This is a genomic window from Pseudomonas fragi (assembly GCF_025426255.1).
GTDB lineage: Bacteria > Pseudomonadota > Gammaproteobacteria > Pseudomonadales > Pseudomonadaceae > Aquipseudomonas > Aquipseudomonas kulmbachensis.
Genome location: NZ_CP104861.1, coordinates 4,807,085 through 5,037,770, shown reverse-complemented (window position 1 = coordinate 5,037,770; position 230,686 = coordinate 4,807,085). Strand labels below are relative to the sequence as shown.

The window sequence follows — 230,686 nt, the reverse complement described above, 5'->3', positions numbered from 1 at the left end:
AACTTAAAGATGGGCAGCATTCTACGCCTGAAGAAGACCCGCGACCGAAACTATGGCCGCGGGTTTTAGGTTCTTTGGCGATAGTCGGTGTGATGGTCGGGATGATGATCGGTCGTTTGACCGCGCCAACGCCGGTTGAACTGCAACAGGTGGACGTGCTCGCGGGTGGCCTGGTGGTGTGGTTCAGCGACGAGCCCAAGTGGCATGGTGAGCTGGTCGACGGCACGCTGGGGTTGTTGTTTGATGCCAAGGGCAAGCTTCAGAACGGCCAGTTGATGCTTAACGGCAAGAATGTGAATTGGCGGCTGCGGCGTACTGATGGGGGGTTGTTGCTGACTCTGGTGGCGGCCCGCCCCTTGCGGGGTGACTGGGCCGGTGCGCCGCAGGATGGGCGCTGGCGATTGCAGGTGAACCTGCGCGAGTAATAAAAGAGGGAATTCCAGCCTGCCTGTACCGGGTTCCCCAAAAGCGGTGTGCGCGTTGATGCAAAAGGCATCAAGGCTGCGGGTGTAAAAGTGGGGAGTCTTGACCTGCCTGTATCAAGGTCCCCTAAAGCGTTGTTGCTTGTTATAGGTATTGCAGGGGGCGTGCCAGGTTTTGATTTTTTGTAAAAATTGCCTGATGCATACGTAAAAGCCCCGGAATCCGGGGCTTTTGCGTTTGGTGTGACTGGTTTCTCGGTTGGTGTGGCTGTAACCATTGATTTAGAGCGGTGCGCGTTAATAGTGCGGGTTGCTTTAGGGTGGTGCGGTCAGGCTTTTGTGGGAGCGGGCTTGCTCGCGATGGCATCACTGCGGTTTTACAGGAAAACCGCGTCACTCCTATCGCGAGCAAGCCCGCTCCCACAGGGAAGGTGTGTGGCAGGTACTTAAGCTTCGTCGCTGTCATCCTCGTCGCCATCGATCTTCATGCCCAGTTCCTTGATTTTGCGAGTCAGGGTGTTGCGGCCCCAGCCCAGCAGCACGGCGGCATCGCGGCGTCGGCCTGCGGTGTGCTTGAGCGCGGTCTCGATCATGATGCGCTCAAAGGTAGGCACTGCACTGTCGAGCAAATTGGACTGGCCACGGCCCAGCGCCTGGTCGGCCCACTGGCGCAGCGCTTGCTCCCAGTTGGTCACTGGAGAAGTGTCCTGCTGCAGGTTCAGCAGTTCGGGCGGCAAGTCGCTGATATGCACTTCGCGGCCCGAAGCCATTACCGTGATCCAGCGGCAGGTGTTTTCAAGCTGGCGCACGTTGCCTGGCCACGGCAGGTTTTTCAGGTATTGCTCGGTTTCGGCCTTCAGCAGCTTGGGCTCCACGGACAGCTCTTGCGCGGCGCTGCTGAGAAAGTGCCGGGCCAGGGTCGGAATGTCTTCGCGACGGTCCGACAGGCGCGGGATATGGATGCGGATCACGTTCAGACGGTGGAACAAGTCTTCGCGAAACTTGCCAGCCTGTACCAGGGTTTCGAGGTTCTGGTGGGTAGCAGCGATGATCCGTACGTCGACCTTGACCGGCGTGTGGCCGCCAACCCGGTAGAACTCGCCATCGGCCAGAACCCGCAGCAGACGGGTTTGGGTGTCGGCAGGCATGTCGCCGATTTCATCCAGGAACAGCGTACCGCCATCGGCTTGCTCAAAACGGCCCCTGCGCAGGTTCGCGGCTCCGGTGAAGGCACCTTTTTCGTGGCCGAACAGTTCGGACTCCATCAGGTCCTTGGGGATCGCTGCCATGTTCAACGCAATAAACGGCGACGCGGCCCGTGGGCTGTGGCGGTGCAGGGCGTGGGCCACCAACTCCTTGCCCGTGCCCGACTCGCCGTTGATCAGAACCGTGATGTTGGAATGGCTAAGGCGGCCAATGGCGCGGAACACCTCCTGCATCGCCGGCGCTTCGCCGATGATTTCCGGGGTTCTGGCCAGTGCTGGAACCACTGTCAGGCCTTGTTGTTCCTGAGCGTGCTGGTTGGCACGTTTGACCAGTGATACGGCTTCATCGACATCAAATGGCTTGGGCAGGTATTCAAACGCACCACCTTGATAGGAGGCCACGGCGCTGTCCAGGTCGGAATGAGCGGTCATGATGATCACGGGCAGACGGGGGTGCTGTTCGCGAATCTTGGCCAGCAAGTCCAGGCCGCTGGAGCCAGGCATACGGATGTCGGAAATAATGACATCGGGCTGCTGGCGAGCCAGGCGACTCATCACGCCATCGGCGCTGTCGAAGCTTTGTGTGGTCATGCCTTCCTGTTGCAAGGCTTTTTCCAGGACCCAGCGGATAGAACGGTCGTCGTCGACGATCCACACGGTTTCACTTCGGCTCATGTCGATGCGGCTCCTTGTTCCAGTGGTAGAAAGATCGAGAAGAGTGTGTGGCCGGGGTGGCTTTCACACTCGATCAACCCCTGGTGCTGACTGATGATGTTCTGCGTGATGGCTAGGCCCAGCCCGGTGCCATCAGGGCGGCCGCTGACCATCGGGAAGAACAGGGTGTCTTGCAACTCGGCCGGGATGCCCGGCCCGTTGTCGATAATTTCGATTTTGGTGACCAGTCGGTGGCGCACATGACCAATGGTGAACTGGCGCATGGCGCGGGTACGCAGGCTGATGCGGCCCAGACGCAGCTCGTTCTGGCTGCCTATGGCCTGCATCGCGTTGCGCACGATATTGAGTACTGCCTGGATCATTTGTTCACGGTCGATCAGCAGGTCGGGCAGGCTCGGATCATAGTCACGCACCAAAGTGATGCTGCCCTGTGTCTCGGCCTCAACCAGATTGCATACGCGCTCCAGCACTTCATGAACATTGGTCATGGCCAGCGAAGGCAGTTTGTTGGAGCCCAGCATGCGGTCGACCAGATTACGCAGGCGGTCGGCCTCTTCGATGATCACGTTGGTGTAGTCGCGAAGGCTTTCGTCGGGCAACTGGCGCGCCAGCAACTGCGCTGCACCGCGAATGCCACCCAGCGGGTTCTTGATTTCATGGGCCAGCCCGCGCACCAGCATCTTGCTGGTTTCCTGTTTGGACAACTGGGCTTCTTCTTTGGTGATGCGCAGCAGCCGGTCGCGTGGGTGGACTTCGAGCAGCAGCATGGTGTCGCCATTGCTCAAGATTGGCGTTACGGCGTAATCCACCGTCAGGTTCTGGCCCGTTAACGAGGTCAACATGGCTTCGCGCTTGGTGAACGGGTGGGCCTGTTCAACCGCTTGGCGCAAGGAATGCAGAGCTTCGGTGGACTCGGTGAACAGCTCGCTGATGAATTGCCCGTGACTGCGTTGTCCGCTGATCGCCAGCAGCATTTCCGCCGCCGGGTTCATGTACTCAAGGCGTAAATCGGCATTGAGTAAAAGCGTGGCAGTGGTCAGGTTATCGAGTAACAGTCGGTGCAGGGCGTCACTGATGGTCATGGGCCGGTCCCGGATTGCGTGCGCGGGTGAGGCGCTGGTGCAAGGAAAATGCAAAAAACAAACCAAGGCTCTGAAAAGAAGCGCGAATCGCCTGAAATAGGGGCTTTGAGCCCGGTTAGGTAGCGCTCTTGATCAGGTTGCGAGCGGTTTTGAACCAAATTGGGCTGGCAAGTGAACATTCTGAACAGTCATTGCACCAATATAGTGCATTGAGGCTGAATAGATTCAGTCCCTTCAAAATACCAGCTGTACGGCAATATTGTTCAGTCACTCTGTGGGAGCGATCTTGCTCGCGAAGGTCGTGAACAATACCGCGCGCTTGCTGGATAACCGTGGCTCTTGGGACCTTCGCGAGCAGGCTCGCTCCCACAGTTGGGCTGATCAAGTGGGGCAGCTCCAGGGAAGAGCTACCCGCGAGGTGCTTACCGGGACAGGGGCATGCCGCTGCCACCGGCATAAAATACGATCAGCTCAACGGGCTTGTTACCGCTGGTTCCGCGGTGGGAGGTCTGCACGACTTCGGGCAGGGCTTCACCTGGGCGTACGGTGATTTTTTGTTGGCTGTCCCTGGTTTCAACCTGCAGCTCGCCTGACAGCACATAGGCCACATTAGGCATGGGATGCTCGTGCCAATTGAGTGTGGTGTTGGCGGGAATGGTGATTTTGACAACGGTAATTTCAGGCTGGCCGGCGGGGTACGGGGCGTAAGCAGTGCCATCCCAGGCTTCGCCGGTCTTGAGCAGCTGCTCAACCTGTACACCGGATGGTTTGTTGCTGCACCCGAGCAACGCGAGGCAGGCGAGGCAGGCGAGGGGCAGGAACAAGGCTTTGAGGGTGTGTGCAGGTGTCATGGCAGCGTCCGTTTGAGAAGTCGGCTCAAACTACAGATCGCGCTTTGGGGTGGCTGTCAGGTGTGAGTGAGAAGTTGACCGGGTATTGCTGAGGCTGGTGTAAGACGTTGCGCATAAAAAAAGCCTCCCGTAGGAGGCTTTTTTCAGGTCACGCCGCTTGCGCGAGCGTTACTGGATCAGCAGCTGTAGTACAGCTCGTATTCCAGTGGGTGTACGAAGGTACGGACCTGGATTTCTTCTTCGCTTTTCAGGGCGATGTAAGCGTCGATGAAATCGTCGCTGAAAACGCCGCCTTTGGTCAGGAACGCACGACCTTTGTCCAGCTCTTCCAGGGCTTCTTTCAGGCTGCCGCAAACTTGTGGGATCTCTTTCGCCTCTTCAGGCGGCAGGTCGTACAGGTTTTTGTCAGCTGCATCGCCAGGGTGGATCTTGTTCTGGATGCCGTCCAGGCCAGCCATCATCAGTGCGGCGAAGCACAGGTACGGGTTAGCGGCTGGATCCGGGAAACGTGCTTCGATACGGCGAGCCTTAGGGCTGGACACGTAAGGAATACGGATCGACGCGGAACGGTTGCGAGCCGAGTAGGCCAGCATTACCGGAGCTTCGAAACCTGGTACCAGACGCTTGTAGGAGTTGGTAGCCGGGTTAGTGAAGCCGTTCAGGGCCTTACCGTGCTTGATGATGCCGCCGATGAAGTACAGGGCGGTGTCGGACAGGCCGGCATAGCCTTCGCCAGCGAAGGTGTTCTTGCCATCTTTGGAGATGGACATGTGTACGTGCATACCCGAGCCGTTGTCGCCGTACAGAGGCTTAGGCATGAAAGTAGCGGTACGGCCGTAGGCGTCTGCCACGTTGTGTACGCAGTACTTCAGGGTCTGAACTTCGTCAGCCTTTTTCACCAGGGTGTTGAACTGCACGCCGATTTCGTTCTGGCCGGCAGTTGCCACTTCGTGGTGGTGAACTTCGATGACCAGGCCCATTTCTTCCATGGCGTTGCACATGGAGGTACGGATTTCGTGGTCATGGTCGAACGGCGGAACAGGGAAATAGCCGCCTTTAACGCCTGGACGGTGGCCTTTGTTGCCGCCTTCCACGTCCTGGTCGGACATCCACGAACCTTGTTCGGAGTAGATCTTGAACATGGAGCCGGAAATATCGGACTTGAACTTGACCTGGTCGAAGATGAAGAACTCTGGCTCCGGACCGACGAAAACGGTGTCGCCGATACCGGTGGACTTCAGGTATTCCTCGGCACGGGTAGCGATGGCGCGTGGGTCGCGGTCATAGCCTTGCATGGTCGAAGGTTCGATGATGTCGCACACCAGAATCAGCGTTGGCTGTTCGGTGAACGGATCCAGAACGGCAGTGCTGTCGTCTGGCAGCAGGATCATGTCGGACGCTTCGATGCCTTTCCAGCCAGCAATGGAGGAGCCGTCGAACATTTTGCCATCGATGAAGAAGTTTTCATCGAGCGCATCACGGGCCGGCATGGTCACGTGGTGCTGAGTGCCTTTGGTGTCAGTGAAGCGCAGATCAATCCACTTGACGTCATGATCTTTGATGAGTTGAACCGACTTCGACATAGTGTCCTCCGGGGTGGCTTAGGGCTTGGTAGTGGAGAGCCCTTGATAAGTGGTTGATGCCGGCGCGAATACTCTGCCAAGGCAACCTGCCTCACAAGGGAGCAAATTGCATGCCAGTGCCCCGACTTGGGTTTTATGCCCCAATCTCAAGCAGGTTAGCGTCGCAGACTACCGATTAGCGGCGTTTATCGCACTCAAATGAAGCGAAATCCGGGGTTTATGTTCCATTTTGGTGCGTTGAAAACCGTTTGTACGATAACTGGTTAAACCTTGAGCAATTTCCGCTATAATCCGCGCCCCCCTTTTTTGGCAGGCTGCTCGCGCGCTGTTTTCATGAAACTAATCGTTAAAGTCTTCCCCGAAATCACTATCAAGAGCCGTCCGGTTCGGATGCGTTTCGTCCGTCAATTGGCTAAAAACATCCGTACTGTGCTCCGCGATCTGGACCCGGCTGTGGTGGTGACGGGCGTGTGGGACAACATCGAGCTGCAAACGCGCGTAAGTGACCCTAAAGCCTTGAAAGACATGACCGAGCGCCTGAGCTGCATGCCGGGCATCGCGCATTTCCTGCAAGTCGATGAGTACCCTTTGGGCGACTTCGATGACGTCGTTGAAAAGTGCAAAATGCACTTCGGCGATGCGCTGGCAGGCAAGATCTTTTCCGTACGTTGCAAACGCGGTGGCAAGCACCCATTTACCTCGATGGAAATCGAGAAATACGTCGGCAGCAAGCTGCGTCGTGAGTGTGGGGCGGCTGGAATTGATCTGAAAAAGCCGGAAATTGAAGTCCGCTTCGAAATTCGCGACCAACGGTTGTTTGTGATTCACAGCCAGCACGACAGCATTGGCGGCTTCCCGCTGGGCTCTCTGGAACAGACCCTGGTGTTGATGTCCGGTGGCTTCGACTCCACAGTTGCGGCCTACCAGATCATGCGTCGCGGCCTGATGAGCCACTTTTGCTTCTTCAACCTCGGCGGGCGTGCCCACGAACTGGGCGTGATGGAAGTCGCGCACTATATATGGAAGAAGTACGGCAGCTCGCAGCGCGTGCTGTTTGTCAGCGTTCCGTTCGAAGAGGTTTTGGGCGAAATTCTCGGCAAAGTCGATAACAGTCATATGGGTGTCATTTTGAAGCGTATGATGTTGCGCGCAGCGACCCGTATCGCTGAGCGGCTCGACATCGAAGTACTGGTGACCGGTGAAGCGATTTCCCAGGTTTCCAGTCAGACGCTGCCCAACTTGTCGCTGATTGACTCGGCTACTGACAAATTGGTGCTGCGCCCGCTGATTGCGAGCCACAAGCAGGACATCATTGATCAGGCGGTTGAAATCGGTACGGCCGATTTTGCCAAGCACATGCCTGAATATTGCGGGGTTATTTCGGTTAACCCCAAGACCCACGCCAAACGCAACCGCGTGGAGTACGAAGAACAACAGTTCGATATGGCCGTGCTTGAGCGAGCGCTTGAGCAGGCCAAACTGGTGCCGATTGATCGGGTAATCGATGAATTGGGCCAGGACTTGCAAGTCGAAGAAGTCAGCGAAGTGCTGGCGGGCCAGATCGTGATCGACATCCGTCACCCGGATGCTCAGGAAGATCAACCGCTGGAACTGGCTGGCATCGAAGTACAAGCGTTGCCGTTCTATGCACTGAACAGCCGCTTCAAGGAACTGGATGACACCCGTCAGTACCTGTTGTATTGCGACAAAGGCGTGATGAGTCGCCTGCATGCTCACCATTTGCTCAGTGAGGGACATGCCAATGTGCGCGTTTATCGACCGAGCTAAGAGCCCGGGGCTGTATGCCTGTGGCCTGCGTCACCGGCCCCCCGACGCCACCGTCAAGCTGTAACGGCTTGCACGGACTCTACTGTTAATCGCTGCCTGGACTCAGTCAGCACACCGAATCCTCTGATCGAGATACACAAGTGATCGAAAATCTACGTAACATCGCCATCATTGCTCACGTTGACCACGGTAAAACTACTCTGGTAGACAAACTCTTGCGTCAATCCGGCACTCTGGAGCGCAACGAGCTCAACGACGAGCGCGTGATGGACTCCAACGACCAGGAAAAAGAGCGCGGCATTACCATTCTTGCCAAGAACACCGCTATCAACTGGAACGGCTACCACATCAACATCGTGGATACCCCGGGCCACGCCGACTTCGGCGGCGAAGTTGAACGCGTAATGTCGATGGTTGACTCCGTTCTGCTGCTGGTTGACGCTCAAGACGGCCCTATGCCGCAAACCCGTTTTGTGACCAAGAAGGCTTTCGAAGCCGGCCTGCGTCCAATCGTGGTAATCAACAAGGTTGACCGTCCAGGCGCGCGTCCGGACTGGGTTCTGGATCAGATCTTCGACCTGTTCGACAACCTGGGTGCTACCGAAGAACAGCTGGACTTCAAAGTGGTTTACGCCTCGGCCCTGAACGGCATTGCCGGTCTGGAACACACCGACATGGCTGAAGACATGACCCCGCTGTACCAGGCCATTGTTGACCACGTACCAGCACCACAAGTTGACCGTGACGGTCCGTTCCAGATGCAAATCTCGGCACTGGACTACAACAGCTTCCTGGGCATTATCGGTGTTGGCCGTATCGCTCGTGGTCGCGTCAAGCCTAACACCCAGGTTGTGGCTATCGATGCTGACGGCAAGCGCCGTAACGGTCGTATCCTGAAGCTGATGGGTCACCACGGTCTGCACCGTATCGACGTTGAAGAAGCTTCGGCAGGCGACATCGTCTGCATCAGCGGCTTCGACCAGCTGTTCATCTCCGACACTCTGTGCGACCCACTGAATGTTGAAGCGATGAAGCCGCTGACCGTTGACGAACCAACCGTTTCGATGACCTTCCAGGTTAACGACTCGCCGTTCTGCGGCCGTGAAGGCAAGTTCGTAACCAGCCGTAACATCAAAGAGCGTCTGGACAAAGAACTGCTGTACAACGTTGCTCTGCGCGTTGAAGAAGGCGACACCGCTGACAAGTTCAAAGTGTCTGGCCGTGGTGAGCTGCACTTGTCGGTACTGATCGAAACCATGCGTCGCGAAGGCTTCGAAATGGGTGTTGGTCGTCCGGAAGTAATCATCCGCATGGTTGACGGCGTTAAGCACGAACCGTACGAAAACGTAACCATCGACCTGCCAGAAGAATCGCAGGGCGCAATCATGGAACAGATCGGTATCCGTAAAGGCGATCTGACCAACATGGTTCCGGATGGCAAGGGCCGTGTTCGTCTTGAATACAACATCCCTGCACGTGGCCTGATCGGTTTCCGTAACGAGTTCCTGACTCTGACTTCGGGCGCTGGCATCCTGACCTCGATCTTCGACCGTTACGACGTGATGAAGTCGGGCGACATGTCCGGCCGTCAGAACGGCGTTCTGGTTTCGGTTGCTACCGGTAAGGCTCTGACTTACTCGCTGGAAACCCTGCAAGCTCGCGGCAAACTGTTCCTGGGTCACGGTGAAGACGTGTACGAAGGTCAAATCGTCGGCATCAACAGCCGCGACAACGACCTGGGCGTTAACCCAACCAAAGGCAAGAAGCTCGACAACATGCGTGCTTCGGGTAAAGACGAAACCATCGCTTTGGTTCCGCCTATCCGCTTCACTCTGGAGCAAGCTCTGGAATTCGTACAAGAAGATGAACTGTGCGAAGTAACGCCTAAGTCCATCCGTCTTCGTAAGAAGATCCTGGGCGAAAGCGAGCGTACCCGCGCTGCGAAAAAATCCGGTAACAACTAAGTTATTTAGTTAGCCGTAAAAAAACGCCCCCGACCTTGCGGTCGGGGGCGTTTTTTTGTGCCTGTGTTTCTTGATATCTGAACTCTGTAGCCGCTGCCGAAGGACCTTGGCTTTTCATCAAAACAGCAGGGCCGCTTCGCAGCCTGCGGCAGCGGCTACACGATCTGTTTTAAAACACCATCAACTTTTCGCTGCTGTTCTTGCGCTCGACAGCTTTGGGCACGTAGGCGCAATACCCTGGACGCGGGCCCACTCTAGGGTGGTTACGGCAGGTGTCCGGGCGGATTTCGTAGATGGTGCACATGCGCGACTTGCGATCCAGGTACAGGCAGTCGTTATTGCTCATGCGCTGCAGGGTGAAAATCCCGGACTTCTGATTGAAGCGCTCCACGATCCCTTCTTTTTGCAGGCGCTTGGCGATGTTCTTCGGCGGATCGCCCATCTCGAACTCGTCAACGATGCCGATGCGGATCAGGTCTTTGATCTTGACCTCGACCGGCAACGTGCAGCAGCTGGAAATGCAGGAGCCGCACATGGGCGCGGAGTATTTGGCCCAGGTATCGAGACGGTCGATTTCCGCGGCGGCGATCAGGTTGGACTTCATCAGGCTTGTATTCCAGCGTGCATCAGGGCGCGCGATCATACCGGGGTTGGCGAATGAGTGAACAACCATTTGCCGGTTTTTCGATCAGGGCCATGTTTTAAAGCGTTCAACTGCGTTTGCGCCTCGTTTTGGGGCATCGCTCACTTCGTCAGTTTTTTTAAATAAACTGTTCAAAAAAGCCCGAAACAAAGCATTTTGTTTGTGTTGAAGCGTCTAGGCTGACACCACTCGTTCTTCAAATCGTCCCATCTCGATTGAGGTTGTATCGATGCCCCAGGAACCGCTTGTTCGTGACGCACAGGTGGCGGCTTTCCGTGCCGCTGTAGTAGCCAAGCTGACTTACGCGGTGGGTAAGGACCCGGAACACGCGTTTGACCATGACTGGTTTGAAGCTATTGCTCTGGCCGCCCGCGACCATATGGTCGAGCACTGGATGGACCACACGCGACAGATTTATCGCAAGGATCAGAAGCGGGTGTACTACCTGTCGCTGGAATTCCTCATCGGTCGCTTGTTGTACGACAGCCTGAGCAATCTGGGGCTGCTGGAGGTGGCCCGCGAGGCTCTCACCGAGCTGGGGGTTGATCTGGAGCGCATCCGCCTGCTGGAGCCGGATGCGGCGCTCGGTAACGGCGGCCTGGGTCGATTGGCGGCCTGCTTTATGGAAAGCATGTCGACCCTGGGCATTGCCGCCCACGGCTATGGCATTCGCTATGAGCACGGGTTGTTTCGCCAGAGCATCGTCGACGGCTGGCAGCAGGAACAAACCGAAAACTGGCTCGACTTCGGCAACCCTTGGGAGTTCGAGCGCGCCGAAGTGCTGTATTCGGTCGGCTTTGGCGGCTCGGTTGAAACCAAACAGGATGATCAGGGCCAGTTACGGCAAATCTGGTGGCCAGGCGAGACGGTGCGCGCCATTGCCTATGACACGCCCGTCGTGGGTTGGCGCGGGGCCAGTGTCAACACGTTGCGCCTGTGGCGGGCGAGGGCGCTGCACGACTTGAACCTTGGGCGCTTCAACGCGGGTGACCATTTGGGTGCGGTGGCCGAAGTGGTGCGTGCTGAAAGTATCTCGCGTGTTCTGTACCCGGCTGATGGCAACGAAGCGGGGCAAGAGCTGCGCCTGCGCCAGGAGTACTTCTTTGTTTCGGCCTCGTTGCAAGACTTGCTGCGCCGCCACCTGCACGTCCATGAAACGCTGCTGAACCTGGCCGAGCACGTGTCGATCCAGCTCAATGACACCCACCCATCGATTGCGGTGGCGGAGTTGATGCGCATTCTGGTCGACGAACACGGCATCGAGTGGCATGCGGCGTGGCAAGTGACCGTCGATACCTTGTCGTACACCAACCACACACTGCTGCCCGAAGCGCTCGAAACCTGGCCCGTTGGCTTGATGGAGCGCCTGTTGCCGCGTCACATGCAGATCATTTACCTGATTAATGCGCACCATATCGATGCGCTACGGGCCAAGGGCATTCATGATTTTGACGTGCTGCGCTCGGTATCGCTGATTGAAGAGGATCACGGCCGCCGGGTGCGCATGGGTAACCTGGCATTTTTGGGGTCTCACAGCGTCAACGGGGTCTCCGGGTTGCACACGCAGTTGATGCGCAGCACCGTGTTTGCCGAGCTGCACAAACTCTACCCGAACCGGATCAACAACAAGACCAACGGCGTTACCTTCCGCCGCTGGCTGTTCCAGGCCAACCCGCCGTTGACCGCGATGCTGGTGGATGCGCTGGGGGTCGATGTGCTCGATGAGACCGAGCACAAACTGATCAAACTGGAGCCTTTCGCCGAGCGCGCCGATTTTCGCAAGCGCTTCGCCGAACAGCGCCTGCAAAGCAAATGCACCCTGGCGGCGCTGATTTATGAGCGTCTGGGCATCGTGGTCAATCCTGAAGCGATGTTCGATGTGCAGGTCAAACGGATTCACGAGTACAAGCGCCAATTGCTCAACTTGATGCACACCGTGGCGCTGTATCAGGCGATTCGGGCGGAGCCAGGCAATCAATGGGTGCCGCGGGTGAAGATTTTTGCCGGCAAGGCGGCGGCCAGCTACGAGCAGGCCAAACTCATCATCAAGCTGGCCAATGACATCGCCCGTACCGTGAATAACGACCCCACGGTGCGCGGTCTGCTCAAGGTGGTGTTTATCCCCAACTACAACGTCAGCCTGGCCGAGAGCATCATTCCGGCGGCGGATTTGTCCGAGCAGATATCCACCGCAGGCTACGAAGCGTCCGGCACCAGCAACATGAAGTTTGGCCTTAACGGTGCGCTGACCATCGGTACGATGGACGGAGCCAATGTCGAGATGTGCGAGCGGGTCGGCGAGGACAACATGTTCATCTTCGGCCTCAGTTCGCAGCAGGTTGAAGCGCGCAAGCGCAATGGCGAGTTCCATGCGGCCCCGGATGTGGCTGCTTCGCATCGACTCAATGATGTGCTGCAGGCTATTCGTAGTGGGGTGTTTTCCCACGATGACCCGGCGCGTTACACCGGGCTGGTGGATTCTTTGATTGATTACGACCGCTTCCTGGTCTGCGCCGATTTTGATGCTTACTGGGATGCGCAGATGCGCGTGGAGCATCTGTGGCAGGACAAGGATCAGTGGTGGCGTAAAGCCGTGTTGAACACGGCGCGCATGGGCTGGTTCTCATCGGACCGGACCATTCGTGAGTACGCGACTGATATCTGGAAAGCGTTGTAGGTTGCGCGGCCTTTGTAGCCGCTGCCGCAGGCTGCGATCGAGACCGCAGGGCCCGTGTTTTCAAGAGCGAAGCCCCTGCGGGACTTATCGCAGCCCGCGGCAGCGGATACAGGTTTTACGGTTGATTTAAGGTTTCAGCAGAACTCGCTCTGTCGGTTCTGAGTCTGATTAGAAGATTTGCACCGCAACTCGCGTTAAACTGCGCGGGTTTTTCGCCCCCTCCCCATTGTTCGGAGCCTTACATGTCCCGCGTTACCCTGAGTCGCTATTTGATTGAGCAGACCCGCAGCAACAACACGCCTGCTGATTTGCGTTTCCTCATCGAAGTGGTGGCGCGTGCTTGCAAAGAGATCAGCCACGCCGTGTCCAAAGGCGCCTTGGGTGGTGTTCTGGGCAGCATGGGCACCGAAAACGTACAAGGTGAAGTGCAGAAGAAGCTCGATGTAATTTCCAACGAGATCCTGCTCGAAGCCAACGAATGGGGCGGTCACCTGGCCGGTATGGCGTCCGAAGAAATGGACAACGCCTACCAGATCCCGGGCAAATACCCGAAAGGTGCCTACCTGCTGGTATTCGACCCGCTGGACGGCTCGTCGAACATCGACATCAACGCGCCGGTGGGTACGATCTTTTCGGTACTGCGTTGCCCGAACGAATACCTGACTCAGAACGAGCCTTTGAATGAAAAGGCCTTCCTGCAGCCAGGCACCCAGCAGGTAGCTGCCGGTTATGCCATCTACGGTCCTCAGACCATGCTGGTACTGACCCTGGGCGACGGCGTTAAGGGCTTCACCCTGGACCGTGAAATGGGCAGCTTCGTACTGACCCACGAAGACATCACCATTCCTGAAACCACCCAGGAATTTGCAATCAACATGTCCAACCAGCGTCACTGGGAAGCTCCGGTACAGCGCTACGTTGGCGAATTGCTGGCTGGCGAAGATGGCCCGCTGGAAAAGAACTTCAACATGCGCTGGGTTGCGGCCATGGTTGCAGACGTACACCGCATCCTGACCCGCGGTGGCCTGTTCATGTACCCGCGCGACAGCCGCGAGCCGTCCAAGCCGGGCAAGCTGCGCCTGATGTACGAAGCCAACCCGATGTCGTTCCTCGTGGAACAGGCGGGCGGCGCGTCCACGGACGGTCATCAGCGTATTCTCGACATCCAGCCTGAAGGCCTGCACCAGCGCGTAGCGGTGTACCTGGGCTCGAAAGAAGAAGTGTCGCGCATTACCGCTTACCACAAAGAGTAAAACGCATAACACTGTAGCCGCTGCCGCAGCCTGCGATGGGCTGCGCAGCAACGCTTGTGCTTGAAGGGCCTGCGGCCCTTATCGCATCCTTCGCCAGCGGCTACAGAATCCTCGTCCGACCCCGCCAAACAAATCCTTTCTCCCTTCGGGAACCCGCTCGCGCTTTTCTCTTCTAAGCTTGCATCAGGCAGCCATGCCGCCCTTCCCATGCAGGAGCTTTTCATGAAATTGCGTACTTTGGCGTTGTTGTCGTTCTGTGTATTGCTGGCCGCTTGCAGCAAGGTCAATCAGCAAAATTACTCGAAACTGTCGACCGGCATGCCCAAGGCCGAGGTTGAAAAACTGCTGGGCAGCCCAACCGATTGCTCGGGCGCACTGGGGATGTCGAGCTGTACCTGGGGCGATAAAAACAGTTTTATCAGCGTGCAATATGCCGGTGACAAAGTGTTGATGTTCTCGGGGCAGGGCTTGAAGTAAGGCAGGTCAGGAGCGTTTGCAATGAAACGTCTTTTAATCAGTCTTGGGGCCGCCGTGTTGCTGGCCGGGTGCGCCGGGTCCAGCAGCGATTCTCTGGCACCGAAAACGGTCGAAAATGTCGACCTCAAGCGATATCAGGGAACCTGGTACGAACAGGCACGCTTGCCGATGTTCTTCCAGCGTAACTGCGCGCAGTCCGAGGCCCACTACAGCTTGAAACCTGACGGCGACGTGGCGGTACTGAACCGCTGCCTGACCGCGCAAGGCAAGTGGGAGCAGGCCAATGGCACAGCAACCCCGCAGGTGGAGGGCAAAACCGACAAACTGTGGGTCGAGTTCGACAACTGGGTTTCGACCTTGCTGCCGGGTGTGACCAAGGGTGACTATTGGGTGTTGTACGTGGGCGACGACTACAGCACGGCGCTGGTGGGCAATCCCGACCGACGCTATTTGTGGCTGTTGTCGCGCAAGCCGCAGGTTGATCAGCAAACCCGTGATGAGCTGCTCAGCAAGGCTCAGCAACAGGGCTACGACACCACACGTTTGATTTGGCGAACGCCGGATGCAGACATGCCCAAAGGCACGGAATAAGCGAAGGCACCCCCCGGCAAGCGCCAGGGGGTGTTGGCTGGGCGCTTAGGCGCGCAGCAGGGTCTTCCACGCGCGGTTCTGGTACACGGCGATGGCTTGCTGCTTGCGAGCGTTGAGCAATTCGTCGTTGTGCTCCGCGTCGTCAGTGATTGGCAAGTTGGCCAATTCCTGCAGCTTGTTCATCTCGCCGTACAAACGGTCCAGTTCCGGAATTTCCAGCACGTTACGCGCCAGACGCAGCCATGCCTGAATGCGCTCGATGCGCGGCAGTTGCTCGGCCAGGTCTTCAGGTTGCTGCTGGTAGCGATTCAGGCGCAAGGCAATTGCCTCATCCGACAGCAAGCGCGGCAACCAGCTGTGCAGCTGTGCAGCGCCCTGGCGGTTGCCACGGGTGGTGCCGCGATCGACAGTCCAGCTGCGGTCCATCAACCAGCGCGAGGTGCTCAGCGAGAACTGGCCCCAGCGCGGGTCTTCCAGCTCTTCCAGGAACTGCTCGGGTGCGGCTTTACGCACGTCTTCGTCGTCCTGACCGATCTGTACCAGCGGGCGCCAGTCTTCCAGCAGGGCGTCCAGCGCAGCGCGCAGGGTGCTGGTGGATTGGCGTGGAGCGGCTTGACCGAGGCTGCTGACCAGCGCGCGCAGATCAATCAACTGCTGAACCCAGTCTTGCAGCAAGCGCCAGTGGCCATTGAAACGATACTGCTCGGCCAGACGCTGGCTGTTGCCCAGCAAGTGCCAGGCCAGTGCGGCGAAGGCATCGTCCAGCGGCGTTTCGGGTGTCAGCTCGGGAGCTGGCAGGTTAACGGCGTAGCTGTTGGCGTCGAACAGGCGATAGCCGCGCTCGGCCTTGCTGATGTCACATGGCATCAGGGCCAGCTTCTCGGCCAGCTCTGCGGCCAGCTCCAACAGGGCAGACGGCTCGCCTTCGCGCAGTTCGAGTTCCAGTTCGCAGATTTCTTCTTTCTGCTTGCCAGCAATCACATGGCCCAGGTCCAGAGCGGCTTCAATTACCACTTTGGCCTTGCCGCGACCCCAGGAGATTTCAGCGCGTTCGCGTACGAAATCAGTGGTGAAGATAGGCTTGAGGGTTTTCTTGTCCAGCTCGGCCAACTCTTCAGGCCAGCATTCGCCGTCGAGTTTTTTGACGTCGAGCTTGGCTTTAGGCAGGTTCCAGTCGTATTCGTTGCGCTCAGACAGGCCAGCGATGCTTTGGCCGCGGGTCTTGAGGGTCTGGATCACTTCTTCGCCATCGCGGCGCAGGCGCAGGGCAACCTTGGCCTTGGCCAGGTCGCGCTCAGGCGTGTCGAAGTACTGGTTCAACAACTCACGGCTTTCCCAGCCACTTTTGTTGCGCTTTTTCAGCAAAGGGTGCTCGCGCAAGGCGGCGAGGGTTTCGCGGCTGACGCGCAGTTTGATTTCGGTTTCTTTTTGCATGGCCGGAAAATCCAGGAACGGTTGCGCAGCCGGGAAAAAGTGTGGCTGCCAAGGCCGTGCAGTGTACAGGACTCGCCGCCCTGACGCCGCGCATGGGTTTATTCTGCGGCGCAGATGGCTCTATGATGGGCCTCGCCCCGCCAACAGGAAGTCAGCGCATGCCTTTACCTTCCATGAAAGAGCAGTTCGCGGCTTTGATCGGCATGCCGTCGGTCAGTTGCACCCAGCCCCACTTGGATCAATCCAATCGTGGCGTGATCGATTTGCTGGCGACCTGGCTCGCCGAGCTGGGCTTCAACTGCGATATCCAACAGGTCAGCCCAGGCAAATTCAACCTGCTCGCAACCTTTGGCAGCGGCCCCGGCGGGCTGGTGCTGGCAGGGCACAGCGACACCGTGCCCTACGATGAAGCACTGTGGCAGACCGATCCGCTCAAACTGACCGAAGTCGATAACCGCTGGGTGGGCTTGGGCAGCTGCGACATGAAGGGTTTTTTCGCGCTGGTGATCGAAGCCGTACGCCCATTGCTCGATCAGCCCTTCAAGCAGCCACTGCTGATTCTGGCAACGTGCGACGAAGAAACCTCGATGGCCGGGGCCAGAGCTTTGGTCGAAGCCGGTCGCCCGCTAGGCCGCGCCGCAGTGATTGGTGAGCCGACAGGGCTCAAGCCGATCCGCATGCACAAAGGCGTGATGATGGAACGCATCGAGATTCTTGGGCAAAGCGGCCACTCATCCGACCCAAGCCTTGGCCACAGCGCGCTGGAGGCCATGCACGACGCGATCAGCGAACTTAAGGGGCTGCGCCAGCAGTGGCTCAACGAATACCGTAATCCGCAGTTCAGCGTGCCTCAGCCGACCCTGAACTTTGGCTGCATTCATGGTGGCGACAACCCGAACCGGATTTGCGGCCAGTGCTCACTGGAGTTCGACCTGCGGCCACTGCCGGGCATGGACCCCAACGCGCTGCGGGCCATTATTCGCAGCAAGCTGCAGCCCTTGGCTGAACGCCATCAAGTGAAGATCGATTTCGCGCCCATTGCTGCCGGCGTGCCGCCGTTCGAACAGGACGCGGATGCCGAGTTGGTGCGGGTTGCCGAGCGACTCACCGGGCATCGTGCGCAAGCAGTAGCGTTTGGCACCGAAGCGCCTTATCTTCAGCAACTTGGCTGCGAAACCATCGTGCTGGGCCCGGGTGATATCACTTGCGCGCATCAACCGGGTGAACACCTGGAAATGTCACGTTTGCAGCCGACAGTGCGTCTACTGACTCAACTGATCGAACACTATTGCCTGAAATAGCGAAAATACCCTTTGCCCTGCACACAAGGAGAGCGCGCGTGTTGCCAACAATGTTTCGACGATAACCACCAGCCCGCTGTGCGTTTGCTGTTTTTGCCCTCTTTAGGCGACTTAATTTTTACAGGCTCTGGTTATGCACGATTACGTTAACTGGCTTCGTCACGCATCTCCCTACATCAATGCCCACCGCGACTGCACCTTTGTCGTCATGCTCCCCGGCGACGGCGTGGCGCACCCCAACTTTGGCAATATCGTCCACGACCTGGTGCTGTTGCACAGCCTGGGCGTGCGTTTGGTGCTGGTTCACGGTTCGCGCCCGCAAATCGATGGCCGCCTTGAAGCCCGTGGCTTGGTGCCCAATTACCACAACGGCATGCGCGTCACCGACGCGACAACCCTGGAGTGCGTAATCGACGCCGTGGGCCAGTTGCGCATTGCGATTGAAGCGCGCTTGTCGATGGACATGGCCTCCTCGCCGATGCAGGGCTCGCGCCTGCGGGTGGCGAGCGGCAATCTGGTTACTGCGCGGCCGATTGGCGTGCTTGATGGCGTCGACTTTCACCACACCGGCGAAGTGCGCCGGGTCGACCGCAAGGGTATCAACCGCCTGCTCGATGAGCGCTCGATTGTGCTGCTGTCGCCCTTGGGTTACTCGCCGACCGGCGAGATTTTCAACTTGGCCTGCGAAGACGTCGCCACCCGCGCCGCCATTGATCTGGCGGCTGACAAACTGCTGCTGTTCGGCGCCGAATCGGGCTTGCTCGACGCAGAGGGACGGTTGGTGCGCGAGTTGCGCCCACAGCAAGTGCCAGCGCACATGAAGCGTCTGGGCAGCGACTACCAGGCCGAACTGCTGGAAGCTGCCGCTGAGGCTTGCAGCGGCGGTGTAGCCCGCAGCCATATCGTCAGCTATGCCGAAGATGGCGCGTTGCTCACAGAGCTGTTCACCCGTAACGGTGGCGGTACGCTGGTGGCGCAAGAGCAATTTGAAGTTACGCGGGAGGCGGCGATTGAAGACGTTGGTGGCTTGCTTGAGCTGATCAGCCCGCTGGAAGAACAGGGCATTTTGGTACGTCGCTCGCGTGAAGTACTGGAGCGCGAGATCGAACAGTTCAGCGTGGTTGAACGTGAAGGCATGATCATCGCCTGTGCGGCGCTGTATCAGATTGCCGAGTCGGATGCGGGGGAGCTGGCGTGCCTAGCGGTGAACCCGGAGTACCGTCATGGTCGCCGTGGCGATGAGCTGCTCGAACGCATCGAAAACCGTGCGCGGGCTCAGGGCTTGAAAACCCTGTTTGTATTAACCACACGCACTGCCCACTGGTTCCGTGAGCGCGGGTTTGTGCCGAGCGGTGTAGAGCGTCTGCCGGCGGCGCGAGCGTCGCTGTACAACTACCAGCGTAACTCGAAAATCTTTGAAAAAACGCTGTAACCGCTGACGAGGAACAATTCAACTGTGGGAGCGAGCCTGCTCGCGATGACTTTCGCGAGCAGGCTCGCTCCCACAGGGCTCAGCAAACCCCGTCAGAATTCCCGCAAACACACATCATCAAGCACCGCCTTGCCCATGTCGCACAAGTAATGCGAAGCCCAGGCATGGGGCTGGCAGTCTTTATCCAGCGCGGCATCCAGTGCCAGCTTTTTTGCGCAATAGAGCAACGCCGACACCTGCTCCAGCGCTTGGCGCAGCGGTATATCGGAGTTGACGCGAAACAGTTCGTGGTTGTCCTGGCCGCAAGGGCCGAAGGTGACGGTGCCGAGGGTTTTGATTGGGGTGTGATCAGCCATTTAGTGCGCTCCTATAGTAATTAAGAGCTGTCACTTTCGTTTCCAGGCGAAGGTGGCAGCTGTACGCAGGCTGGAAACCGGGACAATAGGAACCCGGCAAGTCCGAGGACCTCCCGCGCACAGCCGCCATAACATATAAAAACGCCAACAATCACAGGGATTGATGGCATTAAGGCGATTATTGTTACCCGGGTTTCCAGGCCCGGCCACTGTTTTTTTCAGTGGCAACGCACAGTACGCCTCCCTTCAAAACGCGGAAGCCGTCCATTGCCTCAGTGGGCGTAGGAACTGACTGCGCTCGCTCGCACGAACACCACTGATCAGTCCCCTCTCCCTTCGGGAGAGGGCTAGGGTGAGGGGTTTTTTAGTTACTGATCGCCAAAATGCTCGCCTGATACGACGCTACAAACAGGTCAAAGTCGCCTTCTTCCGTTTGTTCGGTCTCGGCTTGTTCGAGCAGTGACTTGCGTGCTTTCTCTTCGAACGCGGCCTGATCTTCAGCACTCAGTGGCTCGCTGCGGAAGTACTCGGCATGGGCCAGGCTCTGGCGCATCGAGAATTGGGCGAAGCTTTCCTTGTGCTCGGCCATGCTGGCCAGTACGCGGGCAGACGGCGTCAGTGACACGTCCTGGATCTTGGCCAACTGTTCGTCGAGCGCTTTGCTGTGGGTGTCGCCACCGTGGCTCTGATCGAGCAGGGCAGCCAGCGGAGCGATTTTTTCCAGCAGCTCTGCCGCCCACTCCTTCATGTCGATTGCTGCACCGTCACGCTGCAATTGCAGGCCCGGACGGCGACCTTCCTTGACTACGCTGAGGAAGTTCGAAGAACAATTGCCACAGGCCGTGCTGTCGAACTGCGGGCTGTCTTGCAGCGCGCAATACAGCAGGAAGGCGTCCAGAAAACGCGCTTCAGGCAGGTCGATGCCCACCGGCAGGAACGGGTTGATATCGAGCAAGCGCACTTCTACGTACTGCACGCCACGCGCCACGAGGGCCTGAATCGGCCGTTCGCCGGTGTAGGTCACGCGCTTGGGGCGGATGTTGGAGTAGTACTCGTTTTCGATTTGCAGGATGTTGGTGTTCAGCTGTACCCATTCGCCATCCTTGTGCGTGCCGATTTCAACATAGGGCGCGTAAGGCGTGGCCACTGCTTTACGCAGGCTGTCGGTGTAGCTGTCGAGGTTGTTGTAGCACGGCGTCAGGCCGGCCTGGGCGTTGCTCTGGTAACCCAGGTCGCTCATGCGCAGGCTGGTGGCGTACGGCAGGTAGAGGGTGTCGGCGTCCAGCTGTTCAAGCTGGTGCGAACGGCCGCGCAAGAAACCGGCATCCAGTGCAGGCGAGGCGCCGAACAGGTACATCAGCAGCCAGCTGTAACGACGGAAGTTACGGATCAGGGCGATGTAGGCGTTCGATTGGTAATCGCGCTCGGTGCCGACAAAGCCTTCAGCCTGCATCAGTACAGGCCACAGGGCCTCGGGCAGGGAGAAGTTGTAGTGAATGCCGGCGATGCATTGCATGGTCTTGCCGTAACGCAGAGCCAGGCCCTTGCGGTACACGTACTTGAGCTGTCCGATATTGGACGTGCCGTAGTAGGCAATCGGGATGTCTTCTTCGGCCGGTAACGGACACGGCATCGAAGGGCTCCACAGGTACTCGTTGCCGAGCTTGCTGTAGGCAAAACGGTGAATCTTGTCGAGGCTGGCCAGGGTGTCTGCCGGGTCGGGCAGGGCTGGGGTGATGAACTCCAGCAGCGACTCGGAATAGTCAGTGGTGATCTGATCGTTGGTCAGGGCCGAGCCCAGTTCTTCTGGGTGCGGGGTCTGCGCCAGGCGTGCATCGGCTGTGACGCGCAAGCATTCGCGCTCGATGCCGTGCAGGCATTGCTCAAGCAGAGTGAGGTTAGCGCGCTCGCTGAGCAGAGCCAGGCGGCGGTTGAGAAGTTGGCTCAAGTTGGATTCCTTCACGCGTCAGTCGCCCCAATATGGGGGTGGTCAGGACGGTCTACAAGGGTGAAGTTGAAACCGGCGTGGTCGCCTGGCTTTTGTTGATAGTGCTTTGGTCCCGTCCCTGTTTCGGCCCCTGAGCGCTCCAAGCGCATTTCGGCACCGCGTTAGCAATGCCGAAATTAACTCAAATGACCCAGCGGCGGCTACAGGACAGCGAACGTGCCTTGTGCTTTTGCGACCAGTTTGTCGCCCTGCAACACCTCTGCTTCGACGACCAGAGTACGTCGCCCTGGGTGAATGACCTTGGCGATGCATAGCACATCGCCTTCAGACACCGCGCGGATGTAGTTGATTTTGCACTCGATGGTCACGCTCTGCTGATCAAAACCATGGGCGCTGGAGCACGCCAGCCCCATGCTGATATCCACCAGGCTGAACAACACGCCACCGTGCAGCTTGCCGCCCCGGTTGCGCAGTTGCGGCTCCAGGCTCAGCGCCACATGCGCCACGCCGTCTTCCAACGACTGCACGCGGCAACCGATCAACTCGCTGAAAGCGCTTTGGGTCAGGCCGTCCGGGAGCGCCATTAGCGTTTCTTCAGCTGTTTGGCGTTGGCAAACAGCGAGGCCATCGCATTATTGCTCGGCGCTGCGGCAACCGTTTCCTTGCGTGGTGCTGTGTTTTGCTGGCGCGGGGCGGAACCCGGGCGTGCACCGCGAGCACCGTCGATTTTTTCGCCGGGGGTGTCGCTCATGCGCATCGACAGGCCTACGCGTTTGCGCGGGATGTCGATTTCCATGACCTTGACCTTGACCACGTCACCGGCTTTCACGGCTTCACGCGGGTCCTTGATGAACTTCTCGGACAAGGCCGAGATGTGCACCAGACCGTCCTGATGCACGCCGATATCGACGAAAGCACCAAAGTTGGTCACGTTGGTCACCACACCTTCCAGAATCATCCCCAGTTGCAGGTCCTTGAGGTCTTCGACGCCTTCCTGGAACTCGGCGGTCTTGAACTCAGGACGCGGGTCGCGGCCTGGTTTTTCCAGCTCTTGCAGAATGTCGGTGACCGTCGGCAGGCCGAAGGTTTCGTCGGTGAACTTCTTCGGATCAAGGCGCTTGAGGAAGCTGGCGTCGCCGATCAGCGAGCGAATGTCACGCTCGGTATCCGAAGCAATGCGCTTGACCAGCGGGTAGGCCTCGGGGTGAACCGCCGAGCTGTCCAATGGGTTGTCGCCATTCATGACGCGCAAGAAACCTGCCGCTTGCTCGAAGGTTTTTTCGCCCAGGCGGCTGACTTTTTTCAACGCCGCACGGGTTTTGAACGCGCCGTTTTCGTCGCGATGGCTAACGATATTTTGTGCCAGCGTGGCATTAAGGCCCGAAATACGTGCCAGCAGCGCCACGGAGGCGGTGTTCACATCCACGCCCACGGCGTTTACACAGTCTTCAACCACAGCGTCCAGGCCGCGAGCCAGCTTGAGCTGGGACACGTCATGCTGGTACTGGCCGACACCGATGGACTTTGGATCGATTTTCACCAGTTCTGCCAGTGGATCTTGCAGGCGGCGGGCAATCGACACTGCGCCACGGATCGAAACGTCCAGATCCGGGAATTCCTTGGCCGCCAGTTCCGAGGCCGAGTACACCGAAGCGCCAGCTTCAGAGACCATCACCTTGGTGACTTTCAAGGCCGGGTATTTCTTCATCAGATCGATGACCAGCTTGTCGCTTTCGCGGCTGGCAGTACCGTTGCCGATGGCAATCAGCTCCACCGAGTGCTTGGCGCACAGGGCGGCCATGACCGAGATGGTCTGGTCCCATTTGTTGTGCGGCACGTGGGGGTACACGGTGGCGTATTCCAGCAGCTTGCCGGTGGCATCGACCACGGCAATTTTGCAGCCGGTACGCAGGCCCGGGTCCAGACCCAGGGTGGCGCGCGGGCCAGCAGGTGCAGCCAGCAGCAGGTCGTGCAGGTTGTGGGCGAATACGTTGATCGCTTCGGTTTCGGCACCGTCGCGCAGCTCACCCAGCAAGTCGGTTTCGAGGTGGGTATAGAGCTTGACCTTCCAGGTCCAGCGCACCACTTCGCCCAACCATTTGTCCGCCGGGCGATTTTGATTTTCCAGGCCGAAGCGCTGGGCAATCATCATCTCGCCGGGGTGCAGTGTGCCGGGCAATTCTTCACCGACTTTGAGCGACGAGCTGAGGATACCTTCGTTGCGGCCCCGGAAAATCGCCAGAGCACGGTGCGACGGCATGCTTTTGAGCGGCTCGTCGTGTTCGAAGTAGTCGCGGAACTTGGCGCCTTCCTCTTCTTTGCCAGCAATCACGCGGGCGCTGAGGATGGCTTCGTGCTTGAGGAAGCTGCGCAGTTTATCCAACAAGCTGGCGTCTTCTGCGAAGCGCTCCATGAGGATGTACTTGGCGCCATCGAGGGCTGCCTTGACGTCTGCCACACCTTTTTCAGTGTCGACAAAACGGGCCGCTTCGGTTTCGGGATTGAGTGTCGGGTCGTTGAACAGGCCATCTGCCAGTTCGCCCAGGCCTGCTTCCAGGGCGATCTGGCCCTTGGTGCGGCGCTTTTGCTTGTACGGCAGGTACAAGTCTTCGAGGCGGGTTTTGGTCTCGGCGAGTTTGATGTCGCGGGCCAGTTCCGGGGTCAGCTTGCCTTGTTCTTCGATGCTGGCGAGGATGCTCAGACGCCGTTCGTCGAGTTCGCGCAGATAGCGCAGGCGTTCTTCCAGATGACGTAATTGGGTGTCATCCAGGCTGCCGGTCACTTCCTTGCGGTAGCGAGAGATGAAGGGCACGGTGGAGCCTTCATCCAGAAGAGCGACGGCCGCTTCGACCTGCTGCGGGCGCACGCCAAGTTCTTCGGCGATGCGGCTGTTGATGCTGTCCATAAAACCACCTGACAAATTGTGATGCAGGCTCGCAGGCCCGGGCTTGAAGGCTTGCGAGGCTGGTTGAGCGGCCCGGAGGGCGCCGCTACCTGGGCCAAAAGGGCAGCCTGTTGACCCGTGAAATCAGCAAATTACGGCAGGCGCTGAAAAAATAAATCCTGCCACAACCTTTGAAAATTCGTGGTTGCCTGACACAAAAGGCGGCGCATTATAACCAGCGTTCCCGGATTCAGGGCACTGCGCGCTACGGCCTCATTGACGGGTCTGCTGTTTATGCAGGAAAAATCTGCTAACAATGCACACCATGCGTATCACAGCGGCTAAGCCATAATGCGCGCCGAGATCACAGGAGCATCTAATGAGCAGCATTGCACAAACGGCTGAAGGCGAAAAAATTCTCATCGTTGATGACGATCCTGGGCTGAGCAGCCTGCTGGAACGTTTCTTCGTCAGCAAGGGCTATCGCGCCCGTGCTGTGCCGAACGTCGAGCAAATGGATCGTTTGCTGGCTCGTGAGGTATTTAACCTGGTGGTATTGGATTTGATGCTGCCTGGCGAAGACGGCTTGTCAGCCTGCCGCCGTCTGCGTGCAGCAGGCAATCGGGTGCCAATCATCATGCTGACCGCCAAGGGCGACGAGCTGAGCCGTATCAAGGGCCTGGAACTGGGCGCCGATGATTACCTGGCCAAACCGTTCAACCCCGATGAGCTGATGGCGCGGGTGCGTGCCGTGCTGCGCCGCCAAGCGGCTCCGGTGCCGGGTGCGCCGGGCAGCGAAGACGAAAGCGTGACGTTCGGTGATTACGAGCTGTCCCTGGCGACTCGCGAGCTTAAGCGTGGCGATGAAGTTCACATGCTCACCACGGGTGAGTTTGCAGTGCTTAAAGCCCTGGTCATGCATGCTCGTGAACCATTGACCCGCGACAAGCTGATGAACCTGGCCCGTGGTCGTGAGTGGGATGCGCTGGAGCGTTCAATCGACGTCCAGATTTCCCGTTTGCGTCGCATGATCGAGCCGGACCCGTCCAAACCGCGTTATATCCAGACCGTCTGGGGCGTAGGTTATGTGTTCGTGCCCGATGGTAACGCGACCAAGTAATCGCTCATTTGTAGGAGCGAGCCATGCAGGTGCCCTTCGGGGACCTGATCGGCTCGCGATACTTTTTTTGCGGGTCTCAGGGCTCGTTCCTGCAAAGTGTAAAAGCGGCTGTCTATGAAAACCCCTCTCTGGTTTCCCCAAAGTTTTTTCTCGCGCACTCTCTGGCTCGTCCTGATTGTCGTTCTGTTTTCCAAGGCCCTGACGCTGGTTTATCTGCTCATGAACGAGGACGTATTGGTCGATCGCCAATACAGCCACGGTGTGGCACTGACCCTGCGCGCCTATTGGGCCGCTGATGAAGAAAACCGTAACAAGATTATCGATGCCGTCGATCTGGTGCGTGTCGTGGGCGGCGGTGTGCCCGAGGGTGAGCAACACTGGCCCTACAGTGAAATCTACCAACGTCAGATGCAGGCTGAGCTTGGGCCTGATACCGAAGTTCGCTTGCGGATGCACACGTCTCCTGCGCTGTGGGTGCGTGCCCCGAGCCTGGGTGAAGGCTGGCTGAAAGTGCCGTTATACCCGCACCCGCTTCGCGGGCAGAAAATCTGGAATGTGCTGGGTTGGTTCCTGGCGATTGGCTTGCTATCCACTGCATCGGCCTGGATTTTCGTCAGCCAGCTCAATCAGCCGCTCAAGCGTCTGGTGTATGCGGCACGTCAGCTGGGGCAGGGGCGCAGTGTGCGCTTGCCCATTAGTGACACGCCCAGCGAAATGACCGAGGTCTATAGTGCCTTCAATCAAATGGCTGAAGACGTCGAGCAGGCAGGCCGTGAGCGTGAGCTGATGCTTGCGGGCGTGTCCCATGACCTGCGGACCCCGCTGACCCGTTTGCGTCTGTCTCTGGAGCTGATGGGCAACCACAGCGATCTTTCGGACGATATGGTGCGTGACATCGAAGACATGGATGCGATCCTCGATCAGTTCCTGGCCTTCATCCGTGATGGACGTGATGAGCCGGTCGAAGAAGTTGACCTGTGTGAATTGATCCGTGAAGTCGTGGCGCCCTACAACCAGAACGGTGAGCAGGTTCGCTTGCGTTTGCAGCCGATCCAGCCGTTTGCGTTGCGCCGGGTATCGATGAAACGCCTGCTCAACAACCTGATCGGCAATGCTCTGCACCATGCGGGCGAAGACGTTGAGGTTGCGGCTTATGTGTCCGGAGACGTCAGCGCGCCGTACGTGGTACTGAGCGTGATGGACAGGGGAGCGGGGATTGACCCTTCGGAGCTTGAAGATATCTTCAATCCGTTTATTCGCGGCGACCGTGCCCGTGGCGGCAAAGGTACGGGCCTGGGCCTGGCTATCGTCAAGCGGATTGCCTCCATGCATGGCGGCAATGTCGAATTGCGCAACCGCAGCGGCGGCGGGCTGGAAGCTCGTGTACGCCTGCCGCTGGGGCTGATGTTGCCAAGAGGGGCGGTTTAGGCCCTGTAGCCGCTGCCGAAGGCTGCGATAAGGGCCGCAGGACCTTCGCTTTTGACATGAAAAGCGGGGTCGCTAGCCGCTGCCGCTGCCCATCGCAGCCTGCGGCAGCGGCTACAAAGGTACTTAACCCTTGCCCTTGGTCCGCGTCATATGCGGGCTGCTGTTTTTCTCCAGATGCTGAATGATGATCCCGGCCACATCCTTGCCTGTGGTGGTTTCAATGCCTTCCAGCCCAGGTGAAGAGTTGACCTCCAGCACCAACGGGCCGTGGTTGGAGCGCAAGATATCGACCCCTGCCACGCTCAGTCCCATGACCTTGGCCGCACGAATGGCGGTCATGCGCTCTTCCGGTGTAATTTTGATCAGGCTGGCGCTGCCGCCACGGTGCAGGTTGGAACGGAACTCGCCCGGTTTGGCCTGACGTTTCATGGCCGCGATCACCTTGTCCCCGACCACGAAACAACGAATATCGGCACCGCCGGCTTCCTTGATGTATTCCTGCACCATGATGTTTTGCTTGAGCCCCATAAAGGCCTCAATCACCGACTCTGCAGCGGTGGCGGTTTCACACAGCACCACGCCAATACCCTGGGTGCCTTCCAGCACTTTGATCACCAGCGGCGCGCCGTTGACCATTTCGATCAGGTCGGGAATATCATCCGGAGAGTGGGCAAAGCCGGTCACCGGCAAACCCAGGCCACGCCGCGACAGCAGTTGCAGCGAGCGCAGTTTGTCCCGCGAACGGGCAATCGCCACCGATTCGTTGAGCGGGAAAACCCCCATCATTTCAAACTGGCGCAGTACCGCGCAGCCGTAGAATGTAACCGACGCACCAATGCGCGGAATCACCGCATCGAAGCCTTCCAGCGGCTTGCCGCGATAGTGAATCTGCGGCTTATGACTGGCAATGTTCATATAGGCGCGCAGGGTATCGATCACTACCATTTCATGGCCTCGTTCGGTACCGGCTTCAACCAGACGACGAGTGGAATACAGACGCGGGTTACGCGACAGCACAGCGATCTTCATGCAACACCTGTGGCAGAGGTAGTAGTGACCGGGAACACCGGCTTGTCTTGAACATATTTATGTTCAGGATTGACGACCAGTTGGCCGTCAATCAGGGCTTTTGAGCCCAGCAATAAGCGGTAACGCATCGATTTGCGGCAGGCGAGGGTGAATTCGACCTGCCAGACCCGGTCACCCAGCGCCAGGCCAGTGCGGATCACATAGCGAACCTGGGTGTGGCCGTTGGAGCTTTTGATGGTTTTAATGGCCACCAAGGGAGCTTCACAGCGGCGGTGACGCAGTTGTACCAGTGTGCCCAAATGGGCATTGAAACGTACCCACTCGACACCGTCGCGCACAAATGGCTCGATTTCGGAGGCGTGCAAGCTGGAGGTACTGGCACCGGTGTCGATTTTCGCCCGCAGGCCCGCGACTCCCAAATCGGGAAGCGCCACCCACTCGCGCAGACCGACAACGGTCAAGTGATCAAAAGTCTTCAATATAAGTAACCAGCGATTAACGTATTCAGGCCGCAGGAGGAACCCTGCAGGTAAAACAATCGGCGATGCCGATTTGGCAGTCTACAAACGGTATTCACGCAGAATATCCGGCAAATGGCGACAGTTATCTGCGTGTACGCTGTTCAGCAGGCAGGCATTCTATCGGGCCGATTGCTTCAGTTGTTCATCGCAAGTAGTAGTACAGTTCTGACTATTTCAGTGAAGAGGAATTCCAGTGGCACAAAAGCAGGAAGAGGACGACAAGGTTCGCCTGGACAAGTGGCTCTGGGCAGCGCGTTTTTACAAAACCCGTGCGTTGGCCAAAGCGGCCATTGAAAGCGGCAAGGTGCATTGCCGTGGTGAGCGCTGCAAACCGAGCAAAGAGCCCCGCTTGGGCGATGAACTGCAAATACGTATAGGCCTTGAAGAACGCACTGTGGAAGTCAAAGCGCTGTCAGTCGTGCGCCGTGGCGCGCCGGAAGCTCAATTACTCTACGCCGAAACCGAACAAAGCATCGCCAAGCGCGAGAAAGCAGCTGCCATGCGCAAATCCGGGGCCATGGGCATCAGTACTGATGGCAAGCCGACCAAGAAACAAAGGCGCCAACTGCACCAGTTTCATGATGCCAGTGGTGCCGAGTGAGCTGATCAATACTCACAAACCGTACGTCGAGTCCGCGAGTGCATAACTTGTAATAGTCCATGCATGGCGCCATATAGGGTCATCAGACCTGCACGACATTGAAAGACTCGTACACATTTTGTCACCAATTCAGAACTCTATTCTTATGTCCGACTTACTCAAAACCGATTCCACACAACGTTTTATGTTCGACACCAGCGATGCTCGCGGCGAACTGGCCTCGCTGGAGCACAGCTACGCTGATGTGTTGGCCAAGCACGCCTATCCGCAGCCGGTCCAGCAGTTGTTGGGCGAGTTGATGGCTGCCGCTGCGTTGCTGGTAGGCAACCAGAAAATCGATGGTTTGCTGAGCCTGCAGGCACGTTCCGAAGGCCCGGTGCCCCTGTTGATGATCGAATGCACCAGCGACCGTGAAATACGCGGCCTGGCTCGTTTTGACGCTGACAGCATTGCCCCGGACGCCACTCTGGCTGACCTGCTGCCTAACGGCGTACTGGCCATTACCATTGATCCTACAGTTGGCAAACGCTATCAGGGCATTGTGGATCTGAACGGCGAAACGCTGGCTGACTGCTTCACCAACTACTTCGTGATGTCTGAGCAAGTGCCGACCCGCTTTTGGCTTGTCGCCGATGGCAAGCGTGCGCGTGGCATGTTCTTGCAGCAGTTGCCTGCTGACGTGGTCAAGGATGAAGAAGAACGTGTCGACAGCTGGGACAAGTTGCTGATGCTGGGCGATACGCTCAAGGCTGAAGAGTTGCTGGGGTTGGACAACGAAACCATCCTGCATCGCCTGTATCACGAAGAAACAGTGCGCTTGTTTGATAACCAGGTCATTGAATTCAAGTGCAGCTGTTCGCGTGAGCGTTCAGGTAATGCATTGACCAGTCTGGGGCATGAAGATGCGCTGGCTTTGGTTACCGAACATGGCGGCCATATCGAAATTGACTGTCAATTTTGTAACGAGCGCTACCTGTTTGATGCCGCTGATGTCGATCAATTGTTCGCTGGCGCGGGTGTTAAATCACCTTCAGGCACTCAGCACTAAAACGATTCAGCTTAGGTAAAACGCCTGTCAAAACCCGTTCTTGCGCGGTTCTGACAGGTGGGCCCTACTCTTTTTGGGGTTTTCTGGCATAATCCGGCCCACTTTTTTCGCGGTAGTAGTGCAAACTTTTCTACTACAAAACGTTTGGCGCAATCGGCCAATGGCCGACGGGGAACCTCATGACGCAAGCTAATAACGCCGTGTACACCGATCTGAGCATCGACGATCTGGTCAAAGAAGCCCTGAGCCGTGGTGAGGGCGAGCTTGCCGACAATGGCGCACTGGTTGTCAAAACCGGCCATCGTACCGGCCGTTCACCAGCTGACCGCTTCATTGTTGAAGAGCCGACCACTCAGGACGCAATCGCCTGGGGCCCGATCAACCGCAAGTTCCCGGCCGACAAGTTCGATGCACTGTGGGACCGCGTTGCGGCTTATCTGGGTGAGCGTGAGCGTTTTGTTTCTCACGTGCATGTAGGTTCAGATCCGGCGCACTACCTGCCCGTCAAAATGACCACCGAAACTGCTTGGCACAACCTGTTTGGCCGTTGCCTGTTCATCAACCCTGAACAGTACAACCCAGCGGGCAAAGACGAGTGGCAAGTGATCAACGCACCGAACTTCGTGTGCGAGCCAGAGCGTGATGGCACCAACTCCGACGGTTGCGTGATCATCAACTTTGCAGCCAAAAAAGTACTGATCGCGGGCATGCGTTATGCCGGCGAGATGAAAAAAGCCCTGTTCTCGGTTCAGAACTTCCTGCTGCCAGCAGTCGACGTTCTGCCGATGCACTGCGCTGCCAACATGGGCGAAGAGGGCGACGTTACCCTGTTCTTCGGCCTGTCCGGCACGGGTAAAACCACTCTGTCGGCTGACGAAAGCCGTTACCTGATCGGTGACGACGAACACGGCTGGGGCGTAGGCGTTGTGTTCAACATCGAAGGCGGTTGCTATGCCAAGTGCATCGACCTGTCCGAGAAGAACGAGCCGGTTATCTGGAAAGCCATCCAGCACGGCGCCGTGTTGGAGAACGTTGTTCTCGACGAGAACAAAAAACCAGACTACGCAGACGACAGCCTGACTCAGAACAGCCGCGCCGCTTACCCGCGTGAACTGATCGAAAAACGCGCTCCGCTGAACCTCGGTGGTGAGCCTAACGCTGTGATCTTCCTGACTTGCGACCTGACTGGCGTGTTGCCACCTGTTTCGATCCTCAGCGAAGAACAAGCGGCCTACCACTTCCTGTCTGGCTACACCGCGCTGGTGGGTTCGACTGAAATGGGTTCGGGCAGCGGCATCAAGTCGACTTTCTCCACCTGCTTCGGCGCACCGTTCTTCCCGCGCCCAGCTGGCGAATACGCAGAGCTGCTGATCAAGCGCATCCGCGGCTTCGGCTCCAAGGTGTACCTGGTTAACACCGGCTGGACCGGCGGTGGCTACGGCGTTGGCAAGCGTTTCAACATCCCGACTACGCGTGGCGTGATTGCAGCGATCCAGAGCGGTGCTCTGATCGGCGCAGCAACCGAGCACCTGGACACCATCAACCTCGACGTACCATTGACCGTACCGGGTGTTGACACAGTACTGCTCAACCCACGTAACACTTGGGAAGACAAAGCTGCCTACGACGAAGCTGCCAAGGCATTGGCTGGCCTGTTCGTTGAGAACTTCAAGAAGTTCGACGTCAGCGACGCGATCAAGGCTGCTGGCCCGAAGGCGTAAGCATTCGGTCAGTGTGTTGATCCACGAAAAAGCCGCCTGAAAAGGCGGCTTTTTTGTGCCTGGAATTTAGCCTTCCAGAGCTTGGGTATCCCACTGTCGGGCTTGGATAGCCTCATACAGCATGCCAATGGTCAGCGGCACTTTGCCCTCGCGGCCCTTGGCCTTGCGCTTGAGGTGCGGGTCATTACCGGCTGGCTGGAAGTAACGGTAGGCGTCGTAATCGGTCAGCTCAAGACCGAAGTGCTCCTCCAGGGTTTCCATCAGATGCTGGGCATCGCTGCCGTTGCAGCCCAGGTCGAGGTTGATCGAGGTCTTCAGGCTGACGGCCTTGTGTTCCGGCAGGCCGATTTCTTCATGCAGCACCTGCATCAGCTCGCGTAGGGCAGGGGTGTCCGGGAGGTCAGAGGCGAGTTTCATGGTCAAAAGTCCGAAAAGAATTTCAAGGTATCTCTCCTGGCGAGTGAGTCTTCAACCAGTCAGCCAATGCTGCGTTCATTCGTGTTTGCCAGCCGGGTCCGGACGCTTTGAATTGCTCCACGACTTCGGGCGCAAGTCGGATGGTGATGCGTGTGAGCACTTTTTCAGCCTTGGGCCTGCCGCGTTTGATCAACTGCGGACCTTTGAACTCGTCGGCAGCTTCAAAAAAGGCCTCTGTCAACTCCGGCGCGTCATTCGGGTCAGCCCAATCGATGGGCATAGAGTACTTGTTCGCGCTCATTGGCTTTCCTCATTGATATAATACGGCGGTCCTCGCCGCGCGGTGTCCAGACCAAAACAACCATGCGTTCCTGTATCAGGCCGATGCTGATTAGTCGGACTTCGCCGTAATCCTGACGTAAGTCTTCAGCTGTGAAGTGATGACCTGCAAATACGGCTTTTGCGTCAGCGAAATCAAGGCCTCGCTCGATTAGCGTCTTGTTGCGCTTGGTGATGTCGTAGGTTATTTGCATCAATATATCGTATGTACAATAAATACTACTGGCAAAATCCAGTTGTTGCCAAACTTTGCGTTTTCTCCTGACAAAGGGTTGTTCAAGGCATTCTGGCCCGGCCCTGTATCATCCCCTCTCAATTTGCCCCCGACCTTTTCTCGATCAGCTGCAACCCCCGCGTTAGAGTTTTGCGCTTTGCAGTGGTCAATGGAGTGACAGTGATGCACAACACCCTGGAACAGGTTTTCGGTTACCCACAGTTTCGTGCCGGGCAAGAAGCGGCGATCAGTGCTGTTCTGGCTGGGCGTTCGGCGGCGGCGATTTTTCCGACGGGTTCGGGCAAGTCGTTGTGTTACCAACTGCCGGCCCTGTTATTGCCGCACCTGACACTGGTGGTCTCGCCCCTGTTAGCCCTGATGCAAGATCAGTTGGCGTTTTTGCAACGCCACGGGATTGCGGCGGCCAGCATTGATTCGGCGCAAAGCCGTGATGACGCAAGTGCAGTCATGGCTCGGGCGAAAACGGGTGAGTTGAAGATTTTGATGATCTCGGTTGAGCGCCTCAAGAACGAACGTTTTCGTAACTTCTTGCAGCAGGTGCCGGTTTCGTTGCTGGTGGTGGATGAAGCGCACTGTATTTCCGAGTGGGGGCACAATTTTCGCCCGGACTACCTGAAGCTCCCGGACTACCAGCGTCAGTTCAATATCCCGCAGGCCTTGCTGCTTACGGCTACAGCTACGCCCAATGTAATCGCGGATATGCAGGCCAAATTCGCGATTGCCGAGGCGGATGTCATTACCACCGGTTTCTATCGCGCCAACCTCAACTTATGGGTTGAGCCGGTCAGCGGCGCGACCAAGCGCGAGCGCCTGGTGCAGTGGATGGGCCAGCGCATTGGCCAGCCCAGCATCGTGTACGTCACGCTGCAAAGGACCGCTGAGCAGATCGCTCAGCACCTCAACCAGCACGGGATCAGTGCCAACGCCTATCACGCCGGTTTGCCCCACGATCAACGTGAGGGCATTCAGCGCCAGTTTATGAGCGGGCAGTTGAATTGCATCGTCGCCACCATTGCCTTTGGGATGGGCATTGATAAAAGCGACATCCGCAACGTGGTGCATTTTGACTTGCCCAAGTCGATTGAAAACTACAGCCAGGAAATCGGCCGCGCCGGGCGTGATGGTCAGCCGTCCGAATGTCTGGTGCTGGCCAACCGCGACAGCCTCAACGTGCTGGAAAACTTTGTGTACGGCGATACGCCCGAGCTGCAAGGCATTCGCTGCGTGCTTGATGAACTGCGTGGGGCGATACCTGAAGGGCAGTGGGAGTTCATGCTTCTGCCGTTGTCTGATCAGAGCAATATTCGTCAGTTACCGCTCAAAACCTTGTTGGTGCAACTGGAACTGCGTGGTCTGATTGCTCCGCGCTATGCCTATTTTGCGGAGTATCGCTTCAAGTTTTTGATCGAGCCCGAAGTACTGCTGGCCAGGTTCGAGGGCGAGCGCCAGCAGTTCGTCTCGGCCATCATCCAGACTTCCAGCCGTGCGAGAACCTGGGCCACGGTGAATTTCGACGCGTTGTACAGCCACCATCAGGCCGACCGCAATCGGGTGGTCAAAGCGCTGGATTACTTTCAGGAGAAGGGCTGGATCGAGCTTGAAAGCAAGCAGATGACTGAGGTCTACAGCCTGTTGGTGAGCGATTTTGATGCCCAGGCGCTGAGCCAGGAGTTGCATGCTTACTTCACTGCCCACGAGCGTGGCGAGATTGTGCGTATTCACGCGATGCTGGCGTTGTTCGCCAGTGAAACTTGCCTGAGCTATCGGCTGGCGCAGTACTTTGGCGACGAACAGGCACCGCAGCATTGCGGGCATTGTTCGGTGTGCGCAGGGCAGGTAGCTCACTTGCCGGAGCCGCCTGCACTGTCGCCGCTTGTGGATAAGAACTTCGAAGCGTTATGTGGCGCTTTTATCCACAGGCATCAGGAGTACACGGGAAGTTATCCCCCGGCAGAACGCCTGACCCGTTTTTTATGCGGGATCAGTGTGCCGATGTTCACCAAGATGAAAGCGCGCGCCATTGCGGGGTTTGCGGCATTGGAAAACTACCCCTATGCCCAGGTGCGGGAATGGGCCGCGAAGGAAATGCTTTCCTTGTAGATACGCTGTTGCCGGCCAAGGTATCCCCAGTGGGAACGAGCCTGCTCGCGAACGGGCTTCGCGAGCAGGCTCGTTCCCACGGTTAGTTTCTTTGTAACCGTTGTCGCAGGGGTTAACCCAACAGCTCGCGCAGCACCCGGGTGAAGTCGCGGCAACTGGCTTCTTCATCGGCGTGATGACCATCACGCACCACCCACTGGCCATTGACCAGCACGTCGCGCACCTGACGATCGCCGCCCGCAAACAACCAGCGGTTAAGAATCGCGTCGTCCTTGGCGGTGGCCAGGTACGGGTCGTTACCGTCAAGCACCAGCCAGTCGGCGCGCTGGCCCACGGCCAATCCGGCAACCGCCTGCCCCATCGCTTGGGCACCACCCACCAGCGCCGCGTCGTACAGCGTGCGCCCGACCATCGGTTGGTCGCTGCGATACATCCGGTTACGGCGTTGATCACGCAAGCGCTGGCCGTATTCCAGCCAGCGAAGTTCTTCAACCACACTCAGCGACACATGGCTGTCCGAGCCGATACCCATGCGCCCGCCTTGAGCAAGGAAGTCCACCGCCGGGAAAATACCGTCACCCAGGTTGGCTTCTGTGGTCAGGCAGAGCCCGGCTACGGCCTGGCTTTGCGCCATAAGCTGAACTTCAGCGGCGTTGGCGTGGGTCGCATGCACCAAGCACCAGCGCTGATCGACCTCGACATTGTCGTATAGCCACTGGATCGGCCGCTTGCCGCTCCAGCTCAGGCAGTCGTCGACTTCCTTTTGTTGCTCGGCGATATGGATATGAACCGGGCAAGTCGTGTCGCTGGCGCGCAAGACTTCGTGGATTTGCTCGGGGGTAACGGCGCGCAGCGAGTGAAAACACAGGCCCAAGGCTTGCGCAGGTTGTTGCGCCAGCAGCGGCTGCAACTGCTGCTGCAATTTCAGATATTGCTCGGTGCTGTTGATAAAGCGCCGCTGGCCGTCATTGGGTGCTTGGCCGCCAAAGCCCGAGTGGCTGTAAAGCACCGGCAACAGGGTCAGGCCAATGCCGGTCGAGCGCGCCGCTTCGCTGATGCGCAACGCCAGTTCTGCCGGATTGGCATAAGGCTGGCCCGACAGATCGTGGTGTACATAATGGAATTCGGCGACCGAGGTGTAACCTGCCTTGAGCATTTCAATGTACAACTGACGGGCAATAACACCGAGCTGCTCGGGGCTTATTTTTCCGACGAGCCGATACATCAAATCGCGCCAGGTCCAGAAACTGTCATTGGGGTTGCCCGCCACTTCGGCCAAACCGGCCATGGCCCGTTGGAATGCGTGGGAGTGCAGATTCGGCATGCCCGGCAGCAGTGGCCCGCTCAGGCGTTCGGCGCCGTGCGCGTCGGCATTGGCTTGAACCCGGGTCAGGTGGCCATCGGCACCGACCTCGATTCGGACATTGGCAGCCCAGCCTGTGGGTAGCAGCGCACGCTCGGCAAAGAAGACGGACATCGGTTCGGTACCCCATTGCTTGTAATTTGTATATACATATACAGACGTTTGCCTGCTCGGTAAACTCCGGCAAGCTACGCCACTTAACTCATGAACAAGGATTGCCTGTGTCGACTCCGCCTGTCGTGTCCCCGCTGGCCGCCCACATGGGCGATAGCCCGGCCCCGCTTTACGCCCGCGTAAAGCAAATGATCACTGCGCAAATCCAGAGTGGGAACTGGCCGCCGCATTACCGTGTGCCTTCTGAAAGCGAGCTGGTGACCCAATTGGGCTTCAGTCGCATGACCATTAACCGTGCGCTGCGTGAAATGACCGCCGACGGTTTACTGGTGCGCATGCAGGGCGTCGGTACTTTTGTGGCCGAGCCCAAGACTCAGTCCGCGCTGTTTGAAGTCAACAACATTGCCGATGAGATCGCTGCTCGTGGGCATAAACACACCTGCAAGGTGATCAGTCTGGGCGAAGAGATGGCCGGTTCCGAACGCGCCGCCGTGCTCGACATGCGTGAAGGGCAGAAAGTCTTTCATTCGCTGATCGTGCACTACGAGAACGGGATTGCCGTGCAAATTGAAGACCGTTTCGTCAATGCGCTGGTGGCACCGGACTACCTTAAGCAGGATTTCACCCTGCAAACGCCTTACGCCTATCTGTCTCAGGTTGCACCACTGACCGAAGGCGAGCACGTGGTTGAAGCGATTCTGGCTGACCCTAAAGAATGCAAATTACTGCAAATCGAGCCCGGTGAGCCGTGCCTGCTGATTCGCCGCCGCACCTGGTCGGGTCGTCAGCCTGTTACCGCCGCCCGCTTGATCCACCCGGGTTCCCGTCACCGCCTCGAAGGACGTTTCAATAAATGAGCCAGACCGTTGTTTTACGCGCCGCCGATTACCCGCGCATGCCGTGGAAAAACGGCGGCGGCAGCACCGAAGAGATCACCCGTGACGCGGGCGAGGGTCTTGAAGGTTTTGGCTGGCGCCTGTCGATTGCCGATATTGGCGAGTCTGGCGGTTTTTCGCGTTTCGACGGTTATCAGCGGGTTATCAGCGTGCTGCAAGGCGCGGGGATGAACCTGAAAGTCGACGGCGTAAGCACCCGAGGATTGTTACCGTTCGATGCGTTTGCGTTCCGGGGTGAAAGCGCCGTCACCTGCACCCTGATTGATGGGCCAATCCGCGACTTCAATCTGATCTACGCCCCCCATCGCTATGCGGCACGCCTGCAATGGCTGCACGCGACAACCCCGCAGCGCCTGTTCAGCTCGGCGCATACGCTGTTGGTGTTTGGTGCGGGTGAACAAACGCATGTGAGCCTGGGTAACACCAGCCACGAACATCTGGGCCGTTACGACTGCCTGCAATTGAGCGGCAATCGCCAGTTGCTGGAAATCACTGTGACCGGGTTGTGCTGTGTGATCGAGTTAACGCCGGTCTAGCGTGTAGCCGCTGCCGCAGGCTGCGATAAGGACCGAAGGGCCTTTGCCTTCAATAGTCAGGGCAGGGGCCGCTTCGCGCCCAATCGCAGCCTGCGGCAGCGGCTACATAAAGCAGTGATGTTTCCGTTCTCTGTTACCTAACGCCCCAATTCAGCGCACAATTCTGCTTTCGTAACACCTCCTACAAATTTTTCCCTCCCCCCCATAGAACTTCTCTCGCATCTGCGCGCCTTTATTTACGGGGCTTGCAGATTTTTCATGGCGAAAATTTGCAGATTGGCCGCTAACTTGCATATGCTTGTATGTACAAGTACATAAGTGTGCGTCGATCCTCTTCTCACACCCGACGCATCTGCCCAACGCTGAGGAGTTACCCGTGACTTCAACTACCCCAAAATCGCCTGCTTCGTTCACCCGTCACCGTGATGGTGAGATCCGCGCCGCCCGTGGTACACAGCTCACAGCCAAAAGCTGGATGACTGAAGCTCCACTGCGGATGCTGATGAACAACCTCGATCCGCAAGTGGCCGAGAACCCGACCGAACTGGTGGTGTATGGCGGTATTGGCCGGGCAGCGCGGAACTGGGAGTGCTACGACAAAATCGTCGAAAGCCTGACCAACCTCAACGATGACGAAACCCTGCTGGTGCAATCGGGCAAGCCGGTCGGCGTGTTCAAAACCCACAGCAACGCGCCACGGGTTCTGATCGCCAACTCCAACCTGGTGCCGCACTGGGCCACGTGGGAGCACTTCAACGAACTCGACGCCAAAGGCTTGGCCATGTACGGCCAGATGACTGCGGGCAGCTGGATCTACATCGGCAGCCAGGGCATCGTGCAGGGCACTTACGAAACCTTCGTCGAAGCCGGTCGCCAGCACTACAACGGCAGCCTGGTCGGTAAATGGGTACTGACCGCCGGTCTGGGTGGCATGGGCGGCGCGCAGCCGTTGGCTGCAACTCTGGCTGGTGCTTGCTCGCTGAACATCGAATGCCAGCAAAGCCGCATCGATTTCCGTCTGGCCACTCGTTATGTCGACGAACAAGCCGCGGATCTGGATGACGCGCTGGCCCGTATCGCTAAATACACCGCTGAAGGCAAGGCGATTTCCATCGCTCTGTGCGGCAACGCTGCAGAGCTGTTGCCAGAAATGGTCCGCCGTGGCGTACGCCCGGACATGGTCACCGACCAGACCAGCGCCCACGACCCGCTGAACGGCTACCTGCCTAAAGGCTGGACCTGGGAGCAGTACCGCGACCGCGCTGTGACTGATCCGGCCGCCGTGGTCAAAGCCGCCAAAGCCTCGATGGGCGAACACGTAGAAGCCATGCTGGCGTTCCAGAAGGCGGGTGTTCCAACCTTCGACTACGGCAACAACATCCGTCAGATGGCCAAGGAAGTTGGCGTCGAAAACGCTTTCGACTTCCCGGGCTTTGTACCCGCGTATATCCGCCCACTGTTCTGCCGTGGTGTAGGTCCATTCCGTTGGGTCGCGCTGTCGGGTGATCCGGAAGATATCTACAAAACCGACGCCAAGGTTAAAGAGCTGATCGCCGACGACGCCCACCTGCACAACTGGCTGGACATGGCCCGCGAGCGCATCAGCTTCCAGGGCTTGCCGGCACGTATCTGCTGGGTTGGCCTGGGCCAGCGCGCCAAGCTGGGCCTGGCGTTCAACGAAATGGTGCGCAGCGGCGAGCTGAAAGCGCCGATCGTGATCGGTCGTGACCACCTGGACTCCGGCTCGGTCTCCAGCCCGAACCGCGAAACCGAATCGATGAAAGACGGCTCGGACGCCGTGTCCGACTGGCCACTGCTCAACGCTTTGCTGAACACCGCGAGCGGCGCGACCTGGGTCTCCTTGCACCACGGCGGCGGCGTTGGCATGGGCTTCTCGCAGCATTCGGGGATGGTAATCGTATGTGACGGCACCGACGAAGCGGCTGAGCGCATCGCTCGTGTTCTGCACAACGACCCGGCGACTGGTGTGATGCGTCACGCCGATGCGGGCTACGACATTGCCATCGATTGCGCCAACGAGCAGGGCTTGAACCTGCCGATGATCAACGGCTGACACTGGTCTTCTGTGGGAGCGAGCCTGCTCGCGAACGACCTTCGCGAGCAGGCTCGCTCCCACAAGGTTGCTAAAGATTTCTATAATTTCGGTTACACGCGTGAAGGAGTATTAACGTGCTTGAGTTAAACCTGATCCCCGGCCAACTGAGCCTTGCCCAACTGCGTGACATTTATCAGCAGCCGGTTACCCTCAGCCTGGACGAGAGTGCTTCGGCGCAGATCGATGCCAGTGTGGCGTGCGTTGAGCAGATCCTTGCCGAAAACCGCACCACCTACGGCATCAACACAGGTTTCGGTCTGCTGGCTTCGACAAAAATTGCCAGCGAAGACCTGGAAAACCTCCAGCGTTCTCTGGTGCTGTCCCACGCAGCCGGTATCGGCGAGCCGATCAGCGATGATCTGGTGCGCCTGATCATGGTGCTCAAGGTCAACAGCCTGAGCCGTGGTTTCTCCGGGATTCGCCGCGTAGTGATCGACGCCTTGATCACGCTGATCAATGCCGAGGTTTACCCGCACATCCCGCTTAAAGGTTCAGTGGGCGCGTCGGGCGACCTGGCGCCGTTGGCGCATATGTCACTGGTGCTGTTGGGCGAAGGCAAGGCACGTTACAAAGGCGAGTGGCTCGATGCAGTCACTGCCTTGAAGCAAGCCGGTCTTGAACCGCTGACTCTGGCTGCCAAAGAAGGTCTGGCGCTGCTCAACGGTACTCAAGTATCGACAGCCTACGCCCTGCGCGGTCTGTTTGAAGGCGAAGACCTGTTTGCTGCCGCTATGGCGTGCGGCGGCCTGACGGTTGAAGCGGTGCTGGGTTCGCGTTCGCCGTTCGATCCACGTATTCATGCTGCTCGCGGTCAACGCGGTCAAATCGACGCTGCTGCGATTTATCGCGACCTGCTGGGTACCAGCAGCGAAGTGTCCGAGTCGCACAAGAACTGCGACAAGGTACAAGACCCGTACTCCCTGCGCTGCCAGCCACAAGTGATGGGTGCCTGCCTGACCCAGTTCCGTCAGGCGGCTGAAGTGCTGGGCGTTGAAGCCAACGCGGTGTCGGATAACCCGCTGGTATTTGCCGAGCAGGGCGACGTGATCTCCGGCGGTAACTTCCACGCCGAACCGGTAGCGATGGCTGCAGACAACATGGCGTTGGCGATTGCCGAAATCGGCTCGCTGAGCGAGCGCCGCATCTCGTTGATGATGGACAAGCACATGTCGCAATTGCCGCCGTTCCTGGTGGCCAATGGCGGCGTCAACTCCGGTTTCATGATCGCTCAGGTAACGGCTGCGGCCTTGGCCAGCGAGAACAAGGCGTTGTCCCACCCACATAGCGTTGACAGCATTCCTACCTCGGCCAACCAGGAAGACCACGTTTCGATGGCTCCTTCTGCTGGCAAGCGTCTGTGGGAAATGGCTGAAAACGTACGCGGTGTACTGGCAATCGAGTGGCTGGCTGCGTGCCAGGGTCTGGACCTGCGTGATGGCCTGAAAACCTCGGCCAAGCTTGAAGTCGCTCGCACCACCCTGCGCAGCAAGGTCGCTCACTATGAGAAAGACCGCTTCTTCGCTCCGGATATCGAAATTGCCATGCAATTGCTGGCGACTCGTTGCCTGAACGATCTGCTGCCTGCTCACGTTCTGCCAAGCCTGTAATCCAAAAAAACGCAGAGGGCCTACGGGCTCTCTGCGTCTCTGTTTTCGCCGACAAAAATAATCAAGGACGCGAAATGCAAACGCAAACTCAAGGTTTGAAACGCGGGCTATCCGCTCGCCACATCCGTTTTATGGCGCTGGGTTCAGCGATCGGAACGGGTCTTTTTTATGGTTCAGCCGCTGCCATTCAAATGGCTGGACCTGCTGTACTGCTGGCCTACCTGATTGGTGGCGCCGCGGTGTTTATGGTGATGCGTGCACTGGGCGAAATGGCCGTGCACAACCCGGTGTCGGGCTCCTTTGGCCATTACGCCAGCACCTACCTGGGCCCTATGTCGGGCTTTATTCTGGGTTGGACCTACGCCTTCGAGATGATCATCGTGTGTCTGGCCGATGTCACGGCCTTCGGCATTTACATGGGTTTCTGGTTTCCTGAGGTGGCGCGCTGGATCTGGGTTTTGGGCATTGTGCTGCTGATTGGCGGGTTGAACCTGTGCAGCGTCAAAGTCTTCGGCGAAATGGAATTCTGGCTGTCGCTGCTTAAAGTTGCCGCCATCGTGGCGATGATTCTGGCCGGTTTCGGCATCATGCTGTTTGGCATCGGCACTTCCGGCAGCTCTGACGCTGTCGCCACCGGCGTCAGCAACCTGTGGTCGTTCGGTGGCTTTATGCCTAATGGCGTGGGCGGCTTGATCGCCTCGTTTGCCGTGGTGATGTTTGCCTTCGGCGGCATTGAAATCATCGGCATCACTGCCGGTGAAGCCAAAGACCCGCAACGCGTGATTCCTAAAGCGATCAACGCGGTGCCGCTGCGTATTCTGTTGTTCTATGTGCTGACGCTGTTTGTGTTGATGGCTATTTACCCGTGGAACCAGATTGGCAGCCAGGGCAGCCCGTTCGTGCAGATTTTTGACAGCCTGGGCATCAGTTCTGCAGCCACCATTCTGAATATCGTGGTGATCTCGGCGGCAGTGTCGGCCATCAACAGCGATATCTTCGGCGCTGGCCGCATGATGTACGGTCTGGCACAGCAAGGGCAGGCACCTAAAGGCTTTGCCAAAATCTCCCGCCATGGCGTGCCGTGGATGACCGTACTGGTGATGGGCGCTACGTTGTTGGGCGGTGTAGTGCTCAACTACTTGATCCCGGAAAACATCTTCCTGGTCATCGCCTCGATTGCCACCTTCGCCACGGTGTGGGTGTGGTTGATGATTTTGGTGACTCAGGTGGCCATGCGCCGTTCCATGACCCGAGAGCAAGTGGCCGAACTCAAGTTCCCCGTGCCGTTCTGGCCGTATGCGCCAATGGCTGCTATCGCATTTATGGTGTTTATCTTCGGCGTACTGGGTTACTTCCCTGAGACCCAGGCGGCACTGATGGTAGGCGCGGTCTGGATTGTATTCCTGGTTGTGGCTTATCTATTGTGGGTAAAGCCGGCTGCGGGTCGTGCGATTGAAGTGGCTCCCGAGCTTTCCTGAGTTTTTGATCATTGACGGAGTGACGCAATGAAAACCCTTTGGCAACACTGCAATGTCGCAACCATGGCTAATGGCATGTACTCGATCATCGAGGACGCCGCCATCGTTACCCGTGACGGCTACATTGAGTGGATTGGTTCGCGTCAGCAGTTGCCGACGGGCGAGTATGGTCAAACCCATGGCCTGGAAGGGGCGTGGGTGACGCCGGGGCTGATCGATTGCCATACCCACACGGTGTTTGGCGGTAATCGCAGTGGCGAATTCGAGCAACGCTTGCAGGGTGTGAGCTATGCAGAAATTGCCGCTGCCGGTGGCGGTATCGCCAGCACCGTGCGTGCGACCCGTGCTGCCAGCGAAGAGGAATTGTTCGCCAGCGCCCGTCAGCGTTTGTTGTGCTTGCTGCGTGATGGCGTCACCAGTGTCGAGATCAAGTCCGGTTACGGCCTGAGCCTTGAGAGCGAACGCAAAATTCTGCGGGTGATCCGCCGTCTAGGGGCCGAGTTGCCGGTCACGGTGCGCAGCACCTGCCTGGCGGCCCATGCTTTGCCGCCGGAGTACAAGGACCGCGCCGACGACTATATCGAGCATATCTGCAACGAAATGCTGCCAGCGCTGGCAGCTGAAGGGCTGGTGGATGCAGTGGATGCGTTCTGCGAGTACCTGGCGTTTTCTCCGGCTCAGGTTGAACGGGTATTCAAAGTGGCGCAGCAACTGGGCCTGCCGGTCAAATTGCACGCCGAGCAGTTGTCCTCGTTGCATGGCTCCAGCCTGGCGGCGCGTTATCAGGCGTTGTCTGCGGATCATCTGGAGTTCATGACTGAAGAAGATGCGATTGCCATGGCCGAATCCGGAACCGTGGCTGTGCTGCTGCCCGGTGCGTTTTACTTTTTGCGTGAAACCCAGCTGCCGCCGATGGAGGCCCTGCGCAAGCACGGGGTGAAAATCGCCATCGCCAGCGACCTCAATCCGGGCACGTCGCCGGGGTTGTCGTTGCGCCTGATGCTGAACATGGCCTGCACCCTGTTCCGCATGACCCCCGAAGAAGCCCTGGCCGGTGTCACTCAGCATGCGGCTACGGCGTTGGGCATGGGCGAGACCCACGGCTCGCTGGAGCCCGGCAAGGTGGCCGACTTTGTGGCCTGGAACATTGATCGTCCCGCAGACCTGGCCTACTGGCTGGGCGGTGATCTGGATAAACGCGTCGTGCGCAACGGCGTTGATGTAGCGCTTTAGGAGAAAAGCTTGTGGATAAGGTACTGACATTTAAACAAGGCCGCGTGCCATTGCTGATCAGCATGCCCCACGCTGGCTTGAAACTGACACCTGCGGTGAAGGCCGGGCTGATCCCCGAAGCGCAAAGCCTGCCGGACACCGACTGGCATATCCCGCAGCTTTATGATTTTGCCAACGAGATGGGCGCCAGCACCCTGGCGGCTGAATATTCGCGTTTTGTGATTGACCTTAATCGCCCCGAAGACGATGCGCCGATGTATGTGGGTGCAACCACAGGGCTGTTTCCGGCCACGCTGTTTGATGGCGTGCCACTGTTTCGCGAAGGGCAGGTGCCTACGGCACAAGAGCGCGCCACCTACCTGGAGCAGATCTGGAAACCCTACCACCAGACCCTGCAACAGGAACTCAAACGGCTCAAGGACGAATTTGGCTATGCGCTGCTGTTTGATGCGCACTCCATTCGCTCTTGCGTGCCGCACCTGTTTGACGGGCGTTTGCCGGACTTCAATCTGGGCACCTTCAATGGCGCCAGCTGCGACCCGTTACTGGCCCGCGATCTGGAAGCGATCTGTGCCGAGCATCCGACCTATAGCCATGTGTTGAACGGGCGCTTCAAGGGGGGTCATATCACCCGCCATTACGGCAGCCCGGCCGACAACATCCACGCCGTGCAGCTGGAACTGGCGCAGTGCACCTATATGGAAGAGTTCGAGCCGTTCAACTACCGCGAAGACCTGGCCGCACCAACCCAAGTGGTGCTCAAGCAATTACTGGCGCGGATTATCGAGTGGGGGCAGCAGCGTTATTCCAGGGGTTGATTTTGATTTTGTGGGAGCGGGCTTGCTCGCGATGCGGACTACTCGGTCTTACGGTTAGACCGCATCGATGCAATCGCGAGCAAGCCCGCTCCCACAGGATTTATGCAGTTGCCAGATATTCAACCACAGCCTTTTTAAGGACATGCTCCTTGCACCCATTCGGGTTTATGATGCCAGACGGCAACATTTTTCAGCCCCTCTCTCGGAGTGCGTAATGCAGACCTTGTTCCCGCAGATCAAACCCTACGCCCGGCATGAGCTGGCGGTTGATGGGCCGCATGTGCTTTACGTTGACGAGAGCGGTTCGCCGGATGGCTTGCCTGTGGTTTTTGTCCACGGCGGGCCAGGTTCGGGCTGCGATGCCAACAGTCGCTGCTATTTTGATCCGGGCCTGTACCGCATCATTACGTTTGATCAGCGCGGTTGCGGGCGTTCGACGCCGCATGCCAGCCTGGACAGCAACACCACGTGGGATCTGGTCGCCGACATGGAACGGATTCGTCTGTACCTAGGTGTCGACAAGTGGGTGTTGTTTGGTGGTTCCTGGGGCTCGACCCTGTCACTGGCGTACGCGCAAAGCCACCCGGACCGGGTACATGGACTGATTCTGCGTGGGATCTTTCTGGCACGTCCTCAAGAAATCGAGTGGTTCTATCAGGCAGGTGCCAGCCGGATTTTCCCGGATTACTGGCAGGAATACATAGCACCTATCCCGCAGGAAGAGCGTCACGATCTGATGAGCGCTTTTCACAAGCGCCTGACAGGCAATGACCAGATCGCCCAGATGCATGCGGCCAAGGCCTGGTCGACCTGGGAAGGACGTGCTGCAACCCTGCGGCCCAACCCGCAAGTGGTCGAACGTTTTTGCGACCCGCATCGGGCCTTGTCCATTGCCCGTATCGAATGCCACTACTTCATGAACAACGCGTTCCTGGAACCCAATCAGTTGCTGCGTGACATGTACAAGATTGCCCACCTGCCAGCGGTGATCGTGCATGGCCGCTACGACATGATTTGCCCGCTGGATAACGCCTGGGAGCTGCATCAGGCTTGGCCTGGCAGCGAGCTGCAAATCATCCGCGAGGCCGGGCATGTGGCCTCTGAACCCGGTATTACCGATGCCTTGGTGCGCGCCACCGAGCAAATGGCCCGCAGCCTGCTCAACTTGCAGCCCGACGAAGCATGAAGGGCCTGTTGCAGCGTGTCAGGGGCGCGCGGGTAGAGGTAGCAGGGGAGATTGTCGGTTCAATCGACCAGGGCTTGCTGGTGCTGGTCGCCGTCGAACCTGGTGATACCGAAGCGAGCGCGGCCAAGTTGCTGCACAAGCTGCTCAACTACCGGGTGTTCAGCGATGCCGAAGGCAAAATGAACCTGTCACTGGCTGATATTGGCGGCGGTTTGCTGCTGGTTTCGCAATTTACCCTGGCCGCCGATACCAAAAGTGGCCTGCGCCCCAGCTTCTCCACAGCAGCGCCTCCAGCATTGGCCGAGGCACTGTTCAATCACCTGCTGATTGAGGCAAAACGCCTTCACCCGATCGTCGGCTCAGGGCGTTTTGGGGCTGATATGCAGGTGCATTTGGTCAATGATGGCCCTGTGACATTCCTGTTACATATTTAAAACACTGAAAATCCGTGTTTTCGTCCGAAAACAGGGGGTTTTAGCGATAAATACTTGCTGACAGTAGATGCGTTGTCACGCGGGCTACTAGATAATCCCGCGCTACACAGAGACTAATCCGACACGATGGGGGAATTAAAACCTCTACCAATTGTCGGAACAGTGCTCGCCAACCTGGCATTTAGATCGCTGGCCGTTGGTTTCATCATCTGTTTTCGGCGAGGTTTGCTCGTGATTGTTAGTCCATTAAATGCACCAAAAATGTCTGCCAAGCGGTTTCGCAACGCACTGGTGACGGGCTCTGCGCTCTTTTGCTTGTTCGGTGCGGGTCAACTGTGGGCATTCAGTCTGGATGACGTGGCGGCTGAGGCTAAAACCCTCGCCGAGCAGAAGTACCAAGCGCCGCGCAGCAATTTGCCAAATGAATTCCGCGACATGAAGTTCGCGGATTATCAGAAGATTCAGTTCAAGCGTGAAAAGGCTGAGTGGGCGGGCGATAAAACCCCGTTCAAATTGTCCTTTTATCACCAAGGCATGCATTTCGACACGCCGGTGAAAATCAATGAAGTGACCGCCACCAAGGTTGAAGAGATCAAGTACGACTCCAGTCGTTTCGATTTCGGCGACGTCAAGTTCGACCCTAAAGCGACCGAAAACCTCGGTTGGGCCGGTTTCCGCGTGCTGTATCCAATCAACAAGGCGGATAAGCAGGACGAAATCATGACCATGCTGGGCGCGAGTTACTTCCGCGTTGTGGGCAAGGGCCAGATCTATGGCCTGTCTGCCCGTGGTATGGCGATCGACACTGCATTGCCGTCGGGCGAAGAGTTTCCGCGCTTCACCGAGTTCTGGATCGAAAAGCCCAAGCCTAATGACAAGCACTTGGTGATCTTCGCCTTGCTGGATTCGCCACGGGCTACCGGTGCTTACCGCTTTACCCTGCGCCCGGGCGTGGACACGGTAGTGGATGTCAAAGCGCAAATGTTCCTGCGCGACAAGGTTGGCAAGCTGGGCATTGCTCCGCTGACCAGCATGTACCTGTTCGGCGCTAACCAACCGTCCAAAGTCCTCAACTACCGTCGCGAGCTGCACGATTCGTCGGGCCTGGCCATTCATGCTGGCAACGGCGAGTGGATCTGGCGTCCGCTGAACAACCCGAAACACTTGTCGGTTAGCAACTTCTCGGTTGAAAACCCGCGTGGCTTCGGCTTGCTGCAACGTGGCCGCGACTTCAGCCACTATGAAGACCTTGACGACAACTACGACAAGCGCCCAAGCGCCTGGATCGAACCGCAGGGTGATTGGGGCAAAGGCTCGGTTGACCTGGTAGAAATTCCTACCGCTGACGAAACCAACGACAACATCGTTGCGTTTTGGAGCCCGGCCACTCTGCCAGAGCCACTCAAGCCATTTGATTTCGCCTACCGCCTGCACTGGACCATGGACGAAGCGGCCCTGCACCCGACTGACAGCGCCTGGGTCAAACAGACCCTGCGTTCGACCGGTGACGTCAAGCAATCGAACCTGATCCGCCAGCCTGACGGCAGCGTCGCCTACCTGGTCGACTTCGAAGGCCCGTCGCTCAAGGCCTTACCTGAAGATGCCGCTGTGCGCAGCCAGGTCAGTGTCGGGGACAATGCCGAGCTGGTTGAAAACAGCGTGCGTTACAACCCTGAAACCAAGGGCTGGCGCTTGACCCTGCGGATGAAAATCAAGGATCCGAGCAAGTCCACGGAAATGCGAGCTTCGCTGGTTCAGGATGTTGAGCATGCACCGGCGGCCAAACCGGCAGCGCCTTTGACCAAAGCTGAAAAAGCTGCGGCCAAGGCACAAGAGAAGAAAGAACACGCAGCCAAGGACGCCAAGGCTCCTGCGGCTGACGCAACCCCAGCCACTCCAGAACCGGTGAAGACTGAAAAAGTGTTGACCGAGACCTGGAGCTACCAGTTGCCCGCCGATGAGTAATGCTCACCCCCAACCGGCCTCGCTCAGCGAGTACCTGGCGCATTTGCCTCTGAGCGATGAGCAGCGCGCCGAACTGGCGAGCTGCACCTCGTTCGACGAGTTGCATGCACGCTTGTCGGCGCAGACCGATGTTGATGCCAGCGAGGCCGCACAGGCCTCGGTTGGCACGCGTCTGAACCTGACTTCGGCGACTGAACTTGAGGACGCAGAAATGCTCGCCCTCGATGCCAGTGGCCGGGTGATGCTCAAGGCCACGCCACCGATCCGTCGCACCAAAGTGGTGCCCGAGCCGTGGCGTACCAACATTCTGGTTCGTGGCTGGCGGCGTCTGACCGGGCGCAGCAATCCGCCTGCGCCGAAAATCGACGAGCGCGTCTTGCCCAAGGCCCGCTGGCGTACGGTGGGTTCGATCCGCCGTTACATCCTGCTGGTTTTGATGCTTGGCCAAACCATCGTCGCTGGCTGGTACATGAAAGGCATCATGCCGTACCAGGGCTGGGCGTTTGTTGACCTTGAAGAAGTGCTGCATCAACCGCTGATGCAGACAGCGCAGCAAGTGCTGCCGTATGCACTGCAAACCAGCATCCTGATCCTGTTCGGGATTTTGTTCTGCTGGGTATCGGCAGGTTTCTGGACCGCCTTGATGGGCTTTCTGGAACTGTTGACCGGGCACGACAAGTACCGTATTTCCGGCAAAAGCGCCGGTAATGAGCCAATCCCTGAGCAGGCACGTACTGCGCTGGTAATGCCGATCTGTAACGAAGACGTCACCCGTGTATTTGCGGGCTTGCGGGCGACCTACGAATCGGTAGCGGCTACGGGTGATCTGGATCGCTTCGACTTCTTTATCCTCAGCGACAGTAACGACCCTGATATTTGTGTCGCCGAGCAACAGGCCTGGCTGGATGTGTGCCGCGAAACAGAAGGCTTCGGGCGGATTTTCTATCGTCGTCGCCGTCGTCGTGTGAAGCGCAAGAGCGGCAACCTCGACGACTTCTGCCGTCGCTGGGGCGGCGATTACAAGTACATGGTGGTACTCGACGCCGACAGCGTGATGAGCGGCGAATGCCTGACCAGCCTGGTGCGCTTGATGGAAGCCACGCCAGACGCCGGTATCATCCAGACCGCGCCACGTGCGTCGGGCATGGACACTCTGTATGCGCGCATGCAGCAGTTCGCCACCCGTGTGTACGGGCCGCTGTTTACAGCCGGTCTGCACTTCTGGCAGTTGGGCGAATCCCACTACTGGGGCCACAACGCCATCATCCGCATGAAACCGTTTATCGAGCACTGCGCCCTGGCGCCGTTGCCGGGCAAAGGGGCATTTGCGGGCGCGATCCTGTCTCACGACTTCGTTGAAGCCGCGTTGATGCGCCGTGCCGGTTGGGGCGTGTGGATTGCCTACGATCTGCCGGGCAGCTACGAAGAATTGCCGCCTAACCTGCTGGACGAACTCAAGCGTGACCGTCGTTGGTGCCACGGTAACCTGATGAACTTCCGCCTGTTTCTGGTCAAGGGCATGCACCCGGTACACCGTGCGGTGTTCCTCACGGGCGTGATGTCGTACCTGTCAGCACCGCTGTGGTTCTTCTTCCTGCTGCTGTCGACGGCCTTGCTGGCGGTCAACACGCTGATGGAACCGCAGTACTTCATGGAACCGCGCCAGCTGTACCCGCTGTGGCCTCAATGGCACCCGGACAAGGCTGTGGCGTTGTTCTCGACCACGATCGTGCTGTTGTTCCTGCCTAAACTGCTGAGCATCATTCTGATCTGGGCCAAGGGCGCAAAAGAGTTCGGTGGCAAGTTCAAGGTCACACTGTCGATGTTGCTGGAGATGCTGTTCTCCATGCTGCTGGCGCCGGTGCGCATGATCTTTCACACCCGCTTCGTACTGGCTGCGTTCCTGGGCTGGGCTGCGACCTGGAACTCGCCACAGCGTGACGACGACTCCACGCCGTGGAGTGAAGCTGTGCGCCGTCATGGCCCGCAAACCCTGCTGGGTGCGGCCTGGGCTGCGTTGGTGCTGTGGTTGAACCCGAGCTTCCTGTGGTGGCTGGTGCCGATTGTCGGTTCACTGATGCTGTCGATCCCGGTTTCGGTGATCTCCAGCCGGGTCAAGCTGGGCCTCAAGACTCGCGACGAAAGCCTGTTCCTGATTCCCGAGGAATACGCACCGCCGCGCGAATTGTCGGCCACCGCCGAATACACCCACGAGAACCGCTACCATGCACTGCATGACGGTTTTGTGCGGGCCGTGGTTGATCCGCAACAGAACGCGTTGGCCTGTGCGTTGGCGACGTCGCGTCACCGTGAAGCCGAGCCGATTGAATGGCTGCGCACCGAACGTGTGCGTCACGCGCTGAAAGTCGGTCCTCAGGGCGTCACCAACAACGAGCGTATGGCATTGCTGAGCGACCCTGTTGCCCTGGCGCGCTTGCACGCTCTGGTGTGGAACGAGGGTCATGAAGACTGGTTGAACGCCTGGCGTGAGTCGGTTGCTGCCGACCCGCATGCCCCGTTGTTGCCATTGCAGCCTTCAGCCTGATCTAAAAGAAACCCCACTTCGGTGGGGTTTCTGCTTTATAGCCGCTGCCGAAGGCTGCGATGGGCTGCGAAGCGGCCCCAGGATGCGGACCTTATCGCAGCCTTCGGCAGCGGCTACAGGGTCTGCTTCTTTTCTCTCGCAAAACTCGTGTCACAACCCTTCTGTGAGTTAGCATCCGTTTCCGAATGGGTGAGTGCCCGGCTGTATTGGCTTTTTGAATCGAGCCCGCCGTTGGCCAACACCTTAATTGAGTAGGTTGAGGGGAGTTGATGATGAAGAAGTTTCTATCGAAACTGCTGGTCGGCGTCACTGCGGTACTGGCGATCAGCGCAGCCCATGCGGGCGCAATTGATGACGCGGTCAAGCGCGGCACCTTGAAGGTGGGCATGGACCCAACCTACATGCCATTTGAAATGACCAACAAGCGCGGCCAGATCATTGGCTTCGAAGTTGACCTGCTCAAAGCCATGGCCAAGTCCATGGGCGTCAAGCTGGAGCTGGTTTCCACTGGCTATGACGGCATCATCCCGGCCCTGATGACCAACAAGTTCGACATGATCGGCAGCGGCATGACCCTGACCCAGGAACGCAACCTGCGCCTGAACTTCAGCGAACCCTTCATCGTTGTGGGCCAAACCCTGCTCATCCGCAAAGAGCTGGAAGACAAGATCAAGTCCTACAAAGACCTCAACGACCCACAATACCGCCTGACCTCGAAAATCGGCACCACGGGTGAAATGATCGCCCGCAAACTGATGTCCAAAGCCCAGTACCACGGCTATGACAACGAGCCAGAAGGTGTGCTGGACGTGGTAAACGGCAAGGCTGATGCCTTTGTTTACGATGCGCCGTACAACGTTGTTGCAGTAAACAAGTTCGGTAACGGCAAACTGGTGTTCCTCGACCAGCCGTTCACCTACGAGCCTTTGGCCTTTGGTCTGAAGAAAGGCGACTACGACAGCATCAACTTCATCAATAACTTCCTGCACCAGATCCACGAAGACGGCACCTACGATCGCATCCATGACAAGTGGTTCAAAGACACCGCTTGGCTCAAAGACATGGAATAAGCGCGATTCCTGTAGCCGCTGCCGTAGGCTGCGATAAGGACCGAAGGGCCTTCAGATTCTGGGGTTGCCTGCAGCCCATCGCAGCCTTCGGCAGCGGCTACACACGCTGTCTGCGCTGCTCTCTACGGAAATATCAAAGTGATCAAACAAAAAAAAGTCCAGTGGCCCTGGCACGTATTGACCGTGCTGGTGCTCATCGGTCTGGCGGGTGCGCTGTATTACGCCACCTCGCTGATGTCTTACGAATGGCGCTGGAACCGCGTCCCGCAGTACTTCGCCTATCAAGCCGAAGAAGCCCAGCGGGCGACTGAAGCCTCGACCGTGATTGAGTTGGTGCGCAAAGGCGATACTGCCGAAGTCGTACTGCGTGGCGAAGATGGCAAAGAGCAACGCGTGACTGTCGCCGACAACAGCCTGCAGTTGGCTGAAGGCGATGATGTTGCTGAAGGCGATGTGATTGGTGTTAACCGCCATTGGGCCGCCGGGCCGCTGCTCTGGGGCTTGTGGACCACGGTTTGGCTGTCGTTGGTGTCAGGCGTACTGGGTTTGATCATCGGGCTGGCCACGGGCCTGTGCCGACTGTCGAATAACCCGACCCTGCGCGATCTCTCGACCCTGTACGTCGAACTGGTGCGCGGCACGCCGCTGCTGGTACAGATTTTCATCTTCTACTTCTTCATCGGCACTGTACTCAACCTGTCCCGCGAATTTGCCGGTATTGCCGCGCTGTCGTTGTTCACCGGTGCGTACGTGGCTGAAATCATTCGTTCGGGTGTGCAGTCCATCGCTCGCGGGCAAAACGAAGCGGCTCGCTCGCTGGGCCTAAACAGCAGCCAGTCGATGCGCCATGTGGTGCTGCCGCAAGCGTTCAAGCGTGTACTGCCGCCGTTGGCCGGGCAATTTATCAGCCTGGTCAAGGACACCTCGCTGGTGTCGGTGATTGCGATTACCGAGTTGCTCAAGAGCGGCCGTGAAGTCATCACCACCTCGTTTTCGCCGTTCGAGATACTGTTCTGCGTAGCGGGCCTGTACCTGTTGATCAACCTGCCGCTGTCGCATTTCGCCAGCCGGCTTGAGCGGAGGCTCGCGCAAAGTGATTGAAGTTCGCGAACTGGTAAAAGTCTTCGACACCCGCGGGCATATTGTTCGCGCCGTGGACAACGTCAGCACCACTGTCGCCCAGGGCGAAGTACTGGTGGTGATCGGCCCCTCGGGCTCTGGCAAGTCGACCTTTCTGCGCTGCCTTAACGGCTTGGAAGATTTCGACTCAGGTTCGGTCAGCATCGACGGCCTGGATCTGGCCAACCCCAAAACCGATGTGAACGCCTATCGGCGTGAAGTCGGCATGGTGTTTCAGCATTTCAACCTGTTCCCGCACATGACCGTACTGGAAAATCTGTGCCTGGCGCAGAAGGTGGTACGCAAGCGTGGCAAGGCCGAGCGCGAAGCCAAGGCCCGGGCGTTGCTGGAGAAGGTCGGTATCGGGCAGAAGGCCAACGAGTACCCGTCGCGCCTCTCGGGCGGTCAGCAACAGCGCGTGGCGATTGCCCGTGCGCTGGCGATGGAGCCCAAGGTGATGCTGTTTGACGAGCCCACTTCGGCGCTGGACCCGGAAATGGTCGGCGAAGTCCTGGACGTGATGAAGACCCTGGCCCGCGAAGGCATGACCATGGTCTGCGTGACCCACGAAATGGGCTTTGCCCGCGAAGTGGCGAACCGCGTGCTGTTCTTCGACCACGGCAAACTGCTGGAAGACTCCGCCCCGGAAGACTTCTTCAACTCGCCTAAAGACCTGCGTGCCCAGGCGTTTTTGCGCCAGGTGCTTTGACGGCAGCTACAAGCAGAAGCAGAAGCAGATCTGCTTCTGCTCTGAACTTGCCACTTGCAGCTGCTGTTAAACCTTAAACCGCCCCACCAACGTCTGCAAATGTGTACCCAGGCGCGCCAGCTCAACGCTGGAGGCCGCCGTTTCTTCACTGGCGGCGGCGGTTTGCTCTGAGACATCTCGCACATTCAACACGCTGCGGTTGATCTCTTCTGCCACCGCGCTCTGCTGTTCGGCAGCCGCTGCAATCTGTTGGTTCATGCCCTGAATGGTCGACACTGTACGGGTGATGTTGCCCAGTGACTCGCCTGCGCGGCGGGTCAGTTCAACGCTGTTGTCCGTCAGGGCGCGACTGTTGTCCATACTGCTGGACACCTGCTGAGTGCCGCTTTGCAGGCCGGCAATCAGCTCTTCGATCTCTTCCGTGGATTTTTGCGTGCGCTGCGCCAGGCTGCGTACTTCGTCGGCCACCACCGCAAACCCGCGACCGGCTTCTCCAGCCCGTGCAGCTTCGATGGCAGCGTTCAGCGCCAGCAGGTTGGTTTGCTGGGCAACGGACTTGATCACGTCGAGCACGCTGCCAATTTTGTCGCTTTCACGCTTGAGATGGCCCATGGCATCGGTGGAATGGCCGACCTCAATCGCCAGCTTCTCGATCTGGGCGATGGCCTGCGCAACCACGCTGTCGCCTTCGCGGGCCTGCTGGTCGGCAGCAATTGCAGCTTCAGAGGCTTCTTCGGCGTTGCGCGCCACTTCCTGTACGGTCGCCGCCATTTCATGCATGGCGGTGGCGACCTGATCTGTCTCGACTTTCTGACTGTTGACCCCGGCACTGGTCTGCTCGGTGACCGCCGAGAGTTCTTCGGCGGCGCTGGCGATTTGCGTCACGCCGTCACTGATTCCGCCAATCAACTCGCGCAGGCCTGCGGTCATCCGTTGTATGGCTTGCTGTAGCTGCCCCAGTTCGTCGCGACGGTCGGTTTGATGGTCGTGGGTCAGGTCGCCTGCCGCGATTCGCTCAACGGTTTTCAGCGTGCGTTGCAGCGGGATAACGATCTGGCGAGTAATGGCCCAGGCCGCAATGATGCCCAGTACCAGTGCCAGCAACGTACAGCCGATCAGCAGGGTGGTGGCCTGCCGGCTGTCAGCGTCGCGCTTGGCTGTTTGCAGAGCCGAGAGTTTTTGGCTCTGCTCGATCAGGACAGTGCCCTGGCGGTGCATGCGCTCAATGGCTTGTTCACTGGCTTGAGTGCCTTGAATCAGGTCGGCGAAGGCGCGTTTGTACTCGGCCACGGCGTTGAGTTGCTGTTCGACCAGTGTCAGCTCGTCGGGAGCTACCAGCTGTTTGCGTGCTCGCTCCAGGCCGTTGTCCAGTTCGCTCAGTTGGTGAGTGACTTCGGCTAGGGTGTTTTCGCCGGGTTGGCGTTCATATTCAAGGCGGGCAATACGCAGGTCTTTGGTCAGGCCGATGATTTTCGAAATATTGGCCAGCTTGTCACCCTGGTCGATGACGGACACCAGACCATTCCAGCCCGTTGCGGTGATCAGCAAGGTCAGCATCAGCACCAGCCCGAAGCCCAGACTGAGTTTACGATTGACGCTTATATTGCCGAGCCGTTGGGCCAGCCGATGGAACATGGTGATACTCCTTTATTGACCGAGTTACGTAACGGTCTTCATGGGTTATCAGGGCATCGGCGCGCAGGGGGATAACTGAAGTGCGCAGGTTGAATGTGTGACGAACGTCAAGAACCTGTAGCCGCTGGCGCAGGCTGCGATGGGCGCGCGGAGCGACCCTGATTTTCAGGCGAGAAGCGAAGGTCCTGCGGACCTTATCGCAGCCTGCGCCAGCGGCTACAGGTTTGGGGAGGTCAGAACAATCGGGCGAGAAGGGCGGTGACGGCGGTTTCGACCCGCAGGATGCGCGCGCCCAGTTGCACCGGCTGCAAGCCTGACTTGGCCAGCAAATCGATTTCGTAAGGGATCCAGCCACCTTCCGGGCCGATGGCCAGTGTGACCGCTTCGTCCAGCCCGCGCGGGCAGGCCGGGTAATCGCCCGGATGACCGACCAGGCCCAGGGTGCCTTCGACCAGCGCAGGCAGGCGGTCTTCGACAAACGGCTTGAAGCGTTTTTCGATGACGATCTCAGGCAGTACGCTGTCGCGTGATTGCTCCAGGCCCAGAATCAATTGTTCACGAATGGCTTCGGGTTCCAGAAACGGGGTCTGCCAGAAGCTTTTCTCTACCCGGTAACTGTTGACCAGAATGACCTTCGGCACGCCCATCGAGGCCACGGTTTGTAGCACGCGGCGCAGCATTTTTGGGCGCGGCAAGGCCAGCAACAGGGTCAGTGGCAGTTTGGCCGGTGGCGGCTGGTCCAGGCTGTGGATAACCAGCTCGGCTTCTTGTGCTTCAAGGCGCACCAGCTCGGCGCTGCCCATCAACCCGCCAATCCGACCGACGCGCAGGCTGTCGCCGACGACGGCACGGTGAACTTCCTGCATGTGAGTCAGGCGCCGATCGCGCAGGATCACGCGGTCGGCGGCAATGAAATCAGCCTCTTCGAGGAGCAGCAGGTTCACGCTTGTGGCGCTGGCGGTTGGGCGTCGTTGTCAGCCGATTGTTCGTCCGGGTGTTCGCCGCGTTTGTTCTTGCTGACCAAACTGCCAAAAATAATGCCGATTTCAAACAGCATCCACATCGGGATGGCGAGCAAGGTTTGCGAGAAGATGTCGGGCGGAGTCAGGATCATGCCGACTACGAAGCAGCCGATGATCACGTACGGGCGAATCTTGCGCAGGTATTTGACGTCGACGATGCCAATCCAGACGAGCAATACCACGGCCACCGGGATTTCAAAGGCCACGCCAAAGGCAAAAAACAGGGTCATGACGAAATCAAGGTAGCTGCTGATATCGGTCATCATTGCGACGCCTTCCGGGGTAGCAGCGGCGAAGAACTTGAACACCAGCGGGAACACCAGGAAGTAGGCGAAGGCCATGCCTGCGTAAAACAGGAAGATGCTGGAGACCAGCAGCGGCACGGCTATGCGCTTCTCGTGCTTGTACAGACCAGGAGCGATAAACCCCCAGATCTGGTGCAGGATTACCGGAATTGCAATAAACAGCGAGACCATCATGGTCAGCTTGAGGGGCGTGAGGAACGGCGAGGCCACGTCGGTGGCGATCATCGTCGCGCCTACCGGCAGGTATTCACGCAACGGCGTGGAGACCAGGGTGTAGATTTGCTGGGTAAAGGCGAACAACCCGGCAAAGATGATGAAAATCGCCGCGATGCAGCGCAACAGGCGGGTGCGCAGCTCGGTGAGATGCGAAACCAGCGGCATTGGCTGGTCGTGATCAGGCTTATCGCTCATGCGCTTAAGGGGCTCGCGGTGGCAGGGTAGGGTCGTGTGGCGCTGCCGGTTGAGGCGCAGGGTCTTTGCTCAGGCTAACGGGGGCAGTGTTCGCAGGCTCGACAGGCGCAACTGTTGGCTCGGTCGGGGTCAGCGGCTTCACGGCGTCCTGCAGAGGGGCCAGGATCTTCTTGGCTTCCTCTTCCATCGACAGGATATGTTCGTTGTGCAGCTGCCGACGTATTTCGTCGGCGCCGATTTCACGTTCAACTTCCTGTTTGATCGCATTGAAACTGCGTTTCAAGCGCCCGATCCACAGGCCCGCCGTGCGCGCAGCACCTGGCAGTCGCTCGGGGCCGAGCACCAGCAGGGCCACAAGGCCAACGAGCAGCAGTTCACTGAAGCTGATACCGAACATTAGTTTTGGCTCACACGTCTTTGCGGGTCGGCTCTTCGACTTTTTGTGCCTGCACGTCAATGGTGTGCGGCTCGTTCAGGGTCGAAGTGGTGTGTGGTTGTGGTGCAGCAGTTGGCTGCGCAGGCGGAACCACGGGCTCGGCAGGTTTTTCGTCGTCGTTCATGGCCTTGCGAAAGCCTTTGATCGATTCGCCGACATCGGTGCCCAGATTTTTCAGTTTTTTGGTGCCGAAGACCAGGACTACGACTACCAGAATGACGATCCAGTGTTTCCAGTCAAAAATGCCCATGATGTGTTCCTTAGCAAAAGTGATTTAGGCGGACGGCCGGGAGGCTTTTTCCACGTGGCCGGAGGTGCCGATACGCCGCTCCAGTTCATCCAGTACTGCCTGAGGATGCTGCCCCAACTGGGCCAGCATGATCATGCTATGGAACCATAGATCGGCTGTTTCGTAGATAACATCGCTGCAATCACCGCTGATGGCGGCGTCTTTGGCGGCGATGATGGTTTCGATCGACTCTTCGCCGACTTTTTCCAGAATCTTGTTCAGGCCCTTGTGGTACAGGCTGGCGACATAGGAGCTGTCGGGAGTTGCGCCTTTGCGTGCTTCGAGCACTTGGGCTACGCGGCTCAAGGTGTCAGTCATGGGAGTGCCCTGCGTGGTAAATGGCGTGCGGATCTTTGAGCACCGGGTCGACGGTTTTCCACTCAGCGTTTTCGTACACGCGGTAGAAGCAGCTCTGGCGACCGGTATGGCAGGCGATATCACCGATTTGTTCGACCATCAGGATGATCACATCGGCATCGCAGTCCAGGCGCATTTCATGCAGCTTTTGCACGTGGCCGGACTCTTCGCCCTTGCGCCACAGCTTGCCACGGGAACGTGACCAGTAAATGGCACGGTTCTCGGCGGCAGTCAGGCTCAATGCCTCGCGGTTCATCCAGGCCATCATCAGCACGCGCCCGGTCTTGTGGTCCTGGGCAATCGCCGGCACCAGGCCGTCGTTGTCCCATTTGATCTCGTCCAGCCAGTCTTTCATGTTCGACTCCGACAACCTGCCTCAACCCTGTGGCTGAGGCCTGGTGAATTCACAGTTTGCCAGCCTCTTCCGGAGCTGGCTATCGGCGCACGATCAGATACAAGCCTACGGCCAGCATGATTCCTGCTGGCCAGTAGCCCGCAGTGTGCAGGGGGCCGAGGCTGGCCAGCAAGGCCCCTGCGGCCAGATGCCCGGCACCGATCAGGCGCAGGAACCAGCCATCACGGGATTCGCGCACGATCAATTGTTTGTTACTGGCATGGGGTTGCGACATGCGTTCGAGCAAGTCGCGAGTCATGCCGGCCAAATGCGGGATCTGCTCGACCTGGCTGTGCAGGTTGCGCAGCAGGGTTTTAGGGCTCACGCGCTCACGCATCCAGCGCTCGAGGAACGGCTGGGCGGTGTTCCACAGATCGAGGTCGGGGTACAGCTGGCGCCCCAGGCCTTCGATATTGAGCAGGGTTTTTTGCAGCAACACCAACTGCGGCTGGACTTCCATATTGAAGCGTCGAGCCGTCTGGAACAGGCGCATCAGCACCTGGCCAAAGGAAATTTCCTTGAGTGGTTTCTCGAAAATTGGTTCGCACACGGTACGGATAGCGGCTTCAAACTCGTTGAGTTTGGTATGCGCTGGCACCCAGCCTGAATCAATGTGCAACTGCGCCACACGGCGGTAGTCACGCTTGAAAAAAGCAAACAGGTTGCGTGCCAGGTAGTCCTGATCCTCGGGGGTCAGGCTGCCGACGATGCCGCAGTCGATGGCGATATATTGCGGAGCCCACGGATTGACGGTGCTGACAAAGATGTTGCCGGGGTGCATGTCGGCGTGAAAGAAGCTGTCGCGGAACACTTGGGTGAAGAAAATCTCCACGCCGCGCTCGGCCAGCATCTTCATGTCCGTGCGCTGATCCGCAAGGGCCTCCAGGTCGGTGACCTGAATCCCGTAGATGCGTTCCATCACCAGCACTTTGGGGCGGCACCAGTCCCAGTAGATCTGCGGCACGTACATCAGCGGCGAGCCTTCGAAGTTGCGCTTGAGCTGGCTCGCATTGGCCGCCTCGCGCAACAGGTCGAGTTCGTCGTAAATGGTTTTTTCGTAGTCTGTGACTACGTCCACCGGGTGCAGCAGGCGGGCGTCAGCGCTCAGGCGCTCGGCGGTACGGGCCAGAATAAACAGCCAGGCCAGGTCAGAACCGATGATCGGCTTGAGCCCGGGGCGCACAACCTTGACCACTACTTCTTCGCCGGTCTTGAGCTTGGCCGAGTGAACCTGAGCCACCGACGCTGAGGCCAGCGGTTCGATGTCGAAACGGCTGAACACTTCGCTGATTTTGGCACCGAGCTGCTCTTCGATCAGCTTGACCGCCACTTGCGGGTCGAACGGCGGTACTCGGTCTTGCAGCAGCATCAGCTCATCGGCGATGTCGGCGGGCAGCAGGTCGCGGCGAGTTGAAAGGATCTGGCCGAACTTGATAAAAATCGGCCCCAGATCCTGCAACGCCAGACGCAGGGCCGCGCCGCGGCTCAGCTCCAGTTTCTTACGCGGGAACCAGCGCCACGGCAGTGCGTAGCGCAGGGACAGCATCCACCAGGGCAAAGGCAGGGCGAACAGCAGGTCATCCAGTCGGTAGCGAATGACGACGCGCTGGATACGAAACAAACGGCGTATGGCAAGCAGCTTCATGCGTTATCGCTGGAATTGAGGGATCGGGAAAGGCGCTCAAAGCGCGCCTCAAGGCGATCCAGGTCGAGTTTGAGTTGGTCGAGTTCGTCAAAGCGCGCTTGCGCTTCGTGTTCGCCGACCAAGGTGCGGGCTTCTTCGCTCAGGTATTCGGCCAGATTTTGATTGAGGCTGGCGAATCCTTGCTGATACCAGTTGGCGCGGCTGCGCAGGTGACCACCGATCAATGCCGTGGCCACTGGCCCGATCCAGTTCGAGAGTTCGTACTCCCAATCCAGTTCCAGGTCTTGCAGCACCGCTGCCAGCTCCATCAGCACCGCGCTGTCGCCTTCAAGCTCGACTTCAGGGCTGTGCAACACGGCGCTTTTGTCCTTGCTCAAGGCCAGACGCAGCAGGCTGGTGGCGGGTGCACGCAAGGTGCAGTCAGGTTCGGCCGCCCATTGGCTGGCCAGCAGCAGGCCTTCATCGCTGGGCAAAATAAACAGGCGCAGCGAGGGGCTCGCGCATTCGACGGCAATCAACTTGCCGGTCAAGGGACGCAAGCGCGCCAGAGCCGTGCTGTCCAGCCGCAAAACGCGGTTGATGCCGTTTTCGACGCTGGCGAGAAGGCCGCGCAGCAACATCAGGGCTTGATGCCGCGGTGTAGAGCGACGATGCCCGAAGTCATGTTGTGATAGGTCACGCGGTCAAAACCGGCCTCGACCATCATCGACTTCAGTGTCTCTTGGTCAGGGTGCATGCGGATCGATTCGGCCAGGTAGCGATAGCTCTCCGGGTCGTTGAGGATCAGCTTGCCCACCAGTGGCATAAAGGCGAACGAATAAGTGTCGTAGACCTTGGACATCAGTGCGTTGGTCGGCTTGGAGAACTCCAGCACCAACAGACGGCCACCCGGCTTGAGCACGCGCAGCATGGAGCGCAGGGCGTCTTCCTTGTGGGTCACGTTGCGCAGACCGAAGGCGATGGTCACGCAATCGAAATGGTTGTCCGGGAACGGCAGCTTTTCAGCGTCGGCCTGAACGAACTCGATATTGCCGGCCACGCCCTTGTCCAGCAGGCGGTCACGACCGACCTTGAGCATCGAGGCGTTGATGTCGGCCAGCACCACTTGGCCGGTCGGGCCAACCAGATGGGAAAACTTGCGGGCCAGGTCACCAGTGCCGCCAGCGATGTCCAGCACCTTGTTGCCAGGGCGTACGCCAGACAGCTCGATAGTGAAACGCTTCCACAGACGGTGCATACCGCCCGACAGAACGTCGTTCATCAGGTCATATTTGCCGGCTACAGAGTGGAAAACCTCGGCGACTTTCTCGGCCTTTTGGCTTTCCGGTACGTTTTTGAAGCCGAAGTGAGTGGTGGGTTCGGCATCGCTGCCTTTGCGCTGATCAGTCATATCGCTGTCACCAAAAGAGAATGCTGGCCATTCTAATCCCGGTGGCCGGCTTTGTCTTGGCGAGGGTGAATGTATAGTGGCGGCTTTATTTATCAGGAGCGACGCCATGGCGCGTATCAGCGTTGAACGTACCCATAACCTTGGCCTTGAGGCCGCACGTGAAAAAGCTCAGCCATTGGTCGAGAAGCTGGCCAGCCAGTACGGCCTGACCCCTACCTGGGCTGGCGACACCGTGAAATTGAAGCGCTCGGGCGTAAACGGCACCCTGGAAATCGGCGAGAAAACCGTCAAGGTCGATGTGGAACTGGGAATGTTGATGTCCGCGATGAGCGGCATGATCCAGTCGGAAATCGAACGGTCGCTGGACAAAGCACTGTCGTGACCTTCTTGCGGCTCGTGCAGCAGGCTAATTCGCTATGAGCCGCCTTGATACAAGGCGGTTTAGCGTCTAAACCTGATGCAGGTGAGCACGTTGTTCATCTTGATGATTCGACGCCCTTGCTCACTGGCGTCGCAACTGAACATTGAGGGAAACACGATGGCTGCTAAAAAGTCGACGACCAAAGAAAGCAACTCATGGGTAGGCAAGGTTGAAGAGTACTCACGCAAAATCTGGCTGGCAGGTTTGGGTGTGTATTCCAAGATTGATACGGACGGCAGCAAGCTGTTCGACACCCTGGTCAAAGATGGCGAAAAAGCCGAAAAGCTGGCCAAGGACGCGGGCCACAAAGTGGCTGAGGGTGTTAAGGCGTCGACCTCATCCGCGCGTTCTCGGGTTGAAGACGTAAAGGATTTGGCATTGGGCAAGTGGAGCGAGTTCGAAGAAGCTTTCGATAAGCGTCTCACCAGCGCCATTTCACGCTTGGGTGTCCCCAGCCGTGAAGAAGTCAAAGCGTTACACGCCCAAGTGGACGTATTGACCAAGCATATTGAAAAACTGACTGCGGCCGCTGCAAAAGTCACTGCGACCAAACCACCTGTAGTGAGCAAGCCTGCAGCGGTCAAGGTTGCGGCAAAACCTGCAGCAGCCAAGCCAGCAGCCAAGCCAGCTGCGAAACCAGCGGCCAAGGCTGTAGCTGCGAAGCCTGCGGCAAAACCTGCAGCCAAGCCAGTAGCAGCCAAAAAGCCCGCAGCTCCGAAAAAGCCTGCAGCACCTAAAAAACCGGCCGTAGCCAAGGCCCCTGTAGTAACTGCGCCACCGGCGTCGGTGACGACAACGTCATGACTGCTTTGTGAGCAAGCCCGGCTCCCACGGAGAGCATCTGTGGGAGCCCGACTGCGTTACAACATCAGTTTGACGACCGACACCGAAGGGTCGCGCGACTTACCGGCCTTTTTCAGCTCGGCCAGATAGTCAGCCCATAATTCTTCTTGGCGCACGCCAAGCTGGTGGAGGTATTCCCAAGTAAACAGGCCGCTGTCGTGACCGTCATCGAAGGTCAGTTTTAGCGCGTACTGGCCTGCGGGCTCTACCTTGCTCAAGCCGACATTGATTTTGCCGAATTGCAGGATCGGATTGCCGTGACCCTGGACTTCTGCGGAGGGGGAATGCACGCGCAAAAACTCGGCAGGCAGCTCGTATTGCTCGCCGGACGGGTATTTGAGAGTGAGGGTTTTCGAGGCTTTGTGCAGGTTGATGGCGCTGGGGATCATGGTCGTAACCTTTGGTCATCGCACAAACAGTGTAGCCGCTGCCACAGGCTGCAATCACCAACGTAGTTGGCGCAAGATCCGGAGATCGTTGAAGGCCTTCGCCTTATCGCAGCCTGCGGCAGCGGCCACAGGTGTTCGGTTTACAAGATGTAGCGCGAGAGGTCTTCGTTCTCGGCCAGTTCGCCCAGGTGGCTGTTCACGTATTCGGCGTCGATACGAATCGGCTCTTCATTCTGCGTGCTGGCAATATCACCGGCACTGAAAGATACCTCTTCAAGCAAACGCTCAAGCAGCGTGTGCAGGCGGCGAGCACCGATGTTCTCGGTTTTTTCGTTCACTTGCCAGGCGATTTCAGCCAGACGCTTGATGCCTTCGGGCAGGAACTCGATGTTCAGGCCTTCGGTTTTCAGCAGCTCGCGGTATTGCTCGGTCAACGAAGCGTGTGGCTCGCTGAGGATGCGCTCGAAGTCGCCAGGGGTCAGGGCCTTGAGCTCGACACGAATTGGCAGGCGGCCTTGCAGCTCAGGCACCAGATCGCTTGGTTTGCTCAGGTGGAACGCACCGGAGGCAATAAACAGGATGTGGTCGGTCTTGACCATGCCCAGCTTGGTATTGACCGTGCAACCCTCGATCAGCGGCAGCAGGTCGCGCTGTACACCTTCGCGGGACACATCGGCGCCGCCGACATTGCCGCGTTTGGCAACCTTGTCGATTTCGTCGATAAACACGATGCCGTGCTGCTCGACCGCTTCCAGGGCCTTGGCCTTGAGCTCTTCGTCATTGACCAGGCGACCGGCTTCTTCGTCACGCACCATTTTCAGTGCTTCTTTGACTTTCAGTTTGCGGCTCTTGCGCTTGCCTTTGCCCATGTTGGCAAACAGGCTTTGCAGCTGGTTGGTCATTTCTTCCATGCCTGGCGGCGCGGAGATATCGACGCCAACAGCATCGGCGACTTCGATTTCAATTTCCTTGTCATCCAGCTGGCCTTCACGCAGGCGCTTGCGGAACAGCTGGCGCGTGTTGGAATCCTGCGGGGTGGCGGCTTCTTCGCCGAACGTGCGGGCAGGTGGCAGCAGGGCGTCGAGGATACGCTCTTCAGCGGCGTCTTCAGCGCGGTGGCGAACTTTTACGATTTCCTGCTCGCGCAGCAGCTTGATCGCAGCGTCAGCCAGATCACGAATGATCGACTCGACGTCACGGCCTACGTAGCCGACTTCGGTGAACTTGGTCGCTTCAACCTTGATGAACGGCGCGTTAGCCAGCTTGGCCAGGCGACGGGCGATTTCGGTTTTACCGACACCGGTTGGGCCGATCATCAGAATGTTTTTTGGCGTCACTTCAACGCGCAGTTCTTCGGGCAGTTGCATCCGGCGCCAGCGGTTACGCAGCGCGATGGCGACGGCGCGCTTGGCGTCGTCCTGGCCGATGATGTGGCGATTGAGCTCGTGGACAATTTCGCGGGGAGTCATGGACATGATAATTGGCGTTCCTCTAGCTGAAGTAAGGTTCACAAACGGGCTGGCGGGCCAGCCTGGCAGGCGTCTTACTCAGCGAGGTCCTGCTCCTCAATAGTGATGTTGTGGTTGGTGAATACGCAAATGTCGCCAGCGATACCGAGTGCGGTTTCGGCGATTTCGCGGGCCGATAGGTCGGTTTTCATCAGCAGGGCGCGAGCCGCTGCCTGGGCGAATGCACCGCCCGAACCCATGGCGATCAAGCCGTCTTCTGGCTCAACCACGTCACCGTTACCGGTGATGATCAGGGAGGCGTCTTTGTTGGCAACGGCCAACATGGCTTCCAGGCGGCTCAGCGAGCGGTCGGTACGCCATTCTTTGGCCAACTCGACAGCGGCGCGAACCAGATGGCCTTGATGCTTTTCAAGCTGGCCTTCAAAACGTTCGAACAGGGTAAATGCATCAGCGGTTGCACCGGCGAAACCGGCGATAACCTGGCCGTGATAGAGGCGGCGGACTTTTTTCGCGTTGCCTTTCATCACGGTATTGCCAAGAGAAACCTGGCCGTCGCCAGCCATAACGACTTTGCCGTGGCGGCGTACTGAAACGATGGTGGTCAAGGGAGAGTCTCCACGCAGCGGGGCGAAAATGCCTGATGGAAATACATATGGGGGTTGTAGCGGATTTTTCAACAGCGGGAAGGGAATGGGGATGAACGGGGAGGAGGGATCTGGTGGGGGTGTTGTGGGAGCGAGCCTGCTCGCGACGCGGTTTTCCTGTTGAATCGCGGTGATGTCATCGCGAGCAAGCTCGCTCCCACAGAGGCTGTATTGCCTCGTGGGAGCGGCTGCTATCAGCGCCGCTGTTGCAACAACAAGTTATTGAACCCGCCGCCCGCCAATTGCTTTTGGGCCACAGTCAGTTGGTCGCGGTTGCTGAACGGCCCGACGAGAACCCGGTACCAGGTTTCGTCTTTTACCGTACCGGCTTCAACCGTAGCGGTCTGGCCCAGCAGGATGATCTGTGCCCGCACTTTTTCAGCATCGGCCTGTTTGCGGAACGAGCCCGCTTGCAGGAAGAACCTGGTCACCGGTGCCGCTTTGACGACCGGAGGTGCAGGTGGAGGGGTGAGGCCGTTCAACGCAGCCTGAGCACGTACCGTGTCGATTTTGGCAGCTTCAGCCGGAGTGACCGGTGCCAGCGGCGCGGTTTGCGGCGTTGGCAGGGTCTTCTCGGGCACGGCTTCTGGCGGCACGATCACTTCAGACTCGGGCAGCAGGGTATAGAAGTCGTACTTGGGCTTGACCGGTTGGGTTGGGCTCGGCGCTGTTTTGTTGGCTTCAGCCGCTTTCGTGGCTTTGAGCTGCTCTTGCTTGACCCGTTTGACGTCGTCGCCCTGGCCAGGCTCGAGCTTCATCAGAAACACGATAAATGCGCCCACGGTCAGGCCGATGGCCATCCATAGCCAGCCCGGAATCGGTTTTTTAGCCGGTGCCTGATAGCGACTGGCGCCGCGCTTGGGTGCAGGTTTTTTCTTCGCGGCCAACTTACATGCGCTCCAGAGTTTCCAGACCCAGCAGTTCCAGGCCTTGCTTGAGAGTACGGCCAGCCAAGGCGGCCAGACGCAAGCGGCTTTGCTTTTGCGCTTCGTCTTCTGCACTCAGGATCGGGCAGTTCTCGTAAAAGCTGGAGAACAGACCGGCCACTTCGTACAGATAGGTGCAGAGGGCGTGCGGTGTGCCTTTTTCAGCCACGTTGTTCAGCACTTCACCGAACTGCGCCAGTTTTGCTGCCAGCTCTTGCTCTTGCGGTGCTTCAAGCATGATCTGCCCTTGCACCTCTTCAAAGCCCTTGCCCAGCTTGCGGAACACGCCCGCGACGCGGGTGTAGGCATACAGCAGGTAAGGTGCGGTATTGCCTTCAAAGTTCAACATCAGGTCGAAGTTGAAGCTGTAGTCGCTGGTGCGGTGCTTGGACAGGTCGGCGTATTTCACCGCGCCAATCCCGACAACTTTGGCAATGGCGCGCAACTCTTCTTCTGCCAACTCCGGGTTTTTCTCTTTCACCAGGGTGTAGGCGCGTTCTTTGGCTTCGTTGAGCAGGTCGATCAGTTTGACCGTACCGCCATCACGGGTCTTGAATGGACGGCCATCGGCGCCGTTCATGGTGCCGAAGCCCATGTGTTCCATTTCCATCGGATGGGTGACGAAGCCAGCCTTGCGGGCCACTGCAAACACTTGCTGGAAGTGCAGAGCCTGACGTTGATCGACGAAGTACAAGGCGCGATCAGCTTTCAATACACCACTGCGATAGCGGATAGCCGCGAGGTCGGTGGTGGCATACAGATAGCCACCGTCAGCTTTAACGATGATGACCGGCAGCGGCTCGCCTTCGGCGTTCTTGAACTCGTCAAGGAACACGCACTGGGCGCCGTTGCTCTCGACCAGCATGCCTTTGGCCTTGAGGTCGTTGACTACGTTGATCAGGTCGTCGTTGTAGGCGCTTTCGCCCATCACGTCGGCCATGGTCAGTTTGACGTTCAACTGCTCGTAAATTTTCTGGCAGTGCGACAGCGAGATGTCCTTGAATTTGGTCCATAGCGCCAGGCAGTCAGGGTCGCCAGCTTGCAGCTTGACCACCAGACTACGGGCGCGATCGGCGAATTCCGGCGACTCGTCAAAGCGTTTTTTGGCTGCGCGGTAGAAGTTCTCGAGGTCAGACAGCTCGTCGCTGGTGATCGGGTTTTCTTCCAGGTAGGCCATCAGCATGCCGAACTGGGTGCCCCAGTCGCCCACGTGGTTCTGACGAATCACCTCATCGCCGAGAAATTCCAGTACCCGGGCTACGCCGTCGCCAATGATGGTGGAGCGCAAGTGGCCCACGTGCATCTCTTTGGCCAGGTTGGGTGCCGACATGTCGACCACGGTACGCATGGCCGGGGCCGCTTTGCGCACGCCGATTTTCGGGTCGGCCAGTGCTGCGTCCAGGCGCGAGGCCAGGGCCTGGGTGTTCTGGAAGAAGTTCAGGAAGCCGGGACCTGCGATCTCGGTCTTGCTGATTTGCTCATCGGCCGGCAGGGCGGCGATGATCTTTTCAGCCAGATCGCGGGGCTTCATGCCTGCAGGCTTGGCCAGCATCATGGCGATGTTGCTGGCGAAGTCACCGTGGGTTTTGTCACGGGCGTTTTCCACCTGAATCGCTGGCGTCAGGCCTTCAGGCAACACACCTTCTGTGACGAGTTGAGCTAGGGCTTGTTGAATCAGCTGGCGAATGGTGTCTTTCATGGTCTTCTCTTTCGACCGCAAGCGCGGTAGCGCTTCAGTGCGCAGGTGGAAAAACTGGGCATTATCCGTTGCCGGGCGGGCCTTGCCAACCTTAGCAGGCAGGTTATGGATATGTGGTGTACGGTTATTTCCTAATATTCTCCAAATCTGTGGGAGCGGGCTTGCTCGCGATAGCATCATCGCGGTCTTCCAGAGACAGTGCGTCGTCTGCATCGCGAGCAAGCCCGCTCCCACAGGGGATATTTGGTGCCTTAATAAAGGTCTACCGGGTCAACGTCCAGCGACCAACGTACCTGGCGACCGCTGGGCATTTGCTCAAGGGCTAGCAGCCATTGGCTGAGCAAACGATGTAGCGGCGCGCGGGCGCTGGCTTGCAGCAATAACTGCGCGCGATAGCGTCCGGCGCGGCGCTCCATCGGTGCGGGCACCGGGCCGAGCAGTTCGATGCCACCCAGGTTCAATTCGCCCAGCAGGCGTTCAGCCTCGCTGCAGGCTTCGTCCAGGAAACCTTCCGCTTGCCCGGGTTTATGGGCTTCGGCACGCAATAGCGCCAAATGCGCGAAAGGCGGCAGCCCAGCGGCCCGGCGCTCGCTCAAGGCCTGTTCGGCAAAGGCGAAGTAACCCTGTTCAGTCAGTTGGATCAGCAGCGGATGGTCGGCCAGATGGGTCTGGATAATCACCTTGCCCGGCTCTTCAGCGCGACCGGCACGGCCTGCGACCTGAACGATCAACTGGGCCATGCGCTCGCTGGCGCGGAAGTCGCCGGAGAACAAGCCGCCATCGGCATCCAGAATCGATACCAGCGTCACCCGGGGGAAGTGATGGCCTTTGGCAAGCATTTGCGTACCGATCAGAATGCACGGCTGACCCTTTTGGATCGTGGCAAACAGCTGGTTCATCGCGTCTTTGCGCGAAGTACTGTCGCGATCGACCCGCAGTACCGGGTAGTCGGGGAACAAAATCCCTAGCCGCTCTTCGGCGCGCTCAGTTCCTGCGCCCACTGGCCGCAAATCAACTTTGCCACATTGCGGGCAGTTGCGAGGCACGCGCTCGACGTAGCCGCAGTGATGGCAGCGCAGCTCGCCGGAGCGCTGATGGACGGTCATGCGCGCATCGCAACGCTGGCACTCCGACATCCAGCCGCAGTCATGGCACAGTAAAGTGGGCGCAAAGCCGCGACGGTTCAGAAACACCAAAACTTGTTGGCCCGCTGCGAGGGTCTGGCCGATGGCTTGTTGCATTGGCCCCGAAATCCCGCTGTCCAACGGACGGCTTTTTACATCCAACCGCAGGAAGCGTGGTTGTTTGGCCCCACCTGCGCGTTCATTCAAGCGCAGTAGGCCGTAGCGGCCGGTGTAGGCGTTGTGCAGGCTTTCGAGAGATGGAGTGGCAGATCCCAGGACTATAGGGATGTTCTCCTGACGGGCGCGAACCAGAGCGAGGTCGCGGGCGTGGTAGCGCAAACCTTCCTGCTGTTTATAAGAACCGTCGTGTTCTTCATCGATGATGATCAGCCCCGGGTTTTTCATCGGGGTGAACAGTGCCGAGCGGGTGCCAATAATAATGTCGGCTTCGCCGTCCCGTGCGGCCAGCCAGCTTTCGAGACGCTCGCGGTCGTTAACCGCTGAATGCACCAGCGCTATGCGCGCATTGAAACGCTGTTCGAAGCGGGCCAGGGTTTGCGGGCCCAGGTTGATTTCAGGGATCAACACCAGTGCCTGCTTGCCCGCCTGCAGGGTTTCGCGGATCAGTTGCAAATACACTTCGGTCTTGCCGCTGCCGGTCACTCCGGCCAGCAAGAAAGCATGGAAGTGGTCAAAACCTGCGCGAATCGCCTCGTAGGCGGCACGTTGTTCGTTGTTAAGCGGCAACTCGGGCTGGGCCAGCCAGTGCTCATGGCGCTCGCTCGGCGCGTGGCGGCGGATTTCCACCGTCACCAGTTCCTTGGCCAACAGCAGGTCGAGGCTGTCCTTGCTCAGCATCAACTTGCTTAGCAGTTGGTGCGCCACGCCGTGGGGGTGCTGGGCGAGGGTGGCCAGCGCTTCACGCTGGCGCGGTGCGTGGGCGATGCGCGGGTCGTCGAGCCTGGCGCCGGGGGCGATCTGCCAGAACCGTTCCTGGCGCGTCTCGGCCAGTTCGCCCTGACGCAGCAGCACCGGCAGTGCCCAGCTCAGGGTGTCGCCCAGGCTGTGTTGGTAGTACTGCGAGGTCCACAGGCACAGCTTGAAGAGCGAGGGCGGTAGGGGGGGCGTGGTGTCGAGCAGCGCGATCGCAGGCTTAAGCTTGTCGGCCGGGACCTCGCTGTGATCGACCACTTCGACCAGAATGCCGATCATCTCGCGTCGTCCGAACGGCACCCGCAAGCGCATGCCAGGCTGTAATTGACTGCGCAGCACGCCAGCAGGCGCCCGGTAATCAAACAGGCGGCGCAAAGGGGAAGGCAGGGCAAGGCGCAAAATGGCGTCGGGCACGCGGGGCTCTCAAGTGATGAACGGCAAAGATGGCCCGGAGCCTAGCAGACAACGCGTCCCGGGACTTAAAGGCAGGTCAATGAATAATGAAAGAAATAGGGTGGAGCATGCTTGGCCGCTTGCGTCAATGCAAAGGTCTGGTATTATCGGCGCCCTAATTTTACGTGCGGTATTCAACAATGGTGTTGAGTGGCGGCACGCTAGCCCGAGGAATACCCCATGAAAGCCGATATCCATCCAGCGTACGAAACAATCCTGGTAACTTGCAGCTGCGGCAACAAGTTCGAAACTCGTTCGAACCTGTGCAAGCCACTGGGCACCGACGTATGCAACGAGTGCCACCCGTTCTACACCGGTAAGCAGAAGACTCTGGACATTGGCGGTCGTGTTGATCGCTTCAAGACTCGTTTTGGTGCTTTCGGCGCTAAAGCAGCAGCTCCAGCAGCAGAAGCAGAAAAAGCAGCCGAGTAAGGCTGATGACATTGGGCAGCCTTTTTGGTCTGGCCAGGTTATTGAAAAAGGCGTCCCTCGCGGGCGCCTTTTTTATACCTGCGATTTGGCTTTCTGGGGCACTCGCCGCGCCGCTTTGCCCTGCTCCGGAGGCGCTGACCTATGCTTCGGTGGCGCATGTGTCCGATGGTGACACGCTGCGCCTCGAAGATGGACGCAGTGTGCGCATGATCGGTCTCAACGCGCCGGAGACGGGCAAGAAGGGCCAGTCTGCCGAGCCCTTCGCGGAGGCTGCGCGCAAGCGCCTGCAGACGCTGGTGGCGCAGAGTAATGGCCGTGTCGGGCTGCTCGCGGGCAAGCAGGCTCAGGATCGCTATGGCCGCACCCTGGCCCATGTGTTTGGTGCCGATGGCAGCAACCTTGAAGCCCAATTGCTCGCAGATGGGCTGGGGTACCAAGTGGCGATAGCACCGAATGTCGCATTGCTCGATTGTCAGCAAGCGGCGGAGCGCAGTGCCCGGGCGGCTGGCCTGGGGCTCTGGCGCCAATCGCCAGTGCTTGCAGCGCAACAAATCAGCCGTTCCGGCTTTGCCCTGGTGGGCGGTACGGTCAGTAAGGTGCAGCGCAATCGCGGCGGGCTTTGGATCGATCTGCAGGGTGGTTTGGTATTGCGCATTGCACCCAATCAACTGGCCAATTTCGATCAAAAATCCCTCGCCGGTCTGCAAGGCGCGCAAGTTGAGGCCAGAGGCTGGGTGCTGGACCGCTCGCGGCGCGGAGGGCTAAAGGCTGGGCAGGCGCGCTGGATGTTGCCTTTGACTCATCCGGGAATGTTAAAAGTCGCTGCGCATTAAAAATTGTAGACAATTTTAATCGCATATTGTGAACACTCTAGCCCTTATGGGGCGCGGCTCTTGGCCCAAAGTCGTAAGGCAAAGCCCTTGACACTGCTGACTGGTCAGTCTTGTCGGGACTTTGCGACACGCGTATGCTCGGCGATTCGTCTGTCCAACAGCAAAAAAGCGGAATGCCCACATGTCTGATTTGAAAACCGCCGCTCTCGAATACCATGCCCAGCCCCGTCCAGGGAAACTGAGTGTCGAGCTCACCAAACCTACCGCTACAGCCCGCGATCTAGCGCTGGCTTACAGCCCGGGTGTAGCCGAACCAGTACGCGAAATCGCCCGCGACCCTGAACTTGCCTACAAATACACTGGCAAAGGCAACCTGGTAGCCGTGATTTCCGATGGCACCGCTATTCTGGGCTTGGGTAACCTCGGCCCATTGGCCTCCAAGCCTGTTATGGAAGGCAAAGGCGTGTTGTTCAAGCGCTTTGCCGGTATCGATGTATTCGATATCGAAGTTGACTCCGAGAGCCCACAGGCTTTCATCGACACCGTAAAACGCATTTCTATTACCTTCGGCGGCATCAACCTCGAAGACATCAAGGCACCTGAGTGCTTTGAGATCGAACGTGCTCTGATCGAGCAGTGCGATATCCCTGTATTCCACGATGACCAGCACGGCACCGCTATCGTGACCGCGGCTGGCATGATCAACGCCCTGGAAATCGCTGGTAAAACCCTGGCTGACGCCAAGATCGTTTGCCTGGGCGCCGGTGCTGCAGCCATCTCCTGCATGAAATTGCTGGTGAGCATGGGCGCAACCATCGAAAACATTTACATGGTTGACCGTACCGGCGTGATCCACTCTGGCCGTGACGACCTGAACCAGTACAAGGCGGTATTCGCCCACGCAACCGAGAAGCGCACCCTGGCTGACGCCATGGACGGCGCGGACGTGTTTGTTGGTCTGTCGGGTCCTAACCTGCTGAGCGCTGAAAACCTGCTGCGTATGGCGCCTAACCCGATCGTGTTCGCGTGCTCGAACCCTGATCCGGAAATCTCCCCGGAACTGGCTCACGCTACCCGTAACGACGTGATCATGGCCACTGGCCGTTCGGACTACCCGAACCAGGTCAACAACGTACTGGGCTTCCCGTTCATCTTCCGTGGTGCTCTGGACGTTCGCGCCAAGCGCATCAACGAAGAAATGAAAATCGCAGCGGCCAACGCACTGCGTGAACTGGCCAAACTGCCAGTGCCACAAGAAGTGTGTGATGCCTACGGCGGTATCAAGCTGGAATTCGGTCGTGAGTACATCATCCCGAAACCAATGGACGCCCGTTTGATCACCCTGATCTCCGATGCCGTGGCCAAAGCCGCTATCGAGACAGGTGTAGCAACTCTGCCGTACCCGAAAAACTACCCGCTGAAAAGCGTGGATGACGTCTTCAACGGTTAATTCCGTATAGCGTCAAAACAAAGCCCTGGCACTGAAAAGTGCCGGGGCTTTTTAGTTTTCGGTGGGATGAGGTCTAAAAATTAATACACATATTCAGAAGAATCTCAGACACATTTAGGAATTGTCTTACATCCATTCCTACAGCTAGCGGTTAGTTTTATCCCCTTGTCTGGGGAGGCTTTGTCCTGAAGTGTGCCCTCAGTGCCTACAGGAATCACCGATGCTCACACCCTCTCGCCAGAAGCATATAGGTCGTACCAGTTTTCAATTGGTTGACGAACAGGGAACAGGCGAGCCGTATGCCGGGTTGGCCTACGACCTTGTAGACGGTGAAGGAGGCACGCACAGCGGTCATCTGGATGCCGTTGGCCGCGGTGAGGTTGGCAACCTGATCGGCCCCGTTGGCGTCATGTTCAGGCAATTACATGACGGTAGCCGTGCGGTCTATGCGCGATTACTGGATCGCCCGCACTACCCGCTCAAAATCACCGAGCTTCAGGTCAGGGCCGAGCACACTCGATACCTCAACAAAGGGGGTGTTCGCACGCAGGACAAGCCGGTGTGCATTGATACCGAAACTGATTTCTATCAGGTTGAAGTACGGGATTTGGTCGAGCATGTGTCGCACTTGCCGCCAGCGCTCGATTGCCCTTTTGCGCCGCCGCCAAGCCCACTTGGCGTGTGTCTGGCCAGCGGTCGTCATACGTTGTTGCAAGTCCGCCCCTTACGAGCTTTGCGCCCGCTGCTGTCAACCGACTCACAGTATTGCGCGCTTAATCTCTACCAGTTGGCGTTGCTGGCTACCTTGAGCGATTGCCCCTTTGGTGGCGCCCAAGGCAGGCCGCGTGTGACAACTGCGGATGCGCAACTGAGTATGGGGGATTGGCCGGTCAGCCCAGGGCAAGCCAAGTCCTACTACCCGCTTTATGAAGACGTGGCGTATTCCAGTCGCTTGGAAATCGTGCCGTTTGATCCAGCGTTGTATCCGGCCAATGACCCGCTATCAACAGCAGCACAGGAGACCCCGGCCTCTATTCATTTCAGCGGTGAGATTCGTTTTGGGACAAAAGGCACCGAGATGCAAATCTTTGTGACCCACAACGAGGAAGTCATATTGATTGCCGTTCGTGGCATCTGCCCCTGGTCCGAGTTCTCGGGGGGTGCGGATGCACTTCAAGTGCCCTTTGCAGAGGGGGAGGGCAAGGTGCATAGCGGGTTTTACGACGCTGCCAGGCAGGCTTATGACTTTGCTGGCGCTTACCTGGACAAATTCTACGCCGGGCAAAAAGTCCTGGTTTGTGGTCATAGCCAGGGTGGGGCCGTTGGCTTGCTTCTTTCACAAATGCTGCGTCTGCGCCGGGATTGCGATGTACTGCTCTATACCTATGGTGCGCCTCGTGCAGCGGACGCGACTTTTGTCAGCGCGGCGCATGGTCTGGTGCACCAGCGCATGGTTAACCACAACGACCCGATTCCCAGTGTTCCGGGGAGCTGGATGAACAACCGGTTGACGGCGTACTGCGCCGTCACGATGTTCACCTTTACCCATGTGCCCGCAGGGTTTGGGGTGTTTGTGGCGGGTTTGAGTCATTTGTTCGGCGAGCCGTACCAGCATCACGGCACCTTGCGCCACTTTATGCCGGTGGAGTTCGGTCATGGGCAGGTCTCGCACCTCATCTGGGGGCCTCTCAGTGAAACCATCACCCAGCAGGCATTAAGCCATGCGGTGTTCGAGCAAAAAGCTGCTGTGCCGGAACCGGACGGGCTTCTTGGGCAGTTGGTCGACGTAGGTCAGCAGTTTATGGTCGACAGTTATATTCCCAGTTGCTGGGCAGTGCTGCGACGAAGCCAGCAAGCGCTCACGTTCCGGCGTTCGCTGGTAACAGAGCGGGAGGTGTTATTCGTTGATCAGGCGCTTGAGCACATCGCGCAACAATTGCGCACTCGCTATCGCGAACAGATGACGTGCACGGGCTGCAGTTTTGAAGAGCAGGTGCGAGTAATGAACTTGCTGATGCGGGAGATGAGTAGCGTCGACAAGACCCGAAAGCAGTTATACAAGCTGAGGTTTACGGTGCCCAGCCTGGCAGATGTGTATGGCCGGTTTGCGCTGCAGCCTGAGGTCTTGGCTGAAAGCCTGATGCGCTGGGAGGCCCACAGCGAAAGCACCCGAATGGATCAACTGGCGATGGCGCCGGTTGATGAGTTGCTCGAAGACAGCCTGCCCATGGAATATATGCTCGCTTTGGAAGCAAGCTGCCAGTTGCACTGCAACTGACAGCTTGTCGGACTCTTGGTTAGAAGAGGTCGATAGGTGCGCCATCATCGGCCGGCAGCGGGCTACCCGGCGCTACGCTGTTGCCCAGCTCGCTGTTGGTCGGTGGCGTGTCTTCGCTCTTGAACAACTCGAAGTAGGCGCCAGGCGTGCCGGGTGAAGCAATACGGCCGCTGGTAGGGTCGATCCGCAGGCTGAGGATGCCTTCGGGCTCGGCCTGGGTGTGAGCAGGTTTGCCTTTGAGCGCACCGCCCATGTAGGTCATCCAGATCGGCAGGGCCACAGTGCCGCCGTACTCGCGACGACCCAGGCTTTCGGGTTGGTCGAAGCCGGTCCAAACGGTGGTCACGTAATCGGCGTTGTAGCCGGAGAACCACGCATCCTTGGATTCGTTGGTAGTACCGGTTTTACCTGCCAGGTCGGTGCGGCCCAGCGCCAGAGCGCGACGGCCGGTACCGAGCTTGATTACGTCCTGCAGCATGCTGGTGAGAATGTAGGTGGTGCGACCGTCGACAATGCGCTCGGCTACCGCTTGTGTCTCTACGGTAGGCAGGCCGGGTGCAGCGTTGATGGTGTCGATGGTCAGCGCTGCAGCTTCTGGTGGCACGTCTTTGCTGGCGCCTTTAGGCACGCTTGGCGGGTTGGCCACGAACAGCGTGTCGCCGTTGCGGCTTTCGATCTTGTCGATCAAGTACGGCGTGATTTTGTACCCGCCGTTGGCGAACGTGCTCCAGCCGGTGGCAATCTCCATCGGGGTCAAGGTTGCAGTACCCAGGGCCAGCGACAGATTGCGTGGCAGGTCCTGCTTGTTGAAACCGAACTTGCTGATGTAGTCGATGGTGCGATCGACGCCCAGGCTTTGCAGCAAGCGGATAGAGACCAGGTTACGTGACTTGTACAGCGCTTCACGTACACGGATCGGGCCGAGGAAGGTGTTGGTGTCGTTCTTCGGGCGCCAGACCTTGTCCAGATACTCGTCGACAAACACGATCGGCGCATCGTTGACCAGGGTGGCGGCGGTGTAGCCGTTGTCCAGGGCGGCGCTATAAATGAACGGTTTGAAGCTTGAGCCGGGCTGGCGTTTGGCCTGCATCGCACGGTTGTAGTTGCTCTGCTCGAACGCGAAACCTCCGACCAGCGAGCGAATGGCGCCGTTGTCCGGGTCAAGCGATACCAGTGCGCCTTGTACCGTGGGCACTTGGCTGAACTTGTAGCTGCCATCGGTTTGCGGTTGTACGCGAATCAGGTCGCCGACTTGCACGACATCCGAAGGCTGTTTGGGCATTGGGCCCATGCTGTTGGTATTGAGGAACTTGCGCGCCCATTTCATGGTGTTCCACGAAACGTGGGCTTCGCCGGAGCGCGTCAGTACCTGCAGGCCGTCCTTGTCGACCTGGGTCACGATTGCCGGTTCCAGGCCGCTGATAGGCCGTTGCTTGGTCAGTTCGTGAGTCCATACAGCCAGGGTCTTGCCGGTAAAGCGCGACTCCGGGCCACGGTAGCCGTGGCGCTGGTCGTAGGCAATCAGGCCTTCATGAACAGCAGTGTTGGCCAGCTCCTGGAGGTTGCTTGGCACTGTGGTGGTGACGCGGAAACCTTCGGTATAAGCCTCGCTGCCGTAGCGTCCGACCATCTCGGCGCGGGCCATTTCAGCGATGTAAGGAGCGCTGACTTCGGGGGTTGGCACGTGGTAGCTGGCGTCGACAGGCTCTGCGATGGCGGCTTCGTAGCTGGCCTGGTCAATCTTGCCCAGCTTATACATGCGGCCCAGGATCCAGTCGCGACGTTCTTTGCTGCGCACCGGGTTGGCCAGCGGGTTAAAGCGCGAAGGGGCCTTGGGCAGACCGGCAATCATTGCCATCTGCGCCAGGCTGATGTCGCGGATCGACTTGCCGTAGTAAACCTGTGCCGCGGACTCGATACCGTAAGCGCGGTTGCCCAGGTAAATCTTGTTCACATACAACTCAAGGATTTCGTCCTTGGTCAGCTCACGTTCGATTTCCAGGGCCAGCAGGATTTCGTTGGTTTTGCGTGAAAAGCTCCGCTCGCTGGAGAGGAAATAGTTCTTCGCCACCTGCATGGTGATGGTGCTACCGCCTGATTGTATGTGTCCGCTTTTTACCAACTGGGTAGCGGCACGCATCAGGCTACTGGGATCGACCCCGTAATGATTGGCGAAGTTGTCATCTTCCGCGGAGAGCAGGGCATTGATGAAATTGGGCGGAATGTCGGCGAATTTGATCGGTGAGCGGCGCATTTCGCCAAACTCCGCGATCAATTTTCCGTCGCTGGTATAGACCCGCAAAGGAATCTGCAACTGGATGCTTCTCAACGACTCTACGGACGGCAAGCCAGGACTAAGATAGAGAAACGCGCCGCTCAACACGAGCAACAGCCCGCAGAATATGGCAACGAAAGACCACCCGAAAAACTTCAGCAGACGAATCAAGGCTTTTGGATTTCCAGATTAAGAAATGGGTTTGCACGTCAGGGTAGTGCGCAGTTGCGCCGGGTCGACGATACGGAAAAAAACGCCCGGCATTATAAGCATTTTTCGCTCATGAACGTCATGAGCCGCATGTCAGAACAGGTTTTGAACGGATCTCATTTTTTACCCTCCGTAAGTTACGGATTGCATTAGGGAAAACAAAAGTGCCCGGATTATTTCCTCAAGTACGCCATCGGTACGTAGGTATCGATATCAGCCCGCAAGCGATCAAGGTCGTCGAACTGAGCCGTTCGCAGGGTGCGTTCAAGCTGCAAGCCTATGCCATTGAACCGCTGCCAGCCGGGCTTGCGGATGATCAGACCGGCGCTGAGCCGAAAAGTGTCGTGCAAGTGCTGCTCAAGGCGCTGGCAGAAGCTGCAGTGGTGGCGCGTGATGCGGCAGTGGCGATCCCCGACGGGCGGCTCATCTGTAAAACCCTTGAGGTAGAGGCGGGCTTGAGCGAAGTCGAACTTGAACTGCATGTACGTCTTGAGGCTGAGCAATACGTGCCTTATGCCCTTGAAGACGTGGCGCTGGATTTCGAGGTTCAAGGCAATTCATCGAGTCATCCCGCACGGGTTAACGTGCACATGGTGGCGTGCCGTCAGGAGGCACTTGAGTGGTATCGGTCGGTCTTGAGTGATGTTGGATTGAACCTGCGAGTGGTTGCTGTCCAATCCCATGCCCTGGCTCGCGGTGTGGACGCCATGGTCTCTGGGCTGGCATTGCAGGGGGCGGTGGCGGTGGTCGACTGTGCGACCCACACAACTCAGCTGAGCATTGTGCAACAGGGCGAGGTGATCTACTCCCGCGAGCTGCTTTTTGGGCATGCCACTGCCGGGGTGCAAGCATTCCAAAGCACGCTCGTTCAACACCTGGAGCGCGGGCTTGAGCTGTTTGTCGAATCCGGTATTAAAGGGGTGGTCAGCATGATTGTGCTGGCTGGCGAGGCAGTATCGAATCCGGGGACAACTCAGTGGGTCGAGGATCGGCTTGGCGTGCCGACACGCACCGCCAATCCCTTTTTGGCCATGAGCCTTAACCCCGCGCTCGCACCTGAAACCTTGCTTTGTCATGCCCCGGTGCTGTTGACTGCCTGCGGTCTGGCCTTGAGAGGGTTTGATTGATGGCAAAAATCAATTTGCTGCCCTGGCGCGCGTTGTTGCGTGAAAGGCGGCGCAAGCGGTTTTTGATGGTGTTGGCGGTCTTGTCGGTGGTGGCAGTGGCCGGAGTGTTTGCGGCTGACCATTTTATCGACGGTCTGGTAGAGCAGCAGTTGGAGCGCAATGACCTGATCCGCAGCGCCACGTTTCAGCTGGACGGTCGTGCGGAGCAAATCGACCAGTTGAAGGTGCGACGCGAGCAGTTGCTTGAGCGCATGCAAACAATCGGGATGCTGCAGAGCAGTCGCTCGAGCAGCGGGATCATTTTGGAGCAGCTAGCACGCAGTTTGCCGGATGGCGTGTATTTCACCGACGTGAAAATGACAGAGGGCAACATTGTGATCACTGGGGTTGCCCAGTCCAACAACCTGGTCGCGCAACTGATGCGAAATCTGGATGCTTCGCATTGGCTGGAAACCCCTGAACTGATCGACGTCAAGGCAGGTCCTGCTCACGATGGGGAGCATGTGCGGCAGTTTCAGTTGACGGTGCGTGAAGCGCGGCATACGCCTGCTGGCGGCCAGCTGTGAACGCTGCTGACTGGCTGATGAACTTGCGCAGTATCGATCTGCGGGAGCTGGATTTTGCAAGCGTGGGGGCGTGGTCCTCACGCCGCAAAACTGCTGTGGCGCTGATGTGGTTGAGCCTGTTGCTGGTGCTGGGCTACCTCCTGTTCCTGCTGTCGTCGACTACCCGACTGCAACAGCAGGCTGAGGCTCAAGTCGCACTCAAAACTGCGTTTGAATCCAGGGTTGCACAGGTTGCGAACCTGGATGCCTATGTAATTCAACTGCACGATCTGGAAGCTGCTTTTAGCGCAATGCTGAAACAATTGCCTGCTCAGGCTCAGGTGCCCGGTTTGCTTGATCAGGTTTCGCAACTGGGCAAGGCAAATGGTCTGGTCATTGAACGTATCCAGTGGCTGCCCGAAGTACTCCAGCCGTTTTATGCCGAGTTGCCGCTACAGATGACCCTCGCTGGTGGCTATCACGAGTTGGGGCTCTTCGTCAGTGCCATGGCGAGCTTGCCGCGCATTGTCACCCTGCATGACTTCGCGCTTGCGCCGCTCAATGGTACTGGGGACGGCCAACTGCGTATGACACTGCTGGCCAGGACCTATCGCACCCACGATCAAGGACTGATCCCATGAGTGTTTGCGTTCGACTATTGGGCATCGGATTGCTGGCCGGGTTAGCCGGGTGTGATGGCGTACAGGATACGGTCGAACTCAAGAGGTATTTGCAGGCCGCGCAGGCGCTTCCGGGCAGCACCATAGTTCCTGTTCCCGGTGTCAAAGCTCCGCAGGTGTTTACGTACGAGGCGATGGCACTGCGTAACCCTTTTCAGGCTGCGCCTGGGGGTGGCGCTGGCAGTTGGCAGGTAAGCCTTGCCGGAGATGAGCTTGACGTTGGCCGGGCCAGGCAATTTCTGGAGGGTTTCGACCTTGAGCAATTCGAGATGGTCGGGACGCTGTCCAATGATCTGCAGGCTAACGCTCTGCTGCGGGCCAATGGCGTCATTCACCGGTTGAAAGTAGGCGATTATCTGGGCCGAAACAACGGTCAGATTGCCTCGATTGAAGCGACTTTCGTTGAAGTGTTTGAAGTGATTTCTGATGGTCAGGGCGGTTGGCTGGAAAGATCCCTGACTATCCCTTTGAAGCTGCAGTCTTAACGGATTAAACACCATGAAAAGGATTTTACCGGTCTGCGTACTGGCGCTATGGAGTGCGCTGAATTCGCAGTCAACACTGGCGCTGGTACAGGCTGCCCCCTCCTCAGTCGCCACGAACCCGCCGTATGTGGGCGAGAAAATGTCCCTGAACTTTCAGAATGTGGAAGTACGCACAGTGCTTCAGCTACTGGCAGATTTTACCGGGTTTAACCTGGTGGTCAGCGACGCCGTGCAAGGCAGCATTACGCTCAACTTGCAGGATGTACCGTGGGATCAGGCGCTGGATCTGGTACTTGAAAGCAAGGATTTGGGTAAACGCCTTGAGGGCAATGTGTTGCGCATAGCGCCTGCTGAGCACCTCGCGGCCCGCGCGCAGCATGACTTTGCGCCTTTGCGTCGAGAGCTGGTGCAGGTCAATTACGCCAAGGCGGTAGATCTCGTCAGGTTGTTCCAGTCGGTGACCGCCACTCAGCCCGGTATCAACGGGCAGGGCACGATCACGGTGGATGAGCGCACCAATAACATCATTGCCTTTGAGTCGGGCGAGCGGCTGGATGAGTTACGGCGCATCGTGGCCCAACTGGATGTGCCAGTACGTCAGGTGATGATCGAGGCCAGGATTGTTGAGGCGGGCGTGGACTTCGAGAAAAGCCTGGGAGTGAGTTGGGGCGGGACCTTGCGTAGAGGCGGTAACTGGAATGCTGGCGGCATTACCCGGTCTGCTGCGTCAGGGGGGGCGCTTGACAACATGAGTGCGCCCTTTGTGGATCTGGGGGTTTCGGGCAATACATCGGGGTTGGGCATTGCCTTTATCACCAACAACGTACTGTTGGACCTGGAGCTGACGGCTATGGAAAAAACCGGCAATGGCGAAATCATCTCTCAGCCCAAAGTGGTTACTTCAGACAAAGAGACCGCCAAAATCCTTAAAGGCACCGAAATCCCCTATCAGGAGACCAGCGCAAGCGGGGCCACCTCGGTGTCGTTCAAGGAAGCGTCGCTGTCGCTGGAGGTGACGCCGCAAATCACCCCGGACAATAGCGTCATCATGGATGTCATCGTGACCAAGGATGAGCCCGATTACATGAACAGGATCCAGGATGTGCCACCAATCAAGAAGAACGAAGTCAGGGCCAAGGTGCTGGTCAAGGACGGTGAAACCATCGTGATTGGGGGAGTGTTCTCAAATACTCAAAGCAAAGTAATAGATAAAGTGCCATTTTTAGGCGATCTGCCGTATGTTGGCCAACTTTTCCGTAAAGACGTTGTCCTGGAAAAAAAATCCGAACTGCTGGTGTTCCTGACTCCGCGTATCATGAACAACCAGGCGATTGCTGTGAGTCATTGATTCTGTGCGAAATTTGATTCTTGTTGGGCCAATGGGGGCTGGAAAAAGCACCATCGGACGTTTGCTGGCCAAAGAGCTGCACCTGCCGTTCAAAGATTCCGATAAGGAAATTGAAGTGCGCACGGGTGCCAATATCCCGTGGATCTTCGATAAAGAAGGTGAACCGGGCTTCCGCGATCGTGAAACAGCCATGATCGTCGAGCTATGCCATGAAAATGGCATTGTGCTGGCGACCGGTGGTGGCGCGGTGATGCGTCCGCAAAACCGTCAGGCTCTCCGCAATGGCGGGCGCGTGGTGTACTTGCATGCCTCTATCGAACAGCAGGTTGCTCGTACCTCGCGGGACCGCAACCGGCCTCTGTTGCGCAACGCCAACCCGGAAAAAATCCTGCGTGATCTGTTGGCCCTGCGTGATCCGCTTTATCGAGAAATCGCCGATCTGGTGGTCGAAACCGATGAGCGGCCGCCGCGCATGGTGGTTCTGGATATTCTCGAGCGTCTGGCGCAGCTTTCCCCCCGGTAGCCGCTGCCGAGGGACGAGGCTGCGACTACCAGGTACTGCGCAGGCCATTAAAGTGCGATACGAAATGCGCTATTCTCGGCGCCGGGCATGCATTTTACGGTATGCCATCACTTGATAATTGCGAAGCAGGCCGCCAGCGTCCTGCTTCAACGCGGGGATTCATGCAGACAGTGAAGGTTGATCTAGGCGAGCGTAGCTACCCGATTCATATTGGCGAAGGTTTGTTGGATCAGCCGCAGTTGCTGGCCCCGCATATCGCCGGTCGCCAAGTGGCGATTGTGACCAACTCAACGGTCGCGCCACTCTATCTTGAGCGTCTGACTCGCAGCCTCGCGCAGTTCTCGGTCGTGCCGATTATCTTGCCTGATGGCGAATCGTTCAAAAATTGGGAAACCCTGCAGCTGATTTTCGATGGCCTGCTCACGGCGCGCCACGATCGACGCACCACCGTGATTGCACTGGGCGGCGGCGTGGTGGGTGACATGGCCGGTTTTGCCGCAGCCTGTTATCAGCGTGGTGTTGATTTCATCCAAGTGCCGACTACCTTGCTGTCCCAGGTCGATTCGTCGGTGGGCGGTAAAACCGGGATCAACCACCCGCTGGGTAAAAACATGATCGGTGCTTTCTATCAGCCCAACCTGGTGCTGATAGATACCCAGACCCTCAACACCCTCCCGGCCCGCGAACTGTCTGCGGGGCTGGCCGAAGTTATCAAGTACGGCCTGATTTGCGATGAGCCGTTCCTGACCTGGCTTGAAGACAACATGGACGCGCTGCGTGCGCTGGATCAGGTCGCCCTGACTGCCGCCATTCAACGCTCGTGCGCGGCCAAGGCTGAAGTGGTCGGCGCCGATGAGCGCGAGACGGGCGTGCGTGCCACCCTCAACCTCGGCCATACCTTTGGCCATGCCATCGAAACTCATATGGGTTACGGCGTATGGCTGCATGGCGAAGCCGTGGCAGCCGGCACCGTGATGGCGCTGGAAATGTCCGCCCGTTTGGGCTGGATCAGCGATGCAGAGCGTGATCGCGGAATTAGGATCTTTCAGCGTGCCGGCTTGCCTGTAGTGCCGCCCACCGAAATGACGCCAGCCGACTTCATGCAACACATGGCAGTTGATAAAAAAGTGATCGACGGTCGTATTCGGCTGGTGCTGTTGCGCCACATGGGCGAAGCCACAGTGACTGACGATTATCCACAAGAGGTTCTACAAGCCACGCTGGGTGCGGATTACCGCGCGCTGGCTCAGCTTAAAGGTTAATAAGATCCTGATGACTAGTTTGCATGCCGACGAGGCGTTCCTCGGTCACTTCCAGCTCAACCACGACCCCTTTGCACCACGGGTTCCGGGTTTCAAATTTTTCCCTGCCCAGCGCAAGCCGGTGCTTGGGCAATTGCACCACCTTGCCCGCTACAGCCAGTTGCTTTTAGTCGTTGCCGGCCCTGAAGGCAGCGGTAAGACTTTGCTGCGTCAGGCGTTGGTGGCAAGTACCAACAAGCAGTCGGTACAGAGCGTTGTGGTCTCGGCGCGAGGGGCTGGCAATGCTGCCGGTATCTTGCAGCAGGTGGCACAAACGCTGAATGTTGCGCGACCCGATGTGGGTTCCATTCTGGCGCAAGTGGTGCAATTGGCGCTGACCGGGCAAGAAGTCTACTTGCTGGTCGATGACGCCGAGCAGTTGGACGAGTCCGCGCTGCAAGCATTGTTGGCGCTGGCTGCGGGTGCGCCTGAAGGCCGTCCGCATGTGTTCCTGTTCGGTGAGCCGTCAATGATTGCCGGGCTTGAGGAACTGAGCGCTGATGAAGAGCGCTTCCATGTAATCGATTTGCAGCCCTATACCCTCGATGAAACCCGCGAGTATCTGGCTCAGCGTCTCGAAGGTGCCGGGGCTGGAATCGAACTCTTTAGCGCTCAGCAGATCTCAGATATACACGAGAGCTCCGAAGGCTGGCCTGGCACTATCAACCAGGTTGCCCGCGATGCGATGATCGAAGCCATGATTGCCAGCCGCTCAGCGGTCAAGCGTCCAAGTATGGGGTTCAAAATGCCGAAGAAACACGTATTGGCCATTGGTGCAGTAGTGGTAGTGGCCGTAGCTGCTGCCTTTTTGATTCCGGGTCGCAGCAAGGCGCCTACCGCGCCAGGTGCTGAACAAACACAATTGGGGCAAGCCTCGCCGAATAGCGGTGGCAAGCCGTCGGTTGATTTCGCAGGCTCTTCCCAGCCGATGCCATTGCCGCTGGTTGGGCAATCGCAGCCGGTCATGCGCGGCCCGCTGGCAGAAGCAGCCGGTGGGATCGCGGAAGGCGACGATGGCGGTGTGCCTGCGGTCGACGGCGGCGTTGCTTCGCCACCTACCGTGACCACCACTGCGCCACCGGTTGGCGTGCCATCGGGCCCTGCGCCTGTGGCAGCACCGCGTCCAACCCCAGCACCCACCGTTGCTGTGGCCAAGCCTGCTCCGGTCGCCAAACCTGCCCCAGCCCCGGCCGCCAAGCCTGTGGTCAAGCCTGTCGAGAAGCCGGTCACCCTGGCCAAGGCCGCACCGGGCGGCAGCTGGTACTCCAGCCAGCCTGCCAACAACTATGTGGTGCAGATCGTAGGCACCAGCTCTGAAGCGTCTGCGCAAAATGTCGCTAAAGAACTGGGCGGTGAAGCTCGCTACTTCAAGAAATCCTTGAATGGCAAGCCGCTGTACGTTGTCACCTACGGCAACTTCCCAAGCCATGCCGCAGCAACTGCGGCAATCAAGAACTTGCCAGCGAAGACACAGGCTGGTAAACCTTGGCCTCGCACTGTCGCCAGCGTTCAACAAGAACTGGCTGCAGCTCGCTGATGATCCGGCGACCTTACCCAGGTCGCCTTTCCAGCACTCCAACATTCCTGCTAGAGCATGCGGCTTTTGAGCCGTGTGCCTTGTGGTGTCTGCGCCGCGCGACGGTCAACATCAAAAAATGTTTTGACTAGCACGGCTAATCGCTTTAAACATTCACAAACGCGACATTAAATTTCATTTAATCGGCGCTAAATTTGTGAGCCTTTATGGCGGTGTGTAGAATGACCACCCTTTTGCCCCTGCCAAGCTGGCGTACGTTCAGCGTGGGGAGCAAGTGGTTGAATTAAAAGAAATTTGCCCCTTTTTGGGGCAGCCTGGTGAGAAAGTGTCTATGAAAGCAGGTCTGTACCACCCCGATGAATTCAAGGATAACTGTGGTTTCGGCCTGATTGCCCATATGCAGGGCGAACCTAGTCATACCCTCCTGCAAACCGCCATTGAAGCCCTGACCTGCATGACCCACCGCGGTGGGATCAACGCAGACGGCAAGACCGGTGACGGTTGTGGCCTGCTGATTCAAAAGCCTGATGTGTTCTTGCGCGCAACCGCCAAGGAACAGTTCGGCGCAGATTTGCCCAAGCAATACGCGGTCGGCATGGTGTTTTTCAACCAGGACCCGATCAAGGCCGAAGCGGCCCGCACTAACATGAACAGCGAAATCCTGGCGGCTGGCCTGCAATTGGTGGGCTGGCGCAAGGTGCCAATCGATACCAGCGTTCTGGGCCGTCTGGCACTGGAGCGTTTGCCGCAGATCGAGCAAGTGTTTATCGCAGGCGATGGCCTGAGCGATCAGGACATGGCGATCAAACTGTTCAGCGCCCGCCGCCGTTCTTCGGTGAGCAACGCGGCTGACACCGATCACTACATCTGCAGCTTTTCCCACAAGACCATCATTTATAAAGGCCTGATGATGCCGGCGGATCTCACCGCCTTCTATCCGGACCTGAGCGATGAGCGCCTGCAAACCGCAATCTGCGTGTTCCACCAGCGCTTCTCCACCAACACCCTGCCGAAGTGGCCGCTGGCTCAGCCATTCCGCTTTCTCGCCCACAACGGCGAGATCAACACCATCACCGGCAACCGCAACTGGGCCCAGGCCCGTCGCACCAAGTTTGCCAACGACCTGATCGGCGACCTCGACGAGCTCGGGCCGCTGGTTAACCGTGTGGGTTCCGACTCCTCCAGCATGGACAACATGCTGGAGCTGATGGTCACCGGCGGTATCGACCTGTTCCGTGGCGTGCGCATGCTGATTCCACCTGCGTGGCAGAACGTTGAAACCATGGACCCCGATCTGCGGGCGTTCTATGAGTACAACTCCATGCACATGGAGCCGTGGGACGGCCCGGCTGGCGTAGTAATGACCGACGGTCGTTACGCGGTCTGCCTGCTCGACCGTAACGGCTTGCGCCCGGCGCGTTGGGTGACGACCACCAACGGCTACATCACCATCGCTTCGGAAATCGGCGTATGGGACTACAAGCCTGAAGACGTGATCGCCAAAGGCCGTGTCGGCCCTGGCCAGATCCTCGCCGTGGACACCGAAACCGGTCAGGTACTGGACACCGACTCCATCGACAACCGCTTGAAGTCGCGCCACCCGTACAAACAGTGGCTGCGCAAGAATGCCCTGCGCATCCAGGCCACCATCGACGACCATGACCACGGTTCGGCGTTTTACGACGTTGATCAGCTCAAGCAATACATGAAGATGTATCAGGTCACGTTCGAAGAGCGCGACCAGGTGCTGCGCCCGTTGGGCGAGCAAGGTTACGAAGCCGTAGGCTCGATGGGTGACGACACGCCAATGGCCGTGCTGTCCCAGCGCGTACGTACGCCATATGACTACTTCCGCCAGCAGTTCGCGCAGGTGACCAACCCGCCGATCGACCCGCTGCGTGAAGCCATCGTCATGTCGCTGGAGATCTGCCTCGGTGCCGAGCGCAACATCTTCCAGGAATCGCCGGAGCACGCCTCCCGTGTGATTCTCAGTTCGCCAGTGATCTCGCCTGCCAAGTGGCGCTCGCTGATGAACCTCGATCTGCCGGGTTTTGAGCGTCAGATCATCGACCTCAACTACGACGAAAGCGTCGGCCTTGAAGCGGCCGTGCGTAATATCGCCGATCAGGCCGAAGAGGCTGCACGCGCTGGCCGTACCCAGATCGTGCTGAGCGACCGTCATATCGCGCCGGGCAAGCTGCCGGTTCACGCCTCGCTGGCTGTGGGCGCTGTGCATCACCGTCTGACCGAGAAAGGCCTGCGTTGCGACAGCAACATCCTGGTCGAAACCGCGACCGCCCGTGACCCGCATCACTTTGCGGTGCTGATCGGTTTCGGTGCCTCGGCGGTGTACCCGTTCCTGGCCTACGAAGTGCTGGGCGACCTGATCCGTACCGGTGAAGTGCTGGGCGACCTCTATGAGGTGTTCAAGAACTACCGCAAAGGCATCACCAAAGGCCTGCTCAAGATCCTGTCGAAGATGGGCATCTCGACCATTGCCTCGTACCGCGGTGCGCAGCTGTTCGAAGCCATCGGCCTGTCCGAAGAAATTTGCGACCTGAGCTTCCGTGGCGTGCCAAGCCGCATCAAGGGTGCCCGTTTCGTTGACCTTGAAGCCGAGCAAAAACTACTGGCGGCCGAAGCCTGGAGCGCGCGCAAGCCGATCCAGCAAGGCGGCCTGCTCAAGTATGTGCACGGTGGCGAATACCACGCCTACAACCCGGACGTGGTAGCTACCCTGCAAGCCGCTGTGCAGCAGGGCGACTACAGCAAGTTCAAGGAATACACCGCTCTGGTCGACAAGCGCCCGGTGTCGATGATCCGCGACCTGTTCAAGGTCAAGACCCTCGATACGCCGCTGTCCATCGACGACATCGAACCGCTGGACTCGATCCTCAAGCGTTTCGACTCGGCTGGTATCTCGTTGGGCGCACTGTCGCCAGAAGCCCACGAAGCCCTGGCCGAAGCCATGAACCGTTTGGGCGCACGCTCCAACTCCGGTGAAGGCGGCGAAGACCCTGCGCGTTACGGCACCATCAAAAGCTCGAAAATCAAGCAAGTGGCCACTGGCCGTTTCGGTGTAACCCCGGAATACCTGGTCAACGCCGAAGTGCTGCAAATCAAGGTGGCCCAAGGCGCCAAGCCGGGCGAGGGCGGGCAACTGCCAGGCGGCAAGGTCAACGGTCTGATCGCCAAGCTGCGTTATGCCGTACCCGGCGTGACCCTGATTTCGCCACCGCCGCACCACGACATCTATTCCATCGAAGACTTGTCGCAGCTGATCTTTGACCTCAAACAGGTCAATCCGAAAGCGCTGGTATCGGTGAAGCTGGTAGCTGAAGCGGGCGTAGGCACCATCGCTGCTGGCGTGGCCAAGGCCTATGCCGACCTGATCACCATCTCCGGCTATGACGGCGGCACTGGCGCATCGCCATTGACCTCCATCAAGTACGCGGGCGCACCGTGGGAGCTGGGCCTGGCTGAAACCCACCAGACCCTGCGCGGCAACGACCTGCGCGGCAAAGTGCGGGTACAGACCGACGGCGGCCTGAAAACCGGCCTCGACGTGATCAAGGCGGCGATCCTGGGTGCTGAAAGCTTCGGTTTCGGGACTGCACCGATGATTGCGCTGGGTTGCAAATATCTGCGTATTTGCCACCTCAATAACTGCGCTACCGGCGTTGCGACCCAGAACGAATCGCTGCGTAAAAACCACTACATCGGCACCGTCGACATGGTGGTCAACTTCTTCACCTACGTGGCCGAAGAAACTCGTGAATGGCTGGCCAAGCTGGGCGTGCGCACTCTCGAAGAGCTGATCGGGCGTACCGACCTGCTGGAAATTCTGCAGGGCGAAACCGCCAAACAGCACAACCTGGACCTGACGCCCCTGCTGGGCAGCGACCATATCCCGGCCGACAAGCCACAGTTCTGCCAAGTAGAGCGCAACCCGCCATTCGACAAAGGCCTGCTGGCCGAGAAGATGGTCGAGCTGGCGACTTCAGCCATCAACGACATGAGCGGTGCCGAGTTCTCGCTCGATATCTGCAACTGCGACCGTTCGATCGGTGCCCGTATCTCGGGTGAAATCGCCCGTGCCCACGGCAACCAGGGCATGGCCAAAGCACCGATCACATTCCACTTCAAAGGCACTGCAGGTCAGAGCTTTGGTGTGTGGAACGCCGGTGGTTTGAACATGTACCTGCAAGGCGATGCCAACGACTACGTAGGCAAAGGCATGACTGGTGGCAAGCTGGTGATAGTGCCGCCAACAGGCAGCATTTACAAAACCCAGGACAGCGCGATTGTCGGCAACACCTGCCTGTACGGAGCAACCGGCGGCAAATTGTTTGCGGCTGGTACGGCGGGTGAGCGTTTCGCGGTGCGTAACTCCGGTGCTCACACCGTGGTTGAAGGCACAGGCGATCACTGCTGCGAATACATGACAGGCGGTTTCGTCTGCGTATTGGGCAAAACCGGTTACAACTTCGGCTCGGGCATGACCGGCGGTTTCGCCTACGTGCTGGATCAGGACAACACTTTCGTCGACAAGGTTAACCACGAACTGGTGGAAATCCAGCGGATCAGTGGCGAAGCGATGGAGGCCTACCGTAATCACCTGCAACACGTGCTGGACGAATACGTTGAGGAAACCAACAGCGAGTGGGGTCGCAACCTCTCGGAAAACCTCGATGACTACCTGCGTCGGTTCTGGATGGTCAAGCCTAAGGCTGCCAGCTTGAAATCGTTGCTTTCCAGCATCCGTGCCAACCCGCAGTGATATGCGCCTGAAAAGTTTGATGAGGTTTTAACCATGGCTGAACGTCTGAGTAACGACTTCCAGTTCATCGATGTCGGGCGCAAAGATCCGAAGAAGAAACTGTTACGTCAACGCAAAAAAGAGTTCGTGGAAATTTACGAACCCTTCAAACCCCAGCAGTCTGCCGATCAGGCTCACCGCTGCCTGGGTTGCGGCAACCCGTACTGTGAATGGAAATGCCCTGTGCATAACTTCATTCCCAACTGGCTCAAGCTGGTGGCCGAGGGCAATATCCTCGCTGCCGCTGAGCTGTCGCACCAGACCAACACCCTTCCCGAAGTGTGTGGCCGGGTGTGCCCGCAAGACCGCTTGTGCGAGGGTGCTTGCACCCTGAACGACGGTTTTGGCGCAGTGACCATCGGCTCGGTCGAGAAATACATCACCGATACCGCGTTCGCTATGGGCTGGCGCCCGGACATGTCCAAGGTGGTGCCGACCGGCAAACGTGTAGCGATCATCGGCGCGGGCCCTGCGGGCCTGGGCTGTGCCGACGTGCTGGTACGTGGCGGCGTGACCCCGGTGGTCTTCGACAAGAACCCGGAAATCGGCGGCCTGCTGACCTTCGGCATCCCGGAGTTCAAGCTGGAAAAAACCGTACTCAGCCACCGTCGCGAAGTGTTCACCGGCATGGGTATCGAGTTCCGTCTCAATACCGAAATCGGCAAGGACATCAGCATGGAACAGCTGCTGGCCGAATACGACGCGGTCTTTATGGGCATGGGCACCTACACCTACATGAAAGGTGGTTTTGCCGGTGAAGACCTGCCGGGCGTGCACGATGCGCTGGATTTCCTGATCGCCAACGTCAACCGCAATCTGGGCTTTGAAAAGTCGCCGGAAGATTTCGTCGACATGAAAGGCAAAAAAATTGTGGTGCTCGGTGGTGGCGACACGGCCATGGACTGCAACCGCACTTCGATTCGCCAGGGCGCCAAATCGGTGACCTGTGCCTACCGTCGTGACGAAGCCAACATGCCGGGCTCGCGTAAAGAGGTGAAAAATGCCAAGGAAGAGGGCGTTAAATTCCTCTACAACCGTCAGCCGATCGCCATTGTTGGTGAAGGCAAGGTTGAAGGCGTGAAGGTTGTCGAGACCCGTCTCGGCGAACCGGATGCCCGTGGCCGTCGCAGCCCGGAGCCGATTCCGGGTTCCGAAGAGATCATCGCGGCAGACGCCGTGATCATCGCGTTTGGCTTTCGTCCGAGCCCGGCGTCATGGTTCGACCAGTTCGAGATCCAGACCGACAGCCAGGGCCGCGTGATTGCGCCCGAGCAGTCGCAGTTCAAGCACCAGACCAGCCACCCGAAGATTTTTGCCGGTGGTGACATGGTGCGCGGATCTGACCTGGTGGTAACCGCGATCTTCGAAGGCCGTACTGCGGCTGAAGGGATCATGGATTACCTGGGCGTCTAGCCCAATCCCCCTGTGGGAGCGGGCTTGCCCGCGATGGGATCAACTCGGTCTGCTGATCAATCGAGTTATCTGTATCGCGAGCAAGCCCGCTCCCACAGTTGTTTCACGGTGTTGCCAAATACGGCGTTACACCGCGACAAATCGCCCCGATAGATAAAAGGCACGGCACTTGCCGTGCCTTTTGCGTCCGTCTCTGAGAAAATGCCCCCACTTTTTTCACGGATGCTGACATGACTGTTCTCAAGAATGACCGTTTCCTTCGCGCTTTGCTCAAGCAACCCGTAGACGTAACGCCTGTCTGGATGATGCGTCAGGCCGGTCGCTACCTGCCGGAGTACCGTGCCAGCCGCGCCAAGGCCGGCGATTTCATGAGCCTGTGCAAGAACGCCGAATTCGCCTGTGAAGTCACCATGCAGCCTCTGGACCGCTTCCCGCAGCTGGATGCGGCCATCCTGTTCTCCGATATCCTGACCATCCCCGATGCCATGGGCCAAGGCCTGTACTTCGAAACTGGTGAAGGTCCACGCTTCAAAAAAGTCGTCAGTACCTTGGCCGACATCGAAGCGCTGCCGATTCCTGATCCACAAAAAGACCTTGGCTACGTGATGAACGCAGTCAGCACCATCCGCAAGGAACTCAATGGTCGCGTGCCGCTGATCGGCTTCTCCGGCAGCCCGTGGACTTTGGCCACCTACATGGTCGAAGGCGGCTCGTCCAAGGACTTCCGCAAAACCAAGGCCATGCTCTACGACACTCCGCAAGCCATGCACTTGCTGCTCGACAAGCTGGCGCAGTCGGTGACCTCGTACCTCAACGGCCAGATCCTGGCCGGTGCGCAAGCGGTACAAATTTTCGATACCTGGGGCGGTAATCTGTCGTCGGCGGCCTATCAGGAATTCTCCCTGGCCTATATGCGCAAAATCGTCAGCGGCCTGATCCGCGAGCACGAAGGTCGCAAAGTGCCGGTCATTCTGTTCACCAAAAACGGCGGCCTGTGGCTTGAAAGCATTGCCGACGTTGGCGCTGACGCGTTGGGCCTGGACTGGACCTGCGACCTGGGCGAAGCCCGCAAGCGTGTGGGCAGCAAGGTTGCGCTGCAAGGCAACATGGACCCGACCGTGCTCTACGCCAACCCGGAAGCGATCCGCACCGAGGTCAAGCGCATCCTGGCCAGCTACGGCAACGGTTCGGGCCATGTGTTCAACCTGGGTCACGGCATCACCCCGGAAGTGAAGCCTGAACATGCTGGCGCCTTTATCAGCGCCGTGCATGAATTTTCGGGGCAATATCACCAGTAATCTGGCGGTATAAAAAAAGCCCGGTTCTCATTCACGAGAACCGGGCTTTTTTGTGGGCGATCAGGCGTTTTTGCTATTGCCTGGCAACACGGGCAATTTGGCCAGGTGTAGCGCCACCAGCAGCGCAACCACCAGCAAACCGCCGATAAACAGGCCGATACCGTTCCAGCCCGCAAGGTGCCAAAACACGCCGCCCAAGGTCCCGGCCACACTCGATCCGGCGTAATAACTGAACAGGTACAACGACGAGGCCTGCCCCTTGGCCTTGGTCGCGCGGCGGCCAATCCAGCTACTGGCCACCGAGTGCGCGCCGAAGAAGCCGAAGGTGAACAGCAGCATGCCGATCACCACGAAGGCGATGGGTTCGAGCATGGTCAGTGCGATCCCTGCCAGCATCAGCACAATCACTGCCCACAGCACTTTGCGTCGTCCCAGTCGGTCGGCCAGCGCGCCAATCTGCGCCGAGCTGTAAATACCCGACAGATAGACAATCGACAGCAAGCCGACCACGGCCTGATTCATGTTGTATGGATCGGCCAGCAGGCGATAACCGATGTAGTTGAACAGCGTCACAAAGCTGCCCATCAGCAAGAACGCTTCCAGAAACAGCCACGGCAAACCGGCATCGCGAAAGTGCATGGTGAAACCGTCCAGCAGGCTGCGCGGGTTCATGGCCCGTGGGCGGAAGTTGCGCGATTCGGGCAGGATTTTCACAAACACCATAGCTGCGACCAGCGCCAGAGCGCCGATCACCAACATCGCCGTGTGCCAACTCACAAAGTCGATCAACACACCGCTGATCAAGCGTCCGCTCATCCCGCCAATCGCGTTACCGCCGATGTACAAACCCATCGCCAGGCCGATGTGTTGCGGGTGAATCTCCTCACTCAAGTAAGTCATCGCCACTGCCGCCAGGCCGCTGAGCGACAAGCCCACTAGCGCCCGTGTAATCAGCACCCCTTCCCAGGTCGGCATCATCGCGCTGAGCAAGGTAAACGCAGCAGCGGAAAACAGCGCAAACACCATCACTGGCTTGCGCCCGAAGGCATCGGAAATCGGCCCGGTAATCAGTAAGCCAATAGCCAACATCGCCGTGGCCACCGACAGAATAAGACTGCTTTGCGCCGCGTTGATTCCGTATTCATGGGACAGCACCGGCATCATGGGTTGCACGCAATACAGCAGCGCAAAGGTCGCAAAGCCGCCCGAGAACAGTGCCAGCACCGTGCGCATAAACATCGGCGTGCCTTTCTCGATAAACACGTCATTGAGTTGAGCGACAACATCATCCAGCGCCGAAGGCGGGATTTCGTGGGCGAGTGGGGCAACAGCAGTTTTCACGAGGGACCTCAAAAAAGCGTAAAGCCGAGCGGCAATGGCAAAAGAATATAGGTGGCTAACGATTCTTTCCAATATATTGTTCGACCTGTTTGATAGGTTTTACGACTTAATGGAGTCTCTATGGAACTGCGCCATTTGCGCTACTTCATTGCCGTCGCCGAAGAGCTGCACTTTGGCCGCGCCGCCCAATTGCTGGGCATCTCGCAACCCCCGCTAAGCCAGCAGATTCAGGCGCTGGAGCAGGAACTGGGGGCGCGGCTTTTCGACCGTACCAACCGCCGGGTTGAACTCAGCGAAGCGGGGCGGTTGTTTCTGGAAGAGGCGCGTCTGGTGTTGGCTCAGGTCGACAAAGCTGCCGATGTGGCGCGCCGTGCGCAATTGGGCGAGTTGGGCGAGTTGAAGATCGGCTTCACCTCATCGGCGCCGTTCAACTCCAGCATTCCCCAGGCGATCTTTGCGTTCCGTCAGGCCTTCCCGGCGGTGCATCTGAACCTCAAGGAAATGAGCAGCCGCGAAGTCGCCGAAGGCTTGGTGGATGAAAGCATCGAAGTCGGAATTATGCGTCCACTGGTGTTGCCTGAGTCGTTGAGCTCCGTGGAGTTGTTTCGTGAGCCGCTGGTGGCGGTGATTCGTGCCGATCACCCATTGGCCGAAGGCAGCGAGCAAGGCTTGCAACTGGCGGCGTTGGCGGACGAGCCGTTTGTGTTCTTTGCGCGCAGCTATGGCAGCGGGCTGTATGCGCAGTTGCTGAGCCTGGCACGGGCGGCGGGTTTCAGCCCGCATATGTCGCAGGAGGCGGGCGAGGCCATGACCATTATCGGTCTGGTATCGGCGGGTTTGGGTGTGTCGGTGCTACCGGCGTCGTTCCAGCATATGCGTATCAAGGGCGTGGTCTATCGACCGCTGCTTGACCCGGACGCCAACACGGCAGTGTGGTTGGTACAGCGCAAGGGCAACAACTCACCGATGGCAAATGCGTTTGCGCAGTTGCTGACGCGTAAAACCGTGGCAAGGGTCTAGTGGATTGAGCTTTTGTGGGAGCGGGCCTGCCCGCGATTCAGGTGACCCGGTCAATCGGCATACCGCGTTGATGCCATCGCGAGCAGGCTCGCTCCCACCATTGATACTGCGTTTACCCGGCCAACAACTTATCCACAGATGTTTTGACCTGCCCAATCAAATGCACCACCGACAGCGCCACATCGCGGTTAAGGCCGTGCAAGTTATCGGCCGACGCATACGCCGTGGCAATGGCGCAACGCAGCAGCTCTTCGGTGTGTTCGATGGTTTGTTCGTATTCGGGTGTGTGAGTCATGGCGCAGTTCCTTAGTTGATTAAGAGCTGACGCCATTTGCTTGCACACAAAGAGGGTGGCAGCTGTACGCGGGTGTGCAAGACCGGTCGAAAGGAACTGAATCCCGGCAGGCCAGAAGACCTCCCACGTACAGCCGCCATAAAACAGAATTTTTAGGCAGTGATAATCCATGTTCCTAACTCGATTCGGACTTGCACGTCCGGTCACCCATGGGGGATGACGTACCGGAGGCTAGCGATCGAAAGAGACAGGCGCAAGGCCCAAGGATTCTCTAGGAATCGTCCTGCGAATGAAAGGGATCGCTCTCGCGCAGTGGCACCGATGGCTGATTTAATAAAATGGGATTTCTGACGAAAGGGAGTGTAATCAGCTGATTCTTGAGGTGTAGCCTTAGGTTTACCTTTTGCGAATGATTGAAATTATTCGCAGTTCAACATTTTCTCGTTGGCTTTCAGATGTGCCCGACCGTCGAGCACGAGCGCGTATTTCGGTCAGGATTGATCGAATGGCTGAAGGACATTTGGGGGATACAAAGTCGATTGGAGCTGGGCTAAAAGAAGCACGAATCGATTACGGCCCTGGTTACCGGCTGTACTTTATGCAGCATGGTCATCAATGGATCGTTTTATTGTGCGCTGGAGACAAAAGCAGTCAAGTCCGTGATATCAAACAAGCTCGGTTGATTGCCAAAGCGTATAAGGAGAATGACTTGTGACTGAAAAATTCACGCGTTGGGACAGCACCGAATTCCTCAAGACTGAAGAAGATATTGGGTACTACCTTCAAGCTTGTATGGACGAAGCTGGGGATGACCCTGCCTTTATCGCCAAGGCGCTTGGGAAGGTTGCCAAGGCGCGTGAGACTCTGAGGATCCTGGGCAACCAGCCATCGCAGAGCCGGACAGACACCGTGCGATGACAAGCCAGTCTGTTTGCAAACAAGGCGCCGAAAGGCGCCTTTGTCATTTCTGGCGTTTGAACGTTGTGGCTTACAACGGTTTTGCCAACGCTGATTCCGACAACTGGCGGGCTGTGCGTTCATTCTGGTGATCTTTCAACTCACGCACGATGCCTTTGTCCAGCAGGCGTACCCAGCGGATGTAGTTCTTGTGGATCTTGCCGTCCTTGTAGTCCAGGCCGCTGCTGTCGCGGTAGGCGATCTGGTAATGGTTGGCGCTGTACGGAATGTCGATTTCGGCGTGGTATTGCTCGCGCACGGTAATTTGCGCCTGCACCAGCTGCGGGGTGATTTTTTGCACTGTCCAGCCACGGGCCACCAGGGTTTTGACAATGGCCTGTTGCATCTGTGCACGGTCGCTCTGGATCGAGGCGTGCAGCGTGCGATCCGGGGTGAGCATGCGTTTGCTGCTGCACGACACGGTGGTCAGCAACGCCAGGGCAATCAGGGTAACGCGTAGCAAGTAAGTCATGGTGGGATCCTGGAAGTGTTACGACCAGCGACGGAAGATCAACGATGTGTTGACCCCGCCGAAGGCAAAGTTGTTGTTCATCACGTAATCGTTGTGCATCACGCGAAACGCGTCACGCAGGTAATCCAGCTCGCCGCAACGCGGGTCGATTTCATCCAGATTGTGCGTGGGTACATAACGGTCGCGGTTCATCATCTCGATGCTGAACCACGATTCCAGCGCGCCACAGGCGCCCAGGGTGTGGCCCAGAAAGCTCTTCTGCGAGCTGATGGGCATGTGTTTGCCAAACAGCTCGCTGGTGGCCAGGGTTTCGGCAATGTCGCCCTGTTCGGTAGCGGTGCCATGGCCATTCACATAGCCGATGGCCTGGGCGTTGATCCCCGCGTCCTCCAGCGCCAGTTCCATCGCCCGGCGCATGGTGCTGACTTCCGGGCGGGTGGTGTGCTGGCCGTCGGCATTGCTGCCGAAACCGACAATTTCCGCGTGGATATGGGCGCCGCGGGCCAGTGCGTGTTCCAGTTCTTCAAGTACCAGCATGCCGCCGCCTTCACCGATCACCAGGCCGTCGCGGCCGCTGTCGTAGGGGCGCGGGCTGGTGTGGGGTGCGTCGTTTTTCAGGCTGGTGGCGTACAGCGCATCGAACACCATCGCTTCGGTAGGGCACAGCTCTTCTGCACCACCGGCCAGCATAAGAGGCAAGCGTCCGAACTTGATGGCCTCGTAGGCATAGCCGATGCCCTGGCTACCGCTGGTGCAGGCGCTGGAGGTCGGAATCAAACGCCCGGTCAGGCCAAAAAATATGCTGATATTGGCCGCTGTGGTGTGCGGCATCATGCGCACATAACTATTGGCGTTGAGGCCGTCTGCAACCGAGTTGAGCAGCATGTTACCGAAGGCCTTGATATCTTCGGTGCTGCCCGTGGACGAGCCGCAGGCCACGCCCATGCGGCCGTCGCGAATGATCGGGTTGCCCAGCAGACCGGCGTCTTGCAAGGCCAGTTCCGCTGCGCCCACGGCCATGCGCGAGACGCGGCCCATGCTGCGCAGTTGCTTGCGGGTCCAGTGTGCGGGCACTGCAAAATCATCAACCGGTCCGGCCAGCCGGGTGTTGAGTTCGGTGAAGCGATCCCACTCGTCCATGCGCCGGATGCCGCTGCGCCCAGCCACGAAGTTGGCCTCGATACTGGCCCAGTCACTGCCCAGCGAGGTGATACCGGCCATGCCGGTGACGACAACGCGCTTCATCAGCACAGGCCTCCATTGACGGCCAGCACCTGACGCGTGATGTAACCCGCTTCGGCCGACATCAAAAAGTTAACCGCCCCGGCGACTTCCTCCGGGGTGCCCATGCGTTGGGCTGGAATCATTTTCATCAGTTCTTCTACCGGTACGTTTTCGTCGAGCATGGCGGTGTCGATCAGACCGGGTGCCACGCAGTTGACGGTGATTTTGCGTTTGCCCAGCTCGATGGCCAGGGCCTTGGCGGCACCGATTAAACCGGCTTTGGAGGCGCTGTAGTTGACCTGCCCGCGATTACCGATCAGCCCCGATACCGAGGTGATGCACACAATGCGACCGGCAGCACGGCGACGGATCATCGGCATCATCACCGGGTGCAGGACGTTGTAGAAACCGTCGAGGTTGGTGCGCATCACCACGTCCCAATCGTCTTCGCTCAGGGCCGGGAACGCGCCGTCGCGGGTCAGCCCGGCGTTGAGCACTACACCGTAATAAGCGCCGTGGGTTTCAACATCGGCCTCCAGAATGGCTCTGCACTGGGCGCGATCCGATACATCGAATTGCAGCATGCGAGCGCTACGGCCCAAGGCCTGAACCTGGGCCATGACCGCGTCGGCTTCGCTGCGGCCACTACGGCAATGCAGCACCAGATCAAAACCGGCCTGTGCCAGACGCAAGGCAATGGCGCGGCCAATGCCACGGCTGGAACCTGTGACCAAAACGGACTCAGTCATGGCGGGTCTCCTGGGATACTTGAGCAAGATAGTTTTCGGCCTGAGGTGGGCGGAACACGTTCAGGCGGGCGCTGGCATGAATGCCGGCGCCGGTGAGGTGGCACTCGAACACGCCCATGCCGTTGTCGTCTTCCAGCGAGCGCAGCGCGTGGATATGCAGTTCGCTGCCCAACGGGAAGTGTTCGACATTGCATTCAAATTTACGCGTGCCGAGCAAGAAACCCAGCTCCACGGGACGGCCTTGCACGCGGGCGCGGCAACCGGCATACGCCGCCACGCTCTGGGCCATCAGCTCAATACCGACCCACGCGGGCAGGCTGGCGTCTTCACGGTTGAACAAACCGCCTGCACGCACAGTGAGGCGGGTTTGAATCTGTTCTTGATCAAACGCCAGCACCTGATCGATCAGGATCATGTCACCAGCGTGGGGCAGCAATTCGGCGAGCGGCCAATCAATCATGGGGCGTCTCCGATAATCAGGCTGACGTTATTGCCGCCGAAGGCAAACGAGTTGCTCATCAGGCAGCGTTGCGGGGTCGGGGCGAGGGTCTGGCCGGGGGTTACCCAGTTGAGCGCGGGCAGCGCCGGGTCGGGTTGGCCATCCCAGACGTGTGGCGCCAGGGCATCGCCGTGGTTCAGGCTGAGCCAGCAAAAGGCGGCTTCCAGTGCGCCTGCCGCACCCAGGGTGTGACCGGTCATGGGCTTGGTTGACGAGCATGGCACGCCTTCGGGGAAGACCAGGGCCACGGCGTGGCTTTCCATCGCGTCGTTGTGCTGGGTGGCAGTGCCATGCAGGTTCAGGTAGCCGATTTGCTTCGGCTGCACACCCGCACGGCTCAAGGCCTTGTGCATGGCTTGGGCGGCGCCGCGCCCGCTGGGTTCCGGGGCCGAAATGTGGTGGGCATCACTGCTGGCGCCCGCGCCGAGCAAGGCGATGCAGTGGCTGCTGGCGGGTTGCTTGCTCATCACGAACAGGACGGCCGCTTCGCCGATATTGATGCCGTGACGGTTCGCCGAAAACGGATTGCAGCGCTCATCGGACACCGCTTCGAGCGCAGAGAAGCCGTTGAGCGTCAACTTGCACAGCGTATCGACACCGCCGCATAGCACGACGTCGCACAGGTTCATGTCCAGCAGCCGCTGGGCGCTCATCAGGGCGCGGGCGCTGGAGGTGCAAGCGGTGGAAATCACGTAGGCCGGGCCGCTGATGTTCAGCCATTCGGCCAGGAATGTAGCCGGTGCGCTGAGCTCTTGTTGCTGATAGTCGTAATCAGCGGGGAATTGCTGATGTTGCAGATAGTGAGCAATGCCACGGCTGGCTTCATCGATACCTGAGGTGCTGGTGCCCAGTACGACGGCGATGCGCTCGCGGCCGAAGGTCTGAATCGCCTGTTCGATATCGCCTTGAATCTGTAATGCGGCTTCGAGCAACAACTGGTTATTGCGGCTGCTGTGTTGGGTGAGCGTGGCCGGGATTGCTACCAGATCACCGCTTACCGCACCCATGGTCAGTGCGCGCTCGGGCACCCAGCCGCTTTGCTGCTGCATGCCCGAGCAGTCACCGGCAAACAGCTTGCGGGCAACTTCTTGCGAGCCACGGCCCAGCGCACAGACCACGCCAAGGGCATTGAGGTAAGCAGTCATGGGGCGGCCTCCAGCGGGCTGACCGTGTAATGCAGATTGTTTTTCATATCGATGCGAAACACCTGGGGTTGCAGGTAGTGCACTTGCCAGCGTTGTTCCATAAATCGCAGATCAGACGCAGTTTTTGCCTGTGGATAATTATTCGTCAATTCAGCCCCAGGGGTTAGCGCAAACAATAGTGCGGCGAACAGCTCGCGGGCCTCGGGGTTGGGCGGCAACAGACCGTTGGCGTGCCAGTTGGCGCCTTGCAGCAACTGACGTGCCAGTGGAATCCCCAGCGGGTCCATCAATGACCAGCGCAACCCGGCACTCTCCTGCTGGATCACCAGCAACCAGTCCTGACGCTGATCGGCCTGTTCGCGCTGGATATGCAACTGCATGGGCAAGGCCAGGGTTGGCGTGTGCTTGGGTAGCGGCAGGCTGGTGCAACCGCTGAGTAACAGGAGCAAGACTATCCACAGAGCGACGCCGATCCTTGTAGCCGCTGCCGCAGGCTGCGATAAGGGCCGAAGGGCCTTCAAAAAAACGGGCCTGCTTCGCACGCCATCGCAGCCTGTGGCAGCGGCTATAGAGATCGCATTCATCATGGTTTAGTGCCTTGCTGGGGCTTGCGCGCTACCACATTAACCAAGGTTTCTTCCCGTTGCCCTACCGGTTTTGGCTTAAGCAAGCCCAAACGCTCGAGCAGGCCGAAATCCTTGGAGCGGCTCCACCACAGGTACGGGTACGAGACGTTCCGCGCTTCAAATTCGAAGCCCTGGTCACGGATCATTTCCAGGTATTGCTCCGCGCTTTTCTGCACGTGCATGGGGTGGCGGAACAGCCAGCGAATCACCCACGTGTCGATATAGGCCTCGGTGGACTCGGCAAACAGCAGGTAACCACCGGGCTTGAGTACTCGGTGAAACTCGGCCAGCGCCCGGTCCTGCTGCACCAAATGGTGAAAGGTCTGGTGGCAGAACAGGATGTCGACGCTTGCGTCCGGTATATCAAGTTCGGCGCAATCGCTGCCGATCAGCTCGATGTCTATGCCCTGACGCTTGGCTTCTTCGCCGCTCAGTTGCAGGCTCAGCGGATCGGCATCCAGCCCAATCAAACGCTTGGGGGCGAAGGTTTTGTGCAGGTACTGGAACGATTTGCCCTGGCCGCAACCGGCATCCAGAATCACTGGCGCCGATGGCAGCGGGTCGCTGAACAAGCTGCGCAGGTCATTGATCGCCACCCGCAGCACATGGTGCTGCCAGGTGTGACTACGCAAAAACCAGAACCCCAGGCGGGTTTCTTCTACGTAGGTATCGCTCAAAGGTTTCATGCGGACTCCGTGGCGCAGATGTCCGACAGCATGCGCAAACGGCGCTTGGGTTCGCTGACAAACGGGTTGTTTTCATCCCAGGCATAGCCCGCCAGAATCGAGCTGATCATGCGGCGAATGTGTGGCGAGCTGTCAGGGTGGTAGATCACGTCCTGGAAGGTGCCGGCGTACCAGCCTTCGACGTAGCAGCGGAAAGTATCGACCCCGCGCTTGAGCGGCTCGGCAAACTCGGTTTGCCAGTCTACGGCTTCACCTTGCAACTGACGGTGCAGCACGCCAGCGGCCATGCTGGCCGAGCGCATGGCGATGGTCACGCCTGAGGAGAACACCGGGTCGAGGAACTCGGCAGCATTGCCCAACAGCGCAAAGCCCGGCCCGTGCAGGGTTTTGACATTGGCCGAGTAGCCGCCGATGGTGCGCGCCGGGGTGTCCCACACGGCCTTGGCCAGCACCCGTTGCAGGCTTGGGGTTTCGTCGATAAAGCTGCGCAGGCACTCGTCGAGGTTTTCGCTGCGGCCCTCAAAATGCTCCGCCGCCGCGACCACGCCCACCGAGCAGCGGCCATTGCTGAACGGGATGCTCCAGAACCAGATATCGCGCTGGGTCGGGTGGGTGGTAATTAGGATCTTGTTGCGATCAAAGCCTTCGCAATCAATACGGTCTTCAACGTGGGTAAATATCGCCTGACGCACCGGGAAGTTCGAAGGTGCCTCAAGGTCGAGTAAACGCGGGAGCACACGGCCATAACCGCTGGCGTCGAGGATAAAATCAGTTTCGACCTGATAGCGGCTGCCGTCTTCGCGCTCAACTTCCAACACCGGCTTGGCCCGCAAGACATCGGTGGCGATTACGGTCTCACCGTAGCGGATTTCAACCCCCTGCAAGGCGGCCTGATCGGCCAGCAGCTTATCGAAGTCGGCGCGTTGTACTTGAAAGGTGGTGGGTTTGCCGTTGCTGAACGTGTCACCAAAATCGAAGGCGCTGTACTGCTCGCCCCAAGCAAAAGCGGCGCCGTTTTTCAGCTGAAAACCAGCGGCTTGCACGGCTTCCAGCATGCCTGCTTCTTCGATGAAATCGAGGCAGTGCGACAACAGGCTCTCGCCGATGGAAAAACGCGGGAAGTGCTGGCGCTCGATGATCAACACATCGTGACCCTTGCGTTTGAGCAAGGCCGAGGCGATGGCGCCAGACGGCCCGGCACCAATCACCACAACCTGACGACGTTCCATTTCCATTACTGACACAGAGGCTCCTTGCCGGGGATTACAGCCGACTTCAAAAGGGGTTTATTCATGCCCGCCAGCGCCGGTAACAGCGTGGCGATCAGGCCCATCAGCATCAGTGCGAAGTACAGCGCCGGGCTGATGAGCTGTTGTTGCAGCAGCAGGTTGAGGAACACTATTTCACTCAACCCGCGAATATTCAGTAACAGGCTTTCACGCCATTTGCTGGCCCCTGCAAAGGACGGCGTGGCCCAGCTCAACCCGAGCCAGTTACCCAGCAGTTTGCTGGCCATCGGCAACAGCAACAGCGCGGCCATCTGCAGCACGCTGATCTCGCTCAGGGCACTGTGCACATCGATCTGCACTATGCCGAACGTGAGGATCAGCGGCACCGCAAGGTGGGTTTGCAGGCGTTCCAGCCATAGGGCTTTTAACGGCATCACCAAGGGCATCTTGAGCCAGGCCATGCAGATCAGGTAGCCAACGCCGAAAATCAGCGCGTTAAGGCGGTAATGTTCGGCCACCACCAGCAAGGCGAAAAAGCTTAGGCTGTAGCACAGCGGCTGGCGAATGCGCAGGGTTCGCAGAAGCAGCGGCAGCAAGGCCCCGGCAATGGGCAGCAGCAAACTGTTGAAGTCGAGGCTGCCCTGGGCCAGCCCAAACAGGCTCCAGCACGTCAGGTCGATCAGGATCGCGCTTTGCACCAAGCGGCGGGTGGCGGCAGGCGGGTAGTCAATGTGGCGCAAGTACAAGTACAACACCGGGATTGCGGTGATGGCAAAGACCAGGCCCACGGCCAGTGAGCTTAACCAAGGTTGTTCCGGCAGCAACCACACGGCGCAGGCCAGCCCGCAGGCGAAGGGTACGACAAAGCTGGGCAGGGCGATTTTCACGCTTTGACGATCAATGCGCAGATCGATCACGTCGCTCAAGATGGTGCCGAGCAACAGGGCGAAACTCAGGCTGTAGAAACTTTTAAGCCACACTGGCGTGACCAGTTGCGCGCCGCTGAGCTGCCAGTGCGGTTCGATCCAGAACAGCATCAGCAGCGGCAAGCCGATGGACGCCAGCAGCAACTGGCTGACAATCGGGATCACGCCAAAGTGACGGCCCACCCGGGTCGCCACGGCAAACAGGGCCAGGGCGAACAACCAGAATACGATGGTCATCATTGGCTGTGCTCCTGCTTGCCCGCCCAAGGCGCGAGGATAAAACTGAACGCCAACCCAAGACTGACCGACAGGCCGAAGTTGCTGACCGCAGGCGTGCTCGACACCGCCAGCAGGCCGAACGAAAGCCAGGTAGTCAGCGCCGCCAGCAGGGTGCCGAGCAGGCTCACGGCGGCACCGCCGATCTGCTCGCGCATCAGGATCGCGTAGTCGACACTGATCGCTGTCACCAGCAGCAGGCCAAACAGGCTGAACAGCGTCAGCGGCTGGCCCAACCAACCGAGGCTGGCAAGGCTGCACAGAGCGGCCAGCAGGGGCAGAGCGACGATGCGCAGCGCCCCGCCAACACCGAACGGCGCGACCAACAACAATACGATCAAGGCGCAGGACAGCAGCTTCAATTCGGCGGCGCTGATTTGCGTGGCGGCGAACACCTTGTTCAAATCGCCCAAGCGGTCGACCAGTTGTACGCCTGGCAGGTTTTGCGCCTGCTCGCGCAGCAGGCTGGCATTGCTCAAGCCTTGCAGGCTGACCATTGCCGCGACGCCTGCATCATTTTTACCCAGCCAGAGTGCACGCCAAGGCTCGGCCAACGGCCCTTTCAGCGCGTCATCGATATGTTGTTCGGGCAACGCCTGCAATTGCACCAGCTCGTTTTTCAGTGCGGCCTCGGGTACACCCAGCTCCAGCAGCGGTTGCCAGTGTTGCGCCAGTTGGGTCAGCGCATCGCGCAGTCGTTGTTGCTCGCTGGGCAGGCTGACCAACTGGTTCAGCGCCAGGTAACCTTGCAATTTGCCGGTGTGCACCAACTGATCCAGACGCTCACCAAGGGCGGCTTGGCGCTCCAGCAATTGCTGTTCGTTGTCGGCGCGCACCAGGAAGAACTGGCTGGTGGGCTGATAGCCGGTAATCCGTGCAATGGCCTGTGCCTCGGCGAGCAATTGCGGCGGGGCGCCGACCCATTGGCGGATATCGTTCTTGCTGGTCAGTTGCCACAAACCAGCTGCGCAAAACGCCAGCAGCAGAGCCAGCAAAGCAGGGGTTGGGATGCGTTCGAGCAAGGCTTCGCGCACGTTGAGCAACCATTGCGCAATACGCAGCGGCCATTGCGCAGGGCGCAGTTCCACGCCTTTGAGCAACGCGGGCAGCAGGCACACGGCGCTCAGATACGCACCGACCAAACCGGCAGCGGAGAAAATGGCGATTTGGGTCAACGCCGGAAACGGGGTAAAGGCCAGGGCCAGATAGCCGATGCAACTGGTGGCCAGGCTCAGGCTCAGGCCGGGCAAGGTCAGGCGCAGGGCGGGCCAACTGCGCCAGGGTTTCAGGCTCCAGCTCTTGGACAGGTAATGCAGCGGGTAATCCACCGCCACACCGATCAGGCTGGAGCCCAGCACCAGCGTCATCACATGCATGCTGCCAAAGAACGCGACGCAGGCCACGGCACCAAACAGCATGCCGACCAACACGGGTACAAACGCCAGCAGCACCCGCCAGCGCCGAAACGCCAGCAGCAACAGCAGCAGGATTCCCGCTGTGGCCCCGCCGCCGACCCAGGTGATTTCACGGGTGGCCTGCTGTTGCCCGCTGGCCGCGTAGAGCAAACCGCTGGCTGCGAGCAATTGCACATTGTCGGGTGCGACTTGCGCACGGCTGTGCTCAAGCAGTTCGGCAACCCGCAGCGGCAGCTTCATATCGAAGGCATTGCCTTGGGTGCGGGCGCGCAGCAGCACCCAGCTTTTGCCGTCGGCATCGGCGATCAGGGCGCCGCTGCCAATATCGAGTTGCACAGCGCCGCGTTGCGGCTGGCTGTTCTGGATGCGTCCGGTCAGGCCCAGCCAGTCATCCTGGCTGGGCACCAGGCTGAAGCCGGTGAAGGGGTCGAACAGCGCCTGTACGCGCTCTTGGACAAAAGCGTCGGGGTGCTCAATCAGTTGCGTGCGGTCGGCTGCAGAGAGCATCGCCAGCCGCCCGCGCAGCAGTTGTTCGCGCAGGCCCGCAAGGTCGGCCTGCAGGTTCCACTGCACCTTCTCGAACAGGCCGCTGGCTTGCCACTGCTGGCCCAATTGCTCAGCTGCAGCGATGGCTTGCTGACGATCGGTACTGCCCACCAGCACCAGCATTTCGCGGTTCAGGGGTTCTTGCATGCGCTGTTCGGCGCTTAGCTCCAGTGCGTCGGGCGAATCCCCGGGCACCAGTTCCATCAGGTTGGCCGACAGCGGTGCACCGTGACGCCATTGCCACCCGGCGAGCGCGAGCACAGCCAGCAGCAGGATCAAAAAGCCACGGGGCAACCAGTGTTCACTGCGCAAAATCGTGCTGCTCCGCGCTACTCAAGGGTTGGTTGCTGACGCTGTTTTGCATCTTCAGCAGGGTGCTGTCGCCCTGGGTTTCTTGCAGCTCGATGCGTTGCACCAGTTCGCCGCCGTCAATGTTGATCTGCTTGAACACTTGCTTGAGCAGCAGCGAGCGCGGAGTCAGGGTGAGCTTCCAGTGCTCGGGTTCGCCTTGCAGTTGCAGGCCAAAATCGCGCTGCAGGCCGCTGCTGTCGCCTTGCAGCACAGCCAGAAACAAACGGTTCTGTTCGGCCCCGGCGCTTTTGCCGGGGAGCATTTGCCAGCTCGTACCGTTGCGCCGGGCGATGCCAAGGGCGGTGATGCGGTAATCCTGTTGCAGCGGGGTTTTCAGTTGCCAGAGCAGACCGTGGTCCTTGGCCAGCACAAAGGTGCCGGTGCTGGTCAGCGGCCTGGGCAGGGCGCGCAGGTGTTTTTCCTGGATGAAGTCGCCGTGAATGACCTGAGGTTTGGCCAGTTGCTCGCTCAGTTGTTGCAGGTCGAAGGCGTGAGCGAACGGGGTGACGCCGAGCAAAACCAACAACACGGCCCCCCTGTAGCCGCTGCCGCAGGCGGCGATAAGGGCCGAAGGACCTTCGGTTTTGAAGAAGCGCGATCCCTTCGGGCTCGATCGCAGCCTGCGGCAGCGGCTACTGAGATTATTAAACACACTCATGCCAGCACCCTGGCCACAGCTTCGGTAAAGCACCTTGGCGACGCCAACTGCATTTCCTTGCTGGCGATCTCAACCGCCACCTGCACCGTCACGGCCCGGGTCAGCCGTTCGCCCGTGATCAGATCAGTAATCAGATAGTTGATTTTCAGGCGGTTCTCCCACTCCACCAGGCTGGCGCGCACGTTGATACGCTGGCCAAACGTCGCACCGCGTACATAACGCAGTTGCATGTCGATTACCGGCCACGCGTAGCCCGCATCGAGCATCTGCGTGTAGTTGTGGCCGATATGGTCGAGCAGCGCGCAACGCGCTACTTCGAGGTATTTGACGTAATGGCCGTGCCACACCACGTGCATGGTGTCGATGTCGAAAAACGGCACCACTACTTCGGTATCAACGTGCAAAACGCCTTTGCTACGCATGCAGCCTCCAGTGTTGTTGGGCGATCCGGCTCAGGCACAACCGCAACTCGGCTTCCAGGGCACGGTCTTCGATCACTGGCGCAAAGTCCTTGGCCAGTTCGGCGTGCATCTGCGCCAGTGCGGGCGGCAACGGGCGGGCGTCTTCGGCGCGGCTGCGCAACCACACACCCTGGTTGGCCGCCAGCAAGGTGGCAGCGGCGACCTGTTCGGTCAGTTCCAGCACGCGGATTGCATCGCGGGCAGCGATGGTGCCCATGCTCACTTTGTCCTGGTTGTGGCACTCGGTGGAGCGCGAAAACACGCTGGCCGGCATGGTGTTTTTCAACGCCTCGGCGGTCCAGGCGCTGGTGCCGATCTGCACCGCTTTAAAACCGTGATTGAGCATCGCCCGCTCAGCGGTAGCGCCCGACAGGTTGCTCGGCAAGCCGTGGTTGTAACGCACGTCCACCAGTAGCGCGAGCTGGCGGTCGAGCAGGTCGGCGACGTTGGCTACCAAGGTCTTGAGGCTGTCCATGGCAAAGGCGATATGCCCGCCGTAGAAGTGCCCGCCGTGGAGCACGCGTTCTTCTTCGGCGTCGATGATCGGATTGTCGTTGGCGCTGTTGAGTTCAATCTCGATAAACGAACGCAGCCAGTTCAGGCTGTCAGCCAGCACGCCGAGCACATGAGGCGCGCAGCGCAGCGAGTAGCGATCTTGCAGGCGATGCAAGGGCGCGGTCGGGGCGTCGATGGCCAGGTCCTGGCGAATCCACGCGGCTACCTGCATTTGCCCCGGATGCGGTTTGGCGGCGAACAGGCGTTCGTCGAAGTGCTCGGGGTTGCCTTGCAGTGCCACCACATTGAGGGCGGTGATGCGGGTGGCAAGTTTGAGCAGGTAGTCGGCGCGGGCATAGGCCAGGCACGCGAGGCCGGTCATCACGGCGGTGCCGTTCATAAGCGCCAGCGCTTCCTTGGGCCGCAATACCAGCGGGGTCCAGCCCAGTTCGCGGTGTACGTCGAGCGAAAAACGGCGCTCGCCCTTGAACAGTACTTCGCGCTCACCGGACAGGGTCGCTGCTACATAGGACAGCGGCGTCAGGTCGCCGCTGGCGCCGACCGAGCCTTCTTCGGGGATCAGCGGCAGGATGTCGTGGGCGATAAAAGCTTGCAGACGCTCCAGCAGCTCGATGCGCACCCCGGACACGCCGTGGCACAGCGACTGCAAGCGGGCAGCGAGTACAGCCCGGGTGGCCTGGGCATCCAGCAGTTTGCCCAGCCCGCAACCGTGAAAGGTGTAGAGGTGGCGCGGCAGGGCTTCGACGTGCTCCAGCGGCACCGCGACCACGCACGAGTCGCCGTAGCCGGTGGTCACGCCGTAGATCACGCCTTCCTTGTCCAGCAGCGAGTCGAGAAAACGGGCGCCCTTGGCGATACGTTCGCGGTACTCGGCGTCGTCTTGCAGTCGGGTCGGCGCTTGACGATTGGCCAAAGTCAGCACGTCTTCAATGCGCAATGGGGTTTGGCCGAAGGTTACTGGCTCATGCAGATGCGTCGTCATCGGTCTTCCAGAAAGGGTAAAAGTTAAACCATTGTTGCGGTGCCTGGAGGCAGTAATGCCCCAGTCGTTCGGCGTAGCGGGTGGCCCAATGGGCTATCACCTGCTCGCGGTCGCTGCGCCGCCAGAGTACGGCTTCGCAGAAGGGTTCGAGGGTGACTCGGTAGTGCCCTTCATGCTTGAGGCAAAACATCAGGTTGACCGGGCACTTGAGCAGCCCGGCCAGCAACCACGGCCCTTGCGGGAATGGCGCGGGGTGACCGAGGAAATCCACCAGCACATTGCGCCCGCCATGCAGCGGCACACGGTCACCGGCTATCGCCAGCCATTCGCCGTTTTCAAGGCGCTGATTGAGTTGCAGCATCACGGCCGGGTTGAGTTCGCTGACCTGAATCAGCCGCAAATGGCTGGCCCCGGCTTCACCCAGCAGGCGATTGAATTGTTCGGCGTGCTTGGTGTGAACCAGCACGTTCATGGTCACCTGTTCGCCCAGCTCTGCCAGCGCCCGGCACACTTCGAGGTTACCCAGGTGTGCGCCCACCAGCATCTGCCCGCGTTCCCCGCGCAACTGATTGCGCAGCAGGGCGGGGTCGACGATTTCAATGTCTTCGATCTTGAGGCGGCCGTTCCACACATCGAGCTTGTCGAGCAGGGCATCGGCAAAGGCCATGAACTGTCCGAACACGCGCCAGCGGGAGGGGCGCAATTGGCTTTGCCCGCTCCAGTCGGCCAGCCGTTGCTGGTATTGCCAGATGCTGCGCCGGGCGCGGCCACCGAACAAAAAGAAGTACAACACGATGGCGTAAAGCACCGGGCTGAGCAGGCGTCGGCCCAGCAGTTTGACGCCGAAGGCGGTGAGCTTCATCAGCCGGAAACTGCCGCGCTCCTTATGGTCAGCCCAATGCTGTGGAGGCTCGCTCATGTTCGCCAGCGCCTCCACAGGATGCTCGGCAAGCGCAGCAACATGCCGAAAAACAGCTTGGTGTGCATACCGGAAATCAGCGCGTTGTCGTGGAACAGACGAAAGTGCGAGAGGCCGTCCTGTGGGTAATGAACCTTGGTTGGCAGCCAGCGCATGGGCTGGTTGCGCCAGGCTAAACGCACCAGGATTTCGGGGTCGAAGTCCATACGTTTGCCCAGCTTGACCGAGTTGATCAACGCCAGTGTCGGCCTCAGCGGGTAGACCCGGAAGCCGCACATCGAATCGGGAATTTGCAGTGACAGGCTGTTGATCCAGACCCAAACGTGGGTCAGGTAGCGCGCATACAAACGGCCCTTGGGCACGCTGGCGTCGTACTGTGGGTAACCGCAGATCAGGGCTTCTGGGTTTAGTTGTGAGACTTGCATGAACGTCGCGACATCACGCAGGTCGTGCTGGCCATCGGCGTCCACTTGCAGGGCGTGGGTGAAGCCCAGTTGTGAGGCTTCACGCAGACCGGCCATGACCGCGCCGCCCTTGCCTTGATTGACGGCGAGGCGGATGAGGAAAATGTTATCGCCCTGGGCAAGTTGTTCGAGCACCGCGCTGCATGCGGGGCTGCTGGCGTCGTCGACCAGCACACAAGGCAAACCAGCGGCGAGCAGGGCGTCGACCACGGCAGGCACGGCGGTTTCGTGGTTGTAGACGGGGATCACGGCGCAGGGGTTATGCATGAGCGGCCTCCAGCACGATGCGACCACTGGAGCAGGGCGCCGTGGCGTTGCGGTACGCGAAGTGCAGTTTGCTGCGTTCATGGTCAAAGCGCAGGGTCAGCTCAAGAACGTCGCCGGGGCGCACCAGTTGCTGGAACTTGAGCACTTCCATCCCGGCAAAACGCGGCGGCAGGTCGAGCAGTTGCTGACTCAGTGCCATTGCCCACTCCACTTGCACCACGCCCGGCAGCACCGGGGTTTTGGGGAAGTGGCCGCTAAAGTACGCCAGGTCCGGCGGGATCGACAGGCTAAGTATCCATTGGCCGTCATTTTCGATTTGGCTCAGCACTTCGGGCGTTTTCGGCCGGGGTGCCAGCAGTAACGCATCGACTTGGGTCTGTGGCAGCTTGCCCTGGCTGTTGAGCGGCAACTGGCGCAGCAAACGCCAGCGGCGCGGCAATGCCAGCGCTTCGCAGTGCTGGCTCAAGTGCTGGCGCAGGATTTGGGTCAGGGCGCGTCTGCCGTGTTCACGCAGCGCAAACAGGCCGCTGTCACTGAGCACCAGCAAGGCGCCCAGCGAGGCGCGGTTTTCATTGACTACGCCCAACCGGGCTTCGGCTACCCAGTCGTGGTTGACCAGCGCGTGCTCCAGCATTGGCAAGGAGATGCGTTTTTCTTCCAGCTTGACGATGCGGTCCAGGCGCCCGAGCAACTCGAAACGACCGTCGGCCTCGATGCGAGCGGCGTCAGCTGTATGTTCGATATGGCCCGTGGGCAAGTATGCCGAGGCGATGACTAGAGCGCCGTCTGCGCTCTGGCTCAGGTGTACATCGTCAAAGGGTTGCCACAGGTTTTGGCCCTGACGCCACGCGATACCGCCGGTTTCCGAGCTGCCAAGGATTTCGGTCGGCCACTGGCCCAGACGTTCGAACAACGTTTGCGCCGCTTCGGCAGGCAAGGCCCCACCGGACGAAAACACCCGGCGTACTGGGCTTAAAGCGGGCCAGTCGAGGTTGTCGGCCATACGTTTTAGCAAGGCGGGGCTGGCGACCCAAGCGAATGAACGGTGCTCGCGGCTGACGCGCTGCATGTCTTCGGGGAACGCCAGTTGCTTGCGCACAAAGGTGCGGCCCGCACACAGGGGCCACAACACGCGGAACAACAACCCATAAATGTGCTGCGCCGCGACGCTGGCGATGATGCACGCCTCGCCCAGATCAGCGCCCCACAGCTGTTCCAGCGCCAGAACTTCGTTGGCCATCTGGCGCAGGCTTTTGTCGATGCGCTTGGGTTCGCCGCTGGAGCCCGAAGTGCACAGACTGAGCTGGCACAGGTCCAGGTCCAGTTCGCCGCCAGGCAGCGCGTCGCCGTACAAGGCTTGCAACTCGTCGCTTTGGGTTATCCACAGGTCAACCCGGTCATCCCAGCGCTGACGGGTTTGCGCTTGCAGGTCGGCGGGTAGCAGCACGCTGACCCCGGCCCGCCAGGCACCGAGTAAAGCCACGGCCAGTTCGCCAGCGTCTTCAAGGTGTACGGCAATGTGTTGCACGCCGCGCTGTTGAAGGCCGCCCGCCAGGCGCAGGGCCTGTTCGCTGAGGGTAGCGTGGCTCAGCGTGGGGTTAACCGTGACTCGGCGCTCTGCGTGCCCCTTGAGCAATAGCTGCTCAAGATTTATCCAATTCATGCCCGGCCTCTTACCTTTTGTCGTATCAGCCATTCAATGGCAAACAGCAGTCCCATCAGCCCGTAGGCGATCAGACCGTTGTACAACGTCCACCAGCTCAACGGCGCCCACAGCGTCAGACCGGCTGCGACTAACCCGTTGAACATAAAAAACAGGCACCAGACCTTGGTTACCTGTCGCGTGTAATGAATGGCAATGTCGGGTAGCACCGGCTCGCGCAAACGCGCCAGGCGTTCGATCATCGGCGGCCCGAACTTCAGGCTCAGGCCGAACAGGCTGAGCATGAGTGTACTGATCAGTACCGGGTACCAGCGTAATAATGCGGGGCTGTTGAACAGCGCCAGCAAGGCGCAAAACACCAGTGCGACCGCCGCCATCCACACACCGCCGGGGCGCCGCTCGCCGGTCAGGGCGCGGGCCAACCACAGGCTGCCCAGCAGTAGCGCGAACTGCCACGGGGCGAAATGGGCCATGCCGAAATGCACCGCGAAGGGGTACAGCAGGCCAGCCAGCAGCAGGCCAAGGCCAATCAGTCGACTCATGCGTCTGCGTGAACCAGACGGTAAACCGCCTCGACCACGTCATTTACGGTTCGCACCGATTTGAATTCTTCAGCGGCAATTCGCTTGCCGGTTTTGCGCTTGATGTGATCGATCAGGTCTACGGCATCGATGCTGTCGATTTCCAGGTCCTGATACAGGTTGGCGTCCAGGGTGACGCGCTCGGGTTCAAGTTCAAAGAGTTCAACCAGAGCGTCGCGCAGGGTATTGAAAATGTCGTCACGGGTTTGCATGGTTCGGTCTCAGGCTGCCTGTTTGGCGGTGACAAAAGCCGCAAGGCTGGCCACGTTGGAAAAGTGATTGCGAGTGTCTTTGGCGTCGGCGTCTATTTTGATGCCGTAGGTTTTTTGAATCGCCAGGCCCAACTCCAGTGCGTCGACTGAATCCAGCCCCAGACCTTCGCCAAACAGGGTCTGTTCGTCGCCGATGTCGCTGATGCTGATGTCTTCGAGGCCCAGGGCATCGATGATCAGCTGTTTAATGTCGCTTTTCAGATCGCTCATCTGTGGCGAGCTCCTTAATAAAATAGTCATGCACGAAGTCATTGAGCAGGCGCGAGGCTTTGGGCGGTGGGCCAAGCGCAGTAAAGGTATTTGGATCTATATCGGCCCCGACCCGAAAACTGAAGTGCACCCGCCGATTGGGTATGCGGTACCAGGGCTCGGCCTTGGTCAGCGTGGTGGGGCTGACCTTGATCACCACCGGGGTGAGGATCTTCGCACCCCGCAACGCTATCGAGGCGGCGCCGCGATGAAAGGCCGGGGGCTGGCCCGGCAGCGTGCGTGTGCCTTCCGGGAAAATAATCAGGGTCTGGCCGTCACGTAACGCTCCCGCGGCGCTCTCGAGCATGTCGACGCTGCCATCATTGCTGATGTACTGCGTGGCACGCACGGGGCTTCGGGTGAACGGGTTTTGCCAAAGGCTTTGTTTGACCACGCAATTGGCGTTTTTCACCAGCCCGATCAAAAAAACCACATCGATAAGCGACGGGTGGTTGGCGATGATCATCTGACCCGGGCGCCCCAGTCGTTCGGCGCCTTGCACGTCATAGGTCAGCACGCCCATGCGGGCCATCGTGCGGATAAACAGCCAGAACAATCGGCTTACGGTTGCTCGCACGCGCTCGCGGTGACGAACGGCGTCTCCTGGCAGGCAACTGAGCACCGGGAAAATCACCAGGCGCAGGCACAGGCACCCCAGGCCGAACAGTGCAAAACTGATAGCTGTGGCGATCAGGCGCCAAATATAAGCATCGCGGCGGCTCACAGGCTGTGTTGCCAGTTCCAGACGCGGTTGTTCCAGACGTGTTGGAATGATGCCTGCCCATCGTGCAGGTGGCGTAACAGGTTCAGGGCATGGGGCCACGGGGCTTTTGCGCTGCCGGTGGCGGTGGCGGCGCTTGTGAGCGAAACCTGCCATTGCTTGCCCGGTGTCAGTAGCAAGCCGACGGCATAAGGGAAGGGTACATCATCGATCCAGCGCGCATAGGCTTGTGGCGGTTGTTCTTCTGTGATGATCAGCAGTACAGCGGGCGCGCCTTCATTCAACAGGGCGCAGGCCTCGATCAGGCCGTGTTCCAGGCCATCTCCGGCGGCGGCAAGTGCGGTCATCTCGCTGGTCTCGCCGCGCATGATCGACCACAGGCCAATCACCGCGTTATGCACCGAGAGGCTGAATTGTGTCGGAGACAAGGGCTGGTCGGCAGCCAGGTCGCTCAGGATGTCGAATGTGCGGGGGGTTTCACCGTGGCGCGAGGCAAAGACCAGCGGCAGGCCTTCATGGCCTTGTGCCAGTGGCCAGCCGACGCTGAACGCCATGCGCGCCATGCGGCTGAGCCGTCGGCGTTGCATCGCGGGTAAAAACGAGACGTCGGGTGCTGCGTCGCTGGCAGCGGGTACGCTGGGTTGCTGGCTCCAGGCTTGCCAATCGGCCACGCTGTCGAGGCCCGGAGCCCAGGCACGCCACGCGGCGATATTGAAATTGATCACTGGAGTTTCATCCCGCCCTTGCAGGCTTCCTTGATGCGAAAGTGGGCATCGATCCATGCCGCACCTAATACAGAATGACGACATTATCCCGGTGCAGTTGGCTGGTAGCAAATTTTGCTTACATTTCCAGTATGTTTCGTCTGTGATCTGAAAAAAATAGGGTCAATGCGCTTTAGGTGTGAGAGGTGTTTATTTGTTTTCTCAGATAAACGCCCAAAGGCTGTAGTTCATTTCGTAGCAAGGTAGCGAAGCCGCGCAAAGGCCATCTACACTCGGCTACTCATTGGTACACGGAGGTTTTGAAATGCGGCGCGTGGTGTTCAACCAAAAAGGCGGTGTGGGTAAATCCAGCATCGCGTGCAACCTGGCGGCAGTCAGTGCCAGCGAGGGTTACAGGACATTGCTGGTGGATCTGGACGCCCAAGCCAACTCCACTCAATACCTGACTGGCCTGACCGGCGACGATATCCCGATGGGGATTGCCGACTTCTTCAAGCACAGTTTGACGGCCGGAGTAGGTTCGAAGAAAAACCGGGTCGATATTTACGAAACGCCTTTCGAGAATTTGCACGTTGTTACCGCCACGAGCGAATTGGCCGATTTGCAGCCCAAGCTTGAGGCCAAGCACAAGATCAACAAGCTGCGAAAACTGCTTGATGAATTGTCCGAAGACTATGATCGCATTTATGTCGATACTCCGCCCGCACTGAATTTTTACGCTGTATCGGCTCTGATCGCCTGTGATCGGGTATTGATTCCGTTTGATTGCGACAGTTTTTCACGTCAGGCACTGTATGGCTTGCTGGCGGAAATCGAAGAGCTAAAAGAAGACCACAACGAAGATCTGATGGTCGAAGGCATCGTGGTCAACCAGTTCCAGGCCCGGGCCAGCCTGCCGCAGCAAATGCTTGATGAGTTGATTGCCGAAGGGCTGCCGGTGCTGCCGATGTACCTCAGCAGCTCCGTGCGTATGCGCGAGTCACATCAGGCGTGTCAGCCTTTGATTCACTTCGACCCGCGGCACAAGCTGACCCAACAGTTTGTGGAGTTGCACGATTATCTGGATCAGAACGCTTAAGCGCTGATGCCCTGGCTGCGCAGCCAGGCGGTGAGTTGCTGCAAAGGTAACGCACCGCTCTGGCGAGCTACTTCACGGCCGTTTTTAAACAGTATCAGGCTGGGGATCGAGCGAATTCCCAATTGCCCGGCCAGTTGCTGATTGGCCTCGCTGTCGAGTTTGGCCAGTCGGCATTTGCCGATCAGCTGGCTGGCGGCTTGCTCAAATATCGGGCCAAAGGCTTTGCAGGGCCCGCACCACTCTGCCCAGACGTCTACCAGCAATGGCAGGTCGCCTTTGATCTGGCTGGCATAGTCGGTTTGTTTCAAATCGAAGGGCAAGGCCAGTAGCACAGCATTTTTGCAGCGCCCGCATTTGGGGTGCTCGCCGATGCGTTCGGCGGGGATACGGTTAAGGCCGTTGCAGTGAGGGCAAGGGATCAGCAGCGGTTCGGTCATGGGTAAATACTCCACAAAGAGGGCTCTGTGTAGCCGCTGCCGCAGGCTGCGATAAGGGCCGAAGGCCCTTTGAAATCAGGAATGCTGCGCAATCCATCGCCGCCTGCCCCAGCGACTGCAGGTTCAGGGTGTGCAGTTCAGCAGACAATCCCTCAACCCGCCACCGGCGTCAGTGGCCAGATCCACGGGATCACCAGCATGGCCACGATCAGCATCAGCACATTCAATGGGATGCCGATGCGCATAAAGTCGCTGAACTTGTAACCGCCCGCGTTATACACAAAGGTGTTGGTCTGGTAGCCAATCGGCGTGGCGAAGCTGGCACTGGCGGCAAACATCACGGCCACCACGAATGGCCGCGGGTCGACGCCCAGTTGCTGCGCCACACCAATTCCGATCGGCGTCAGCAATACCGCCACGGCATTGTTGGAGAGGATCTCGGTGAGGATGCTGGTCAACAAATAGATAAACCCTAGCATCAGCAACGGCCCGGCATGAGGGAGGGCGGCCATGGTCTGGTTGACCACCAGATTGATCAGGCCGACTTTATCCATCGCAATGCTGATGGCCAGCATGCCGAAAATCAGACTGAGGATTTTCCAGTCCACCGCCTTGTAGGCGTCCTGCACGTCCAGGCAACGGGTGGCGACCACTGTTACGGCGGCGATCAACGCCAAGCCTTCGATGGGCATGATCTCGAGTGCTGCGAGCAGCATCACCGCCAGCGTGGAAATGATTGCAATCGGCGCCTTGTCGCGGCGATATGCACGCTCAAGGACAGTATTGAGGCTGATCAAGTCGCCATTTTCGGCAAAACGACGAATTTGCGAAGGTGTGCCTTCGACCAGAATCACATCGCCAAATTGCAGGTGCAGGTCGTCGAGATTGCCTTGAATGTTTTCGTCCTGACGATGCACCGCGAGCACCGCAATGCCGTATCGCGCTGTCAGGTCGAGGTCGCGCATGGGGCGGTGGCTGTAGCGGGAATTTCGCCCCACGATGGCCTCGGCGAGGATCACATCGTGGTTGCTGATGGTTTCGAACGCGTCGCCACGGTTAAAGGCCAGCACGCCGCTTTCGCGCAGTTCGACTACATTTTGTACTTGCCCGTGCAGCACCAGGCGGTCGCCGCTGCGCAACTGGGTGGTAGGTTCAGGCGTGGAAAGCTCTTGCTCGTCGCGAAAAATCTTCAGTACTTGCAGGCCGCTGCCACCATTCAGATCGGCTTCAGCCAGGGTCTTGCCGATCACGGGGGAATCGTGGGGCACCAGCAATTCGCTCATGAAGGTGCGCGTCAATTCCGGGCGCAGTTGCTTGGACAGGCTGTCGCGATCAGGCAGCAGGCGGTTGCTGAAAATCATTAGGTACACAAAACCCACGGCGGCAAACATCAGCCCGGCCTGAGTGATTTCGAACATGCCAAAAGGCGCGAGCCCGGCTTTGCGCGCGACCCCGTCCACCAGAATATTGGTCGAGGTGCCGATCATCGTCAGCATCCCGCCCAATACCGTGGCGTAAGACAGCGGGATCAGCAGCTTGGAAGGTGAACTGTGGGCGCGCTTGGCCAAGGCAATTGCCACTGGGGTCAAAATGGCCACCACGGGGGTGTTGTTCAAAAAAGCCGAAATCACCAGCGCGGTAATCATCAACCCGCCCAGAACCCGCAGCGGTTGGTCGCCCACCAGATTGCCCAGCCAGTTGCCCAGAGCATCAATGCAGCCGGTGCGTTCCAACGCGGCCGAGAGCACAAACATGCAGGCAATCGTGGCGGGGGCCGAGTTGCTGAGCACGCTCAACACTTCGTGGGGCGTGAGAATTTGCGTGACCAGCAGGGCGGCGACGGCAATGGCAGCCACCACATCGGCGCTCCACTTCTCGCGCACAAACGACACCAACAGCCAGACCAGCAAAGCGGCAACAAACAGCAGGGGGAGCGAGTCCCAGGACATGGGTCTTCCTTAATGCAACGAATCTCGTATGAGGTATCGGGCAGGCCAGAGCCGCCGCGCGGGCGTCACGATAATCAGGGTGGGTTAGTTCGTCTAAGACTGTTTGGGCAGGTTGTTATGCGATTTGGTTATGCCAGTGTCCAGGCGAAGTATTTGCACACACAGTGCTGAGCCAGTGGCGCATCCCCTTATCTAGGCTTAGACGCGAGACACCGACAGCACCATTAGTCAGAGAGGCGTTATCGCACATTGCGATTTGCTGATCTCTGGCTTAGCCTCCATAGCAAGATGCGATAGGGACGTTGCATGCGAGTGATAACAGCCAAGCGTATTTGGGAAGCGAAAGAACAATGGCCGCAATCGGCGAACGCTCTTGATGAGTGGTATCGCAAGATCAAGGTCCTCAACCCTGAAGACTTTGCCGCGTTAAGGTCGTTTTTCCCAGCCACCGACAAGGTAGGTTCGTTTCACGTTTTCAATATGGGAGGTAACAAGCTGCGGCTGATTGCCCTGGTGCGTTATCGGGTACAGCGCCTCTACATTCGTCATGTGCTGGATCACCGTGACTATGACAAGGGCAACTGGAAGGAGTAAGCACAATGAATGCATTGGTCGAACAGGCGGTAGAGCACTGGCAGTTTGTGTCACCCCTGCTGCGCAAACCAAAAAACGAAGCAGATTACGACGCGTTGGTTGCAGCCCTTGATCAACTGAGCGACTTGATCGGCGACGATGAAAGTCACCCCTTGATGAGCCTGGTGGACATCATCGGCGACTGGGTTGAGGCCTATGACCTTGAGCATCGACCGATGCCCAAGGCCAGCGGTGTCGATGTATTGCGCTCGGTGATGCAAGAGCACGGGCTGACCCAAAGCGATTTGCCGGGGGTTGGCACCCAGTCGGTGGTGTCCGAAATCCTCAGCGGCAAGCGCCAGCTCAACGTGCGACAGATTCGCTGGCTGGCGGATTACTTCAAAGTGCCTGTGGACATGTTTATCTGAGGCTTTGTGCCTGCGCCACGCGGTCTAGCGTGGCGTCAATCAACCCTTTACTCATTTCAATCAGTTGCAGGCTGGCGAACGTCAGGCTGTGGCTGGTTTGTGGGCTGGTGACCTGGCTTTCCGCACATAGAACGGTGGCACTGCCGAGCAATTGGGCGGCCAGTTCCAGCGCGAGGTTGATCGGGATGCCGGGGTTTACGGTGAACAGGGTTTCACCGCTAAAGCTGTGGCCGAAGGGGGTTGGGGTTTGGGTGATGATTTGGGGCATTGGAAAACTCCACTATGAGGTAAGAGTTACCACCGCTCGCCGTCAAACTTAAGGTGGCAACTGTGTGCAGGTTGACGGACCGGTCATAGTGGGACCCGGCGCACCCGAAGGTGCCCCACACACAGTCGCCATAACATTCATGCGGGCACGAGTGTGCCGAACGAATTTCTAGACTATGCGTTCCACTATGAAGAGCCCGACCGTCAAACCGGATCACGAATGTGTCGTGACGTTGGCGAGGATAGGGGCTGGTGGGGTAGGGGTCAATCGGGAGCGAGCCACAATCTCTGTGAGAGTAAATACTACGATTTGTAGCAGCTGCCGAGGAACGAGGCTGCGTTCGAGTGCGAAGCGCTCGCAAACCCGGAGTATCGGTGTTGCTTGACACACCGACGAGCCTGATTTTACGACGACTGCGCCGGAATGCCGTATCACGCCGAACGTAGCCTCGTTCCTACGGCAACTGCTACGCAGCGAGTTACGACGAACAACTGATTTCCAGATGCTTGCCCCACTCCGGTGGCCGCTCGGCATAGCTTTCCATACCCGCTTGCTCGGTAAATGGCTGGGTCAGCACCTTGTGCAAGCGCTGCACTTCGCTGTAATCCCCGGCCTGTGCCGCATCGATGGCCTTTTGTGCCAGGTAGTTGCGCAGGATGTACAGCGGGTTGACCGCGTGCATACGTTCGCGGCGGGCGCTTTCATCACTCACACCTTCACGGGCAACCCGGGCTACGTACTGCGCGGCCCATTCATCAAAGCCCTTGAGGTCGACAAACTCGTCACGCAGCTGCGCCACAGCCTGTTCGGCTGGCAAATCCCCCAAGCGACGGAAGAGCAAGGTGTAGTCGATGCTGCTGCCTTGCATTTTTTGCAGCAGTGTTTCGATCAATTGTTGATCAGCGTCTTCGCCGGTGGTCAGGCCCAGACGGCGGCGCATCAGGTCGGTGTAGTGGGCCTGGTACAGCGGCAAGAACAACCCCAGGGTTTCACGCAGGGCTTCAACGCTGATAAACGGCGTTAACGCCTGGGCCAGTGCGCTGAGGTTCCACTGGCCGATAGGCACCTGGTTGCTGAAGGAATAGCGCCCTTCGTGGTCGGAGTGGTTGCAGATGAAGTTGGCGTCGAAGTCGTCGAGGAAGGCAAAAGGCCCGAAGTCGAAGGTGATGCCCAGAATCGACATGTTGTCGGTGTTCATCACACCGTGGCAAAAGCCGTAAGCCTGCCATTTGGCAATCAGCTCGGCATTGCGCTCGACGATCTCGCGGAACATCGCCAGATACGGCTCGGGTTGCTCCAGGCACTCGGCAAAGTGCATCGCCAGTACGTGCTCGCCCAGTTGCTTTTGCTGCTCGGGGCGCTTGGTGTAATAGAAATATTCGAAATGCCCGAAGCGCACATGGCTCGGTGCCAGGCGCAGGACCATGGCGGCGCGTTCCTGGGTCTCGCGCCATACCGGGGTGTCTGAGCCGATCACGCACAAGGCGCGGCTGCTGGGGATGCCCAGCGCATGCAGCGCTTCGCTGGCAAGGAACTCGCGGATCGATGAACGCAGCACCGCGCGGCCATCGCCCATGCGCGAGTAAGGGGTCATGCCGGCGCCTTTGAGGTGCAAGTCCCAATGCTCGCCCGCGTCGTTGTAGACCTCGCCCAGCAATAGCCCGCGGCCATCGCCCAATTGCGGGTTGTAGGAGCCGAACTGATGGCCGGAGTAGACCATGGCGCGAGGTTCGGCATCGGCCCACAGGGTGTGGCCGCCAAACAGTTGGGCGAATACCGGGTCCTGGGCAACAGACGGGTCGAGATCCAGTAGTGCCAGAGCGGCCTCGCTCGCGACTACCAGCCGCGGTGCGTCGATAGGCTCGGGCAGTACGTGGGTTGAAAACGCGTCACCCAGCCGAGCAAAGCGGTTATCAAAAGTCAGTTCGTCGAGGGCTTTCAATGACCGTCTCCAGTAAAGGGTTAAAGCGTGTGCAAAACCTGTAGCCGCTGCCGCAGGCTGCGATGGGCAGCGAAGCGGCCCTCAAAAAACTGAAGGTCCTGCGGCCCTTATCGCAGCCTGCGGCAGCGGCTACAAGGTGTATGTATTAATCGAGCTTGCCCAGTTGCGGCTTTTGCTGCGGTGGTGTGGGTTCCACCGGCGCTTCTGGCCCAACGGGCACCAGCTTGTATTCCTGGCCCTGCAAGTTCTTGAGGTACACCTCCATCTGCTGGAACGAGATGTTGATGTGGTGGTTCTTGAATTCGCGGTTGATAAAGCGGTTAACTTCGTCGATCACCGGGTTACGGTCACCCAGATCACGTACGTGCATGCGCAATTCGTGGTCCAGGGTGCTGGCGCCAAAGTTCAGGAAGTACACGTGGGGCTCAGGGTCTTTGAGCACTCGCGGGTTTTCTTGCGCGGCCTTGAGCAGCAAGTGTTTGACCAGGTCCAGGTCGGAGCCGTAGTCGACCCCCAGCTTCAGGGTGACGCGGGTGATGGTGTCGGTCAGCGACCAGTTGATCAGTTGCCCGGTAATAAAGGTTTTGTTCGGGACGATGATGTCTTTGCGGTCGAAGTCGGTGATGGTGGTCGCACGGATGCGGATCTTGCTCACGGTGCCCGACAGGTTGCCGATGGTGATGGTGTCGCCAATCCGTACCGGGCGTTCGAACAGGATCATGATCCCGGAAATAAAGTTGGCGAAGATTTCTTGCATCCCGAAGCCCAGGCCCACCGACAGTGCGGCCACCAGCCATTGCAACTTGTCCCAGCTCACGCCAAGGGTCGAGAGGGTCGAGACAAAGCCGATGCCGATGATCACGTAGGTCAGCAAGGTGGTAGTGGCATAGGCGCTGCCCTGGCCCAGGTCAAGGCGCGACAGCACCAGCACCTCCAGCAGACCGGGCAGGTTGCGCGCCAGCGCGATGCTGATGCCGATGATGACCAGCGCACCGATCACGTCACCGATGCTGATGGGCACCATGCTCATGTTGGCGCCGCTGCCGCTGGTGTATTCGTACAGGGTGATGTTGTCCAGGTAGGAAAATACCGAGATCAAGTCGGCCCACACCCAATACAGAATGCCAATAAAGCCCGCCAGCAGGGCCAGACGGATCAAACGCAGAGACTGTTGGTTGACCTGTTCGATGTCTAGCGTCGGTTCTTCGATGACGATGTCGTTGCCTTCGCCTGCTTCCTTGGCAGCTTGGCGCTTGGCCAGTGCACGCTGGTAGGCCAGGCGCCGTGCGGCTACCGCCAGGCCACGGACAAAGGCGGCTTCGACCACCAGCCAGAGCATCAGCAGGTAGAGGGTGTTGATCAGGCGGTCGCTGAGCTTGAGCGCGGTGTAGTAGTAGCCAAAGCACACGGCAACAAACAGCGCGAGCGGCAACAGCGCGAAAGCAAAACCGAGCAGCTTGCGCAGGCGATAGGCTTTGGTCGCCGTCTCAAAGTCGTTGAGCAACAGGCGGCACAGCAACCAGGCCATAGCGGCATAGCAGCTCAGTACCACGAGGATGCCCAGTACATCGTCTGCCAGCGCCGCCGGTTGCTGCTCGGCAAAGGCGACCACGGCCACCAGGGCCAGCACTACAAAGCCGAGCTTGCGGATCCAGTTCTGGAGGAACGCAACCAGTGGTTTTTCCCAGCGAAAATGCAACTCGGCCACGCCACCGGGTGCCAGGATCCGGTACGCGGTGTAGAACACCAGCCAGGCTTCGGCCATCTGGACCAGCGCCGCGCCGGTATTGGCGTTCATGCCGCGGGCATCGGTTTGCAGGGCATAACCGCACAGGGCCAGCGCCAGGGAAAGGGGCATTGCCAGCAGGATGTTGATCAGGATCGCCAACGGTGTGTGCCATTGGCTGTCACGCTTGAAGTGGCCAATGTCCTGATGGATTTTGTTCAACTTGCTGTAGAGGTATTTGCGCTTCCACAGCAGGGCCGCTACCACCAGCAAAAACGGTAGAAACAATAGCGGCCGTTCCACCAGGCCTTCTGCCAGCTCGGTGACGCTGGAACCCCAAGGCAGGATGGTAATTTGCTGTACCAGTTGGCTCGGGGCGGTTTCCAGCCATTCCAGGTCCAGCGGCTTATTGCTGGGGATCCAGAACATTTGCTCGTCCAGCGTGGCGCGCAGGCTTTGGGCGGTGCTGAGCAGTTGCTTCTGGTTCAGTTGCAGGGTGATCGATTCGTTGAGCACCGAGCTTAACTCGCGATTCAGGCGGTCCAGCAGATCGCTGCGGGTGTTGACCAGTTCGAGCAGGGTTTTACGCAGTTGCGGAGTGACTTGATCGGCGGGCTGGGTCGACAGCAGGTTATCGACGTAGGTCGTGGGGTTGCTGATCAGCTCGCGCTGCTGGTTGATTTCAAACTGGTATAGACGAATGTCGGCGATTTCGTCTGCCAGATTCTTGTCCATTTTTTGCAGGCGCGGCAGGGCTTGCTTCTGCTTATAGAGAATCTTGGACAGCAACAAACTGCCCTTGAGCACATTGATTTGCTCATCCAGCGCTTGATCGCTTTGAGTGACGTTGTCCAGTTGTTGCTTGGTTTCGAGGTTCTGCTGGGTGACTTCGTTAAGGCGGTCGGTACTGCGCAGCAAGTAGTCAGAAAGCTTGAGGTTGATTGCGCTTTCGGTTGCCAGCAGGCTGCTGCTGCCGGATTTTTTTGCCTCAAGGGATTGTTCGGTGACGGTTTGTTGCGACTGCGCCAGACGCTTTTGGTTGATCAGGGTTTGCAGGTCCTGGATTTCTTGATCCTGACGCGTGGTTTTTTCCAGCAGCAGATCATGCTGGCTGCCGCTCAGGTCTTGCAGCAGGCTGTTACCGGCCAGCTCCTGGCGACGCAGTGCTATCAGTGCGGTGAGCGAGGCGGCTTCAGCATTGAGCTGGTTGCGTTGATCGGGGGTGAGCAGCTTGCCGTTGTCGCGCCCTGTTTTCAGGGTGGTGCTGATCTGCTGGATGCGCGTCTGGCTGGCGCTGATTTCGGCCTGCGCCCGCTCTGGCCGGGTTTGCGCGGCAATGCTCTGGCTGTTGGCAATGGCCAGTGCTTTTTGCAACTCGCCCTGTTGCGTGGTGCGTTCAGCCAGCAGTTGTTCCAACTGTGGTACGGGCAGGTCACTGTAACGCTGCGCCACGGGTATGGCTTTGCTGGCCTTGAGGCGGGACAGTTCACGCTGGTTTTCGCTGGTCTGGCGAGGTGCACTGCTGAGCAGTTGTTTCACGTCGTTCAGGCGCTGCTCGTAATCGGCTTTGTTGGCCAGCAGGGCAAGGGTCTGCTGGAGCACTGCTTGCAGCGCTTTAAGGTCGGCGTCCGGCAGCTTGCGATCAGCAATTTTGTCGAGGCTTTGCTGTACCGCTTCTGCGGTAGGCGGTTCGGCCGCGTGTAGCGTGCCGACACAAAGGCTCAGACCGAGCAGGACGGTTGCGAAAAACGTGCGCAGAGTTGGCATAGATACCGGTCAGACAAAGGTCAGAAAGTTGGAGTTTAGAGGAACAGCCCGGGCCCCGGTGCACTTCCTTCGGGGAATCTGACGCCTACTTTGGCGATCTTGTTCCCTTCCATGACGGCGACGGTCCAAATGGTGTTGTTCCATTCCACCTGGTCGCCGACGACTGGAGCGCCGCCAACTTTCTGAGCAATAAAGCTGCTGAGTGGAATGTTGGGGTCGATGCCGTCCAGCTTCAGGCCGTACAAGGCCGATACAGCACCCAGTTGGGCGTCGCCTTCGAGCACAAAGTCGCCGAAGAAACGCAAATCCAGGCCGCGGCTCGGCGGCTGGCTGAACAGTTTGCCCAAGGCTGGCAAGTTGTGTTCGTGGCCGATCACGCAGAGCAGATCGCCAATTTCCAGCGTCGTACTACCCGACGGATGGAGCAGTTTTTGATCGCGAAACAGGGCTGCGATGCGGGTGCCATCGGGCATTTTCAGTTCCCGCAGGGCCGCGCCGATGCACCAGTTTTGTGCGTCGAGACGGTAAACAAACAATTCCCACTCGCTGGTGACATGCACTTCAAGGGCCGAACGGGAGACGGGGGCCAGGTCTGGCGGTACGGTCACCTTAAGCAGCTTGGCAACCCACGGCAGGCTGGTGCCTTGCACCAGAAGGGACACCAGCACGATAAAGAACGCCAGGTTGAAATACAGTTGCGCATTGGGCAGCCCGGCCATCAACGGGAATACCGCCAGAATGATCGGCACCGCGCCACGCAGGCCTACCCACGCGATAAAGGCTTTTTCACGGCCGTGGAAGGCCTTGAAGGGCAGCAGGCCCACCATCACCGACAGCGGACGGGCGAACAGGATCATCCACAGCGCCAGCGCCAGTGCCGGAATCGCGATAGGCAGCAGGTCGTGCGGCGTCACCAGCAGGCCAAGGACCAGGAACATGCCGATCTGTGCCAGCCAGGCCATGCCGTCGAGCATGTGCAAAATGCCGTGACGGCTGCGAATCGGGCTGTTGCCGATCACTAGCCCGCACAGGTAAACCGCCAGGAAGCCGCTACCGTGCAGGGCGTTGGTCAGGGAAAAGACCACCAGCCCGCCTGCGATCACCAGAATCGGGTACAGGCCGTTGGCCAGGTTGATCCGGTTGACCATTTGCAGCATCAGCCAGCCACCTGCCAGCCCGACTGCGCCGCCGATACCGAACTCACGCAGCAGGTTGAGCAACAGGCTCCAGTGCAGACCGGTTTCGCCGCTGGCCAGCATGTCGATCAAGGTCACGGTGAGGAACACCGCCATCGGGTCGTTGCTGCCGGATTCGATCTCGAGGCTGGCCGAAACCCGCTCGTTCAAGCCCTTGCCACCCAGCAACGAGAACACCGCCGCCGCATCGGTCGAGCCGACAATGGCGCCGACCAGCAGGCCCTGGATCAGGTTGAGGTTGAACAGCCAGGCGGCCATCAGGCCGGTGAGCCCGGTGGTGATCATCACCCCCACCGTGGCTAGCGACAGCGCCGGCCATAACGCCACGCGGAAACTGGAGACCCGCGTGCGCAAGCCGCCATCGAGCAAAATCACCGCCAGGGCGAGGTTGCCCACCAGATAAGCGGTGGGGTAGTTGTCAAAAATAATGCCGCCGCCATCGACACCCGCCGTCATGCCCACCGCAAGGATGATGACCAAAATCGGGATGCCCAGACGCGAGGACAGGGAACTTACCAGGATGCTTGCACCTACCAGCAACGCGCCGATCAAGAACAGGCTGTTGATGGTCGTCGCATTCAAAGGCAGTACTCCAGGAAACTCAAAAAGACAGGGCGCAAACCAAACATGCAGTCTGCGTGCCAGCGATTCTAACCTGCGTTATTGGCGGGCTGTCAAAAAGGTTTTGAATGAATTTCAGCATGTGCTTTTTTGGTGCCACGCAGTTGATGATTTGGTTTTTTCTTACAGGGTAATGGGAATCTGACTGCATTTTTATGTTGGGCAAATTGTGTCTACTGCGACCTCCCACTTGTGCATGGATGTGATATGAACCCTGCAACTGCGGCTGACGGTACGTTAGTGGACAAAAAATCGCGGCCTGATGACGAGCGAAGCACGCTGTATGTCGTGTCTGTCACCAAGTTTATTTTGCTGTATGCGCTGACGGCGGGCGGGTACGTATTTTATTGGTCGTACCGTAACTGGGCGTCATATAAAGAAGTGAGCGGAGCACCGATCATGCCGTTGATGCGTGCCGTGTTCTGGCCGTTCTTTATTCTTTCGCTGTTTGACAAGGTTCAGAACGGCCTGGACATGACGGGGCGCTCATACTTCTGGCACCCGGAGACCCGGGGCTTATTGATCATGCTGCTGGTCATGTTCGCGGTGCTGGTGTCGCTGTTCTTTAACCGGCCTACGGATACGGTGTTTGTGTTTGTCGCCAACGTTGTGTTGATAGCCAGCTGCTGTGCGATGTTTGTCGAGGCTCAGCGTGCGATCAATATGCTGGGTGGCGACCCGCAGGGCAGCCACAACAGCGCGTTCACTTGCTCCAATATTGTGTGGATGGTTGTGGGTGTGCTGTACATGGCCTTCGTTGCCTATCTCGTGTTTATGTTCGAAGGCTGATTTTTTGATGTAAAAAAACCGGGCAACCTTTTCAGGTGCCCGGTTTTTTATTGCCCGTTCAAACCATCAACCGATGGTCATCAAGCTCGCGTTACCGCCAGCAGCAGCAGTGTTGACGCTGAGTGCGCGCTCGATCACCAGACGTTCCAGAGCGATGTTGGTTTCGCCTTGGGACAGACCTTGCACGCCCACAATGGCGCCGGTGCGCTGGGCCACTTGCTGGCACACGTCGCGCAACTGATCGCAGTCGCCGTGGTGCAGTACGGCGTCGAAGATCACTTCGTCCTTGGTCCAGTCAGCCACCAGAGTGATGCGTGCTTGCACCTCTTTTGGCAAACGGGTGACCAAGGCCTTGGCCAGCTCGCTTTGCGGCAGTACAGCGGTGCTACCCACGGCCAGTACGGCAGCCAGTTGGGTCAGCAGGTCGCTTTCGACTTCAGCCAGGCACAGCACGTGTTCACGCGGCAAGATTGCGTAGCTGTTGCGCTCGCCGGTCGGGCCGTTGAGCAGGCGCGTAATGCCGCTTTGCGAGTGCGTAGCGTACTCGGTGCACAGTTCGGCCAGTGCTGGTTGCTGGTTGCTGGTGGCCCAGGCTTGCAGCGCGCTGAGCGGTTTGCTCATGGCGTCGCGGGCCTGGGTGTCCGGTGCGGTAATGGCGTCGACCTTGGCGAACGACTGCTCGATCGCATTGCTTGGGCGGGTCGACAGCAGACGGTACATATACAACGGACCACCGGCTTTAGGGCCGGTGCCCGACAGGCCTTCGCCGCCGAACGGTTGTACACCGACCACGGCACCTACGATGTTGCGGTTAACGTAGACGTTACCGGCATTGACGTTATTGACCACTTTGGCAATGGTTTCGTCGATGCGGGTGTGTACGCCCAGCGTCAGGCCATAACCCGAAGCGTTGATCTGTGCGATCAGTTGGTCGATGTCTTTGCGCTTGTAGCGCACCACGTGCAGCACGGGCCCGAAGATTTCACGTTCCAGCTCGTCGAAGCTTTCCAGTTCAATCAGGGTCGGCATGACGAAGGTGCCGCGTTTGCTCTCTTCGATATCGGCAATGGCCATCTGGTAAACAGTGCGACCTTTATCGCGCATGCCCTGGATGTGTTGCTCGATCCCGGCCTTGGCTTCGGCATCGATCACCGGACCAATGTCCACGTTCAGACGTTCCGGGTTGCCCATGCGCGATTCGGCCATGGCACCTTTGAGCATTTCGATTACGCGGTCTGCAGAATCTTCCTGCAGGCACAGTACGCGCAGCGCCGAGCAGCGCTGGCCGGCGCTGTCGAAGGCCGAGGACACCACATCGATAACCACTTGTTCGGTCAGTGCCGAGGAGTCAACGATCATGGCGTTCTGGCCGCCGGTTTCGGCGATCAGCGGGATAGGACGGCCTTGAGCATCCAGGCGGCCTGCCACGTTGCGTTGCAGCAAGCGTGCAACTTCGGTGGAGCCGGTGAACATCACGCCTTTGACCCGATCGTCGCCGACCAGGCGTGCGCCCACGGTTTCGCCACGGCCCGGCAGCAATTGCAGCACGCCCTGCGGGATGCCTGCTTCGAGCAGGATGCGCACAGCCTGAGCGGCAACCAGCGGAGTTTGTTCCGCCGGTTTGGCCAGTACCGGGTTACCGGCAGCCAAGGCAGCAGCGACCTGGCCGCTGAAGATTGCCAGCGGGAAGTTCCACGGGCTGATGCAGACCACCGGGCCCAATGGGCGGTGGGCATCGTTGGTGAAGTCGTTGCGCGCCTGCACTGCATAGTAACGCAGGAAGTCGACGGCTTCGCGCACTTCGGCAATGGCGTTGGCGAAGGTCTTGCCGGCTTCACGGGCCAGCAGGCCCATCAGTGGCTGGATCTCGGCTTCCATCAGGTCGGCGGCACGCTCCAGGATCGCAGCGCGTTCAGCGGGCGGGGTGGCCTGCCAGATCGGTGCGGCACTTAGCGCGCACTGGATGGCCTTGTCGGCGTCTTCAACAGTGGCTTCTTGTACATGACCGACCACGTCACGCAGGTCGGCCGGGTTGAGTACCGGTGCAGAGGCTTCGTTGCTGGAGTCGCAACCGAGCATTGGCGCGGCTTTCCAATCGTTGTGGGCAGTGGCCAGCAATGCACAGGACAACGACGCCAGGCGGTGTTCGTTGGACATGTCGATGCCGCTGGAGTTGGCGCGCTCGCTGCCATACAGGTCACGCGGCAGCGGGATACGCGGGTGCGGCAAACCGAAGCCGCCTTCCGTTGTAGCCATCTGCTCGATCTGGCTCACCGGGTCGGCCACCAACTGGTGGATCGCGATGGTGTGGTCGGCAATGCGGTTAACGAACGAGGTGTTGGCGCCGTTTTCCAGCAAGCGACGAACGAGGTAGGCCAGCAATGTTTCGTGGGTGCCAACCGGGGCGTACACACGGCACGGACGGTTCAGTTTGCCGTCGGAAATCTTGCCTACAACCTGTTCGTAAAGCGGTTCGCCCATGCCGTGCAGGCACTGGAACTCGTACTGGCCGGTGTAGTAGTTCTGGCCGGCGATGTGGTAAATCGCCGCCAGGGTTTGGGCGTTGTGAGTGGCGAACTGCGGGTAGATCGCTTCTGGAACGGCCAGCAGTTTTTTCGCGCAAGCGATGTAGGACACGTCGGTGTACACCTTGCGGGTGTAGACCGGGTAGCCTTCCAGGCCTTCGACCTGGGCACGCTTGATTTCGCTGTCCCAGTACGCGCCTTTCACCAGGCGGATCATCAGGCGATGACGGCTGCGACGAGCCAGGTCGATCACATAGTCGATCACGTACGGGCAACGCTTCTGGTAAGCCTGGATCACGAAACCGATACCGTTCCAGCCAGCCAGTTGCGGTTCGAAGCAGAGGCGCTCCAGCAGGTCGAGCGAGATTTCGAGGCGGTCGGCTTCTTCGGCATCGATGTTGAGGCCGATGTCATAGTGCTTGGCCAGCAGGGTCAGCGACAGCAGGCGCGGGTACAGCTCGTCCATCACGCGCTCGTACTGGGCGCGGCTGTAACGCGGGTGCAGGGCCGAGAGCTTGATGGAGATGCCCGGGCCTTCATAAATGCCACGACCGTGGGACGCTTTGCCAATCGAGTGGATGGCTTGCTCGTAGGACGCGAGGTACTTTTGCGCGTCATGTTCGGTCAGTGCAGCTTCGCCGAGCATGTCGTAGGAATAACGGAAGCCCTTGGCTTCAAAGCGCGTGGCGTTGGCCAGGGCTTCGGCGATGGTTTCGCCGGTCACAAACTGCTCGCCCATCAGGCGCATGGCCATGTCGACGCCCTTGCGGATCATCGGCTCGCCGCTTTTGCCGATGATGCGGCTCAGGGAGGAGGTCAGGCCTGCTTCGTTGTGCGTCGATACCAGCTTGCCGGTCAGCAGCAAGCCCCAGGTCGCGGCATTCACGAACAGCGACGGGCTGTTGCCCAAGTGCGGGTGCCAGTTGCCGGTGCTGATCTTGTCGCGGATCAGGGCGTCGCGGGTGCCTTTGTCCGGAATGCGCAGCAGCGCTTCGGCCAGGCACATCAGCGCCACGCCTTCCTGGGACGACAGGGAGAATTCTTGCAGCAGGCCTTGCACGATACCGGCACGGCCACCGGCGCTCTTCTGGTTGCGCAGTTTTTCGGCAATCGAGGCGGCCAGGGCTTGCGTAGCTTCAGCCATCGGGGCTGGCAGGCGGGCCTGCTCAATCAGCATCGGCACCACTTCGGGTTCCGGGCGACGGTAAGCAGAGGTGATCGCTGCGCGCAGTACCGATTGCGGCAGGATGCTTTCTGCAAACTCCAGGAAGCACTGATGCGCGTGATCGGCGTGTGCGTCGTCGGCGTCATCGCTGGCGCTGCCAGGGATACCGCTCAGCTCGCTAAGGGTTGCACCACCCTCGAGTTTCTCCAGGTAATTGAAGATTGCCTGCTTGATCAGCCAGTGTGGCGTGCGATCAATCGAGGTCGCGGCAGCCTTGAGGCGCTCGCGGGTTGGGTCGTCAAGTTTGACCCCAAGGGTGGTGGTAGCCATATTTTTATCCTCATGGGTGCCACATTTGCGTGGCAGCAGCTGGCGGCAAGATTAGCGCTGCGCCGAGAGAGGTGCAACCTAGTGCAACCCGTTTTTTTACAGATTGTTCGACACTTCGTCAGGAATATTTCAACACAGCCGAAAGGGTGCGTCGGCTTGGTGCTATTTCGATGGTTTTGCGCTGTTCTTGCTCCGAAAAGGAGCAAAAATACTGAATTGAGACGAAAAGGCGACAAGGTGCAACTTAGGTGATAGAAACTGGTTGCACCTTATTTGCTTTGTTGCATAGCATTCGCGCCCAAGGTGCAACCGGCTGCAGGTTAGATTTTTCTTCCTGCGTTATGGTTCATCAACTGATGATTTTCCTGGGGAAACGTCAGTCATAAATGCGCGGCAAGGTTAATCGTCTCAAACAGGACGTTTGTGAGCGTACGGCCAGACCGCCGCTAAACATAAAAACAATGCCAGGGCTTTTTAAATGAGTGTTAGTAACCCAACCCTGATCACATTTGTGATCTATATCGCGGCAATGGTGCTGATCGGCCTTATGGCCTATCGCTCCACCAACAACCTTTCTGACTATATTCTCGGTGGCCGTAGCCTGGGCAGTGTTGTAACTGCGTTGTCCGCTGGCGCCTCCGACATGAGCGGCTGGCTGTTGATGGGTTTGCCGGGCGCGATTTACATGTCCGGTTTGTCGGAAAGCTGGATCGCCATTGGTCTGGTGACCGGTGCTTATCTGAACTGGTTGTTTGTTGCCGGTCGCCTGCGGGTACAGACCGAGCACAACGGTGATGCGCTGACCCTGCCGGATTACTTCTCCAGCCGTTTTGAAGATAAAAGCGGTTTGTTGCGGATTATCTCGGCCATCGTGATTCTGGTGTTCTTCACCATCTACTGCGCTTCCGGCATCGTGGCCGGTGCCCGTCTGTTCGAAAGCACCTTCGGTATGCCTTACGAAACTGCTTTGTGGGCCGGTGCTGCGGCGACCATTGCCTACACCTTTATCGGCGGCTTCCTGGCCGTGAGCTGGACTGACACCGTTCAAGCCACCCTGATGATCTTTGCACTGATCCTCACGCCGATTATCGTGCTGCTGGCCACTGGCGGCGTGGACACCACGTTCCTGGCCATTGAAGCTCAGGATCCAAGCAACTTCGACATGCTCAAGGGTACTTCCTTCATCGGCATCATCTCGCTGATGGGCTGGGGTCTGGGTTACTTCGGCCAGCCGCACATTTTGGCGCGTTTCATGGCTGCTGATTCGGTCAAGTCGATCGCCAAGGCGCGCCGTATCTCCATGACCTGGATGATCCTGTGTCTGGCCGGTACGGTCGCTGTGGGCTTCTTCGGTATCGCTTACTTCTCGGCACACCCGGAAGTAGCAGGCCCAGTGAACGAAAACCCTGAGCGTGTATTCATCGAGCTGGCCAAGCTGCTGTTCAACCCATGGATTGCCGGTGTACTGCTGTCGGCCATTCTGGCTGCGGTCATGAGTACTCTGAGCTGCCAGTTGCTGGTGTGCTCCAGTGCCCTGACTGAAGACTTCTACAAGGCTTTCCTGCGCAAAAATGCATCCCAGATGGAACTGGTATGGGTCGGTCGCGCCATGGTGTTGCTGGTTGCGCTGATCGCTATCGCTCTGGCGGCCAACCCTGAGAACCGTGTTCTGGGTCTGGTGAGCTATGCGTGGGCAGGCTTCGGTGCTGCTTTCGGTCCAGTGGTACTGATCTCGGTACTGTGGAAAGGCATGACCCGCAATGGTGCGTTGGCCGGTATTCTGGTCGGTGCCTTCACCGTGATCGTGTGGAAGCATTTCGCTCTGTTCGGCCTGTACGAAATCATCCCGGGCTTTATCCTGGGCAGCCTGGCCATCGTGCTGGTGAGCCACACTGGCAAAGGCCCGACCAAGGGCATGATTGAGCGCTTCGATGCTGCTGAGAAAGACTTCAAGCTGAACCGCTGATCAGGTAAGCGCATGCGCTGACTTGAGGGTGTTCTAAAACGGCCTGTCTCCTGGTGAGACGGGCCGTTTTTTTTTGCCAGCGGGTTTCACCGTATCTCGGAAAAACCGCCTGGCACCTGACGTCAGGATGTGTACAAGGTAAACTTCGCCTCCTGCGCAGGAGCAACCATGAATTATCGTCACGCCTTCCACGCCGGCAACCACGCCGACGTTTTCAAACATATCGTCTTGACCCGCCTCATCGCCCTGATGTCGCGCAAAGAGCAGCCTTTTGCCTACCTCGATACCCACGCCGGTATTGGTTTGTACGACCTCAAGGGCGATCAGGCCAATCGTACAGGCGAGTATCTGGAAGGTATCGCACGGTTGTGGGGTCAGAAAGACCTGCCTGCGGTGACTGACGATTACATGCAGGTGCTGCACAAGATGAACCCGGATGGCGAGTTGCGCTATTACCCGGGCTCACCGGAGTGGGCTCGACGCTTGACCCGTTCCCAGGACCGCGTGCTGTTGAACGAAAAACACCCCGAAGATGGCGTGTTGCTCAAAGACAACATGAAGGGTGACCGCCGTGTTGCCGTGCATCTTGGGGAAGGCTGGCATGTGCCGCGGGCGCTGCTGCCAGTGGCCGAGAAGCGTGGGCTGATGTTGATCGACCCGCCGTTCGAGAAGCTGGATGAAATGAAGCGTTGCGCTGAATCGTTGAAAGACGCGATTAGCCGCATGCGTCAGACCGTTGTGGCGATCTGGTATCCGATCAAGGACAAGCGCCAACTGCGTCGTTTTTATCAGGACCTGGCGGGTTCAGGTGCGCCGAAACTGCTGCAGGTAGAGTTGTTCGTTCATCCGCTGGACACGCCCAACAGCCTCAATGGCTCCGGTTTGGCCATTGCCAACCCGCCTTGGGGTCTGGAAGAGGAGCTGCGTGAACTGCTGCCGTGGCTGGCCAAGAAACTGGGGCAAACCCAGGGCGGCTGGCAGATGGAGTGGTTGATCGCGGAATAACCTGTTGCAGCTGCCGAGCTTGCGAGGCTGCGTCCGGCGGCGTAGCCGTCGCAAAGTCAGAGTCTGCGTACTGTCAGTTGAATCGCATTCTATGAATTTACGATTGCTTCGCAACCGAACGCAGCCTTCGGTAGCGGCTACAGTGGGCGGCTTGGTGTTAGATCAAATCGGGCAGGTCACGCCCGTGCCGCCAATGCCGCAATAGCCTTGTGGGTTTTTCGCCAGGTATTGCTGGTGGTACGCCTCGGCGAAGTAGACCGTGGGGGCCTGTTCGATTTCGGTGGTAATGGTGCCCAAGCCAGCCTTGTCCAGCTCAGTCTGGAACACTTTTTTGCTCTCCAGCGCCTCTTCCAGTTGCTCAGGCGTGGTGCAGTAGATCACCGAGCGGTACTGGGTGCCGATGTCGTTGCCCTGACGCATGCCCTGGGTCGGGTTATGCAGTTCCCAGAACATTGCCAGCAATTGTTTGTAGCTAATGATCTCTGGCTCGTAGACCACCAGTACCACTTCGGTATGGCCGGTCAGGCCCGAGCAGACTTCTTCGTAAGTCGGGTTTGGCGTGTAGCCGCCTGCATAACCGACCACGGTGCTGACAACGCCTTCGCGTTCCCAGAACTTGCGTTCTGCGCCCCAAAAGCAGCCCAGACCAAAAATCGCAAAGTCCACATTTTTCGAGAATGGGCCCAGTAACGGCTCGCCGGTGACGTAATGGGTTTCGGGTAGCTGTACGTGGGTGTCGCGGCCCGGCAGGGCTTGTTCTTTAGTGGGTAGCACGTTTTTATTCACCAGGATTTCCGAGCGCAAGACCATGGTTCAAGTCCTCTGTCAGAGTGTAGGAAGTCAGGCCGCGGGGCCACGGGGGTAGCGTTTGAGCTTTTCTATCAATTCGCTGCCGGGGATCGGACGGTCGAACAGATAGCCCTGGCCCACATCGCAACGATGGCGGCGCAGGAATGCCAACTGTGCAGCGGTTTCAATGCCCTCGGCAACCACTTTGAGCTTGAGGTTGTGAGCCATGGCGATAACCGCTGAGGTAATTTCCATGTCGTTCTGGTTGTCAGGGATGTCTTTGATGAAGCTACGGTCGATCTTGATGATGTCGATCGGGAATTTTTTCAAGTAGCTGAGCGAAGAGTACCCGGTGCCGAAGTCGTCCATGGCCAGGGTCAAGCCGAGCTTTTTCAGCTGGTCGAGTTGCAAGCGGGTGTCGTCGGTGGCTTCCAGCAGCAGGCCTTCGGTCAGCTCCAGCTCCAGCAGTGCGGCCGGCAGCTGTTCTTCCTTGAGGATGCTCGCAATCGAGGCCACAAGGTCGGGGTCGGAAAACTGTTTGGGCGACACGTTGATCGCCACTTGCAGGTGGCCAAGTCCAGCCAGGCTCAGTTGCTTGCTCATACGGCAGGCCTGGCGGGCGACCCATTTGCCAATGGGGATAATCAGCCCGGTTTCTTCGGCCACACTGATGAACTGGTCGGGGCGGATCATCCCGTTTTTGGGATGGTTCCAGCGCAGCAGGGCTTCCATACCCAACAGTCGCCCGCTGCGCAGGCACAGCTTGGGCTGATAGAACACTTCGAGTTCGTTTTGGGTCAGCGCGCGGCGCAGGTTGTTCTCGACAAACAGCTTGTAGCTGGCTTCGGCGTTCAAGGCTTCGGTGAACACTTGCACCTGATGCTTGCCGCAGGCCTTGGCCTTGTGCAGGGCCAGACCTGCGTTGCGCATCAGGGTTTGCGGGTCGCGACCGTGCAAGGGCGCGCAGGCAACGCCGACCGAACCGGTAACGCTGATCAGCTGGTTGTCGACGAACATCGGTTTATCGAGGGTCATCAGCAGTTGGCTGGCAATTTGCTGTCCGGTCGTCAGGTCGGTGTCGTCCAGCAATACCGCGAACTCATTACTGGCAAAACGCGCCAGGCAATCGCTGGGGCTCAGGCTGTTGCGCAGGCGGCGGGCCAGGCTGATCAGTAGCTTGTCGCCGGTCTGGTGGCCGAGGCTGTCATTGATGCGCTTGAAGTTGTCGATATCCACCAGCAGCAGGCAGACCGAGGAGTTGCTGTTGCGGGTGAAGCGTTCATCGAGGTTGCGGATAAAGGCCGGACGATTGCCCAGATTGGTCAGGTTGTCGGTATACGCCAGGCGTTCGATGCGCTGCTGCGCCAGCTTGGCGTCGGTGATGTCCTCGTAAATACCGATGTAGTGGGTCAGTTCTCGGTTGTCGCCATAGACCTTGGAAATCGACATCTGGCCCCAGTACGGTTCCAGGTTTTTACGCCGACTTTTGAATTCGCCCTGCCAGCTGTTGCCGTTGCTCAGGCTGGAGTGGGCATCGAACAGCAGTTCGCTGAGGTTTTCCAGTGCGGGCAGCTCGGACAGTTTGTGCCCCTGGACTTCCTCGGTGCTGTACTGGGTGATGGCCGTAAAGCTGGGATTTACGTACTCGACCACACCGTCGCAGTTGACCAGCAAGAAGGCGTTGGCGCTTTGCTCGACCGCACGCTGGAACAGGTGCAGGGCGTTGGTGGCGGTACGCCGATTATGGTTGTTGATGACCTGGGCAAACTGGTCGGCCAACTCACCGGCAAAGGCGATTTCATCGGCCTGCCAAGTGCGTGTCTTGCCGACTTGTTCCAGGCACAGCACACCGACCACCTGGCCATCGATACGGATGCCTGCGTCGAGCATGGCATTGGCTTCGGAGCGTCCCAGGCTGGCCACCAGCTTGCGGGTGCGCGGGTCGCGGCCAGCGTTCGGAGCATCGATCGCGCGGCTGGTGTGCAAGGCTTCGAGGTAGTCGGGGAATTGGCTGGCGTCGAAGGTGTCTTGCGCAGTATGGGCCTGGGTACCGCGCTGAAAAGCCGACACCGGCAGCAGTTGGCTGCCCTCGAGGTTCCACAGGCTGGCGCCGTCAATTTGATAAATATCACATGCGCTGCGGGTGATCAGCTCGGCGGCTTCTTGCAGCGAGTTGTGCTGGCTGTATCGGTGGCGGGCCAAGCGCAGGATTAAATCCTGCTGGGCACGTACGCGCTCCAGGTGCTGGAGTTGTTCTTGCTGGGTACTCTGGTTGAGCGCCAGAGCGATTTGCAGGCGGCTATTTTGTGTTTCGAGTTCAACGACAGGGGCGGGCGACGGGCTGGTCTTGGGGTCTGCAATCACCAGTAAGTAGCCGCGCACCAGGTGCCGGTTGTGCTGCTTGTAAGCCTCGCCCAGCTCCATCAGGCTCAGTGGGCCGAAAGCGGTGTGCAAGGTGTAATGGACAATGTAATGGGACGAGGTTCTGAGCTGGTGTTCAATTGCATCGTGCAAGCGATAGCGAGCCAGGGGCTCCATCAGGCTGGCGTAGGGTGAGCCAACCAGCGCGCACAGCTCTGCCGCGGGCATGCCAAATTGGCGCTCGCAGTGCGGGTCGAGGTAGAGCATGGCCCAGCTGGCTTCATTCAGCCGTTCGAAACGCAACATGCCGAGCCTGGAAGGCACGGGTAGCTGGGTCACGACCTCGGCTGCCATACGGGGGGCAGCATCGGGTTGGCTTTTCATTGGGGCACTCGCTTCACAAATGCGTATTGCGCACGGGCAGTCACCCTGTTTCTGTGGTTTGCGGCAAGGTTGCATCATGCTCACGGTGCTGACAAGTGATCATAAAGGCCAAGTGCTATAAGGGCTTATCGGCCGGCCAGCAGATTCCTGCAGGCCGAACGGCAAGGTTTGGCATTTATGTTAGTGCAATGATTGCCGACTCGATGATCCGGCCCTTTTTATTGTGAAAATCGACCTTGAGCTGTTTGCCTTCAATGGTCAGGCAGGCGAAGTTGTCTTCGCTCACCACACGGCTGGTGAGGCGCGGCGAGTAAGTGCCTGTGCCGACCGTGGTCAGGGGGGCGTTGAAGATCAGGTCGCTGGCGCTGGCATACGTCAACAACCGGGTGTTGCACAGTGGTGAAGACACCACGCTGTGTACGACAAACCCCGGGCTTTTGCTGTGGGTCAGTTGGCAGGTGAGGGAGCCGTGGATGTCCCCGGAGACGAACACCACGTTCTTGATGGCGTTGGAGCGAATGGTCTCGAGGATCCGGTTGCGCTGCGCTGTGAATGCCTTCCATGCGTCGTCACCGTGCTGCTGGTCGGGCATGAACAGGACGCTGCTGACGATAAATTTCACCTTGGCCGTGCTATTGATCAACCATTTACGCAGTGCATATTCCTGTTCGGTACCGATCATGCTTTTGGCATTGGCGGACAAGTTACGTTCAGTGCGGCAGTCCATGACAAACCAGTCGATATCGCCATCGGCAAACCAATACCAGTAGCGGCGCAGATCACGATTGATACGCCCGTCGGGTAGCAAGTCGTGGGCCGGGCCGTGGCTGCATTGATAGATCTCATAGGCAGTCATGGCATTGTTGTAGAGCGCCCGATCGTCGCTGCCCCGATTGGCCGGCCAGTTATCTTCGATTTCGTGGTCGTCGAGAATCATGTAGGTCGGTGTGCCAGCCATCAGGTTGCGAATGTAGGGCTGCGAAAACGCTGCCTGGTATTTCTCGCTTATGGCGGCGTATTCGCGATCAGGCAGCAGGAAATTCAGGTCGTCGACATACACCTGATCGCCGGTCATCACCACCGCATCCAGAGGGCGCTGGCGGTTCAATGCGCAGATGGAGCTGAAGATCTCGTCCCCCAGCTCCGGCGCCGAGGCTATGCCCCCGGTGAGCCGCAGGTAGCGGCACGAGCCAACCACATAGCGACGTACACGGCCGGGTTTGCTGGAGGTGGTCTTGAATGTGTAAAAGTACGCGGGCCACTGGAGCGGGATTTTTTTGACGGTTTCAGGTGTGTGGTCGTGGCGTGTGGTGGTGAACCAGCCAGCCTGGTACTCGTAGCGGGTGTCGGCGCTTAGCCCGTTCAAGACCAGGGTGTCGGACATGTCGAATTCAGGGCTCAGCCTTGAATATACACCGGCAGACCACTGGCTTTGGCCGACCTTTCGATGGCGGATACCGGCAAATACTGCGTTGTTTTTGTCCGGCGCGCCGCGCACAAAAATACGGGCGTTATGAGTGGTGGTATAGCCCAGGACAGGGCCAACGGTTGGTCTGTTCACATCGAAATCCTTTCTGATGTTTGGCGATCAATGTCGCGTGATAAAAGTCCTTTGGTTAACCGTAGAAGTGAGTGGCCGGCTGGCCCATTCCCGGAATCAGCGCGGGTTGTAGTGCGGGTGAGATACCGGGTGTGGGAGTTTTTTAAATTGCCAGATCAAAAGCCCCTCACCCGAGCCCTCTCCCTGCGGGAGTGTTGGAGTGAGGGGCTGTTAAAAGCGCAGGCAAAAAAAAGCCCCGCCAAATGGCGGGGTTGAGGTACGAGCGTGGCGCTCGGAAAACTGTGCGCTACCCCGGCCCTCGGTGAGGAAGGCCGGGGCGTGGCTTACAACAGGATAGTGCGGATATCGCCCAGCAAGTCGCTCAGGCGCTTGGTGAAGCGTGCAGCGGCAGCGCCGTTGATCACACGGTGATCGTAGGACAACGACAGCGGCAACATCAGTTTCGGCTGGAAGGCTTTGCCGTCCCAGACTGGCTGGATGGTTGCCTTGGATACGCCGAGGATCGCCACTTCCGGTGCGTTGACGATCGGCGTGAAGCCGGTGCCGCCAATGTGACCGAGGCTGGAAATGGTGAAGCACGCGCCTTGCATGTCGTCTGCGGTGAGCTTCTTGTCACGGGCCTTGGCAGCCAGTGCAGCCGCTTCAGCAGCCAGTTGCAGCAGGCTCTTCTGATCAACGTTCTTGATCACAGGTACCAGCAGACCATCCGGGGTGTCTACGGCGAAGCCGATGTTGACGTACTTCTTGCGGATGATTGCTTTGCCGCTTGGCGCCAGCGAGCTGTTGAAGTCCGGCATTTCCTTGAGCAGGTGCGCGCAGGACTTGAGCAGCAGAGGCAGGACGGTCAGTTTCACACCGGCTTTTTCTGCGACGGCTTTCTGCGCGACGCGGAAGGCTTCCAGCTCGGTGATGTCAGCCTGGTCGAACTGAGTCACGTGCGGGATGTTCAGCCAGCTGCGGTGCAGGCTCGACGCGCCGATTTGCATCAGGCGAGTCATGGCCACTTCTTCCACTTCACCGAAGCGGCTGAAGTCCACGACCGGGATCGGCGGAATACCAGCACCACCGGTTGCACCGGCGGCTGGAGCTTCCTTGGCCTTCTGCATCATGGCTTTGACGTAAGCCTGCACGTCTTCTTTGAGTACACGACCGTGCGGGCCGCTTGAGCTGACCGCGTTCAGCTCAACGCCGAATTCGCGGGCCAGTTGACGCACGGCTGGGCCGGCGTGAACTTTGGCACCCTTTGGCGCAGGCGCGGCGGCCGGGGCAGGTGCTGCCTCGGTTTTCGCGGCTGGTGCAGGGGCAGCAGCAGGCGCTTGTGCTGTGGCCGGTGCTGGAGCAGCGGCTTGGGCAGGAGCAGCCGGCGCAGCAGCGCCTTGAACCTTGAGCTTGAGGATGAAGTCGCCAGTGCCGACTTCGTCATCCAGCTTGACCGAAATGCTCTCAACCACACCGGCGGCTGGCGATGGAATTTCCATGCTGGCCTTGTCGGATTCGAGGGTGATCAAAGATTGATCAGCCTCAACGGTATCGCCGGCCTTGACCAGGATTTCGATGATTTTGGCTTTGCCCGACGAACCGATATCCGGGACATGAATGTCCTGAATGGTGGCAGCGGCAGGTGCAGCAGCTGCCGGGGCCGCAGCCTCGGCAACAGGGGCGGCGGCAGGCTTTTCAGCTGCAGCGGCAGTGGCAGCCGGAGCTGGTGCTTCAGGTGCCGCAGCGGCGCCTTCGACTTCCAGTTCCAGCAATTCGTCGCCTTCTTTCAGGCGGTCGCCCAGCTTGACCTTCAGGCTCTTGACGATACCGGCTTTAGGAGCAGGGATTTCCATGCTCGCCTTGTCCGATTCCAGCGTCAGGATGCTCTGATCGGCTTCGATGCGGTCGCCGACTTTTACAAACAGCTCGATGACTTCACCGTCGCCGCTGCCGATGTCAGGTACTCGAATGAGTTCGCTCACAAATATTCTCCTCAGCAGTCCAGTGGGTTGCGTTTTTCCGGGTTGATGCCGAACTTGACGATTGCTTCTGCAACCACCTTAGGTTCGATATCGCCACGGTCAGCCAGTGCTTCCAGGGCTGCCAACACCACGAAGTGACGGTCTACTTCAAAGAAGTGACGCAGTTTTTTGCGGCTGTCGCTGCGGCCGAAACCGTCAGTGCCCAGCACTTTGAATTCCTTGACCGGTACCCACTGGCGAATCTGTTCGGCGAACAGCTTCATGTAGTCGGTAGAGGCAATAACCGGACCTTTACGGCCAGTCAGACACTCTTCGACGTAGCTCAGCTTAGGCTTCTGGCCAGGGTGCAGACGGTTGCTGCGCTCAACGGCCAGGCCGTCGCGACGCAGTTCGTTGAAGCTGGTAACGCTCCAGACGTCAGCGCCAATGTTGAACTGTTCACGCAGAATGATCGCCGCTTCACGGACTTCACGCAGGATGGTGCCGGAGCCCATCAGCTGAACGTGGTGTGCCGCTTCTTTGGTGTCTTCTTCGAGCAGGTACATACCCTTGACGATGCCTTCCTCGACACCGGCCGGCATGGCTGGCTGCTGGTAAGACTCGTTCATCACGGTGATGTAGTAGAAGACGTCCTGTTGCTCTTCGGTCATCTTCTTCATGCCGTCCTGAATGATCACCGCCAGCTCATAGCCGTAGGTCGGATCAAAGGTGCGGCAGTTCGGGATGGTACCGGCCAGGATGTGGCTGTGACCGTCTTCGTGCTGCAGGCCTTCACCGTTGAGCGTCGTACGCCCGGCGGTGCCGCCGATCAGGAAGCCACGGGTGCGGCTGTCGCCAGCGGCCCAGGCCAGGTCGCCAATACGCTGGAAGCCGAACATCGAGTAGAAGATGTAGAACGGCAGCATCGGCTGGTTGTGGTTGGAGTACGAAGTACCGGCAGCGATGAAGGAGCTCATGGCGCCTGCTTCGTTGATGCCTTCTTCGAGGATCTGACCTTTTTTGTCTTCGCGGTAGAACATCACTTGGTCTTTATCGACTGGCTCGTAGAGCTGGCCGACGGAAGAGTAGATGCCCAACTGGCGGAACATGCCTTCCATACCGAAGGTACGGGCTTCGTCCGGGATGATCGGAACGATGCGCTGACCGATTTCCTTGTCCTTGACCAACTGCGCCAGGATGCGCACGAAAGCCATGGTGGTGGAGATTTCACGGTCGCCGGAACCGTCAAGGATGGCCTTGAGGCTTTCCAGTGGCGGGGTCGGAATGCTCATGCTCTTGGCGCGACGCTGAGGTACGAAGCCGCCCAGTGCAGTGCGACGCTCGCTCAGGTAGCGGGCTTCAGCGCTGCCTTCTTCCGGTTTGAAGAAAGGCAGGTTTTCGATTTCGTCGTCTTTGACCGGGATGTCGAAACGATCGCGGAACAGCTTCAGGCTTTCAACATCAACTTTCTTGGTGTTGTGCGCAGTGTTCTTCGCTTCGCCAGCACCGGTGCCATAACCCTTGATGGTCTTGGCCAGGATCACGGTAGGCTGGTTCTTGTGGTTGACCGCTTCGTGGTACGCCGCGTAGACCTTGTACGGGTCGTGGCCGCCACGGTTGAGTTTCCAGATCTCGTCGTCGGACAGATCAGCAACCATCGCCTTGAGTTCTGGCGAGTTGAAGAAGTGTTCACGTACGAACGCGCCGTCTTTGGCTTTGTAGTTCTGGTACTCGCCGTCGATGACTTCGTCCATGCGACGTTGCAGGATACCGTCAACGTCCTTGGCCAGCAGTGGGTCCCAGAAACGACCCCAGATGACTTTGGTCACATTCCACTGAGCACCGCGGAACACACCTTCGAGTTCCTGGATGATCTTGCCGTTGCCGCGAACCGGGCCATCAAGGCGCTGCAGGTTGCAGTTGATAACGAAGATCAGGTTGTCGAGGTTTTCACGGCCTGCCAGGGAGATGGCGCCCAGAGATTCCGGCTCGTCACACTCGCCGTCGCCCAGGAAGCACCAGACTTTCTGACCTGCAGGGATGTAACCGCGGGCTTCCAGGTACTTCATGAAGCGCGCCTGGTAGATCGCCTGGATCGGGCCAAGGCCCATCGATACAGTCGGGAACTGCCAGAAATCAGGCATCAGCCAAGGGTGCGGGTAGGACGACAGGCCCTGACCGTCCACTTCCTGGCGGAAATTGTTCATTTGATCTTCGGTGATCCGGCCTTCCATGAACGCACGGGCATAAACGCCTGGCGAGGTGTGACCCTGGAAGTAGATCAGGTCGCCGCCGTGCTCGTCGGTCGGGGCCTTGAAGAAGTAGTTGAAGCCGATGTCATACAGGGTTGCACTGGAAGCGAAGCTGGAGATGTGACCGCCCAGGTCAGAATCTTTCAAGTTCGTGCGCATCACCATGGCCATGGCGTTCCAGCGAACCAGCGAGCGAATGCGGCGTTCCATGAACAGGTCGCCAGGCATGCGTGCTTCGTGGGTTACAGGAATCGTGTTGCGGTAAGGCGTGGTGATGGCATACGGCAGCTGCGAACCGGTGCGGGTAGCGAGCTCACCCATACGGGTCATCAGGTAGTGAGCGCGGTCTTCGCCTTCTTTATCGAGAACCGATTCCAGGGCGTCCAGCCATTCCTGGGTTTCGACGGGATCGAGGTCTTGCATGGCTTGCTCCAGGGCGGATAGGCTTCCAGAATCGGTTGCCTGAGTTTGCGACTGGCCTTGTGGGCAGACGACATAAATTCTTGGATGGCCGGAGGTTGATTCCAGCGGCGTGTAGTTTTACTACAAATCGTCGGCCATTTCAGCCTTTCAAGTGTGTGACTCAGTAGTAAAACTACAGGAAAGGTCTCGGTGGCCACCTGTTTGGTTGTGCGAAAAATCGATATTGTTGGTACGTTTTTTAGTATTCAGGCTGTAATTCGAAGGCTTGTTGCTAAACAAAATGCTGTTCCAGCTATTTATAACCTTTGTTCGACAGTCGGATTAAACCGCTGTTTCTTCCTGTCACCGTACTCGGCAACACCTTCGCCGATCAAGGATAGACCATGAGCCTTCCGTCGCTTGCCCCAATTCCAGCCCTTTTACAGCCTCTCGCCAGCCGTGCCGAACACTCTTGGCGTACGGCGGTCGCCGGGCTTGAAGGTGAGCACGGGCTTGATGACTGGTCGACGGAACGCTGGTCGGCATTCAGTAGGGTCAGTGCGGCGAGCGACTTCTTTATTGAACAGTCGTTACGTGACCCTTTGATGTTGCTTGAACTTGTGCGCTCAGGGGAACTGGACCGTAGCTTTGTCCCCGGCGAGCTGTGCGGGCAAATTGCCGCCGTCACCCAGGCTGCTACCACCGATGATGAGCTGGGCCGTGCGCTGCGTCGCCAACGTACCCGTCAGCAGATCCGGATTATCTGGCGTGATATCAACCGTCAGGCCGATTTGATTGAAACCTGCCGCGACCTGTCGGACATGGCCGATGCCAGCATTGATCAGGCCTATCGCTGGTTGTATCAGCGCCATTGCCAGCAGTTCGGCACGCCCACCGGGCACCGCAGTGGCGAACCCCAGCAGATGGTGATTCTGGGCATGGGCAAGCTCGGCGCGGTAGAGCTGAACCTGTCGTCGGACATCGACCTGATTTTCGCCTACCCCGAAGGCGGGGAAACGGTGGGCGCCAAACGGGCTTTGGACAACCAGGAGTTTTTTATCCGCTTGGGTCAGCGCTTGATCAAGGCGCTGGACCCGATGACCGTCGACGGTTTTGTGTTTCGCGTCGACATGCGCCTGCGCCCGTATGGCTCGTCCGGGGCGCTGGTGCTGAGCTTTAATGCGCTGGAGCAGTACTACCAGGATCAGGGCCGCGACTGGGAGCGCTATGCAATGATCAAGGCCCGGGTCGTGGCCGGTGATCAGGTGATGGGCGCGCAGTTGCTCAGCCTGTTGCGCCCGTTTGTGTATCGCCGTTACCTGGATTTTTCGGCGATTGAAGCGCTGCGCACCATGAAGCAACTGATCCAGCAGGAAGTGCGGCGCAAAGGCATGGCCGACAACATCAAACTGGGGGCGGGCGGAATTCGTGAAGTGGAGTTTATTGCCCAGGCATTCCAGTTGATCCACGGCGGCCGTGATCTCAGTTTGCAGCAGCGGCCTCTGCTTAAAGTGCTGACCACCCTGGAAGGGCAAGGCTATTTGCCGGGCGCGGTAATCAGCGAGCTGCGCGAAGGCTATGAATTTTTGCGCTACACCGAACACGCGATTCAGGCCATTGCCGACCGCCAGACCCAAATGCTGCCCGACACCGAACAGGATCAGGCGCGTATCGCCTTTATTATGGGCTTTGACAGCTGGTCGGCATTCCATGAGCAATTGATGGCGTGGCGTGGCCGCATCGACTGGCATTTCCGCCAGGTTATTGCAGATCCTGATGAAGAAGAGGTCATCGACGAGGGTGAGTTGATCGTCGGCGGTGAGTGGTTGCCGCTGTGGGAAGAAGTTCAGGACGATGCAGCTGCCTGTGCCCAGTTGGAGGAGGCCGGGTTTGTCGACGCGCCAAAGGCCTTGAAGCAACTGGCAAGCCTGCGCTCCAGCCCGCAATTGCGCGCCATGCAGCGTTTGGGGCGTGAGCGTCTGGACGCCTTTATTCCGCGTCTGCTGGCGCAAGCGGTGGAGCACGCCAACCCCGATCTGGTGCTGGAGCGGGTGTTGCCGTTGGTCGAGGCAGTGGCCCGTCGCTCTGCTTATTTAGTGTTGCTGACCGAAAACCCCGACGCGTTGCGCCGTTTATTGACGCTGTGCGCGGCCAGCCCGTGGATCGCCGAGCAAATCACCCGCTTCCCGTTACTGCTCGATGAGTTGCTCAACGAGCGTCGCCTGTTCAAGCCCCCGCTGGCGCCAGAGCTGGCCGCCGAGTTGCGTGAACGGCTTACGCGTATCCCCGAGGACGACCTTGAGCAGCAGATGGAAGCCTTGCGAAACTTTAAGCTGGCCCACCGCCTGCGAGTCGCCGCATCCGAAATCGCCGGTAGTCTGCCTTTAATGAAAGTCAGCGATTACCTGACCTGGCTGGCCGAAGCGATTCTGGAACAAGTACTGGCTCTGGCCTGGCGCCAGACGGTGGCCAAGTTCGGCACCCCGCAACGTGCAGACGGCAGCCTGTGCGACCCTGGCTTTATTATTGTCGGTTACGGCAAAGTCGGCGGGATCGAGCTGGGGCACGGTTCGGACCTGGACCTGGTGTTTATCCATGATGGCGACCCGAATGCTGAAACCGACGGCGCCAAGCCCATTGACGGCGCGCAGTTTTTCACCCGGCTGGGGCAACGGATCATCCATTTGCTAACGGCCCAGACCAACTCCGGCCAGTTGTATGACGTTGACATGCGTTTGCGTCCGTCAGGCGCATCAGGATTGTTGGTCAGCTCACTCGGTGCTTTTGAACGCTATCAGGAGAGCGAGGCCTGGACCTGGGAGCATCAGGCGTTGGTGCGCGCGCGGGTGCTGGTGGGTTGCAAGCAGGTGGGCGCCGCGTTTGAGAACGTGCGTGCCAGCGTATTGGGCCGCGAGCGTGACTTGCCTACCCTGCGCCAGGAGGTCAGCGAGATGCGGGCCAAGATGCGTGGCAACCTGGGCACCCGTATCACTGCTGCCGGAACCGCCGAAAATGCCTACGAGGCCACGGTGCCATTCGACCTCAAGCAGGACGCCGGAGGTATCGTCGATATTGAATTTATGGTGCAATACGCGGCCCTGGCCTGGTCCAGGGAACACCCGGCGTTACTGCGCTACACCGACAATATCCGCATTCTGGAAGGGTTGGAGCAGGTGGGGCTGATGCCTGCCACCGATGCCAGCCTGTTGCGCGAGGCTTACAAGGCCTTTCGCGCCGTCGCCCACCGCCAAGCCTTGCAAAAAGAGGCCGGGGTGGTCACGGGGGATCAATTTGTCGTCGAACGTCAACACGTCCGGCGCATTTGGTCCGAGCTAGGATTGAGCTAGTTTTTTAGCTTATACACAGAATTAGAGCTGTAAGAACGTATCCGGCGGGTCCATAAGCCCCGTCCAATTTGCCTGACACCCAGTGGTGCAGGTGCTGGATTCTTTGAGGAGCGTAATGATGTCGATGGCTGATCGTGATGGTGTGATCTGGTATGACGGCAAGCTGGTGCCGTGGCGTGATGCCACGACGCACGTGCTGACCCATACATTGCACTACGGCATGGGCGTGTTTGAAGGTGTACGCGCTTACGAAACCCCGCAGGGCGCGGCGATTTTCCGCTTGCAGGCGCACACTGACCGCCTGTTCGATTCGGCCCACATCATGGGCATGAAGATCCCGTTCAGCAAAGAAGAAATCAACGAAGCGACCCGCATTGCGGTGCGTGAAAACAACCTCGACAGCGCCTACATCCGTCCGATGGTGTTCTACGGATCCGAAGCCATGGGCCTGCGTGCCACTGGGCTTAAAGTCCATGTGATCATCGCGCCGTGGAGTTGGGGTGCCTACATGGGCGCCGAAGCGCTGGAAGTCGGGATCAAGGTGCGTACCAGCTCCTTTACCCGTCACCACGTAAACATTTCCATGACCCGGGCCAAGGCCAACGGTCACTACATCAACTCGATGCTGGCCCTGCAGGAAGCGATTTCCGGTGGCGCTGACGAAGCACTGTTGCTGGACCCTGAAGGTTTTGTTGCCGAAGGCTCGGGCGAGAACGTATTCCTGGTCAAGGATGGCGTGATTTACACCCCGGACGTAACGGCCTGCCTGAACGGCATCACCCGTAGCACGATCCTGACCCTGGCCACCGAGCTTGGGTACAAGTTTGTTGAAAAACGCATCACCCGCGACGAGGTCTACATCGCCGACGAAGCATTCTTTACCGGCACTGCCGCTGAAGTAACGCCAATTCGCGAAGTCGACGGGCGCCTGATCGGTATCGGCCGTCGTGGCCCGATCACCGAAAAACTGCAAAAAGCTTACTTTGACCTGGTAACCGGCAAGACTACGGACCACCCAGAGTGGCGTACACTGGTTAAGTAAAGCGATATGGCATCACAGCAGGGAGGCGAATGCCTCCCTTGCTTGTTTATGGAAACTTATGAATATTTTGATCGTTGGGCCCAGCTGGGTCGGTGACATGGTGATGGCGCAGACACTGTTCCAGTGCCTTAAACAGCGCCACCCGCAGTGCGAAATCGATGTGCTGGCCCCCGAGTGGAGCCGGCCCATCCTTGAGCGCATGCCTGAAGTTCGCAAGGCCTTGAGCTTTCCGCTCGGCCACGGCGCGCTCGAACTGGCCACGCGACGCAAGATCGGCAAGTCCCTCAAGGGCCAATACGATCAGGCAATTTTGTTGCCCAACTCGCTGAAATCGGCCCTTGTGCCGTTCTTCGCGGGTATTCCCAAACGTACCGGCTGGCGCGGCGAATTCCGCTACGGCCTGCTTAACGACGTGCGCAAGCTCGATAAAGAACGCTACCCGTTGATGATCGAGCGTTTTATGGCACTGGCCTATGAGCCGGGGGCAGACCTGCCCAAGCCGTACCCGCGTCCTGATTTGCAGATTGACCCACAAAGCCGCTCTGGCGCGCTGAGCAAGTTCGGCCTGGAGCTGGACCGCCCGGTACTGGCGCTATGCCCGGGTGCCGAATTTGGCGAGTCCAAGCGTTGGCCGTCGGAGCATTACGCCAAGGTCGCAGAACAAAAGATCCGCGAAGGCTGGCAGGTGTGGTTGTTCGGTTCCAAAAATGATCACGCGGTGGGCGAAGATATCCGCTCACGGCTGATCCCTGGGCTGCGCGAAGAGTCGGTCAACCTCAGTGGCGAGACCTCGCTGGCCGAGGCTATTGATTTGCTCTCATGTGCCGACGCCGTGGTGTCCAATGATTCGGGGCTGATGCACGTGGCCGCAGCGCTGAACCGCCCGCTGGTGGCGGTCTATGGTTCCACGTCACCGGGCTTTACCCCGCCTTTGGCTGATAAGGTCGAAATCGTGCGTCTGGGCCTCGATTGCAGCCCGTGTTTTGATCGTACCTGCCGCTTCGGCCACTACAACTGCTTGCGCGAGCTGATGCCTGCACCTGTGGTTGAAGCCTTGCAGCGTTTGCAGGGCTCACCGGTCGAGGTCAACTAAGTGCGGGTTCTGTTGGTCAAAACCTCATCCCTTGGGGATGTGATCCATGCCTTGCCCGCGTTGACCGATGCGGCACGGGCGATTCCAGGGATCACCTTTGACTGGGTCGTGGAAGAAGGCTTTGCCGAAATTCCGACCTGGCACCCGGCTGTGGGCAAAGTGATTCCAGTGGCAATCCGCCGCTGGCGCAAAAACATCTGGGACACCATCAAGAGCGGTGAGTGGCGGCGTTTCAAGCAAAGCCTGCGTGCCGAAAAATACGATCTGGTGATCGATGCTCAAGGCCTGGTCAAAAGTGCCTGGCTGACCCGCTATGTAAACGCCCCGGTGGCCGGTCTGGATAAAGACTCTGCCCGTGAGCCGCTGGCCAGCCGTTTTTATCAGCGCCGTCTGGCCGTGGCCCGTGGGCAGCACGCGGTCGAGCGTTTGCGTCAGCTGTTTGCGGTGGCGTTGGGGTACGACCTGCCCAAAGGGCTGGGCGATTACGGCCTCGATGTTGAACGCCTGATTGAACTGCCGCGCAACAAGCCTTACGTGCTGTTTTTGCACGGCACCACCTGGGACACCAAACACTGGCCCGAAGTGTACTGGCGCGATCTGGCCTTGCGCATGGGGCACATGGGTGTCGAAGTGCGTCTGCCGTGGGGTAACCCGGCAGAGAAAGCTCGCGCCGAACGCATCGCCAGTGGTCTGAACAATGCGGTGGTGCTGCCCAAACTGAACCTGGCCGGTGTTGCCAAGGTACTGGCCAGTGCCAGCGCCTGCGTGGCGGTCGATACCGGGCTGGGGCACCTGGCGGCAGCATTGGATGTGCCGACCATCTCCCTGTTTGGTCCCACCAATCCGGGGCTGACCGGCGCCTATGGCAAGGTGCAAATCCACCTGGCCAGCGATTTTCCGTGTGCGCCGTGCCTGCAGAAAAAATGTACCTACACTCCGACTGCACAGGACCAGCAGCGGTTTGATCTGAAAAACGAGTGGCCTTTGTGCTTTACCCGTTTGAACCCTGAGCGTGTCGCAAGTCGATTAAGCACGTTGTTACTGGCTGAGGAACTGCGCTGATGCAACTGGCTTTTGTGCTGTACAAATATTTCCCGTTTGGCGGACTGCAACGTGATTTCATGCGCATTGCGCTGGAATGTCAGAAGCGCGGCCATCAAATTCGCGTCTACACCATGATCTGGGAAGGCGATATCCCGCCGGGTTTTGAAGTGCTGGTGGCGCCGGTCAAGGCCTTCCACAACCATACCCGCAACGAAAAAATGCTCGCCTGGATGCAGGCTGACCTAGCCAAACGCCCGGTGGACCGCCTGATCGGTTTCAATAAAATGCCGGGTCTGGACGTGTATTACGCGGCCGACGGCTGCTTCGAAGACAAGGCGCAAAACCTGCGCCATTCGTTCTATCGCTTCTTCAAGCGCTACAAGCACTTTGCCGAGTACGAGCGGGCAGTGTTCGACAAGCACGCGAAGACTGAAATCCTGATGATTTCCGAAGTCCAGCAGCCGCTGTTTATCAAGCATTACGACACCCCGCTGGAGCGCTTCCATCTGCTGCCGCCGGGTATCGCCCTGGACCGCCGTGCACCCGCTAATGCCGCCGAGATTCGCGCCGAGTTCCGGCGCGAGTTCAACCTGGCAGACGACGATTTGCTGCTGGTACAGATCGGTTCCGGGTTCAAGACCAAAGGCGTGGATCGCAGCCTCAAAGCCCTGGCGGCCTTGCCTGGCGAGCTTAAAAAGCGCACTAAATTATTTGTCATTGGTCAGGACGACCCCAAAGTCTTTCAATTGCAGAGCGCTACCCTGGGGCTTGGCGATCATGTGCAGTTCCTCAAGGGCCGCAGCGATATCCCGCGTTTCCTGCTGGGCGCCGATTTGCTGATCCACCCGGCGTACAACGAAAACACCGGCACCGTGCTGCTTGAAGCGCTGGTGGCAGGTTTGCCGGTGCTGGTCAGTGCCGTCTGTGGCTACGCCCATTACATTAGCGACGCTGATTGCGGCCGTGTACTGGACGAGCCGTTCGAGCAGGCGCAACTCAATGAATACCTGACACACATGTTGTCCGACGATGCTGCGCGCGCGGCCTGGAGCCAAAATGGCCTGGCCTACGCGCAGACGGCCGACCTCTACAGCATGCCGCAGCACGCTGCGGATGTGATTCTGGCGGAGCAACACTGATGAAACTGATTCTTGCCGAACCGTTCAAGAGCTTGTGGGCAGGACGCGATGCGTTCACCGAAGTCGAGCGTCTGGAAGGCGAGGTTTACCGTGAACTGGAAGGCCGACGTACCTTGCGTACCGAAGTCGACGGACGCGGTTTCTTTGTGAAAATCCACCGTGGTATTGGCTGGGGTGAAGTCTTCAAAAACCTGCTGACGGCTAAGCTGCCGGTCCTCGGTGCAGGCCAGGAGTGGCGAGCCATCAAGCGCCTGCACGAAGTCGGCGTGCCGACCATGACGGCGGTCGCCTATGGCGAAAAGGGCAGCAACCCGGCGGCGCAGCACTCGTTCATCATCACCGAAGAGCTGGCGCCGACGGTCAGCCTCGAAGACTTCAGCCTCAACTGGGTCAAGCAGCCGCCGCAACCCAAGCTCAAGCATGCGCTGATCGCCGAAGTGGCGCGTATGACCGGCATGATGCACCGCGCCGGGGTTAACCATCGCGACTGCTACATCTGCCACTTTTTGCTGCATACCGACAAGCCGGTTACGGCCGAAGACTTCCGCTTGTCCATTATTGACCTGCATCGCGCGCAAACCCGTGCAGTGATCAGCAAGCGTTGGCGTAACAAGGATCTGGCGGCGCTGTACTTCTCGGCGCTGGATATCGGCCTGACGCAACGGGACAAACTGCGCTTCCTGCGTGGTTATTTCCAGATGCCGCTGCGCAAGATCCTGCGCGATGAAGCACACCTGCTGGCGTGGCTGGAAGGCAAGGCGAGCAAACTCTACGAGCGCAAACAGCGTTATGGAGATGCACTGTAATGGCGGGTTGGAATCTGGAACCCGCTTACAGCGCGTTGGCATCTGATTTCGGCAGTCTGGAGGCGGTGTTTGCCTTGCAGGGCGAGCACCTGACCCGCGATCCGTTATCGGAAGTGATTCGTGTCGAGCGTGGCGGGGTCAATTACTACGTCAAGCGCTACACCGGCGCGGGCAAAGGCTTGCGCCGTTATTTGGGCCGTCCGCGGGTCAAGTCCGAATGGCAGAACCTCAAGCGTTTTGCCAAATGGGGTATTCCCACCGCTGAGGTAGTGGCCTGGGGCCTTGAACGCAGTGGTTTTGCCTATTCGCGTGGCGCCATGATCACTCGCGAACTGCCCAACACCCGCGATTTGTCGGAGCTTGCCGACAAGCATGATCCGCTGCTCAAGGATCGCGCGTGGGTCGATTGCGTTAGCCGCCAGCTGGCGCGCTATACCCGAATCATGCACGACCATCGCTTTACCCATAACGACCTGAAGTGGCGCAACCTGCTGATCGACGACCAGCCCAAGCTGTTCTTGATCGACTGCCCTAACGGCGATTTCTGGCGCGGCTTCTGGCTCAAATATCGCATCACCAAAGACCTGGCGTGCCTCGACAAAGTGGCCAAATACCACCTGTCCTACACCCAGCGGTTACGTTTTTATTTCCAATACACCGGGCGCACTACGCTCAATGCGGCAGACAAGGAACGGGTCCGTCATATCGTGCGCTTTTTTGAGGGCCGGGAATGACTGATTTTATCGCGGATGCCGACCGAGCCTTGCTTGAGCGCAACGGCCTGGCTGACTTTGATTCATTGTGGTCCGTGCAACTGGAAGCGGTGGACGAACCCAACACCAGCGGTGGTGGTTGGAGCAGCGTGTTTCGCATGGACCTCGAAGGCCAGGGGTTTTACCTCAAGCGCCAGAGTAATTACCTGACCCGCACGCTGCACAGCCCCTTTGGCGAACCGAGTTTCGCCCGCGAATTCCGCAATATTCAGCGTTATGAGCAAATGGGTATCCCGGCGCTGGAAGCGGTGTTTTTTGGCGAGCTCAAAGTGGCTGGCGAACGCCGAGCGGTGCTGATGACTCGGGCACTTGATGGTTGGAATGACCTTGATTCGCTGCTTGAGCAATGGCCGCAACTGAGCAACGAGCAGCAGCAGGCGATTTTGCGCGAGTGCGGCCAGTTGGCCCGTCGCCTGCACGCCGCGCGTCAGGTGCATGGCTGTTTTTACCCCAAGCACATCTTCTTGCAGGCCGCTGGCGCGGGTTATCGCGCCCAACTGATCGATCTGGAAAAAACCCGGCCCTTGTTGCTGGGCCAACGTGATCGGGTCAAGGACATCGAGCCGTTGCTGCGCCGGGCGCATGTCTGGACTGACGCCGATGTGCGCGCCTTGCTCGCGGCCTATCTGGATCAGCCGGTCGACAGTGGTCTGGTCGATGCCTGGCTGGCGCGGCTGAATGTGCGCCGCAGCCACAAGGGAGCTCGCTGATGCGTTTGTCCGAACTGCAAAAGGCCGGTCGTGCACCGGGCTTGCCGCTGAGTATCGAACTGGCCGACGCGGCCGGCCCTGCGCAATTGCAGCTGTTGACCTTGCTGCGGGTACTGCCGGGGCAGCGCTATGTCGGTGCCGGGGTATGGCGCGGGCGTACCGTGCTGGCCAAATTGATGGTGGGCAGCAAGGCGGCACGCAATTTTCAGCGCGAGTTGACGGGCGTACGCCTGTTGGCTGAACAGGGTTTGACCACGCCACAGTTGCTGGCCGATGGCTTGCAGGAAAGCGAGGGCGGCTGGTTATTGTTCGAATTTATCGAAGACGCGCAAAGCCTCGATCAGGCCTGGAAGGCGGTGCAGGGCTTGCCGGTTTTGGCGGATGAACAAGCGGCTGTGCTGGGCGAGGCTTTGGCTGCGATTGGCCAGATGCACCTCAAAGGGTTGTGGCAGCAGGATCTGCATCTGGACAACCTGCTGCGCCAGGGCGGTAAGTTGTATTTGATCGACGGTGCAGGCATTTGCGTCGAAGAGGCGGGCAAACCGCTGTCGCGGCAGAAAGTGCTGGAAAACCTCGGGGTGTTCTTCGCCCAGCTCCCCAAAAATCTTGAGCCGTTTATCGAAGAGCTGCTGGTGCATTACCTGCTGAGCAACGGCGAACACGCCTTGCCGCTCGAGGCGCTGCTCAGGCAGGTCGAGAAGGTACGTGCCTGGCGCTTGAATGATTACTTGAGCAAGGTCGGCCGCGATTGCTCGCTGTTTAGCGTGCAGCGCGGGGCCTTCGCCCTGCGCGCTGTTTTGCGCGAAGAAGAACCCGCCATGTTGCCTGTACTGGCCAAGGCCGATGCCTTGCTCGATCAGGGCCATCTGTACAAAACCGGCGGTGCGGCAAGTGTCGGCAAAGTTGAAGTGGCCGGTCGCACCCTGGTGGTCAAGCGCTACAACATCAAGGGTTTTGCCCACTGGCTCAAACGCTTCTGGCGTCCGAGCCGGGCCTGGCATTCGTGGCGTGAAGGCAATCGGCTGGCGTTTCTGGGCATTACCACGCCCAAGCCGCTGGCGCTGCTGGAAACCCGTTTTCTGTGGCTGCGCGGCAAAGCGTATCTGGTCACCGAGTATTTGCCGGGGCCCGATATCATCGAGCGTTTTGCGCCGTATGTTGAGCGCGGCGATGCCCCGGAATCCGAATTGCAGGCGCTGGACCAGTTGTTTGCCGATTTGATTCGTGAGCGTATCAGCCACGGTGATCTCAAGGGTCATAACGTGTTCTGGGCTGATGGCCGCTGGGCACTGATCGATCTGGATTCGATGTGCCAGCATCGCTCGCCGGGCAGCTTCGCCTCGGCCTACGCCCGCGACCGTGCGCGCTTCATGCGCAACTGGCCAGCTGGCAGCGCATTGCATCAAGTGATTGATGGGCGCTTACCCAAAACCATAGTAGAGGCTTAGACGCACACTTGTAGCCGCTGCCTTTGTTCCTCGTCATCGGCTTGAGATACTTCAAACGTGGGAGCGAGCCTGCTCGCGAAGATCATTCGCGAGCAGGCTCGCTCCCACAATTTTTTGACCTGGAACAGAGTATCTACAGGTGGGTCGCTGAGCGCGCCTACTTCACATAGGTCATGCCCATAGCTGCCAGATTGATGGCCAAATCCTGGGCTTGAGCAAATCGCACGTCATGCACGTCTGGCCATTCGGGCCTTTGCAGGTAGACCTTGCCATCGGGGTCACAGAGCAGTGGTGTCTCGATCAGCTCAGTCGTGGCGCTGCGATGAAATAGCGTTGGCCCGTCGATGGGATGGTTGTTAAAGGTGTACTGGTTGACTTGGTTGAGCAAACGTTCGATTTCCTGGCGCTGGCGCGGGCCCCAATACGTTCGGCTAGCGCTCACTTCCACAGAGAGACGCAAGTCAGTCTTGTAAAAGGCGAGGCTCAAGGGGCCATTTTTCATGAAGGTGACACGGCCTTTATCCGGGCCAATGCCGGTCGGTTGGCCCGGTAACGTGTCCATGACTTTCATCCCGATGCCGCCATTCAATTCGGCCAGGCCGGGTATGCCTTCAAAGGTATTGACATGGGTACTGCCGACCAAGGCTACCCATTTATGGGCGCCGTGCTCTGCCTGATGGGCGCGGATCGTTTCAGAGCCATAAAAGCTGAGCGCCTTGCAGCGTTTCAAGTGATAGTCCCGCTTGCCGATTATGTTGTAGCTGGAGGCACAGTCGAGGGCGATGACTCTGATCCCGTGCGATCGGGCGGCGGTGACCAGGGTCAGGAAGGTGTAAGCCGGGTGGCTGTCGAGGCCTTCGCGCTTGTACAGCTGTTTCAAAAATTTGTTGAGCTTGTGGCTGATAATGCCGCTTCTGGCATTGATATCCAGATCGACCTGATGGAAGTCGGTTTGCAGGTGCTCAAGGTAAAAGGTTTTCACATCGTTTTTTGCCAATTCGGCCATGTTATCGATCAGGAATTTTTTGCTGGCCACTGAATAATGGTTTTCACCGACCACGAGTCCCGTGGATCGGCTGTAGATCTGCCGCAAAATCTCGGGGTGGGGTGTCGCTTGAGCCAGTTGCGGAATGCTGACGCGAGGCGCCAGCACAGCCGAGTGGATAAAAGTCTGGGCTCGATTGATGAAGTCGAGTCGCAATCGGTAAAAAAACTGACTGGCTTGTATGACTACAGGGTCGCGAAAGGTCGCGCTCCGAGTGTTCTGATTGCGCGTCTGGGCTTTGATAAAAGCCTCGACTCCTGCTCGGTGCTCTCGCGGTAGCAGAGTGAGGTTTTGCGTGTCTACGGGTAGCGGAGGAGAAATGTGGCGTGCGCCTGCTCTTAACGCTGTCCAGCGAGGATAGCCCCGTGATGTCGAGTGCTTGACCTCCCATTCGCTGCTGCCCAGATTGCGCCTGATTTTGAACACCGGTTGGGTGGTGCTTGAGCCAGTTGCAATGATCAGGTGCAAACCAGGGCCGGGTACGCCTGCGCTCACTTCGAACACCTCGTTGTTCTGCTGGATGTAATGGCGTTGGTTCAGGGTGTAAATCCCTTGCGTATCCGGGATGTCACGCAAGTGCTCAATACCGCTCACGCGTGCTTGGTTAATCAACGTGTTAATCCCGAAAATCTGGTTGTTCATTGGCGTCGAGGCGTTGGCTTTCCATTTACCCAGCGCTACTTCCAAGGAAGGGGTTTTGTATGCGGCGTTCGGCATGCGCCGGTCAATCATCAGCCATGTGTCTTGGGTTCGATCATAAGTGGCCTGGAACAGACGCCCATTGGCATCCGGCAGGTAGTACTCGCCAGCAGCACCGTGTGAGGGTTTGAGCTCATACACCCCCTGGCGATAGTGCTCACCCTTGAGCAAGGTCATCTGCTGCGGTGTTTTGAGTGAGGCGGCGCCCGGACTGAAGGCCCGCGTAACAGGGCCGCTGCGAACCCGAATGGAAGATGCAAAAACCTGGGAGCCAGCAAAGTCCGACCCGGCATCGGTCAGGTGCGCGACGCAGATGAGCCAGTGCAGCATCGCCTCATGGTCCTGCTCACGCCGCAGCGCGTCCACGCCTTGATAGAGCCCATATAGAAAACGCCCGATCGACAGCGGGATCAATACCTTGAGCGGCAGTGCGAAGCTGATGATGTCCACCACGGTCATGACGGTGTCTTTGACCGTTTGAATATTGGCCTCTCGCGTTGTGGTCGATTGTTCATCGACATTACGCCTGATCGCTTTTTGTAGCCGCTGAGGAGCGCAGCGAGGCTGCGTCCGGCTGCGAAGCAGTCGTAAATTCAGACGCCTCGCTAGTGCTTGACCGGGAACAGAGTAGCTACAGAGATACTTCAAGCGTGGGAGCGAGCCTGCTCGCGAAGATCATTCGCGAGCAGGCTCGCTCCAACTGGGGGGCTTGACCTAGAACAGAGTCTCTACATTGGGTAGCCGCAGGTCGCGGGTTTATTAGAAGCTGTACTGCGCCCCGGCGCCCGCGTACCACGAGCGGCCCGGTGCGGCTTCGTAGTAGCGCTGATTGCCATCAGCCACGATCACCGAACCCACGTACTGGCGGTCCAGCAGGTTGTCCAGGCGCAGGGTTTGGTGGAAGGTCCAGTGCTCTACTTTTTGCTCAAACTTCGCCCGCCAGTTGAACACGCTGTAGGCCGGTGCTGCCTTTTGGGTGTTGGTGTCTTCGACATACACCTTGCTGCGGTACATGCCTTCGATTGCAGTGCTGACCCAATCCGTGGGTTTCCAGTTCACTTCGGCAAACAGGGTGGTTTGCGGTACGCCCGGCAGGTAGTTGCCTTTGTCCACGGTGCCTTTGGTGCTGGCGAAGTCGCTGTCGTAGGTGGCTTGCAGGCGGGTGTAGGCGAGGGTAGTGGTCCAGTGTTCGCTGAGCTGGCTTTCGACGCCCAGTTCGAAACCTCGGCGCAAGGTGCGCCCGGCGTTTTGATAGGTCGTACGCCCACCGGTGTTGCTCTGTACCACCAGCTCATCTTCGGTGGTGATCTGGAATACAGCAGCATTGATCCGCGTGTTACTGATCTGTGCCTTCAAGCCCATTTCATACTGGGTGCTTTCAGAAGGCTTGAGGCCAAAGTTGAAGCCCTGGCCACTTGGTGAGTAGGCCAGTTCGGCTTGGGTCGGTGTTTCAAACCCTTTGCCCGCACTCACATATCCATGCAGTTCAGGGGTAAAGGCGTACATCACGCTCATGGAGGGCGTGGCTTTTTCATAGCGCTTGGTGCCGCTGTCGTCGCCATTGCTCAAGAATTGATCGTCGACGTCCATTTCCATGGTGCTGTAGCGTAAACCGGCCTGTACGGTCCAGTTGTCCAGCGCCCAGTTGGCCTGTACGTAGGGGTCGAGGCTGCGGGCGGTGTCGACTTCGTCGCGTACCAGTGCACCTTTAACGCCCAGTTGGTTGCCAACGAAGTTGTTGTAACCGTGACGGCTGTCCTGGCTTTGGTCAAAGTCTAGGCCGCCGATCAGGGTCAGGTCACCCGGCACGCCGTATACCGGTTGCAACCAGCGCAGGCTGCCGCCGTAGAACTTGCGGTCGAACTGAACCACGCCGCCGCCTTGGTTGTTGCTGGGCGTACCCTTGGGAATCGCCAAATACTGAATCACACTACGGGTGCCGGTATAGGCATTGACCTGCAAGGTGGCGTCACCGATGTAGCGCTCGTAGTTAAGGCCCAGTTGCTGATGGTCGATGCTTTTACGAGTGTTGTAGGTAATCGCATTGGGTGTGACCGAGCGCGGGTCGGCTTTGTAGGCGGCCCAACTTTGGCCCAGCGGGTCTTGCGTGCCGTTTTGCTCGAGGCTGCTATAGATCAGCGCCAGCTTGCTGTCTTCGTCAGGCTTCAGGTTGAGCTTGGCAAAGGTCTGGTCGCGGCGTGCGGCGCTGTGGTCGCGGTAGCCGTCGGTGTCCATGCGCGAGGCATCGAGCACAAAGCCCACGTCATCGGTGGCGCCTTCAGCCGTCAGGTGATTCTTGCTCATGCCGTCGCTGCCGATCAGGGTTTCGGCACCGATACGCGGTGGGCCTTCGCCGTCACGGGAGAACATTTGAATCACCCCTCCGGCGTTGCTGCCGTAAAGGGTTGCGGCGGGACCGCGCAGCACTTCGATGCGCTCGGCAGTGTCGAGGTTGAACGTGGCCGCCTGACCTTGGCCATCAGGAGTGCTGGCCGGGATGCCATCGGCGATCAACTTGATGCCGCGTACGCCAAAGGCCGAACGGGCGCCAAAGCCTCGGGACGAAATCTGCAAGTCCTGGGCGTAGTTCTGGCGGTTTTGCACCACCAGCCCTGGCACGCGGGACAGTACCTCGGACGCGTTAATGCCCAATTGGCCGTCGCTGATTTGTTGCTGGCTGATGCTGTCGACCGAATACGGCAGGTTAAAGCTTTGGCTGGCACTGCGCGAGCCGGTGATGACGCTGGGATCGAGTTCCAGCGGTTCGGCCAGCGTTGGGGGCGCAATAAAAAGACCAGGCAGCAGCAAGGCAAGGCGGGCGGGTACAAAAAATTTCATGAGGGTTATGGCGGTTCCGTGTGACGCGACCCGTCCGGGCGACGGGCATCAGGCTAGCAGAGGCCGCGCATTTTAGCGGCTGAGGGAGCGATAGCCAGCAAAAGTAACCGGTCAGGACAAAACACGGTTGTCCTGACTGGTGTTGTGGTGGGCTACCAGTTCACGAGCTGCATGCCTTTTTCTTTCAAGTCGCTGACCAGGCTGTCAAAGATGTCATAGCGCTTGAGGTGGATATCTGGCCAATCGCCAAGCTCGATAAAAAACTGGCCGTTATCGCTTTGGATTCGGCTGCGCAGGATCTCCTGGTCAAGGGTGCGCTGGATCAGCTCCGGGCCGTCCAATGAAGAATTTCCAAACATGAACTCGCCGGGCTGAGCCAGCATTGCTTCGATTTGTGCCTGGGAAAATGCCGGTCGATCAGGCGCAATGCCGGGTAACTCGATCTCCAGCCAATAATCGTTTTTCAAAAACAGGTAATCGGGTTGCTCAAAGCTCGGAGGTATCACCGCCCCCAGGTTCTGCTGCAAACCGTGGCCTTGGCCCGGGGCCGCATCGGAAACACGTACGCCGATGGCGCCCTCCAGTTCTGCCAGCCCGGGCACGCCCTGATACGTGTTGGCGTGGGAATTTCCAGTCAGGGCGATCCACTTGTGGGTGGGGTTCTGGCTCCGATAACGGTTGATCATCTGGGCGCCAAAGTAGCTGAACATTTCATACCGATTCAGGTCGGGGTTTGCACTGATCTGGATCCTGGGGTTGTAGCTGGCCGTGCAATCCAGCGCTTTGATGCGAATGCGGTAATGTTGGGCTTCGCGCACCAGTTGGCTGTAGGTGAAGGGGCTTGTGGGGTTGAGCCGGTGACCAGCGTCTTGTCGCCTGAGGAAATCATCCAGCGCCACGGGCATTTTTCCGCTTTCAAAGAATGCATCCAGATGTACTTGGTGCAAATCGGTGTGCAGGTGTTCGAGAAACAGCACTCTCACGTCATTGTTTGCAAGTTCGCTCATCTGGGTGAACAGGATCTGTTTGCCCGACTGTTGGGCATGGGTTTCGCCCAGCACGATGCCCTGAGTGTTTTCGTAAAGACGTTCAAACAGATTTTTGGGTGGAGTGTTAGCGGGTATTTCCGGAAGTATGGGGCGTGGCTTGACGGGGCTGGTTTTGAGAAAGGCGCGGGCATCGGTCAGGAGTCTGGTACGTAGCCTTGAGAACAGTTGGCTGGTCTCATTGAGCCCGAGATGCTGGATGAGTGTTCTGTTGTCAAACAACACCGGATAGTTGGTGATCAAGTCCTGTACGCGGACTTTGTAGTTGGCCGGTAAATCGTAAGCGCTGTAGCTGCTCTCGGCGGTGTTGAGCGCCAGCTCGCTGCTGTCATGTACCAGAGGCTCCCAGCGTTTTGTGGTGCCGGAGCGGTGTTTGATTTCCCAGTAACCCGTGGTGCGCCGCACTTTGTAACTGACCCTGGTACTGCGGGAGCCTGCGGGTACTTGCAGGTACCAGTTACGCCCCAGCCAGCCACTGCTGACTTCAAAAACCACGCCGTTTTGTTCGATGTATCGCTGGTTGTGAACGCGATACACGCCGCGTGCGTCAGGATTTTTACCGCGCAGGTCAATGCCTGTGACTTTGGCGCTTTCAATCACCCGTTCAATCCCGGCCTGCTGGTTGCTCAGGGAGCGAACAGGGCTGGCATCCCAGATCCCGGCTGACAGTTCGCGAAGCGCCAGTTGGTAGTGAGCCTCGGGTTTGCGCGGGTCAATCACCCGCCAGGTTTGATCCAGCGCGTCATAGTGGCTGCGATACAATTGGCCATTACTGGCTTTGACGTAATAGTCGGGCTTGTTGTTCACCGAAGTTGACTCAAGGACCCCAGTACCGAATTCGTCGCCTGTGCGAAGTTTGAGCCCTGTCGCCGCGTGTGGGCTCGCCGCCGCAGGGCTCAGGGTAGGTGCTGGCAGCTTCGCGCGCTGGCGGATCACCTGGCCAAATACGGCAGAACCGGCAAAGTCCGAGGCACCGTCGGTCAGATGAGTGATAGCGCCTAAAAAGTGCAGCAGTGCTTCGTGCTCTTCATCCCGTTGCAGCGCATCCACACCCTGCATCAACTGGTAGACGAAACGAGCCAGTACGATGGGCAGCAAGAGCTTGATCGGCATTGCAAAAGAGATGATGTCGATGGCGGTCAGCGCGGCTTCTTTTGCGGTATTGAGGTTGCTTTCCCATGTGGAGGTCGATTGCTCGTCGGCTTCGTGGATGGCATGCAAGGCTTCTGTGTCGTATGAGGCTTCAAGCAGATGGTGAGGGATGATCTGGAGTTGCACAGTGGTGTCCGTCATTCCTGCTTCCAGCAACGGCTTGATATAGGGCTTTTGAGCAACCGTCACGCGTTGCAGTACATAGCTGCGCAATGAGAGGTGAGACAGTCGTCTGGCCAGCTCATTGCGCGAATGTGCGCTCACGAACCAACGGTTATTCGGCGCACCGGGCAGGTAGCACAGCAGCTGGGCTGATCCGGTCAAGCTGAATACCAGCGCGCCGGGCAGTGGCTTGTAGCGCAGAATCAACAGATGCACTTTGACTTGTTTGCCGTTGAACCAGGGGCGTGTGGCCTCGACGGGGTGATCCAGCGCGTGTTGAATCCAGGCCACATGTTCGACGCTCAAGCTGCCCGACAACCTGGCTTCCAGCAGGTCCAGTTGCAGTTGAGCCTTGCTGAAGTCGATATAGCGCTCCTTGCGCCAGAGGGCTTGTTCAGAGTTCACCAGCAAATCATTGAGTCGGGCTTTGTATCGCCCGCCGATATCCAGCTGACGCACCAGCGCTTTCAGATAGGCCGGGGTAAGAACCGGGTGGCGATTGCCCTTGGCATCCTTTACCAGTGCTGTCAGAGCAAAGGTTGTGTCCCAGATACCTACGTTGGCCAAGGCCAATTCACTCAGGCTTCGTTGAGTGGTTCTGTGGGTAATTGTGTGGCCTGTTCGTTCCAGGCTGACGCCGGCGGCAAAGCCCGAGGGAAGCCCGGCGCCACTGCCAGGGTAAACCAGCGGGCCGGTCTGCAGGGCTTCGGTGGTCGAGATGAAAATGCTGTCGGGATCAATCTCTATCCCGTGATCGGCTTTGATCCGTTGTTTGAGCTGAACCCTTGCATATCCCAGCAGGGTGTTTTTTTGTCCGACTTCTGCAAGGGATTGGGTGTCTGGAGCCTGCGACGCGTGACGCTCAAGATTCAAGCGCTCGACGGCCAGACGCCACTGGGCTTTGTCGGCATCAGAGGCTGACACAAGCCATTGCGGCAACCGGCTTTCCAGCAGCCGGACATAGCGCGCATGCACAATGCGGGCGGGCTGAAGAGGCAAGCTTGAATTGAGTGACTGTTCGATCAGCTCGGACAAATGCTCAAGCGTGGCGTCCTGTTTCCGGGTGCGGGCAAGTGCCCATGCGTGTTGCAGATCGTGCTTCTGTTTTTCGATCAGTTGGTCGCTGTAAAAGGTCGGTACGTCGTCTTCCTCGATCGAGCCGAAGTCCACGTGTCCATGGGTAAGCGCGCGCGTACGTTCTGCAGCCAGCACATAGTCGAGAATCGTCTCGCGCTGGACTTCATCCCTGAGGCGCGCGCTCATTTCTTCGCTGAGTGCCTTGAGTGAGGTGAATGCTTCGAGGCCATTGCTCGGCGTATAGAGCACCACGGTACGCGGCGTTTCGTCCTGCACGATGCGATTGTCATGGGCATCGCTGGAAGCTCGGGGCACGTTGTTATGAGTGATCACGAACACGCCATGCAGCCGAATACCCCCTTGCAGGGGATGACCATCGAGTGAGACCTCATAAAAACTGAAAGCACTGCGTGGCGGCTGTGCAGAACGAGGACCAATAACGGGGAAGACCTGCTTGATCGTCTCCATGGGGTTGGGCGCAAGGGTGTTTTCGCCGTGACGCACAGTGGCCTCGGACAGGATCAGGTCGCGGGTGTACTGGGTTAGCCAGGCTTTGGGTGTGAGGCCGTCGAGATTGTTATTGGGCGTTTGCCAGAAATAGCTGAGGGCATCTTTAACGCAAAGCTCAAGGCTGTGGGTTGTGAAGTCGAGCAACTGCTCAAACTCGGGCGCCGTAATGCCGCGAGTCAGGTGCTGATCGTCCAGGGTGTGGGGGTGGTTGTAAATGCGCGCAGTGTTCTGAAAAAAGGTCGGTACTGCCCGGGTGAGATAGCACTGCTCGACCAGCGCGCCAAGGGTTCGGCTGGCGATCACCGGTAACTGCCCGGGTTGCGCCGGCTCTTCGTAGTTCAAGTAGAGCTGGTCAAGGGCTGCGTCCCTGGAAAGCCTGGGGAACAGCAGCCGCAGCCGATGGTTCAGTGCTTGGTCGAGGCGGGGGAAGGCCTTGGTGAGCCGCTGCAGCTCGTGCGGCAGGCTTTTGAAGTGTTCCAGATATTCAGGCATCGCATGCTTCCTGTGATGAGCCTTGCGCCCGGATGGGTGCGCAAAAGTGTGTTCACAGGAAATCCCATAGCCTTGGGGCGTTGGGCTTATATATGTGTTGTCTTGCTCTCGACTAATCAGTGCGGGCGGTTGAAGTAAACGCTTGCCTCACGGCAGGCCGTTACCGGCCCGCGCATAAGCAACGGACACCTTGGTTAGCGTGCAGGTTGCAGACCCAGTTTTTTCAGGTCTGCAATCAGGAACTCAAGGTAGTCATAGCGTTTGAGATGAATATCGGTCCAATCGGGACGATCGATAAACACTTTGCCTTCGTCGACTTGCAAGCGTGTGCGAGCAATTTGTCGACTATTGGCACGATGGATCAGATAGGGGCCTTCCACTGGGACATTTTGCAGCAGGTACATGCCCGGCTGGCTGAGTTTTATGTCGATCTGTGCCGCAGTCCGGGTGTGCGGTCGTAGCGGTGTACCGGGTATCTCCACTTCCAGCCAGTAGTCGGCTTTCAATAAAATGTGCCCTGGATGCCATACCGTCGGAGGCACGATCACAGCGAGATCCTGAAGTAGGCCGAGGCCATGGCCGGGAGTGGCATCGGAGAGAGATATACCTATCGCACCTTCCAGCTCGGCGAGCCCTGGCACACCTTGATACGTATTGATGTGGCTATTACCGGTAAGGGCTATCCATTTTTGATGGGGGTTTTGTGCCAAATGTCCGCGGATTACCTGCGTGGCGAAGTAGTTGAACATTTCAGTGCGATTGACATCGGGGTAGCGAGTACGCATCCCGTTGACATGATAACTGGCCACGCAGTCCAGGGCCTTGATCGGAATGCGATGGTGGATAGCTTCGCGGACCAATCGGCTATAGGTGTACTCACTCAAAGGGTTGATTTGGTGCCCGGCATCCTGGGCTTTGAGAAAGACGTCCAGCTCCGATGGCATTTTTTGCGTAGTAAAGAAGTCATCCAGCATGCCCTGATGCACATCCGTTTGCAGATGTTCGAGGAAGATCACCCCCACGTCGTTGTTTTTGATTGCATCCATCTGGGTGATCAGGATTTTTTTGGCCGAGAGCTGGGAGTGGCTCTCACCTAGAATCACGCCTTGAGACTGTTCGTACAGCTCGTTGAACAGGTTCTCTGGCGAGATGTCCTGCGTTAGAAAAGGTCGTACGGCCCGCTGCCGGGGGGGAACTGCCTTGAGGAAGGCCTGGGCGTCCAACAGTAGTTTGACCCGCAGTGTTTTAAAGAAATGGCTGGATATCTGAAGGTTGGGGTGGGGGGAGACATAGTCGGTCTGCAGTAGCTTGTCGTTGCCAACAACGAGCTCCCTGACAATGGCTTGGTGCTCTGCAGGCAGATCGTAAGCGCTGTATGGAACCTCTGGTGAGCTCACAGGCAGCTCGGCGCGGCTGCGCACCAAGGGTTCCCAGCGCTTTGTGGTGCTGGATATACGATGTTTTATCTCCCAGTGCCCCACTATGCGTCGCACTTTGTAACGGAGATTGGCGCTGCTGGAGCCTGCTGGTATTTGCAGGTACAAATCGCGACCCAACCAACCGCTGTAGACCTCGAAAACCAGGCCACTTTGTTCGATATAACTAAGGTTACCCACCCGGTACACGCCTTTGGTATCAGGTGTTTTGCCCGCCAGGTTGACGTCCGTGATTACTGCGCTGTCTATTGCGCGTTGGATACCGCTCTTCTGACTGAACAGGTGCGGTGCAGGATCAATGTCCCATCTGCCTGCCGAAAGCTCGTGCACGGGCACGCGGTACTGCGCATCGGGCTGTCTTTCGTCAATGACCCGCCAGGTTTCGTCCAGGCTGTCGTAATGGCTGCGATACACATTGCCTGTCCTGTCCTGAACGTATTGGGCTGGCGCAGTGCCTTCAGCCGAGACTGTCTCATACACACCGGCACCGTATTCCTCGCCAGTGCGCAGCCTCAGCCCGGTAAGGACGGGGGAGCTCGCCCCAGCAGTGTTGAGCCTGGGAACAGGTTGTTTGATTCGTGCGCGGATGGAGCGACTAAAGACCGAGGAGCCGGCAAAGTCCGAGGCGCCATCGGTCAGATGACTGATTGACCCCATAAAATGCAGAAGGGCTTCTGATTCTTCGTCCCGTTGCAGGGCGTCATAGCCTAGCGCCAACTGGTAGAAAAACCGCGCGGCGACAATCGGCAGCAGTATCCGGGTGGGCAGGGCAAACGATATGACATCAATCGCCGTCAGTACCGCCTCTTTGGCAGTATTGAGGTTGCTTTCATAGGTTGAGGTCGATTGCTCGTCCGCCTCCCTGAGCGCATGCAAGGCTTCAGTGTCATAAGACGCTTCGAAAGCGTGGTGATTGATGATTCGCAACTGAGTGTTGCTTGTGTCCAGCCCTTCTCTGAACAACGGCTTGATGTAGGCCTGCTGTGCGGAGGTCACCCGGCTCAGGAGGTAGTTGTGAAATAGCGGCAGCGACAGGATGCGAGCCAGATCACGGTGCGAACTGGCTACCACAAACCAGGTGTTTTCTGGTGCATCGGGCAGATAACAAAGCAATTGTGTTGAACCGGTGCAACTGAACACCAACAATCCCGGCAGTGTCTTGTAACGCAATACCAGCCAGAGTGGTTTGATCTGGGCCCCCTTGACCAATGGACGGTTTTTATCAACCGGGTGATCCAATACGGCTTGAACCCAGGCGGCATGATCTTCAGTCAGAATGCCCGACAGCAGCGCTTCAATCAGATCCAGATTGAGCTGTGCGGCCTTGAGTGCGGCATACCGCTCTTTGCGCCAACGGGCCTGGGGTGAATTCACGAGCAAATACATGAGCCTGGCTTTGTAGTTTTCGCCCACATCCAGTTGGCGCACCAGTGCCTTGATGTAGCTGTGAGTCAGGACGGTGTGGGGTTTGCCTTGGGCGTCGGTGATACGTGCGGTCAGGGCAAATGTGACATCCCATATCCCGACGTTGGCGAGCGCCAGTTCGCTCAGGCTGTGTCTTGTCGTGTGATAGCTGATGGTTGGCCCGGTGCGGCCGATACTCGCCCCCGCGGGGAAACCGGAACCGCTGACAGGGTTGATCACGGCGCCTGTCTGCAGGGCTTCGGTGGTGGAGATAAAAATGTTGTCGGGGTCGACTTCAATTCCGTGGTCAGCTTTGATTTGTTGTTTGAGTTGCAAACGCGCATAGCCCAACAGGGTGCTTTTTTTCCCACTTTGCGCGATGGGGAAGACCTCTGTGGTTTCGCAAGCCAGCCGCTCATGACTTAGCCTTTCAACGGCCAGGCGCCATAGGTTTTTGTTTGCCTCGCTGGCGGTTTTAAGCCAGACCGGGAGCCGAGTTTCATGCAGCCGCGTATGGCGAGCCTGCAAGATGCTTGCGGGTTTTAACAGCATGCTTGAGTTCAGCGACTGATCCATCAGGTTGTTCAGTTGCTCAAGGGTGACGTTCTCTTTGCGCGTGCGGGCCATTGACCAGGCATGGCGCATGTCGCGTTTTTGCTTGTCGATCAGTTGTTCAACGTAGAACGTCTGGGGGGGCTTGTCCCGTACCGGGCGGTAATCCACATGTTGGTGGGCAAGGGCGCGGTCACGATCCTGGGCCAGAACGCAATTGAGTAATGTCTCGCGTTGGTAGGTGTCCTTGAGTCGCTCGCCCAGCTCCTGGGTCAGCGCTGTAAGCGTGGTGAAGGTTTCCAGGCCTTGACTGGGGGTGAAGAGCACCACCGTGCGCGGTATTTCGTCTTGCACCACGCGCAGTTGCGAGTTATCGGTCACCACGGTGGGCAGGTTTTTCGTGGTTATTACGAAAACGCCGTGCAGCGGCACAGCACTTTGAGCCGGCTGGCCATTGAGCCATAGCGAATAGAAGGCGAAGTCGGCCCGGGCGGGCGGCCTGGAGGGTGAATGGAACATCTGGTAGACGGCATCCAGGCTGGCAGTGTCGAAGGTTTTGTCTGCATGGCGCACAGTCGCTTCTGCCCGGATCAGGTCGAAAACATAACCGGACAACCAGTCTTTCGGAGTGAGTGACTTGATCTCCTGGCGTGGTGTTTGCCAAAAGTCGTTCAGTCCATCCTGCACGCACTGCTCGAGGTCGTAGGTGACAAAGGCGAGGAATTTTGTGAGCTGTTCAGCGGTTATTGCAGTGACCCGATCCTGTTCATCGAGGGTGTGCGCGTAGCTGTAGATCTTCGTGGTGTGCTGATCGAGGGTCGGCACTTGCTGATCGAGGTAGCACTGATCGATAAGCATGCTGATGGATTTACTGATGATGACGGGCGATTGCCCCGGTTCTGACGGTCCTGCTTGATTGATGAAAAGCCAGTTGGTACAGGCATCTTGCGCAAGTAATGGGCAGTAGCGCCGCAGGCTTTTCTCCATGGCGATTTCAAGGTCGGGAAAGCTTTGCCGCAGAGTGGACAGTTCTTTGTCGGCTTGTGTGAGCAGTGCCAGGTTGTCAGGCATGGTTTTATCCTGTGGTTTGGTGAGCGCAAAAAACACGCAAAAACTTCGTCACAGGTAATCGCAAAGCGATGGGTGGCTGGGCTTATATATATGTTGCCCTCGTGTGAAGTAGCGGCACCAGGCACCCATAAGCCCCGCTGGCAGGGCGTGGCAAATAGCGCTGGGTCATTCGTTCGCGCTTTACGCTATAATCCCGCCCTTTAGTTGTTCCTCGCGTTGCGGGGGGCACACCATTTTTTCAGGCGCCCGCCGCCTGCCTGCATTCAAAAGAGGCCCAACCTGTGGCATTGACGATTCTTGGCCTGTCCGGCGCCCTTAGCCATGATCCCTCAGCAGCCCTCTATATCGACGGCAAGCTGGTAGCGGCGGCTGAAGAAGAGCGCTTCGTACGCGATAAGCATGCAAAGAACCGCATGCCCTACGAGTCCGCAAAATTCTGCCTTGAGCAAGCGGGTATCAAACCTTCCGACGTTGACGTTGTGGCGATCCCTTTCGCCCCGATCAGCTTGTTCGGCAAGGCCCGCTGGCACTACGCCAAGCGCTACTGGTATGCCCCGGATCGCGCCCTTGACGCGATCCTGATGGGCAACCGTCGCTACAAGCGCTATCGCAACAAGATTGTGTTCTGCCTTGAGCAACTGGGCTTTGATCCGAAGAAAATCAAGATCGAACCGGTTGAGCACCACTTGGCTCACGCTTCCAGCGCTTACCACTGCTCGGGTTTCAAAGAGAAAACCGCGATCCTGGGTATCGACGGCAAGGGTGAGTACGCCACGACCTTCTTCGGCTATGGCGAAAATGGCAAGATCACCAAGATCAAGGAATTCTTCGACCCGGATTCCCTGGGCGGTCTGTACGGCGCGATCACCGAGTTCCTCGGTTTCGAGATGCTGGACGGCGAGTTCAAGGTGATGGGCATGGCACCATACGGCGACGCGAGCAAATACGATTTTTCGCGTTTGGCTTCGTTTGAAAACGGCGAACTGGTGATCAACACCGAGTACGCCAATGTCATCGGCCTGCGTCGTTACAAAGAAAAGGGCAAGGGGTTCTACTTCTCGCCAAAACTGATCGAGTGGCTGGGGCCAAAGCGCGAAGGCGATATCGCCGACGAGCCGTACATCCACTACGCGGCCAGCATGCAGGCGCTGTTTGAAAAACTGTCGCTGCAGATGATCGATCACTACCTGGGCGACATTCTTAAAGAGACCGGCAAGATGGCCTTTGCGGGCGGCTGCGCGTTGAACGTGAAGCTGAACCAAAAGATCATCGCCCGTCCTGAAGTCAAAGAGCTGTTTGTACAGCCTGCATCCGGCGATGCCGGTACTGCAGTGGGTGCGGCGGCTTATGTGTCTCACGCTCGCGGCGTGCCGGTCGAGAAGATGGAACACGTCTACCTCGGCCCTGCGTACAGCAACGAAGATGTGATTGCGGCCTGTGCCCGTCACCCGGGCAAGCCTGCGTATCGCAAGATCGAGGGCACCCCGGAGAAGATCGCGAAGATCATGGTCGACGGCAATCCGGTGGCCTGGTTCCAGGGCCGTATGGAGTTCGGTCCGCGTGCACTGGGTGGTCGTTCGATCATTGGTTGCCCGAGCAGCGAAGGCGTGGCTGACCGCATCAACGAACAAATCAAGTTCCGTGAGCGCTGGAGGCCTTTCTGCCCGTCGATGCTCGACACCGTTGGCCCGCAGATGATCAAGGTCGATCATCCGGCACCGTTCATGACCTTCACCTTTGAAGTGTCGGACGAGTGGAAATCCCGCGTGCCAGAGGTTGTCCATGAAGATGGCACCTCCCGCGCCCAGGTGCTCAAGCGCGAATACAACCCGCGTTACTACGACATGATGAAAGCGCTGGAAGTGCTGACCGGCAACGGCGTGTCGCTGAACACCTCGCTCAACCGCCGTGGCGAACCGATGGTTTGCTCGCCGACCGACGCGCTGAACATGTTCTTCGGTTCCGATCTGCAGTACCTGATCATGGAAGATATTTTGGTAGTTAAAGACGGCGCCGAGACTTATGAATCGCTCGACTGAGCGTCATGTGCTGCAGTTCTGCCACGGCTATGACGGGCCGTTTCTGGACTGCGCGCGCCAGTACGCCAGCCTGTTTGCCGGCACCGGGTACAAGGTCACCACGGTCTTTTTGACCGGGGCGGCCGACCCGCAAGTGGCCGCAGGCTGTGCGTCTGATGAAGTGCTGTTCATGGAGTTCAGCTCCAAGGCCATTCGCGGCCTCAAGCTGGGCGCCATCCGCGAGCTGCGCAAGATCGCCGCTTCGCGCAATTTCATTTTTTGCATCGCCCACCGCTTCAAGCCGATTTATGTCGCCTTGTTGGCCACCGGCTTGCCGGTGATCGGCGTGCATCACGCGTTTGGCGACTATCAGCGTCGCAGTCGCAAGCTGTTTGCCCACCTGTTTCGCAAGCGCCTGAGCCTGCTCGGTGTCTCGGACGCGGTGCGTGACGACATGCGCAAGTGCCTGCCCAAGTGGCCAACGGGTCGCATCAGCACGCTCTACAACCGCATCGATATCAATACCGTGCAAGCCGAGCAATTGTCTGGCACTCCGGCGCGTGAAGCGCTTGGGCTGTCGGTCGATGGCTTTATTGTGGGTAATGTCGGGCGTCTGCATCCGGACAAGGACCAGGCCACGTTGATCCGTGGTTTCGCCAAGGCGCTGCCCAATCTGCCGACTGACAGTCAGTTGGTGATTATGGGCAAGGGCCGTTTGGAGCAAGACCTCAAAGAGCTGGCCAGAGAACTCGGGGTCAGCCCACAGGTGCTGTTTCTGGGCCAGGTGCCCGATGCGCGGCGTTATTTCCGGGCCTTTGATGTGTTTGCGTTGAGTTCCGATCACGAACCGTTCGGCATGGTACTGCTGGAAGCCATGGCGGCTGGCGTGCCGTTGCTGGCCACGGCCTGTGGCGGCGCCAAGGAAGTGGTCGAGGGCGTGGGGGTATTGTTCCCGCTGGACGATGCCGAGCATCTGGCCCAAGGCCTGCAACACTTGGCGCAACTCGATGACGAGCAGCGCCTGGCCTGCGCCGAACTGATGCTTGAACGCTTGCACGAGCGCTTCAGCGATCAGGCGGTACGCAATACATTCTGGCACTTGGCGCAAGTCACCGACCTGACTGCGGAGTCCTGATGCTCAATCGATTTCAAGGCTGGCGCGAGCGCGGCTGGAGCGTTGTGGATGCTGGCACCTATGCCGATGCCTGGCAGCGTTTTGGTGGCAGTGTTGCCACCCATCCGCTGGTGGTCGAGCGCTTGGCGCAGTTGGCTGGCATCCCGGTGCGCTATCTGGCCTGGGAGCAGGGCGGCGAGCTGAAAGCGGCAATCCCGACCTGGGGTCGCGACCTGGCCCTGTCCAAGGACGTGCTCAAGCGTCACGGCAAAAAAGGCCTGTTCGATCTGGGCAATGCTGAGCTGATCCTGCCTGCAGCGGCTGATGCGGCGGCGCCTTTGCGTCACCGTGGGCGTTATCTGTCGCAGCTCTGCGAAGGCCGGTTCAGTACCCTCAAGCCACAGGCCGAGCAGTTGGCCATGGCTCGCACGCCCGAAGAGCTGTCGAAGAAATTCCGCTATAACCAGCGCCGCGAACTGCGTTTGCTGGAAGAGGCGGGCGGCGTTGTGCGCCCGGTTTCGGAGTTTTCCAGCGTTGAACTGGCGAGTATCTATTGCGATTTGTTTCTGCGGCGCTGGGGTTTTGTCGCCACGGGAGCCGAACGTATGGCTGAGGTCATTGAGCTGTTGCGCGAGCTATTGATTGGCTCGGTGGTTTTCCTCAATGATGCGCCGATAGCCATTCAGCTGGTGTACCGCGCTGAGTCGCCAGAGTGGATCAGTGTCGAATACGTCAATGGTGGCGTCGATCCCCAAACCCGCGAATTCAGCCCTGGTAGCGTGTTGAGCTTTATCAATACCCAGGCTGCCTGGGAGCAGGCCCGTAGCGTCAACAAGCCTTTGCGCTTCTCGTTCGGCCGTGCCGATCGCGAGTACAAGGAGCGTTGGTGTAATCCGGTGCCGGTATTCAGGGTCTGAAACACAAATCTTGTGGGAGCGGGCTTGCTCGCGATGGTATCACTGCGATCTTTCATGCATAGCGCAGCGCCTGCATCGCGAGCAGGCTCGCTTCCACAGGAGCTTAATCACAAGAGCCGAACTATGAGCCAACCCGCCTCGCGCAAACAACAGCTCCTCAAGCGTCATCGGCGTAACAAGCGCATCAGCCTGCTGATCGGCCTGCTGGTGCTGATTGCCAGCGGTGTGCTGCTGGCCTGGTGGCTGCCGCCGGTACTGGCGGTGCTGGGCTGGGTGGCCCATGAAGCCTGGTTTGCCGACCATCTGTTCTATTCGCCCAAAGACGATTACCAGTACAACTTTGCGGCAGACAGCCAGCGCCCGCCCGTACGTCTTGTGGGCGAAAAACTGATTGTGGATCAGCCGCTGAGCCTGGCTGGCGACGAAACCCTGATCCTGGCGATCAAGGTTAAAAGTGGCTGGTTGGGGCGTTTTCTCGATCCGTACGTGCAGCTGTCGGACGGTGAGTCGGCTGACCGGCAGACCTTCGAGCGTGGGCTCAATGGCCTGCGCTACCTGAACTTGAGCGGTTTTGGGGCAGCCCTGGTCGACGGCAAACTGCATATTCGCGGGCGTTTTTGCCGCGTTATGGGCTCGCCGCAGTTGTGGGTGTTCAGCCAGCCCGACTACCGCAATCAGCGTGTGATGGTGATTGCGCCCCACGCCGACGATGCTGAACTGGCCGCTTTTGGGCTGTACAGCCAAGCCAGGGAAGCCTGGATTGTGACCCTGACCGCAGGCGAAATCGAAGCCGGGCATTATCAACAGATGGGCCTCGAGCGCGCCCAGGCGGCTCGTCTCAAGGGTCGTTTGCGTGCTTGGGACAGCATGGTCGTGCCGCGCTGGGCCGGTGTGCCGCAAGACCATTGCGCGCAGCTGGGGTACTTCTGCCTGCAGTTGCCTGCCATGCAGGCCGCGCCCGACCAGCCGATGGCTTCGCGAGAGGCTGACTTGAACGACATTCGCCTGTTTCGCCAGTTCAACCCGTTCCCGCTGCCCGGTGATCTGGACGGCGCGCCGACCTGGCTTAACTTGCTGGCTGATCTGCGGGCGTTGATTCTGCGCGCCCGCCCTGAAGTGATCGTGCTCCCGCACCCGTCAATCGACCCTCACCCGGATCATATCTGCGCGCACGCGGCAGTGATCGAAGCCCTCGAAGGCCTGGAGTGGCAACCGACCACCGTACTCGGTTACGCCAACCATCTGCATGACAACGACCGTTGGCCAATGGGCAATAGCGGCGATGGCATTGCGTTGCCGCCGGTGTTCGATGCCTCGCTCAGCCTGCGCCCTTGCAGCCTGGCGCTCAACCTTGAGCAGCAGCGCGACAAAGCGATGGCGTTGGGCATGATGCATGACTTGCAGCCCCGAGCTGTGCTCAAGCGTCGAGTGCGCCGTTCGATACAACAGCTCTTGGCAGGCAGAAAACCATCGCCTTATGGCGAAAATGAATTTTTTCGCAAAGCGGTTCGGCGTCATGAACTGTTTTGGGTATTGAAAGAACATGCTGCAAACGGACTTCATCGGGGAGAGTTATGAAGCGTTCCAAGGTTTTGCAATTACAGCCCGATTACAACGTCAAATCCCATGACTTTGCCGACCTTGCCGAGCAGATCGTGCGGGCGCTGCCCAGTGAACGTTACGAAGTGACGGCGGCATTCTTGCGTGGTCGTCCAGGCCCCGGCGAACCGGTGAGCAAGGCCGATCATTCGGTGTATTTCGAGTTTAGCGACAAGTCGCTCAAGGGCATGCGTCTGCGCGCCATGTGGGCGTTGTACAAGTTCTGCCGCAAAGAGCAGTTTGATGTGGTGATTTGCAACCGCTTCAAACCGGTAAACATGATGTTGCAGCTTAATCGTTGGCTGAAAATCCCGCTGTGCGTGGGTATCTCCCATGGATTTGGCGAATACGACCGCTTTTATCGGCGCAGTCAGGCCAAACGCCTGATCGACAAGGCCTGGCGCTTTGTCGGGGTATCACCTGCGGTCAAACAGTACCTGCTGGACTGCAAGTGCGGTTTCACTGAGCAAAATACTTTCGCCATCACCAATGCCATCGATATCGAGCAAGCCGAAGCCTTGCAGCTGCCACGCCAGCAGGCGCGTGAAAAGCTTGGTTTGGATCAGGATGCACGGATGATTGGCGCACTGGGTCGACTGGTGCCGATCAAGGGTCATCGCTTTTTGCTGCAAGCCTTCGCTGCGCTGAAAGACAAATACCCCAAGGCACAACTGGCAATTATTGGTGCTGGGCGTGAAGAGACGCGCTTGCGCGAGCAGATCGGGCAATTGGGTCTCAATGGCCGTGCGCATCTGCTGGGCTTTCAGGAGAACGCCCTGCAGTACGTTCGTGCTTTCGACATCTGGACCATGCCTTCGCTGGCTGAAGGTCTGGGGTTGGCACTGCTCGAAGGCATGAGCGGGCACTTGCCGGTGATTGCCAGCGATGTGCCGGCCATGCTGCCACTGATCGAGGGGGCCGGTGGGCTGGCCGTCAAGCCCAGCGATGTGGCAACGCTGACGGCCGCGCTGGATGAGTACCTGGCCTTGTCGGATGAAGCATTGCAGGCCAAGGGCGAGCAGGCATATCGCTACTTGCAGGAACACCACGATATTGAGGTGTTCCGTCAGGAGTATCTGGATTTGATCGACTCGGGCTTGAGTCAGGCACGCAAGGAGCATTCATGACCGACTCGCAACCTTTGGTGACGGTAATTATCGCCTCCTACAACCATGGCCCGTATATCGAGCAGAGCATTCAGAGTGTTCTGGATCAGACCTATCCCAATATCGAGTTGTTGGTGATTGATGACGGCTCGCCTGATGACAGCGTGGAGCGTATTCAACGTTTGCAGGCCGCGCATGGTTTTGATTTTCGGGTGCAGCAGAATCAGGGGCTGACCAATACGCTTAACGGCGCTATCGCCCGGGCCAAGGGCAGTCTGATCGTACCGTTCGGCTCCGATGACATCATGATGCCGGACCGCATAGCGGTTCAGGTTGCCTACATGGATGGCAAACCTGAAGTGGGCATTTGCGCGGGCAATATCGAGTTGATCGATGCTGATGGCAATCTGTTTCCGGAAAAGCGTCAGCGCCGTGATGTGCCGTTCCGGCGTCTGGATTTCGATGACATGTTCCTGGAGCGCAAGCCTTATCCGCCCGCACCTACCCTGATGATCCGCCGCGAAGCGCTGGACAAGGTGGGGGGGTTTGACCCGAGTATTCGCCTTGAAGACTTGTATATCGAGCTGAAAATTACCCATGCAGGGTACTTTATCGACGGCCTGAACGTGGTGATGGCGCGCTATCGCAAGCACGCCACCAATTCGTACAAGAATCATCGCTTCATGATCGATAGCATCTTGCGCATCTATGCTCAGTTCAGCGATCACCCGCTCTATGACGAGGTGCGCTACAAGTTCCTCAACTCCATGTTCCTGAAAACCTCCAACCGCAATCGCGCTCTGGCCCGTGAGCTGTTGGCGCAGATCCCGTTCAAGCACTGGACGGGTAAAACCTGGCGTGGCCTTGGGCGGTTGTATTTTTCGCCGTTGGAAAAAGACTAAGACGAGGGGCGCGCTGTGGGCTGGATTGAACGTTTTCGGGAGAAGCGCGCCAAGCGTGCGATCCGCAAATTACCGAAAATCGAGCGGGGAGTGGCCCGTTTCAAACAGTGCTATCCCGACTACGAGTTCGGCCGGGGCAGCTATGGCCTGCCCTTGGTACATGACTGGAAAGAAGGCTCAACCCTGCGCATCGGGGCGTTTTGCTCGATTGCCGAAGGGGTGAATATCTTTTTGGGCGGACACCATCGGGCCGACTGGGTTACGACCTATCCCTTCCCGGCCATGCTCAAGGCGGCGCAGCACATTACCGATTACAACGGCACCCGTGGCGATGTGGTGGTGGGCAGTGATGTGTGGCTGTGCTCCAACAGCACCGTGCTGTCGGGCGTCACCATCGGCCACGGCGCAGTTGTGGCGGCCGGTGCGCTGGTCACGCGTGATGTCGAGCCGTATGCGGTGGTGGGTGGTAACCCGGCAAGGTTTCTGCGCTGGAGGTTCCCGCAGGAGCAGCGTGAGGCCTTGTTGCTGGCAGCCTGGTGGGAATGGCCGCAAGCCGATATCGAGCAAGCGGTCGGCCAACTGTGCAGCGACAATATTGAAGGTTTTTTGGCTTACGCCGCCAAGCGTCAGGCCTGATCGCGGTCGGGGCAGGGAGCACCTGCAGGTGCTCCCTTTAATGTGTCAGACCGCAGCTTGCGCAGTACTCAATTGCTTGATCTGCTGGCTCAGGCTGTTAACGGCGACAGGGTCCGCGAGGCTGGCGTAACCGTCGAGCAGCGCTTGCAACTGCTCATCGAACAGCCAGCGACGGTCTTCCGGGTAACGCTGCATGTGGCGCAAGTTGCGCTGGCGCAATGCGATCCTCAGCGGTGACGGGTAGAGGTGCAGGTCGGCAATGTCGATCAGGGCAAACTCGCCGTCGTCCATCAGCAACACATTGCCCAAGTGCAGGGAGCGGAAGTAAACGCCCTTGTCGTGCAACACCGCGAGGAACTTGCCGAAGCGCTCCACCAGTGCATGGCGAACGGCCGGCGAACCCATCGATTGCATTACCTGACGCAGGGTCTGGCCCGGCAGCGGCTGGTACAGAACAGCCGTGCTGCCATCGCGCAATTGATACAGGTCGAGGATCTTCGGCGCGGGGATACCCATGCCCTGCAAGCGTTCGCTGTTGATGGCAAAACGTTCTGAGTACGGGTTGAAGCTGCCGGAGGTATAGCAGCGGCGCTGGCGGAACAGCTTGAGGAAGTTGCCGTTTTCCAGACGCAGGACTTTTGGCCCCAGGCCGTCTTCTTCAATGATCTGAGCATGCGCCTGAAGCGTGTTGAACGCCGCTGCAGAGAGGCTGCGTACAGGTCGGTCGCGCAGAATCCTGAGGCGCTGGTTGATGCTTAGTGCAGCGATCAAGGCCAGAGGGATCCACAGCAGATACCAGTGTTCCTTGGGCCTCGGCAGTATGCCGCCGCCTTCGGTCAGCCCGGCGCCAATGCCGTACACCAGCAATGCCGAAGCCAGGATGAACAACGGCTGCACGCGATGGCGCCAGCTGCTGTACAAGGCCCAGACCTGCATGAACAGCCAAGGCGTGAAGCCCAGAATGCCGGTGTAATACAACACGCCCAGGGCGAAGTTGTGAGGCTCGCTCAGCAAGAAGCCCGCCCCAGGGTCCAGGCTCAGGGTCGATTCGTAACCATGCCCGATCCAGGGCATCAGCTTGATTTGCTCCAGCACCAACTGCCACAGCTCAAAGCGGAACGAGCTGCCACGGCTCATGATCATTTCGGAGAACAGTGCCATCACCAGGATGCCGCCTGCGACCAGCATGCTCATCAGTGCGAGTGAGCGTCGGTTCCAGCAGACCAGGCTCAGCCAGATCATGGCCATGACCACGGCCACTAGCGGGGTTCTGGAGCCGGTTGCCAGTAGCGCAGCGAACATGATGGTAAAGGCAGGTACTGCGATAAGCAGGGTGTACGGGCGTTTGCAGGTCATGCTCAGCGTGAGCCAATAAATGCAAAAGAAGCCAAACGCGTGGGAGCTGAGCAGTGGGTTGTCGAATGCACCAGCGCCGATCATCCGGTCTTCCGGGGCGTAATGGCTGATGAACATGTACAGGTTATAAAGGGTAGCGATCAGGGCAATGATTGCAGCAGCAAAGAACACCGGCTGCAGGCTTTCACTGCGATATTTGGTCAGCAGCGTGCAGCCCCAAAACAGCATCAGCAAGTGCAGGGCCGGTTTGAGCGAGCCCATGACGTCTTCTTCGCCGTTGGTCCAGATCAAGGTGACCATCGCCCACGCGGCAAACAACATAAAGCCCAGGATGAGCGGTTCACGCAACATGTCCTTCAGCTCTTTGGGCCGCAAGATGATCGCGATCAGGGTCGGAATGCTGAACAAGGCGTAATACAGCTTGTGATGAATACTTCGCCCAGGTAGGAAATAAAGGTCGGATAAGAGTAATAAAAGGCCAACGGGGAGCAGCCATAGGCAAATGAAATCAAACACCCGCTGCTTTGAATAATTTAAGTAACTGAATTGCATGCTGAAAGGTTCATTCCAGGTTTTGGACGGCCATACTAGCGTACTGGCCCTGTGGTGTCGTTTTTACTGCCCCACGAAGGCGGGCTTCAAGCGTTAGGCAGTACACCAGAGAAGCTGTGATAAAGTCAGCTTCCTTTTTGACTAACCGCCGCGTGATATGACCGAATCCAGCCCCAGCACAAGCGAATCGAGCTTGAAGATATATCTGCGCCTGCTCAGCTATGTCCGGCCTTATGTCGGCCTTTTCCTGCTGAGTATCGTCGGGTTTCTTATTTTCGCTTCGACCCAGCCAATGCTTGGTTACATCCTCAAGTATTTTGTCGATGGCCTCTCCAACCCGGACGCAGTGCTGTTTCCCACTGTCCCTTATTTGCGTGACCTGCGCCTGTTACAAGTCGTGCCGATACTGATTGTATTGATCGCCGCCTGGCAGGGCCTGGGTTCTTTCCTGGGCAACTACTTCCTGGCCAAGGTCTCCCTGGGTCTGGTGCATGACTTGCGGGTGCAGTTGTTCAACAACCTGCTGGTACTGCCCAACCGCTATTTTGACAAGCACAACTCGGGCCATCTGATCTCCCGTATCACCTTTAACGTGACCATGGTCACCGGCGCTGCCACCGATGCGATCAAGGTCGTTATTCGTGAAGGCATGACGGTGGTGTTCCTGTTTGGTTCGTTGCTGTGGATGAACTGGCGCCTGACGCTGGTAATGGTCGCGATCCTACCGCTGATCGCGGTTATGGTGAGTACTGCCAGTAAAAAATTCCGCAAGCAAAGCAAGAAAATCCAGGTGGCGATGGGCGACGTGACGCACGTGGCCTCGGAAACCATCCAGGGCTATCGCGTTGTTCGCAGCTTTGGCGGTGAGGCTTACGAGCGTAAACGCTTCCTGCAGGCCAGCCAGAGCAACACCGACAAGCAACTGCGCATGACCCGCACTGGTGCGATTTATACGCCGATGTTGCAGTTGGTCATCTACGTCGCGATGGGCGTGCTGATGTTCCTGGTGCTCTACCTGCGCGGCGATGCTTCGCCGGGCGACATGATTGCCTACATCACCCTGGCCGGTTTGCTGCCCAAGCCGATTCGTCAGTTGTCCGAAGTCAGCTCGACAATCCAGAAGGGTGTGGCGGGCGCTGAAAGCATCTTCGAGCAACTGGACGAGAAGCCGGAAATCGACACCGGGACTATTGAGCGTGACCAGGTCAGTGGTCGTCTCGAAGTGCGTAACCTCAACTTCACCTACCCGGACACCGAGCGCCAGGTGCTCAAGGACGTGACGTTCACGGCCGAGCCAGGGCAAATGGTGGCACTGGTGGGGCGTTCCGGTAGCGGCAAGTCGACACTGGCGAACCTGATTCCGCGCTTCTATCACCACACTTCGGGCGAAATCCTGCTGGATGGTGTGGATATCGAGGACTACCGCCTGCTCAACCTGCGTCGTCATATCGCCCAGGTGACGCAGCATGTGACCCTGTTCAGCGACACCGTGGCCAACAACATTGCCTACGGCGACCTGGCGGGCGCCCCGCGTGCCGACATCGAGAAAGCCGCGCGTGATGCCTACGCGATGGACTTTATCGAGCAATTGCCACAAGGCCTGGACACTCAGGTCGGCGAGAACGGCGTACTGCTTTCCGGCGGTCAGCGCCAGCGTCTGGCCATTGCCCGTGCATTGCTCAAGAACGCACCGTTGCTGATTCTCGATGAAGCGACCTCGGCGCTGGATACCGAGTCTGAGCGTCACATCCAGGCGGCACTCGACCACGTCATGAAAGGTCGCACCACACTGGTGATCGCGCACCGTCTGACCACCATCGAGAAAGCCGATCTGATCCTGGTGATGGATCAGGGCCAGATTGTCGAGCGCGGCACCCATGCCGAGCTGATGGCGCACAACGGTTACTACGCGCGCCTGCACTCGATGGGCCTTGATGCCCCGCAAACCTCTGGCGATATCGCCTAGCAGGTGCCGTTGCCGCAATCCATTTGCAGTCGCTGGCGCAGGCTGCGATGGATTGCGCATCGATCCTGACCTGGAGCCTGCGGCCCGTCGCAGTCTTTGGCAGCGGCTACAGATAACTTTCGCTTTGCCTGATTCTCATTCGCTGCGATTAATACCGTGAACTGACCAGCGTTCACCCTGTGTTAATATCGCGCCCCTGTTCATTTTGTATGTGGGTTCTCCATGAAGTTGTCCATGCCGCGATTCGATCAAGCCCCTGTCTTGGTGGTAGGCGATGTCATGCTCGACCGTTATTGGCATGGCGGGACCTCACGGATTTCCCCTGAGGCGCCGGTGCCGGTGGTCAAGGTCGAGCAAATCGAAGACCGTCCAGGCGGCGCTGCCAACGTTGCGCTTAACATTGCTGCTCTCGGTGCGCCTGCTTCTTTGGTGGGTGTGACCGGTGACGACGAAGCTGCCGACAGCCTGGCTAACAGCCTCAAGGGCGCGGGCGTTCATGCACTGTTCCAGCGCATTGCGCACCAGCCGACCATCGTCAAACTGCGGGTCATGAGCCGTCACCAGCAACTGCTGCGTATCGACTTCGAAGAACCGTTCGCCACCGACGCTCTGGCGTTGGGTGCTGAAGTTGAAAACCTGCTTGAAGGCGTCAAGGTGCTGGTGTTGTCCGACTACGGCAAAGGCGCCCTGAAAAACCATCAGGTGCTGATCCAGGCCGCACGTGCCAAAGGCATTCCGGTGCTGGCCGATCCCAAGGGCAAGGATTTTTCGATCTACCGTGGCGCAAGCCTGATCACGCCAAATCTCAGTGAGTTCGAAGCCATTGTCGGTGGCTGCACGGACGAGGCCGATCTGGTAGCCAAAGGTGCCAAGCTGATGTCCGACCTGGACCTTGGAGCCTTGCTGGTTACCCGTGGCGAGCATGGCATGACCCTGTTGCGTCCGGGCTTTGCGGCCATGCACTTGCCGGCCCGGGCCCGTGAAGTGTTTGACGTTACCGGGGCTGGCGATACCGTTATTTCGACCTTGGCCGCGGCCATCGCAGCCGGTGAAGAACTGCCGCACGCCGTGGCGCTGGCTAATCTGGCGGCCGGTATTGTGGTTGGCAAGCTGGGTACGGCGGCCATCAGCGCGCCGGAACTGCGCCGGGCGATTCAACGCTCGGAAGGTTCGGAACGCGGTGTTCTGAGCCTCGACCAGCTGTTGCTGGCCATCGAGGATGCGCGGGCGCACAACGAGAAAATCGTCTTCACCAATGGTTGCTTCGACATCTTGCATGCCGGGCATGTGACCTATCTGGAGCAAGCGCGGGCCCAGGGCGATCGTCTGATCGTTGCGGTCAACGATGATGCTTCAGTGAGCCGTCTGAAAGGCCCTGGGCGCCCGATCAACAGTGTTGATCGGCGCATGGCGGTACTGGCAGGTTTGGGCGCGGTGGACTGGGTTATCAGCTTCCCCGAGGCTACCCCGGAAAACCTGCTGGCCCAGGTCAAGCCTGATGTGTTGGTCAAGGGCGGTGATTACGGGATCGACCAGGTAGTCGGCGCCGATATCGTGGCGGCTTATGGCGGCACGGTGAAAGTGCTGGGGCTGGTTGAAAACAGCTCGACCACGGCGATTGTCGAGAAAATCCGCGGTCAGTGAATGCAGCCCTTACCCTCACCCTCTCCCGGAGGGAGAGGGTGAGAGGCTTTAGCTCTTCACCACTTTCCTGAAAATCTGCCGCGCCTTGCCGGTCAGGCGCTTGAGCCTGGACTCCGGTGTTGGCGGGTTCAGGCCCTGTTGCTTGACCCAATCCTTCCAGCGAATCCGCTCGTCGTGCACCACCCAGCCGTCCTGCGGTGCAAAGCTCTCGGCCAAGCGCACGCCCCGAGTACTGGCTGGCTGTAACCGATCTTTGCTCAGGGTGTATAACTCGGCGCAGGGCTGGCCCTCGGTCAGCGGGATCAAGTACAGATCCGGGCGCTGGCGATCAAGGCGAGCGACCAGTTGATCGCCCTCCAGCCGTTCGTCGACATGAAACAGGCTCAGGGACTTGGCCTCTTTGGGCACTTCCAGACGCAGGTCGTAAATCAGTTGCAACGATGCAGTTGGCAGGTGTACGTAGGCCCGTGGTCGCTCCAGCAGTGGCTGAGCGCCACAGCGAACGGGCCGCGCTGCACCAGACAAGGGCGTGAGACGAAAGGGCAGAGCTTCACGGTAATGCAGCGCTGCGGAGTAGGGCGCCGGTAACCATGTGTCGTTGAAGCGCCCGCTTAGCCAACCCTCCGGGGTTTCCAGCAAGCACTCTTCGGCAATCTCCTGGATGGCCGTATGCAGGGGCAGGTTGACCTCATGGGCAGGCACATAGCCCGAAATCAGTTTGAGCACCACATCCCCCCGATCCTGGCGCCGCTGGCGCACCAGCACCCAGTAATCGCGGCCTTGCCAGTTCAAGGTCAGGCGGACCGATACCCCAAGGTTGGCCAGTTCCAGCGAAAAGCGCTCAGTGTCGGCAACCTTCACTGGCCGGCGCTTTTGCAGGGTTTGGGTAAAGTTCAGGGGCATGCCGACGCTTTGGTAGCTCAGGCCCTCGGGTGTTGCTTCGACATACAGCGGCAGGGTCTTGAAGTCACTGGGGTTCTTGCGGATCAGCATGCGCGGCATGTCGGCTCCTCCTTGCGTCGGGGTCGGCCGCCTCGGCGGCTTCAGGTTTTACGCAGAACCTGCGCAACAGTCGCCACGTTATGGGCCAAGTGCAGCGGATTGATGGTGCCGACAATAGCACTGGCAACCCCGTGATGGCCAAACACCAGTTCGAAGCTGGCACGCACCGGATCAACCCCTGGGCTCAAGCAGACATGCCCGCTGGCCAGGGCTTTTTTAACCAGAATGGCCTTGCCGTGGGTCGCGGCGTAATCGATGACAGGCCGCTCGGCCTGTTCATTGAGGTTGTAGGTGACCATCGCGCAGTCACCGGTTTCAAGGGCTTTGAGCCCGCCTTCAACAGTTTTGCCCGATAAGCCGAAGCCGCGAATTTTGCCTTCACGTTTCAGTTCGGCCAGCGTCTCGTAGACCTCGCACTCGTTGAGAATCGCAAGGTCATTGCCGTCTGAGTGAACCAGCACCAGATCGATAAAATCCGTTTCCAGACGTTGCAGGCTGCGCTCCACCGAGCGCCGTGTATGGGCCGCGCTGAAATCGTGGCTCGACTGGCCGTCGACGAACTCTTCGCCCACTTTGCTGACAATCACCCAGTCCTGACGCTGGCCACGCAATAGCGGGCCAAGGCGTTCTTCACTGCGCCCGTAAGCGGGTGCGGTGTCGATCAGGTTGATGCCCAGGTCGCGGCTGAGCTTGAGCAACATCCGCGCTTCGTCGTCGTCCGGGATCTGAAAGCCGCTGGGGTATTTAACCCCTTGGTCGCGGCCGAGCTTGACAGTCCCCAGCCCCAGTGGCGAAACCAGCAGGCCGGTACTGCCCAGCGGGCGATGCAGTTCGTGCAGCGTCGGCTGGCTCATGGCAACAGTAGCTCCCAGGCAGTTTTGCCCAGAGGCGGGCGCGGCAGCGGCGGCAGGGCCGGGGCATTACTCGGTTGGATAGCGTCTTGCTCCAGCGCTTTGAGCACCCGGTCAGCGAAGTCAGGTGCGAGTGCCAGCTTGGTCGGCCAACCCACCAGCAGACGGCCTTGATCCGCGAGGAAGGCGTTGTCCGGACGCACCAGGCCCGACTGCGCGGGCTCGGCCCGGTTAACCCGAAACGTGGCCCACTGTGCCTGGCTCAGGTCGACCCACGGTAGTAAATTGCCCAGTTCTTTTTGCGCCACGGCGATTTGCTCGGCCGGTTCGCGGGCAACGCCATCAGCCTCGGCGATTTCACCGCCCAGATACCACACCCACTCGCCATCGGCGGCCGGGTGGGTGGTCACGGTAACGCGCGGTTTGGAACCACCGCCCAGGCAGTGTGCATACAGTGGCTTGAGGCTTGGGCCCTTGACCAGCACCATGTGCAGCGGGCGCAGTTGCTGGGCCGGGACGCTGATACCGGCGCAGGCCAACAGTTCGGCATTGCCTGCGCCTGCGCTGAATACAATGCGCTGGGCATGAATATCGCGTCCATCGACCCGCAGGCCGATCAGTTCGTTGTTTTCAAGCAAAGGCTCGATGGATTGACCGGCCAGCAGGCCATCGCCGGCCAGTTCGGCCAGACGCTCGATCAGGCTCGGGACATCGACTACCAGCTCCGCCAGGCGATAGACCTTGCCCTTGAAACGCGGATTCTGCAGGGCGGGCGGCAATTGGTCGCCCTTGACCTGATCAACCCGGCCGCGCACGGCCTTGCTGGCAAAAAAGCTGGTGAGATTGCCCGCCAGTGTGCCGGGCGACCACAGGTAATGGGCTTCGGAGAGCAGGCGTACGCCGCTCAAATCCAGCTCGCCGTTACCGGCAAGGGCTTCGCGCCAGCGGCGTGGCATATCGGCAATGGCTTCGGAAGCACCGGTCAGGGCACCGTGCAGCGCGTATTTGGCGCCGCCGTGAATGATCCCTTGGGATTTCAAACTTTGACCGCCGCCCAGGCTTTCGCGCTCGACCACCACCGTGGAAAACCCCAAGCGGCGCAGGCGGGCATTGAGCCAGAGGCCTGCAACACCAGCGCCGACAATCAGCACGTCGGTGGAAATAACAGATGGCATGGGCGACCTCAGCGTTTAAAGACAAAGCTGAGAGTATACAGCCAGATCTTGAAGCTGGGTCTGAGTGCACAAAACCGTGTTGATACTCTGTTCCAGGTCAAGCCCCGCAGTGGGAGCGAGCCTGCTCGCGAATGATCTTCGCGAGCAGGCTCGCTCCCACGCTTGAAGTATCTCTGCCGCAGGCAAAGGGACGAGTCGGGCTCAGTGTCCCGCCGTTTTCGAGAACAGCTGGATCACCACCACGCCCAGCACGATCAGGCCCATGCCGAGCATTGCCGGGATGTCGAGCTTTTGCCCGTAGATAAACAATGCCGCGATGCTCACCATCACAATCCCCAGGCCCGCCCATACGGCGTAGGCCACGCCCACGGGAATGGTGCGCACCACCAGGGTCAGCATCCAGAACGCTGTGGCGTAACCGGCGATGACCAGAATAAGTGGCAGCGGTGTGCTGAAGCCTTTGATCGCTTTCATGGAGACGGTTGCAATCACTTCGGCGCAAATGGCGATGGCCAAATAGTAGTAGGCGTTCATGGTGGAGTCCTGAGGTTGGTGCGGGGCAATTTAACAGCAAGACATTCTAGGGTCTGTAAAAGTGTGTAGTGCGTTCTGATTGCGACACGACGGAGGTGATTCGGTGCCATCATCGTGAATACTTTTTCAAGTAAACTCCGCGCCCATGAATAGAACTCTCTACACCTTGCTGTTTCATCTTGGGCTGCCGCTGGTGGCGATTCGTTTGTGGCTGCGGGCGCGCAAGGCGCCAGCCTATGCCAAGCGCATTGGTGAGCGTTTCGCCATCAATTTGCCTTCCATGCAGCCGGGCGGGATCTGGGTACATGCCGTGTCGGTGGGCGAGAGCATTGCCGCGGCGCCGATGATTCGGGCGCTGCTCAAACGTTATCCACAGCTGCCGATTACCGTGACCTGCATGACGCCGACCGGCTCCGAGCGGATCAAGGCCCTGTTTGCCAATGAACCGCGTGTTCAGCATTGCTACCTGCCTTACGATTTACCGTGGGCGGCGGCGCGCTTTCTGGACCGGATCAAGCCCAAACTTGGCGTCATCATGGAGACCGAGTTGTGGCCCAACCATATCCACCAATGCGCCAAGCGTGGCATTCCGGTGGCGCTGGCCAATGCCCGACTTTCCGTACGCTCGGCCAAAGGCTATGCCCGCTTTGCCGGTCTTACCCGGCCGATGCTTGAGGAAATGAGCCTGATCGCGGTGCAGACCGAAGCTGAAGCCGAGCGCTTTCGGCTGCTGGGCGCGCGACCGGAATGCGTTGAAGTCACGGGCTCGATCAAGTTCGACCTGAGCATTGATCCGCAACTGCTGATCAATGCCCGGGAATTGCGTGAGCAATGGCATGCCCAGCAGCGTCCGGTGTGGATTGCTGCCAGTACCCACGAGGGCGAAGACGAGGTGGTGCTGGCGGCTCATCGGCAATTGCTCGGCCATTACCCTGATGCGCTGCTGATTCTGGTACCGCGTCATCCCGAGCGTTTCAATTCGGTTTTCGAGCTGTGCCAGCGCGAAGGTTTTGCCACCGTGCGCCGTTCCAGTGGCGAGGCGGTTGCCGCTCATACGCAAGTGCTGCTGGGCGACACCATGGGCGAATTGCTGTTTTTGTATGCTCTGGCAGACACCGCCTTTGTTGGCGGCAGCCTGGTGCCCAACGGCGGGCACAACCTGCTGGAACCGGCAGCGTTGGCCAAGCCGGTGCTGAGCGGGCCGCATCTGTTCAACTTCCTCGAAATCGCCGCCAAGTTGCGTGAAGCCGGGGCACTTGAAGAGGTCGATGACGCGCAAGGCCTGGCCGTTGCGGTGCAGCGTTTGTTTGAATTGCCACAAGACGCGCAGCGCATGAGCGACGCGGGTCTGAAAGTAATGCTGGCCAATCAGGGTGCCTTGCAACGTTTACTGGACGGGTTGGGGCGCCTGTTGTCGCGCTGATCCATCCAGCGGCAGGAACCAGCGCTCGGCCAGCGCTTTACCGATCTGGCCACGATGTACGTTGACAATGGCTTGCCCGCCTTGTGCATTGGCCAGTTGCGAGTAGTAGCTCAGCTTGCGTTGTGCTTTGGTTTTCAAATGGGCGACGGTGTAGTTCTGCCTGGGAGCATCCGCCTGCTCATAATGAAAATGCGCATACCAGAGCGGATAACCCTGAGAGTCGTTGATGGCGTACTCCTGGATAAAGTCCCGGTGCTCACCCTGCAGCTGTATCCGCTCGCCCAGCCCCGCGATCTGCACCCGCTCATGAGCCAGCAGGTAGCGCAGGTTACCGTCGGTCGGCGGCAACTGCAGACTCAACTGGGTGCGCAATTCCTGGCCTTGGCTGATCAGGCGCCTGGCACCGTCGCGCATATTGTCGACCAGCACTTGGTCGCTGGGCAGGCGTGATGCCAGTGGCTGCGACTGAAGGGCAAAGTGCAGTTCGGTGGCCAGCTTGTCGAGTTTCGTGGCCTCATGAGTGTGCAACTCTTCGACCTCTATGGGGTGTCTGCAACGGACCTTGAACTGCCGACCTTTGCGCAGAAGCTCGTCAAACCGGTCGAACAATTTGCGCGCATCGCCCTTGATCACATTCAATGCGCGTGTCGCTGGCGGTATTTCAGGTTGCACGGTGCGGATTTCAACCCACTCGTCGCCGTGCTGCGAGTAAGTCGAGAGCAATTGGTTGTCGTAGCCGGAGCGTATTTCAATCACCTCAATCGGCCACTCGTTCCCGGCGGGTTTCAGGTCACCGATCAATGGGCCCTTGCCACGGGTATTGATTACTTTTTTCTGCGGTTTCCCGGCCGCCGAGGGTGTGCGTTTGCGAGGGCGCTTTCGTGGCGTCTGCGGGGGTTTTATTTCGGCGGCCAGCTGCTTTACGACACTCAGGTAAAGTTCTTCCAGCAACTGGCGCAGCTTGTTGAAATAGTCGATCTCCAGTTCGTCGGCATTGACGATACTGATACCTTCCAGAGCATCCAGAGCCTGCCCGTATTGTTCGGCCAGGCTGTCCAGCACCGCAAGCCGTTTGCTGGCATCGAACTCCAGGCTATTAAGTTCGTCGTGGGTGCGAAGGTACTCTTTGAGCGGGTCAATCGTGGTGTCCAGCGTTCTCTCGATCAACTTGCCGGAGGTGATTTTTGAGCTGGCCAGTTTCAGGCAGTCGAGCTGAAAGCTTTTAAGGCTCAGGCTGGTGAGTTCCTCTGTGGGTATATCTGCGGCCAGGCGGTAGGCAGTTTCGCTGCCTGCGTTACTGAGGTTGTAGAGCTGCTCGATATAGCTGTTTCGCAGTTCGAGCCGGTCAATGGTGCGCTCGTTGAGTGCAACCAGAGCCTTGATAAACAGTCTGAAGCCTTGAGGATCCAGGTCAGCCGCTTGTTCCATCTCGGGCCCCGGTCTGGTGAACTGCGGCCATTGCTTGATGATGGTTTCTTTCTCGTATTTCGAACTGGCCAAGGCGCTGACCCGGTTGTCGAACAGGCTTTCCAGCAGGGAAATCACAATCCTTTCGTGAAAGGGTATCTGCAGTTCAATACGCTCCTGGTTGCTATCAAGCATGTGCTGGTAATAGTTGAGTGACGCTTGCAACGCGTCGTCGAATTTTTCGCGAAACCTGGCGAGTTGTTCATTGGTAAAACGCGTATCGCCCTGGGCGCGTTGCAGGGCCGCATGTGTTATCTCGACGGCTTTTTGCAGCGGGTCTTCCTGTCTGAAGGAAGCTTGCAACTCGGCCTCCAGTTGTTTTATGCGCTCTGCCTTTTTTTGTTGAAGAGCGGCTATGCGGCTGGGGGCCATGCCTCCTTGCAGTCGCAGGCGCAAGTCCAGCGACCAGTTGCCGTTGCCATCCGATTTCAACGCAGGGCCTTGTTGGCGGGTATCCGTGGGGGCCACGATCACGGCCGAGCCTCCCTGATCGATATAAACCGGGTACAGCTCATGATCGAGCAGGACGTGCCAAGACTGTTGAATGCGGTATAGACCTTTGTGCGCTCCGTTCAATGCTGCGGGGGGCAGTGAACCGCGAAGCGCCACCTTGAACCGATCCAGCCGCTCACGCTGGCTGGGGGTCAGACGATTACGGGCACTGCTGAAACTGAAGTCGAGCACCGTGCTTTGCGCATTGGGAAATTCGCCCGCCAGGGTCACGGCACCCTCGACGATTTTGGGCGGTGGCGGCTCGGGCCACTGCTCGGCGATACGAGCAGGTGCGAAGGGGCGCAAGGCTTTGGCCTTCAGCGCCTTGGCCCGGTGTGTGTCACGGGTTACTGCGCCTGCGGCCAAGTGGAACAGCAGCATGCCGACGTTGAGCAACACATCGGCCGCGGCCAGTTCACGTGCACTCGGGTCATCACTGGCAAGTTCGGGGATATCCTGGCTGGCCGAACTCGCCAGGCTCAGCAGCCAACCTGTCAGCATCAGTGGTCGTGGCAACGCAGGTAACAACAAAAGGCTGTTGAAAATCAGCCCTGCGCCCTCAAGTAACACGCCCCAGCGGCTTTCACTGTTGGACACTGAATCGGCATTCGCCTGGTCCACCAGGGCCCGGGCGGTATTGCCATATAAAAGCTGCATCAACTGACCGTTATGCAGGTATTGCAGCAGTTCGTTATTGCTGGTGCTGGTCGCAAGCCGGGCGGGCTGCGGGACTTCGATGGGTGCGAATTCACTGCCCAGGCCAAACCGCACGTAATGGGGCTCCTTGAACCCGCCGTTGTCGTAGATCGGCCGGGCGAGGTCACTCAACCAGATCAGGACGCTGTCTTGCACCTCGCCAGGTTGCGCGATAGCGTCCAACAGCGCGGCGCGAGTAGGGTATTGGATCAATGATTGCGCGTAGAGCGGCCGATACAGCAGGTGCGGGCCGACATCCATGTTGTCGGGTTCAATGATGTACATATTGCTCACGACATCTGCCACAGCCTCGGGTTTGCGCGCCAGTGCCAGGTTTCTGATGACCACCGGTTGCCCATCAACCTCTCGATCCTCGGCCAGGGTTTTGACCAGTGCACCGACATGGCGTGCGCCGAGCGGGGTCACTCCACTCTCTTGTTTGAGGCTCAGTTCCAGAGCCTGTAACGGCAGTTGCACACGCAAGTGCCGGGCGAACAGTTGCTCGCGCTTCCTGGCATCGGGGGTGTTGCCCAGTAGCAGGTCTTCGAGCCGTTGGGGGTAAACCTTGCCGATGTCGACTTGTTCGATAAGGCCATTACGCCGAGTGATGTAATCGGGCGTAAGCCATTCGGGCAGCGAAAGTCCAAGACGATGTCGCAGGGTTAATGAGCCTTTTGGGCGTGCGAACAAGTTTTTCAGGGCCAGGTCGGTCAGGCTCATCTTGACCCGTTCCACCATGCCGATGGTGCCCGCAAACCCGGCCGCGGTATGAAAGGTCAGTTCAATATCGTCGGGATTCAGGGTTTGTTTGGCGGCATGCAGGTCCAGGTGTTGCTCAAACCGTAGCTGTTCACGTTGCATCTGCTGCTGCAGGGCATCGGCGGCGTAGCTGCGAATGTCGGCGATGTCGCTGAGGAAGGTGCGTCCGTTACTGCTTTTTTTTGTGCAGGCCCAGGCCACGCTGTATTGGCGGTAAAGGGCCTGCTCTGCAAGGGATGCATTTTTCAGCCATGCGGGCAGAAGCTGCTTTAGCGCTTCAAGGGTTTGCGGACTGGCTTGCGGGGCGTTGAGAAAAAACGCCGAGGGATCGGTGATGTCCCGATAGACCGTTTGCAGCGCCTGCCAACCGATACCGGCTGGCAGTTTCAGGTTGCTCAGATCCTCCAGTTGATGGTTCAGCAGGGCGGCGGCATGGGCGTCAAACACGTTGCCGTCAATCTCGAAGGATCTGACGCGAATTTCTTGCGCCACATATCTTTTACCGATCCAGGAGGACCAGTCTTTGGCAACCTGGTCCAGATCTTTGAATAACAAGGTGCTGGCGTTCGCTTTCCAGATCAGTGCCAGGTCTGTGCCTGTCAGTACGATTCTTTGGCTCAGCACGGATTTGCTCACCCCGGCATTGATGATTGTCGCCCTGAGCCAATAGGCGCGGATTGCGTTTTCACCGTATTGACGGATTCGATCTTCGCGCTCCGGGCAATTGATCACCTGGTCAATGGCCTGGCGAGCCTTGTCAGCCAGATCGGGTTGTTGCAGGGCGCCGATGCTCAGGGTGTCCCTGATTACATCGTTGAGCCACTGCCAGCGGCTGATGCCAGTGTCGGAACGGTCTGCCCAAAAATCGCTCAGTGCATTCTGCAAGCTCAGAGGCAAGCGCCAGCTCAGTTGTTTGACCAGGGTCTCGATGACTTTCATGTCCGGTTCATCTTCACCGGATTTGAGCCATGCGGGTGGGGCATCGGACAGGTAGAAGGATTGAGCGTTGACGGGGCTTAAGTCCAACGCAGTGCCGCTGCCCAGATAGTCCAGAACCCGTGGCATGAAAGGCTCCATAGCCCAACCGCCTTGCGCGCGGGGAGTGGCCAGCCGGGTGCGCTGCAGGTCGATTTTCAGTGAGGGATACTGGTGTGCAATGGCCTCGCTGAGCACTGTACGCACGATTGATTCGAGGTCGGGGGGGGGTGGCGAATTGGGCCTTCACGGCGTTTATCGCGGGTACAACAGACGGTAAAGAGGGTTGAGCCGAAGAGGGTAGTGACATGGGAGTGCCTGTCTTGAGTTCAAGGAGGTCAACAGACCGGAGTCGTATTTACCTCTGGAGCTCTCAAAAACAGGTGGTACCGGGATATACCGGCACAAACGTGGGAGCGAGCCTGCTCGCGACACTCTTGAGACCTTCGCCAGCAGGCTCGCTCCCACAGTTGCGGTCACACGGCGCTTAAGTGAACTGCACTACGCAGGTTGCGATCTTTGCAGCGAAAAGATCGCAACCTGCGCCAGTCAATTACCCGGCGAACGCATATTGGCTTCGGCCGCCTTGGCCAGATCCGGTGGCAGGAAGTCCTTGTCCGGGTTGTAGTCGGCTTTCAGGTAACGCGACAGCGCTTCCAGATCCCCAGGGTTCAGGGTGCCCGCTGCCTGCTTGAGGCGCAGGTTATCGAGGATGTAGTCGTAGCGGCTGTTGTTGTAATCACGCACTGAGTTGTACAGCTGGCGTTGGGCGTCGAGCACGTCGACGATATTGCGTGTGCCGACCTGATAGCCGATTTCCGTGGCTTCCAGCGCGCTCTGGTTGGAGATGATCGACTGTTTGCGTGCTTGTACCTGCTCAACGTCGGTGTTCACCGCACGGTGCAGGTTGCGGGTGTTTTCGACCACCTGGCGACGCAGGGCTTCACGCTGCTGCTCGGTCTGGTCCAGGCGCGAGTACGACTCGCGAACCTGCGAACTGGTCAGCCCGCCGCTGTAGATCGGGATGTTCAACTGCACGCCAATGCTGCGTTGTGACACATCGCCGCCATAGCGCTGGTTGAGGGCGTTGGGGTTGCTCAGGCCAAAGGCGTCGTTGTCCCCGGTCTTGTACTGCACCACGGCATCAAGGGTTGGCGCGTGGCCGGCCTTGCGTTGCTTGAGGGTTTCTTCGGCGGCATCCACCGCGTAATTGCTGGCCAGCAGGTTGAGGTTCTGCCGGCCGGCGGTGTCGACCCATGCCTTGGCGTCATTGGGCGTCGGCGGCAAGATCGGCAAGGTATGGCGCATGCCTTCAATGGCGTTGTACTGACGGTTGGTCAGGGTAATCAGCGACTCAAAGGCGTCTTCGACCTGGCGCTGAGCGAGCATCCGATTGGCGCGTGCCGTGTCGTAGCTGGCCTGGGATTGCAACACGTCAGTCTTGTCCGACAGACCCACGTCAAAGCGCTCGCGGGACTGGTCCAGCTGGCGCTTGAACGCGGCCTCTTCGGCTTTGGTGGCTGCCAGTGTGTCCTGGGCGCGCAGTACCGAAAAATAGGCATTGGCGCTTTGCAGGATCAAGTTCTGTTCGGTGGCCGAGAGCTGCAGTGCAGCCTGTTCATTGACCGATTCGGCCGCCTTGAGCTGGAACCAGCGATCAATCCGGAAGATCGGTTGTGCCAGGGTCGCCTGATACACCACTGCGCTGCGGGTGGTCGTCAGTGACGGCTGGTCGATGGAGGTGCGCACATTGCTCGACTCGGCACCTCCCGACAGGTTGGGCAGCAAACCGGCGCGGGCCTGGGGCACGATTTCCTTGCGTGCGGAGTAATCGGCGCGGGCAGCCGCCAGATCAGCGTTGTTATCCACAGCCTCCTGGTAAACGCTGACCAGGCCGTTTTGGTTGGACAATGGGGCGGTGGTATCCAGAGCCATTGCGCTGGTCGCCCAAGACACGGCTAGAGCCAGTGATAGTTTGCGCAGCATGAGCGATCCCTAGTTCAAGAATGCGAAAAATGAAAGCCCGAGTCCGACTCGCGTTTTCAAGAAGTAGCGAGTGTAGTAGTGGTGGCACCTTGCAACAATGGCGTTGTTGCGCCTTTTATCACCCGCTTGATTGTGGTGTTGGCGTTCTGTCTCACTCTTGTCTAGACTGGCCGGGTTCTTGTCGGGGTGCCTTGCTATGAGGCTGAGATCGAATAATTTCGGATCCCGTTGAACCTGATCAGGTTAGCGCCTGCGTAGGGAACAAGATTTCTCGTCTCCCGGCGAGTCCTCTTGAGTGCTGTCCGGGATCGATTGGTCAAAAAATGATCAGTCGTTCGAGGCCGTCACTCAGCATCCAGTCCTTGGGTGCATCCGTACATTTTTCAGGTTCTCCCTCCGACAATCCGCCTGGATGCAGTCTGGAGAGCCGTGATGAGTACAAAACCAAAAAACGCGATCAATCTCAGTGATTCGGCCAAGGTCGATGAGCAGTCGGTCAAGCCGTTTACCCGCTCGCAAAAAGTCTACGTACAGGGTTCGCGCCCGGACATTCTGGTGCCGATGCGTGAAGTCAGCCTGGATGTCACACCTACCGATTTTGGCGGCGAAGTGAACGCCCCGGTATTGATCTACGACACCTCCGGCCCGTATACCGACCCGTCCGTGCAGATTGACGTGCGCAAAGGCTTGGGTGACGTGCGTTCGGCGTGGATCGATGACCGGGCCGACACCGAACGCCTGTCGGGCCTGAGTTCGAACTTCGGGCAAATGCGCCTGGACGATGCAGAGCTGACCAAGCTGCGTTTTGCCCACGTGAAAAACCCGCGTCGGGCCAAGGCCGGGGCTAATGTCACCCAGATGCACTATGCGCGTAAGGGCATCATCACCGCCGAGATGGAATACGTCGCCATCCGCGAAAACATGAAGTTGCAAGAAGCTCGTGCCGCCGGTCTGCTGGATCAGCAGCACCCTGGCCACAGCTTCGGCGCCAGCATCCCGAAAGAAATCACTGCTGAATTCGTGCGCGAAGAAATCGCCCGCGGTCGCGCCATCATCCCGGCCAACATTAACCACGTTGAGCTGGAGCCGATGATTATCGGCCGTAACTTCCTGGTGAAGATCAACGGCAATATCGGTAACAGTGCGTTGGGCTCGTCCATCGAAGAAGAAGTGGCCAAGCTGACCTGGGGCATTCGCTGGGGTTCGGACACGGTGATGGACCTGTCCACCGGCAAGCACATCCACGAAACTCGCGAGTGGATCATCCGCAACTCGCCGGTGCCGATCGGCACCGTGCCGATTTACCAGGCGCTGGAGAAGGTCAACGGCGCGGCCGAAGACCTGACTTGGGAGTTGTTCCGCGACACTCTGATCGAACAGGCCGAGCAGGGCGTCGACTACTTCACCATCCACGCCGGTGTGTTGCTGCGCTATGTGCCGCTGACCGCCAAGCGCGTGACTGGCATCGTGTCCCGCGGTGGTTCGATCATGGCCAAGTGGTGCTTGGCGCACCACAAAGAGAACTTCCTTTACACCCATTTCGACGAAATCTGCGAAATCATGAAGGCCTACGACGTCAGCTTCTCGCTGGGCGATGGCTTGCGTCCGGGCTCGATTGCCGATGCCAACGACGCCGCGCAGTTTGGCGAGCTGGAAACCCTCGGCGAGCTGACCAAAATCGCCTGGAAGCATGATGTGCAATGCATGATCGAAGGCCCTGGCCACGTGCCGATGCAGTTGATCAAAGAGAACATGGACAAGCAGCTGGAGTGCTGTGACGAGGCGCCGTTCTACACCCTCGGCCCACTGACTACCGACATTGCTCCGGGTTACGACCACATTACCTCGGGTATCGGTGCGGCCATGATCGGTTGGTTCGGTTGTGCCATGCTTTGCTACGTAACGCCCAAGGAACACCTGGGGTTGCCGAACAAGGATGACGTGAAGACCGGGATCATCACCTACAAGATCGCTGCCCACGCTGCCGATTTGGCCAAGGGCCATCCGGGGGCGCAAATCCGTGATAACGCGTTGAGCAAGGCGCGGTTCGAGTTCCGCTGGGAAGACCAGTTCAACCTCGGCCTGGACCCGGACACCGCGCGCTCCTACCACGACGAAACCTTGCCCAAGGATTCGGCCAAGGTCGCGCATTTTTGCTCCATGTGCGGGCCGAAATTCTGCTCGATGAAAATCACCCAGGAAGTGCGCATCTACGCCGCTAACCAGCGCATCGATGCTATCGACGTGGACGTTGCCAAAGGCCTGGCTGAACAGGCTGAGCGCTTCAAGCAGGAAGGCAGTCAGCTGTACAAAAAAGTGTGATCTGAAACGCGCCAGCCCTGCTGGCGCAAATCTCTGTAGCCGCTGCTGCAGGCTGCGATAAGGGCCGCAGGACCTTTAACAAGCGAAGGTCGCTGCGCAACCTATCGCAGCCTGCGGCAGCGGCTACAGGGTTTGTCCTTCTTTTTGAGGCTCATTCCTTGAACACACCCGGCACTTACTCCCCCGACCTTGCTGTCCCTCTGGACCGGCGCGTATTCGGCGGTCGTGATTTGTTTTCCCTGTGGTTTTCCCTTGGCATTGGCCTGATGGTGTTGCAGACCGGCGCGTTGCTTGCACCGGGGCTGGGGCTGACAGGTGCGTTGCTGGCGATTTTTCTCGGCACGCTGGTGGGCGTGTCGCTGCTGGCCTCGGTCGGCGTGATTGGCAGCGATACCGGCTTGTCATCGATGGCTGCGCTCAAGCTCAGCCTCGGCACCCGCGGCGCCATGCTCCCGGCCATGCTCAATGTGTTGCAACTGATTGGCTGGGGCTCGTTCGAAATCATCGTGATGCGCGATGCGGCCAGCCTGCTCGGTGCCCGGGCCTTCAACGAAGGCAGCCTGCTGAGCAACCCCTTGTTGTGGACGCTGTTCTTCGGCGCTCTGGCTACCTTGCTGGCAGTCAGCGGGCCATTGACCTTTGTGCGTAAGGTGTTGCGCAAATGGGGTATCTGGCTGCTGCTGGCGGCTTGTATCTGGCTGACCTGGAACCTGTTTTCCAAAGCCGACCTGCCTGCGCTGTTGGCACAAAAGGGCGATGGCTCGCTGCCATTTGCCGTGGGTTTTGATATCGCCATCGCCATGCCGCTGTCCTGGCTGCCGCTGATTGCGGATTACTCACGCTTCGGCAAACGCGCCAAAAGTGTATTCGGCGGCACGGCACTGGGCTTCTTTATCGGTAATTTCTGGTTGATGAGCCTAGGCGTGGCTTACACCCTGGCGTTTGCGCCGAGCGGTGAAGTCAATGCGCTGCTGTTGGCGCTGGCGGGTGCGGGGTTGGGTATTCCGTTACTGCTGATTTTGCTCGACGAGTCGGAGAACGCTTTTGCCGATATTCACTCGGCGGCGGTTTCTGGCGGGATATTGCTGCGTTTGAAAGTTGAGCATCTGGCCTTGGCTATCGGTGTGATCTGCACCCTGATCGCTTGCTTCGCGCCGCTGGCGCAGTACCAGAACTTCCTGTTGTTGATCGGCTCGGTGTTTGCGCCATTGTTCGGTGTGGTGCTGGTGGACCACTTTGTCCTGCGCAAGCGCAGCGCCCAGGTGATGCCAACTCTGTTTCGCTGGCCTACCTTGCTGGCTTGGTTGGGCGGAGTGGTGACTTATCACCTGCTGGCCAATTTATTGCCGGATATTGGCGCAACCTTGCCTGCGTTGTTGCTGGCCGGGGTGTTGCAGTGGGTGTTGGGGCGCGCTGCAAAAACGCCCTTAACCCTGAGCACGGAGCACTAAATCTGTAGCCGCTGCCGCAGGCTGCGATAAGGCCCCGAAGGGCCTTAGTTTTCGACCTTGATGGCAGGGGCCGCTGCGCTGCCCATCGCAGCCTGCGGCAGCGGCTACAGGTTGTGGTTAGCCCTGGGCCGGGAACCACTCAGGTTTAAAAATCCCTTTCAGGCGCGAGTAGGGGATCTTCAGCTCAACATGACCTTCGGAGTACGGCGCAATGCTGTACACGTCATATTTGAGCACTACGTTGTCCTTGAGCAGCGCTACGTGCGGGGTCTTCTCGAACGGCCAGTTTTTTACGAACTCCGGATCGCTGCCATAGTGGCTGCTGATCAACCAGTTGTTGTGGGCCACTTTGGCGGCGCCCCAAAAGGCTTGCTCCTGACCCGGCAGCAGCATGTCCTGCAAGGTCACGTCTCTTTGTTCTTTGCGTGAATAGTTGATAAAGCCACGCCCCGGCATGCCATGTGCGCCGCCGGTGTCCAGGTAGCTGGACAGCTCGACAATCACCAGACCGTCATGTTGTTCGCGTACCTTGGCTTGCAAATAGGTGCTGTTGCGGCTGTCGGCGGTACGCAGGAAATGCTCGCGGTAGGCGTTGAGCGATGGTGCCATTTTTTCGTCAGGGGAGCTGACGGTCATTCTCAACAGGCGGCTTTCAATCAGCGCGTCGAGCTTGGGCGCGTCGGCGAAGTGCAATGTGTCGATATTCACCAGTGGGCAGTCCTGGCCGCTGCAGCCGGCTTTGACTTGCTCCGAGGCATCATTGGTAAACCCCAGCGGTTTTTGTACCGAAGGTTGAAACATGCTTTGGCAAGCGCCCAGGGTCAGGGCGATGCAAGTCATGGAAGCAAACTTTAAAAGCGACATGGTCGTCCTTCATCGTCGAAAGAAAGGGGAAATAATGGTGGTTCGACTGCCAGCATGGGCATCGGTTCGCCACTAAGCTTACATAGAGCCAATTAGAGTTGTTTTGCAGGCAATCCGTCTATCCCCGCGTCATAAAAGAGGCTGCATCCGCAGGTGCAGGCGCGTTAGGATGCGCGATGCCGAGGGCCACCCCGGTGAAATTCGCCAGCAAGGGGTTTGCAATGACTGATATCACCAAGGCCACGCCGAGCGCCGTTGAGATCGTAAAACGCGAGAACGGTTATCAGGGTTTTTACAAACTTGATCGCGTGCACCTGCGCCATGAACTCTTCGCCGGAGGCATGAGCCGTGAGATCAGTCGCGAAGTGTTTGTGCGTCATGACGCGGTGTGCGTACTGCCTTATGACCCGCAGCGCGATGAAGTGGTACTGATTGAGCAATTTCGGGTTGGGGCCATGGGCAAGACCGAAACCCCGTGGCTGATCGAGCTGGTTGCCGGGTTGATCGACAAGGCCGAAGTGCCTGAAGAGGTCGCTCACCGTGAAGGTGAGGAGGAGGCCGGACTGACGTTCTCGTCACTGTGGCCGATCACCCGTTATTTCCCGTCACCGGGCGGCAGCACCGAGTTTGTGCATTTGTACCTGGGGCGTTGCAGCACCGTGGGTGTGGGTGGCTTGCATGGCCTCGAAGAAGAAGCGGAAGATATCCGTGTAACGGTATGGGCGTACGAAGATGCGCTGCAAGCAGTACGTGATGGACGTATTTCCAATGCAGCGAGCATTATTGCCCTGCAATGGCTGGCGCTTAATCGCGCTGAAGTGAGGGGGCTATGGTCGTAAATGGGGTTCGCGATCGTTATCGAGTTGATCTGATCGGGCTGCAAGCAGCTTGCGAGGCCAACTACGCGCGGCTGATGCGTTTGTTGCCAGAGATGCGCGAGCAACCTGGCCCGCGTCGGATCGCTGTGACCCAGGGTGATCAAATGCTGGGTGTACTGACGCTTGAGGTGATTCTCGACTGCCCGTACACCACCACCCTGCGGGTGCGTCAGGAACACAGCTTGCCCTGGTTGCCGGTGCCCGAGTTGCAGGTGCAGGTGTATCACGATGCGCGTATGGCCGAAGTAGTCGCTGCCGAGCATGCCCGGCGCTTTCGCAGCATCTATCCTTATCCCAACATAGCCATGCACCAGCCTGACGAAAAAGCCCAGCTCAATGTGTTTTTGGGTGAGTGGCTGAGTCATTGCCTGGCGTGTGGGCATGAATACGCTGAAGTGCGCTGAGCCAGCGCTTTTGCTCGTTGCAGCCTTCGGCAGCGGCTACAAAAGTTTGAACGGTGGCTGCATAATCGAGCCATTCATTGACCCCTCCCGGGAGAGCCACCTTGCCCAATGTATCCACGCTGACCACCGAAGATCCGGTGCTGCTGGTGCAGCTGTCTGACAGCCATTTGTTTGCTGATCCAGACGGTTCGCTGCTGGGGCTCAAGACGGCGCAGAGCCTGCAACAGGTCATCGATCTGATCCGCGCCGAGCAACCGCATATCGACGGCGTACTGGCCACTGGCGATTTGACCCAGGACGGTAGCGTCGAGGCTTATCAGCACTTTCGCAAACTGACGGCGCAACTGGCGCCGTTTGCCCGTTGGATCCCCGGTAATCACGATCAAATACCGCAAATGCGCGAAGCCGCCGTACAAAGTCGTCTGTTGGAGGCGGTGGTTGATATCGGCAATTGGCGCATTACGTTGCTCAACTCGGCGGTGCCCCATTCCACTCCCGGTTATCTGGAAGACGACCAACTGCAACTGCTGGCGCAATCCTTGAGTGAAGCGCCCGAACGTCATCATCTGGTGTGCTTGCATCACCATCCAGTGTCGGTGGGGTGTGAGTGGCTGGAGCCGATTGGCCTGCGCAACGCCAAGGAGTTCTGGGCGGTCCTGGATCGTTATCCACAGGCCCGGGCGGTGCTCTGGGGGCATGTGCATCAGCCGTTCGATCAGCAGCGCAACGATGTCCGGCTGCTGGCATCGCCGTCGACCTGTATCCAGTTCGCAGTTGGCAGCCAGGACTTCAAGGTCAGCAACGAGGCACCGGGCTACCGCTGGTTGCGCCTGCAACCTGATGGCACGTTGCAAACCGGCGTGTCGCGCCTGGCCGGTTTCACTTTCGAGCCGGATTACAGCGCCAATAATTACTGAAATATCTTGAAGCGAGTCATTGCCCTTGAGTCAGGCTAAACTGCGCGTCTTTCTTGATGCTGTGTTCAGCTTAATGTGTCTTCGGGGGTCATCACATGTCGGGTTCAATCTTGTATATCCACGGGTTCAACAGTGCCCCCGAGTCCAAGAAGGCCACGCAGTTGACGACAGTGATGCAGCGCATCGGGCAAGGCGAGCAGTTGCGGGTGCCAGCCTTGCACCACCATCCGCGTGAGGCCATGGCCCAATTGCAGGCCGCGATCAGCGAGCTGGGCAGGCCATTGCTGGTCGGTAGCTCGCTCGGCGGCTACTATGCGACCTGGTTGGCCGAGCAACATGGCCTCAAAGCCTTGCTGGTCAACCCGGCCGTCAGCCCGCATCGGATGTTCGACGGTTATCTGGGCACGCAAACCAACCACTACAGCGGCCAAACCTGGGAACTGACCCACGATCATGTGCAGGCGTTGGCCGAGCTCGAAGTGGCAGCACCCCAAGACCCGCAGCGGTATCAGGTGTGGTTGCAAACAGGCGATGAAACCCTGGACTACCGCTACGCTGAAAAGTACTACGCGGCCTGTACATTGCGTATTCAGGCGGGTGGCGATCACAGTTACCAAGGTTTCGCCCAGCAACTGCCAGAGCTGTTGAGCTTTGCAGGGATAGGCGCCGAACAGTTTCAAACCATCGACTTTGCGGCCCTTTAAGGCGCCCGTCGAATGGCCCTTATTTTTCACTTACGACTAACGACGAGACCCTATGGCCACTCCCAGCGCTAGCTCTTATAACGCCGACGCCATCGAAGTCCTCTCGGGCCTCGACCCGGTGCGCAAACGCCCTGGCATGTACACCGACACCAGTCGGCCCAACCACCTGGCTCAGGAAGTCATCGACAACAGCGTCGACGAAGCCCTGGCCGGTCACGCCAAGTCGGTGCAAGTCATTCTGCACGCCGATCACTCACTGGAAGTCAGCGATGACGGGCGCGGCATGCCGGTGGACATCCACCCGGAAGAGGGTGTGTCAGGTGTCGAGCTGATCCTCACCAAGCTCCACGCGGGTGGCAAGTTCTCCAACAAAAACTACCAGTTCTCCGGCGGCCTGCACGGCGTGGGGATCTCGGTGGTCAACGCGCTGTCGACGCTGGTGCGGGTCAAGGTCAAGCGCGACGGCAACGAATACCAGATGACCTTCGCCGATGGCTATAAAGCCACCGATCTGGAAGTCATCGGTACGGTCGGCAAGCGCAACACCGGCACCAGCGTGTACTTCGCGCCGGACCCCAAATACTTCGATTCGCCCAAGTTCTCGGTCAGCCGTCTCAAGCACGTCCTCAAGGCCAAGGCCGTACTGTGCCCGGGGCTGCTGGTCAGCTTTGAAGACAAAGGCACCGGCGAAAAGGTCGAGTGGCATTACGAAGACGGCCTGCGCTCGTATCTGGTCGACGCGGTCAGCGAATTCGAACGCCTGCCGGATGAGCCGTTCTGCGGCAGCCTGGCCGGTAATAAAGAAGCCATCGACTGGGCCTTGCTGTGGCTGCCTGAAGGGGGTGACAGCGTTCAGGAAAGCTACGTCAACCTGATCCCTACAGCTCAGGGCGGTACTCACGTCAACGGTTTGCGCCAGGGTTTGCTCGACGCAATGCGCGAGTTCTGCGAGTTCCGCAGCTTACTGCCGCGTGGCGTGAAGCTGGCGCCCGAAGACGTGTGGGAACGCATTGCGTTCGTGCTGTCGATGAAGATGCAGGAACCGCAGTTCTCCGGCCAGACCAAAGAGCGACTGTCCTCCCGTGAAGCGGCAGCATTTGTATCGGGCGTGATCAAAGACTCCTTCAGCCTGTGGCTCAACGCCAATCCCGAGATGGGCATGCAGCTTGCCGAACTGGCGATCAACAACGCCGGACGCCGGCTCAAGGCCAGTAAAAAGGTCGAGCGCAAGCGCATCACCCAAGGCCCAGCCTTGCCGGGCAAACTGGCCGACTGTGCCGGGCAGGATCCGATGCGTTCCGAACTGTTCCTGGTAGAGGGTGACTCCGCTGGCGGCTCAGCCAAGCAAGCACGGGACAAGGAATTCCAGGCGATCCTGCCGTTGCGCGGCAAGATCCTCAATACCTGGGAAGTCGACGGCAGTGAAGTGCTGGCCAGTCAGGAAGTGCACAACATCGCCGTAGCCATCGGTGTCGATCCGGGCGCAGCCGATATCAGCCAGTTGCGCTACGGAAAAATCTGCATCCTGGCCGACGCCGACTCCGACGGTCTGCACATTGCGACTTTGCTCTGCGCGTTGTTCGTGCAGCACTTCCGTCCGCTGGTGGACGCCGGTCACGTGTACGTGGCGATGCCACCGCTGTACCGCATCGACTTGGGCAAAGAGATTTTCTACGCCCTGGACGAAGCAGAACGTGACGGCATTCTTGACCGGCTGGTGGCCGAGAAAAAACGTGGCAAGCCACAGGTCACGCGATTCAAGGGTCTGGGTGAGATGAACCCGCCACAGTTGCGCGAAACCACGATGGACCCAAATACCCGTCGCCTGGTGCAACTGACGCTGGAAGATTACGCCGCTACCAGCGAAATGATGGATATGCTGCTGGCCAAGAAGCGCGCCGGTGATCGCAAGTCATGGCTCGAATCCAAAGGTAACCTGGCGCAGGTGCTGGCCTGATGCGCAGTGCCTTGCTGGGCTTGCTCTGGTTGGGTGCTGCGCCAGTCATGGCCAATACCTGGCCAGAGCTGGTGCTGCAGTCAGAGCACCCGGTTGCAGGCATGCGCGGTGGCAATCTGTCTGGCCTGGCGCTGTGTTCAGGTGAGTTGTGGACCGTCTCGGATCGCGATGATGATCAGATTTATCGCCTTGATCAGCGTACTACCGTGTGGCAAGCCGAGGCCCTGAGCATTGAAGTTCCGCCGCCGCCGGAAAGCGGCTTGCCGTGGGGTGTACGGATGATGGGTAAAGCCATCAGCCCGTTGCGCGGCGGTGCTCTGGATTTTGAAGGCATCACGTGCGACGACGCGGGCAACCGCTATGTGGTCAGTGAAGCCCATGCCGCTGTGTTGCAAGTTCCGCTGACGGGCGCGCCGGCCTGGCTCAAGATTGACCCGACGTTGGTGCGTCAGGCCCGTGCCAGTGGCATGTTGCTGCATTTTAATGCGTTGTTTGAAGGCATCGCCATCAACCCGCAGGGCAACCAGATCTGGCTGGCGGCGGAGCGTGAGCGCCGTGGCTTGCTGACCATCCGCAAAAAACAGAGTGTGTGGGATTGCGCAGGCGGTTGCGTACTCATGAGTGAAGGCGGTCTTGAACAGGCGCCGCCTCAGCTCAAGGCCAGGGCCCAGCAAAAGGATTTTGCCGATCTGGCGCTGTTCGAGGGCAAGCTGTTTACCCTTGAGCGCATGGCCTATCGCATTTGTCGGCGTACCCCGGATACGGGTGAAATCGAGCGCTGCTGGTCATTTGGCAATGATGCTTTGACCGAAGGGCGGCTTTATAACAGCGCCTATGGCAATGCCGAGGCCTTGAGCCTGGATGCCAAAGGCGCCTGGATCGGTGTCGACAACGGCAACCATGTCCGTGCCGATGGCGAGAAGCGCCCCATCGTCTGGCGCTTTGCTGCCCCGCAAGGTGGTTGGAGTGTCAAATCATGAGCCAGCAAGCACCGGGTAAAGGTGTCGGTCGCGTCTTCATGATCGTGGCTTGGTGTGCCGGGCTGTACCTGGCAGCGCAATTTTTCGGGCGCTGGGAACAGCGTCAGGCAAACCCCAATACCGAAGTCACCTCGCAACAAGGCGAGGGTTATATCGAGGTCAAACTGCTCGGCAACGCGCAGGGTCACTTCGTCGCCAGCGGCCGGATCAACAACGTGCCGGTGGAGTTTTTGCTGGATACCGGCGCCACCGATGTGGCAGTGCCGATGGATCTGGCCAGACAACTGGCGTTGCCCAAAGGTGTCCCCGTGACCCTGAACACCGCCAATGGCCGCACCCAGGGCTATCAGACCCGCATCGACCGGCTGCAACTGGGCGCCATTGTGTTGCGCGACGTGCGTGCAGTGGCGGCTCCGGGGCTGGAAGGCGAGCAAGTGCTGCTGGGCATGAGTGCGCTGAACAAACTTGAATTTACCCAGCGCGGCGGCACCATGCTGCTGCGCCAGACAACGAACTGAATGAGGTCCGCATGAGCGACTCCCTTGAACTCAGCCTGGACGGCGTAGAACGCCGGTCACTGGCCGACTTCACCGAACAGGCCTACCTCAACTACTCCATGTACGTAATCATGGACCGGGCCCTGCCGCATATCGGCGACGGCCTTAAGCCCGTACAGCGGCGTATTATTTACGCCATGAGCGAATTGGGGCTGGACGCTGACTCCAAGCACAAGAAATCGGCGCGTACCGTCGGTGACGTCCTCGGCAAGTTCCACCCCCACGGCGACTCGGCGTGCTACGAAGCCATGGTGTTGATGGCGCAGCCGTTCAGCTATCGCTACACCCTGGTCGACGGTCAGGGCAACTGGGGTGCGCCGGACGATCCCAAGTCGTTCGCGGCCATGCGATACACCGAAGCGCGCTTATCGCGTTACTCCGAAGTGCTGCTCAGCGAGCTGGGCCAGGGCACTGCGGACTGGGTGCCAAACTTTGACGGCACCCTCGACGAACCTGCGGTATTACCCGCACGTTTGCCGAACATCCTGCTCAATGGCACCACCGGTATCGCCGTGGGCATGGCCACCGACGTGCCGCCGCACAACCTGCGTGAAGTGGCAGCGGCTTGCGTGCGCTTGCTCGACGAGCCCAAGGCCACCGTTGAGCAGCTGTGCGAGCACATTCAGGGCCCGGACTACCCGACCGAAGCTGAAATCATCACCCCCCGTGCTGACCTGCTGAAGATCTACCAGACCGGCCGTGGTTCGGTGCGCATGCGTGCCGTTTATCACATTGAAGACGGCGACATCGTGGTCACCGCGCTGCCGCATCAGGTATCCGGTGCCAAGGTGCTGGAGCAGATCGCGGCCCTGATGCAGGCCAAGCCGACCAAGCTGGCAATGGTCACTGACCTGCGCGACGAATCTGACCACGAAAACCCGTGCCGTATCGTGATCATTCCGCGTAACAACAAGGTCGATCTCGACGAACTGATGCAGCACTTGTTCGCCGTAACCGAGCTTGAGTCCACGTTCCGGGTCAACATCAACATCATCGGTCTGGACGGTAAGCCGCAGCTGAAAAACCTGCGCGCTTTGCTGGTGGAATGGCTGGAGTTCCGGGTTAATGTGGTGCGCCGCCGACTGCAGTTTCGCCTCGATAAAGTCGAGCGTCGCCTGCACCTGTTGGACGGTTTGCTTACCGCGTACCTGAACCTCGATGAAGTGATTCACATCATCCGTACCGAGGAACACCCCAAGGCCGAGTTGATTGCGCGCTTTGCCCTGAGCGAAATCCAGGCTGACTACATTCTCGACACGCGCTTGCGCCAGTTGGCCCGCCTTGAAGAGATGAAGCTGCGCACCGAGCAAGATGCGCTGCGTAAAGAGCAGGCCAAGCTGCAAACCCTGTTGGGCAGCGAAACCAAGCTTAAAAAATTGGTCCGCACCGAATTGCTGGCCGATGCCGAAACTTATGGCGACGACCGTCGCTCGCCAATTGTGTCTCGTACTGAAGCCAAAGCCCTGTCGGAAAACGAACTGGTGCCGACTGAATCGGTCACGGTTGTTCTGTCTGAAAAAGGCTGGGTGCGTTGCGGTAAAGGTCACGACCTGGATGCGACAGGTTTGTCCTATAAAGCGGGGGATGGTTACAAAACCGCCGCGGCCGGACGTTCCAATCAATTTGCGGTGTTTATCGACTCCACGGGGCGCAGCTACTCGGTGGCGGCGCACACCTTGCCGTCGGCCCGTGGCCAGGGCGAGCCGCTGACCGGCCGCTTGACTCCACCGCCCGGCGCAAGCTTTGAATGTGTGCTGTTGCCGGAAGACGATGCGCTGTACGTTATCGCCTCTGATGCTGGTTACGGTTTTGTGGTCAAGGGTGAAGACCTGCAAGCCAAAAACAAGGCTGGCAAGGCATTGCTCAGCCTGCCCAAAGGCGCGCAAGTCATGCAGCCAAAGCCCGTCAACGACCGCGAGCACAACTGGCTGGCAGCCGTGACTACCGAGGGCCGCCTGCTGATTTTCAAAGTCAGCGACCTGCCGCAACTGGGCAAGGGCAAGGGCAACAAGATCATCGGTATTCCCGGCGATCGCGTGGCCAACCGTGAAGAATATGTGACTGACCTTGCCGTGCTCCCGGACAACGCCACACTGGTGTTGCAGGCAGGCAAGCGCACCTTGTCGCTCAAGGCGGATGATCTTGAGCACTACAAAGGTGAGCGTGGCCGGCGGGGTAACAAACTGCCGCGAGGCTTCCAGCGTGTGGATGCCTTGTTGGTAGAAATACCCAATTAAGCCTGTTTAGGTGCCCGATCTGCGTTTTTTACGCGCAGATCGGCGCGACAGCGCTGGAGTCAGGTCCAATATTCGCGGATGATATGCCGCGTTTGCGACACGGCTCATGGCAATGTGCCTTGCGAACCTTTCGAGAATCACACTGCGGCCTGCCATATGGCGGCCACCTGGATGGAATGATGAACGTTCTACGCCTTCCCTTAATTGCGTTGCTGACCGGTGTGTTGGGTCTGGCGGGGTGCAGCACGCACCAGCCCGCGGCCTTGTACCAACTGGACAGCGGCACCCCCGGCCAGCCTGCGCAAAGCGCCGGCATGGCCGTGGTACTTGGCCCGATCAGCGTGGCCGACTACCTGCAACGTGAAACCCTGCTGCAACGTCAACCCGATGGCAGCCTGAGCGCCGCAACCGACGGTCGATGGGCTGGCAGCCTGTCGTCAGATATCGATCAACTGCTGGTGCGCCAGCTGGCGTGGCGTCTGGACAGCCAGCGTGTTGTTCTGGCGCCTGCCACTGCGGGCTTCAGCCCGGATGTACAGGTACTGCTGTCGATCACTCGCCTGGACTCGGGCAAGAACCTGCCCGCAGTGCTGGATGCGCAATGGCGTTTGATTGACCGTCGCGGGCAGGTGCGTGACAACCGTATTGTTCACCTGGAGCAGCCGCATGCGGGCAGCACGGCTGATCAGGTCAAGGCGCAAGGCAAGTTGCTGCAGCAGTTGAGCGAGCAATTGGCAGTGGCGCTTAAACCACTGGCCAACCAGCCACCGCTGGTTGAACCGCGCAAGCCAGCGGCCCGTGCCGAGCCGAAGCAAGAAGCGGAAAAGCCGAAAATCCCTATGGCTTCACCGATTCGTACGGACATGGAAGTGTTCCGCTTCTAGGTTAAATGCCAGAAACAAAAAATCCCGCACATGTGCGGGATTTTTTATGGAGGGTCAAAAGCCCTCTTCTATACCCGGCTCTCGTGCATCCGCGCCAGTTGGCGTTCCAGCATGGACGGGTAGGGCTCCATCAGGCGCTCAACACAGCAGGCGCCTTCAGGGCTGGCAATCGGACGGATGCGGGCACGCTGACGAATCAGCGAGTCGTCGCTGATCTTGCGCTCAACCAGCAGCAGGTTGCGGCTGTGTTGCGACAGGGCAAGGGCGTCCTGCGCGGTTTCAGTCAGCAGCAGGTCAATCTGGCTGATGCCGCTCAAGCCTTCGCCCAGTACCAGGCCGAGTTGCAATTGCAGGGTGATGCCGCTGTCCGCGACTTCGATCTGCAAAGCGTGACCCAGGGCTCGCAGCAGTTCGCCGCAGCAAATGGCGTTGGTCAGGTAGTCTTCGCCGCTGTCTTCGCTGTGGAACAACATCAGCGTGCTGCCATCGTTCAGTGTGTGCAGCTCGCTTTGATACAGCGAAGCCGCCTGATTCAGGCAGTCGCGATAGCGCTCCAGCAGCTCCATCAACCGGGCGCGGGGTAGGCGACGCAGTTGTTCTTGTGCGCCCAGTTGCACCGCGAGCACGGCACTTGGCTGTGGCGCTGTGGACGCGGCCGGTTTGGGCTTGGCCAGCACAACCGGCGCCGCTTTGGTGGTGCCAGTGTCGCGCAGATCGGCGAACGGATCTTCGTCGTCGTTCTCGTCTTCTTCGGTGTTGATCAACTGCCGGGGTGCTGCTTTAGGGGCAGGGGCAGGTGGGGTCTCATCGAAAGTAGGGTCGCTCAGGTTGCGTACTTCGAAAGTAGGCTCGTTGTCTTCGGCTTCTTCGTAGTCGCTGTCGTCGTAGTCTTCTTCTTCCGGTTCTGGCTCGGGTTCCGGCTCGGGTGCCGGAGGGGCCAGGCGGGTGTGAAGCTGACGGGCCAGATCACCGATTTCATCCTGGCGCTGAATGGCCGGGGTGTACGGGTCGGGTTCGCGCAGCCATACCCGCAGTTGCAACAGCGGTGTGGTGATATGGCGACCCAAACGCAAGCTCAAGGCCAATGCCAGGGCCAGTAATATGGCGCTCAAGATGCCCATGCTCTGCAGGCTGATAGTCATCGGCTGCTCAAACTGGTTCATATCCAGACTGATACGCAGATGCCCAGCGGTCACATCCTGAAAGGTGATCTTGGTTTGATACACGCCTTCGGTTTCGCCCAACAGGCCGTTCTTGGGACGTTGCCCGGCTTCGGCGAGGATGCGGTTATCGACACTATAGATAGCCGCGTGGGCCACCAGTGGATTTTTGGTCAGGTTGTTGAGCAGCACGTTGAGGCTGAGGATGTCGTTGGACACCAGCAGCTCGGTCGCCGAGGTAGCGGTTTGCGTGGTCAGGCTCTGACCCAGGGCATCGGCCTGTTCGTGCATGGCCTGCTTGAATTGCAGCCCCATCACTACGGCGTAGATGACCAGCGCCAAGGCGACCAGAATCACGTTATGGGTGGCAATGCGCAGAGCAAGCGGAACGCGACGATCGCGCAGGGCCCGGAAGATCAGCAGGAAGAAGTTATCTGTTTTGACAGGCAATGGCCGGTTCACTGAGCGCGGCTCTTAGTCCGTTAAGTTGGTGCGCAGTATAGCGAGCAGCCCGGAGACGGCAAAGCCTTGGCGGTGCCCGATGGTCACTGAAAGTGGGTAGAATGCGTTTTTTTTAGCGAATGGGGGTGTGCCTTGCGCGAAATCGTCCTGATAAACATCACCGGTGAAGATCGTCCGGGTCTCACTGCGGCCATTACCGGTGTACTGGCCAGCAATGGTGTGAATATTCTCGACATCGGTCAGGCCGCCATCCATGGCGTTTTGTCGTTGGGTTTTCTGGTGGAAATTCCGCAAGCAGAGCTGGTTTCGGCGGTGCTCAAAGACTTGCAGCCATTGATTGCCCAGGAAGGCCTGCAACTGCGCTTTGACCCCATCAGCGAAGAGCATTACCAGCGCTGGGTCAACGAGCAAAGTCAGACCCGTCATGTGGTAACGCTGATGAGTCGTCAAGTGACTGCCTGTGAGTTGCAGCGTGTGACCTCGATCATCAGCCAGCATGGGCTGAACATCGAGCAGACGGATCGCCTGTCAGGCCGTGTGCCGCTGGATGCGCCGACTGCGTTGAGCAAAAGCTGCATCGAGCTGCGTGTTTGCGGCGAGCCTGTAGATGTGGATGCGCTGCGTGCCGACTTCTTCAACCTGGCGCAGGAACTGAGCGTGGACATCGCGCTTCAGGAAGACACCCTGTTCCGTCGCAATCGCCGTCTGGCGGTGTTCGACATGGACTCCACGCTGATCGAAGCCGAAGTGATCGACGAGTTGGCCAAGGCTGCGGGTGTCGGTGAACAGGTGGCTGCAATCACCGAGCGTGCGATGGCCGGTGAGCTGGACTTCAAGGCCAGTTTCAAGGAGCGCATGGCGCTGCTCAAAGGTCTGGATGTGGGCGTGCTGGATGCCATCGGTGCCTCGCTGCGCCTGACCGAAGGCGCCGAAGTACTGTTTGCTGAGCTCAAACGACTGGGCTACAAGACCGCCATCCTGTCGGGCGGCTTCACCTACTTCGCCAAGCAGGTCCAGGCGAAGCTGGGCATCGACTATGTGTTTGCCAACGAGCTGGAAGTGGTGGATGGCAAGGTGACCGGTGTCGCGGTCGAGCCGATTGTTGACGCACAACGCAAGGCGGACTTGCTGCGTGAACTGGCGCAAAAGGAAGGCTTGAGTCTGGAGCAGACCATTGCGGTCGGGGATGGTGCCAACGACTTGCCGATGCTGGCGATTGCTGGGCTGGGTGTGGCATTCCGTGCCAAGCCGCTGGTTAAAAAGTCGGCTAAGCATGCCATTTCGACCCTGGGTCTGGATGGCGTGCTGTATCTGCTGGGCCAGCGCGACCGTAAGGGCCTGTAAATAAACTGTGGGAGCGGGCTCGCTCGCGATGGCATCACCTCGGTGATTCAGATGTACCGAGTTGACAGCATCGCGAGCAAGCCCGCTCCCACAGGTTAAGGTTTATGTTTTATTCGGCGTGAGCCGGCGCACCAATGCTCTGCCCCATCATCACCGGCGAGCCCGCCGTCAGGCCTTCAGCCCATTTCACCTGGTCCGCGCCGAACAGCACGATGGCGGTAGAACCCAGTTTAAAGCGACCCAGCTCGGCACCTTTCTCCAGATGGATCGGCGCACGGGCAGCTTCGTCGTAGCGGAAGGTTTTCAGCTCGCGTTTAGGCGGCGTTACCAGACCGGCAAACACGGTTTCAATCGATGCCACGATCATGGCGCCAACCAATACCACGGCCATCGGGCCACGCTCTGTATCAAAAATGCACACGGCACGTTCGTTGCGGGCAAACAGCTCCGGCACGTTTTCGGCCGTGGTCTGATTAACCGAGAACAGGCGGCCCGGTACGTAGATCATTTCGCGCAGGGTGCCCGCCAGTGGCATGTGGACGCGGTGGTAGTCCTTGGGCGACAGGTAAATGGTGGCAAAGTCGCCGCCAGTGAACTGTGCCGCCACAGCAGGATCGCCACCCACCAGCTCCAGCACGCTGTAGCTGTGACCTTTGGCCTGAAACACGCGACCGTGCTCAATCGGGCCCAACTGGCTGACTGCGCCATCGGCAGGGCTCAACACCGCACCGGGGGTTTGATCCAGCGGGCGGGCACCGTCTTTCAAGGCGCGGGTGAAGAAGGCGTTGAAGTGCTCGTAGGCGGTAACGTCCTCAACCAGTGCTTGGGACATATCCACTTGATAACGCTTGGCGAACCAGGTGGTGAACGCATTCTTGAACCAGCGCACGCGGCATTCGGCAATGCAGCCGGCCAGGCGTGAGAGCAGGTGATGCGGCAGCAGGTACTGACTGAGGAGGAACAAACGCTTTTTCATTCAAGGTCCTTAATTTTTTACAGGCAGCTCGACAGGCGTATCGGGATGGTTGCCCCATTCGCCCCAAGAGCCGGCGTAGCCTTTGACGCGCGGATAACCGAGCGATTTGGCGACGAGATAAGTAAAGCCAGAACGGTGGTGAGTCTGGCAGTGGGTAATCACTTCTTTGTCTGGCGTGATGCCCAGGTCCTTGAGGATCTGCGCCATGTCAGTGCGGATTCGCAAGCTGCGGGCTTTATCCATGCCAGCGGTCCATTCAAAATTCATCGCTCCGGGGATATGCCCGCCCTTGGCCGCCAGCACTTTTTCGCCCGTGTATTCGGCTGCGGTGCGCGCATCCCAGATTGCCAGGTCGGCAGCGCCCAAGCGGCTTTGCAGGTACTCGCGGGTCGCGGTAGGTTCGTCGTGCAAGGTCAGTGACACTGTGCCGTTGGCGGCTGGCGGTACGTCCTGGCTGACTGCGTAACCGTCGCCAATCCAGGCGTGAATGCCGCCATCCAGGTAGTGATAAGCCTTGTGCCCGATCACATCCAGCAGCCAGATAAACCGCCCGGCCCAACCACCGCCTTCGTCGTCATACACCACGTAGACCGCATTCGGGTTATGCCCCAGTTCACCGAACAGCGTCTCGAGCGCAGCCTGGGACGGCAGCAAGCCGGGTGCCGGTGGCAGTCCCAGTTGTGTGCGCTTGGGATCGACGAAACGAGCCCCCGGAATATGCCCGGCTTCGTAGCGCGCGACGCTGGTCAGGTCGACCAGAATCAGTTCGGGGGCGTCGAGCCGGGCGAGCAGGTCGCTGGGCTCAATCACTAACGGCAAGCCAGAGAAGCCAGGCATGTGAAGCCTCCAGAGCAAAAAAGGGGGGATTGTAGCGCTAGCGCCCGCGAGTACTAAAGCTATTCAGGGCTTTCTCGATACATTGGGCGGTTTTGCCAAATGCCTGCACGCTGGTTTCAGAAAGTGGCCCGCCGCCCTGATCCGCGAGGATCAGCATGACTACGCGACCGTTGCTGCTCAGCGAGCGTAGCAGCAGATGCTCGCCAGGGAACAGGCTGCGCAGGCTATAGGGCAAAACAGCGGATATCACGGCGTTGTTCTCGGGCGTCAGGCGTACTTGCGCCGGTTGCGTCATCAAGCGTTGCAGCGCCGTGCTCTCACTGATGTTCAGATTCAGGTCGAGGGCGGTCTTTGCCAGTCCTGCCATCTGGTTGACGCTCAGAGTCGTCGAGGTTTTATCGGGGGTCAGCAACATCATCCGGCGCATGCCGCACGCGAGCAAGGCTTCACGGGCGCAGGTGGTCAGGTGCATCGGGTTAGTAAACGCGCTCGGTTGCTCCAACAGTTCCCCACAATGCTTGCGCCACGCGGTCAGTGCCTCGGCCGATGGCGGTGGTGCAGCCAGCGCGGCGGGGCCGGTACGGCGTGCATCCCACGGCCAGAGCAACGCCTGGGCCGGGTGCCAGAGGTCTGGCAGCGAGTGGTAGCGTGCGCTGCTCACGGCCTGTTGGTGCGCCTGCTGTTGCACTTCATCCAGCGGCATTTGCAGGTACAGGCTGGTGATAAACTGCCAGCGCAAATTATGCGGTGTGTCCCAGGCCTGCTGGGCCGACAGCGCCAGGCAGTTGGCCAGTAACACGCTGTTGGCGGGATGGTTGAGCCAGCGCCGCAGTGCTGGCTCTGCGTCCAGCTGCTGTTGCTGGCGCAGCGGATGATGAGTGTCGCGGGCAATGTGCAACACCTTGACCAGCGTGCGACGCTCGTTGGTGATTACCGTATGACTATGCGTCACCCAGGCCGGCAGTCGCCACAGCTCGGCCAGCGTGCGGCAGATCTCAAACAGCGGTACACCAAACAGGGCCAGCTCGACTTTTTTGGCGCACTCGCCTTGCTCGATTACCCGTCGTTCCCAGGCTTCAAGCAGTAGCGGGTGGGCAAGCGCCAGGGCCCACAGCGGCGACAGAAACAGCAAGCTGCTCCAATAGATTTCTTGCCAGAGCCGCGCCAGACGATTGCCGAACAGGCCAATGGCTTGTTGTGCCGCATGCTGGCTGATGAGCTGGATTTGCCGATAGGCCAGCGGGATTTCTTCGATTGCCAGGGCGGGTACGTTTTCGAGCAATGCTTGCGTACGTTTCAGGCCCAGGCGATTGATGGCCACTTCAAGGCTTTCGGCCGGCTCGCTCAGGCTGCTCTGGGCTTGCTGATTAGCCTCGCGAATCAGCCTAAGCGCGAGTGCCGGGCTGTCCTGCATGACCTCGGCAATCTCGCGCAATGAGCGGCGATTGTCGTTGATTGCCTTGTATGCCCGCAGATGGCTGTTCTGCGGAATCGGCAGATCAACAGCGTCCAGGCGTGCGACCCAGGCATCGAGGGTGGTGGGTGTAGATGTCGGTGCGCAGGTTTCGTTGGCCATGGTGGGAACGCGGTCATCATCGATTGTGGACACGCCCGTAATGGGTTGAATGGCTTTTCGGCTTTACCGCCTATAGTCTGGCGCAGATTCGCCGATAAGGAGAAGAAGAGTTTTAGCTTCGCTGGAATATGACCTCGACCCCGACTTACTAAGTACCTTTATATCTATGGCTAAAATTATCGGCATCATTGTTGTGTTCGCGAGTGTGCTCGGCGGATACGTGCTTTCCCACGGCAAGATCGGGGCGCTGATCCAGCCGTTCGAGGTTTTGATCATCGGTGGGGCGGCCTTTGGCGCGTTCCTGCAAGCCAACCCCGGTTACATGACCATGCATGTGATCAAAAAATCACTCGGCATGTTTGGCTCGCGGTTCTCCCACGCTTTTTACCTGGAAGTACTGGGGCTGGTTTACGAGATTCTGAACAAGAGTCGCCGCGAAGGCATGATGGCCATCGAGAGCGATATTGAAGACGCGGCTGCAAGTCCGATCTTCTCCAAATACCCCACGGTACTTAAAGATGAGCGCATGACCGCGTTTATCTGTGATTACCTGCGCATCATGTCGTCGGGCAACATGGCACCCCACGAGCTGGAGGGGCTGTTCGACATGGAACTGTTCAACCTCAAGGAAGAACTGGAGCATCCTTCCCATGCCGTTACCGGGATCGCGGACGGCATGCCCGGCTTCGGTATTGTGGCGGCGGTATTGGGTATTGTCGTGACCATGGCTTCGCTGGGTGAAGGTGATCAGGCGGCAATCGGCATGCACGTTGGTGCGGCCTTGGTGGGGACGTTCTTCGGTATTTTGGCTGCGTACGGTTTCTTCGGGCCTTTGGCGACGTCCTTGGCTCACGACGCCAAGGAAGAACTCAACGTGTACGAGTCGATCAAGGCTTCGCTGGTAGCTTCGGCCTCGGGCATGCCGCCGTCACTGGCAGTCGAATTTGGTCGTAAAGTGCTGTATCCCAAGCATCGACCAAGTTTTTCCGAGCTCGAACAAGTGGTTCGCGGTCGCTGATTTATGGAAAACAACCAACCCATCATCATCAAACGCGTCAAACGCTACGCTTCAGGCCATCACGGTGGTGCCTGGAAAATTGCCTTCGCTGACTTTGCCACGGCAATGATGGCGTTCTTCCTGGTGATGTGGCTGATGACGGCCGCCACTCCAGAGCAAAAAATCGCCATTGGCGGGTATTTCAAAGACCCGATCGGTTTCAGTGAGAGCGGCACGCCGTACATCATTGATTTGGGCGGCACGCCCGCGTTGGCGCCAGAGAACACCCTCAATCCTGAAGAAAAACTGCAGCCGCAGCCCGACAAGATCAAGGTCGATGCGGAGCAGGTTGAGAGCATGGCCGAACAAGTCGAGAAAGAGCGCCTTGAACTGCTGCTTCAGGAGTTGCAGAACAAGGTTGAAGAAAACCCGCAACTGCGCAAATTCAAGGATCAGCTGCTGTTCGAGATCACCCCTGACGGTCTGCGAATTCAAATCACCGACGCGGCAAACCGGCCGATGTTTGATGTTGGCAGTGCGCGGCTCAAGCCGTACTTCGAAGATATCTTGCTGGCCATGGCTGATACCATCAAGGCTGTGCCCAACAAAGTCAGCATCAGCGGCCACACCGATGCCATGCCCTATGCGGGAGGTGGTGATTTTGGCAACTGGGAGTTGTCGGCCAACCGCGCCAATGCGGCCCGGCGTGCCCTGGTGGCGGGCAGCTACCCGGAAACGCAGATTGCCCGGGTAGTGGGTTATGCCTCGTCAGTGTTGTTCGACAAGGCCGACCCCTATAACCCGATCAACCGCCGAATCGATATCGTGGTACTGACCAAAAAGGCCCAGCAAGCGATTGAGGGTGAGCAAGGGGCCGAGTCGGTGAAGCCACAGGATCTGCCCAAAGAGCCGGTCGATCCGATCAAGCTTCCTGCCGATAAACAGCCGATGCCGATGCATGAAGAGCGTCAGAAGCTCAACTTGTTTGACGACAAGGCACCGTAACTTTGTAGCCGCTGCCGCAGGCTGCGATAAGGTCCGAAGGACCTTCGCTCTGAAAAGCGCGACCCCTTCGGGCTCGATCGCAGCCTGCGGCAGCGGCTACATTTATGCGGCTTAGTAACTCGACTCAGGCAAGCTGGCAATGATCGAGCGATAGCTGTTCATGCGTTGCTGCTGCACACGGCCATCTTCAAGAGCCATCAGCAAAGCACAGCCCGGCTCGCGGTCGTGTTTGCAGTCGCGGAAGCGGCAAGTGCCGATCAAGTCGTTGAACTCGATAAAGCCCGCCTCAACATCGGCGCGGCTTACGTGGCCCAAACCGAACTCGCGAATACCCGGGGAGTCGATCAACTCGCCACCGCCCGGGAAGTGGAACAACCGCGCCGTGGTGGTGGTGTGCGTACCTTGGCCGGAGACTTCCGACAACGGCCCAACCCGCAGGTTGACCTCTGGTAGCAGGCTGTTGACCAGGGACGACTTGCCCACGCCCGACTGGCCCACAAACACGCTGATATGGCCATCCAGTTGCGCTTGCAACTGCTGCATGCCGTCGCCGTGATGGGCTGACACTTCCAGCACCGGATAACCCAGCTGGCGATAAACCCCCAGCAACGCATTGAGCGCCGGTGAGTTTTGGTCGTCGATCAGGTCAGCCTTGTTGAGCAGCAACAGCGGGCGAATCCCGGCGTGCTCGGCGGCCACCAGATAGCGGTCGATCAGGTTGGCGTGCGGCTCGGGCATGGGCGCGAACACAATCACGATCATATCGACGTTGGCGGCGACCGGCTTGAGTTGGCCACGGCTGTCAGGACGGCACAGCTCGGTTTTACGCGGCAACTGGGCGACGATAACGCCGATGCCCTGATTGCCTGCGCGCCATACAACCGTGTCACCGGTGACCAGTGCGGGCAGGTTTGCACGCAGATGGCAACGGAACATCTGGCCTTTGAGCTCGCCTTCCTGGGCTTCGACTTCGACCTGCACACCAAAGTGCGCGATCACCAGACCGAGTTGCTCGGGGCCTAAATCACCGCCTTCAAGCGCTTCGACGGCACTGGATTCGCGTTTGGCGGCGCGGGCAGCGCGCTCGCCCTGGATCTTTTCGATGCGCCAATTCTGACGACGATTGAGCTGGCGTTTGGCCATGGGTGTTCCGTGTTGATAAAACGATAAGGAAGGTAAAACGCTGGCGAGTTTAGCACGAGGGCCGCATGCCTAAGCTAAACTGCGCGACTAAGCACTGGAGGCCATTATGCAAAACGCGCAGAACCTGATCTGGATCGACCTGGAAATGACCGGTCTGGACCCTGACAACGACGTCATTATTGAAATGGCCACCATCGTCACCGACAGCAACCTCAACACCTTGGCTGAAGGCCCTGTGATTGCCATCCACCACAGTGATGAAGTGTTGGCCCGCATGGACGAGTGGAACACCCGCACCCACGGCGGCAGCGGCCTGACCCAACGGGTCAAGGACAGCACCACGACCATGGCTGAAGCCGAAGCGCAGACCATCGCGTTTCTGGAACAATGGGTACCAAAAGGCAAATCGCCGATCTGCGGCAACAGTATCTGCCAGGATCGCCGCTTCCTGTACACCCACATGAAAGCCCTCGAAAGCTACTTCCACTATCGCAACCTGGACGTCTCGACGCTTAAAGAGCTGGTAGCTCGCTGGGCCCCGGAAGTGCGCGACAGCCTGGTGAAAAAGGGCACGCATCTGGCGCTGGATGACATCCGCGAATCGATTGCCGAGTTGCAGCACTACCGCAAGCACTTCATCAAGTTCTAATCAGCGCTCTGTAGCCGCTGCCGCAGGCTGCGATGGGGCGCGTAGCGGCCCTGCTGTTGAAGGTCCTTCGGCCCTTATCGCAGCCTTCGGCAGCGGCTGCAGAAGCAGAGTCCCGGCTGCCCCCTTTTGGTGCCCGCACCAACTGAGTAGACTGCGCGCCTTATTGCAAGGATCGCCGCCATGTTGTTGATGCTCTATTTAGTTGCCATTACTGCTGAAGCCATGACTGGCGCGCTGTCTGCCGGGCGTCGGGGCATGGACTGGTTCGGGGTGGTGCTGATTGCCTGCGTCACCGCGTTAGGCGGCGGCTCGGTGCGCGACGTGCTGCTGGGGCATTACCCGCTGACCTGGGTGAAACACCCGGAATACCTGGTGTTGACCACTTTCGCCGCACTGGTGACGATCTTTATCGCGCCATTGATGCGCCATTTGCGCTCGCTGTTTTTGGTCCTCGATGCGTTGGGACTGGTGGCGTTTACCTTGATTGGCTGCATGACCGCCCTGGAAATGGGCCAGGGCATGCTGGTGGCTTCGGTGAGCGGGGTGATTACCGGGGTTTTTGGTGGCATCTTGCGTGACATCTTCTGCAACGACATTCCGTTGATCTTCCGCCGCGAGCTGTATGCCAGCGTGTCGTTTGCAGCGGCCTGGTGTTTCTTGCTGTGTACTTATATGGAAATGCCCAATGAACAGGCGATTTTCGTCACGCTGTTCGGTGGGTTATTGCTGCGCTTGCTGGCGATTCGCTTTAACTGGGAAATGCCCAAGTTTGTTTATAACGATGAGCATTAAGCTGCAGGCACGAACCTGGGGGAGTGGCGGTGTGTCAGGCACGTTGGGCGTGCTGTTCAAGCGCCCACTCCACATGCTCTTGTACCAGCTCTGACGGGTAGTCACGCCGAGCCTTCAGCGCTTCCAGTACCGGGATCGTTGAAGGCGCATTGCCCAACCCTACCGCCAAATTACGCAACCAGCGCTCATACCCCGCCCGACGTAGCGGTGAACCCTCGGTGCGGCTCAAAAACGTGTCTTCATCCCACATAAACAGTTCGGCCAACCCTGCGTTGTCCAGGTTATGCCGGGGCTTGAAGTCACCTTCAGTCGTGGTACGGGCAAAACGGTTCCACGGGCACACGATCTGGCAGTCATCACAGCCAAACACCCGATTGCCGATCATTGAGCGTAGTTCTTCGGGGATCGCGGTTTTCAGCTCGATGGTCAGGTACGAAATGCATTTGCGTGCATCCAGCACATAGGGCCCGACAAAGGCATTGGTGGGGCAAATGTCCAGGCAAGCGGTGCAGCGCCCGCAGTGTTCGGTCTCGTGGGGTGGGTCGACCGGCAGCGGCAAGTCGACAAATAACTCGCTCAAGAAGAAGTAACTGCCCGCCTTGCGGTTGAGCACCAGGGTGTTTTTGCCGATCCAGCCCAAACCAGCTTGTTGGGCGATGGCTTTTTCCAGCACCGGGGCGCTGTCGACAAAGGCGCGGAAGCCAAACGGGCCAATATCCGCCTGAATGCGGTCGGCCAATTGCTGTACGCGCTTGCGGATCAGCTTGTGGTAGTCGCGGCCCAAGGCGTAGCGCGACACGTAGGCCTTTTCGGGTTGGGCCAGTAATTGCGCCATATGGGTGTCGCCGGGCAGGTAGTCCATGCGCAGGGAAACCACGCGCAATGTGCCGGGTACCAGCTCGTCAGGGTGTGAGCGCTTGCTGCCGTGGGCGGCCATGTAGTCCATGTCGCCGTGATAGCCCGCATCGAGCCAGCGTTGCAGATGGTGTTCGTGTTCTCCCAGGTCGAGGCCAGCAATGGCGACTTGTTGAAAGCCCAACTCACGACCCCATTCCTTGATGGACTGAGCGAGAGCGGGGAGATCGGCAGTAATAGCAGGCATGAGGCAAGAGAAACCGGAGCTGAGATGCGTATAATTCTGCCAGACATCGGAGCTCGACACGCATGCCCCAGACCAAACACCTGTCAGTTGGACCCAAAGCCCTTCGCGCAGATAACCTGCCACGGCTGCCTGCACGTGCTCCAAGTGCCCATAAAGGCCAGTTCGGGCATGTGCTGCTGGTGGGCGGCGACCGTGGGTTTGGCGGCTCGATTGCCTTGAGCGCACACGCAGCATTGCGCTGTGGCGCAGGGCTGGTATCGCTGGCTACGCGCCCCGAGCACGTGCCCGCAGCCCTGGTCCGCGTACCTGAGGTGATGACCCTGGGGGTCTCGTCGGCCAATCAGTTGATGGGCGTTTTGGCGCAGGCCTCGGTGGTTGTAGTCGGGCCGGGGTTGGGCCAAGGGCCTTGGGGGCGTAGTCTGTTGTCGGCTGCTGCGCAGGCAAAAATGCCTCAGGTGTGGGATGCCGATGCACTGAATCTGCTGTCCAACTCAGGTATTGAGCTGGCGCCCGGTTCGGTAATCACCCCGCATCCTGGTGAAGCTGCGCGTTTATTGGGTATCAGTACCGAACAAGTACAGGCTGATCGCCCGGCAGCGGCTCGCGCCCTGGTTAAAAAGTATTCAGTTGTGTGCGTCCTTAAAGGTGCAGGCAGTCTGGTAGCAGGGCTGGCTGGCGAGTTGGCCATTTGTAATGACGGTCACCCGGCGATGGCCACGGCCGGTTTGGGTGATGTGCTGGCAGGCGTGATTGGCGCGCTGCTGGCTCAGGGCATGAGCGCTTTTGATGCGGCGTGCCTGGCGGTGTGGCTGCATGCCCGCGCCGGAGAACAACAAGGACAATTGGGCCGTGGGCTGGCGGCCAGTGATTTGATTCCAGCCATTCGACAGTTGTTGGAGGAACACGCACCGTGCACGAAATAACACTGCAACTGGCCGATGAAGAGGCAATGAGCGCATTTGGCGCGCGACTGGCGACGGTTACTCAAGGACACGGCCTGATCTTTCTGGACGGCGACCTAGGCATGGGCAAGACGACCTTGTCCCGCGGCCTGATTCGCGGCCTTGGTCATACCGGTTCGGTTAAAAGTCCGACCTTTACCCTGGTTGAGCCTTACGAAATTGGCGATATTCGCGTTTTTCACTTTGACCTGTATCGCCTGGTCGACCCTGAAGAGCTGGAGTACATGGGGATTCGCGACTATTTCGACGAAGACGCCCTATGCTTGATCGAGTGGCCCGATAAAGGTGCAGGCTTTTTGCCAAAGCCCGACCTGACCATTACCATTAGCCCGCACAACACCGGGCGTTTTCTGAAACTGACGCCCCAAGGTTCACGTGGCGAGTCTTGGTGTGCCGCATTGGCACCGGAATACAAATAATGATGGGGTTTGGTATGCGCTTTCGCGCGTTAGTAAGTGTGGTGGGTGTGTTGCTCAGTGTCATGGCGGTCAATGCTGTGGCTGCAACACAGGTCAAAAGCGTGCGGTTGTGGCGGGCGCCGGACAACACACGACTGGTATTTGATCTTACTGGCCCAGTGCAACACAGCGTATTTACCCTGACGGCGCCTGATCGTCTGGTGATTGATATCAATGGCGCGACCCTGGCCGGGCCGTTGAATGTAGCGACGGCCAACACACCGATTACCAGCATGCGCTCGGCGCAACGAACCCCAACAGATTTGCGCGTGGTGATCGACCTGAAAAAGGCCGTCACTCCCAAGAGCTTCGTTCTGGCGCCCAATGCACAGTACGGCAACCGTTTGGTGGTCGACCTGTATGACCAAGGTGCCGACCTCACACCAAGCTTGCCTGCCACCAACGTGGCGACGGTACCTGTGGTGCCGGTCACTCCGGCTCAACCTGACGTGAAACTGCCGCCGATTCCGAGTGGCAAGCGCAGTGTCGTGGTTGTGATTGACGCCGGTCACGGTGGTGAAGACCCGGGTGCTTCGGGCTCGGCAGGGCAGCGCGAGAAAGACGTGGTGCTGGCGATTGCCAAAGAGCTGCAGCGCCAGATCAACGGCATGAAAGGCTTCCGGGCTGAGCTGACGCGCACGGGCGACTACTTTATTCCGCTGCGTGGCCGTACCGAAATCGCCCGCAAGAAGGGCGCCGACCTGTTTGTGTCGATTCACGCTGACGCCGCACCGTCCAAGGCAGCCTTTGGTGCTTCGGTGTTTGCCTTGTCTGAACGTGGCGCGACTTCCGAGACCGCCCGTTGGCTGGCAGACAGCGAAAACCGTTCTGACTTGATCGGTGGTGCGGGTAACGTGAGTCTCGATGACAAGGACCGCATGCTGGCAGGCGTATTGCTCGACCTGTCGATGACGGCTTCGCTGACTTCCAGCCTGAACGTGGGGCAAAAAGTCCTGAGCAACATCGGTCGGGTGACACCGTTGCACAAGCAGCGCGTGGAGCAGGCCGGGTTTATGGTGCTCAAGTCGCCGGATATCCCTTCGATCCTCGTCGAAACAGGGTTTATCTCCAATAGCAATGAAGCCTCCAAGCTGGCGTCGAGCAGTCACCAGCAAGCGTTGGCCCGTTCGATCAGCAGCGGCGTGCGCCAGTTCTTCCAGCAAAACCCGCCACCGGGCACTTATATCGCCTGGCTGCGTGATACCGGCAAAATTGCCCAAGGCGCCCGCGAACACACGGTTCGCCCTGGCGAAACTCTGGCGATGATTGCTGTGCGTTATCAGGTGGGCGTGGCGACACTGCGCTCGAGCAACGGTTTAAAAACCGATGAGTTGAAAATCGGCCAGAACCTGAATATTCCGGCCACCGCCCTGGCGGCTCAACAATGAGTGACGCGGTATTGAACAGCAGCGCACGGATTGAGCTGCTCAGCCCGCGCCTGGCCAACCAGATTGCCGCGGGCGAGGTGGTTGAGCGCCCGGCATCGGTGATTAAAGAGTTGCTGGAAAACAGCCTGGACTCCGGCGCCAAGCGTATCGACGTGGACGTCGAGCAGGCCGGGATCAAGCTGCTGCGGGTGCGTGACGATGGCAGCGGTATTTCCAGCGACGACTTGCCGTTGGCGCTGGCGCGTCACGCCACCAGCAAGATTCGTGACCTCGAAGACCTTGAGCGGGTGATGAGCCTGGGCTTTCGCGGTGAGGCGCTGGCTTCCATCAGCTCCGTTGCTCGTTTGACCCTGACTTCGCGTACCCGTGGCGCCGATCAGGCGTGGCAGGTTGAGACCGAAGGGCGCGATATGGCACCGCGGGTTCAACCGGCTGCACATCCGGTGGGTACCTCGGTTGAAGTGCGCGACCTGTTTTTCAATACTCCGGCGCGGCGTAAATTTCTTAAAACCGAAAAAACCGAGTTCGATCACCTGCAAGAAGTGATCAAGCGTCTGGCGCTGGCGCGGTTTGATGTGGCGTTCAATCTGCGCCACAACGGCAAGACTATCCTCAATCTGCATGAGGCTCACGACGATACTGCCCGCGCCCGGCGTGTGGCAGCGGTGTGCGGCTCGGCGTTTCTGGAGCAGGCGCTGCCAATCGAGATTGAGCGCAATGGCCTGCATCTGTGGGGTTGGGTCGGCTTGCCGACCTTCTCGCGCAGCCAGGCCGACTTGCAGTATTTCTATGTAAATGGCCGTGCGGTGCGCGACAAACTGGTGGCCCATGCGGTGCGCCAGGCGTATCGCGATGTGCTGTTCAACGGTCGGCATCCGACCTTTGTACTGTTTTTTGAAGTCGACCCTTCAGTGGTTGACGTCAACGTGCACCCGACCAAACACGAAGTGCGCTTCCGTGACGGGCGCATGGTGCATGACTTCCTGTACGGCACTTTGCACCGCGCCCTGGGCGATGTGCGCCCGGAAGATCAGTTGGCTGCACCTGCGCCCGTACCGGGGGCTGATCGGCCAACGGGTCTGGATGCCGGTGAGTTTGGCCCACAAGGTGAAATGCGCTTGGCGGCCAACGTACTGGAGCAGCCGCAATCTGCGCCGACCCAGCATGTAGCGGGTTCGGGGGCCGGGGCAGGTTATCAATATCAGTACCGCCCTCAGTCTTCCGCGCCTTCGGTTCCTGCCGAAGAAGCACGCAATGCCTATCGTGAATTCTTTGCGCCATTGCCCGAGGCCGGCGCTGCGCCGTTGCCGGACGGGCAGGGCGATATCCCGCCGCTGGGCTTTGCCTTGGCGCAGCTCAAAGGGATTTATATCCTCGCTGAAAACGCTCAAGGGCTGGTGCTGGTGGATATGCACGCGGCCCACGAACGGATCATGTACGAGCGCCTGAAAATCGCCATGGCCAGCGAAGGTCTGAGCGGGCAGCCGCTGCTGGTGCCGGAATCGATTGCGGTCAGTCAGCGTGAAGCCGATTGCGCCGAAGAGCACGCCGAGTGGTTCCAGCGCCTGGGCTTTGAGCTACAACGCCTGGGCCCGGAAACCCTCGCCATCCGCCAGATTCCGGCTTTGCTCAAGCAGGCTGAAGCGCAGCGTCTGGTACATGACGTACTGGCCGACTTGATGGAATACGGCACCAGTGACCGGATTCAGGCTCACCTCAACGAGCTGCTCGGCACCATGGCTTGCCACGGTGCAATCCGCGCCAATCGCCGTTTGGCGATTGCGGAAATGAACGGCTTGTTGCGTGACATGGAAAACACCGAGCGCAGTGGTCAGTGCAATCATGGTCGTCCCACCTGGACCCAAATGGGCCTGGACGACTTGGACAAACTCTTTTTGCGCGGTCGCTGATGACAGGTTCCAACGCTTTACCCCCGGCCATATTTTTGATGGGGCCGACTGCTGCCGGTAAAACCGACCTGGCGATCGAGCTGAGCAAGGTACTGCCATGCGAGCTGATCAGTGTCGATTCGGCGCTGGTCTACCGCGGCATGGACATCGGTACGGCCAAGCCCTCGAAAGAGATTCTGGCCGCACATCCTCACCAACTGATCGATATTCTCGACCCGGCGCAAAGCTATTCGGCGGCTGACTTTCGCCGCGACGCGCTCAAGGCCATGGCCGAAATCACCGCGCGGGGCAATATTCCGTTGCTGGTGGGCGGCACCATGCTCTATTACAAGGCCCTAATTGATGGCCTGGCAGATATGCCTCCAGCTGACGCTGAAGTGCGGGCGCAGCTCGAAGAAGAGGCCCAACGCCTTGGCTGGCAAGCCCTGCACGACCAGTTGGCGGCCATCGACCCCGAGTCTGCGGCGCGGATCCATCCCAATGATCCGCAGCGTCTGACGCGAGCTTTGGAGGTTTATCGGGTCAGTGGGATGAGCGTGACGGAGCATCGGCAAAAACAATCTGAGCAAACGACTAAAGCAGCGGCTTCTGGGCACAGCCAATTGCCCTATACTGTCGCGCATCTGGCCATCGCTCCGGCGAATCGTCAGGTGCTGCATGAACGAATTGCACAAAGATTCGGGCAGATGCTGGAACAGGGGTTCATTGACGAGGTCATAAGCCTGCGCCGTAGAAGTGACCTGCATTCAGGGTTGCCGTCTATACGTGCTGTAGGCTATCGCCAAGTCTGGGATTACCTGGACGGCAAGCTGACAGCGGCCGAGATGCAGGAGCGCGGCATCATTGCTACGCGCCAATTGGCCAAGCGTCAGTTCACCTGGTTGCGTAGTTGGGACAACCTGCATTGGTTGGACAGTCTGGACTGCGACAATCTGCCACGAGCCTTGAAATACCTGGAATCGGTCTCCATATTGAGCTGAGTCTTGGCAAATGCCGTCTATCCTATGGATGTGGCGACAGCGGTCATCTAATTTTTGTTTCTATTTTTTATCCTTACAGGAGTGCGGCATATGTCAAAAGGGCATTCGCTACAAGACCCTTACTTGAATACTTTGCGTAAAGAGAAGGTTGGCGTTTCCATCTATCTGGTCAACGGGATCAAGCTGCAGGGGACCATCGAGTCTTTCGACCAGTTCGTGATTCTGCTGAAAAACACCGTCAGCCAAATGGTTTACAAGCACGCTATCTCGACAGTCGTACCAGTACGTCCGATTCGTCTGCCAAGCGCAGCTGAATCTGAACTGGCAGACGCTGAACCAGGTAACGCTTGATAGGAGTCTGCTTTGTTCTTTGAGCGCCACGGTGGTGGTGAGCGGGCAATCCTCGTTCACTTGGAAGGACAGGACCCTGAGGCGCGCGAAGATCCGCAGGAGTTCCAGGAGTTAGCTGTATCGGCCGGCGCCGAGACCGTCGCGTTTTTTAACGTGCCGCGTCATCGGCCATCGGCCAAGTACCTGATTGGCAGTGGCAAGGTCGAGGAGTTGCGCGACCTGGTCAAGGCCGAAAAGGTCGATATCGTGATTTTTAATCACGTGCTCACGCCCAGTCAGGAGCGAAACCTCGAACGTGTTTTCGAGTGTCGCGTACTTGATCGTACCGGGCTGATTCTCGATATCTTCGCTCAACGCGCCCGTACCCATGAAGGCAAGTTGCAGGTCGAACTGGCCCAGCTTGACCACATGAGCACGCGTCTTGTGCGTGGCTGGACTCACCTTGAGCGTCAAGGTGGCGGCATTGGTATGCGCGGGCCGGGTGAAACCCAGCTCGAAACCGACCGCCGTCTGTTGCGCGTGCGCATCAGCCAGATCAAATCCCGTCTGAAAAAAGTCCGCAGTCAACGCGAGCAGTCCCGTAGAGGGCGCCAACGCGCCGATATTCCTACAGTGTCGCTGGTGGGCTATACCAACGCCGGTAAATCCACGCTGTTCAACAAGGTCACCGGCTCTGACGTATTCGCCGCTGACCAGTTGTTCGCCACGCTCGACCCGACCTTGCGCCGTCTGGATCTGGACGACCTGGGGCCGATTGTACTGGCTGATACCGTGGGCTTTATTCGTCACCTTCCGCACAAGCTTGTTGAGGCTTTCCGGTCTACGCTCGAAGAGTCGAGCAATTCCGATTTGCTGCTGCACGTAATCGATGCGCACGAACCTGAGCGCATGGCGCAGATCGAGCAGGTGATGGTGGTTCTGGGCGAAATTGGTGCACAGGACTTGCCGATCCTCGAGGTCTACAACAAAATCGATTTGCTTGAAGGTGTCGAGCCGCAGATCCAGCGTGATGCCGACGGCAAGCCGCAGCGGGTCTGGTTATCGGCCCGTGACGGTCAAGGGCTGGAGTTGCTTGAGCAGGCCATCGCCGAGTTGCTGGGCAATGATTTGTTTGTTGGCACCTTGCGCTTGCCGCAACGTTTTGCTCGACTGCGTGCACAGTTCTTCGAACTGGGGGTTGTGCAGAAAGAAGAACATGACGACGAGGGCTCCAGTTTGCTGGACGTACGCCTGCCGCGATCCGAGCTCAATCGCTTGGTCAGCCGCGAAGGGATGCAGCCGCTGGAATTCATCGAAGAACACACTTTGCAATAAAAGCCTCGCAAAGCGGTCGTGCCGCTGTGATAGGCATTCTGTAGCATTGGTCGGCGCGCCGTGGGCGCGTCTTTGCTTTATCAGATGGAGAGCGCTATGGCTTGGAATGAGCCGGGTGGCAACTCGAATAATCAAGATCCTTGGGGTGGCAAACGCCCTAATAATGGCGACCGCAAGGGACCACCAGATCTCGACGAGGCCTTCCGAAAGCTGCAGGAAAGCCTGAATGGGTTGTTCGGTGGTGGAAAAAAACGTGGTGGCAGTAGCGACGGTGGATCGAACGGCGGTAAAGGTGCTGGTTATGGCCTGCTGGGGATCGGCCTGGTCGTACTGGCTGCCGCTTGGCTGTACAGCGCGGTCTATGTAGTCGATGAGCAGGAGCAAGCCGTGGTGCTGCGCCTGGGCAAGTACTACGACACCGTTGGGCCGGGTCTGAACATCTACTTCCCTCCGTTCGATAAAAAGTACCTGGAGAACGTGACGCGTGAGCGTGCGTACACCAAGCAGGGCCAGATGCTCACTGAAGACGAGAACATCGTCGAAGTGCCGTTGACCGTGCAGTACAAGATCAGCAACCTGCGCGACTTCGTGCTTAATGTCGATCAGCCGGAAGTCAGCTTGCAGCAGGCCACCGACAGCGCCTTGCGTCACGTAGTGGGTTCCACTGCGATGGATCAGGTTCTGACCGAAGGCCGCGAACAAATGGCTGTAGATATCAAAGAGCGTCTTCAGCGCTTCCTCGATACCTACAAGACCGGTATCACCGTGACTCAGGTGAACGTGCAGAGCGCAGCGGCACCGCGTGAAGTGCAAGAAGCCTTTGATGACGTGATCCGTGCCCGTGAAGACGAGCAGCGTGCCCGCAACCAGGCTGAAAGCTACGCCAACGGCGTAGTGCCGGAAGCGCGTGGTCAGGCTCAGCGCATCATCGAGAACGCCAATGGCTATCGCGATGAAGTGATCTCTCGTGCCAAGGGTGAGGCAGATCGCTTTACCAAACTGGTAGCCGAGTATCGCAAGGCTCCGGACGTCACGCGTGACCGTCTGTATCTGGACACCATGCAGGAAGTCTTCAGCAACACCAGCAAAGTACTCGTGACCGGTAACAAGAACGGCCAGAGCAACCTGTTGTACTTGCCGTTGGACAAAATGATCGAAGGCCGTAATGGCAGCACCCCGGCAACGGGTTCAGCCGCCGCGGCGGGCAATAAGGATTCGGTATCCCATGCCAATCCGGACCTGCCGACACCACCGCGTACCCGGGAGAGTCGCTGATGAGCAATAAATCGCTGATCGCCCTTATTGTTGCCGTTGTCGTGGCGATTGTTGCCTGGAACAGCTTCTACATCGTCTCGCAAACCGAGCGCGCCGTTATGTTGCGCTTCGGCCGCGTGGTTCAGGCCGATGTTCAGCCTGGCCTGCATGTGAAGATTCCTTACGTTAACCAGGTGCGCAAGTTTGACGCTCGCCTGATGACTCTGGATGCTCCGACGCAGCGTTTCCTGACGCTGGAAAAGAAAGCGGTAATGGTTGATGCCTTCGCCAAGTGGCGCGTAAAAGATGCCGAGCGCTTCTACACTGCGACCTCGGGTCTGAAGCAGATTGCTGACGAGCGCTTGTCGCGTCGTCTGGAATCGGGCCTGCGTGACCAGTTCGGCAAGCGCACGCTGCATGAGGTTGTGTCCGGTGAGCGCGATGCGCTGATGGCTGATCTGACGGCATCGTTG

At 58.7% G+C, this 230,686-nt stretch carries 184 protein-coding genes, 1 pseudogene and 1 riboswitch (2 of these 186 cut by a window edge); of the genes and pseudogenes, 99 read left to right on the top strand and 86 right to left on the bottom strand.

The window, feature by feature from the left end; translation table 11 throughout:
- Positions 1-425, top strand: the 3' portion of a protein-coding gene (locus N7D90_RS23060; RefSeq protein WP_261740138.1) for a hypothetical protein. 13 nt of this gene lie to the left of the window's left edge; the window shows 425 of its 438 coding nt (coding positions 14-438); its start codon lies beyond the left edge, outside the window; the stop codon is at positions 423-425.
- 443 nt (positions 426-868) lie between these two features.
- On the opposite strand, the gene ntrC is transcribed toward N7D90_RS23060, so the two are convergent.
- The 4 genes from ntrC to glnA all read right to left on the bottom strand — a co-directional run bounded on the left by ntrC (position 869) and on the right by glnA (position 5,818).
- Entirely contained in the window at positions 869-2,302 is a 1,434-nt protein-coding gene (gene ntrC, locus N7D90_RS23055) for a nitrogen regulation protein NR(I) (protein WP_261740137.1), read from the bottom strand.
- Positions 2,299-3,384, bottom strand: coding sequence for a nitrogen regulation protein NR(II) (gene glnL, locus N7D90_RS23050; RefSeq protein ID WP_261740136.1), 1,086 nt, complete (start codon positions 3,382-3,384; stop codon positions 2,299-2,301). Before glnL ends, ntrC begins: the two co-directional genes overlap by 4 nt.
- Before the next feature lie 422 nt (positions 3,385-3,806).
- Entirely contained in the window at positions 3,807-4,235 is a 429-nt protein-coding gene (locus N7D90_RS23045; RefSeq protein WP_261740135.1) for a cupin domain-containing protein, read from the bottom strand.
- A gap of 176 nt (positions 4,236-4,411) precedes the next feature.
- Positions 4,412-5,818 (bottom strand): glutamate--ammonia ligase, encoded by a 1,407-nt coding sequence (glnA, locus tag N7D90_RS23040; protein ID WP_261740134.1) that lies wholly within the window; start codon positions 5,816-5,818, stop codon positions 4,412-4,414.
- A gap of 333 nt (positions 5,819-6,151) precedes the next feature.
- On the opposite strand from glnA, the gene thiI reads away from it, so the two are divergent.
- On the top strand, positions 6,152-7,606 hold the full coding sequence (gene thiI, locus N7D90_RS23035; RefSeq protein WP_261740133.1) for a tRNA uracil 4-sulfurtransferase ThiI: 1,455 nt from the start codon (positions 6,152-6,154) through the stop codon (positions 7,604-7,606).
- Positions 7,607-7,746: 140 nt separating this feature from the next.
- Positions 7,747-9,570, top strand: a complete 1,824-nt coding sequence (gene typA / locus N7D90_RS23030; protein WP_261740132.1) for a translational GTPase TypA — start codon at positions 7,747-7,749, stop codon at positions 9,568-9,570.
- A gap of 169 nt (positions 9,571-9,739) precedes the next feature.
- Here the strand turns inward: typA and N7D90_RS23025 are convergent, their stop codons facing one another.
- Positions 9,740-10,177 (bottom strand): YkgJ family cysteine cluster protein, encoded by a 438-nt coding sequence (locus N7D90_RS23025; RefSeq protein ID WP_037031547.1) that lies wholly within the window; start codon positions 10,175-10,177, stop codon positions 9,740-9,742.
- Positions 10,178-10,442: 265 nt separating this feature from the next.
- On the opposite strand from N7D90_RS23025, the gene N7D90_RS23020 reads away from it, so the two are divergent.
- From N7D90_RS23020 to N7D90_RS23005, 4 genes are all read left to right on the top strand, one after another.
- Positions 10,443-12,890, top strand: coding sequence for a glycogen/starch/alpha-glucan phosphorylase (locus N7D90_RS23020; RefSeq protein WP_261740131.1), 2,448 nt, complete (start codon positions 10,443-10,445; stop codon positions 12,888-12,890).
- A 242-nt stretch (positions 12,891-13,132) separates the two neighbouring features.
- Positions 13,133-14,143, top strand: coding sequence for a class 1 fructose-bisphosphatase (locus tag N7D90_RS23015; protein WP_261740130.1), 1,011 nt, complete (start codon positions 13,133-13,135; stop codon positions 14,141-14,143).
- Positions 14,144-14,365: 222 nt separating this feature from the next.
- On the top strand, positions 14,366-14,620 hold the full coding sequence (locus N7D90_RS23010) for an outer membrane protein assembly factor BamE (RefSeq protein WP_261740129.1): 255 nt from the start codon (positions 14,366-14,368) through the stop codon (positions 14,618-14,620).
- Positions 14,621-14,641: 21 nt separating this feature from the next.
- Complete coding sequence (locus N7D90_RS23005) at positions 14,642-15,211, top strand: lipocalin family protein (protein ID WP_261740128.1); 570 nt, start codon at positions 14,642-14,644, stop codon at positions 15,209-15,211.
- A 45-nt stretch (positions 15,212-15,256) separates the two neighbouring features.
- Here N7D90_RS23005 and N7D90_RS23000 read toward each other — a convergent pair whose 3' ends face one another.
- Positions 15,257-16,645 (bottom strand): inorganic triphosphatase, encoded by a 1,389-nt coding sequence (locus tag N7D90_RS23000; protein ID WP_261740127.1) that lies wholly within the window; start codon positions 16,643-16,645, stop codon positions 15,257-15,259.
- A 158-nt stretch (positions 16,646-16,803) separates the two neighbouring features.
- On the opposite strand from N7D90_RS23000, the gene argE reads away from it, so the two are divergent.
- Complete coding sequence (gene argE / locus N7D90_RS22995; RefSeq protein ID WP_261740126.1) at positions 16,804-17,946, top strand: acetylornithine deacetylase; 1,143 nt, start codon at positions 16,804-16,806, stop codon at positions 17,944-17,946.
- Between the two features lie 133 nt (positions 17,947-18,079).
- Entirely contained in the window at positions 18,080-19,378 is a 1,299-nt protein-coding gene (gene argA / locus N7D90_RS22990; RefSeq protein ID WP_261740125.1) for an amino-acid N-acetyltransferase, read from the top strand.
- Between the two features lie 92 nt (positions 19,379-19,470).
- On the opposite strand, the gene N7D90_RS22985 is transcribed toward argA, so the two are convergent.
- From N7D90_RS22985 to N7D90_RS22970, 4 genes are all read right to left on the bottom strand, one after another.
- A complete protein-coding gene (locus N7D90_RS22985) occupies positions 19,471-19,734 on the bottom strand; it encodes a DUF3077 domain-containing protein (protein ID WP_261740124.1) in 264 nt (87 codons plus the stop codon).
- A gap of 364 nt (positions 19,735-20,098) precedes the next feature.
- Entirely contained in the window at positions 20,099-21,682 is a 1,584-nt protein-coding gene (gene gshA, locus N7D90_RS22980) for a glutamate--cysteine ligase (protein ID WP_261740123.1), read from the bottom strand.
- A 200-nt stretch (positions 21,683-21,882) separates the two neighbouring features.
- Positions 21,883-22,266 (bottom strand): PaaI family thioesterase, encoded by a 384-nt coding sequence (locus N7D90_RS22975; RefSeq protein ID WP_261740122.1) that lies wholly within the window; start codon positions 22,264-22,266, stop codon positions 21,883-21,885.
- On the bottom strand, positions 22,266-24,587 hold the full coding sequence (locus tag N7D90_RS22970) for a Tex family protein (protein WP_261740121.1): 2,322 nt from the start codon (positions 24,585-24,587) through the stop codon (positions 22,266-22,268). The genes N7D90_RS22975 and N7D90_RS22970 overlap by 1 nt, the downstream gene beginning before the upstream one ends.
- A gap of 358 nt (positions 24,588-24,945) precedes the next feature.
- Here N7D90_RS22970 and ompR point away from each other — a divergent pair, with 358 nt between their 5' ends.
- Positions 24,946-25,686: a two-component system response regulator OmpR gene (gene ompR, locus N7D90_RS22965; RefSeq protein WP_261740120.1), complete on the top strand. Its 741-nt coding sequence runs from the start codon at positions 24,946-24,948 to the stop codon at positions 25,684-25,686.
- A gap of 114 nt (positions 25,687-25,800) precedes the next feature.
- Positions 25,801-27,114, top strand: coding sequence for an ATP-binding protein (locus N7D90_RS22960; RefSeq protein ID WP_261740119.1), 1,314 nt, complete (start codon positions 25,801-25,803; stop codon positions 27,112-27,114).
- Between the two features lie 123 nt (positions 27,115-27,237).
- Here the strand turns inward: N7D90_RS22960 and rimK are convergent, their stop codons facing one another.
- Both rimK and N7D90_RS22950 read right to left on the bottom strand, forming a co-directional pair.
- Entirely contained in the window at positions 27,238-28,143 is a 906-nt protein-coding gene (gene rimK / locus N7D90_RS22955) for a 30S ribosomal protein S6--L-glutamate ligase (RefSeq protein WP_016783140.1), read from the bottom strand.
- Positions 28,140-28,622 carry an ATP-dependent zinc protease gene (locus N7D90_RS22950; RefSeq protein ID WP_261740118.1) on the bottom strand — a complete coding sequence of 161 codons (483 nt, stop codon included), beginning with the start codon at positions 28,620-28,622 and terminating at the stop codon, positions 28,140-28,142. Before N7D90_RS22950 ends, rimK begins: the two co-directional genes overlap by 4 nt.
- 235 nt (positions 28,623-28,857) lie before the next feature.
- Here N7D90_RS22950 and N7D90_RS22945 point away from each other — a divergent pair, with 235 nt between their 5' ends.
- From N7D90_RS22945 to N7D90_RS22935, 3 genes are all read left to right on the top strand, one after another.
- On the top strand, positions 28,858-29,265 hold the full coding sequence (locus N7D90_RS22945) for an RNA-binding S4 domain-containing protein (RefSeq protein ID WP_261740117.1): 408 nt from the start codon (positions 28,858-28,860) through the stop codon (positions 29,263-29,265).
- 145 nt (positions 29,266-29,410) lie between these two features.
- On the top strand, positions 29,411-30,313 hold the full coding sequence (gene hslO, locus N7D90_RS22940; RefSeq protein WP_261740116.1) for an Hsp33 family molecular chaperone HslO: 903 nt from the start codon (positions 29,411-29,413) through the stop codon (positions 30,311-30,313).
- Between the two features lie 179 nt (positions 30,314-30,492).
- Positions 30,493-32,034 carry a phosphoenolpyruvate carboxykinase gene (locus N7D90_RS22935; RefSeq protein WP_261740115.1) on the top strand — a complete coding sequence of 514 codons (1,542 nt, stop codon included), beginning with the start codon at positions 30,493-30,495 and terminating at the stop codon, positions 32,032-32,034.
- 66 nt (positions 32,035-32,100) lie between these two features.
- Here the strand turns inward: N7D90_RS22935 and N7D90_RS22930 are convergent, their stop codons facing one another.
- From N7D90_RS22930 to N7D90_RS22920, 3 genes are read right to left on the bottom strand one after another with little or no spacing between them, the layout of a single operon-like run.
- Complete coding sequence (locus N7D90_RS22930) at positions 32,101-32,451, bottom strand: DUF1493 family protein (protein WP_261740114.1); 351 nt, start codon at positions 32,449-32,451, stop codon at positions 32,101-32,103.
- A 22-nt stretch (positions 32,452-32,473) separates the two neighbouring features.
- A complete protein-coding gene (locus tag N7D90_RS22925; protein ID WP_261740113.1) occupies positions 32,474-32,752 on the bottom strand; it encodes a BrnA antitoxin family protein in 279 nt (92 codons plus the stop codon).
- Positions 32,712-32,984 (bottom strand): BrnT family toxin, encoded by a 273-nt coding sequence (locus N7D90_RS22920; protein ID WP_261740112.1) that lies wholly within the window; start codon positions 32,982-32,984, stop codon positions 32,712-32,714. The genes N7D90_RS22925 and N7D90_RS22920 overlap by 41 nt, the downstream gene beginning before the upstream one ends.
- Before the next feature lie 203 nt (positions 32,985-33,187).
- Between N7D90_RS22920 and N7D90_RS22915 the strand changes: the two genes are divergently transcribed.
- A complete protein-coding gene (locus N7D90_RS22915; protein WP_261740111.1) occupies positions 33,188-35,125 on the top strand; it encodes an ATP-dependent DNA helicase RecQ in 1,938 nt (645 codons plus the stop codon).
- Between the two features lie 112 nt (positions 35,126-35,237).
- Here N7D90_RS22915 and N7D90_RS22910 read toward each other — a convergent pair whose 3' ends face one another.
- Positions 35,238-36,602 carry a formimidoylglutamate deiminase gene (locus tag N7D90_RS22910; RefSeq protein WP_261740110.1) on the bottom strand — a complete coding sequence of 455 codons (1,365 nt, stop codon included), beginning with the start codon at positions 36,600-36,602 and terminating at the stop codon, positions 35,238-35,240.
- Between the two features lie 146 nt (positions 36,603-36,748).
- On the opposite strand from N7D90_RS22910, the gene hutC reads away from it, so the two are divergent.
- The 14 genes from hutC to N7D90_RS22840 all read left to right on the top strand — a co-directional run bounded on the left by hutC (position 36,749) and on the right by N7D90_RS22840 (position 54,314).
- Positions 36,749-37,459, top strand: a complete 711-nt coding sequence (gene hutC / locus N7D90_RS22905; protein WP_219262600.1) for a histidine utilization repressor — start codon at positions 36,749-36,751, stop codon at positions 37,457-37,459.
- Positions 37,456-38,034 (top strand): HutD family protein, encoded by a 579-nt coding sequence (locus N7D90_RS22900; RefSeq protein ID WP_261740109.1) that lies wholly within the window; start codon positions 37,456-37,458, stop codon positions 38,032-38,034. Before hutC ends, N7D90_RS22900 begins: the two co-directional genes overlap by 4 nt.
- A 376-nt stretch (positions 38,035-38,410) precedes the next feature.
- Positions 38,411-40,108 carry a urocanate hydratase gene (hutU, locus tag N7D90_RS22895; RefSeq protein WP_261740108.1) on the top strand — a complete coding sequence of 566 codons (1,698 nt, stop codon included), beginning with the start codon at positions 38,411-38,413 and terminating at the stop codon, positions 40,106-40,108.
- A 116-nt stretch (positions 40,109-40,224) separates the two neighbouring features.
- Positions 40,225-41,757, top strand: a complete 1,533-nt coding sequence (gene hutH / locus N7D90_RS22890; RefSeq protein WP_261740107.1) for a histidine ammonia-lyase — start codon at positions 40,225-40,227, stop codon at positions 41,755-41,757.
- A 74-nt stretch (positions 41,758-41,831) separates the two neighbouring features.
- Positions 41,832-43,235, top strand: coding sequence for an amino acid permease (locus N7D90_RS22885; protein WP_261740106.1), 1,404 nt, complete (start codon positions 41,832-41,834; stop codon positions 43,233-43,235).
- Between the two features lie 27 nt (positions 43,236-43,262).
- Positions 43,263-44,468, top strand: coding sequence for an imidazolonepropionase (gene hutI / locus N7D90_RS22880; RefSeq protein WP_261740105.1), 1,206 nt, complete (start codon positions 43,263-43,265; stop codon positions 44,466-44,468).
- An 11-nt stretch (positions 44,469-44,479) separates the two neighbouring features.
- On the top strand, positions 44,480-45,286 hold the full coding sequence (hutG, locus tag N7D90_RS22875; protein WP_261740104.1) for an N-formylglutamate deformylase: 807 nt from the start codon (positions 44,480-44,482) through the stop codon (positions 45,284-45,286).
- 214 nt (positions 45,287-45,500) lie between these two features.
- On the top strand, positions 45,501-46,472 hold the full coding sequence (pip, locus tag N7D90_RS22870) for a prolyl aminopeptidase (RefSeq protein WP_261740103.1): 972 nt from the start codon (positions 45,501-45,503) through the stop codon (positions 46,470-46,472).
- Positions 46,469-46,906: a D-aminoacyl-tRNA deacylase gene (gene dtd / locus N7D90_RS22865; protein ID WP_261740102.1), complete on the top strand. Its 438-nt coding sequence runs from the start codon at positions 46,469-46,471 to the stop codon at positions 46,904-46,906. Before pip ends, dtd begins: the two co-directional genes overlap by 4 nt.
- A gap of 231 nt (positions 46,907-47,137) precedes the next feature.
- Positions 47,138-48,871 carry a glucan biosynthesis protein G gene (locus tag N7D90_RS22860; RefSeq protein ID WP_261740101.1) on the top strand — a complete coding sequence of 578 codons (1,734 nt, stop codon included), beginning with the start codon at positions 47,138-47,140 and terminating at the stop codon, positions 48,869-48,871.
- Positions 48,864-51,416: a glucans biosynthesis glucosyltransferase MdoH gene (mdoH, locus tag N7D90_RS22855; protein ID WP_261740100.1), complete on the top strand. Its 2,553-nt coding sequence runs from the start codon at positions 48,864-48,866 to the stop codon at positions 51,414-51,416. The genes N7D90_RS22860 and mdoH overlap by 8 nt, the downstream gene beginning before the upstream one ends.
- Positions 51,417-51,688: 272 nt before the next feature.
- Positions 51,689-52,486 (top strand): transporter substrate-binding domain-containing protein, encoded by a 798-nt coding sequence (locus tag N7D90_RS22850; protein ID WP_261740099.1) that lies wholly within the window; start codon positions 51,689-51,691, stop codon positions 52,484-52,486.
- 141 nt (positions 52,487-52,627) lie between these two features.
- Positions 52,628-53,587 (top strand): amino acid ABC transporter permease, encoded by a 960-nt coding sequence (locus N7D90_RS22845; RefSeq protein WP_395247093.1) that lies wholly within the window; start codon positions 52,628-52,630, stop codon positions 53,585-53,587.
- Positions 53,580-54,314 carry an amino acid ABC transporter ATP-binding protein gene (locus tag N7D90_RS22840; RefSeq protein WP_261740097.1) on the top strand — a complete coding sequence of 245 codons (735 nt, stop codon included), beginning with the start codon at positions 53,580-53,582 and terminating at the stop codon, positions 54,312-54,314. Before N7D90_RS22845 ends, N7D90_RS22840 begins: the two co-directional genes overlap by 8 nt.
- Before the next feature lie 66 nt (positions 54,315-54,380).
- Here N7D90_RS22840 and N7D90_RS22835 read toward each other — a convergent pair whose 3' ends face one another.
- The 10 genes from N7D90_RS22835 to ubiE all read right to left on the bottom strand — a co-directional run bounded on the left by N7D90_RS22835 (position 54,381) and on the right by ubiE (position 62,198).
- Complete coding sequence (locus N7D90_RS22835) at positions 54,381-55,949, bottom strand: methyl-accepting chemotaxis protein (protein ID WP_261740096.1); 1,569 nt, start codon at positions 55,947-55,949, stop codon at positions 54,381-54,383.
- A 233-nt stretch (positions 55,950-56,182) separates the two neighbouring features.
- Positions 56,183-56,893, bottom strand: a complete 711-nt coding sequence (locus N7D90_RS22830; protein ID WP_261740095.1) for a 16S rRNA (uracil(1498)-N(3))-methyltransferase — start codon at positions 56,891-56,893, stop codon at positions 56,183-56,185.
- Positions 56,890-57,687, bottom strand: coding sequence for a twin-arginine translocase subunit TatC (tatC, locus tag N7D90_RS22825; protein ID WP_261740094.1), 798 nt, complete (start codon positions 57,685-57,687; stop codon positions 56,890-56,892). The genes N7D90_RS22830 and tatC overlap by 4 nt, the downstream gene beginning before the upstream one ends.
- Positions 57,688-57,691: 4 nt before the next feature.
- On the bottom strand, positions 57,692-58,084 hold the full coding sequence (gene tatB, locus N7D90_RS22820) for a Sec-independent protein translocase protein TatB (protein ID WP_261740093.1): 393 nt from the start codon (positions 58,082-58,084) through the stop codon (positions 57,692-57,694).
- Positions 58,085-58,094: 10 nt separating this feature from the next.
- The gene (locus N7D90_RS22815; RefSeq protein ID WP_019825245.1) at positions 58,095-58,373 is read right to left on the bottom strand and encodes a twin-arginine translocase TatA/TatE family subunit; all 279 of its coding nucleotides are present in this window, start codon (positions 58,371-58,373) and stop codon (positions 58,095-58,097) included.
- A 24-nt stretch (positions 58,374-58,397) separates the two neighbouring features.
- The gene (locus N7D90_RS22810; protein WP_016783168.1) at positions 58,398-58,730 is read right to left on the bottom strand and encodes a phosphoribosyl-ATP diphosphatase; all 333 of its coding nucleotides are present in this window, start codon (positions 58,728-58,730) and stop codon (positions 58,398-58,400) included.
- On the bottom strand, positions 58,723-59,124 hold the full coding sequence (gene hisI, locus N7D90_RS22805; protein ID WP_261740092.1) for a phosphoribosyl-AMP cyclohydrolase: 402 nt from the start codon (positions 59,122-59,124) through the stop codon (positions 58,723-58,725). The genes N7D90_RS22810 and hisI overlap by 8 nt, the downstream gene beginning before the upstream one ends.
- Before the next feature lie 79 nt (positions 59,125-59,203).
- A complete protein-coding gene (ubiB, locus tag N7D90_RS22800) occupies positions 59,204-60,808 on the bottom strand; it encodes a ubiquinone biosynthesis regulatory protein kinase UbiB (RefSeq protein ID WP_261740091.1) in 1,605 nt (534 codons plus the stop codon).
- Positions 60,805-61,428, bottom strand: coding sequence for an SCP2 domain-containing protein (locus N7D90_RS22795; protein ID WP_261740090.1), 624 nt, complete (start codon positions 61,426-61,428; stop codon positions 60,805-60,807). Before N7D90_RS22795 ends, ubiB begins: the two co-directional genes overlap by 4 nt.
- Positions 61,428-62,198, bottom strand: a complete 771-nt coding sequence (gene ubiE / locus N7D90_RS22790; protein ID WP_261740089.1) for a bifunctional demethylmenaquinone methyltransferase/2-methoxy-6-polyprenyl-1,4-benzoquinol methylase UbiE — start codon at positions 62,196-62,198, stop codon at positions 61,428-61,430. The genes N7D90_RS22795 and ubiE overlap by 1 nt, the downstream gene beginning before the upstream one ends.
- A 106-nt stretch (positions 62,199-62,304) precedes the next feature.
- Here ubiE and N7D90_RS22785 point away from each other — a divergent pair, with 106 nt between their 5' ends.
- Positions 62,305-62,580: a polyhydroxyalkanoic acid system family protein gene (locus N7D90_RS22785; RefSeq protein ID WP_261740088.1), complete on the top strand. Its 276-nt coding sequence runs from the start codon at positions 62,305-62,307 to the stop codon at positions 62,578-62,580.
- A 156-nt stretch (positions 62,581-62,736) separates the two neighbouring features.
- A complete protein-coding gene (locus N7D90_RS22780; protein WP_261740087.1) occupies positions 62,737-63,423 on the top strand; it encodes a phasin family protein in 687 nt (228 codons plus the stop codon).
- 56 nt (positions 63,424-63,479) lie between these two features.
- On the opposite strand, the gene N7D90_RS22775 is transcribed toward N7D90_RS22780, so the two are convergent.
- From N7D90_RS22775 to N7D90_RS22750, 6 genes are all read right to left on the bottom strand, one after another.
- Entirely contained in the window at positions 63,480-63,851 is a 372-nt protein-coding gene (locus N7D90_RS22775; protein WP_261740086.1) for a DUF971 domain-containing protein, read from the bottom strand.
- Between the two features lie 140 nt (positions 63,852-63,991).
- The gene (gene hslU, locus N7D90_RS22770) at positions 63,992-65,326 is read right to left on the bottom strand and encodes an ATP-dependent protease ATPase subunit HslU (RefSeq protein WP_261740085.1); all 1,335 of its coding nucleotides are present in this window, start codon (positions 65,324-65,326) and stop codon (positions 63,992-63,994) included.
- Between the two features lie 68 nt (positions 65,327-65,394).
- Positions 65,395-65,925, bottom strand: coding sequence for an ATP-dependent protease subunit HslV (hslV, locus tag N7D90_RS22765; RefSeq protein ID WP_003438754.1), 531 nt, complete (start codon positions 65,923-65,925; stop codon positions 65,395-65,397).
- Between the two features lie 233 nt (positions 65,926-66,158).
- On the bottom strand, positions 66,159-66,851 hold the full coding sequence (locus N7D90_RS22760; protein ID WP_261740084.1) for an SPOR domain-containing protein: 693 nt from the start codon (positions 66,849-66,851) through the stop codon (positions 66,159-66,161).
- A gap of 1 nt (position 66,852) precedes the next feature.
- On the bottom strand, positions 66,853-68,589 hold the full coding sequence (argS, locus tag N7D90_RS22755; protein WP_261740083.1) for an arginine--tRNA ligase: 1,737 nt from the start codon (positions 68,587-68,589) through the stop codon (positions 66,853-66,855).
- A gap of 251 nt (positions 68,590-68,840) precedes the next feature.
- Positions 68,841-71,060: a primosomal protein N' gene (locus N7D90_RS22750; RefSeq protein WP_261740082.1), complete on the bottom strand. Its 2,220-nt coding sequence runs from the start codon at positions 71,058-71,060 to the stop codon at positions 68,841-68,843.
- Positions 71,061-71,279: 219 nt separating this feature from the next.
- Between N7D90_RS22750 and rpmE the strand changes: the two genes are divergently transcribed.
- From rpmE to N7D90_RS22730, 4 genes are all read left to right on the top strand, one after another.
- On the top strand, positions 71,280-71,531 hold the full coding sequence (rpmE, locus tag N7D90_RS22745; RefSeq protein WP_019825265.1) for a 50S ribosomal protein L31: 252 nt from the start codon (positions 71,280-71,282) through the stop codon (positions 71,529-71,531).
- A gap of 5 nt (positions 71,532-71,536) precedes the next feature.
- Positions 71,537-72,364, top strand: a complete 828-nt coding sequence (locus N7D90_RS22740) for a thermonuclease family protein (RefSeq protein WP_261740081.1) — start codon at positions 71,537-71,539, stop codon at positions 72,362-72,364.
- Between the two features lie 181 nt (positions 72,365-72,545).
- Positions 72,546-73,814 carry a malic enzyme-like NAD(P)-binding protein gene (locus N7D90_RS22735; RefSeq protein WP_261740080.1) on the top strand — a complete coding sequence of 423 codons (1,269 nt, stop codon included), beginning with the start codon at positions 72,546-72,548 and terminating at the stop codon, positions 73,812-73,814.
- Between the two features lie 220 nt (positions 73,815-74,034).
- Positions 74,035-76,092 carry a lipase family protein gene (locus tag N7D90_RS22730; RefSeq protein ID WP_261740079.1) on the top strand — a complete coding sequence of 686 codons (2,058 nt, stop codon included), beginning with the start codon at positions 74,035-74,037 and terminating at the stop codon, positions 76,090-76,092.
- 19 nt (positions 76,093-76,111) lie between these two features.
- On the opposite strand, the gene N7D90_RS22725 is transcribed toward N7D90_RS22730, so the two are convergent.
- Positions 76,112-78,535 carry a penicillin-binding protein 1A gene (locus tag N7D90_RS22725; RefSeq protein WP_395247092.1) on the bottom strand — a complete coding sequence of 808 codons (2,424 nt, stop codon included), beginning with the start codon at positions 78,533-78,535 and terminating at the stop codon, positions 76,112-76,114.
- A gap of 206 nt (positions 78,536-78,741) precedes the next feature.
- Here N7D90_RS22725 and N7D90_RS22720 point away from each other — a divergent pair, with 206 nt between their 5' ends.
- The 11 genes from N7D90_RS22720 (at position 78,742) to hemE (ending at position 93,653) form a co-directional block, all read left to right on the top strand.
- Positions 78,742-79,704, top strand: a complete 963-nt coding sequence (locus N7D90_RS22720) for a pilus assembly protein PilM (protein WP_261740077.1) — start codon at positions 78,742-78,744, stop codon at positions 79,702-79,704.
- On the top strand, positions 79,704-80,270 hold the full coding sequence (locus N7D90_RS22715) for a PilN domain-containing protein (RefSeq protein WP_261740076.1): 567 nt from the start codon (positions 79,704-79,706) through the stop codon (positions 80,268-80,270). The genes N7D90_RS22720 and N7D90_RS22715 overlap by 1 nt, the downstream gene beginning before the upstream one ends.
- Positions 80,267-80,890, top strand: a complete 624-nt coding sequence (locus N7D90_RS22710; RefSeq protein ID WP_261740075.1) for a type 4a pilus biogenesis protein PilO — start codon at positions 80,267-80,269, stop codon at positions 80,888-80,890. Before N7D90_RS22715 ends, N7D90_RS22710 begins: the two co-directional genes overlap by 4 nt.
- Entirely contained in the window at positions 80,887-81,414 is a 528-nt protein-coding gene (locus N7D90_RS22705) for a pilus assembly protein PilP (RefSeq protein WP_261740074.1), read from the top strand. Before N7D90_RS22710 ends, N7D90_RS22705 begins: the two co-directional genes overlap by 4 nt.
- Positions 81,415-81,427: 13 nt before the next feature.
- Positions 81,428-82,762 carry a type IV pilus secretin PilQ family protein gene (locus N7D90_RS22700; RefSeq protein ID WP_315968130.1) on the top strand — a complete coding sequence of 445 codons (1,335 nt, stop codon included), beginning with the start codon at positions 81,428-81,430 and terminating at the stop codon, positions 82,760-82,762.
- 4 nt (positions 82,763-82,766) lie between these two features.
- Positions 82,767-83,285: a shikimate kinase AroK gene (aroK, locus tag N7D90_RS22695; RefSeq protein WP_261740073.1), complete on the top strand. Its 519-nt coding sequence runs from the start codon at positions 82,767-82,769 to the stop codon at positions 83,283-83,285.
- A gap of 161 nt (positions 83,286-83,446) precedes the next feature.
- Entirely contained in the window at positions 83,447-84,547 is a 1,101-nt protein-coding gene (gene aroB / locus N7D90_RS22690; RefSeq protein ID WP_261740072.1) for a 3-dehydroquinate synthase, read from the top strand.
- 10 nt (positions 84,548-84,557) lie between these two features.
- Complete coding sequence (locus N7D90_RS22685; protein WP_261740071.1) at positions 84,558-86,123, top strand: SPOR domain-containing protein; 1,566 nt, start codon at positions 84,558-84,560, stop codon at positions 86,121-86,123.
- 331 nt (positions 86,124-86,454) lie between these two features.
- A complete protein-coding gene (gltB, locus tag N7D90_RS22680; RefSeq protein ID WP_261740070.1) occupies positions 86,455-90,903 on the top strand; it encodes a glutamate synthase large subunit in 4,449 nt (1,482 codons plus the stop codon).
- A gap of 33 nt (positions 90,904-90,936) precedes the next feature.
- The gene (locus N7D90_RS22675; RefSeq protein WP_261740069.1) at positions 90,937-92,355 is read left to right on the top strand and encodes an FAD-dependent oxidoreductase; all 1,419 of its coding nucleotides are present in this window, start codon (positions 90,937-90,939) and stop codon (positions 92,353-92,355) included.
- A gap of 230 nt (positions 92,356-92,585) precedes the next feature.
- Entirely contained in the window at positions 92,586-93,653 is a 1,068-nt protein-coding gene (gene hemE / locus N7D90_RS22670; protein ID WP_261740068.1) for a uroporphyrinogen decarboxylase, read from the top strand.
- 60 nt (positions 93,654-93,713) lie between these two features.
- On the opposite strand, the gene N7D90_RS22665 is transcribed toward hemE, so the two are convergent.
- The gene (locus N7D90_RS22665; RefSeq protein WP_405046637.1) at positions 93,714-94,892 is read right to left on the bottom strand and encodes an MFS transporter; all 1,179 of its coding nucleotides are present in this window, start codon (positions 94,890-94,892) and stop codon (positions 93,714-93,716) included.
- A gap of 222 nt (positions 94,893-95,114) precedes the next feature.
- On the opposite strand from N7D90_RS22665, the gene N7D90_RS22660 reads away from it, so the two are divergent.
- Positions 95,115-96,014, top strand: a complete 900-nt coding sequence (locus N7D90_RS22660) for a LysR family transcriptional regulator (RefSeq protein WP_261740066.1) — start codon at positions 95,115-95,117, stop codon at positions 96,012-96,014.
- 112 nt (positions 96,015-96,126) lie between these two features.
- On the opposite strand, the gene N7D90_RS22655 is transcribed toward N7D90_RS22660, so the two are convergent.
- Complete coding sequence (locus N7D90_RS22655) at positions 96,127-96,309, bottom strand: DUF6124 family protein (RefSeq protein WP_261740065.1); 183 nt, start codon at positions 96,307-96,309, stop codon at positions 96,127-96,129.
- Between the two features lie 409 nt (positions 96,310-96,718).
- Between N7D90_RS22655 and N7D90_RS22650 the strand changes: the two genes are divergently transcribed.
- The gene (locus tag N7D90_RS22650) at positions 96,719-97,024 is read left to right on the top strand and encodes a type II toxin-antitoxin system RelE/ParE family toxin (RefSeq protein WP_261740064.1); all 306 of its coding nucleotides are present in this window, start codon (positions 96,719-96,721) and stop codon (positions 97,022-97,024) included.
- Positions 97,021-97,167: pseudogene (locus N7D90_RS22645) on the top strand (DNA-binding protein); the annotation flags it as partial. The gene N7D90_RS22650 and the pseudogene N7D90_RS22645, both read left to right, overlap by 4 nt.
- A 130-nt stretch (positions 97,168-97,297) precedes the next feature.
- Here the strand turns inward: N7D90_RS22645 and N7D90_RS22640 are convergent.
- The 21 genes from N7D90_RS22640 to N7D90_RS22540 form a co-directional block, all read right to left on the bottom strand.
- Positions 97,298-97,738, bottom strand: coding sequence for a hypothetical protein (locus N7D90_RS22640; RefSeq protein WP_261740062.1), 441 nt, complete (start codon positions 97,736-97,738; stop codon positions 97,298-97,300).
- Positions 97,739-97,756: 18 nt separating this feature from the next.
- Positions 97,757-98,983, bottom strand: a complete 1,227-nt coding sequence (locus N7D90_RS22635; protein WP_261740061.1) for a beta-ketoacyl-ACP synthase — start codon at positions 98,981-98,983, stop codon at positions 97,757-97,759.
- Entirely contained in the window at positions 98,983-99,711 is a 729-nt protein-coding gene (gene fabG / locus N7D90_RS22630) for a 3-oxoacyl-ACP reductase FabG (RefSeq protein ID WP_261740060.1), read from the bottom strand. Before fabG ends, N7D90_RS22635 begins: the two co-directional genes overlap by 1 nt.
- The gene (locus N7D90_RS22625) at positions 99,704-100,171 is read right to left on the bottom strand and encodes a hotdog family protein (protein WP_261740059.1); all 468 of its coding nucleotides are present in this window, start codon (positions 100,169-100,171) and stop codon (positions 99,704-99,706) included. Before N7D90_RS22625 ends, fabG begins: the two co-directional genes overlap by 8 nt.
- Complete coding sequence (locus tag N7D90_RS22620; RefSeq protein ID WP_261740058.1) at positions 100,168-101,355, bottom strand: beta-ketoacyl-[acyl-carrier-protein] synthase family protein; 1,188 nt, start codon at positions 101,353-101,355, stop codon at positions 100,168-100,170. Before N7D90_RS22620 ends, N7D90_RS22625 begins: the two co-directional genes overlap by 4 nt.
- A complete protein-coding gene (locus tag N7D90_RS22615) occupies positions 101,352-101,810 on the bottom strand; it encodes a hypothetical protein (protein ID WP_261742513.1) in 459 nt (152 codons plus the stop codon). Before N7D90_RS22615 ends, N7D90_RS22620 begins: the two co-directional genes overlap by 4 nt.
- 128 nt (positions 101,811-101,938) lie before the next feature.
- Entirely contained in the window at positions 101,939-102,667 is a 729-nt protein-coding gene (locus tag N7D90_RS22610) for a class I SAM-dependent methyltransferase (RefSeq protein ID WP_261740057.1), read from the bottom strand.
- Positions 102,664-103,911, bottom strand: a complete 1,248-nt coding sequence (locus tag N7D90_RS22605; RefSeq protein WP_261740056.1) for an NAD(P)/FAD-dependent oxidoreductase — start codon at positions 103,909-103,911, stop codon at positions 102,664-102,666. Before N7D90_RS22605 ends, N7D90_RS22610 begins: the two co-directional genes overlap by 4 nt.
- Complete coding sequence (locus N7D90_RS22600) at positions 103,902-105,062, bottom strand: sodium:proton antiporter (RefSeq protein WP_261740055.1); 1,161 nt, start codon at positions 105,060-105,062, stop codon at positions 103,902-103,904. The genes N7D90_RS22605 and N7D90_RS22600 overlap by 10 nt, the downstream gene beginning before the upstream one ends.
- Entirely contained in the window at positions 105,059-107,371 is a 2,313-nt protein-coding gene (locus N7D90_RS22595) for an MMPL family transporter (RefSeq protein WP_261740054.1), read from the bottom strand. The genes N7D90_RS22600 and N7D90_RS22595 overlap by 4 nt, the downstream gene beginning before the upstream one ends.
- The gene (locus N7D90_RS22590) at positions 107,361-108,068 is read right to left on the bottom strand and encodes an outer membrane lipoprotein carrier protein LolA (protein WP_261740053.1); all 708 of its coding nucleotides are present in this window, start codon (positions 108,066-108,068) and stop codon (positions 107,361-107,363) included. Before N7D90_RS22590 ends, N7D90_RS22595 begins: the two co-directional genes overlap by 11 nt.
- Positions 108,065-108,490 carry an acyl-CoA thioesterase gene (locus N7D90_RS22585; protein WP_261740052.1) on the bottom strand — a complete coding sequence of 142 codons (426 nt, stop codon included), beginning with the start codon at positions 108,488-108,490 and terminating at the stop codon, positions 108,065-108,067. Before N7D90_RS22585 ends, N7D90_RS22590 begins: the two co-directional genes overlap by 4 nt.
- Positions 108,483-110,027, bottom strand: a complete 1,545-nt coding sequence (gene hutH, locus N7D90_RS22580; RefSeq protein WP_261740051.1) for a histidine ammonia-lyase — start codon at positions 110,025-110,027, stop codon at positions 108,483-108,485. The genes N7D90_RS22585 and hutH (N7D90_RS22580) overlap by 8 nt, the downstream gene beginning before the upstream one ends.
- Complete coding sequence (locus N7D90_RS22575) at positions 110,008-110,946, bottom strand: glycosyl transferase (RefSeq protein ID WP_261740050.1); 939 nt, start codon at positions 110,944-110,946, stop codon at positions 110,008-110,010. Before N7D90_RS22575 ends, hutH (N7D90_RS22580) begins: the two co-directional genes overlap by 20 nt.
- Complete coding sequence (locus tag N7D90_RS22570) at positions 110,943-111,677, bottom strand: glycosyltransferase family 2 protein (protein ID WP_261740049.1); 735 nt, start codon at positions 111,675-111,677, stop codon at positions 110,943-110,945. Before N7D90_RS22570 ends, N7D90_RS22575 begins: the two co-directional genes overlap by 4 nt.
- Entirely contained in the window at positions 111,670-113,340 is a 1,671-nt protein-coding gene (locus tag N7D90_RS22565) for an acyl-CoA synthetase family protein (RefSeq protein ID WP_261740048.1), read from the bottom strand. The genes N7D90_RS22570 and N7D90_RS22565 overlap by 8 nt, the downstream gene beginning before the upstream one ends.
- Positions 113,337-113,882 carry a hypothetical protein gene (locus N7D90_RS22560; protein ID WP_261740047.1) on the bottom strand — a complete coding sequence of 182 codons (546 nt, stop codon included), beginning with the start codon at positions 113,880-113,882 and terminating at the stop codon, positions 113,337-113,339. The genes N7D90_RS22565 and N7D90_RS22560 overlap by 4 nt, the downstream gene beginning before the upstream one ends.
- Positions 113,879-114,133 carry an acyl carrier protein gene (locus N7D90_RS22555; protein ID WP_133076715.1) on the bottom strand — a complete coding sequence of 85 codons (255 nt, stop codon included), beginning with the start codon at positions 114,131-114,133 and terminating at the stop codon, positions 113,879-113,881. Before N7D90_RS22555 ends, N7D90_RS22560 begins: the two co-directional genes overlap by 4 nt.
- A gap of 9 nt (positions 114,134-114,142) precedes the next feature.
- A complete protein-coding gene (locus N7D90_RS22550; protein ID WP_261740046.1) occupies positions 114,143-114,403 on the bottom strand; it encodes a phosphopantetheine-binding protein in 261 nt (86 codons plus the stop codon).
- On the bottom strand, positions 114,378-115,187 hold the full coding sequence (locus N7D90_RS22545) for a lysophospholipid acyltransferase family protein (RefSeq protein WP_261742512.1): 810 nt from the start codon (positions 115,185-115,187) through the stop codon (positions 114,378-114,380). The genes N7D90_RS22550 and N7D90_RS22545 overlap by 26 nt, the downstream gene beginning before the upstream one ends.
- The gene (locus N7D90_RS22540) at positions 115,163-115,945 is read right to left on the bottom strand and encodes a beta-ketoacyl synthase chain length factor (protein ID WP_261740045.1); all 783 of its coding nucleotides are present in this window, start codon (positions 115,943-115,945) and stop codon (positions 115,163-115,165) included. The genes N7D90_RS22545 and N7D90_RS22540 overlap by 25 nt, the downstream gene beginning before the upstream one ends.
- A 247-nt stretch (positions 115,946-116,192) precedes the next feature.
- Between N7D90_RS22540 and N7D90_RS22535 the strand changes: the two genes are divergently transcribed.
- On the top strand, positions 116,193-116,966 hold the full coding sequence (locus N7D90_RS22535) for a ParA family protein (protein WP_261740044.1): 774 nt from the start codon (positions 116,193-116,195) through the stop codon (positions 116,964-116,966).
- Here N7D90_RS22535 and trxC read toward each other — a convergent pair.
- Together trxC and N7D90_RS22525 are read right to left on the bottom strand one after the other, a co-directional pair.
- Positions 116,963-117,403 carry a thioredoxin TrxC gene (gene trxC, locus N7D90_RS22530; protein ID WP_261740043.1) on the bottom strand — a complete coding sequence of 147 codons (441 nt, stop codon included), beginning with the start codon at positions 117,401-117,403 and terminating at the stop codon, positions 116,963-116,965. The genes N7D90_RS22535 and trxC overlap by 4 nt on opposite strands.
- Positions 117,404-117,555: 152 nt before the next feature.
- Positions 117,556-119,352 (bottom strand): SLC13 family permease, encoded by a 1,797-nt coding sequence (locus tag N7D90_RS22525; RefSeq protein ID WP_261740042.1) that lies wholly within the window; start codon positions 119,350-119,352, stop codon positions 117,556-117,558.
- A 306-nt stretch (positions 119,353-119,658) separates the two neighbouring features.
- On the opposite strand from N7D90_RS22525, the gene N7D90_RS22520 reads away from it, so the two are divergent.
- Positions 119,659-119,946 (top strand): type II toxin-antitoxin system HigB family toxin, encoded by a 288-nt coding sequence (locus N7D90_RS22520; protein WP_261740041.1) that lies wholly within the window; start codon positions 119,659-119,661, stop codon positions 119,944-119,946.
- A gap of 5 nt (positions 119,947-119,951) precedes the next feature.
- On the top strand, positions 119,952-120,353 hold the full coding sequence (locus N7D90_RS22515) for a type II toxin-antitoxin system HigA family antitoxin (RefSeq protein WP_261740040.1): 402 nt from the start codon (positions 119,952-119,954) through the stop codon (positions 120,351-120,353).
- On the opposite strand, the gene N7D90_RS22510 is transcribed toward N7D90_RS22515, so the two are convergent.
- From N7D90_RS22510 to N7D90_RS22495, 4 genes are all read right to left on the bottom strand, one after another.
- On the bottom strand, positions 120,346-120,621 hold the full coding sequence (locus N7D90_RS22510) for a DUF3077 domain-containing protein (RefSeq protein WP_261740039.1): 276 nt from the start codon (positions 120,619-120,621) through the stop codon (positions 120,346-120,348). The genes N7D90_RS22515 and N7D90_RS22510 overlap by 8 nt on opposite strands.
- 478 nt (positions 120,622-121,099) lie before the next feature.
- Positions 121,100-122,563: a protein adenylyltransferase SelO gene (selO, locus tag N7D90_RS22505; RefSeq protein WP_261740038.1), complete on the bottom strand. Its 1,464-nt coding sequence runs from the start codon at positions 122,561-122,563 to the stop codon at positions 121,100-121,102.
- A gap of 145 nt (positions 122,564-122,708) precedes the next feature.
- Complete coding sequence (mscK, locus tag N7D90_RS22500; RefSeq protein ID WP_261740037.1) at positions 122,709-126,056, bottom strand: mechanosensitive channel MscK; 3,348 nt, start codon at positions 126,054-126,056, stop codon at positions 122,709-122,711.
- Between the two features lie 35 nt (positions 126,057-126,091).
- Positions 126,092-127,834 carry a potassium/proton antiporter gene (locus tag N7D90_RS22495; protein ID WP_261740036.1) on the bottom strand — a complete coding sequence of 581 codons (1,743 nt, stop codon included), beginning with the start codon at positions 127,832-127,834 and terminating at the stop codon, positions 126,092-126,094.
- Between the two features lie 246 nt (positions 127,835-128,080).
- Here N7D90_RS22495 and N7D90_RS22490 point away from each other — a divergent pair, with 246 nt between their 5' ends.
- On the top strand, positions 128,081-128,662 hold the full coding sequence (locus N7D90_RS22490) for a hypothetical protein (protein WP_261740035.1): 582 nt from the start codon (positions 128,081-128,083) through the stop codon (positions 128,660-128,662).
- Between the two features lie 66 nt (positions 128,663-128,728).
- Here the strand turns inward: N7D90_RS22490 and putA are convergent, their stop codons facing one another.
- Complete coding sequence (gene putA, locus N7D90_RS22485) at positions 128,729-132,682, bottom strand: trifunctional transcriptional regulator/proline dehydrogenase/L-glutamate gamma-semialdehyde dehydrogenase (RefSeq protein ID WP_261740034.1); 3,954 nt, start codon at positions 132,680-132,682, stop codon at positions 128,729-128,731.
- Between the two features lie 478 nt (positions 132,683-133,160).
- Between putA and putP the strand changes: the two genes are divergently transcribed.
- Both putP and N7D90_RS22475 read left to right on the top strand, forming a co-directional pair.
- Positions 133,161-134,648, top strand: a complete 1,488-nt coding sequence (gene putP, locus N7D90_RS22480) for a sodium/proline symporter PutP (protein ID WP_261740033.1) — start codon at positions 133,161-133,163, stop codon at positions 134,646-134,648.
- A gap of 168 nt (positions 134,649-134,816) precedes the next feature.
- Positions 134,817-135,653 (top strand): 23S rRNA (adenine(2030)-N(6))-methyltransferase RlmJ, encoded by an 837-nt coding sequence (locus tag N7D90_RS22475; RefSeq protein ID WP_016783239.1) that lies wholly within the window; start codon positions 134,817-134,819, stop codon positions 135,651-135,653.
- A gap of 162 nt (positions 135,654-135,815) precedes the next feature.
- Here the strand turns inward: N7D90_RS22475 and msrA are convergent, their stop codons facing one another.
- The 5 genes from msrA to aceE form a co-directional block, all read right to left on the bottom strand.
- Positions 135,816-136,463, bottom strand: a complete 648-nt coding sequence (msrA, locus tag N7D90_RS22470) for a peptide-methionine (S)-S-oxide reductase MsrA (RefSeq protein ID WP_261740032.1) — start codon at positions 136,461-136,463, stop codon at positions 135,816-135,818.
- A 30-nt stretch (positions 136,464-136,493) separates the two neighbouring features.
- Positions 136,494-139,187, bottom strand: coding sequence for an EAL domain-containing protein (locus tag N7D90_RS22465; RefSeq protein WP_261740031.1), 2,694 nt, complete (start codon positions 139,185-139,187; stop codon positions 136,494-136,496).
- Positions 139,188-139,362: 175 nt separating this feature from the next.
- Positions 139,363-140,748 carry an alkaline phosphatase D family protein gene (locus tag N7D90_RS22460; RefSeq protein WP_261740030.1) on the bottom strand — a complete coding sequence of 462 codons (1,386 nt, stop codon included), beginning with the start codon at positions 140,746-140,748 and terminating at the stop codon, positions 139,363-139,365.
- A gap of 323 nt (positions 140,749-141,071) precedes the next feature.
- Positions 141,072-142,709: a dihydrolipoyllysine-residue acetyltransferase gene (gene aceF / locus N7D90_RS22455; RefSeq protein WP_261740029.1), complete on the bottom strand. Its 1,638-nt coding sequence runs from the start codon at positions 142,707-142,709 to the stop codon at positions 141,072-141,074.
- Between the two features lie 11 nt (positions 142,710-142,720).
- Positions 142,721-145,363: a pyruvate dehydrogenase (acetyl-transferring), homodimeric type gene (gene aceE, locus N7D90_RS22450; protein ID WP_261740028.1), complete on the bottom strand. Its 2,643-nt coding sequence runs from the start codon at positions 145,361-145,363 to the stop codon at positions 142,721-142,723.
- A gap of 383 nt (positions 145,364-145,746) precedes the next feature.
- Here aceE and glnE point away from each other — a divergent pair, with 383 nt between their 5' ends.
- The 9 genes from glnE (at position 145,747) to N7D90_RS22405 (ending at position 156,744) form a co-directional block, all read left to right on the top strand.
- Entirely contained in the window at positions 145,747-148,689 is a 2,943-nt protein-coding gene (gene glnE / locus N7D90_RS22445) for a bifunctional [glutamate--ammonia ligase]-adenylyl-L-tyrosine phosphorylase/[glutamate--ammonia-ligase] adenylyltransferase (RefSeq protein WP_261740027.1), read from the top strand.
- 118 nt (positions 148,690-148,807) lie between these two features.
- Positions 148,808-149,731, top strand: a complete 924-nt coding sequence (locus tag N7D90_RS22440) for a branched-chain amino acid transaminase (protein ID WP_261740026.1) — start codon at positions 148,808-148,810, stop codon at positions 149,729-149,731.
- Positions 149,732-149,789: 58 nt separating this feature from the next.
- The gene (gene waaF, locus N7D90_RS22435; RefSeq protein WP_261740025.1) at positions 149,790-150,824 is read left to right on the top strand and encodes a lipopolysaccharide heptosyltransferase II; all 1,035 of its coding nucleotides are present in this window, start codon (positions 149,790-149,792) and stop codon (positions 150,822-150,824) included.
- Positions 150,825-151,886: a lipopolysaccharide heptosyltransferase I gene (waaC, locus tag N7D90_RS22430; protein WP_261740024.1), complete on the top strand. Its 1,062-nt coding sequence runs from the start codon at positions 150,825-150,827 to the stop codon at positions 151,884-151,886.
- Positions 151,886-153,007 carry a glycosyltransferase family 4 protein gene (locus N7D90_RS22425; RefSeq protein WP_261740023.1) on the top strand — a complete coding sequence of 374 codons (1,122 nt, stop codon included), beginning with the start codon at positions 151,886-151,888 and terminating at the stop codon, positions 153,005-153,007. The genes waaC and N7D90_RS22425 overlap by 1 nt, the downstream gene beginning before the upstream one ends.
- Positions 153,007-153,813, top strand: coding sequence for a lipopolysaccharide core heptose(I) kinase RfaP (gene rfaP, locus N7D90_RS22420; RefSeq protein WP_261740022.1), 807 nt, complete (start codon positions 153,007-153,009; stop codon positions 153,811-153,813). The genes N7D90_RS22425 and rfaP overlap by 1 nt, the downstream gene beginning before the upstream one ends.
- Complete coding sequence (locus N7D90_RS22415; RefSeq protein ID WP_261740021.1) at positions 153,813-154,547, top strand: lipopolysaccharide kinase InaA family protein; 735 nt, start codon at positions 153,813-153,815, stop codon at positions 154,545-154,547. Before rfaP ends, N7D90_RS22415 begins: the two co-directional genes overlap by 1 nt.
- Positions 154,544-155,296 (top strand): lipopolysaccharide kinase InaA family protein, encoded by a 753-nt coding sequence (locus N7D90_RS22410; RefSeq protein WP_261740020.1) that lies wholly within the window; start codon positions 154,544-154,546, stop codon positions 155,294-155,296. The genes N7D90_RS22415 and N7D90_RS22410 overlap by 4 nt, the downstream gene beginning before the upstream one ends.
- Positions 155,296-156,744, top strand: coding sequence for a lipopolysaccharide kinase InaA family protein (locus N7D90_RS22405; protein WP_261740019.1), 1,449 nt, complete (start codon positions 155,296-155,298; stop codon positions 156,742-156,744). Before N7D90_RS22410 ends, N7D90_RS22405 begins: the two co-directional genes overlap by 1 nt.
- Before the next feature lie 157 nt (positions 156,745-156,901).
- On the opposite strand, the gene N7D90_RS22400 is transcribed toward N7D90_RS22405, so the two are convergent.
- The 4 genes from N7D90_RS22400 to N7D90_RS22385 all read right to left on the bottom strand — a co-directional run bounded on the left by N7D90_RS22400 (position 156,902) and on the right by N7D90_RS22385 (position 170,228).
- A complete protein-coding gene (locus N7D90_RS22400; protein WP_261740018.1) occupies positions 156,902-158,947 on the bottom strand; it encodes a membrane-targeted effector domain-containing toxin in 2,046 nt (681 codons plus the stop codon).
- Positions 158,948-159,247: 300 nt separating this feature from the next.
- Positions 159,248-161,326, bottom strand: coding sequence for a TonB-dependent receptor family protein (locus tag N7D90_RS22395; RefSeq protein ID WP_261740016.1), 2,079 nt, complete (start codon positions 161,324-161,326; stop codon positions 159,248-159,250).
- Positions 161,327-161,478: 152 nt separating this feature from the next.
- Positions 161,479-165,765 (bottom strand): membrane-targeted effector domain-containing toxin, encoded by a 4,287-nt coding sequence (locus N7D90_RS22390; RefSeq protein ID WP_261740015.1) that lies wholly within the window; start codon positions 165,763-165,765, stop codon positions 161,479-161,481.
- A 194-nt stretch (positions 165,766-165,959) separates the two neighbouring features.
- Complete coding sequence (locus N7D90_RS22385) at positions 165,960-170,228, bottom strand: membrane-targeted effector domain-containing toxin (RefSeq protein ID WP_261740014.1); 4,269 nt, start codon at positions 170,226-170,228, stop codon at positions 165,960-165,962.
- 281 nt (positions 170,229-170,509) lie between these two features.
- Between N7D90_RS22385 and N7D90_RS22380 the strand changes: the two genes are divergently transcribed.
- From N7D90_RS22380 to N7D90_RS22350, 7 genes are all read left to right on the top strand, one after another.
- A complete protein-coding gene (locus N7D90_RS22380; RefSeq protein WP_261740013.1) occupies positions 170,510-172,267 on the top strand; it encodes a carbamoyltransferase in 1,758 nt (585 codons plus the stop codon).
- Positions 172,251-173,381 (top strand): glycosyltransferase, encoded by a 1,131-nt coding sequence (locus tag N7D90_RS22375; RefSeq protein WP_261740012.1) that lies wholly within the window; start codon positions 172,251-172,253, stop codon positions 173,379-173,381. Before N7D90_RS22380 ends, N7D90_RS22375 begins: the two co-directional genes overlap by 17 nt.
- On the top strand, positions 173,381-174,277 hold the full coding sequence (locus N7D90_RS22370) for an antimicrobial resistance protein Mig-14 (RefSeq protein WP_261740011.1): 897 nt from the start codon (positions 173,381-173,383) through the stop codon (positions 174,275-174,277). The genes N7D90_RS22375 and N7D90_RS22370 overlap by 1 nt, the downstream gene beginning before the upstream one ends.
- A gap of 123 nt (positions 174,278-174,400) precedes the next feature.
- Positions 174,401-175,855 (top strand): PIG-L deacetylase family protein, encoded by a 1,455-nt coding sequence (locus tag N7D90_RS22365; protein WP_261740010.1) that lies wholly within the window; start codon positions 174,401-174,403, stop codon positions 175,853-175,855.
- Entirely contained in the window at positions 175,852-177,003 is a 1,152-nt protein-coding gene (locus N7D90_RS22360; protein WP_261740009.1) for a glycosyltransferase, read from the top strand. The genes N7D90_RS22365 and N7D90_RS22360 overlap by 4 nt, the downstream gene beginning before the upstream one ends.
- Positions 177,000-177,884 carry a glycosyltransferase gene (locus N7D90_RS22355; protein ID WP_261740008.1) on the top strand — a complete coding sequence of 295 codons (885 nt, stop codon included), beginning with the start codon at positions 177,000-177,002 and terminating at the stop codon, positions 177,882-177,884. Before N7D90_RS22360 ends, N7D90_RS22355 begins: the two co-directional genes overlap by 4 nt.
- 15 nt (positions 177,885-177,899) lie before the next feature.
- On the top strand, positions 177,900-178,520 hold the full coding sequence (locus tag N7D90_RS22350; protein ID WP_261740007.1) for a CatB-related O-acetyltransferase: 621 nt from the start codon (positions 177,900-177,902) through the stop codon (positions 178,518-178,520).
- A gap of 45 nt (positions 178,521-178,565) precedes the next feature.
- Here the strand turns inward: N7D90_RS22350 and N7D90_RS22345 are convergent, their stop codons facing one another.
- Entirely contained in the window at positions 178,566-180,428 is a 1,863-nt protein-coding gene (locus N7D90_RS22345) for a bifunctional O-antigen ligase/aminoglycoside phosphotransferase family protein (RefSeq protein WP_261740006.1), read from the bottom strand.
- 157 nt (positions 180,429-180,585) lie between these two features.
- On the opposite strand from N7D90_RS22345, the gene msbA reads away from it, so the two are divergent.
- Both msbA and hldE read left to right on the top strand, forming a co-directional pair.
- A complete protein-coding gene (gene msbA, locus N7D90_RS22340; RefSeq protein ID WP_261740005.1) occupies positions 180,586-182,394 on the top strand; it encodes a lipid A export permease/ATP-binding protein MsbA in 1,809 nt (602 codons plus the stop codon).
- A 222-nt stretch (positions 182,395-182,616) separates the two neighbouring features.
- A complete protein-coding gene (gene hldE / locus N7D90_RS22335) occupies positions 182,617-184,038 on the top strand; it encodes a bifunctional D-glycero-beta-D-manno-heptose-7-phosphate kinase/D-glycero-beta-D-manno-heptose 1-phosphate adenylyltransferase HldE (protein WP_261740004.1) in 1,422 nt (473 codons plus the stop codon).
- Between the two features lie 48 nt (positions 184,039-184,086).
- On the opposite strand, the gene N7D90_RS22330 is transcribed toward hldE, so the two are convergent.
- The 4 genes from N7D90_RS22330 to N7D90_RS22315 all read right to left on the bottom strand — a co-directional run bounded on the left by N7D90_RS22330 (position 184,087) and on the right by N7D90_RS22315 (position 187,600).
- Positions 184,087-185,040 carry a metal ABC transporter ATPase gene (locus N7D90_RS22330; protein WP_261740003.1) on the bottom strand — a complete coding sequence of 318 codons (954 nt, stop codon included), beginning with the start codon at positions 185,038-185,040 and terminating at the stop codon, positions 184,087-184,089.
- Between the two features lie 41 nt (positions 185,041-185,081).
- Complete coding sequence (locus N7D90_RS22325) at positions 185,082-185,894, bottom strand: aldo/keto reductase (RefSeq protein WP_261740002.1); 813 nt, start codon at positions 185,892-185,894, stop codon at positions 185,082-185,084.
- Positions 185,891-187,066, bottom strand: a complete 1,176-nt coding sequence (locus tag N7D90_RS22320; protein ID WP_261740001.1) for an NAD(P)/FAD-dependent oxidoreductase — start codon at positions 187,064-187,066, stop codon at positions 185,891-185,893. The genes N7D90_RS22325 and N7D90_RS22320 overlap by 4 nt, the downstream gene beginning before the upstream one ends.
- Before the next feature lie 201 nt (positions 187,067-187,267).
- Positions 187,268-187,600 (bottom strand): DMT family transporter, encoded by a 333-nt coding sequence (locus tag N7D90_RS22315; RefSeq protein ID WP_261740000.1) that lies wholly within the window; start codon positions 187,598-187,600, stop codon positions 187,268-187,270.
- A gap of 145 nt (positions 187,601-187,745) precedes the next feature.
- Between N7D90_RS22315 and waaA the strand changes: the two genes are divergently transcribed.
- Entirely contained in the window at positions 187,746-189,023 is a 1,278-nt protein-coding gene (gene waaA, locus N7D90_RS22310) for a lipid IV(A) 3-deoxy-D-manno-octulosonic acid transferase (protein ID WP_261739999.1), read from the top strand.
- Here the strand turns inward: waaA and N7D90_RS22305 are convergent.
- A complete protein-coding gene (locus N7D90_RS22305) occupies positions 188,988-193,619 on the bottom strand; it encodes a dermonecrotic toxin domain-containing protein (RefSeq protein WP_261739998.1) in 4,632 nt (1,543 codons plus the stop codon). The genes waaA and N7D90_RS22305 overlap by 36 nt on opposite strands.
- 342 nt (positions 193,620-193,961) lie before the next feature.
- Positions 193,962-195,398 carry a TolC family outer membrane protein gene (locus tag N7D90_RS22300; RefSeq protein ID WP_261739997.1) on the bottom strand — a complete coding sequence of 479 codons (1,437 nt, stop codon included), beginning with the start codon at positions 195,396-195,398 and terminating at the stop codon, positions 193,962-193,964.
- A 172-nt stretch (positions 195,399-195,570) separates the two neighbouring features.
- A riboswitch (TPP riboswitch) is annotated at positions 195,571-195,676 on the top strand.
- Positions 195,677-195,830: 154 nt separating this feature from the next.
- Here N7D90_RS22300 and thiC point away from each other — a divergent pair.
- Complete coding sequence (thiC, locus tag N7D90_RS22295; RefSeq protein ID WP_261739996.1) at positions 195,831-197,720, top strand: phosphomethylpyrimidine synthase ThiC; 1,890 nt, start codon at positions 195,831-195,833, stop codon at positions 197,718-197,720.
- A gap of 158 nt (positions 197,721-197,878) precedes the next feature.
- Positions 197,879-199,171 carry a putative hydroxymethylpyrimidine transporter CytX gene (cytX, locus tag N7D90_RS22290; protein ID WP_261739995.1) on the top strand — a complete coding sequence of 431 codons (1,293 nt, stop codon included), beginning with the start codon at positions 197,879-197,881 and terminating at the stop codon, positions 199,169-199,171.
- Between the two features lie 117 nt (positions 199,172-199,288).
- Here cytX and N7D90_RS22285 read toward each other — a convergent pair whose 3' ends face one another.
- Entirely contained in the window at positions 199,289-200,035 is a 747-nt protein-coding gene (locus N7D90_RS22285; RefSeq protein WP_261739994.1) for an RsiV family protein, read from the bottom strand.
- A 221-nt stretch (positions 200,036-200,256) separates the two neighbouring features.
- Here N7D90_RS22285 and N7D90_RS22280 point away from each other — a divergent pair, with 221 nt between their 5' ends.
- The 9 genes from N7D90_RS22280 to N7D90_RS22240 all read left to right on the top strand — a co-directional run bounded on the left by N7D90_RS22280 (position 200,257) and on the right by N7D90_RS22240 (position 209,553).
- On the top strand, positions 200,257-200,874 hold the full coding sequence (locus N7D90_RS22280; protein ID WP_261739993.1) for an NUDIX domain-containing protein: 618 nt from the start codon (positions 200,257-200,259) through the stop codon (positions 200,872-200,874).
- Positions 200,865-201,317, top strand: a complete 453-nt coding sequence (locus N7D90_RS22275; protein WP_261739992.1) for a DUF1249 domain-containing protein — start codon at positions 200,865-200,867, stop codon at positions 201,315-201,317. Before N7D90_RS22280 ends, N7D90_RS22275 begins: the two co-directional genes overlap by 10 nt.
- Before the next feature lie 101 nt (positions 201,318-201,418).
- On the top strand, positions 201,419-202,234 hold the full coding sequence (gene cpdA, locus N7D90_RS22270; RefSeq protein WP_261739991.1) for a 3',5'-cyclic-AMP phosphodiesterase: 816 nt from the start codon (positions 201,419-201,421) through the stop codon (positions 202,232-202,234).
- Between the two features lie 95 nt (positions 202,235-202,329).
- On the top strand, positions 202,330-202,938 hold the full coding sequence (locus N7D90_RS22265) for a YqiA/YcfP family alpha/beta fold hydrolase (RefSeq protein WP_261739990.1): 609 nt from the start codon (positions 202,330-202,332) through the stop codon (positions 202,936-202,938).
- A 52-nt stretch (positions 202,939-202,990) separates the two neighbouring features.
- Positions 202,991-204,895, top strand: coding sequence for a DNA topoisomerase IV subunit B (gene parE / locus N7D90_RS22260; RefSeq protein WP_261739989.1), 1,905 nt, complete (start codon positions 202,991-202,993; stop codon positions 204,893-204,895).
- Complete coding sequence (locus N7D90_RS22255) at positions 204,895-205,875, top strand: esterase-like activity of phytase family protein (RefSeq protein WP_261739988.1); 981 nt, start codon at positions 204,895-204,897, stop codon at positions 205,873-205,875. The genes parE and N7D90_RS22255 overlap by 1 nt, the downstream gene beginning before the upstream one ends.
- Positions 205,872-206,393 (top strand): TIGR02281 family clan AA aspartic protease, encoded by a 522-nt coding sequence (locus N7D90_RS22250; protein ID WP_261739987.1) that lies wholly within the window; start codon positions 205,872-205,874, stop codon positions 206,391-206,393. Before N7D90_RS22255 ends, N7D90_RS22250 begins: the two co-directional genes overlap by 4 nt.
- Before the next feature lie 11 nt (positions 206,394-206,404).
- Positions 206,405-208,669 carry a DNA topoisomerase IV subunit A gene (parC, locus tag N7D90_RS22245; protein WP_261739986.1) on the top strand — a complete coding sequence of 755 codons (2,265 nt, stop codon included), beginning with the start codon at positions 206,405-206,407 and terminating at the stop codon, positions 208,667-208,669.
- A 179-nt stretch (positions 208,670-208,848) separates the two neighbouring features.
- A complete protein-coding gene (locus N7D90_RS22240) occupies positions 208,849-209,553 on the top strand; it encodes a membrane integrity-associated transporter subunit PqiC (protein ID WP_261739985.1) in 705 nt (234 codons plus the stop codon).
- 68 nt (positions 209,554-209,621) lie between these two features.
- Here the strand turns inward: N7D90_RS22240 and N7D90_RS22235 are convergent, their stop codons facing one another.
- Entirely contained in the window at positions 209,622-211,175 is a 1,554-nt protein-coding gene (locus N7D90_RS22235; RefSeq protein WP_261739984.1) for an AhpA/YtjB family protein, read from the bottom strand.
- A gap of 132 nt (positions 211,176-211,307) precedes the next feature.
- Between N7D90_RS22235 and serB the strand changes: the two genes are divergently transcribed.
- Positions 211,308-212,519, top strand: coding sequence for a phosphoserine phosphatase SerB (serB, locus tag N7D90_RS22230; protein WP_261739983.1), 1,212 nt, complete (start codon positions 211,308-211,310; stop codon positions 212,517-212,519).
- Positions 212,520-212,628: 109 nt separating this feature from the next.
- Here the strand turns inward: serB and asd are convergent, their stop codons facing one another.
- From asd to N7D90_RS22215, 3 genes are read right to left on the bottom strand one after another with little or no spacing between them, the layout of a single operon-like run.
- Positions 212,629-213,495 carry an archaetidylserine decarboxylase gene (gene asd, locus N7D90_RS22225; RefSeq protein WP_261739982.1) on the bottom strand — a complete coding sequence of 289 codons (867 nt, stop codon included), beginning with the start codon at positions 213,493-213,495 and terminating at the stop codon, positions 212,629-212,631.
- Positions 213,496-213,504: 9 nt separating this feature from the next.
- Entirely contained in the window at positions 213,505-214,332 is an 828-nt protein-coding gene (locus N7D90_RS22220; protein ID WP_261739981.1) for a rhodanese-like domain-containing protein, read from the bottom strand.
- Between the two features lie 37 nt (positions 214,333-214,369).
- Positions 214,370-215,908 carry an HDOD domain-containing protein gene (locus N7D90_RS22215; RefSeq protein WP_261742511.1) on the bottom strand — a complete coding sequence of 513 codons (1,539 nt, stop codon included), beginning with the start codon at positions 215,906-215,908 and terminating at the stop codon, positions 214,370-214,372.
- 166 nt (positions 215,909-216,074) lie between these two features.
- Here N7D90_RS22215 and motA point away from each other — a divergent pair, with 166 nt between their 5' ends.
- Both motA and motB read left to right on the top strand, forming a co-directional pair.
- Positions 216,075-216,926, top strand: coding sequence for a flagellar motor stator protein MotA (gene motA / locus N7D90_RS22210; protein WP_261739980.1), 852 nt, complete (start codon positions 216,075-216,077; stop codon positions 216,924-216,926).
- Between the two features lie 3 nt (positions 216,927-216,929).
- Entirely contained in the window at positions 216,930-217,910 is a 981-nt protein-coding gene (motB, locus tag N7D90_RS22205) for a flagellar motor protein MotB (protein ID WP_261739979.1), read from the top strand.
- A 111-nt stretch (positions 217,911-218,021) separates the two neighbouring features.
- Here the strand turns inward: motB and rsgA are convergent, their stop codons facing one another.
- Entirely contained in the window at positions 218,022-219,053 is a 1,032-nt protein-coding gene (rsgA, locus tag N7D90_RS22200) for a small ribosomal subunit biogenesis GTPase RsgA (protein WP_019826259.1), read from the bottom strand.
- Between the two features lie 106 nt (positions 219,054-219,159).
- On the opposite strand from rsgA, the gene orn reads away from it, so the two are divergent.
- Together orn and N7D90_RS22190 are read left to right on the top strand one after the other, a co-directional pair.
- Positions 219,160-219,702, top strand: a complete 543-nt coding sequence (orn, locus tag N7D90_RS22195) for an oligoribonuclease (protein ID WP_133076648.1) — start codon at positions 219,160-219,162, stop codon at positions 219,700-219,702.
- Positions 219,703-219,882: 180 nt separating this feature from the next.
- Positions 219,883-220,494: a trimeric intracellular cation channel family protein gene (locus tag N7D90_RS22190; protein ID WP_016783297.1), complete on the top strand. Its 612-nt coding sequence runs from the start codon at positions 219,883-219,885 to the stop codon at positions 220,492-220,494.
- Positions 220,495-220,528: 34 nt separating this feature from the next.
- Here N7D90_RS22190 and queG read toward each other — a convergent pair whose 3' ends face one another.
- Positions 220,529-221,596: a tRNA epoxyqueuosine(34) reductase QueG gene (gene queG, locus N7D90_RS22185; protein WP_261739978.1), complete on the bottom strand. Its 1,068-nt coding sequence runs from the start codon at positions 221,594-221,596 to the stop codon at positions 220,529-220,531.
- Positions 221,597-221,658: 62 nt separating this feature from the next.
- On the opposite strand from queG, the gene N7D90_RS22180 reads away from it, so the two are divergent.
- The 9 genes from N7D90_RS22180 to hflC all read left to right on the top strand — a co-directional run.
- Complete coding sequence (locus N7D90_RS22180) at positions 221,659-222,519, top strand: NAD(P)H-hydrate dehydratase (RefSeq protein WP_261739977.1); 861 nt, start codon at positions 221,659-221,661, stop codon at positions 222,517-222,519.
- The gene (tsaE, locus tag N7D90_RS22175) at positions 222,507-222,977 is read left to right on the top strand and encodes a tRNA (adenosine(37)-N6)-threonylcarbamoyltransferase complex ATPase subunit type 1 TsaE (RefSeq protein WP_261739976.1); all 471 of its coding nucleotides are present in this window, start codon (positions 222,507-222,509) and stop codon (positions 222,975-222,977) included. Before N7D90_RS22180 ends, tsaE begins: the two co-directional genes overlap by 13 nt.
- A 2-nt stretch (positions 222,978-222,979) precedes the next feature.
- Positions 222,980-224,404 carry an N-acetylmuramoyl-L-alanine amidase gene (locus tag N7D90_RS22170; RefSeq protein WP_261742510.1) on the top strand — a complete coding sequence of 475 codons (1,425 nt, stop codon included), beginning with the start codon at positions 222,980-222,982 and terminating at the stop codon, positions 224,402-224,404.
- Complete coding sequence (gene mutL / locus N7D90_RS22165; RefSeq protein WP_395247183.1) at positions 224,401-226,314, top strand: DNA mismatch repair endonuclease MutL; 1,914 nt, start codon at positions 224,401-224,403, stop codon at positions 226,312-226,314. Before N7D90_RS22170 ends, mutL begins: the two co-directional genes overlap by 4 nt.
- Positions 226,314-227,294, top strand: coding sequence for a tRNA (adenosine(37)-N6)-dimethylallyltransferase MiaA (miaA, locus tag N7D90_RS22160; RefSeq protein WP_261739975.1), 981 nt, complete (start codon positions 226,314-226,316; stop codon positions 227,292-227,294). Before mutL ends, miaA begins: the two co-directional genes overlap by 1 nt.
- Positions 227,295-227,384: 90 nt before the next feature.
- Positions 227,385-227,645: an RNA chaperone Hfq gene (gene hfq, locus N7D90_RS22155; protein ID WP_003439025.1), complete on the top strand. Its 261-nt coding sequence runs from the start codon at positions 227,385-227,387 to the stop codon at positions 227,643-227,645.
- 12 nt (positions 227,646-227,657) lie between these two features.
- Positions 227,658-228,959, top strand: coding sequence for a ribosome rescue GTPase HflX (gene hflX / locus N7D90_RS22150; protein ID WP_261739974.1), 1,302 nt, complete (start codon positions 227,658-227,660; stop codon positions 228,957-228,959).
- A gap of 96 nt (positions 228,960-229,055) precedes the next feature.
- A complete protein-coding gene (hflK, locus tag N7D90_RS22145; protein ID WP_261739973.1) occupies positions 229,056-230,234 on the top strand; it encodes an FtsH protease activity modulator HflK in 1,179 nt (392 codons plus the stop codon).
- Positions 230,234-230,686, top strand: the 5' portion of a protein-coding gene (gene hflC, locus N7D90_RS22140) for a protease modulator HflC (protein ID WP_261739972.1). The gene runs 426 nt beyond the window's last position; the window shows 453 of its 879 coding nt (coding positions 1-453); it begins with the start codon at positions 230,234-230,236; its stop codon lies beyond the right edge, outside the window. The genes hflK and hflC overlap by 1 nt, the downstream gene beginning before the upstream one ends.

What these genes read in the sequence shown, in the direction of transcription:
- N7D90_RS22610 (WP_261740057.1), bottom strand. Translation starts at nt 102,667, where the DNA reads ATGAAACCTTTGAGCGATACCTACGTAGAAGAAACCCGCCTGGGGTTC.
- N7D90_RS22345 (WP_261740006.1), bottom strand. Translation starts at nt 180,428, where the DNA reads ATGCAATTCAGTTACTTAAATTATTCAAAGCAGCGGGTGTTTGATTTC.
- rfaP (WP_261740022.1), top strand. Translation starts at nt 153,007, where the DNA reads ATGAAACTGATTCTTGCCGAACCGTTCAAGAGCTTGTGGGCAGGACGC.
- N7D90_RS23010 (WP_261740129.1), top strand. Translation starts at nt 14,366, where the DNA reads ATGAAATTGCGTACTTTGGCGTTGTTGTCGTTCTGTGTATTGCTGGCC.
- N7D90_RS22920 (WP_261740112.1), bottom strand. Translation starts at nt 32,984, where the DNA reads ATGCAAATAACCTACGACATCACCAAGCGCAACAAGACGCTAATCGAG.
- N7D90_RS22705 (WP_261740074.1), top strand. Translation starts at nt 80,887, where the DNA reads ATGAGTGTTTGCGTTCGACTATTGGGCATCGGATTGCTGGCCGGGTTA.
- N7D90_RS22535 (WP_261740044.1), top strand. Translation starts at nt 116,193, where the DNA reads ATGCGGCGCGTGGTGTTCAACCAAAAAGGCGGTGTGGGTAAATCCAGC.
- N7D90_RS22250 (WP_261739987.1), top strand. Translation starts at nt 205,872, where the DNA reads ATGAGCCAGCAAGCACCGGGTAAAGGTGTCGGTCGCGTCTTCATGATC.
- N7D90_RS22190 (WP_016783297.1), top strand. Translation starts at nt 219,883, where the DNA reads ATGTTGTTGATGCTCTATTTAGTTGCCATTACTGCTGAAGCCATGACT.
- N7D90_RS22215 (WP_261742511.1), bottom strand. Translation starts at nt 215,908, where the DNA reads ATGGCCAACGAAACCTGCGCACCGACATCTACACCCACCACCCTCGAT.
- hutI (WP_261740105.1), top strand. Translation starts at nt 43,263, where the DNA reads ATGAAAACCCTTTGGCAACACTGCAATGTCGCAACCATGGCTAATGGC.
- N7D90_RS22400 (WP_261740018.1), bottom strand. Translation starts at nt 158,947, where the DNA reads ATGACCGTGGTGGACATCATCAGCTTCGCACTGCCGCTCAAGGTATTG.
- N7D90_RS22815 (WP_019825245.1), bottom strand. Translation starts at nt 58,373, where the DNA reads ATGGGCATTTTTGACTGGAAACACTGGATCGTCATTCTGGTAGTCGTA.
- N7D90_RS22900 (WP_261740109.1), top strand. Translation starts at nt 37,456, where the DNA reads ATGAGCCAGACCGTTGTTTTACGCGCCGCCGATTACCCGCGCATGCCG.
- N7D90_RS22540 (WP_261740045.1), bottom strand. Translation starts at nt 115,945, where the DNA reads ATGGATCGATGCCCACTTTCGCATCAAGGAAGCCTGCAAGGGCGGGAT.
- argS (WP_261740083.1), bottom strand. Translation starts at nt 68,589, where the DNA reads ATGAAAGACACCATTCGCCAGCTGATTCAACAAGCCCTAGCTCAACTC.
- N7D90_RS23020 (WP_261740131.1), top strand. Translation starts at nt 10,443, where the DNA reads ATGCCCCAGGAACCGCTTGTTCGTGACGCACAGGTGGCGGCTTTCCGT.
- N7D90_RS22440 (WP_261740026.1), top strand. Translation starts at nt 148,808, where the DNA reads ATGTCGATGGCTGATCGTGATGGTGTGATCTGGTATGACGGCAAGCTG.
- N7D90_RS22365 (WP_261740010.1), top strand. Translation starts at nt 174,401, where the DNA reads ATGAGCCAACCCGCCTCGCGCAAACAACAGCTCCTCAAGCGTCATCGG.
- N7D90_RS23000 (WP_261740127.1), bottom strand. Translation starts at nt 16,645, where the DNA reads ATGCAAAAAGAAACCGAAATCAAACTGCGCGTCAGCCGCGAAACCCTC.
- N7D90_RS22985 (WP_261740124.1), bottom strand. Translation starts at nt 19,734, where the DNA reads ATGGCTGATCACACCCCAATCAAAACCCTCGGCACCGTCACCTTCGGC.
- N7D90_RS22960 (WP_261740119.1), top strand. Translation starts at nt 25,801, where the DNA reads ATGAAAACCCCTCTCTGGTTTCCCCAAAGTTTTTTCTCGCGCACTCTC.
- motB (WP_261739979.1), top strand. Translation starts at nt 216,930, where the DNA reads ATGGAAAACAACCAACCCATCATCATCAAACGCGTCAAACGCTACGCT.
- N7D90_RS22640 (WP_261740062.1), bottom strand. Translation starts at nt 97,738, where the DNA reads ATGACTTACTTGCTACGCGTTACCCTGATTGCCCTGGCGTTGCTGACC.
- hutC (WP_219262600.1), top strand. Translation starts at nt 36,749, where the DNA reads ATGGGCGATAGCCCGGCCCCGCTTTACGCCCGCGTAAAGCAAATGATC.
- N7D90_RS23015 (WP_261740130.1), top strand. Translation starts at nt 13,133, where the DNA reads ATGTCCCGCGTTACCCTGAGTCGCTATTTGATTGAGCAGACCCGCAGC.
- N7D90_RS22650 (WP_261740064.1), top strand. Translation starts at nt 96,719, where the DNA reads ATGATTGAAATTATTCGCAGTTCAACATTTTCTCGTTGGCTTTCAGAT.
- N7D90_RS22795 (WP_261740090.1), bottom strand. Translation starts at nt 61,428, where the DNA reads ATGTTGCTGCGCGGCCTTCTCGCCAGCGTCGAAAACGGCATCAACCGC.
- N7D90_RS22390 (WP_261740015.1), bottom strand. Translation starts at nt 165,765, where the DNA reads ATGCCTGAATATCTGGAACACTTCAAAAGCCTGCCGCACGAGCTGCAG.
- N7D90_RS22515 (WP_261740040.1), top strand. Translation starts at nt 119,952, where the DNA reads ATGAATGCATTGGTCGAACAGGCGGTAGAGCACTGGCAGTTTGTGTCA.
- hisI (WP_261740092.1), bottom strand. Translation starts at nt 59,124, where the DNA reads ATGAAAGACTGGCTGGACGAGATCAAATGGGACAACGACGGCCTGGTG.
- glnL (WP_261740136.1), bottom strand. Translation starts at nt 3,384, where the DNA reads ATGACCATCAGTGACGCCCTGCACCGACTGTTACTCGATAACCTGACC.
- N7D90_RS23005 (WP_261740128.1), top strand. Translation starts at nt 14,642, where the DNA reads ATGAAACGTCTTTTAATCAGTCTTGGGGCCGCCGTGTTGCTGGCCGGG.
- N7D90_RS22835 (WP_261740096.1), bottom strand. Translation starts at nt 55,949, where the DNA reads ATGTTCCATCGGCTGGCCCAACGGCTCGGCAATATAAGCGTCAATCGT.
- miaA (WP_261739975.1), top strand. Translation starts at nt 226,314, where the DNA reads ATGACAGGTTCCAACGCTTTACCCCCGGCCATATTTTTGATGGGGCCG.
- pip (WP_261740103.1), top strand. Translation starts at nt 45,501, where the DNA reads ATGCAGACCTTGTTCCCGCAGATCAAACCCTACGCCCGGCATGAGCTG.
- glnA (WP_261740134.1), bottom strand. Translation starts at nt 5,818, where the DNA reads ATGTCGAAGTCGGTTCAACTCATCAAAGATCATGACGTCAAGTGGATT.
- N7D90_RS22550 (WP_261740046.1), bottom strand. Translation starts at nt 114,403, where the DNA reads ATGAGCGATCTGAAAAGCGACATTAAACAGCTGATCATCGATGCCCTG.
- mdoH (WP_261740100.1), top strand. Translation starts at nt 48,864, where the DNA reads ATGAGTAATGCTCACCCCCAACCGGCCTCGCTCAGCGAGTACCTGGCG.
- N7D90_RS22565 (WP_261740048.1), bottom strand. Translation starts at nt 113,340, where the DNA reads ATGAATTGGATAAATCTTGAGCAGCTATTGCTCAAGGGGCACGCAGAG.
- N7D90_RS22395 (WP_261740016.1), bottom strand. Translation starts at nt 161,326, where the DNA reads ATGAAATTTTTTGTACCCGCCCGCCTTGCCTTGCTGCTGCCTGGTCTT.
- parE (WP_261739989.1), top strand. Translation starts at nt 202,991, where the DNA reads ATGGCCACTCCCAGCGCTAGCTCTTATAACGCCGACGCCATCGAAGTC.
- N7D90_RS22280 (WP_261739993.1), top strand. Translation starts at nt 200,257, where the DNA reads ATGACTGATATCACCAAGGCCACGCCGAGCGCCGTTGAGATCGTAAAA.
- hemE (WP_261740068.1), top strand. Translation starts at nt 92,586, where the DNA reads ATGACTGTTCTCAAGAATGACCGTTTCCTTCGCGCTTTGCTCAAGCAA.
- N7D90_RS22780 (WP_261740087.1), top strand. Translation starts at nt 62,737, where the DNA reads ATGGCTGCTAAAAAGTCGACGACCAAAGAAAGCAACTCATGGGTAGGC.
- N7D90_RS22585 (WP_261740052.1), bottom strand. Translation starts at nt 108,490, where the DNA reads ATGCGTAGCAAAGGCGTTTTGCACGTTGATACCGAAGTAGTGGTGCCG.
- N7D90_RS22885 (WP_261740106.1), top strand. Translation starts at nt 41,832, where the DNA reads ATGCAAACGCAAACTCAAGGTTTGAAACGCGGGCTATCCGCTCGCCAC.
- N7D90_RS22675 (WP_261740069.1), top strand. Translation starts at nt 90,937, where the DNA reads ATGGCTGAACGTCTGAGTAACGACTTCCAGTTCATCGATGTCGGGCGC.
- N7D90_RS22525 (WP_261740042.1), bottom strand. Translation starts at nt 119,352, where the DNA reads ATGTCCTGGGACTCGCTCCCCCTGCTGTTTGTTGCCGCTTTGCTGGTC.
- N7D90_RS22785 (WP_261740088.1), top strand. Translation starts at nt 62,305, where the DNA reads ATGGCGCGTATCAGCGTTGAACGTACCCATAACCTTGGCCTTGAGGCC.
- gltB (WP_261740070.1), top strand. Translation starts at nt 86,455, where the DNA reads ATGAAAGCAGGTCTGTACCACCCCGATGAATTCAAGGATAACTGTGGT.
- N7D90_RS22285 (WP_261739994.1), bottom strand. Translation starts at nt 200,035, where the DNA reads ATGTCGCTTTTAAAGTTTGCTTCCATGACTTGCATCGCCCTGACCCTG.
- putP (WP_261740033.1), top strand. Translation starts at nt 133,161, where the DNA reads ATGAGTGTTAGTAACCCAACCCTGATCACATTTGTGATCTATATCGCG.
- trxC (WP_261740043.1), bottom strand. Translation starts at nt 117,403, where the DNA reads ATGACCGAACCGCTGCTGATCCCTTGCCCTCACTGCAACGGCCTTAAC.
- N7D90_RS22850 (WP_261740099.1), top strand. Translation starts at nt 51,689, where the DNA reads ATGAAGAAGTTTCTATCGAAACTGCTGGTCGGCGTCACTGCGGTACTG.
- dtd (WP_261740102.1), top strand. Translation starts at nt 46,469, where the DNA reads ATGAAGGGCCTGTTGCAGCGTGTCAGGGGCGCGCGGGTAGAGGTAGCA.
- N7D90_RS22570 (WP_261740049.1), bottom strand. Translation starts at nt 111,677, where the DNA reads ATGCATAACCCCTGCGCCGTGATCCCCGTCTACAACCACGAAACCGCC.
- mscK (WP_261740037.1), bottom strand. Translation starts at nt 126,056, where the DNA reads ATGCCAACTCTGCGCACGTTTTTCGCAACCGTCCTGCTCGGTCTGAGC.
- argE (WP_261740126.1), top strand. Translation starts at nt 16,804, where the DNA reads ATGCCTTTACCTTCCATGAAAGAGCAGTTCGCGGCTTTGATCGGCATG.
- N7D90_RS22355 (WP_261740008.1), top strand. Translation starts at nt 177,000, where the DNA reads ATGACCGACTCGCAACCTTTGGTGACGGTAATTATCGCCTCCTACAAC.
- N7D90_RS22740 (WP_261740081.1), top strand. Translation starts at nt 71,537, where the DNA reads ATGACATTGGGCAGCCTTTTTGGTCTGGCCAGGTTATTGAAAAAGGCG.
- N7D90_RS22660 (WP_261740066.1), top strand. Translation starts at nt 95,115, where the DNA reads ATGGAACTGCGCCATTTGCGCTACTTCATTGCCGTCGCCGAAGAGCTG.
- parC (WP_261739986.1), top strand. Translation starts at nt 206,405, where the DNA reads ATGAGCGACTCCCTTGAACTCAGCCTGGACGGCGTAGAACGCCGGTCA.
- N7D90_RS22910 (WP_261740110.1), bottom strand. Translation starts at nt 36,602, where the DNA reads ATGTCCGTCTTCTTTGCCGAGCGTGCGCTGCTACCCACAGGCTGGGCT.
- rimK (WP_016783140.1), bottom strand. Translation starts at nt 28,143, where the DNA reads ATGAAGATCGCTGTGCTGTCGCGTAACCCGCGTCTGTATTCCACTCGT.
- N7D90_RS22655 (WP_261740065.1), bottom strand. Translation starts at nt 96,309, where the DNA reads ATGACTCACACACCCGAATACGAACAAACCATCGAACACACCGAAGAG.
- N7D90_RS22370 (WP_261740011.1), top strand. Translation starts at nt 173,381, where the DNA reads ATGCTCAATCGATTTCAAGGCTGGCGCGAGCGCGGCTGGAGCGTTGTG.
- N7D90_RS22265 (WP_261739990.1), top strand. Translation starts at nt 202,330, where the DNA reads ATGTCGGGTTCAATCTTGTATATCCACGGGTTCAACAGTGCCCCCGAG.
- N7D90_RS22700 (WP_315968130.1), top strand. Translation starts at nt 81,428, where the DNA reads ATGAAAAGGATTTTACCGGTCTGCGTACTGGCGCTATGGAGTGCGCTG.
- N7D90_RS23045 (WP_261740135.1), bottom strand. Translation starts at nt 4,235, where the DNA reads ATGACACCTGCACACACCCTCAAAGCCTTGTTCCTGCCCCTCGCCTGC.
- N7D90_RS22240 (WP_261739985.1), top strand. Translation starts at nt 208,849, where the DNA reads ATGAACGTTCTACGCCTTCCCTTAATTGCGTTGCTGACCGGTGTGTTG.
- N7D90_RS22510 (WP_261740039.1), bottom strand. Translation starts at nt 120,621, where the DNA reads ATGCCCCAAATCATCACCCAAACCCCAACCCCCTTCGGCCACAGCTTT.
- N7D90_RS22775 (WP_261740086.1), bottom strand. Translation starts at nt 63,851, where the DNA reads ATGATCCCCAGCGCCATCAACCTGCACAAAGCCTCGAAAACCCTCACT.
- N7D90_RS22560 (WP_261740047.1), bottom strand. Translation starts at nt 113,882, where the DNA reads ATGAGTCGACTGATTGGCCTTGGCCTGCTGCTGGCTGGCCTGCTGTAC.
- N7D90_RS22915 (WP_261740111.1), top strand. Translation starts at nt 33,188, where the DNA reads ATGCACAACACCCTGGAACAGGTTTTCGGTTACCCACAGTTTCGTGCC.
- N7D90_RS22975 (WP_261740122.1), bottom strand. Translation starts at nt 22,266, where the DNA reads ATGGCGCTCCCGGACGGCCTGACCCAAAGCGCTTTCAGCGAGTTGATC.
- N7D90_RS22970 (WP_261740121.1), bottom strand. Translation starts at nt 24,587, where the DNA reads ATGGACAGCATCAACAGCCGCATCGCCGAAGAACTTGGCGTGCGCCCG.
- aceE (WP_261740028.1), bottom strand. Translation starts at nt 145,363, where the DNA reads ATGCAAGACCTCGATCCCGTCGAAACCCAGGAATGGCTGGACGCCCTG.
- N7D90_RS22635 (WP_261740061.1), bottom strand. Translation starts at nt 98,983, where the DNA reads ATGAAGCGCGTTGTCGTCACCGGCATGGCCGGTATCACCTCGCTGGGC.
- putA (WP_261740034.1), bottom strand. Translation starts at nt 132,682, where the DNA reads ATGGCTACCACCACCCTTGGGGTCAAACTTGACGACCCAACCCGCGAG.
- rsgA (WP_019826259.1), bottom strand. Translation starts at nt 219,053, where the DNA reads ATGGCCAAACGCCAGCTCAATCGTCGTCAGAATTGGCGCATCGAAAAG.
- rpmE (WP_019825265.1), top strand. Translation starts at nt 71,280, where the DNA reads ATGAAAGCCGATATCCATCCAGCGTACGAAACAATCCTGGTAACTTGC.
- N7D90_RS22300 (WP_261739997.1), bottom strand. Translation starts at nt 195,398, where the DNA reads ATGCTGCGCAAACTATCACTGGCTCTAGCCGTGTCTTGGGCGACCAGC.
- msbA (WP_261740005.1), top strand. Translation starts at nt 180,586, where the DNA reads ATGACCGAATCCAGCCCCAGCACAAGCGAATCGAGCTTGAAGATATAT.
- N7D90_RS22575 (WP_261740050.1), bottom strand. Translation starts at nt 110,946, where the DNA reads ATGAGCGAGCCTCCACAGCATTGGGCTGACCATAAGGAGCGCGGCAGT.
- N7D90_RS22555 (WP_133076715.1), bottom strand. Translation starts at nt 114,133, where the DNA reads ATGCAAACCCGTGACGACATTTTCAATACCCTGCGCGACGCTCTGGTT.
- N7D90_RS22180 (WP_261739977.1), top strand. Translation starts at nt 221,659, where the DNA reads ATGCCCCAGACCAAACACCTGTCAGTTGGACCCAAAGCCCTTCGCGCA.
- N7D90_RS22425 (WP_261740023.1), top strand. Translation starts at nt 151,886, where the DNA reads ATGCAACTGGCTTTTGTGCTGTACAAATATTTCCCGTTTGGCGGACTG.
- N7D90_RS22315 (WP_261740000.1), bottom strand. Translation starts at nt 187,600, where the DNA reads ATGAACGCCTACTACTATTTGGCCATCGCCATTTGCGCCGAAGTGATT.
- N7D90_RS22330 (WP_261740003.1), bottom strand. Translation starts at nt 185,040, where the DNA reads ATGCCGCGCATGCTGATCCGCAAGAACCCCAGTGACTTCAAGACCCTG.
- N7D90_RS22520 (WP_261740041.1), top strand. Translation starts at nt 119,659, where the DNA reads ATGCGAGTGATAACAGCCAAGCGTATTTGGGAAGCGAAAGAACAATGG.
- aroB (WP_261740072.1), top strand. Translation starts at nt 83,447, where the DNA reads ATGCAGACAGTGAAGGTTGATCTAGGCGAGCGTAGCTACCCGATTCAT.
- N7D90_RS22410 (WP_261740020.1), top strand. Translation starts at nt 154,544, where the DNA reads ATGACTGATTTTATCGCGGATGCCGACCGAGCCTTGCTTGAGCGCAAC.
- N7D90_RS22405 (WP_261740019.1), top strand. Translation starts at nt 155,296, where the DNA reads ATGCGTTTGTCCGAACTGCAAAAGGCCGGTCGTGCACCGGGCTTGCCG.
- N7D90_RS22275 (WP_261739992.1), top strand. Translation starts at nt 200,865, where the DNA reads ATGGTCGTAAATGGGGTTCGCGATCGTTATCGAGTTGATCTGATCGGG.
- mutL (WP_395247183.1), top strand. Translation starts at nt 224,401, where the DNA reads ATGAGTGACGCGGTATTGAACAGCAGCGCACGGATTGAGCTGCTCAGC.
- N7D90_RS22600 (WP_261740055.1), bottom strand. Translation starts at nt 105,062, where the DNA reads ATGATGACCATCGTATTCTGGTTGTTCGCCCTGGCCCTGTTTGCCGTG.
- N7D90_RS22220 (WP_261739981.1), bottom strand. Translation starts at nt 214,332, where the DNA reads ATGCCTGGCTTCTCTGGCTTGCCGTTAGTGATTGAGCCCAGCGACCTG.
- N7D90_RS22810 (WP_016783168.1), bottom strand. Translation starts at nt 58,730, where the DNA reads ATGACTGACACCTTGAGCCGCGTAGCCCAAGTGCTCGAAGCACGCAAA.
- hslO (WP_261740116.1), top strand. Translation starts at nt 29,411, where the DNA reads ATGTCCGACTTACTCAAAACCGATTCCACACAACGTTTTATGTTCGAC.
- N7D90_RS22590 (WP_261740053.1), bottom strand. Translation starts at nt 108,068, where the DNA reads ATGAGTGTGTTTAATAATCTCAGTAGCCGCTGCCGCAGGCTGCGATCG.
- N7D90_RS22170 (WP_261742510.1), top strand. Translation starts at nt 222,980, where the DNA reads ATGGGGTTTGGTATGCGCTTTCGCGCGTTAGTAAGTGTGGTGGGTGTG.
- N7D90_RS22730 (WP_261740079.1), top strand. Translation starts at nt 74,035, where the DNA reads ATGCTCACACCCTCTCGCCAGAAGCATATAGGTCGTACCAGTTTTCAA.
- queG (WP_261739978.1), bottom strand. Translation starts at nt 221,596, where the DNA reads ATGCCTGCTATTACTGCCGATCTCCCCGCTCTCGCTCAGTCCATCAAG.
- ompR (WP_261740120.1), top strand. Translation starts at nt 24,946, where the DNA reads ATGAGCAGCATTGCACAAACGGCTGAAGGCGAAAAAATTCTCATCGTT.
- motA (WP_261739980.1), top strand. Translation starts at nt 216,075, where the DNA reads ATGGCTAAAATTATCGGCATCATTGTTGTGTTCGCGAGTGTGCTCGGC.
- N7D90_RS22715 (WP_261740076.1), top strand. Translation starts at nt 79,704, where the DNA reads ATGGCAAAAATCAATTTGCTGCCCTGGCGCGCGTTGTTGCGTGAAAGG.
- thiC (WP_261739996.1), top strand. Translation starts at nt 195,831, where the DNA reads ATGAGTACAAAACCAAAAAACGCGATCAATCTCAGTGATTCGGCCAAG.
- N7D90_RS22320 (WP_261740001.1), bottom strand. Translation starts at nt 187,066, where the DNA reads ATGCCATCTGTTATTTCCACCGACGTGCTGATTGTCGGCGCTGGTGTT.
- N7D90_RS22385 (WP_261740014.1), bottom strand. Translation starts at nt 170,228, where the DNA reads ATGCCTGACAACCTGGCACTGCTCACACAAGCCGACAAAGAACTGTCC.
- thiI (WP_261740133.1), top strand. Translation starts at nt 6,152, where the DNA reads ATGAAACTAATCGTTAAAGTCTTCCCCGAAATCACTATCAAGAGCCGT.
- N7D90_RS22625 (WP_261740059.1), bottom strand. Translation starts at nt 100,171, where the DNA reads ATGATTGATTGGCCGCTCGCCGAATTGCTGCCCCACGCTGGTGACATG.
- N7D90_RS22490 (WP_261740035.1), top strand. Translation starts at nt 128,081, where the DNA reads ATGAACCCTGCAACTGCGGCTGACGGTACGTTAGTGGACAAAAAATCG.
- waaA (WP_261739999.1), top strand. Translation starts at nt 187,746, where the DNA reads ATGAATAGAACTCTCTACACCTTGCTGTTTCATCTTGGGCTGCCGCTG.
- ntrC (WP_261740137.1), bottom strand. Translation starts at nt 2,302, where the DNA reads ATGAGCCGAAGTGAAACCGTGTGGATCGTCGACGACGACCGTTCTATC.
- orn (WP_133076648.1), top strand. Translation starts at nt 219,160, where the DNA reads ATGCAAAACGCGCAGAACCTGATCTGGATCGACCTGGAAATGACCGGT.
- N7D90_RS22465 (WP_261740031.1), bottom strand. Translation starts at nt 139,187, where the DNA reads ATGAAAAGCCAACCCGATGCTGCCCCCCGTATGGCAGCCGAGGTCGTG.
- hutH (WP_261740051.1), bottom strand. Translation starts at nt 110,027, where the DNA reads ATGACGACGCATCTGCATGAGCCAGTAACCTTCGGCCAAACCCCATTG.
- N7D90_RS22255 (WP_261739988.1), top strand. Translation starts at nt 204,895, where the DNA reads ATGCGCAGTGCCTTGCTGGGCTTGCTCTGGTTGGGTGCTGCGCCAGTC.
- argA (WP_261740125.1), top strand. Translation starts at nt 18,080, where the DNA reads ATGCACGATTACGTTAACTGGCTTCGTCACGCATCTCCCTACATCAAT.
- N7D90_RS22925 (WP_261740113.1), bottom strand. Translation starts at nt 32,752, where the DNA reads ATGAGCGCGAACAAGTACTCTATGCCCATCGATTGGGCTGACCCGAAT.
- ubiE (WP_261740089.1), bottom strand. Translation starts at nt 62,198, where the DNA reads ATGACTGATCAGCGCAAAGGCAGCGATGCCGAACCCACCACTCACTTC.
- ubiB (WP_261740091.1), bottom strand. Translation starts at nt 60,808, where the DNA reads ATGAAGCTGCTTGCCATACGCCGTTTGTTTCGTATCCAGCGCGTCGTC.
- tatC (WP_261740094.1), bottom strand. Translation starts at nt 57,687, where the DNA reads ATGAGCGATAAGCCTGATCACGACCAGCCAATGCCGCTGGTTTCGCAT.
- msrA (WP_261740032.1), bottom strand. Translation starts at nt 136,463, where the DNA reads ATGGTCTTGCGCTCGGAAATCCTGGTGAATAAAAACGTGCTACCCACT.
- hflK (WP_261739973.1), top strand. Translation starts at nt 229,056, where the DNA reads ATGGCTTGGAATGAGCCGGGTGGCAACTCGAATAATCAAGATCCTTGG.
- asd (WP_261739982.1), bottom strand. Translation starts at nt 213,495, where the DNA reads ATGAAAAAGCGTTTGTTCCTCCTCAGTCAGTACCTGCTGCCGCATCAC.
- N7D90_RS22325 (WP_261740002.1), bottom strand. Translation starts at nt 185,894, where the DNA reads ATGAGCCAGCCGACGCTGCACGAACTGCATCGCCCGCTGGGCAGTACC.
- waaF (WP_261740025.1), top strand. Translation starts at nt 149,790, where the DNA reads ATGAATATTTTGATCGTTGGGCCCAGCTGGGTCGGTGACATGGTGATG.
- N7D90_RS22665 (WP_405046637.1), bottom strand. Translation starts at nt 94,892, where the DNA reads ATGTTTATGCGCACGGTGCTGGCACTGTTCTCGGGCGGCTTTGCGACC.
- N7D90_RS22360 (WP_261740009.1), top strand. Translation starts at nt 175,852, where the DNA reads ATGAAGCGTTCCAAGGTTTTGCAATTACAGCCCGATTACAACGTCAAA.
- tatB (WP_261740093.1), bottom strand. Translation starts at nt 58,084, where the DNA reads ATGTTCGGTATCAGCTTCAGTGAACTGCTGCTCGTTGGCCTTGTGGCC.
- fabG (WP_261740060.1), bottom strand. Translation starts at nt 99,711, where the DNA reads ATGACTGAGTCCGTTTTGGTCACAGGTTCCAGCCGTGGCATTGGCCGC.
- hldE (WP_261740004.1), top strand. Translation starts at nt 182,617, where the DNA reads ATGAAGTTGTCCATGCCGCGATTCGATCAAGCCCCTGTCTTGGTGGTA.
- N7D90_RS22930 (WP_261740114.1), bottom strand. Translation starts at nt 32,451, where the DNA reads ATGAAACTCGCCTCTGACCTCCCGGACACCCCTGCCCTACGCGAGCTG.
- glnE (WP_261740027.1), top strand. Translation starts at nt 145,747, where the DNA reads ATGAGCCTTCCGTCGCTTGCCCCAATTCCAGCCCTTTTACAGCCTCTC.
- N7D90_RS22620 (WP_261740058.1), bottom strand. Translation starts at nt 101,355, where the DNA reads ATGACTGCTTACCTCAATGCCCTTGGCGTGGTCTGTGCGCTGGGCCGT.
- N7D90_RS22415 (WP_261740021.1), top strand. Translation starts at nt 153,813, where the DNA reads ATGGCGGGTTGGAATCTGGAACCCGCTTACAGCGCGTTGGCATCTGAT.
- hslU (WP_261740085.1), bottom strand. Translation starts at nt 65,326, where the DNA reads ATGTCCATGACTCCCCGCGAAATTGTCCACGAGCTCAATCGCCACATC.
- N7D90_RS22935 (WP_261740115.1), top strand. Translation starts at nt 30,493, where the DNA reads ATGACGCAAGCTAATAACGCCGTGTACACCGATCTGAGCATCGACGAT.
- N7D90_RS22685 (WP_261740071.1), top strand. Translation starts at nt 84,558, where the DNA reads ATGACTAGTTTGCATGCCGACGAGGCGTTCCTCGGTCACTTCCAGCTC.
- hfq (WP_003439025.1), top strand. Translation starts at nt 227,385, where the DNA reads ATGTCAAAAGGGCATTCGCTACAAGACCCTTACTTGAATACTTTGCGT.
- N7D90_RS22375 (WP_261740012.1), top strand. Translation starts at nt 172,251, where the DNA reads ATGAATCGCTCGACTGAGCGTCATGTGCTGCAGTTCTGCCACGGCTAT.
- N7D90_RS22735 (WP_261740080.1), top strand. Translation starts at nt 72,546, where the DNA reads ATGTCTGATTTGAAAACCGCCGCTCTCGAATACCATGCCCAGCCCCGT.
- N7D90_RS22475 (WP_016783239.1), top strand. Translation starts at nt 134,817, where the DNA reads ATGAATTATCGTCACGCCTTCCACGCCGGCAACCACGCCGACGTTTTC.